The organism is Bacillus sp. CCB-MMP212, assembly GCF_022748145.1.
GTDB lineage: Bacteria > Bacillota > Bacilli > Bacillales > Bacillaceae_G > Bacillus_A > Bacillus_A cereus.
Genome location: NZ_JALDQE010000005.1, coordinates 346,029 through 556,935, shown reverse-complemented (window position 1 = coordinate 556,935; position 210,907 = coordinate 346,029). Strand labels below are relative to the sequence as shown.

Below are 210,907 nucleotides of genomic sequence, written 5' to 3'. Positions count from 1 at the left end.
ACGGGGCCGATCGGAGTAACAGGACCGACCGGAATAACAGGACTAACCGGAGAAATGGGGCCGACCGGAATAACAGGACTAACCGGAGAAACGGGGCCGACCGGAATAACAGGAGCAACCGGAGAAACGGGGCCGACCGGAATAACAGGAGCAACCGGAATAACAGGAGCAACCGGAATAACGGGGTCGATCGGAGAAACGGGACCGACCGGAATAACAGGAGCAACCGGAATAACGGGGCCGACCGGAATAACAGGAGCAACTGGAATAACGGGGCCGACCGGAATAACAGGAGCAACCGGAATAACGGGGTCGATCGGAGAAACGGGACCGACCGGAATAACAGGAGCAACCGGAATAACGGGACCGACCGGAATAACAGGAGCAACCGGGGAAACGGGACCGACCGGAATAACAGGAGCAACCGGAATAACGGGGTCGATCGGAGAAACGGGGCCGACTGGAATAACAGGAGCAACCGGAGAAATGGGACCAACTGGAGAAACCGGATCAATAGGGATAACGGGAGCAACAGGAGCAACAGGTCCTACTGGGGGCATTGGTCCTATAACCACAACCAATTTGTTATATTACACTTTTGCAGATGGAGAGAAACTTATATATACAGATGCTGACGGGATACCTCAATATGGTACAACGAATATTTTGTCTCCTAGTGAAGTTTCTTATATTAATTTGTTTGTTAACGGAATACTGCAACCACAACCATTATATGAAGTGAGTGCTGGTAAATTAACTTTATTGGATACGCAACCACCATCGCAAGGATCTTCAATTATATTACAATTTATCATTATTAATTAAAAGGACAGTTCCTTAATGAAAAGGAATCTGTCCTTTTTGTTTTATATTTGAATAGTTAAAGTTAAGTGAAGGTACATTCAATTTCTAGCTGTTATAAATGGTTGAATGATAGGAATTTTAACTTCAATCCTTTTCATAGTGTATTGGAATAAAATATAAAATGAATTTTTCAATATAGTATATGAGAGTTCTCTATAATACAAACGGCTTCATGTTTAAAAAAGAGAACACAATCTTAGTAAAGAAATAAGGTATATTTATATGAAAAAAATGGCACTGTTAATTGTTGAGTATATTCAAATTAATATGTGTATTTAAACCTAAGAGATAAACGTGGAAAAATAAAATAAACTCTTAAGTTTAGGTATTTAATCTAAGCAGTCAATTATTAAAAACATATAATTAATATGTGAGTCATGAACATAATTAAATAGCGTTTGCAAGTTTAATTATATTTCATGTTTCCTATTTTAAGTCAATATATAACACATACTCTTTTACAACTTTATGATCCTTATAATAGGAAAAACTCAAATATAAAACAAGTAAGGAGGACATAAATGACAAGTAATAATTGTTTCGGTCATAACCACTGCAATAATCCGATTGTTTTCACTCCAGATTGCTGTAACAATCCACAAACAGTTCCAATTACTAGTGAGCAATTAGGTAGATTAATTACTTTACTAAACTCTTTAATTTCGGCTATTGCAGCGTTTTTTGCAAATCCAAGTGATGCAAACAGATTAGCTTTACTCAATTTGTTTACTCAACTATTGAACTTACTAAATGAATTAGCACCTTCTCCAGAAGGGAATTTCTTAAAACAATTAATTCAAAGTATTATTAATTTACTACAATCTCCTAACCCAAATCTAAGCCAATTACTTTCTTTATTACAACAATTCTACAGTGCTCTTGCACCATTCTTCTTCTCTTTAATTATTGACCCTGCAAGCTTACAACTTTTATTAAACTTATTAACTCAATTAATTGGTGCTACTCCAGGAGGCGGCCCAACAGGTCCAACAGGTCCAACAGGTCCAGGAGGCGGAGCAACAGGAGCAACAGGATCAACAGGAGCAACTGGTGCAACAGGTCCAACAGGAGCAGGAGTAACAGGAGCAACTGGTGCAACAGGAGCAACAGGTCCAACGGGAGCGACAGGTCCAACAGGAGCAACAGGCCCAACAGGAGCAACAGGATCAACAGGTCCATCAGGAGTAACAGGAGCAACAGGCCTAACAGGAGCAACAGGAGCAACAGGAGCAACAGGAGCAACAGGAGCAACAGGTCCAACAGGAGCAACAGGTCCAACGGGAGCAACAGGTTTAACTGGTGCAACAGGCTTAACTGGTGCAACAGGAGCAACTGGTGGCGGAGCTATTATTCCATTTGCTTCAGGTACAACACCATCTGCGTTAGTTAACGCGTTAATAGCTAATACAGGAACTCTTCTTGGATTTGGATTTAGTCAGCCTGGTGTAGCTTTAACTGGTGGAACAAGTATCACATTAGCATTAGGTGTAGGTGATTATGCATTTGTAGCACCACGCGCAGGGGTTATTACGTCATTAGCTGGTTTCTTTAGTGCAACAGCTGCTTTAGCTCCATTATCACCTGTTCAAGTGCAAATACAAATATTAACTGCACCTGCAGCAAGCAATACGTTTACAGTACAAGGCGCACCTCTTTTATTAACACCAGCATTTGCCGCAATAGCGATTGGTTCTACAGCATCAGGAATCATTGCTGAAGCTATTCCAGTAGCGGCTGGAGATAAAATACTACTGTATGTTTCATTAACAGCAGCAAGTCCAATAGCTGCAGTTGCTGGATTTGTAAGTGCAGGTATTAATATCGTTTAATTTGTTACAATGTTTAGTAGGAAATTAAACAGGGGTTTGTATATAGTCCTTCCTAATAAATTTAGGAAGGACTATATTTTTTTGGAAAATAAGTAATAAATCAATTGAACAATTACTCTTTGTTAAGTTCGTATAAAAAAGTATAATTTACCCTTTCTCATTTAAGGAATAAGTTATGTAACTTTAAAAATTTTCGATCAGAAAAAAAGATGAATTCTTAAAAAAAAGAATTCATCCATAAAATAAACTATTTATTTTTATTGCAGTTACATCCTTTTTTCTTTACATAGCCTTGCTCGGCTAAGTCTCTTTGCGATTGGGAATTGGAAGATTGAGAATTGGAAGATTGAGAGGATGCTGAAGAGCTACTATTTTTATTATAAGAGTAGTTTTTTCGATAGTTATAATTACTCATAGTACTATCACCTCCAATTTAATATATAAATATTATATGTATGTACACTATCAATTGTTACTATTATTAATAGGAAGAGAACATACAATAAAAAAATCTCCTCGGTATTTTCCTAGGAGATAAATGATGATTCTTTTAAAAATTTACAAATTAATAGCCCCAGTAAAGAGGAAAGTAATAAGAATCTTGGGGATACGGATTATGTTGTTGAGGGAGGGGATGGGTTGGGTAATTTTTCATTCCACGGTTTTGATTGCAGTTTGCCGGAGGGCCAATAACAGTAGTTGATTGAATAGGAGAAACCGCTTGTTTCCATTGTTGTTCATTGAGGCAGTAAGTATGGGCCATCATATGAGCCGGAGTTAATCTTAAAATATCAGAACCGAAAATAACTTCTGGCGCTGGGGCATTGAAAATAGCTAATAAATGAGTATTATCAGCTGTAGCAATTTCATAATGCCACCACGCTTGTGGAATGTTGGCAACTTGCCCCGGTTTTATCGGTAAGTTTAATATTTGATTCGTAAATGGATTAAGTAAAGAAACAACAGCAGACCCTGAAATACAATAAACAAGTTCAGCTGCATTTTGATGAATATGTGGTTCTACAACATTTCCTGTACTTAAATAAATATCTAATAAAGAAGTATTTTCTAAAGTGTTTAATTGTTTAATACCAAGTACATTTATATAATTTTGGGCATCTTTCCGAAAAAAATTACTTTTATTTACATCATAAGTAAAATTGGTTGAGGGGGAGGTATAGTCGATGTTGGCAGTCAATTGTATTACCCGCCTTTCTATAGGTAAGTTAGGTTACAAAATTAGGATATGTGTCTAGTCTTTGTTTTGTGCTGTTGTCGGTAGCTTAATAAATTCACTTATTCCATAAAGAATAAAGTATAAAGATTAAACTATATTCGTATTCCCATTCATACTTTGGATTGATGGAAAAAAGTAATGAAAATGTTAATTTAAAAGTACATCAATCATTTATAAGGAGTGAATGTTCATGTCATTTAGTGAAATGATTAGAAATGAAGTACTCAGCTGGGCGGGTGTTTCTGAAAAACCGCATCGATTTGGTGGTATTGAAATAAATTATGGTAAGAAAGAACTTGGCCATCTTCATGGTGATAAATTAGCTGATTTACCATTTCCGAAGTTAAAGCGAGATGAATTAGTGAAGCAAGGATTGGTAAAACCACATCACGTATTACCTGAATCAGGATGGATCAGTTATTATATAAAGAGTGAAGAGGATATTCCATTTGCAATTGAGTTATTTCGTATGCAATATGACCGAATTAAAAAGTAATGAAATAAAGTAGGGTAATAAAAATTTATTTTCATGTCACATCCCTCCTTAATCGTTCGTCTTGTATGTAGAACGATAAGGAGGGATTTTATTATGAATACATTTGATGTAGCAATTGTTGGCGGTGGGCTTGCTGGATTAACAGCATCTATATATTTAGCGAAAGCTGGAAAGAAAGTGATTGTATTAGAAAAATCCAGTCAATTCGGTGGCCGAGGGATGACTATAAATAAAAATGGAATCTGCATGAATCTTGGTGCACATGCTTTATATAGAGGCGGGGCAGCGTTTATAACTTTTAATGAGCTCGGTTTGAATCTTCCAGGTGGAATACCATCTACAAAAGCACATGGAATATGGAAAGGGGATATATTCACCATCCCAACAGATTTTCGCTCAATTTTATCAACACCACTACTTTCGTGGTCTGCAAAAGTACAATTCTCACGTCTTATGATTCGTTTAGGAAATTTAGATGTAGGAGAAGTTCCGAAAATGAGTCTAACTACATGGGCAGAAAATGAAATAAAAGATCCAATGGTTCGTAATATATTTTATGCGCTATGCCGGACAACAACATATACGTTTGCTCCTACAATACAATTAGCATCATCTGTACTAAAGCAAATACAGCTTTCTATAAAAGAAGGAGTGCTTTATGTAGATGGTGGTTGGGAGACGATAATAACAAAATTAAGAGATTTAGCGAATGATGTCGGGGTAAAATTTTTGGCTAAAAAGCATGTTTTGGAAATAGAGCATTATGAAGATAAACAAAGAGTACATTGTGTTGATGATGAGGTTTTTGCAGTAGATACAGTCATCGTGACGACTCCGCCAAAAGAGGCTTGTAAAATAATAAAAGGTGCAGAAGGAACAAGTTTGCATAGATGGAATGAACAATCGGTACCGGTTACTGTTGCTGCATTAGATATTGGCTTGAGACAATTACCCAATCCTACACATCAATTTGTATTAGGATTAGATCAACCTATATTTTTCACAAATCAATCGAGAGCAGCTAAATTAAGTGAAGATGGATCAATTGCAGTGAGTCTAATTAAGTACCATAATCCTGTGCTAGAAATGAATCATATTCATGAAGATAAAGAACAGTTGGAAAGTACGATGGAGTTGTTACATCCAAATTGGAAAAGAGAAGTTGTTGCACAGCAATATTTACCGAAAATAACAGTAGTACATGATTTTCCTCATATTGACCGTGTTGAAAAGCCGGGTCCTAATATACCTGAAATGCCAGGTGTTTATGTTGCAGGAGATTGGGCAGGGCATGATGAAATATTAGCTGATGCTGCGGTAGCAAGCGGGAAACGAGCAGCGTTACACATTTTAAAGCAATATGAAAGTGAGGCAGTTCATCATGGAAACGGAGCAGTTATATGAAGCGTATCAACCATTATTATTTTCGTTAGCATACAGAATCCTTGGGAGTGTTATGGATGCTGAGGATATCGTTCAGGATGTATTTATCTCGCTAAATAATATAGAAGATCCTCAATCTATAGAAAATATGAAAGCATATTTATGTAAGATGGCGACAAATCGTTCAATTGATAAATTACGATCGGCAGCGCATAAACGTAACGTGTATGTAGGGATGTGGTTACCAGAGCCACTTGTAGACGAGAGTGATGAGCCATCAAAGTCATTTATAATGAAAGAATCCCTTTCCACCGCATATTTATTACTTTTACAACAACTATCTGAGGTAGAAAGGATTGTTTTCATATTAAGAGAGGTTTTCAGTTATGAATACGAAGAAATAGCTTCAATTGTTGATAAGAGTAGTGTGAACTGTAGAAAAATCTTTCAACGTGCACGAAAAAGCATGTTGGAGAAACCGAAGCAATCAAAATTAAGCACGGAGAAAATGGCTTCTTATGTTGAAAAGTTTGTAGCATCATTACAGTGTGGGGATATGGAAGGTATGTTGGAAGTATTAAAAATAGATGCTATATTCAAAGCTGATGGTGGCGGTAAAGTTACAACTGCGATCAATCCGATTTATTCTGCAGATCGAATTATACGTTTGTTCTTTGGGATTGCACAACGATTGACAGAAGAGTACACTGTTGATTTCAAAATGGTTAATGGTATACCAGGAGTTATAGTTACGATAAATAATAAAGTAACATATGTTCTTTCGTTTGCATTTGATGATGAGAAAATTTCAAATATTTATATGATGGTTAATCCTGAAAAACTTATGCATTTAAATGTAAAAATATAAAAAAGCGCATTTCTTTAGAAATGCGTTTTTTTATTATTTTTCTAACATTTCAAGAGGTACATCTTTTTCGCCAGCTACCTCAAATTTAATTTCCCCGTCTTCTTCATAAATACGTGTAATAATCGGTATAGTAATCATTAATTTTTTATGCTGCTTTCGTTTTCGAGCAGCATCTAAGCTAATCACGTTCATTTGTAAGCATCCTTTCTTCTGGAAATATATAAACAAAGAAAATGCGTCCGAAAAGGGCGCTTAATTGAATTTGAAATACCGATTCATTTAAATGGGGTTTATATAATTTAATAACTGCAATTTTAATATGAAATAATATGAATGGAATAATTGCACGTAGAAATTAACTTTACCAAAAAACGAAACAATATGCTATAAAAAATTATAAATCTTTGTCATATAACGGGAAAAAGGATTTCGTTTCGCATATAATAAAAGTAGACGGGCAGCAAGAGCTTTTTCATCATATTGCTTGGAAAGGCGATGAAAAGAATGGATACGTTAGATTCATTATTACTTCAACTTGAACAATATGGAGAAGAGCATGATCGGAATAAAAAAATACGGGAAGAAAAATTACGGAATGTTTCTCGTGAGATGGGGCAATTTTTATCAATTTTAGTAAAAGGGTGTAATGCAAAAAATATCTTAGAAATTGGAACTTCTAATGGTTATTCTACATTGTGGTTGGCTAATGCGGTAGAAGAAACAAATGGAAATGTAACAACTGTAGAGCTTTCTTCAGAACGAGTTGGAGAGGCACTTGTCAATTTTGAAAAGGCAAACCTTTTACAAAGGATTGATGTTCACAATCAAGAAGCAGGGGCATTTTTAGATTCACAACTAGATGATTCATTTGATTTTATTTTCCTAGATTCAGAGCGTACGCAATACATGTGGTGGCTTGAACATATAAAACGCATTTTACAACCACAAGGTCTTCTTGTTGTCGATAATGCTACTTCTCATGCGAGTGAATTAGTTGAGTTTATAAAAATGATTGAAGAAGATGAAATGTTTGAAACAGTATTATTGGCATTTCAAAAGGGTGCATTTGTAGCGCGTAAGAAGAAATAGGATTGAGTGTAATATAATTATCACATTGAAAAAGGGTGTATGTCAAAAGATTGCGTGCAGTAGTATGGGAAGGACGTAATTTATATACGTAACATACGAAGAATCCGCCTTCAGCATGTCGGCCTCTAGGTCTTAAGTCTGAGGAAAATTATGTTGTTTACAGGTATACTTATAGTAAGAAACAGGGAATGACTGCATAAGCAGGTATTTCTTGAAAATTGATTTCATATAGGCTGTTTGCAAATGAAATACAATATATTAGATGAAATATAGTGCATATAAATTCGCACATATATATAAAGGAGCGATTTTGTTGACTGAACTCGAGAAAAAAGAACCTGTATCCATTGTGAAAGATAATAATGTAGAAGTAGTAGTTGATACAGTTATAAAAGATGCAGAATTAGAGGAACTAAATAAAGAAGCTGATCTTTATGTACAAAAGTTAAATAGCGAGAAAAATACAGATTTATCAAAAGTATTGTCTCAGCTAGGAGATTTAGGGGATAAAGAGCAACAAGCAGCAGGACAAACGTTATCAGCTTTAAAACGTCCTGTCACAGCGATGATGAATGGAAAGAATGAAGAAATTCCAAATACATTGTTAGAATTACGCAAAGTAGTATCAGAGCTTGATCCGAATTCATTAAAAGCAAGTGGTATGAAGAAAATTATGTTTAAAGTATTTAAGAAAAATCCACTTGAAACATACGTGCATAAATATCAATCTATAGATAAGCAAATTGAGGAAATTATTAGATCCCTTCTAATTGGTCGTGATAACTTACAAGAGGATACAGTTGGTCTTGAAATGTTAAAAGAACAATCGCACGATAAAATTCATGCTCTTGATAAACAAGTATACTTAGGGAAAAAGCTTGCTGGCATGCTTGAAGCTGAGAAACAAAACCCAGAGCGTCAAAGGGATATTCCGTTAATTAACGATGCATTAGAAAAGATACTTGTACGTACACGTAATATGCAGCAAGCGAAAAGTGTATTATTACAATCTATAGCTTCTGTAGACATCATTAAGAAAAATAATGAAAAATTAACAGAGGCGATACGTAATGCGATTACGATGACACAAAACGTTGTAACAGTTTCAGCTGCTATTCAGCTTGCATTAACGAATCAACGGAAAACAATTGATGCCGTAAATGCGACGAATGAAGCAATTGAATCGATGGTATTAAGTAATTCTCAAGCGTTAAAACAAAATACAGAAGAAACGACGAAATTGCTTGAAAACCCTGCTATTAGCATGGATAAATTACGTGAATCATTCCAAAATGTGTTCGCTGCAATTGAAGCATCTGAAAAATCGTCAGAACGTATTATTGAGTCAAGCAAGAAGTTCGTTATTGAACTAGACACATTTAATGATGAGATGAAGCAGAAACTCATTCAGCGTCCAAGGAAATAACGGATTATTAGAGGAGGTGAACAAATGAGTTTCATTCAAACAGTACTATTACTACTCGGTACATTGCTTTTAATAGCATTTACTGTCGTTGTTTTAGTCGTATACTTCGGGCGGAAACTGTATTTTTCATGGACGAAGCCATATAAAAGAGCGCAAGATTCTTTAGATAAGATATCAAACAAATCAATACCGTTTCTACAAGAATTTACACAACATCCACTGTTTTATCGCTGGATTCGCATCGAAGGAAAGAAAGAACAAAATACATTAAATACTCTATTTTGTGCATCAGGTCAACGTACGAGAGAGCAAGTCTTCTCGATGTTACCGAAAGAAAAGCAGAAAAAAGTGCATGTAATGGCAAAAACTACGAAAAAGCTTACGAATGAAGATATTGATGTGGCTGCGATGAAAGTGAAAGATTTCTTAAGACAAGAAGCGCAGCAAACTGTAAAACCGACAGACTTATCATTTTACAAATTGTATTTTTATGACCGTTATCCAGACGCATTAAATACAATTCAAGCGTATAAACGCTCAATAAATCCTTCATTACAAAGAACGGTTGATGATATTACAATTTCAGTATTAAATGCACTTCCGTACTATCAAGAGCAACGCATGTTTGAACAACAACATAAACTTGAAACATTCTTAATGAAAGATTTAACGGCCATGTTATCGTTGGTAGTACAATTACCACCTTCACAAAGACCAGAGAAGGAAGAAGAACTGAAGATCTACTTGGAAAATTTCAAAAAAGAAATGGAAGTAGTAGAGCGAGATATTCGCGACTCAATTGATCACGATTTAAATGTGAAGATGAGAGCAGCGACTGAGAAGTTTAAGAATAAATAGAAGTGATCGCCTAAAAAGTTGAATGTTTCAGCTTTTAGGCGTTTTTTTTTGTGAATTTAGAGAGTGCAATCTTTTGTGAAATTATATATACAAACGTTAATAAATGGTAAAATATAGAGTGTTTTTTTATACTTTGTGTAAACAATTATTATAAAAGGGGTATGATATTGTGCTATTTGAGTTAGTTATACTATTTGTAATTCTATTTATATTTCTTGGCTACCCTATTAGTAAAGCTTGGGATAGTTTCCAATCGAAGGAGGAGAATTCCTCAAGTATACTAAAGTTCGAGCCACAGGAAATATTATCACTGGGTTTGAGTTATTTTATCTTTGGTTTAGGTATTATGTGGAATGCAAATGATGTAAGAGCAGGAATACCATTACATAAATTTGAAAAGAACGGAATGATGTCTGATCAATATGCTTCTTTAGCCCATGACCACATTACGATAGTAGTTCTCTTAGTTATTTTAGGTGGAGTTTCGTATTGGAAATTAACAACAGGCTTAATAAAACTTTCACCAATATTTTATATTTTTTATAGTACTTTAATGATAGTAAACATTGTATATACATTCATCTATATTACCCATACAGGCTTTGCCTTTTATACGGAATTAGGAGGATTGAGATACATTCCAGTCTTTTGTATTCAAGTTGGAATGCTTGCCTTTAGTCTATTATTCTTAGCTAAATTAAGAAATACATTAGGTTATTTCATACAATCTCAGAATGAGAAAGATTATACGCAGAGCAACAGAATTATATTATTGCTGTATCGTATTTCTTTTGGATATCAAAAAATGGCTACAGTCTGGATGATAAGTTTATTTCCTGTCTTGTTAATTGTTCAATTTATTTTAATACTGTTTGGCCAAAAACCAGATAGTTTTATAAGAGTGTTTATGGAAACAAGTAGTTTTAATTATTCTAAGATTCCTGCCCCAAGTCCTCAAATTGTCTCCGGGGATGGGCATTATTTATGTACAGTTTCTGTGAAAGGCCATAAAAACATCGTTAAGCCATTACGAGCAGGAATTAGGCATGGGGAAAGAATTACAGTTAATCGACAGTTATTAATTGCGAACGCTTTTGAAAATGTAATTGAGGAGCGGGTACCAAAATGTCATAAAGTTATTCGTAATTTTTATGATAAATACGGTTATCCGATTAGTAAACATATTAATACGAAATGGTCGGCTGATTTTGTTTATATTTTAATGAAGCCACTAGAATGGTTCTTCTTATTTGTACTTTACACAGTAGATAAAAACCCTGAGAATAGAATTCATATTCAATATAGTGAACTACGAAAATAAAAGTAAGAGCCCGCATTCAAAAAAATGGGGGCTCTTACTTTTATTTTGCTTGAATAGTAGATTTACTAGAAGCCACACTTTCATTATGCAATCGATCAACTGCAGTTACGACATAGGTATACGTTTCTCCGGAAATAGCGGTTTTATCTACATAAATTTCTCCAGGTTTTGTTTTTCTTACAGTAGTAAGTAAATTTTTGGGATTTTGTATATCCCCTTCATTTTTCCCATTCACGCGGTAAATAGCGTAATAAGCAGAATCATTATCTCTATTGTCAATGATACCGATTGCAATACCTTCATCTCTTGGAATGGCGCCTTTTAAAGTCGGTTGTTTTGGTGGATCATGATCAATCCAAGGCATAGGCGGGATTAATGCAGGATGTTTATATATGTCTTTTGAGAGTCTATCTTTAACTCCAAGTGGATTGTTATTAATATCTTTTAAGCTAAAATGCATACTACCTTTTATTTCAGGATATAGCCGGTTTAATGCAATTTGTCTTGGATATTCTTCTGGATCAGACCAAGCAGGGACGGAGTTATTATTAATTTTATAGGCCGCTTGACCAATGTATAGGTGAATCGGTTTGTTATTTGTTTCTTTAACCCACCAATCTACTAATATGTCATATGCAGCTGGGGTGAAACCTATATTCCAATATATTTGCGGTGTAATGTAGTCAATATATCCTTTTTGTATCCACTCACGTGTGTCAGCATAAAGGTCATCATAGTTTCTTTGGCCTGCGGTTGTGTTAGAGCCAGTGGGATCGTCAGCTATATTTCTCCATACGCCGAACGGACTAATGCCAAACTTTACATATGATTTTTCTTGTTTTATAGCAGTATTTAAATCTTTTACAAGTTCATTTACATTATTACGTCGCCAATCTTCTATATTTGTAAATCTACCATTATTATATGTTTCGTATGTTTTCTGATCTGGAAATTCTTCACCGGCTACTTTATATGGGTAAAAATAATCATCCATATGCAGCGCATCAATATCGTAATTTTGTACGATTTCTAAAGCGCCTTCTGTTATAAATTTTTTCACTTCCGGAATACCGGGATTGTAATATAACTTTCCGCCATAAGTGACAACCCAATCGGGATGTTGCCTTGCAGGGTGATTATTTGATAATCGATTTATATCGGTGTGATTCATCGTTATTCGGTATGGGTTAATCCAAGCGTGGAATTCTATATTTCTTTTATGAGTTTCTTCAATCATAAATGCGAGCGGGTCATAACCAGGATCTTTTCCTTGTGTTCCTGTAATGTATTCAGACCAAGGACCGTAATTTGAAGGATAGAAAGCATCAGCGGTTGGTTTAATTTGTACAACAACTGCATTCATACCAGTGCTTTTTACATCGTCTAATAACCTTATAAATTCTTGTTTCTGTTTTTCAATGGGTAAGCCAGTTTTTGAGGGCCAATCAATATTCAGAACAGATGCAATCCATACAGCACGTAATTCATGTTTTTTGTAGGTAGTATTTACTTCAGCATAAGTAAAGTGAGGGGGAATGAAAGAGAAAGGGATGAACAAGATGACGATACAACATATCATTAATAAACGTTTAACGATCATTTATACGCCTCCCTATCATATGATTATTTAAAATAATATATGAGGCGAGGTTGACTTTGCAATAGAGAAAATTGCATATTGAAACATTAATTTAATAGGAAAAATATTTTTAATGAAATTTACTTTCATTATAACTAAATTCATTTACTACTTCATATGCTTGTTAGTAAAGTGAAACTTCCTTTCATTTGAAGGGTAATAAATTATAAGTATAGGAGGATTAATAAATGAAAGTTTTGTTCGTCTGTTCTGGAGGAATGTCCAGTGCAATTGTTGTAAACGCTTTAAAAAAAGAAGCGGAGAAAAATGGTGTGAACATGGAAGTGCATGCAATTGGAACGAATGAGGTAGAGGAAGAAGTAAAGAATGGCTGGGATGTCGTAATGGTGGCACCTCAAATAAGACACCGATTTGATTCTGTAAAAAAATTTGCAGAGGAGGAATCTATTCCGTGTGGCATCATACCGCCGCAAGCATACACGCCACTTGGAGGCCCGACTTTATTAAAAACTGTAAATGAATTAATCAGTTAGGGGGAAGCGTTATGAATAAGTTTGTCACGTTTCTTGATAAAAACTTATCTGGCCCGATGGCAAGGCTCTCTGAGCAGAGGCATCTACAAGCAATCCGTGATGGAGTTATTTCGGCGTTACCATTTATTATAGTAGGAAGCTTCTTTTTAATAGTAGCATTTCCACCACTGCCGAAAGATAGTTTCATATCGGTTTGGGCATTAAAGAATCAAACAAGTATATTGATACCATATCGTTTAACTATGTTTATTATGTCCTTATATATAGCATTTGGAATAGGATATAATTTAGCGAAAAGTTATAAATTAGATGCTTTATCAGGAGCACAGCTTGCAGTATGTTCACTGCTATTAACATTAACCCCCGAATTAATTGATAAAAAAGGATTTATGCTTCCAATGACAAATCTCGGAGGTCATGGATTATTCGTGACGATGATTGTTTCTATTTTATCCGTAGAGATTTTAAGATTTTGTAAGAAGAAAAATGTAATGATTAAAATGCCAGAACAAGTACCGCCATCTGTGTCGCGTTCATTTGAAGCACTTATACCTGCTGCATTCGTTATTATTATAATGAGTCTAGTAACTGTCGTTTTTAGCATTGATTTACACCATGTTGTTGATAAATTAGCAGCACCATTAGTAAAAGCTGGGGATAGTTACTTCGGTGTAATGATTCCAGTGTTTTTAATTACGTTTTTTTGGTCATTCGGAATCCATGGTGTGTCGGTTGTTGGAACTGTTGCTCGGCCATTATGGGAAGTATACCTAGGGAAAAATGGTGAAGCAGTTGCTAGTGGAGCAGATCAGTTGCCATTTATTTCACCAGAGCCGTTATATCAATGGTTTATATGGATTGGCGGTTCTGGTGCGACGTTAGGGCTTGTATTAGCTATGATTATATTTGGTCGATCGAAATATTCGAAAGCATTATCAAGAACTTGTATTGTTCCAGGTATTTTTAATATTAATGAACCAGTCATATTCGGATTACCGATTGTACTAAATCCAATTTTAATTATCCCATTTATCATTACACCACTTGTAACAGCAACTGTTGCATATTCAGCAACTGCGATGGGATTTGTAACACCAACGCATATTATGCCGCCATGGACATTACCTGCTCCAATTGGTGCATATTTAGCAACAGGTGGAGATTGGCGTGCGATTGTATTAGTTTTTATAAATATAGCAATATCGTTCCTTATTTATTTACCATTCTTTAAAATGTACGACAAAAATATGCTTGAAATTGAAAAGAATGGTGACGGGGAATCTGTTAATCCTTAATCTGCACGCTGTTATTTTGAGTGATAGACTTTTTGTCTATCACTTCTTTCACATTAAAACTAGAAAGGGGGAAATAGAATGAATATAAAATTTAGTTATAAAGGCGTATTTTTATTATTATTTGGAGTGATTTGTGCAAATTTACTTTTTGTCCCTTTATTAGGCATGCTAAATCTATCACAAATGCATAGTATATGGCTCGTTACAAGTATTGCGGCAAGCGTTTTGCTTACGGTAGTTGTTTCTTTCATTGATGGATCGTTTGCATCAAAAGCTCAGTTGTTTTTTAGATTTATATTGTTTTCGATTTGTTGTACGTTCGTTACTTACATGATTGTTTTTTAGTAAATAGGAGGTCATGCACGTTATGTATATTGCAGGGGTAATGTCTGGTACTTCATTAGATGGAATAGATGTAGCGCTCGTTCATATAGAAGGAAGTGGTGTAGATTCTAAAATCCAACTCATCCATTTTACTACTGTTCCATTTTGTAATGATATGAAAAATGAGATCCAACAAGCGTTATCAATTGAAATTTCGAATGTCCAACTTATATGTAGTTTAAATTTTAAACTTGGTTTATGCTTCGCCAATGCTGTAAAGGAAGTTTGTAAAGAGGCCAATTTTCCTTTGAGACAATTAGATTTAATAGGCTCTCACGGACAAACGATTTATCATCAGCCAAAGCAAGAAGGGAATATTATTTCTTCAACATTGCAAATTGGGGAACCAGCAGTAATAGCATATGAAACGAACACGACGGTTATCTCGAATTTCCGAACGATGGACATGGCGGCAGGGGGACAAGGTGCACCACTTGTACCATATTCAGAGATTATTTTATATCGGCATCAAACTAAAAATAGACTACTACAAAATATTGGTGGGATTGGTAATGTTACAGTGGTTCCAAGTAAACGAAGTAAAGAGAGTGTTATTGCTTTTGATACTGGACCAGGCAACATGGTAATCGATGAAGTATGTCAAAGATTATTTCATGTACCATATGATCAAAATGGTTGGATTGCAAAGCAGGGGGTAGTTGTAGATGAAATTTTAACATACTGTATGAACCATCCATTTTTGAACATGAAACCACCAAAATCAACAGGTAGAGAACAGTTTGGAGAAGCGTTTGTGACTGAATTATTGAATCGATTTAAAAAGCATAGTAAAGAAAATATATTGGCAACTGTCACGATGTTTACAGCATGTTCAATTGTTCATCATTATAAGGCGTTTATTTTGCCGTATTATGAAATTGATGAGGTGATTTTAGCTGGTGGTGGAAGTTATAATAATACACTTGTTGAAATGTTACGGAATGGATTAAGAGAAGAGAAATGTAGCATATGTATACAAGAAGATATTGGTCATTCTTCAGCAGCGAAAGAAGCAATTGCATTTGCTATTTTAGCAAACGAAACGTATCATCGTAATCCGAGTAATGTGCCGAGCGCAACAGGTGCTAAGAATTCCGTGGTTTTAGGGAATGTAACATTCCCTCCAATATGTAAATGAAAATGAGGCGAACATATGAAGTATATGATTGGAGTAGATGGCGGGGGAACGAAGACAGAGGCAATTGCATTTGATCAAAATGGAAATGAAGTTGTAAGAGGTACGAGCAGATTTGGAAATGTATTAATAGATTTTGATCAGGCGATTTTGCATATTATGGAAGCAATTAATCAATGCCAGAAGAATTTAATAAATGAGCATTGCGTTTGTATTTGTTTAGGGTTAGCTGGTATAAGCGGAGCGAATACAAATGAATTAACATTACGTTTAAAAAAGAAATACGGAACAAAAATTGAAATTTTTAATGATGCAATGATCGCGCATGCAGCTGCTTTAAAAGGTAAGGATGGAATATTAACTATAGGTGGTACAGGGGCAATTTGTATCGGAAAGAAAGGAGAAGTGTATGAGTATAGCGGTGGATGGGGACATATTTTAGGTGATGAAGGGAGCGGATATTGGATTGCATTACAAGCTTTAAAGAAAATGACAATTCAATTCGATCAAGGAATCAGCCTTTGTCCATTGAGTTTGAATATTCAAAGGCAGTTTCAACTTTTGACACCGTCTCATATAAAAAACTTAGTATATACTTCTTCTAAAGATAAAATTGCAGCAATCGCGCCATTAGTTATTCAGGCAGCGAGAAATGGCAATGATGATGCGCATGAAATTATAATGCGAGCTGGAAAGGAATTAGCAAGAATTACGGTAGATGTTTATAACAAGATGCAATTTAAGCGCTCAACTCCAATTGCAGTAAGTGGCAGTATATTGCGTTTAGTTCCTGAAATATTTGCTGCATTTAAGAAATGCTGTGAAGAAAGTATGAAAGAAATTACATTCGTATCACAAGCAGAAATGGCAGTGAAAGGAACATATTATTTAATGAGGGATATATATTTTTAAAAATAGCGCATGAGAATTTTTGTATGATTTGTAAAAATATGATGTTAAAATGTATAAAGGGATGTATGTTAAAAACGTACAATATACGTAGTAATTGAATATTGTATATGTATTCCTATTTAGAAAGTGAATGATTACATGATTAATAGTATGCAGTTTTTATATTTGGTGGCTTCTTATTTAATTGGAAACATATTGACCGCTTATATAGTAACAAAATTGAGACATAACGTTGATATTAGGGATGAAGGAAGCGGAAATCCTGGCGCAAGAAATATGGGGCGCGTATATGGAAAAGGGTATTTCATTGCTACATTTTTTGGGGATGCGATTAAAGGGGCAATCGTTGTTACTGTTGCAAAATATCTGTTTGAAGACCCTACATTCGTAATGTTAACATTATTGGCCGTTATTATTGGACATATTTACCCAGTTTTATTTAAAGGTAAGGGCGGTAAAGGTATTTCAACATTTATTGGAGGATTAATTGCATTTGATTATTTGATAGCGCTTACCCTCATAGGCATTTTTATTGTATTTTATTTAATATTCAAAGGATTTACGAAGCCAGGACTAATTACGATTGCTTGTTTACCAATTTGTATGATTCTTTATTCTTATTCTGTTGTTACGACTATTTTAAGTGGAATGATTATTGTACTTATTCTATATGTAAATCGAGAATAAAATAAATGTTTAATAAGTGGGGATAATCTCCACTTATCATTTTTTATTAAATAGATAAAGGAGATAAGGCATGGGGTTAATTTATAAAGTTGCTGATCAAGATTGGGAATTTGAAAGTATACATAAATTAAATTATAAAACTTTTGTAGAAGAGATTCCGCAACATGAAGAAACGAAAGACCGGTATCGTATAGATCGGTTTCATGAAGAAAATACATATTTAATTTGTTTAGATGAGGATAGATTAGTAGGTATGGTCGCGGTGCGGGGAAAACGACCATTCTCGTTAGATTATAAAATTTCAAATTTAGATGTTTATTTGCAAGAGCATGGAGAAAAAGTGTATGAAATTCGTTTACTTTCAGTAGAACGTGAATATAGGAATGGAAGAGCGTTGTTAGGATTAATCCGTTTTCTACATCGTTATTTGCTTCTAAATGGATATGAATTAGCACTCATTTCTGCAACAACACGTGAACTAGCTTTATATGAGCAAATGGGATTCAAAGTTTTCCATACGTTAGTTGGTACAGAAGAAGCGGCCTTTCAGCCAATGTATGTTACCCCTGCTATGTTTGAAGAATCGAGCGTTGGGGGGATTATGACGAAAGAATATACGTTTTTACCTGGTCCAGTAGATATTGAAGAGAACGTTCGAAAGGCATTTTCTACGCGGCCTATTTCGCATCGCTCTAAGTCATTTCAAGTGATGATGGACAATGTGAAAAAACGGTTACTTTACATGACAAAAGCAAAACATGTACAGCTTATGTTAGGAACAGGGACGTTAGCAAATGATGCGATCGCTTTACAGTTACGTTCTTTAAAAGGGAAAGGACTAGTATTAACAAATGGGGAATTTGGTAATAGATTAGTTGGACATGCAAAACGAGCACAGTTACATTTTGATACTTATAAAAAGGAAATGGGAGATCCATTTATTTATACCGAATTAGAAGAAATCATGACAACTGGAAATTATGAATGGCTTTGGTTTGTTCATCATGAAACATCTACTGGAATGTTAAACGATTTAAACGAGCTAAACACTCTTTGTAACGAGAATCAAATAAAACTATGTGTAGATTGCATAAGCTCAATTGGAGCAATACCATTAGACTTAAAGGATGTGTATTTTGCAAGTGGTGTTAGCGGTAAAGCGATTAAATCATATACAGGAATTTCTTTCGTTTTTCATAACCACATTGTAAAAATAAACGAGGCTGTGCCGGCCTATATGGACATTGGTATGTATGAAGAAAATGAAAGCATTCCATACTCACAATCATGGAATTTAATTTATGCATTGCAAGAAGCGTTGAAGAGATTTGAAGATGAAAAGGTATTTGTAAAAATTAAAGAGACATACGAGTATATTGAAGAAGTTATTACTGATATGGGGTTAAAGCTTGTTTCACCTAAAGAACATGCCGCGAAAATTATATTTACAATTCAATTAAGCGAAGGTCAGTCTTCTAAAACGGTAGGTGATGCGTTAGCTTTACAAGGATATATTGTCCATTATGAATCAGCGTATTTACAAAAGAATAACTGGATCCAAATTGCATGCCTGAATCATTATAAAGAACGTGATATGAAGAGGATGTTAAATTGTTTGCAAATGTGTTTATTTCAGAGTGGGGTACATATATAAAGACTTTTTCTTTTCGTATAAAGGAGCTACGACTTACGAAAACTTAGGAATAGAACATTGGAAGAGGTGTAAGTATGATAACTAGAAAACTACCATTACATATAGACGATATTAAAAAAGCTCACAAGATTCTAGATAGAAATGCTCGTAAAACGCCATTAGTAAAATCTTTTTACTTGACTAGTAAAACGGGCGGAGAAATTCATTTGAAATTAGAAAATATGCAATTAACGGGTTCTTTTAAATTCCGTGGCGCATTTAATAAAATGTCGCGGCTCACGGATCAAGAAAAAGAAAAAGGTGTAATTGCATGTTCAGCAGGTAATCATGCACAAGGAGTTGCATTATCTGCTCATTTACTCGGTATTAAGAGTAAAATTGTTATGCCAATTTCTGCACCGCAGGCGAAAGTTGAAGCAACTAGAGGATATGGATCTGAAGTGATTTTACATGGTGAAACCTTTGATGATGCAAAGGCAAAATGTGAAGAAATTATAAGGGAAACAGGTGAGACATACTTACATCCATATGATGATGTAGAGGTAATGGCTGGTCAAGGTACAATTGGATTAGATATTCTTGATGATATGTGGGATGTAGATACTGTTATTGTACCAATAGGTGGAGGCGGAATTATTTCTGGTATTTCTGTAGCATTGAAATCTTTTAATCCATCGATTAATATAATTGGTGTCCAAGCAGATAATGTTCATGGAATGAAGGCATCTTACGATAAAGGAGCAATCGTAGAACATTATGAGGCACCTACTATTGCAGATGGTTGCGCAGTTAAAATACCAGGGGAATTAACATTTGAAATTGTAAAAGAATTAGTAGATGATATTGTAACTGTATCAGAAAAAGAACTGGAAGTAGCGATGAAAGATTTATTACAACGTGGGAAAGCTGTTGTAGAAGGTGCAGGTGCATTAGCAACTGCTGCACTTCTTGCAGGAAAAGTTGATAGTTATATAAAAGGGAAAAAAGTAGTAGCTGTTATATCCGGTGGGAACGTGGACTTACAGCGCATATCAAGTGTATGTGAGCACTTTTTTGTCGCTAATGAAGTGAAATAGTTTTATAAAAGAAGAGCTAAGAGAAATGATCTTAGCTCTTACTTTTTGTCTACCGTTTACTGTAAGTAGCAATAAATTTGCTGTTTAATGAATTGTTTTATTTAAGCGCCAATTTTTACACATATCTTGAATGTTACAATAATTATTTCAATATTGTCGAAACATAAGCAGAAATTTAATATAATAGTTTTAATATGCTAATGAGCGGTGAGGAGGGCAGGTCATGAATAAAGAAGAACAGGTCATGAACGGTTTCAGGGAATTATATAATAAGCTGGTTTGGCTTAATAAAGATAAGATGGAAGAAGGTCTTAAAGGTTTTAAGTCTTCTGAAGTCCACTGCATTGAATATATTGAAAACAATGCAGATTCTAACGTGACACAACTCGCAGAGGCTTTTTATGTGACTCGCGGTGCTATAAGTAGAATGACTAAGAAGCTCATACAAAAAGGCCTTGTTGAAAGCTACCAAAAGTCAGAAAATAAGAAAGAAATTTATTTTAGGCTTACCGAACAAGGGAAAGAAATTTATAAAATCCATGAAAATTTGCATAAAGAGTTTCAAGAGCGGGATAAAGCTGTATTTGAGCAAGTAACTGAAGAAGAATTCAACAGTATAATTAGCTTTGTGGAAAAGTATAGTAGACATTTGGATGCGGAAATAAAGAAACAAGGTATACATATTAAATCGTAATACATTTTAATAATGAAAAGGCAGCCTTACTCTAATGAGAATAGGCTGCTTTTTTATTATGTCATTTTTGTTGACTAATCAACAAAAATGGAGTTATCATTTTGTTGACGCAGCAACAAAAATGTTTTAAGGAGAGAAGTTAAATGTCTATATTTAGATCACAAAATGAAAGGGAAACTGAAAAAAACATAGATAAACATGCTTTACTATTCGGACTTATTTCTGTATTTCTTTGTGGTATAGGTTTCAGTATCATCATGCCTGTAGTTCCATTCTTAGTACAGCCATATATAAGTAATCCAGAAGAACAAGCATTAGTTGTTACACTACTAACTTCCGTATATGCGGCTTGCGTGTTTTTAGCTGCCCCAGTACTCGGAGCTTTAAGCGATAAATATGGGCGTCGTCCATTACTTTTAATATGCTTATTTGGTTCTGCAATTGGGTACTTAGTTTTTGGTATAGGAGGAGCTTTATGGGTACTATTTGCTGGACGCATAATAGAAGGAATAACAGGCGGGAGCATAAGTACTATCTTCGCATATTTTGCAGACATTATTCCAAAAGAGCAGAGAACGAAATACTTTGGATGGGTGAGTGCAGTTGTAGGTGCGGGAACTATCATTGGCCCAACCATTGGGGGGATACTTGCCAAGTTTGGTGATACTGTACCTATGTATTTTGGTGCAATCATAACGTTAATAAATGTTGTATATGGAATCAAATATATGCCTGAGAGCCTTGAAAAAAATAATAGGTTGAAAGAGATTACTTTTGTAAGGTTAAATCCTTTTGCACAGCTAGCAAACATACTTTCCATGAAAAATTTAAAGTGGTTACTTGTCTCAGCGTTTTTACTTTGGATACCTAACGGATCTTTACAAGCAATTTTCACGCAATTTACAATGGATACTTTCAGTTGGAAACCTGCATTAATCGGACTTATGTTTTCAATTTTGGGCTTTCAAGACATTGTTTCACAAAGTTTTATCATGCCAAAGCTTTTGATCAAGCTTAGTGATAAACAAATAGCAATTCTTGGGATGGTTTCGGAGATTATAGGATACAGTTCTATTGCGGCATCAGCTTTGTTTTCACTCTATCCACTACTTATCGTTGGGATGCTGATGTATGGTTTTGGGGATTCAATTTTCGGACCTTCATTCAACGGGATGCTTTCAAAGTCTGTTAGTTCTAGTGAACAAGGAAGGATTCAAGGTGGAAGCCAATCTATTCAAGCTTTAGCAAGAATGATTGGTCCTATTATTGGAGGGCAAATCTATGTATCGCTTGGTCATGCTGCACCTGCTTTTATGGGTGTGATCCTTATAGTCGCGGCAATAGCAGTTTTGTATAAGGGGACACATGCAACTGTATAACAGATAGAAATAAGAACAAATAAAAGGGTGCCAGAACTTAGGAATAAGTGCTGACACCCTATTTGTTTACGGTTTGAGGACTAAGAGAAATTCTTTTACTGTTTAGGAATTTATTCTGCAATGCTCTCATGGTAAATGACTAGATAGTTTAATTATGCTTGTGCTGAAGTAAATAATGACTCCATCTTTACTTTGCTCTTCTCTCGAATTTCAGCATCTGCATGGCGCATCACATATTTATGCGCTACAGCGATTGCTAAAACATCATCTAATAAGCCGATCCCAATAATAGCAGCTATATCTGGAATGAAATCAATTGCTAATACGTAATAAGATAAAGTGGCTAATATTATGAATTTCGCTTTAGTAGGTAATTCTTTCTTTTTCATTGTGTAGAATAAAATAAATACTTTCATATACGCTGGATTTACCGAGGTTTACAGAGCTTTTTTTGAACTTTTTCCAAAGTGTCTGTTTCTCCATATAAACACTCCTTTTACAAAAACATAGATTTTTTAAAAGGATGGACAAAGAAGTGAGAGATTAATCAATTTTATTGTTTTTCTTAATTATATATTTCCATAAAAATAGGGGAATACCTGTTCAAAATATTATAATGTGGATTATTTTGAACAGTGTTCCGTTACATAGTATGTGTTCGTTCCAAGTAAAGGTACTACGCAGGTAACGTTTGGTGGTAATACGTATTAAAGTTCATTTTCTACATTAATCTCTGCATTCGTACAATATTGAATTACTTCTAAATAATCTAAGGGTGCATTTATTGATGAGAACTTTTGTAATTCTTAAATAGCCTCTTTACTCGCTGGTGATTCATAGGCTTCTAATGTAATTCTGGTATTAATTGCAAGATTAGCCACTTCATCTAGCATTTCAGGTGTTACTTTGGTTCGAACCATTTTTCCTCTCTTTTCTCCCATTTTCTTAAAAGTTGTCGCTTCGGTGATGGCTTTTTTATTTTCTCAAATGAAGCCGATGAGTTTGAGTTTTAGAATTTTATCGTGGTATTATTTATGTAACAAGGGGATGTTGTAAGAAAAAATACAATTTGAGGGGAAAATGAGAATGGGAATTTATAATTATGAAGCGAAAGAGGATTTGCAAGTAGGAGAAGTTTGTTTAGAACGAGATATTTATGAAATTATAAATTTTTATAAGAAAGGGTCAATAGTTTTATGTGATTCAGTATCTCGTTTCAGTGCGAATTCAGACAGAATGTTTAAAGTGATAAATAGGATAGAAACATATATGCATAAAAATGAAGACTATACATATCAGGTTTCGGATAGACCCAATTTGATTTATGTAGTTGAGCAGGTAAGATAAGGAAGTATCCATAACGGGTGCTTTTTTCTTTGTTATATAGAAATTACACATTAAACGTGAATTCTAACAAAATGGATATTTGGATTCAAATTATTTGTGATATGTACAGTAAAATGTATGTGTATGATTTAGTTATTATTATGCATTTTATAAGCGGTATGGGGGAAGAAAAATGAAAATAATAGAACTACCAATTGAATTCGAATTTAACGGGCAAAAACAATGTATTTATCCAAGTTTAATTATATTACATAATGAATTAACGTTAGTTGATACAGGATATCCAAGTTTTTTACCTTTAATTGAAAATGCAATATTAAAACATGGATATGAGATGAAAAACTTAAAGAATATAATTATTACCCATTATGATGACGATCATATAGGGGCTGTATATGATTTTAAAGTGAAATATCCAAATATTAATGTTATTGCTAGTGAAATTGAATCTAACTATATTAATGGTGATATAAAATCAGAGAGGTTAGTTCAAGCTGAAGAAATGTTAGAACGTATGCCAAATGAAGAAAAAGAATTTGGCAAATGGTTTATACAACAGTTAAAAAATATAAAACATATTTCCGTCGATGAAAAAGTACATGATGGTCAAATGATTTTGAATAATGAATGTCAAGTAGTGGCAACGCCAGGACATACCTCGGGGCATATTTCATTATATTTTCCGAATTTAGACTGTGTAATTACAGGAGATGCAGCGGTTCAAGAGAATCGAGAATTAGTTATAGCTAATCCGAATTTTTGTTTAGATATAGAAAGGGCGGAACAGTCTTTAAATAGGATTAAAAGTCTTAAAGCAGCACAGTATTATTGCTATCATGGAGGAAAGCTTACTTTATAAAATAATGAAAACCGGTCTTTCCTAAATCGAAAAGATCGGTTTTTTAGTTCATATATTTTGCGATTTCAACCAAATCAGTAACATTATATTTCGGTAAAATTGAAATATATATGTAAAGAAGAATATATATAATTTGAGCAAGAGTATAGGGGGGAGAAGATGGGTTCGTTATTTGATGTAATAGCAGAAATCATTTTATTTTATCCTCGAAATGACATGAAATTGAAACACCATATCGCAAAATTAAGTGAATTAGAGTGGTTTCGAAATCTACATGAAGATCCGAAGTATACAAGATTAATTTGGAGTAATAGAAAAATTAAGAAGTTCATTTTGTCTTCTACTAACATGGAAGCATTAATAAAATCTGAGAAAAAGCAAAAAGAATTTGTTCATCTAGTACAGGATGAATATAAAAAAAGAAGATAAGAATTTTTTTATTTTTCATATTTGGCGAAACAAATGGTACAATGAAAGCTAATGTGAAAAATAAGGAAAAGAAGTGGTCTATTTGAAAAACTTTTTAGAATTAGGAATTAGTGAAACTTTTAATCATACATTACGTGAAAATGGAATTACAGAAGCAACACCAATTCAAGAGAAAGCGATTCCGGTAATACTGTCTGGTAAAGATATAATTGGTCAAGCAAAAACTGGAACAGGTAAAACACTTGCATTCGTGTTACCGATTTTAGAAAAAATCGATCCAGCGTCTAGTGATGTTCAGGCTTTAATTGTTGCACCAACAAGGGAGCTAGCACTGCAAATTACAGCTGAAATTAAAAAAATGCTTGTTCAAAGAGAAGATATTAATGTACTAGCGATTTATGGTGGACAAGATGTAGCGCAACAGTTGAGAAAATTAAAAGGTAATACACATATTGTTGTTGCAACACCAGGACGATTATTAGATCATATACGACGTGAAACAATTGATTTAAGTAATCTTTCAACGATTGTACTAGATGAAGCGGATCAAATGCTTTATTTTGGTTTCTTATATGATATTGAAGATATTTTAGATGAGACACCAGGTAGTAAACAAACGATGTTATTCTCAGCAACGATGCCAAAAGATATTAAAAAATTAGCGAAGCGTTATATGGATGAACCGCAAATGATTCAAGTACAAAGTGAAGAAGTAACGGTCGATACAATTGAGCAGCGTGTCATTGAGACGACAGACCGTGCAAAGCCAGATGCACTTCGTTTTGTTATGGATCGTGATCAGCCATTTTTAGCAGTTATTTTCTGTCGTACAAAGGTTAGAGCAAGTAAGCTTTATGATAATTTAAAAGGACTAGGTTATAATTGTGCTGAACTTCATGGTGATATACCTCAAGCGAAGCGTGAAAGAGTTATGAAGAGTTTCCGCGAAGCTAAAATTCAGTACTTAATCGCAACGGATGTAGCAGCTCGTGGACTTGATGTAGATGGTGTAACGCACGTATTTAATTTTGATATCCCTGAAGATGTAGAAAGTTACATTCACCGCATTGGCCGAACAGGACGTGCAGGTGGATCAGGTCTTGCAATTACGTTCGTTGCAGCGAAAGATGAAAAACATTTAGAAGAAATTGAAAAAACGCTTGGTGCACCAATACAAAGAGAAATAATCGAACAACCGAAGATAAAACGTGTAGATGAAAATGGAAAACCGGTACCAAAGCCGGCTCCGAAGAAATCAGGTCAAAATCGTCAAAGAGATAGCCGCGAAGGTTCAAGAAGTGAATCAAGACGTGATTCGAGAAATAGCTCGAGAAGTGATTCAAGAAATAGTTCGAGAAATAGTTCTAGAAATGAAAATAACCGATCATTTAATAAGCCAAGTAATAAAAAAGGTAGTACAAAGCAAGGTCAGCAAAGACGTGGTCGTTAAAGTGTGAAGTGGTAATTGGGATGAAGAGTTATATCGTTTGTTAATAGAGAAATCGATATATATAATAAAAAATCCTGATACAATTATTAATGCAGAAGGAGTCACAAAATTTGTGGCTCTTTTTGTATTTTAAGATTAGGTTGGTATGCATTTGCACCATAAGAGTAAAGTTTATAATTTCATTTACCGTATTTAAAGTAATTAAAAAAATAAAGAAAAAATAAAATGTGGAGCTTTAATTTGTACGAATGTTCGGATAGTTATATAATGATTTTCTGACTATTGAAATATGGAGGGTACAAATGAAAAGTGAAACGTTACACACACAAGAAGATATTTTAAAAATGCTCGATTCATTATTAAGACCTGCTGAACCCTTTTGGAATGAGTTTTATGAGAATAGAGAAAAGGATGTTCCGTTTTTTGAAAATGTTCCAGATGAGAATCTAGTTTCTTATATACAAAAAGAGAGAGTTTTAAAAGGGAAAGTATTAGAACTTGGATGTGGTCCGGGTAGAAATGCAATTTATCTAGCGAATGAAGGATTTGATGTAACAGCAGTGGATTTATCTGTAGAAGGCATTAACTGGGCAAAAGAGAGGGCATTGGCAAAAGGGGTAGAAATTCATTTTATTTGTGATTCAATTTTTAATTTAGAGGTTCAAAATGAATTTGATTTTGTATATGATTCGGGCTGTTTGCATCACATTCCACCGCATAGAAGAATAAATTATGTGGATTTAATTAAAAACTCATTAAAATCGGGTGGTTATTTCGGATTAACATGTTTTGCAGCAGGCGATTTAGATGAGCGAAATGGATCAGAAATAACAGATTGGGACGTATATAGAGAATGGAGTCTACAAGGTGGTCTTGCATACTCGGAAGAAAAGTTAAGAGAGATATTTAAAGAATTTGAGGTAATTGAGATTAGAAGGATGAAACAAATGAAACAACCGAATGAAATGTTTGGAGAATCATTTCTTTGGACAGCATTATTTAAGAAGAAATAATAAAGTAGATAATTGACAAACTCATCGTTTTTATAGACAATATATTAATAGGAATATACGTTCGGTTTTTGAGTGACGTATGTTTTACATAAATACATAACAAGGGGCTGTCTCCATATGAGTAACGCAAATCAAAAAATTACTACGTTTTTAATGTTTGAGGGCAAAGCTGAAGAAGCAATGAATTTTTATACGTCGCTATTTGATCAATCGGAAATTGTAAGTATTTCTCGCTACGATGAAAATGGACCTGGTAAAGAGGGAACTGTAATTCATGCAACTTTTACGCTAAATGGCCAAGAGTTTATGTGTATTGATAGTTATGTAAATCATAATTTTACATTCACTCCAGCTATGTCTCTTTATGTAACTTGTGAGACAGAAGAAGAAATTGAAACGGTCTTTCATAAACTAGCGCAGGATGGAGCAATTCTCATGCCTTTAGGTTCTTATCCGTTTAGTAAAAAGTTTGGCTGGTTAAATGATAAGTATGGTGTATCTTGGCAGTTAACTCTTGCTGAATAAAAAAGAAAAAGCATAGCTTATTTGTTTAATGGATTTAGTTAAAAGCTTGAAAAACTAAATAACATAAAAAAGCGTTCCAATTGTCAACAGATTTGGAATGCTTTTTTTGTGTCTTTTTAGAATTTTTAGTAATTATTAGTGTTTATCTGTTAATATAAATATAGACAACTATGTATGAACTATCAGGCGGGTTAATAGAAAAAGGAAAGCATAAATAGTTAATAAGTTTACACTTAAAATCCAACTAGATCGTTAGGAGGACTAATCGCAATGGATATTACACAACAAAACAGTAATGCATGGGATAAGAAGGTTGAAGAAGGTTCTAGATACACGCAGCCTGTAAGTAGCGAGGTTATTGAGAAAAGCAAATCAGGTGAATGGGAGATTACAGTCACTACGGAAAAATCAGTTCCTAGAAAGTGGTTTCCAAAGTCATTAGATGGATTAAAGATACTTTGCTTAGCATCAGGTGGCGGACAACAAGCACCTGTTCTAGCTGCTGCTGGAGCAGATGTAACAGTTACTGATATATCTAAGAAGCAATTGGAACAAGATGAAAAGGTAGCAAAACGGGATGGTTTGACTTTGAAAACAGTACAAGGAGATATGTCAGACCTTGGTGATTTTGAGGATGAATATTTTGATATTGTTATAAATCCTGTTTCTAATTTGTTTGTAAAAGATGTTCATCTTGTATGGGATGAAGTTTCTAGGGTTTTAAAGAATAAAGGTATTCTTATTGCTGGATTTACAAATCCGTTACTATGGATTTTTGATGATAACCAAGAGCAAAAAGGTATTCTTGATGTTAAACATTCAATTCCTTCATCAACATTGGATTATTTACCAGAGGATGAAGTTCAAGATTACATCGATTCAAATCAAACAATAGAATATGCGCATACTTTAGAAGACCAAATCCAAGGCCAAATTGAAGCTGGTTTTGTTATAACAGGTTTTTTTGAGGATGATTTTGGTGGAACAAGGATATTAGATAAGCATATTAAAACATTTATTGCGACAAAAGCTATAAAGTTAAAGATGGATTAAGAATTTTTGCTTGTCATACGGGGCGTTAGTCGAAGAATGCTCTTAAAATAGAAAAGGATGGTGCTTTCCATCCTTTTCCTTATGTATTTTGAGTGTCGAAACTATTCTCAAAACAAGTTTTACACTACCAATTGTATAATTAGGTTATGCTTTTATATTAAGAATTTTGCTGACCAAATCTTTTCCCGAGTTTAGCTAACAATTCAGGTTGATCGCTTTGGCTCATTATAACTTCAATAAAGATAAGTTGATTCTTATTAAAAGTTATATTTGTTAAGACTTCTGCTAATTCTGCTTCATTTTCTACTTTAAATGTTAGACTTTTTTCTTCTGACCCAAATACCATTGATAGTTTATTGTAATCCCACATTTGTATATCATTATAAGGTTGGTTTTGGCCGTGAATGGCACGTTCAACGGTGTATCCGTTGTTATTGATTAAAAATATAATCGGTTTTAAATTTTGACGTAGTATAGTTGATAACTCTTGGGCAGTTACTTGGAAAGAACCATCACCAATAATTAAAATGTTGCGCCGTGATAAATTGGCGAGCTGTGTACCAAGTAGAGCGGGCAGTGTATATCCGATAGATCCCCATAACGGTTGTCCTACATATGCAGTGTTATTAGGTAGAGGGATAGCAGCACTACCAAAGAAAGGTGTTCCTTGCTCTACAATTAAGACGTCGTTTTCTTGTAAGAAATGGTACATTTGCTGCCAAAAACGTTTTTGTGTGACCATTTGTGCTTTTGGGATGAACTCTTCAGTAAAAGGTGATGATTCTAAAATAAATGGCTTAACGTCAAGGGTATCTTTATTACGATGCTCAATTGAATCACTTAAATGTTGTAAAACATCCTGCATTACAACTGGACCGTATTTTTTATCTATAATTTTCACAGTGTAGGGATGGATTTCTATAACTTGTTCTTTTGTAAAACCTTGTGTGAAGCCGCCTGTAATAGTATCAGTTAACTTCACACCAATACTAATAATACAATCAGATTCATCAATTCTTTTTCTCAAGTACGGAGAACTTACATCACCAGTATAAATCCCTATAAATTGAGGGTGTTTTTCTGGGAATATTCCTTTTCCCATACTTAACGTCGCGATGGGAAACCCAGTTTTTTCTACAAATTGATGTAAATTTTCTTTAGCGTGAAATCGATCTACTTCAAAATCAGCTAAAATTACAGGTTTTTTGGCGTTATTTATTATTGAAGTGGCATGTAGTAGCATTTTATCCAACGCTTCTTTATTACTTAAAATCGGTTTATATAAAATTGGTTCTGTAGGTTTATTAATTGGTTTATTATATACATCAATCGGCAAATTAATATGAACCGGGCGTTTTTCATTCCAACATGCACGTAAAACACGGTCAATTTCCTCAGCAGCATGCTCAGGTTTTACATTTGTTTGTGCCACAGTGATTTCTCGATACATATTGGAAAAGTGATCGAACTTTCCATCTCCTAACGTATGATGGACGATTGCTCCATTTTCCATTACTTTTGTTGGTGGCGTACCCGTGATTTTTATAACTGGCACGTTTTCCGCATATGAGCCAGCAATACCGTTAATAGCGCTTAATTCTCCAACTCCGAAAGTAGTAATAAGAGCAGCGATTCCTTTTATGCGAGCGTACCCATCTGCTGCATATGCAGCATTTAATTCGTTACAATTGCCAATCCACTTTAAATTTTCATGTGCTACCACATCATCTAAAAAGGCAAGATTATAATCACCAGGAACCCCAAATATATGTTCAATTCCTAATTCATGTAGTCTATCCAATAAATATGTACTTACAGTATATTGTTTTTTCAAATGAATCATCTCCTAATTATGCAATGAATGTTTCAATAGACTAAATAAGTTCTAATGCGTTGATTAAAATATTCATTACTAGATTGTGGTATAATTTACATACAGGGGGAAAGTAGATGACACAACATAAAGAAGAACAGATGAATGAGGCATTAGCATTATTTTATTTTGCATATAAAACATTTACTGAAAAGCCAGATGAAATTATAAAAGAATATGGCATTCAACGAGTACATCATCGAATTTTATTTTTTATCGCACGTTTTCCAGGGATAAGTGTAAATGAGTTATTATCACTATTAGAAATAAGTAAACAAGCTCTCCACGGACCGCTACGTCAACTTGTGGAGAAGGGCTTAATTGAGAGTAATGAAGCTATGCATGATCGACGTGTGAAACAGTTGTCTTTAACAGAAAAAGGTACAGATTTAGAGAAAAAACTGAGTGATGTACAAAGACAACAAATGGGTGCTATTTTTTCAAAATTTGGTGAATCATATGAGGACAATTGGCACCAAGTTATGAATGAAATGGCAAATAGCCGATCAGGTTTTGATGCTTGGATAACGAAACGTGAACTACCAGTCGATCAAAAATAATGAAAAAACTTCTGTTTTTATCGTTTGAAAAAGAACAAATTTTATCCATACATTTGGCAACTATGATTTGGTCATAGAGTGAATGGATAAAAAGATACATTACTAGATACTTTATACGTGTACGCAATGGAACAATAAAATTCACATTTCCGAAAGGGGAATTATAATGATAAAACTTGTACTTATTCGTCACGGACAAAGCTTATGGAATCTTGAAAATCGCTTTACTGGATGGACAGATGTTGATCTATCAGAGAATGGATTAAGTGAAGCGAGAGAAGCAGGAGCAATATTAAAGAAAAACGGATATACTTTTGATGTGGCTTATACATCTGTATTAAAACGCGCAATTCGGACGTTATGGATTGTACTTCATGAGATGGATCTTACTTGGGTCCCAATACATAAATCTTGGAAGCTAAATGAAAGACATTATGGTGCATTGCAAGGGCTGAATAAAGATGAAACTGCACAAAAATATGGTGAGGAGCAAGTTCATATTTGGAGAAGAAGTGTTGATGTAAGACCACCGGCTCTTACTGAAGACGATCCTCGATATGAAGCGAATGATCCAAGATATAAAACACTCAAAAAAGGTGAATTTCCATTAACTGAATGTTTAGAGGATACGGAGAAGAGAGTACTTACTTATTGGCATTCAGAAATTGCGCCGACATTAAAAAGTGGTAATAAAGTAATTATTTCATCACACGGTAACACAATTCGCTCGCTAGTAAAATATTTAGACAACCTTTCAAGTGATGGTGTAGTTTCATTAAATATTCCCACTAGCATTCCGCTTGTTTATGAATTAGACGAAAACTTACGTCCGATTCGTCATTATTATTTAAGTATGGATGGAGAAGTACCTGAAGGGGAAATTCCGAAACATATTTCTTTTTAATACGAAAATTTGAAATGAATGCTTGTCTACATATACAATATAGACTCATGGTAAAGTAAAACTTTAATCAGTGGGGGTCTTACTGCCCACAAATAGCAGGATAAAAGACGTGGTACCTTCTAATATATATGCGATGTAGCTAATTTTAGAAGCTTGTCCACGTCTTTTGTCATAAAGAGAGCAACTTGCGCATGTAATGATATCGTGAGTAGTTTTTGAATGGAGGGTGATGTGATTAATGATCTCTAACATTCGAATTGGCTTATTTGTTTTAGCGATTGTCTTTGTAGTCCTTGTTTTCTTTTTTTGGAAAAATGAGGAGTTGTACGAGGAGAAAAAGCAACGTATTAGAAAGACTTGGTATGGTTTGTTTATCATATCTGTCACTGTGTATTTCATGATAAAAGGAATCGATTTAACCCTCTGGAAAAATCTTTTAATGTTTACTGCGATGGTTATTTTTGTTGATATTGCGTTCATTTTAACACCTAATATTTCAGAAATATGGGGTGCGAAATTTAGTGATATTGGCAAGACAGTTCAATCGATAAAACGATCATTAATTGCATCTAAAGCGAGAGGAGAAATATACACGACAATTATTCAAAATGTTAATCCATCAGTATTCGGTACGATGGAATGGCATACGGAAGAGGAATATACAAAGAGCTTAAATGCATTTTTAGATTCATATGGGGAAAAGATTGGCGCGAAAATTGTTGTTTTTGAAGCCGCGAAAGAGTTAAATACAAACTTTCGTGGTATTCGCTCGCAATTTAGTATTATCGTTCCGTTAGAACATATCGAGCAATTGAATGAGCAGAAAGCGGTGCAAGTAGAAAATGTCGGGATTATACCAGCAAAAATAGTAAGTGACGTTTTCATTGTTATTGATGGAAAGAAAAATAACCTGCAAGATCGGGATTTTGAAAATGTATATAATTTAACAATACATCATAGTTATTTTAGTAAATAAGGACAGAATCTTTTTCTGTCCTTTTCTTATATACATAAATTAAAAACAAAATCCGACAAAGTTGAATAAAATTGGACAATCATTCCTACACTAGCATGTAGAGGTGATTGTAGTGGTAAAAGATTATGACAATGATTTTTTTAAAGAAGATAACGAAGATACAACAGATTTCTCTTTAATAAAAGGGGATACGTTGCAGCAAGTAGAAGAATTAGAAGAAGAATTAAAAAGAAAATCATAAGTGTACACTCTTTCTACATTTGCTATATAATATAAATAAAAGGTTGTATCTTTTTGAAAAGGGGGAGAAGAGATGGCTGAAGTCAATGTACAAAAGTCTTCGTTTTTTAAAGAAAAAAAAGAAGAATCAAATACAGATTTCTCTCTTGTGAAAGGTGCATTAACGGAGAATATAAATCGGTTAGAGAAACTGATGAATAATAGTAGTTCAAAATATATACAGGTGAAAAGAACAAAAGAAAATGCATAGAGCATTTTCTTTTTTTTTTATTTAATAGTAAACTTTTCTCTTATTTTTTCAGGCAAATCTGCTTTCTGAATCTCTTCATAGGACTTTACTTCAATTGATGATATTTCATTTTTATTATTATCATCTTGATCTACATAAAGGCGTAAAAACGCGTCTGCATTTAATTTATGATTGTTTTCTTTTTTTGTACTTCTAAATGTAATTTGTTTTTTGACGCCATCTTCATCATATGCGGGCAGCGTATAGTTTCGTAAGTTTCTACCATCTACCTTTTCGATAGTTCCTTCGCCTTTTATCTGCATGTAATATACATCTTTACCAATTCTATTTAGTGACGCTCTCTCACAGCCAATAGTAAAACTAGAAAATAATAAACATAGTGTAATAATTGCTAAAAACTTTTTCATTTTCTTTATCTCCTTTAATGTGTTTCTTTAAAAAGTATACGGCTATTATTAAATGAGAAAAATCGATATAGATTACAATGCCCTTACAATGTTGTAAGAGTGTTTTACATAAAATGAACAATAAAAGTTAAAAGAAAGGTAAAATAATGAATCATGGTATAATGATAAAAGACTTACATAATATTTTTTCATTTTGAAAGGAGCTTGAAAAATGTATTCTACTTTAGAACAATTAACAAAGCACCCTGTATTTTATCATTTTGCAGAAATTTCAAAGATTCCTAGAGGATCAGGTAATGAAAAGGAAATTAGTGATTATTTAGTGGGCTTTGCAAAAGAGCGTAACTTAGAAGTCATTCAAGATGAAGCATTAAATGTCATTATTAAAAAAGAAGCAACAGCTGGTTATGAAAATGTACCAGCTATTATTATTCAAGGTCATATGGATATGGTTTGCGAAAAAAATCAAGCAACAGTACATGATTTTGAAAAAGATCCAATTGAATTAAGAATCATTGGGGATATGTTATATGCAAATCAAACAACTTTAGGTGCTGATAATGGTATTGCAGTTGCGTATGCATTAGCTTTATTAGATTCAAAAGAAATTACGCATCCAGCACTTGAAGTCGTTATCACTACTGAAGAAGAAACGACAATGGGCGGGGCTTTTGCTATTGATCCAAATCATTTTGAAGGAAAGATATTTATAAATATTGATTCTGAAGAAGATCATAAATTACTTGTAAGTAGTGCAGGTGGTGCGAAAGCTGTTGAAACAATTCCCGTAATTTGGGATGAAACGCCAGCGAATATGGATGCATACCGTCTATATGTTGGTGGTCTAAAAGGCGGACATTCTGGTATGGAAATTGATAAACAACGTGGTAATGCGAACAAAGTATTAGGACGAGTATTACGTGATTTATCAGCACATACGGAGTTTAACATAAGTGAAGTTCACGGCGGATTAAAAACGAATGCAATTCCGCGTGAAAGTGTAGCTACAATTTTAATTCGTACAGAAGATGTAGGACAAGTAGAAGAAAAACTAGAATCATGGACACGTGTATTACAAGAAGAAATGCGTGCTGTTGATCCAGATGTTCATGTTACACTGACAAAATTGGATGGAAAAGTTGAAAAAGTATTTGCTAAAGAGACACAAAAGCAGCTTATTTCATCATTATTCTTAATTCCAAATGGCATTCAAAGTATGAGCATGGATATTAAAGGTCTTGTAGAAAGCTCAACAAATTTAGGCGTTATTGAAACGTTGCAAGATGAAATTAAATTACGTAACGAAGTGCGAAGTTCTGTAAGTAGTTTAAAACAACATGTTGCAGAAGAAATCAAATATATTGCTGAATTAGTTGGTGCTACATTTGAAATAGAGTCAGAGTATCCAGAATGGCCATACAATCCAAACTCACAAATTCGTAATTTATTTGAAAAAGTGCATCAAGAAAAATACAATAAAGAAATTGAAATCTTCGCTGTGCATGCGGGGATTGAGTGTAGCGCATTCGTTCAAAAAATGCCTGAATTAGATGCAATTTCATTCGGACCAGACATTTTTAACGTCCACACTCCAGATGAACATATCAGTATCTCTTCTGTAGTGAATAACTGGGGATTCTTCATTGATGTAATGAAGGGTACAAAAGAATTAGCTAAGTAATAACGACGAAATAAAAAGGAGCCTATAAAAATTTATAGGCTCCTTTTTTGTATTGGAATTTATCCCGCTATTTGCAGAGCAGCCCGATTGGTTTAACTAACAATCAGTGGGGGATGAATAAAACCACTACTGATCAAAGTTTCACTTTATGAGAAGTCATTTTTCGTTAGTATGTAATATTAAGCTTGAACAATTAATAAGGATGAATTGTTGATGTTTTTTAGTACTGATGAAGGGGTGGAGAAATGAAGGGAAGAAAGCATTTTATTGTTTGTATGTTTTTATTGTTCTTCACATTTAGTTTTATTGGTGTTCAGAAAATAATAGCAGAAGAAGTTGAATTTACAGGAACAACAGCTCCATTGAATGTAAATGTTAGAGAGGCAAAAAGTTTGAATGCAAATATTGTAGATGTGATTCCCGGAAATACAACAGTATCTTTTAAAGGATGGGAGTATGGTGAAGCGGTTAAAGATTACTGGACAGGAAATTTAGATAATCGTTGGTTTTATTATTTTAAAGATGGAAAAAAAGTATATGTAACGTCAGCGTATATTAATGGAAATCCTCCAAATACATCAATAGATCGTAAATTATCTGTACCTAACATATTACAAGAAAGATCAAATTGGTGTTGGGCAGGCACTTCGGTTTCAGTTTTAAATTATTTTGGGAAAACTCCTTCACAAGATCAGTACGTTAGGTATGTTAAGGGTGGATCATATAATAATCCTGCAACTTCACGTGAAATACAATATGGATTATCAGGATATGGTGTTAGCTCAGCTATAAGTTCTGGAGCAAAATCATATGATTGGTTCAAAAGTCAAATTAATAGTAATCAGCCGATGATTGCACTCATTATGTGGCAAAATGGGGCTAACATCGGACACTTTTTAGTACTTGATGGATTTTATAAAGGGACAAATGGAACAGATTATATAACGTACATGGACCCTTGGTATGGTGATCATTATAATCATAATTTCAGTACGTTCCATAACAATAATAATTTTTGGTGGAGTGAAACTGTTTATAATATCCATGCAAACTAATAATATTAAAAGCGGGGGTTCATAAATGGGAAAACTACTTAAGCTTGTGATACCGTGCATGTGCTTAATGACCGTTATTATTTTCGCTAGTAAAATTAGTTATGCATCAAAAAATAAAAGTGAATCAGTACAATCGATCGCATTAAAAGATTATCAATATAGTAAGGGAAGTTCTTCTGAAAATTTAAGTTTTGAAAAAATAACAACATCTCCATTTTCGTTACCAATCTATGCAACAATTCCAGCACAGCAAATTTTAAATAGCTCTGAATTTAAGAATTTACTATTACCAACAAATGAAAAGCTGTGGTTTATTATGAAGGGTGAGCAGCCAGAAGGACTAATTGTTGCGAATGATATTGAACCGATTCGAACGGGCGGAGAAAATAGAAGTAAAGATTTATATGGATTATATACAGCAATAAAGAATAATACAAATGATAAAAAAGATATTAGTTATTTCGAATTTGAAGGGCAAGGAATATTGGTAGTAAATCAAAATAATGATCAAGAAATATACCTTAGTAAAGGTGCCGCTGCCATATTAAAACTTCCTACTGGTCAAAAAGTATTGAGCAGTGAAGTATTACAGAAAATGAAAGAGAGAATTGTAACTGCTTTTGAATAGTTAAATATAAACTGAATAAACAAATTAATAAATGAATGAATATGTATTTAATATGAAATTTCATGTACTGTATTATTTTCGAAAATAATACAGTACATAGTATAAAAAGGATAACAAAAGAAAAGAGTGTAAGATTTTATGAAAAAATGATGATTATAGTAGAAATGGTTGATTCTTACTTGTTTTGTATAAAGTTCGATTCAAATTACACTTTACATTTAAAATATTTAAATAATTCAAATGGAACAGCTTGACCTTCACACTATGTAAAGGTTTACAGTAAGACAGAAAAGGAGGTTAAGAAATGAAAAAAATAACGAATTTGTGTATGAGTGCTATACTAACCACATCTATTTTCAGTGGTTATGCTCTAGGGAAGGGGATTGAGAAAGTTCAGGCGAAGGAAATTGAAAAAACGCAAAGAAAAGATATGAAGAAAGTAGAGGTGCGAAAACAAATAGGAAAGTATACAATGCCAGATGAAAAAAACAAACATGAAGGAACATGGCTACAATGGCCTCATGAATTTACATATGGGCAAAAATATCAGCAAGAAGTAGAGCCAATTTGGATTCAAATGACAAATGCTTTAAGTAAAGGCGAAAAAGTTCATATTGTTGCATATGATCAAGAAGAAAAAGAAAGAATTACTGAGGTTTTAATAGATCACGGGGTAAATATGGAGAAAATTGATTTCTTTATCGCACCTACTGACGATGTATGGGCGAGAGATACTGGACCAATTTTTGTTTATGATAATGACAAAAATCTAAAGATATTAGACCCAGGATTTAACGGATGGGGAAAGAAAACACCATATAAGAAAGATGCTCGTCTTCGTGAGAATCTTAGTAAACAGTTAGGAATTGAAAGAATTGATTGGAATAAATTTGTTCTTGAAGGTGGCGCATTTGAATTAGATGGTAATGGAACTGCTTTACTAACTAGAAGTGCTGTGACGAATAAAAATAGAAATGCAAAATTGTCAGAAAAAGATATTGAAAAATATATTAGTGACCTTGGGGTAACAAATTTTATTTGGTTAGATGGAGTACCTAACTTAGATATTACTGATTTTCATATTGATGGATTTGCAAAATTCCACGATAAATCTACTATTATAACATTAAACAAAAAAGATTTAGCTGAATGGGGAACGTCTGATAAAGATATTAACAAGTTGTTGCAGGCAAAAGATGCTGAGGGGAATAAGTACAAGTATGTATATCTGCCGCTAAGCAAGAATAATGTTACATTAGAAAATGGGAAGCAGCTTGATTATAAAGGTTCATATATTAATTATTATATAGCGAATCAAGTTATCTTAGTTCCTAACTATAATGATCCTAATGATAAAATAGCAAATGAGATGATTCAAAAACTTTATCCTGATCGTAAAGTTGTGGGGATTGATGTAAGAGAGCTTTATAAAAATGGTGGTATGATCCATTGTATTACTCAACAACAACCAATTAATTTAAAATAATATATTTATAGTGTTCAGTGGAGTTTTCTATTTCTTATGAAAACCTGTTTATCTATAGGATAGGTAAAGATGCGATGGTATTTTTACCTATTTTATTGTAATTTTTATGAGTTAAGTATACCTTTCCTATAAACTGAAGAAACCCACCCTTTTTGAAAAAAGCTTAATCAAAATGGATGGATTTTCTACATTAAAAGCTATACTTGCTGTTGAAGAAGAAACATTGTCTAAAGGTATGTTTTTACCTTTTAAAAGTCGTTTGAATCCCTTCAATAAAACATCCAAAGAGTCCTCTATTATTGGGGTTTTAAAAGTTTCTGGTACAATCATTCTTACTAAAATATCTAAATACAATCTATATTTTTTCTTTTAGCAAGCCATACATGCCCATCAGCTTCAGAATTACCTTAAATAATAAAAGTTCAGCGACTTTTCTGTTTTTATTTGTAAATGAACACATTATACTTGGCCAATTATTGTGCAACCTTTTCGAATAAATGATTTTCTTTATTTGAAAATAAGGGTGCATCTATAAAACCATAATGATAAACTAAAATACCTAATTCCACTCTAGAATTAATATGCCATTTTTCTTTAATATGATTAATTATCGTTGAAATTCTTCGAGGGGTAACATATATTTTTTTTGAAATTTCTACATCTGTAAATCCTTTTGCTACATAAATAGCCACTTCTAACTCTCTTTCGGTCAACATTCTTTTCATAAAATACGCTCCTTCGAAATTATCTATATAAAAATCAAAAGAAACTATTAAAAGAAATAAAGGTGAAAAACCATATTTATTTTAATCTGGCTATTTGCGGGTAGTAAGACTCCCACCTCAAAATTTAGATGTGGCAAAGAAGTCGGACTCCCTGTAAAAGCCTACCTGGAGTGGACTAATAATCAGTGATGATGAATAAAACTCCCATTGATTATTAGTGAGCCATATTTTAATAATTTCTCGTATTGTGATACAAGTTTGTAAAAGAAACTATAAATCCATATAATTAGTAATTGTAACCATATTAATTTTACATTACATTAAAAGTTGGAAAATATTCTTATACTCATAAAGTGTTACATTTGAGGGAGGAAAGATGGAATTCTACAATCTTGGTATTATTATTAAAGAACTTAGAAAGAAAAAAAACATGTCACAATCTGAATTATGTCATGGAATATGTTCACAAAGCCAAATTAGTAAGATAGAAAAAGGTATTATTTATCCATCTAGCATATTGTTGTATCAATTATCTGAAAGACTTGGTATTGATCCAAATTATATATTTGCGCTAACGAAAAACAAAAAAATAAAATATATTGAAAATGTAAAATGTGTAATGAGAGATTGTGTGAAACAAAAAGAATATAATGAGCTTTACGAAATAGTGAAAAAAGAGAAAAACGAAAATAATTTCCAATCAAAAGAAGATAAACAATTTCTATTATGGCATGAAGCGATTGCTATATATTATGTAAATGGAGCAACAATTAATGCTTTTGACATTTTAAATAGAGCACTAAAACAAACCTTAAGTAGTAGTAACTTTTTATCAGAAAAAGAAATAAGCATAATGAATTCAATTGCTATAATACATGCAGAAAATGAAGACTATGAGAAAAGCATAAATATATTAAAACAAAGTTTAATTAATTTTAATAAGATAGAATTCCCTAGAGAAAAAGAAATCAAATTAAGACTCATTCATACGTTAACAAAATGTTTACACCTTGCAAATCAATATGAAGAAGCAATAAAGTATAGTGAAATAGGCATAAAATTAGCTATAAATATGAATACTTTATACTTATTAGGTGAATTGTTTTTTGAAAAAGGTGCAATTTTATTAAAAGTTCAGCACTCTAATGAAGTTGGTTTAACATACATAAAAAAGGCATTATTTATATTTGAATTAACAGAAAGAAAACAATATATAAAAATGATCAAGGATAAATATATTAAAAATCAAGAATAAACAAGAAATAATTCTAACATAAGTTATTCCTAATTGGTATTTATTCCTAAAAAAAGTACTGTAATACGAACTATTCCTAATTGTTATTTATTGCTAAAATAAATACCGTAATATTAGATAAATATAAAGGGTGGCATTTTATGAAATCAAGAGGAATTACTCGTAAAGCAGATAGCATGGGGCGTATTGTTATTCCAATGGAAATAAGACGGAGTTTAGGAATTGTAGAAAAAGATTCTCTTGAAATGTTTATAGAAGAGGACCAGATTATTTTACGAAAATATCAATCACCAAGAGCTTGTGCACTTACAGGGGATATTTCAGACAGCAATATTTCGTTAGCGAATGGGAAGATTATTGTAAGCCCAAACGGGATGGAACTGTTAACAAAGAAGTTACAGCAATATCTTTTAAAATAAAAGGTAAGTAAGAAATTTAAAATAGAATATACTTGGAAAAAGGTCCTCTATCACCATTTAGGGGACCTTTTTATTGTTATCAATAAAATTGAGAGGCCGTAGTTGGTTCAATGAAATACGAATTACCTTATAAATAGTCTGACTATTTTTTTATAAAGAAACTATTTATTTACATTTTTTGGTTTCGTGTTATATTTTTAGTGTCAATATATTTATCTTGAAAATTCTGATTTTAAACTCAGGAAAACTTTAGAAAATGAAATACTCTTACTTGAATTGAAAATCATATAAACATAGTTTGAAAGTAAAGTATGAAAATGAATCAGATTTTCAAATTAAATTTGCCAATTTAACGGAGATTCGTGGGGGAAATGTGACTAAGAAGAAATCTCTTATACTCCACGTTTTTTATTTGTAAATTGGTAGTTCTAATAGCTTTGAAGAAAAGCAAAGGAGCAAAAAAGAAGTAGGTAGTTCATTCAATAGAAGATATGGTGTGAAAAAATAAAACAACGGAGGTTTTATAATGAATAAAGGAACACTGCAGATTACAGAAATCGAAGAAATTAGCATTCCTAATGTATTGAAGGATAAAATGAAGAATCTAATAGACCATGAATTAAAAACTCATAATCCTTATACTTGTGATCAAGAAATAGCTGCAAGCTTTTCAAGAGAGTGGCTTAATTGTTTGATTGATTATTTAAAGAAAACTTCGAATTCAGACATGAAAAAACTACTACATATGATAAAAGTTGCGAATTGTGGTGGGAACGTACCACCTACTCTTATTAAAAATATTCCATGTGATCCTATGGAAACCCTATTACCTGGGGAGAATCGCAAAGGTTTTAATTATGGTGAAGACGAAGACGATAGAATGAAAAAATATTTTTATGCAGAATGGGTCACATGGCTATTCGCCACACTTTTTAATTATGATGCTTTAATTCACCCATCCGAACATGCAGGGAAAAATAGATTTCACCTCATTTCCCCTTTGAACAACGATGAAGTTTTGCGAAATGTCGGTGCAAGCACCGGTGGTGGGAACTTTTATCAACATAACGATGCCACAGTGTATACAGATATGAAAGACCAATCAGATATTGAAGCAAGATTGAAAACATTCAATACGAATTTAGAAATTGTATCAAATAGACTTAATAAATCCGTGGAACAAATAGTGTCTGAAATTACTTGTGGAAAATTTACTAGAGTTGATGCTCTTTTATTAAAAGGAGTGTTAAATTTAAAAACTCAAACTCATATTGGAACGCCAAAATTACTTCAAAAGCATCTTGAAGAAAATCACTTCAGTAAAGATGATATATTGGCGATAAGTAAAATGCCTATTGCTCATATCGCAGGAATGGCGGATGGTGAAATATCTGGATTTGTAGGGGAAATAAACCAAATTATATTTTTGGATGATAATGGTGATATTATTGCAACTTGTTTGAATGGAGCAGAAAATAGATTGATTTATGTGGGAGAAAGTGAAGAAGAAAAATTGAAATTTGACATATTTTTAGAACTCTTACGAACAACGCCCACTTATAAGGTTCCACTTACATCTGAAGATTTATTAATTATTCCAAATTCATACTATGATAAACAAACAAATGTAACTCATGGTAGGGAAAGGTTATCTGAGGAAGAATATAAAATCCCGATTGGAGATAATAAGTACGGAAGAAGAATTGTTTGCAGGCAGTACGTTTCCAGCCGATTACGTGATCAGAAAGAAAGTTACTTTACAGATATCATTAACTAGTTTAAAGAGAGGAGGGGCGATGGGGAGGTTTGGGTTATAATAGCTCAAGCCTGCCCCTATTCTTTGTATGGATTTTACTATTGAATTACTCATACTACTATTTTTAGTAGCTGTATTAGCAGGATGGATAGATACAATTGCTGGGGGCGGTGGTATGATAACTATCCCGATAATGTTATTAGTAGGTATGTCTCCTTCTGTAGCGATAGCAACTAATAAACTACAAGGGAGTAGCGGAACCCTCATGGCAACAATGATTTTTATTAAGAAGAAAGAAATTAATCTCAAAGATATGCGTTTGTCCATCTTAATGACCTTTTTGGGATCCGTTTTCGGTGGATGGCTTGTTTTACAGATACGGGCAGAATATCTAATTATGATATTACCTTTTTTACTTATTATTATTGGTCTTTATTTTCTATTATCTCCAAATATAGCAAACGAAGATCGACCGAGAAAAATAAGTATGTTGTTGTTTGCGTTAACAGTGGCTCCGTTACTTGGATTTTATGATGGTTTCTTCGGCCCTGGAACAGGTAGCTTGATTGCTTTAGCGTTCATTCTCTTATGTGGATATAGTGCTACACGGGCAACTGCAAATGCTAAGATTTTGAATTTTACAAGTAATTTCGCTGCTTTGTTGTATTTTATTATTTTTGGCCAAATCGATTGGACAATTGGATTGATTATGATGCTTGGTCAAATTATAGGATCATATATTGGGGCGAAGATGGTGCTTACAAAAGGGACGGCATTAATACGACCAATAGTGGTTATTGTTTGCTTTGTCATGGCAATTAAAATTTTTTTACAAAATATAAACTGAATGTAATCAATATATTATTTGGATCAAAGTTAGAGTGTTTTCATGTTCTTATTGCAGTATTACGCTGTTTAAGATGTGTTCAAAATTACACAATTTGACTAGTGTAATGTATTGCGTTATGCTTTTTTTAGTATAAAAGAAAGGCTTGAAGATAATGATTCGTCGTTTGAGAAAGCTAAAAAATGTAGCTGTCGTAGTAAGCTTCTAAGTAAATAGCAAAATATATAATACTTAGAAGCGAGGAATAAAGTTATGAAGTATCCATTATTTAATCATTGGTCAGAAACAAAGTATATAAAAGATATAGTAACAAATCCACTCATTGAAGTGGGAGAGTACTCCTATTATTCAGGCTATTATAGTCATCAAAATTTTGAAGATGGCTGTGTAAGGTATTTGTGGGGGGATGCTAAGTCTCAAGCACTTTTCAATCCAATTGAACAGATGGGATGGCATCTTGATAAACTCATTATTGGGAATTATGTTTGCATTGCAAGTGGAGTAGTCATTTTAATGGGTGGTAACCATAATCATCACTCAGAATGGATTACAGTATATCCATTCGCTGAGCAAATTGAACAATCATATGAACCTAAGGGTGATACAGTCATAAAAAGTGATGCTTGGATTGGAATGAATGCTATAATAATGCCTGGCGTTACTATTGGTGAAGGGGCAATTGTTGCTGCAGGATCTGTCGTAAGTAAAGATGTTCCGCCGTATACAATAGTTGGTGGAAATCCTGCTAAGGAAATAAAGAAACGATTCACTGATACAGAAATAAACATGTTAATGGAAATGCGTTGGTTTGATTGGGATAGGAAATTGATTGAGAAGGCAATTCCGCTGTTATCTAGTCCATCCATCGAACCATTATTTGCTTTTTATAAAAATGAAGTGAAAAATAAATAAATCTGTTAGAAAAACTACATCCAGTATAGGGTGTAGTTTTTTTATTACAAAAAACTAATAGTTTAGACTAAAGAAAATTCATCTCTAATATAAGTCTAGCAAATAGCTGAATTGAGTAATTAAAATCCTTGATAGCTAATAAAGCATTAACGGGCAGTAAGACCACAACTGATTAAAGTTTCACTTTATTTTTTGTAAATGTGGAACAAATGTATTATTTAGATTGTCTATTAATTGTAATCCTAAAAAATATGAAAGTACGAATCATTTTGAAAAATATAAGGGGATTAAAAATAGTGATATGTGTGGGAATACAAAGTATTAGGGTACCTAAAAGTGTCGGATGAGATGGTCTATATGAAAGCGCTTCTAATGTCTTATATGTATATACAATTTGAGAACACTGTCTATTTTTTGAGATTATGTTAGAATAACGCTTTTTTTGAGTATAAAAATATTGGAGGTAACAGAAGTGAAAGGTATGTTTTGCAAGAGATTTATTGCAATAGTAACAGTGCTTACACTATTTTTTAGCATGTTCGTTACATTTGGAAGAGCAGCAGCGGAAACAGTTTCTGCTATAGAGGTTGAAGCAGGATCAGCAATTTTAATAGAAGCAAATTCCGGGAAAATTTTATATGAAAAAAATGCAGATGAATCATTGGCAATTGCTAGTATGACAAAAATGATGAGCGAATACTTAGTTCATGAAGCGGTGGATAAAGGAAAACTTAAATGGGATCAAAAAGTTAAAATCTCTGAATATGCACATAAGATTTCGCAAGATCGCTCATTATCAAACGTTCCATTAGAAAATGGTGGCTCTTATACGGTAAAAGAGTTATATGAGGCAATGGCAATTTACTCTGCAAACGGTGCAACAATTGCTTTAGTTGAAGAGATTGCTGGTAAAGAAGTCAACTTTGTAAAAATGATGAACGATAAGTCGAAAGAATTTGGAATGAAAGATTATAAATTTGTAAACTCTACAGGCTTAACAAATCACGATTTAAAAGGATATCATCCAGAAGGGACAACTCTAGACGAGAAAAATAAAATGTCTGCAAGGGATTGTGCAATTTTAGCACAACGTCTTATTCAAGATTTCCCCCAAATATTAAATACAGCAAAAATTCCTAAAAAAACATTCCAAGAGGGTGGTAAATATCCAATTGATATGGCGAACTTTAACTGGATGTTAAAAGGTTTAATTAAGCAATATGAAGGTGTAGATGGTTTGAAAACAGGAACGACTCCAGAAGCGGGAGATTGTTTCACTGGTACAGTAGAAAGAAATGGTATGCGCCTAATTTCTGTAGTGATAAAAGCAAAATCTCATACGGCACGTTTTGATGAAACAAAGAAATTATACGATTATGGATTTGCGAATTTTGAAGTGAAGAATGTCTACAGAAAAGATTCAGTAGTAAAAGGGCATGAAACAGTGCGAGTAGCAAATGCAAAAGACAAAGATGTAGTAGTTCAAACGAAGCAAGCTGTTTCACTTCCAATGCCGAAGGGCAATAAAGACATTTATAAAAAAGAATTTAAAGTATTGAATAAAAAACAAGAAGTGCCTATTAAAAAAGGTGTAACAATTAGTAAAATGATTATCTCGCCTAAAGATACTACAGATCCTGGGTTCTTATCAGGTAAATCATTACAAATAGACCTTGTAACAAAATCTGATGTGGAACAAGCAAATTGGTTTACACGTTTTATACGTAAAACAGGATCTTTTTTTAGTGGTATGTGGGATAGTGCGATTGATATAGTAAAAAGCTAATTTTATAGGATACAACTAAATGTTTCACTTTATAAAAATTTAATAAAATCTTTTCTTTGTATTAAATATTTTGTTTTACATTATGTATATAAAGAAATGGAGGTCAAATTAACTTTATACTGCTTATATTAGGAATTTAAAGAAAGAATATGTACAATTCTCCCACTACATTCTTATATTGGCCTTTATGAACAGCAAAATTTACAATTTACAAGGAGAACATTTTATGAGTAAGAGAATAAAAGAATTAGATTCCATACGAGGGTTAGCGGCACTTACTGTGGTATTTGGACATTTTTGCTTAATGCTACCATCGTTGCCTAATTCTATTAAATTTTCCCCGCTTAGGTTTTTATGGGCGGGTGGGGAAGCTGTTATCGTTTTTTATGTACTAAGTGGTTTTGTGTTATCTATGGCACTTTATCATTCAAAAACAAATTATTGGGGATATTTAATTAAGAGATTTGTAAGAATCTATATTCCTTATTATTTTTGGATAATCGTTACCTTTGTTTTATTTATTTTATTTTCGTTGTATGAAGTGGTAGGATTACGGGATTGGTTCTATGATAGGTGGCAAGGGTCTATAACAAAATTAGATATTCTAAACCACTTTGTGCTTCTTAATAACTTTTTTACGGAAAATTATAATCCAGTTATTTGGTCATTGGCTCAAGAAATGCGTATATCTATTGTGTTTCCTTTGTTATTCCTTCTTTTTTATAAACTGAATTGGAAGAAAACGATACTATTTGCATTGAGCTTTTCTTTAATTAGTGTTGTTCTTAATATGTTGCATATTGGGAAAGCTGAAGGATTTTATAATGGTTATGCTGATACACTGCATTTTACATCTATGTTTATGGTTGGAATGTTACTTTTTAAGTATCAGGAAAAACTTATCTACTCATATAGGAACATGAAAAAATTTAAAAAAGGATTTCTTATTGCATTAGGGATTATTCTATATTTATATTCCATTTTAATTTATGGTTTTTCCCGTAATGATACAACTTTCTTATTAAAAGATTGGGGTGTCGTAATGGGGGTTAGTATATTTATTATAATGGCTATGAGTAACCTAAAAGTAAAAGCATTTTTAAATAAGAGTGTATTTGTATATTTAGGAGAAATTTCATACAGTATCTATTTGTGTCATTTTCCAATCATGATGGTATTATTTAAACTTTTGTATACAAAGATACCTATCTTTTTCCTTCTTACTTTGTGCATTGCAATGACACTACTTTTTTCTATAGTTTCATATCATTTAATCGAAAAGAAATGTATCAACTGGGCAAAACAAAGAACAACAAATTTTTTGAAAAAAGTATAATTACTAGATAGATTTTATTTCTTTAGTAAATATATGAATATGACCGATTCTTAAGTATACTTAGGAATCGGTCAATTTTGGATTCTAAATGTAAATATAGTAAAGTGGAATATAATTGAAATCGAAAACCACTTAGAAATAACAATTACGGTGTGAGCTATTGTATAGTATAGATATGGTTAATAATAAAGGGGGAATACATATGTGGAAGCGATTTGTAGCAATTGGTGATAGTTTTACAGAGGGGATAGGGGATGAAGTTGAGGGAATTGCATTAAAAAGCTGGGTAGATCATTTTGTTCAACTGTGTGAAAACGATATAGAATATGCCAATTTTGCAAAGCGTGGGTTAGTAACTAAAGAAATTCGCTCGCAGCAATTGGAAAAGGCGTTAACTTTTAATCCAGATTTGGTTAGTCTCATTGCAGGGGCAAACGATGTTTTAAAAGGACGTTGGAATCATGATGCATATAAGAACGATATGGAATTTATGATAAATACATTAAGTAAAGCAGGGGCTGATATTATTATAGCAAACCTTCCAGATTTTACAGTTAGGCTTCCTTTTGCTTCTGAAAAAAAACAAGTAATAAAAGAACAATTATTAGAGGCAAATGAAGTTATATATTCACTGAGCAGAGAGTATAAGCTTCATCATGTTGATTTTTGGAATCATCATTTAGTTAATGACAATACGCTTTGGTCTAAGGATTTAATTCATCCAAACTCAAAAGGATATTTAAAAGTTGCTGAATTAATTTTTAGTAGTTTTCCTGTACAGAAGATAAAATAATAGTTTGCAATTTAACGAATATGATATTAAGTGTATGAAGTTATGTTTTTTAGTAAATGGAAAGAACTAAACATTTAGCAAACAAAGCGTTTCTACGATATATTTCTACAGTAGTGCACAAATACAGAATCACAAAGAAAGATCACTTATGGAAATAGGTGGTCTTTAAATGTTTTTATAACTAAATTAGTATATACTGTATTACTAACAGTTTCGTACTACATAAAAATTAAGTTCTCTTATAGAAAAACTGATTTTATATTATCTTAAAATATAATAAAACGTTCAAATCATATTTTGGGTATGTATCTTAATTGTGAATGATGTGTAATTTTTTTGAAGTATAAATATCCAATAAATAGAATAGGTAGTAGGTGCAGAAGTATTAATACTATATTATTCAATTCTTGTTATGAGTACATTAGTGATTGGTAATATTATATTTTTGTTATCAACTTTAGTTATTGGAATTAATTTGCATAGAAAATATGTAGGATTAGAAAAAATATACTTTATTGTATATTTTTTTTGTTTAGTTGGATTTACGGTCTCTTTAAACTATTATGTTAATAAAATTAAAAAACTTAATTCTTAATACCCTTATGGTTAAAGCTAACTATAAAATGAAAATATAACTAAATAATAGTTTGTTATGATTTGTGGATTTGGTTTTTTTATCCGAATTTTCTGATTCAAATATTTCAACTTTATGAATATAGTAGGTGAAATATTTGTGTGATAGTATTTGAGATAGAAAAAAGCCAACTTTAAAAAGGATGTGAATTGAATGTGTAAACGACTGTAAAGGGTTATATTAAGGCAACGTTTAGCTGTTATTAGTGTAAGGTAAAGATATATTTTGTAACAGTTGATATAAAAATGAAGGAATAGGTACGCTTTCGTTTGTCTGACTATTTTAAATATACGAAAAATAATACCGGTTTGAGTTTTGACGAAGTTAAATTCTAGGTGAGATGTCAATAATGATTAATTAGGTTTAATAAAGAGGTACCTTATACGCAAAAGCGTTTATATTAGTAACCTAAGGAGCTTGCTTTTATGAAAACTACTGATTCAAAAGGCCTATTAGGAAATAGGGTTTATTTACAAGTTTTCTCTGCCTATTCATTGCTTATGCTTGGTGTTTTTATTGATATGTTAGCGATTATGACTATAGTTGGGTTTGAATGGGAAGTAGATCCTACTATGATTGGATTGATTCCTGTTGCATATGCACTTCCTGGAATTATTTTTGGCTCATGGGCAGGTGTTATTGCGGATCGTTTTAGAAAAATTCCAATTATGATGTTCTGTAATCTAATGGTTGGTCTAATAACAATTGCTCTTTTATTTGTACAAGATATCCACTGGCTCTTAGTGGCATTAATGATTCGTTCCATTTTTATTGTTTTCTATTATCCTGCACAGCAAACACTAACAAGACAGATTGTATCCCCGGACTTGCTTACTAAAGCAGTAAGTATCAACGGAATAGTAGAGCAGGGTACAAAGATAGTAGGCCCACTTATAGGGGGCATGTTGCTGAGCTGGTTTCAACCAGAGTTCTGCCTCATTATAAGAGCTATAAGTTGTTTATTAGCTACCTTGGTTCTGATACCCACAATAAAATTTAAAGAAACTATATCGAAAGAATTTGTTGAAAAGCAAAAACAAAGTACTTGGACCGCTTGGGTACAAGGGTGGGGTTATGTGTTATCTAATCGGATAATATTATCAACCATGATTTTCGTTACAATAGCCATGGCAGTATTACAATTAGTAGACTCACAATTCCCAACTTTATTTAAGAGCTTATTCCCACATGATAAAAGTAAAATGGGATATATCATTTCTATTATTGGTCTTGGCGGAATACTTGGTGCATTACTAACTCAGAAATTAAAACAATTTCAATATGGCTGGGTAGTATGTGGAGGTATGGTGTTAATGGGAATTGGTTTTGGGGGGATTGGTTTGATAACGCCCGGTACGGTCTTCGTTTTAGCTTATTTAATTAGTTTTATCGCTGGTATCGGAAGTGGGCTGATGCTTGTATCTAATCAAGTCATTTTACAAATAGAATCCGATCAAGATCAAGTAGGAAGAGTATTTGGTATACAAAGCAGTTTAACAAACGCAGTTCTAATTATTTCTCCTGCTATGAGTGGTCCATTAGTGCATTTGTTTGGAGTAACTCAACTCTATGTTTATGGAGGGATTGGGCTTGTTATTATTGGAGTAATTGGAGTTTCACTGCAGAAATATTTATGGGCTAAACATAAACACGAACCTATAAGAGCAAATAATTTTTGAAGGGAAGATTTTTATGACCAATGAGGAATGCTATCCATTAAGCCATCCGCAGCGAAGAATATGGTATACAGAAGTCGTTCATTCTGATAAAGGAATATGTAATTTAAGATTTTTATTTAAACTTCATCGAAAAATGAATTATTCAAAATTAAACCAAGTTGTGAATCGCGTTATCAGTGAAAATGACGGTCTGTGCATTAGGTTAAAAGAAAATGGGCATCAGGAACCGAAACAATATTTTACTAAACATGAAGAACAAGAATTTGAGTTTTTTGATTTCAGTAATGTGGAGAATACAAATTTGCTTGAGGAATGGATTGAGCAGAAAACAAAAGAAACGTTTACATTATTTAATTCAAATTTATACTATTTCGCTTTAATAAAATTAAACGATAATGAATGTGCAGTCTTTGGAAATGTTCATCATATTATTATGGATGGTTTATCAATTCAAATATTTACTGAGCAGATTGCAAAATATTATTATGACATGCATAGCGAGAATGAGGAAGGCGAAATTAAAAATTCATATGTTCAATTTCTGACCAACGAACAAACATACTTGAATAGTAGTCGCTTTCAAAAAGATCAAAAATTTTGGTTAGAGGAATTTAAAACACTGCCATCTGTGACTGGATTGAAGCCTTATAATACGTACCAAGTTAGTACAAAAGCATCACGTGAGACGTTTATATTAACGGAACATTTGAAGAGAAAGATAGAAAAATTTTCTGAAGATTACAAAAATAGTTTATATACTCTTTTTGTTGCTGCTTTTTCGTTGTCCATGTATCGGTGGACCTCATCGCTTGATATTGGTTTAGGAATGGCTTACGGCAACCGTATGAGTAAAATGGAACGAAAATTGATTGGAATGATGGTGAGTACAGTTCCTTTAAGAATGGATATTGATCCAGAAGAAGAAGTACTTTCATTTATTAGTAGAGTGTCCAGAAAACAAAGTAAATCATTAAGACATCAGAAATATCCATTTGATTTGTTATTAAAGCAGATTAATAAAGAGAATAACAGTAATGTGAGACTTTTCGGAACTACGATTGATTATAGGGATCGTGATGAAAGTGGTGACTCACTATGGATTCCAAACCGTGAAGAAGTACAAGATTTTGCAGTTCATATTGAAAATCTAATTGATATAGACTCTTTACATGTACATATTGATTATCGTGAGGAGCTATTTTCTAAGGAAGAGATAGAACGATTCTTTAACGTTATGCTAGTGATACTGGAAAATATTTTTGAAAACCCAAAGCAGAAGGTGGCTGAAATAGAAATCATTTCTGAGGAAGATAAAAGAAAAAGTTTAGTTGAGTTCAACAATCCTAAACTGGATGTCCCACCTCAAGTAACTATTCATGAAATGTTCGAACGGCAAGCGATGATTTATCCAAATGCTATTGCAGTTACGTATGAAAAAGAAAAAATTACTTATAAGGAGCTTAATGAACGTGCAAACCAGTTAGCTCATTATCTGCAGAAAAAGGGAGTAGGACCTGATACTTTAGTTGGACTGTGCGTTGAACGTTCCCTCGAAATGATTGTAGGTATTTTAGGGATTTTGAAGGCTGGTGGGGCTTATGTTCCACTTGATCCTACATACCCAGAGCAGCGACTTCAATATATTTTAGAAGATGCTAGCATTCAGTTATTCGTAACGCAAGAAAGTTTAAAAGAATTGAACTGGTTACCAGAAAATGTTGAGTCGATTTGCCTGGATCGTGATCAAGATGAGATTGGGAAAGAAAGTAAGACTTTGCCGGTTTCTAGTGTCGGTCCCCAAAATCTGGCATATGTAATCTATACTTCGGGATCAACGGGAAATCCAAAAGGCGTTATGATAGAGCATCACAATGTTATACGGTTATTTAAATCGACGGATTGTTTGTATCAGTTTAATGAAAAAGATACTTGGACGCTTTTTCATTCGTATGCATTTGATTTCTCAGTATGGGAAATTTGGGGAGCGTTATTATATGGTGGGAAATTAGTTGTTGTTCCGTACTGGATTAGTCGATCACCTAAGGATTTTTATCAATTATTGGTGGAGGAAGAAGTCACAGTTCTAAATCAGACACCTTCCGCATTCCGCCAATTAATACGAGTGTGTGAACAAGAAGATAAGAATAAAAATTTGCAGCTGCGTTACGTGATATTTGGCGGAGAAGCGTTAGAACCTATTGGCTTGTTACCGTGGTTTCAAAGGTATGGGGAGAAAAAAACACAGTTAATTAATATGTATGGAATTACAGAAACTACAGTTCATGTTACATATTATCCAATTACTCAAGATGATGTGCAGCATGCTTCAAGAAGTAATATTGGAAAGCGGATTCCCGATTTAGAAGTGTATATACTAGACGCTTATCAACAACCTGTTCCTATAGGTGTTGATGGTGAACTTTATATTGGTGGAGCAGGATTGGCACGTGGATATTTAAATAGACCTGAATTAACAGCAGAGCGTTTTATATCTCATCCATTTAGTAGTAATCCGAAAGAAAGATTATACCGGACAGGAGACTTAGCTAGGTATTTGCCAGATGGGAATCTAGATTATCGTGGAAGAATTGATTATCAGGTTAAAATACGTGGTTTCAGAATTGAGATTGGGGAAATTGAGTCTACTTTAAATACATATGCATCTGTAACAGAGGCAGTTGTAATTGTAAGAGAAGATCAGCCGGGCGATAAAAGATTAGTAGCATATGTTGTAGGAGATGGAAATGTAGATGCGTGGAGAGAGTATCTTAAAGCGAAACTACCAAGTTATATGGTTCCTTCGGGATTTGTGGCGATGGAAGCTATTCCACTTACAGCTAACGGTAAAGTTGATCGTGAGGCCTTACCTATGCCAGAGGAAAAGCAGATTAATAGTGAATGTGTTGGCCCTCGGAATAGTAACGAACAGATACTGACTACCATTTGGAAGCGAGTATTAGGTGTTAAAAAGGTGGGAATCTATGATAATTTCTTTGAAATTGGTGGCGACTCGATTCTCAGTATTCAAATCATATCTCAAGCAAGTCAAGTGGGGTTAAAACTTACTCCAAAGCAAATGTTTGAATGCCCAACTATCGCTGAGCTGGCACAAGTGGCTATAGAAACGCAGGGAGTACAAGCGGAGCAGGGAATTGTGATAGGTGATGTGCCTCTTACTCCAATTCAGTGCTGGTTCTTCGAGCAAGAACATCCACATACAGAGCATTGGAATCAATCAATGCTTTTAAGAGTAAAAGAAAGATTGAATGTGAAATTACTAGAGGGAGCGATATTAAATTTACTGAAACATCATGATGCTTTACGTTTCCGGTACGAACAGTTACCAAACGGAACGTGGAGGCAGAGAAATGAAGGGACTGATGAGCTGTCAGTACTCCATGTTGTAAAACGTAATCAAGTTAATGAAAAAGAGTGGAATAAAATAATACAAGAAGAGATGAACATTAATCAAGCTAGTTTCAATTTAGTTACTGGTCCGTTAATGAGAGTAGTGTACTTTGAAGATAACTTGACTGGAAATGATCGAATATTCTGGGTGATTCATCATTTAGTAGTAGATGGAGTGTCATGGAGGATTCTATTGGAAGATTTACAGGTGGTATATAACCAGATGAAACAAGGTCAAGAAGTTCGCTTACCTGCGAAAAGTACATCTTTTAAAGAGTGGTCTGAACGACTCCAGACATACAGTGATTCGGGTATTTCAAAAGAAGTACAAAATTATTGGAATGAACAAGTAGAAAAAGAAACGATGAAAATTCCAATGGACTATCCAATACAAGAAACAACAGAAGAATCGATTGATCAAGTGACGAGGACTCTAGGAATAGAAGAAACACAAACATTGTTATACGAAGTTCTAGTCACTCATAAGACAAGGATTGATGAGGTACTATTAACGGCATTAGGACAAGCTATCGTTGATTGTATAAATCAGCAAACCGTTTCTATTCATCTAGAAGGACACGGAAGAGAAGAGATGATTGAAGGTATTGATTTATCAAGGACAGTGGGCTGGTTCACGAGTATTTATCCCGTTCATCTCAAGTTTCAAGGAACTCAGACACCTATTGAAGGGTTAAAGGCTGTCAAAGAACAGTTACGTCGAATTCCAAATCGCGGAGTTGACTATGGTATTTTACGTTACTTGAATAAAGGATTACTTCCGTTTTATCAGCAAAAGCCTTCAATAAGCTTTAACTATTTGGGCCAATTTGATCAGGTGTTTTCAAGGGACTCTTTGTTTATGCAAGAGACAGGATTTACATTTTTAGATCATGCTCCAGATTCCAAACCATCTCATCTAATTGAAGTTATCGGAATGGTGAAAGATGAAAAGTTACATTTTATTTGGATGTATAGTAGGGAACAGTTTTCTAAATTAAAAATTCAAGTGATAGCAGATGGTATGTTAAGGCATCTCCGTCAACTTATAAATAAACCAACAACAGAGTCTGCTTTTACGGTATCAGATTTTGCTGATGCAGAGGATCTTACGGAAGAAAGCTTAAGCAAAGTATTACTTAAATTAACAAAGAAGAGGGTGTAAAAATGGGAGACGTTATTGATATATATGGTTTATCACCTTTGCAAAAAGGAATACTGTTTCATACTTTATACGATCAAGATGATGAACATTCTTTTTCCTATATTGTACAAGTAGGTTTCTTGCTCGGGGGGCAATTGGATGTTGCTACTTTTGAAAAAGCTTGGGAATATGTTATTCAACGACATGAGGTTCTGCGCTCAGTATTTGTTTGGGAAGAAGTAGAAAAACCTCTACAAGCAGTTTACGAACGTCTTCCTTTTACTATTCATCAAGAGGATTGGAGTACCTATTCGCATGAGGAGAACGAGAAGAAATTACAACAGTTTTTGACTGCAGATCGTAGGAAAGGATTTTTATTGGATGAAGCACCATTGATGAGAGTCACTGCGATTAAAGAAGCAAAAGAGGAAACGAGAATTATCTGGACACATCATCATATTTTGCTAGATGGATGGAGTGTGTCATTGGTCTTTAGTGAAGTGATGGAAGTTTATCTCAAGATGATAAAGGGAGAATTGTTGAATCTTCCTAAATCTCTTCCTTATAAAAAATATATTCAATGGATAAATAAACAAGATCAAAGTCAAGCAGAGGAATTTTGGAAAGAAGAATTAAAAGGGTTCTATGCACCCACTCCATTAGCAATGGAAAGAAAGGATCAAGGACAAGAGAAGGGTTATGGAGAGTTTGCTTATCAAGTATCTGAGGAACTTACTGAGAGTTTACAAAAGTGGGTACGAAATAGTCGATTAACGTTGAATACGTTAGTACAAGGTGCATGGGCTTATTTGCTGAGTAGGTATAGCGGTGACAGTGACGTCGTATTTGGCGTAACTAGCGCTGGACGTCCTACTGATTTAATAGGAGCAGAGAATATGGTGGGGCTATTTATTAACACATTACCTACCAGAATTCGATTAACGGATAATGCATCAGTAGTAGATTGGCTTCGTAAAATACAAATGAAAGAAATGGAACGAAGACAGTATGAGTATAATTCGTTGATAGATATTCAAGGCTGGAGTGAGGTTCCGCGAAATTGCTCCTTATTTCATACCTTGTATGTGTTTGAAAATTATCCAATTCAAGGTGAGAGAAATGATGATTTAAGATTACTAGATGTTAAAAGCACGGAACAAACAAATTATCCTTTAACACTCATTGTAATGCCCGGTAAGAAAATTACTTTAAAGTTGATGTATGATCGAAGCTATTTTAATGAAGAAACAATAAATCTGATTCAGAATCACTTATTGCAAATATTAATTCAGATGACGAAGAGCCTAGATTCAAAACTATTTGAAATTACTCATTTAACAGAAGAAGAACAAATACAGTTACTAGAGGAATGGAATCATACTCAAGTTAATTATTCGGCTGAAGGCATGATTCATACGATGTTTGAGGAGCAAGTAAAAAAAACACCGGAAGCAATCGCGGCTAGTTACGAAAATGAACAAATTACCTATAAAGAGTTGGAGAAGCGTGCAAATCAGTTAGCTCATTATTTACAAAAGCATGGTGTAGGCCCAGAGTCTCTAGTTGGGGTATATATGGAACGTTCATTACAAATGATGATAGCGTTATTAGGTATTCTAAAATCAGGAGCAGCGTATGTTCCACTTGACCCTACTTATCCAGAGAGTCGACTTCGATATATATTAGAGGATGCTGGAATCGAAGTACTAGTGACGGAAGAAAATTCTAAAAATTTGTTTGTGTCTGAAAATATAGAAACGATTTGTATGAATAAAGATTACACTGCAATTGAAAAAGAAGAAACAACCCCATGTATAAGTGGTGTAACAGGAGAAAATTTAGCGTATGTTATGTATACTTCAGGATCTACAGGGAATCCAAAGGGAGTAATGATTGAGCATCATTCAGTAATTAATTATCTAGAATGGATGCAACATAAATATCCGCTTTCTGAAAAAGATGTGGTCTTGCAGAAAACGCCATTCTCATTTGATGTCTCTGTTTGGGAATTGTTTTGGGGCATTCATGTTGGTGCAAGTGTATCTTTCCTACCTCCAGGTGGAGAAAAAGATCCTTCTATTATAGCTGAAGTGATTAAACAACATCAGGTTACTATAGTTCAATTTGTACCTTCGATGTTATCTGTTTTCTTAGATTACTTCAATCATATTGAATTGAACATGAATTGTTCGTCCGTACGCCATGTATTTTCTGGTGGAGAAGAACTAAGTTCAGGGTTAGTTAGACGTTTTCAACAGAAATGGGATTATAGTGGACAAGTGAAATTAACCAACTTTTATGGGCCAACTGAAGCCACTATTTATGTCAATGCATTTGATATTCAGCCTAATCAAGAATTTGTTTCTATTGGGCAGCCAATACAGAACACGCAATTATATGTATTAGACCAAAATCAACGCTTGCAATCAATAGGAATTGAGGGTGAGTTATATATTGGTGGTGCTGGTTTAGCACGTGGATACTTAAATCGTCCGAATCTTACTGCTGAAAAATTCGTTTCGCACCCATTTCGATTGGGGGAACGACTATATCGAACAGGAGATTCAGTAAGATATCTAACTGATGGAAATATAGAATTTATAGGTAGAATGGATCATCAAGTCAAAATGCGTGGTTTTAGGATTGAATTAGGTGAAATTGAAGCCACTTTAGAAAAATGTTCGTTTATTAAAGAGGCTGTCGTATTAGTTAGAGAAGATCGTCCAGATGATCAACGATTGGTTGCATATGTAATAAGCGATGGAAATACCCAAGAGTGGAGAGAGTATTTACAAAACCAATTACCGAATCATATGATTCCAGCGCACTTTATAGAGTTAGAACATTTCCCGCTTACTCCAAATGGGAAAATTGACCGAAAGGCCTTGCCAGCACCTGATGAGCAAGCTATTGAAGATTTAAATGTGCTACCCCGGACGCCATCGGAAGAGCTTATTGCCTCGGTTTGGAGTCAAGTGTTAGGAACAGAAAATATTGGTATTCAGGATTCCTTCTTTGAACGTGGTGGGCACTCACTACTTGCTACTCAAATCGTCTCTAGATTGCAAGAACTGTTCCAAATTAAAATTCCATTACGTGAACTTTTCAAGCACGATACAGTGGAAGCATTGGCGAAACGAGTGAATCAGTTACGAAAAGAAGATAAAAAACGAGAGGTTGCTCCTCTTGTACCTATGAAAAGAGAAGGAGTTATCCCACTTTCCTATGCGCAGAAACGTCTATGGTTTATTGATCAATTAATGCCAAATAGTGCTATGTACAATATTCATGCAGCGTGTCGCTTAACAGGTAAATGGTCAATTGAAGCATTGGAGGTCGGATGGAATCAATTGTTGGAGCGTCATGAATCATTAAGGACGACAATTCTAGAACAAGAGGGTGAACCTTTTCAACAGGTTCAATCTCATGTGTTCAGACATATTCCTCAAACGAATCTAACAGATCTTTCTTTGGAAGATAGGGAAAGAGAAATGAAACGCCTTATTCAAAACGAGGCGGAGGAACCATTTCATTTTGGACAAGGTCCTCTTATTCGAACACGAATATTGAAAGTGGACAGGGAAGAATGGGTTCTCATTTGTACGATGCATCATATTATTTCAGATGGATGGTCAATGGGAATCTTACTTGAAGAATGGATGGCTTTTTATGAAGGAGCACTAACCGGAAAACCAGTGGAATTGAAGGAGTTATCTATCCAATATGCAGATTTTGTCATGTGGCAGAAGGAATGGCAAAAAGAGGAGAATTTGAATCAGCACCTTCAATATTGGAAGGAAGAATTATCTGGGGAACTACCGGTTTTACAATTACCGATGGATCGTCCTCGACCTGCAGTTCAAACCCATCGTGGTGCAAGTCAGTCCTTAATAGTCGCGAATTCCCTACAGGAAAAGCTCAAAGATTTAAGTTTGCAAGAAGGATGCACTTTATTTATGACATTGATGGCAGCGTATCAAAGCTTCCTTTCTCGTTATACAGGACAGGACGACATTATAGTTGGAAGCCCAATCGCTAATCGAAATGTGAAAGAGATTGAGGGATTAATAGGATTCTTTGCAAACACGTTGGTTTATCGAGCTGATTTCAGTGGAAATCCGACGTTCCAAGAATTATTGTCGCAGGTAAGAAAAAAAGCGCTAAAAGCATACGAGTATCAGGACATCCCATTTGAGAAAGTGGTAGAATTCGTAAAACCTGAACGGAATACAAGTCATTCACCAATATTCCAAACTTTGTTTACTTTACAGAATACGAAACAAGAATTTCTTCAGCTATCTGAAAGACAAATGGAACTCATGGAAAGCCATGCTTCTGTTGCCAAATTTGATTTGAGTTTATTTGCTTCTGAGACGGAAGAAGGATTATCACTAACCTTTGAATATAATACTGATTTGTTTAATGATACAACCATTGAACGTATGGCAAGTCATTTTAAACATTGGTTAAATCAAATTGTCTCTCATCCAAAATGTGTATTATCAGAACTGAATATGTTATCGAAAGTAGAATATAAGCAACTACTAGAGGGATGGAAGAAATCGCGTTTTATAGATATGGAAGAAAGTACGATTCATACAATGTTTGAAGAACAGGTGAAAAAAACACCAGAAGCAATTGCAGTAGTGTGCGAAGATGAAGAACTAACATATCGAGAGTTGGACGAACGCTCGAATCAGTTGGCACATTATTTACAAAAAAATGGTGTAACATGCGAATCATTAGTTGGGATTTGCGTTACACGTTCATCTGAGATGATTGTCGGTCTCTTAGGAATTATGAAGGCGGGAGGAGCATATGTCCCAATTGATCCAGCGTATCCGGAAAGTCGACTGCAGTACATTTTAGAAGATGCTCAAATAAAGGTACTGGTGACACAGGAAAATTTACAACAAAAAATGGTTATACCTAAATTCGTCAACGTGATTTGTATTGATCGTAATCGAGCAGAAATAGAACAAGAAGTAACTACAGTATGTACGAGTGAAGTGACGGGCGATAACTTAGCCTATATTATCTATACTTCAGGTTCCACTGGAAATCCAAAGGGAGTAATGATTGAGCACAGGAATACAGTAACAATGATTCATTGGGCGCATCACACGTATTCTCGAAAGGAATTAGCGGGAGTGTTAGCTTCAACTTCGCTATCTTTTGATTTATCTGTTTTTGAAGTGTTTGTTCCCTTAACGATGGGTGGTAAGGTGATTGTCACTGAAAATGCTCTACATCTAGAGAAGTTGTCTACCAAAGGTGTGACTTTGGTTAATACTGTGCCATCGGCAGCGAAGGAACTGGTTCGAGCAAAAACAATCCCTTCTTCGGTAAAGGTGATGAATTTGGCTGGAGAACCATTGCCATATTCGCTTGTTCAAGATTTATACGAGAGAAGTACGATCGAAAAGGTGTACAACCTATATGGACCGTCCGAAGATACTACGTATTCCACGTATATGGAATTAGAAAAGTGTGACATGCATAGGGTACCACAAATTGGTAAACCAATATTCAATACAGAAGTATATGTACTGAGTGCCGAACAAAAAATGGTTCCAATTGGTGTAGTTGGTGAGCTATACATTGGTGGATCAGGGTTAGCGCGTGGATATTTAAACCGCCCTGACTTAACGCAAGATCGTTTTATACCGCATCCGTTTAAAGAAGGAGAGCGAGTATACCGGACTGGAGATCTAGTAAGGTATTTACCAGATGGAAATTTGGAGTATGTTGGACGAATCGATCATCAAGTGAAAATTCGTGGGTTCCGGATTGAACTAGGAGAAATTGAAGCGACATTACAAAGGCATACACTAGTTAACGAAGTTATTGTGATGGTGCGGGAAGATTATCCTGGCGATCCGCGTTTGATCGCCTATGTTGTAGGAGACGGGGATGCTCAAAAGTGGCGTAATTATCTCAAGGATCAACTACCAAATTATATGATTCCAGCCTATTTTGTTGGATTAAATGCATTTCCACTCACTCCTAATGGGAAAATTGATAGGAAGGCCTTACCAGCGCCAGAGAGACAGGAGATAGCAAGTGGTTATATTGCTCCTCGTACGTCTACGGAAAAAACAATCGTTTCGATATGGCATGAAGTTTTAGGTATGGAAAACATCGGAATTCAAGATTCGTTTTTTGAAATTGGTGGCCATTCACTACTCGCTACGCAAGCTGTTTCCAATCTTAAAGAGGCTTTTGAAATCGAGATACCATTGCATGATTTATTTATGTTTCATACGGTGCAGCAATTGGCAGAACAGATTGATCAATTGCTCTATAACAAAAATCAAGAAATGCAGAATGATATTAAGGAGAATGTAAGTCTTCAAGACTATATTCAAAAAGAAGCAGCAGTCAGTAATGATGAAGAATTACTAGAACTGCTTAAGCAATTAGAAGAGCTATCAGAGGAAGAAGCACATGGGATATTCGAGAGTAATTTGATTGAGGAAGGGGTAAAAAAATGAGAAGTGATTTACTTGCAAAGCTGAGTTCACTTTCTCCTGAGAAGAGAGCATGGCTTCAGAAGCAAATGCAAAAAAAGGAGAATAAAGAAGCACTCCCGTTGTCTTATGCGCAACAACGTTTGTGGTTTATGGACAGATTTAACCCAAATAGTTCTTTATATAATATTCCAACAGTATGGCATCTAAAAGGAAATTGGATACCTGAAGCATTAGAGAAGGGATTCAATCGACTCATTGAACGTCATGAATCATTACGAACTGTTTTTAAAGAAGTAGGAGAAGAGCCTGTGCAACAAATTCTCGAATTTCTTCCTAGAGCATTACCTGTAAGGGATTACTCTCAACTTCCTCTAAAAGTAAAAGAAAAAGAGGTAGATAGTTTAATTGCGAGAGAAGCGCAAGAACCATTTGATTTAATGAATGGTCCTTTAATTCGTAATCAGCTTGTTCAATTAGAGAAGGATGAATGGTTATTACTGTGTACGATGCATCATATTATTTCTGATGCTTGGTCCATTGGTATATTCATGAATGAATTACTTGCTTTCTATGAAGAAGAAATGGGTGGAAATCCTGCTAAATTAAGTTCATTATCCATTCAATATGCAGACTTTGCGAAGTGGCAAAAGGAGTGGTTGCAAGGTGATGTGCTAAATCGTCAGCTTACGTATTGGCAGGAAGAATTGTCTGGTGAGCTTCCTATCTTACAACTGCCAGTGGATCGACCTCGGCCGGTTAAGCAGACCTACTCTGGGGCTACGCATCATGTGATTTTTCCTTATAAATTGCTCAGTCAATTGAAGGATATAAGTCGACAAGAAGGATCTACTTTATTTATGACTTTAATGGCCGCATACCAGAGCTTTCTTGCTCGTTATACGGGACAAAAAGATATTCTAGTTGGTAGCCCGATTGCAAATCGGAACCATAAGGGAGTAGAAGGATTAATTGGTTTCTTTGTTAATACGTTGGTTTATCGATCAGATTTGAGTGGCACCCCTACTTTTCGGGAGATTTTGAACCAAACAAAGAAAAAGGCGTTAAAAGCATACGAATATCAAGATATCCCATTTGAAAAAGTGGTAGAAGCTGTGCAACCTGAACGAAGCATGAGTCATTCCCCTATATTTCAGACCATGTTTACGCTACAGAATATAAAACAAGAACGACTAGATTTGCCTGATAGAAGTATTGAAATGGTAGAAAGTAATATGTCTATTGTTAAATTTGATTTGAGCTTAACTGCCTATGAAGTGGAAGAAGGTCTATTCGTCTCATTTGAATACAACACGGATTTATTTGATAGTAGTACCATTGCGCGTATGGCAGTACATTTTGAGAACTGGCTAAATGAAATCACGTATCATCCAGATGAATCATATACAAAGCTGTCAATGTTATCGGATACTGAGCAAAAACAACTCCTAGAAGAATGGAATGATACGGACGTAGTTTATGGTCATGATCGTATGATTCATGAGCTATTTGAGCAACAAGTTGCACGGACACCTGATGCAGTGGCGGTAGTTTATGAGGGTGGAAAGCTAACGTATCAAGAACTGAATGAAAAATCGAATCAATTGGCACATTTTCTACAAAAACGAGGTATCGGACCTGAATCATTGGTTGGTATATGTATTGAACGTTCTCCTGATATGATTATTGGTCTCTTTGGGATTTTGAAGGCAGGTGGGGCTTATGTCCCACTGGACCCAAGTTATCCCGAAAACCGCCTAAGATATATTTTGGAGAATTCACAAATTCAAGTACTGTTAACAAAAGAAACACTACAGGACTGGTTACCTAAAGATATTCAAGCAATTTGTTTAGACCGGGATCAAGTGATGATTTCTAAAGAGAGTAATTTAGCTCCGGTAAGTGGAGTAACAGCAAATAACTTAGCCTATATCATATACACTTCGGGTTCGACAGGAAATCCGAAGGGGGTAATGATTGAACATCATTCCGTTATCAATCGCCTACAGTGGATGCAGAAAAAATATCCATTGTCCGAGGAGGATACAATCCTACAAAAGACACCGTTTTCGTTCGATGTTTCTGTCTGGGAATTATTTTGGTGGTCATTTGTAGGAGCACGTGTTTGTTTACTTCCACCAGGAGGAGAGAAAGATCCTGCGGTGATTGAGGAGTATATTGAACGATACCGTGTATCCACCATGCACTTTGTTCCGTCGATGTTATCTACTTTCTTAGATTATATGGAACTATATAATTCGAAAAGGGATGTCTCGTCTTTAATTCAAGTTTTTACTAGTGGAGAAGCGTTAAACACTGAGCAGGTTCGCCGGTTTAAGGGGATTTTTTACAATGCTCAGCAAACAAAGTTAATTAACTTGTATGGTCCTACTGAAGCAACTGTGGATGTGACTTATTACGATTGTGATTTAGAAAAAGAACCAATGCTTATTCCGATTGGTCGTCCGATTAATAATACAGAGTTGTATGTGTTAGATCAATATCAACAAGTGGTCCCGATTGGTGTGGCAGGGGAACTTTACCTTGGAGGAGTAGGATTAGCACGTGGCTACTTCAATCGACCGGATTTAACTACTGAACGTTTTATTCCGCATCCCTTTAAGGACGGGGAACGATTATATCGAACGGGTGACTTGGTGAGATATATGAATGATCGTAACTTAGAATATATTGGAAGAATAGATAATCAAGTTAAAATTAGAGGATTCCGAATTGAATTGGGAGAAATTGAAGCAGCTTTACATGATCACTCATCTGTAAAAGAGGCAGTCGTGTTGGTGAAGGAAGATCGACCAGGAGATAAGCAGTTAATAGCTTATGTAGTGGGTGAAGGCGATACTGGGGAGTGGCGTGAATATCTCAAGAAGCAACTGCCACATTATATGGTTCCGGCATACTTTTTCAAAATTGAAGGTATGCCACTCACTCCAAATGGTAAGGTGAATCGGAAAGCCTTACTGGAATTAGAAGAACAGTTCATAAGTGAAGATATTACTTCATCACGAACACCAGTGGAGGAGCTTATCGTTTCCGTTTGGAGCCAAGTGTTAGGAATAAAAAATATTAATGTTCAGGATTCCTTTTTTGAAATCGGTGGTCATTCACTACTAGCTACTCAAGTAGTTTCACGTTTACAGGGAATTTTTCAAATCGAATTACCAGTACGTGAACTATTTGAATATACAACGGTGGAGTCACTGGCAAAGCGACTAGATCAGTTACGTAAAGGAGATAAAAAACGAGAGATTCCGCCGCTAATACCAATGAAGCGAGGAGAAGCTATTCCACTATCTTATGCCCAACAACGCTTATGGTTCATTGATCAATTTACACCTAATAGTGCCCTTTACAATATGCCAATGGTATGCCGCCTTACAGGGAATTGGCTACTTGAAGCATTGGAAACGGGATGGAATCAACTAATAGAACGTCATGAATCACTGCGGACGGTCTTTCACGAAGTGAACGGTCAACCCGTACAGCAAATTGAACCGTATGCTTTTCAATCAATTCCGAAAACGGATTTAACTATGCTTTCTTCTGAAGATCAAGAAGAAGAAGTTAAACATTTAATTCAACAAGAAACAGAAGTGCCATTTGATTTAACAGAAGGTCCATTAATCAGGACAAGTATTTTGCATGTGGGAGAGGAAGAATGGATACTCCTTTGTACTCTACATCATATCATTTCAGATGGATGGTCAATGGGAATCCTACTTGAAGAATGGATGGCATTTTATGAGAAAGCAATGGATGGAAAGGTAGCGGAACTTGAACAATTACCGGTTCAATATGCTGACTTTGCTCAGTGGCAAAAAGGATGGCTAAAGGAGGAGGTGCTTGATCAACAACTCCAATATTGGAGGGAAGAATTGTCTGGGGAGCTTCCTGTACTCCAACTTCCTATGGATCGCCCGCGTCCCGCAATACAAACTCATCACGGGTCGACATACACTCTGGTTCTGCAAGGCACGCTACATGATAAATTGAATGAACTTAGTCGAAAAGAAGGGGCTACACTCTTCATGACGCTTTTAGCTGCATATCAAAGTTTTCTATCTCGTTATACGGGACAAGAAGATATCCTGGTCGGAAGCCCAATTGCGAATCGGAATTATAGAGAGATTGAAGGACTAATTGGTTTCTTCGTTAACACGCTGGTTTATCGAGCTAATTTAAGTGGTAGACCGACATTTCAAGATGTACTATATCAGGTTCGTCAAAAGGCATTGAAGGCGTATGAATATCAAGATATTCCATTTGAAAAAATTGTAGAAGTTGTGCAACCGGAACGAAGTACAAGTCATTCGCCAATCTTCCAGACTATGTTCATCTTGCAAAATATGAAACAAGAGTTTCCGATGTTATCTAGTAGAAGTATTGAAATGATAGAAAGCCATAGTCCAATTGCAAAGTTTGATTTAAGTGTAATGGCAACTGAGACGGAAGAGGGATTACTTTTTACTTTTGAGTACAATAAGGATTTATTCAATGCTACTACTATTGAACGGATGGCAGGACACTTTGAGAAATGGCTACATGAAGTTTCTCATCGCCCACAAAATCCGTTGCATGACCTGAGCATGCTATCAGAACCCGAACGTACTTTGTTATTAGAAACATGGAATGACACTGTAATGGAAATGTCTCATCAGGGTCTTATTTGCGACAGATTTGAGGAGCAAGTAGCAAGGCGTCCGGATGCGATTGCGGTAGTTGATCAAACAAAACAGTGGACTTATGGTGAACTGGATACACAAGCAAATCAGTTGGCAAATGTTTTACGGCGAAAGGGAGTAGCCCCAGAGTCAGTGGTAGGAGTTTATCTTCCGAGGTCAGCTGAGCTAATGGCAAGTTTACTAGGCATTTTAAAAGCTGGTGGAGCTTATGTTGTTTTAGATCCGTTATATCCAAAATCAAGGTTAGAATACATGATTGAAGATGCAGGAATTCAATTTGTAGTGACGGCGGAAGGACAAGAAGGACATTTCGCACACGTCGAAATGGTGAGGTTAGAAGAACTAACAGTGGAAAGCGTAATCGCACCTACACGTCAAATAAATCCAGAGAACTTAGCCTATATTGTTTATACCTCTGGTTCTACAGGAAAACCGAAGGGTGTCATGGTTGAAAATCGCTCATTAATGAATATGGTTTCTTGGCATCAAGAAGTTTATCATATTTCAGCAGAGGATCGTGCGACTCAGATTGCAGGGGTTGCTTTTGATTCGGCTGTCCAGGAGATTTGGCCGTATCTAACTGCTGGCGCAGCACTCTACTTGTCAACAGAGGAACTGAGAATTAATCCAGAAGCGCTAAGGGACTGGCTCATCGATTCACAAATAACAGTTAGTTTTGCACCTACGCCTATTCTGGAAAGACTATTGAAATTATCTTGGCCAGATAAAACGGAGCTTCGTTTTATCATTACTGGTGGGGATCAATTAACGCAGTATCCATCTAACGATATTCCTTTTGCGGTAATTAATCAGTATGGTCCATCGGAAAATACCGTTGTTACCACAGATTGTTACGTACCTGTAGGAGTGACAACAGGTACGCCATCGATTGGTCGACCGATTGCGAATACAGAAGTTTATGTGTTAGATTCTCATCTTCAGCTAGTACCAATTGGTGTAATTGGAGATCTCTATATTGGAGGGAAGAGCCTTGCACGTGGATATGCTAATCGTCCGGATCTTACAAAGGAAAAATTTATTCCACATCCTTTCAAGTCAGGAGAACGTCTCTATTATACAGGAGACAAAGCAAGTTATCTTTCTGATGGTAATCTCCAGTTCCATGGACGTATAGATGACCAAGTGAAAATTCGTGGTTTCCGGATTGAATTGGGAGAAATAGAAGCTGTTTTGCAGGCGCATTCTTCTGTGAAAGAAGCTGTTGTATTGGCGCGAGAGGATAATCAAGGTGATAAGAGATTAGTAGCTTATGTAGTTGGTGAAGGAAGTGTCCATGAATGGCGAGAACATCTACAAACACATTTACCTAATTACATGGTTCCAACAAACTTTATTGAGATGGAATTTTTACCACTTACACCGAATGGAAAGCTTGATTTGAAGGCATTGCCTATACTTAGTGAACAATCCGCTGAAAATACTGTATACCCAAGAACTCCGCTGGAAGAACTTATTGCTTCAGTGTGGAGTCAAGTGCTAGGAATAAGAGACATTGATGTTCAGGATTCTTTCTTTGAGCTCGGTGGTCACTCTCTACTTGCTACACAAGTGGTCTCACGCTTACAGGAAGTCTTTCAAATCAAATTGCCAGTACGTGAACTGTTCGAATATTCAACGGTCGAGGCATTATCGAAACGAATAGATCAGTTACGTAAGGGGAGCGAAAAACGAGAAATTCCACCATTGATGCCGATGGAACGAGGGGGAAATATTCCACTGTCTTATGCCCAACAGCGCTTATGGTTTATTGATCAATTTGCACCTAATAGTGCACTTTATAATATGCCAATGGCATGCCGTCTTACAGGGAATTGGTTACCTGAGGCATTGGAGTTGGGATGGAATCAGTTGATAGAGCGTCATGAATCTTTGCGGACTGTATTTTATGAAGAGGATGGCCATCCTATGCAGCGGATTCAACCGTCCGTTTTCCGTCCGCTTCTGCAAATGGACTTAACTAAGCTTTCATTAGAGGAGCGAGAAAGAAAGTTGGAGCAATGGATTCAAACTGAAGTTGAATCTCCATTTGATTTAGAAAAAGGGCCATTGTTCCGTGGGAAACTCATAAGAATTTCAGAAGAAGAATGGGTTCTTCTATGTAATATGCATCATATTATCTCAGATGGATGGTCGATGGAAATCTTGCTTCAAGAATGGATGGCATTTTATGAGAATGCGATTGGTGAAAAACAAGCAGAGCTGGAACCACTACCAGTTCAATATGCCGATTTTGCTCAGTGGCAAAGAGAATGGTTGAAAGATGAAGTACTATATCAACAACTTGCGTATTGGCAGGAAGAATTATCCGGTGAGTTACCAGTCTTAATGTTGCCAATGGATCGTCCGCGTCCGCCAGTGCAAACCCACCATGGGTTAACTCATAATGTTTTGTTATCGCGCTCATTACTGGATAAATTAAACGAACTAAGTCGTCAAGAAGGGGCCACACTTTTCATGACCTTATTGGCATCGTATCAAAGTTTCCTTGCTCGTTATACGGGACAAACGGATATTATTGTTGGCAGCCCAATTGCAAATCGAAATTATCGAGAAATTGAAGGGCTGATTGGTTTCTTTGTCAATACATTGGTTTATCGAGCTGATTTAAGTAATGCACCGGCATTTCAAGAGTTGTTGTCTCAAGTGAGGATAAAAGCATTGAAGGCGTATGAGTATCAAGATGTTCCGTTTGAGAAAATTGTAGAGGTTATCCAACCTGAACGAAATACAAGCCATTCTCCGATTTTCCAAACCATGTTTACTTTGCAAAATACGGGACAGAAGCTACCAGAACTACATGGAAGAAATATAGAAGTAATGGAAAGTAATGCTCCTATCGCTAAGTTTGATTTAAGTTTAACTGCTGCAGAAGTGGAAGAGGGTTTATTACTTACTTTTGTTTATAGAACTGATTTATTTGACAGCTTAACTATTGAATCCATGGCTGAACATTTTGGGAACTGGTTGAATGTAATCGTGGAGAATCCTGATAAATCATTAGCTAAGTTGCCTATATTGTCAGGATTACAGCAAAAACAGTTGGAGGAGTGGAATAATGATGCTGTAGCATATCCACAGGAAAGTACGATTCATCAGCTGTTTAAAGAGCAAGTAAATCGTACACCTGATGCGGTAGCAGTGGTAGATGAAAAACAGAAGTTAACGTATCGAGAGCTGAATGAAAAAGCTAATCAATTGGCCCACTATCTTCAGCAATGCGGGATTGGGAATGAATCATTGGTTGGACTTTGCTTTGAGCGTTCAGTTGAGATGATTGTTAGTATTATGGGGATTTGGAAGGCTGGAGCAGCCTATGTTCCATTAGACCCATCATATCCAGAGAGTCGTCTACGATATATTTTGGAGGACACTGGAATTCAAGTATTAGTTACGAACGAGTCATTGGAAGACTGGATACCTAAAGAAATCAAGATAGTTTGTCTAGATAGGGATCAAGCAATGATTTCACAAGAAAGCATTCTTTCACCAAAATGTGAAGTAACAGGAGAAAACTTAGCGTATGTTATCTATACTTCAGGATCAACGGGGAATCCAAAGGGTGTCTTGATACAGCATCATTCTGTACTAAACTTGTCGCATGGTTTACAAAAAGAGGTTTTCGAACATGAGATACCATCTAACATGCATGTCGGTTTAAATGCGTCAATTGCCTTTGATGCATCTATCCAGCAATTACAAATGCTGCTTTATGGTTCAAGTTTGTATATTATTCCGAATGAAGTACGAAGTGATCCGGAGCAGTTTGTAGCTTATATTAGGGAGAACAAGTTAGAAATCTTTGATATAACACCTTCATTGCTTCAATTACTTATAGATGCCGGATTGTTAGAAACGTGCGATGGCGTTCATGTTCCAAGTAAGGTACTGGTTGGTGGTGAAGCAATTATGCCGTCATTATGGGAACAGCTAGTAGAGACTGATAAAATACAGTTTTATAATGTATATGGTCCTACAGAATGTACGGTTGATGCAACATGCTATCATATCAAAAAAGATAGTAAGAGAGTAACAATTGGGCGTCCATTGCCTAACGTCCAAACTTATGTATTAGATAGTAATAGGTTGCCAGTTCCAGTTGGTGTGATGGGGGAACTTTATATCGGAGGAGTAGGTCTAGCAAAGGGGTACTTGAATCGTCCAGAGTTAACATCCGAACGATTTATTTCTCATCCATTCAAAGAAGGCGAGAGGTTATATAGAACAGGCGATCTTGTGAGATATCTTCCTGATGGTAATATAGACTACTTAGGAAGAATGGATAATCAAGTGAAGATTAGAGGATTTCGAATCGAACTTGGGGAGATTGAGTCGACTTTACAAGAGCATGACTTGGTAAAAGAGGTAGTTGTAATAGTTAGGGAAAATCAGTCGGGAGATAAGAGGTTAGTAGCTTATGTAGTGGGCGAAGGTAGTGTAGAAGAATGGCGAGAGTATCTTAAAACAAAACTGCCAATCCATATGATACCTTCCTACTTTGTCGAAATGAAAGAATTACCGCTAACCATAAATGGAAAGGTTGATCGGAAATCGTTACCTATACCAGATTATCAAGGAATACAAGAAGGCTACGCGGCCCCAAGAAATGAACGTGAACATAAGCTTTCTATCATTTGGGAACGTGTGCTAGGTTCAAAACGTATTGGTATTTATGATAACTTTTTTGAAATTGGTGGAGATTCAATTCTTAGCATTCAGATTGTCTCTCGCGCAAAGCAAGCTGGTTTACAGTTGACACCAAAACAACTATTTGAACACCAAACGATTGCTGAGTTAGCGCAAGTAGTCAAAGAAGAACAAGGTGTACAAGCTGAACAAGGAATTATAACTGGAGAGACGATACTTACACCTATTCAGCAAAGGTTTTTTGCACAAAATCATCCTAATCCACATCATTGGAATCAATCCATGTTCTTTAGAACGAAAGAAAAATTGGACATAGGATCACTGGAAAAGGCAGCGCGTAACCTTCTACTTCATCATGATGCCCTGCGTTTAAGATATGAACGTTTACCTAATGGGACTTGGGAACAGTGGAATGAAGGAATTGAAGAACAATTGATGCTGACTGTCATTTCATTAGACGAAGTGCCGGAAGCGGATTGGCATGAAGTTATTCAAAAAGAGATTAATGTTGCACAAGAAAGATTGAATTTACATGATGGTCCTTTAATGAGAATGGTGTATTTTGATGAAGGTGAGGAGACTGGTCGATTATTTTGGACAATTCATCACTTAGCCGTGGATGGTGTTTCTTGGCGAATTTTATTGGAAGATTTGCAAACAGCATATACGCAAGCGGTCCAAGGGCAAAAAATTCAATTACCTATGAAGAGTACATCTTTTAAAGAATGGTCGGAGAAATTACAACATTACGCTCAAACTGGAATATCAAAAGAAGTGCTACATTACTGGGAGCAGCAGGTTGAACAAGACGTAGTTATACTGCCAGTAGATGGTACTATAAGTAATCCAGTAAGCGCAGTAACTGAGGAAATTACTGTGGTGTTAAACGAGAATGAGACCCGTATGTTATTGCAAGAGACTTTAAGCACTCACCGTGTCCAAATCAATGAAGTATTATTAGCAGCATTGGTACAAGCTACAGCAGCATGTACGGGGCAGCCGATATTAAGCGTAGATTTAGAGGGGCATGGTCGAGAAGAGATTATTGAAGATGTTGATTTATCGAGAACCGTGGGATGGTTTACAAGTATTTACCCAGTTCATTTAAATATTACTAATGCTAATACGCCAATTGCAGCATTAAAAGCAGTTAAAGAACAAGTTCGCAAAATTCCTAATAAGGGTGTTGATTATGGGGTGTTGCGTTACATGAACACAACAATGTGTGAGCCATTAAGCTCCCAATATACACCGTCTATTAGTTTTAACTATCTTGGACAATTTGACCAAATGTTTTCTAGCGATGCAATGTTTATTCCAGAGAACGAATTTAAGCGTTTAGATCATGCTGCCGGTTCCAAGCGATCGCATGTAATTGATGTAATTGGGGTTGTAACGGATGGAAAACTTCAGTTCACTTGGGTATACAATGTTGGACAATTTGCCAAATCAACGATTCAAAGTATTGCACAGAATATGCTATATCAACTGAGTAGATTGATTCAATCTTCAGATAGAGAATCTGCACTGACCATTTCGGATTTTGCAATGGCTAATCTTAGCCAAGAAGGTTTGACAAATGTACTAAAAAAAATGCATCGTGGAAAGAACAATCAGATTACTGATTTATATCCACTATCACCTTTGCAAGAAGGTATGATTTTCCACACATTGCATGATCAAGGGGATGAACATGTTGCACCGTATATAGTGCAATTGAGTTTTATGATTCAAGGGGAAATGGATATTCCTACATTTGAGCAGGCGTGGAAATCTGTAATTCAGCGGCATGAAATTTTTCGTACAGCATTTGTATGGGATGAAATTGAAGAACCAATACAAGTGGTGTATGAAAATATCCCATTTAAAGTGAACAAAGAAGACTGGCGTACAATGACAAGTGAAGAGATAGAGGAAAAAAGAAAAGTCTTTTTGGCATTAGATCGAAAACAAGCCTTCCAATTTGATGAAGCACCATTGATGCGGGTAACAGTCATTCAAGAAGGTGAGGAAGAATATCGGATTGTTTGGACACATCACCATATTTTACTGGATGGGTGGAGTTTACCATTAGTCTTTAATGAATTACTTACAGTCTATCAGAAGAGCATGAATGGAGAAGCTGTGAAGTTACCTAAGTCCTCATCATATAAGAAATATATCCAATGGCTCAGAGAACAAGATAAGGAGCAGGCGGAACAATTCTGGAGAGAGAAGCTAAAAGGTTTTACTGCACCAACTTTACTGGGCTTAGAAAGTAAAGAGGAAGAAAAAGGTTACACAGAGAAGGTTACGTATTTATCAGAAGAGCAGACTCAAGCGTTACAAGGATGGGCGAAACGAAATAAACTTACTTTGAGTACAGTAATTCAAGGTGCATGGGCATATCTCATGAGCCGATATAGTGGAGAAAATGACATTGTTTTTGGTGTAACAAGCTCAGGGCGTTCTACGGAGATTATTGATGTTGAAAACATCGTAGGTCCTTTCATTACAACGTCACCGACGCGAATTCAATTGATGGATGATATAAAAGTAATAGATTGGTTGCAGAAGTTACAAGAGGAAGAGTTAGAAAGAAGACAATATGAGTATGCTTCTTTGACAGAGATTCAGGGGTGGAGTGAGGTTCCTAGAGGTACACCGCTGTTCAATTGTTTATATGTGTTTGAAAATTATCCAGTGAAAGAAGAATCTTCAGAAAATCTGGAAATTGGTGAATTGAAAGGGGAAGAACAAACCCACTACCCATTAGGATTGGCTGTAGTTCCAGGAATCCAGTTATCGTTAAAGTTAATGTATGACCGTAGTAAGTTTAATAGATTAACCATTGAACGAATGCTGGGTCATTTACACAAAGTGTTAATGCAAATGCTCAAAAACATTGATCAAAATCTATCGGAGCTAGTATATATTACGGAGGCTGAACAAAGAAAGCTATTGGAAGAATGGAATAATAATGCTATATCCTATTCACGTGAGAATGTAATTCATCAACTATTCGAAGAGCAAGTAAATCGTACACCTGACGCGGTGGCAGTGGTAGATGAAAAACAGCAACTAACGTATCGAGAGCTGAATGAAAGAGCTAATCAATTAGCCCATCATTTACAGAAATGTGGAATTGGGACAGAGTCATTAGTTGGCCTCTGCTTTGATCGATCAGTTGAGATGATTGTTGGTCTCATGGGAATTTGGAAGGCTGGAGCAGCCTATGTTCCATTGGATCCATCGAATCCAGAAAGCCGCCTGCAATATATTTTACAAGACACGGGAATTAAAGTGTTAGTTACAAATGAGGTATTACTAGGATGGATACCTAAAGACATCAAGACAGTTTGCCTAGATAGGGACCAAGCAATGCTTTCTCAAGAAAGCAAACTTTCACCAATATGTGAGGTAACAGGGGAAAACTTAGCGTATGTTATCTATACTTCTGGTTCGACAGGGAATCCAAAGGGGGCTTTAGTACAGCACCATTCTGTAATAAACCTATCCTATGGTTTACAAAAAGAAGTTTTCTCACATGACATACCTAGTAATATGCGCGTCGGTTTGAATGCGTCAATTGCCTTTGATGTATCTATTCAGCAATTACAAATGTTGCTTTATGGTTCAAGTTTATATATTATCCCAAGTGAAGTTCGCACTAATCCGGAACAATTTGTGTCCTATATTAGGGAGAATAAATTGGAAATGTTTGATATGACACCTTCATTACTTCAATTACTTATAGATGGAGGATTGCTAGAAATAAGTGCTGATGTTCATGTACCAAGTAAGATATTAGTCGGTGGTGAAGCAATCATGCCGTCATTATGGGAACAGCTAGTAGAGACCGAAAAAATTGATTTTTATAACGTATACGGTCCTACAGAATGTACGGTTGATGCAACGTGTTATCATATCAAAAAAGATAGTAAGAGAGTAACAATTGGACGTCCGTTGCCGAACGTTCAAACTTATGTATTGGATAAAAATTTGTTACCTGTTCCAGTTGGTGTAACAGGTGAGCTATATATTGGGGGTGCAGGTATAGCGAGAGGATACTTGAATCGCCCAGAATTAACAGCAGAGCGATTTATCCGTCATCCATTTAATGAAGAAGAACGTTTATATCGTACGGGAGATTTGGTTCGTTATTTACCTGATGGTAATTTAGATTACTTGAGAAGAATTGATAATCAAGTGAAAATTAGGGGCTTTCGTATTGAACTTGAAGAGATTGAAGCGAGTATAGAGAGGCATCCATTGGTAAAAGAAGCAGTAGTTTTGGTAACAGAGGATAAATTAGGAGAGCAGAGATTGGTTGCTTATGTAGTTGGAGATGGTAGTATGCATGAGTGGCGTGAATATCTCAAGACACAAGTACCAAATTATATGGTTCCCGCTCACTTTATTAAGGTAGACGAGATTCCTCTTACAACAAATGGCAAAGTTGATCGAAAGGCATTGAACAATTTAACTATTCATAGAGAAAATAACTTCTCTACACCAATCATTCCAAGGGATGAAATTGAATATCAGTTGATTGAAATCTGGCAGGATGTGTTACAGATAGAAGATGTCTATGTAAATGATGATTTCTTTAATAGAGGAGGACACTCTCTCCTTGTAATTAAATTAGTTTCAAAAATTAAGGAGAAGTTTGGAAAAGAGATTAAGGTGTCTACATTGATTAAGAATCCAACAGTGGAAGGAATCGCATGCCTTATTCGTGATAAGCATGATATGACGAAATCAGTAGTAGCGCTAGTTCCACTACAAGAATCAGAGAAAAGACCTTTCTTCTGCGTTCATCCGTTTATGGGGAATGTATTCTGTTACATTCAACTAGCAAGATTGCTTAAGAACCATTGTTCATTTTATGGTTTACAGAATCCTCTTATAGAAAAGAAAGAAATTGACGAGTTAACTTTGCCGGAAGTAATTCAACTTTACATCGAAGAAATAAAACGTGTTCAGCCAGAAGGTCCATATCGTCTTGGAGGATGGTCTTTAGGCGGTGCAATTGCTTATAAAATCGCAACTGTACTAAAGAATCAAGGTGAGGAAGTTGAGTTGTTGATACTAATGGATACTAAAGTACCTTCAGAGCAGGACTATAAAACAAGAGAAGAAATGCTCTCATATATATATGAGCATTTCATTCCTAGAGATTTTACTGAGCAGGAAGAAGGCCTCATCCATAAACAAGATATGCTTGTGGAGCGATTAATTATGGAGGGAGTACTCCCGCCTGATGCAGATCTTATGAATTTGAAGCAAGTTATCAATGCTCATAGGAAATGCCTGAACTTAATGGCAGAGCATGATTTAATACCATACTCTGGAGAAGTTCTCTACTTTAGTGCTGAGGAAGGAAAAGAGTTGTTTACAGATTGGGAACCTTTATTAAAAGGTAGAGTAAATAGGTATTCAGTCCCTGGATCACATGAGGAAATAGTAGATTCACCTGCAGTTGAAAAAATAGCTATGTATCTACTAAATGAATTTGAAGGAATAAAAGAGAAGTCCATTTTATTAACGGAAAAGTAGAGAGTATAAAAGATGCAAAGCAATGAACGAAAAGGGGAGACCAATACCTGCATATCAAGTGTAGGGAATAATGAATATATTAAGAGCATTACTTTTTAAGGGGATAATGTAAAAAGTAATTGGTAGAGACATAGAAATCTTTGTAATAGAAGCGAATGCCTGATGATATTACTGAGGGAAGGTGCATATTTTCATTGATATGTAAATATGCACCTTTTCTATTGTATATGCAATTTAATAAAGTTAATTTGAGTTTCTGTAACGTTCATATATGAAGCCATTCTTTAAAAAAGGACGTGATTTATCATACAAATTCACGCTGTGAAAATACCAAAGAATATTGAAAGTCATTTGTTTAAGAAACTTAGTAACTTGGTTTCAAATGGGAAGAAAGAGCGAATGAAGCGATTATTAAATTCATGCGACATTAATAGGACCCTGATAGGGGATTTACTAATCCGATCTCTAATCTGCCAAAAGTATAAAATTAATAATGAAGAAATTAGATTTATATATAATGAGTATGGAAAACCTTTTGTTGAAAACTTTTCTGACTTTCATTTTAATGTGTCTCATTCAGGAGAATGGGTGGTTTGTACTACTGCTAATTTTAATGTGGGTATTGATATAGAAAAAGTTTCAGAAATAGAGGCTTTTAAATTAGCAAAAGAATTTTTTTCAGCGGAAGAATTTTATGATATATCTAATATGAATTCTGATGAACAAATTAATTATTTTTATGATTTATGGACATTAAAAGAAAGCTATATAAAAACGATTGGAAAAGGGCTTTATACCCCATTAAATTCATTCTCTATAAAAAAAGAATCACGAACTTCAATTTCATACAAGCATATACCTAAAAACTTTTACTTTAAACAATATAACATTGATCCAAATTATAAGTTATCTGCTTGTGCAACAAGAAATGAATTTCCGCAAGAGATAATAATTAAAGACATTTATACAATTTGCCAAACTATATACAAGTTTGAAAGTAAGGAGAAAATCAATGCAGAAGACTAAACTTTTTTGCTTTCCACATGCTGGGGGATCTGCGTTTAACTACGCAAAATGGAAAAATTACTTTAATCCATATATTGAAGTAGTCCCGATAGAATTAGCTGGCAGAGGATATAGAATTGAAGAAAGCTTGTACCAAGGTATGGAAGAGGCCGTAAATGATGCCTACACTAGTATAGTTAAGCAAATAGATGCTTCGCCGTACATTCTATTCGGGCATAGCATGGGGAGTTTGATTGCCTATGAAGTAGCCAGGAAAATACAGGATTCTAATAACGAATTACCTGAATTTCTTGTTTTGTCCGGTAGAAACCATCCAAATAGTAAAATAAAAAATATCCGATATAATCTTCCTAATGAACAATTTAAAAGAGAAGTTATTGCAATGGGAGGTACACCATCTGGGGTACTTCAATCAGAAGAATTAATGGAGATTTTTCTCCCTATTTTAAGAGCAGATTTTAAGATTGTCGAGACATACATTCATGATAATAATATACAACCATGTGATATTGATTTTCTTATATTTAATGGGAAAAATGATGAATTTACTACATATGATCAAGTAATAAAATGGAAGCAATATACAAGTAAAACGTGTACTTTTCATTCTTTTGAAGGTAGTCATTTCTTTCTAAATGAAAATATTGAAGAAATAGCAAAGAGTATTATAGGAAAGTTAAATTCTAAAAGATTATCAACTAGTTTTTAGAGGTTTTCTTTCATCATCAGACAGTCGTTGGATAACTGGTGAGTTAATTGATGCAATTTGTGGATCTTGCTTATAATGCTAATTGTAAGTATTATGTACTTTAAAACCAAAACTTTCTCAATTTAATGTTGAGAAAGTTTTGGTTTTTATTATTCTAGTAGTAATCACTTTTTAAAGTTATAGAAATTTAAAAATAAAGTATTGTATACTCTAAGAAAATAATCCGTATATATATACGGATTATTTTTCCTTTAATTTACAAAAATAAATTTTTGGAATTGAAAAAAACCTCTCAAATTCCCTTGTAATAACCTTTTTTAGTTGTGTTAATGACATAGGTATCGAAAGATAATTAATTCAATAAGAACGATGTATGAGCCCTTAAAAGAGTTTTGGTGTTATTCGCAATTTAAATTCCATAATACTTAAGCCGATATAATAAAATGTTTTATGTCTAAATCGATATAAAGGAATAGTTTTTAAGTGATATTTCTTTTTTATAGAATAAGCAAAACCTGATATTGTAGTAATTATTGTTTTGAGGTCAATTTACTGTGCACCTTGGTTATTGAAGTTTTTTGTTGATTAACAACTATTGTATTTGGAAATTAATAATAAGTTTATCTCGCTGTTTGCTGGGCAGTAAGACCCCCACCTCAAAATTCAGCGGAAGCAAAGAAGTTAGGTGGGGGATCAACTGTCCGTAAAAGCCCGATTGGTGTGGGCTAATAATCAGTGGGGATGAACAAAACCCCCACTGATTAAAGTTTCACTTTATGTGATGAGGTAATAAAACTATCTAATTTGCTATTTTTAGTATTTGTAAAGTCTATATATTTTCCTCTTTTGTGGAAAGTAAAACTAATGTTGCGACCAGTAATATAGTGTCATTTTTTTGAATATTCCATTCGTTTTTTTATGTTTAGTTGAGTACTTGAATTTCCTCCACCTTGTACTTTTCAAAGCATAGTGCTTCAAAAATAACCGTATCGCTTTCATCTGTTTCCAATTTCACAACTTCTTTATTATCTTTTTTTAAAATTTGGAGCAAAATAGTTTTTCAGTTTCATATTTAAATTAACAGTATTTATTTTTTTGAATTCAATTTGTATAAGTGATTGAATTGGAACTTTGACTGTTGTTTCTTGCGGTGGTACAGTATCTCCTGTTACTTTCGCTGTATTTTAAATCTTTTTCCAGCTTGGTCCTCGCATTGACTACCACTGTATTTTGTAGTACTTCACTGTTTTCTCAAGTTCAATAATTATATCTTGTAGAATTAAGAAAAGAACTTAACTTATTTCATTTACTTATCTACTCTGATGTTTAGATGCTAACTACAATTAAATAATATATGATTTTTATAAAAAAGATATAGTAATATTTTGTTGTGAATTGTACTAATTTGATATTTTATAGTATTATTTGTCGTGAATTATATCTAACAGAATATATTTTATGGATCTATAAAGGAGAATGTAATGAATACTTCTATCGATATACAACACTTGTGTGATCTTGCACATAAAGCATTTAATGCCCCTGTACATATTTTATCTGCAGACAGAAAAATTTTATATCATTCTACATCTGATAATGTTTGTAGTCCTTTTTATTCTTCAAAAGAAGAACATCTTAGTGATATTTATCAAGAAAACGATCCCTTTAACTTGCCACTTTTTCGAAGTAACAACTATCTTGAAGATTTTGTTCTAATTCATATAGAAAATCATGATGATATTAAAGGGACTATTATAATCGGTCCTACTATACATCCAAAAGATTCAGATGATATGATCATAAAATTTCAGAAAGAATTTAAATCAAATGATAACATTCAAGAAAGACTTGCCTATTATCAGTGTTTATCTGAGATTAAAAAAACTACATTAATTGATATGGGAATTTTATTACATTACATGATTTTCAATGAAAAGTTAGATGTAGATATTGTCTTGGAAAAAAATAAAGTACTAGAGGAAATTCCTAATAAAAATGTGAAACCTGATTTATATATTTTAAAACGCCGACAAAACAAACCTAAAACGCACAATATGGCATTAGTAAATGATTTCTTTTCGACTATTAAAGAAGGCAATAAAAAAAAGTTAATACAGTATATGTATGCGGTTTCGCAAGAAGATGTTGAACTTATGCTAATAGAGGATCCGCTCAGGAATCAAAAAAACCTTGGAATTATTGCGATTACCTTAGCCACTCGATATGCAATAGAAGGAAACCTGCCACCAGATATTGCTTTTGCTCATAGTATTTTATATATACAAACCCTGGAACAATTAGATAATGTAGAATCTGTAAAGCGATTGTCAGGGGATGCTTTACGTACTTTTGCAGATCGTGTGAAAGAATACAATGCAAAAAAGTATTCTTACGCGGTTACTACATGTATAAAACATATTAATAAAAATGTTTACGATGGAATATCTCTGAATGAACTTGCTAATCATTTAGAAATTACGCCTACTTATCTGTCTAAACTATTTAAAAAAGAAATGGGAATTACTTTAAGCGAATATATTCAAAGGGAACGAGTGGAAGAAGCAAAAAAATTATTAACACTCACTACTTATTCGTTATCAGATATCTGTGCGTGGCTTAACTTTAATGACCAAAGTTATTTTATAAGAGTTTTCAAAAAAATCACTAGCATGACTCCCAGGCAGTACCGTGAAAAATATACAGTAATATAAGCTTGTTATCTGCTGTCTCCAATGTAAAGACTTAAACATGGGTATAAGTATCCCAAAAAATGAAAATTCACTAACCATTATTTTGCTAAAGGAAACAAAAAGATAGAAGGCTGCAAAGTGCTCCAAGGAAACTTTGTAGCTTTTTTGTCATTTAAAACCTACGTTTATAACGAAGATAAGTTTATAGACTAATATCTTCATATTATATATTTATTAATAATGATATTAGGATGTTTTTGTAAAAAGATCAACAATATAACATATATTACTAAATATATCTACATTTTATGCAATTATACATAACTAAATAAAGGTAAAAAAGTATAAAAAGACCTATTATATTATTCTATAAGTATTTTTTCTAAAATAAAATTTCTTGGTTGAGCGAAAATAGTTATTTTTAACCGTATACACATTAATTTGTAATCATTACAATTACAGAAATGAAATTTATGAATAACTATATTTATATAATTTTTTCCGGGGCATATTTTTATTTAACAGTAAATTATCGAGCTTAATCGACAAAATTTTTCTATTTACGCATTAAAAATTTAATGTTTTAATGAACAACATAACTGGTATGACCAGATAGAAAGGAGAAGGTTACGCTAATAGGAATTATAGTGAAGTTGTAAGTAACATTATGTCGTTAATAATATTCTAAATAGTAAATTTATTCACAAGAGGTCAAGAATCAAATTTGTAATAAACGTGTTCTAAGTTTCTGCATAACAAAAGTGAAGTTATTCCGCAATAAAAGTATAAGCGATGTACAGTATAATTTTACCTTTTGTAGTCTAGTAAGGAGTTTGCTGATAAAACTAAGAGTAATATTATTAAATTTAAATTAAACAATGTTATGGCAAGATTAACTGTAAGCATTGGTTTATTGATTCTCGCGGTTCTGTAAGTTAAACCGCAATTCTAGGGAAGAATTACACATTTACTATTCATAGGGTGCTTGATTCAAATATAGTTAATAAATTTTTGTTATTTATATTTGAAAAAATAGAGTATCGAAGTGAGAGGTAAGTAAAATCCTTACATTCTATTAGAAGTAAAAAATAACGATATTATCCTATCTGAAAGATTTCTCCTTCTTAATCAGTTTACAACGAGAGAGGTCATACAAGTTATATGAATTAAGTTATAAAAACAATGGTAAAGGAGTGTACGGAATGAAAACTAAAATAATTACAGGATTATTAGTCACATCCATTGTAACTGGAGGAAATATTCCTATCAATACTCTCGCAACACCAATCGTTCAAGCGGAAACTCAACAGGAAGGCATGGATATTTCCTCTTCATTACGAAAATTAGGTGCGCAATCTAAATTAATCCAAACGTATATTGATCAATCTTTAATGAGTCCTAATGTACAGTTAGAGGAAGTCACAGCTTTAAATACAAATCAATTCCTAATCAAACAAGATATGAAGGAATGGTCATCGGAACTCTATCCACAGTTAATTCTATTAAATTCAAAAAGTAAAGGATTTGTAACAAAATTTAATAGCTATTACCCGACATTAAAATCGTTTGTAGACAATAAAGAAGATAGAGAAGGGTTTTCGGATAGACTTGAAGTACTTCAAGAAATGGCTATGACGAATCAAGAAAATACGCAACGGCAAATCAATGAATTAACAGATCTTAAATTACAGCTTGATAAAAAATTAAAAGATTTTGATACCAATGTGGCAACTGCTCAAGGCATACTAAGTACAGATGGAACAGGAAAAATAGACCAGTTAAAAAATGAAATATTAAATACCAAAAAAGCAATTCAAAATGATTTACAGCAAATTGCCTTAATACCAGGGGCTTTAAATGAACAGGGATTTGCTATATTCAAAGAAGTTTATAGTCTTTCAAAAGAAATTATTGAACCAGCTGCTCAAGCAGGGGTGGCAGCGTATAACAAAGGAAAAGAAATTAACAACTCTATTCTAGAAGCAGAGAAAAAAGCAGTGCAAGAAGCAACAGAGCAAGGTAAAACTGCTCTAGAGATTGAATCAGCAAAAAAAGCAGCTCGTGAAGCAATTGAGAAAAGCAAACAAGGTGAAATAGCAGCCGCAGCCGCAGCAAAAACACAAGAGTATGACCTGATGAAGGTCATTGATACCGAAAAGATTAAGAAAACATTTGGCGTTTTTGCTGAAGTAAATAAATTAACAGCAGAACAGCGAGCATATTTAGATGATTTAGAGAAACAAAATCAAAAAATATATGATTTAACAACGAAACTATCAATAGCTGATTTACAAAAATCAATGCTTCTTCTTACACAAAATGATTTGCATACGTTTGCAAATCAAGTAGATGTAGAACTTGATCTACTAAAGCGCTATAAAGAAGATTTAAATCTAATAAAAAATAGCATTACAAAATTATCTACTAATGTTGATACAACTAGCGAGCAGTCTCAAAAAGATACATTAAGACAATTAAAAAATGTAATAAGTTACCTTGAAGAACAAGTATATAAATTTTAATATTGCGTTTTTTCGGAATTCATAAAGATTATAAGCATTTAGCGAAAGAAGGAGAATAGTCATGAAAAAATTTCCATTCAAAGTACTAACTTTAGCTACATTAGCAACTGTTATAACTGCTACTACCGGTAACACTATTCATGCATTTGCACAAGAAACGACCGCTCAAGAACAAAAAGTAGGCAATTATGCATTAGGCCCCGAAGGACTGAAGAAAGCATTAGCTGAAACAGGATCTCATATTCTAGTAATGGATTTATACGCAAAAACAATGATTAAGCAACCAAATGTAAATTTATCTAATATTGATTTAGGCTCAGAGGGGGGAGAGTTGCTCAAAAATATTCACCTTAATCAAGAGCTATCACGAATCAATGCGAATTACTGGTTAGATACAGCGAAGCCACAGATTCAAAAAACTGCTCGTAATATTGTAAATTACGATGAACAATTTCAAAATTATTACGACACATTAGTAGAAACTGTACAAAAGAAAGATAAGGCAGGTCTAAAAGAGGGTATAAATGATTTAATTACTACAATCAATACAAATTCAAAAGAAGTTACAGATGTGATTAAGATGCTACAAGACTTCAAAGGGAAACTATATCAAAATTCTACAGATTTTAAAAATAATGTTGGTGGTCCAGATGGGAAAGGTGGATTAACTGCAATATTAGCAGGTCAACAGGCAACGATCCCACAACTTCAAGCTGAAATTGAGCAACTTCGTTCTACTCAGAAAAAACATTTTGATGATGTATTAGCATGGTCAATTGGTGGTGGATTGGGAGCAGCTATTTTAGTTATTGCAGCTATTGGAGGAGCGGTTGTAATTGTTGTAACTGGTGGTACAGCAACACCGGCTGTTGTTGGTGGACTTTCAGCTCTTGGAGCAGCTGGTATCGGTCTAGGAACTGCGGCTGGTGTCACGGCATCTAAGCATATGGACTCCTATAACGAAATTTCTAACAAAATCGGAGAATTAAGTATGAAAGCAGATCGTGCTAATCAAGCAGTTCTTTCGCTTACTAACGCGAAAGAAACATTGGCATATCTGTACCAGACTGTAGATCAAGCGATATTGTCTCTAACAAATATTCAAAAGCAATGGAATACAATGGGCGCAAATTATACAGATTTACTGGATAATATCGATTCTATGCAAGACCACAAATTCTCTTTAATACCGGATGATTTAAAAGCTGCTAAAGAAAGTTGGAATGATATTCATAAAGATGCAGAATTCATTTCAAAAGACATTGCTTTTAAACAGGAATAGAACTGAAAATGAAAAATTATATTGGAGGAATATAAAATGATGAAAAATATCCCGTACAAACTAATCGTCGCATCGGCTCTTTTAACTATGACAGCAACTTCTGTAGTCTCACCAGTAGCAACTTTTGCAAGTGAAATTGAACAAACGAACAATGGAGATACGGCTCTTTCTGCAAATGAAGCGAGAATGAAAGAGACCTTGCAAAAGGCTGGATTATTTGCAAAATCTATGAATGCCTATTCTTATATGTTAATTAAGAATCCTGATGTAAATTTTGAAGGAATTACTATTAATGGATATGTAGATTTACCTGGTAGAATCGTACAAGATCAAAAGAATGCAAGAGCACATGCTGTTACTTGGGACACGAAAGTAAAAAAACAGCTTTTAGATACATTGACTGGTATTGTTGAATATGATACCACGTTCGACAATTATTATGAAACATTGGTTGAGGCGATTAATACAGGGGATGGAGAAACTTTAAAAGAAGGAATTACAGATTTACGAGGTGAAATTCAACAAAACCAAAAGTACGCACAACAATTAATAGAAGAATTAACTAAATTAAGAGACTCTATTGGACAAGATGTTAGAGCATTTGGAGGCAATAAAGATCTTTTGCAATCGATTCTAAAAAACCAAGGTGCAGATGTTGATGCAGATCAAAAGCGTCTAGAAGAAGTATTAGGATCAGTAAACTATTATAAACAATTAGAATCTGATGGGTTTAATGTAATGAAGGGTGCTATTTTGGGTCTACCAATAATTGGCGGTATTATAGTGGGAGTAGCAAGAGACAACTTAGGTAAATTAGAGCCTTTATTAGCAGAATTACGTCAGACCGTGGATTATAAAGTAACATTAAATCGTGTAGTTGGAGTTGCTTATAGTAATATTAATGAAATGCACAAGGCACTTGATGATGCTATTAACGCTCTTACTTATATGTCAACGCAGTGGCATGATTTAGATTCTCAATATTCGGGCGTTCTAGGGCATATTGAGAATGCAGCTCAAAAAGCGGATCAAAATAAATTTAAATTCTTAAAACCTAATTTAAATGCAGCGAAAGATAGTTGGAAAACATTACGAACAGATGCCGTTACATTAAAAGAAGGAATAAAGGAATTAAAAGTGGAAACAGTTACTCCACAAAAATAGGGAAATATTAATTCTGTTGTAAAGTGAACTAAAACATAGAAAGTCTATGATTACACTGTTAAACAGAAAAGTAATAATTAATAAATCCTTATATAACAGAAAGGCGGAGTCTCATTAAAGACTTCGCCTTTCAATTATATATAAGTATGATTCGAATAAAAAATAACCTTGTAGTTTAATTGCTTTTTTAAAATTTGCAACAGAATCGGTTAATTTGAAGCAGATTATATACATTTTCTTTAATACTTAATGATTTGAAGGCTGCTAAAGAAAGTTCAAACGATACTGATAAAAGATGTAGAACTCATTTTGAAAGACATCGCTTTTTAATAAGATTAGAACTTGAAACCATACCTTATATAGGAGGAATACGAAATGATGAAAAAAATCCCTAATAAACTACTCGCTGTATCAGCGTTTTTAACTATAACAACTACTTATGCAGTCATACCACTAGAAACTTTTGCGATTGAAATTGAACAAACGAACAATGAAAATATATCTCTTTCAGCAAATGAAGAACAGATGAAAAAAGCTTTGCAAGATGCTGGTTTATTTGCAAAAGCTATGAATGAATATTCTTATTTGCTAATTAATAATCCAGATGTGAGTTTTGAAGGAATAACTATTAATGGAAATGCAGATTTACCTAGTAAAATTGTACAAGATCAAAAGAATGCAAGAGCACATGCTGTTACATGGAATACACAAGTAAAAAAACAGCTTTTTGATACATTGACAGGCATTATAGAATACGATACAAAATTTGAAAATTATTATGAAACATTAGTAGAGGCGATTAATAATGGAAATGGAGATACTTTAAAAAAAGGGATTACAGATTTACAGGGGGGAATTCAACAAAATCAAAAGTCTGCAAAAGCATTAATAGAAGAATTAATTCAATTAAAAAATGCTATTGGAGAAGATGTTAGAACATTTGGAAGTCATAAAGAGACATTGCAATCGATTTTAAAAAACCAAGGTGCTGATGTGGAGGCTGACCAAAAGCGTCTAGAGGACCTTTTAGGACAAGTAAAATATCAGAAAGACATAGAATCTAAGGGATTAGACATGGTGAAAATCCCCTTTATTCCAACCTTGATTGCTGGTGGCATCATGATAGGTGATGCAAGAGGTAAGTTAGGTTGGCTAGAACCTGAATTAGCAAAATTGCGTCAGACTGTAGATTATAAAATAACATTGAATCGTGTAGTTGGAGTTGCATTTCATAATATTAGTGATATGCATAGTATGCTTGATAGTGCTATCACTGCTCTTACTTATATGTCTACGCAATGGGAGGATTTAGATTCTCAATATTCGGGTGTACTGGGACATATTGATAAAGCTGATCAAAAAGCTGATCAAAATAAATATAAATTCTTAACCCCTAGCTTGAATGCAGCGAAAAACAGTTGGAAAACATTAAAAACAGATGTTGTCACTTTGCAAGAAGGGATAAAAATTGCAGAGAAAAAAGAACAGGATTTTTTGAATCAGCTTCGTCCATCAAACGTTTTCTACTTTTATAAAAAAATTCATAACGCATACACTTTTGAAATAAAGACTGGAACAAATGCGCCAAATGTGTCTTATAAAGTTATGAATTTAACTAAAAACACTGTTCATAATATGTGGAGTGGAGGGGCTAATACTAACATGTGGGCTGATTGGCTTTCATTCAATCCAAATGATGAATTTGCGGTAGTAGCAGTAGTGGATGGTAAAGAATATGTTGTATATAAAGACAAAGTACAAAATATAATGAACTGAATCTGAAAAGTAACGAAGTAATTAAAGCTGGACAATAAACTAGACATCAAGTTAATTTGAAAATCTCCTTAAATCCTAGAATACTTTGCTCAAGAAAAAGAATTTGTTCAACGAAAAAGTAAATATTGAACCATGGAGTTAGTTGTATTATGTGTATGGTTTTACCGAACGGTTTCAAGTACATTACGCATACAATTATGTAGTTATCCTGAAGCATCTACAGGTGTTCTTATCGACCCTGAAGAACTACTTCGCTTCCTAAGTGGAGTAATTTTATGCAAAATTAAGTGAACGTTTTTGTACATAGATTAGTTGACATTTATATAGGTTTTTTCCATTTTCAAAGATAGATTTGTTTTTTGTGTTATTTTTTAAAAATTACGGCTGAAATTTCTATATTTATGACTCGGCATATAATCATTGTTCGATGAAATGACATACCACATCCCTTAGAGTTTCAGACATATTACGATAACTTAAAGAAAAAAGATAATAGTAGTCAACGGTTACTATTATCTTTTTTGAACTATTTTTCATTAAAATATCTCATCTGCTGTTCGCCTTATTTTCTTTTCTAGATTTTATCCTAGTTTAAATTTTATGCATTTGAACTGTTTATACTATTTGTAGGATTTTTAGTTTTTTTGTCGAATACACTTAATGCAAGGAGGGACATTACATGATTATTAAAGATTATTTCATCAATCTTTCTATTTTTTCTTTATTAGTTAGCGCAGCAATATTTATTCAAGTGTTTACAATTAATTCTAGTCGATATTTCGAAAAGCTCTATGGAGGGATTATTGCAGTTACGTTAATGTTCTTTTCTTTTCCATACATGGGATTTTCCTACGATCTTCGAATTGTTCCTCTTATTCTATCTTTTATTTACTTTGGCCGTATTGCTGGTTGGATTACGTTAATTAGCATAATTTTAATGCGTATCTTTTACATTGGAGGGTATTGGGAACCTCCTGTGATTGCTTATTTATGTATGGGAATTCTATTTTCTAATTTTAAAACTTATTTTAAAAAACTACATCCTTTTAAAAGTGCATCTTTATATTTTTCTGTTTTTATTGGAATAAAGTGGTTAGTTGGCGTATTATTTAATATTACATTACTTTACACAGGAGGCTTATTATATATAGCGTTAGGACTTTTAATTGGGCTATTTCTTATGGAAGCCTACCAGAGATTGTATTATTTAACACGGGACTTATCTAAAATGAATCGAGAATTAAAAAAATCGAAGCAAGAACTTACAGATACCGTACATGAGCTTCAAGGAGGAATTTTTAAATTTAAAAAAGTGGGTAAGCACTTTATACACACTTTATGTGATGGACAGTTTTATTATCAAAACGGATTTTATTCTGAACAGGTGGTAGGAAAAAGCTTACGTACTATTGATGCTTCTATTGTTCCTCCACATTTAGTTCCACAATTGATGAAGTACTATCTTAAGGCATGGGAAGGAAAAGAAATTATATTTGAATTACCTTGGCCAAATGATAAAACTATTATTCTTATTGCGCTTAGGCCGATTAAAAGAAATGGACAAGTTATTGAAGTTGTTGGTTCTACAGTTGATATAACCGAAAGGAAAAAGGTAGAATCAGAATTAAGCGCTACCAAAGAATTATTAGAATCATTTATAAAGCACAATCTAGATGCTATTACCATTTCTGATCGAGAAGGGCATATTTTACAAGCCAATAAAGCTTATGAAAAGATATTTGGGTGGTCATCACAAGAAATCATAGGTAAGAGATTACCTTGTGTACCAGATTTTTTAATGGAAGAATCGCTCGAAAATATTCAGAAAATTCTAACAGGAAAACCGGTGGTTACTAGATTAGAAACTGTTAGACAACGGAGTGATGGGAGTCTTCTTGATATCAGTCTGACAGTGTCTCCTATACTAGATGTAAGAGGAAATGTGATAGCTTTATCAGCAATATGTAGAGACATCTCTGAAAGAAAACAAGCAGAAAGAGAACGGCATCGATTACACCAGCAATTAAGAGATAGTGAAATGAAGTACCGTGCACTAATCGAACAAGCAACTGATGCGGTATATGTAGTAGAGCTGAATGAAGATAATGCTCCAAGTCGATTTATTGAGGTAAACCCTGTTGGGTGTAGAAGATTTGGATATAGTAGAGAAGAGTTGCTCTCATTATCATTTTCAAATATAGTACCACAAGATTCTCAAATAATCGTAAGGTTATTAGAAAAAATTAAAAAAGGACAAACTTTCTTCACTTTGCAAGATGAATATGTTTTTCCAACAGGAAAAGTAATAACAACTGAGTTTAGTGTTCGTGTTTTTAACTTAAATGGTAAAAAAGTTTTTCTAAGTATTTCTCGTGATATCACTGAACGGCTAAAAACAGAAGAATTATTACGAAAATCTGAAAAACTTGCTGTTGTAGGACAATTAGCGACTGTAATGGCTCATGAGATTAATAATCCATTAACTGCAATGAAAGGGTTCATGCAATTACTAAAATCAACGGAAAATGAGAATAATCAGGGTTATATTAATATAGTATCATCAGAGATTGAGCGTATAGAGAGCATAACAACTGAATTTATGGCGGTAGCCAAACCACAGGTAGTAAAAATGCAACCTAATAACATTAGTGTGCTAATGGATCAAGTTTTAATGCTACTACAACCTCAAGCAATGATGCATAATATAAAATTTAGAATCGATCTTAACCCTGGTATTCCATTGATTTCATGTGAAGGAAATCAATTAAAACAAGTATTTGTTAATATATTAAAAAATGCAATTGAATCTATGCCGATGGGAGGGGAAATTCTGATTCAAATAAATATACTTGATAATAATCAAGTAAGCATTCGTTTTATCGATCAAGGGTGTGGGATTCCAAAAGAACGTATACCATACCTCGGAGAACCTTTTTATAGTATTAAAGAAGAGGGGATTGGCTTAGGATTAATGATCTGTTATAAAATCATTGAAACACATCAGGGAAAGATATTTATTAAGAGTGAAATGAATAAGGGGACTACAGTTGAAGTCACTCTCCCTATTTGTACACTTCAAAATTAAGATATTCTCTTACTGAAATTTTTTAAGAAACCATACAGAATGTAATGCCAATGTTACTTAATGAAATAATAAAGAGAAGAACACTGGTAAATGTACCCTATAGAATAGACACTTGAAAAAGCCTGTTATAAAAACATCCTTTCTTTAGAACCAAAAGAAAGGATGTTTTTAATATTTGTAATTTTTCTTGGAGACATTTCAAATTTTTACTTGTAATACATTTTTTAACTAATTTTGGTTAAGTTATTTTCAAAGGCTTTATTATTAATTCAATAAGTATATTTATATATCACCATCCCTAATTTTAAAAATAGTAATTTCCTGAAAACTATATATAGTTTCTTTCTGAAAGGAAGGGTATTATCAATTGAAACCACATGAAAGAATATCTGTTTACTCTATAGAATCTTTGCAGGATTTAATGAAATTACTAAAAAATCTAAAGATTTTATAACGTTGGAAATTGCTTCTAATAATTCCGCTATAGTCATTTCATATTTTAGAACATTAATCGATGTAAATATATTTCATGAAGAGGTTTTGACTTATATAAAAGAGAAGAGCTTCGATTCGTTACAAGATATTCAGTCTGTATTACCCTTTGAGAATTCAAAAATAACAAATCAAATGGAAGATATTCAGGATAGTATTTTAAATGGCTATATACTTATTCAGTTCAATACAGATAAATTAAATTGTTTGTTAGTAAATGTGTCAAAGAAAGAAAAAAGAGATATTTCAAAAGCAGAAATTGAATACAATATTGTGGGTCCGCAAATCGCATTTGTCCAAGATTTAGATGTAAATTTAAATTTAGTACGTAGAAAACTTTCAACACCTTATTTACAAATGAAGGAATTGAAAGTAGGATCTCTCTCTAACACAACTGTTGCGATTGTATATGTAACGCGAATTTCATGAATCATTATTTGTAGTCGAACTGTTCCTTAGGGCAATTTAGAGTAGACTTGAAACAGCATAGATTCACTTAAGCTGAATATCTTATTGTAGAGGCAATCTTTATTACATGGGGGAGTCTGCATGGGATACTTAATACCTGTTGAATCTGATGTAAGAATTTTTGTAGAAGATATAAATCCGAAAGGTAAGAAAACAATACTTTTTATACATGGTTGGCCATTAAACCATAAGCAATTCGAATATCAGTACAATGTACTTCCAGCAATGGGATATCGATGTATAGGCATTGATTGGAGGGGGTACGGCAATTCAGACAAACCATATAGTGGATACAATTTTGATAGATTGGCAGATGATATAGCAGTAGTAATTAAAGCGTTACAGCTTAAAGATGTCACACTAGCAGGACACTCCACAGGTGGTGCAATTTCAATTCGTTATATGGCTCGTTATCAAGGATTTGGAGTATCCAAATTAGTCCTAATTGGTGCTGCATCTCCGACTAGTGTGGAAAAAGAGATTGCGAATAAGTTCATTACAGACACACTGAATGATCGCCCTAATATGTTGCAGGGTGTAACAAATCAATTTTTCTTTCAGAAAATCACTGGACCATTTTCCGAATGGTTTCTACAGTTAGGATTGGAAGCGGCTAGTTGGTCGACAGCTGCGATTATGAGAACATTGAGAGATGAAAATGTGTATAGCGATCTTGGTAAAATAAATGTACAGACGCTAATTATTCACGGTATTCACGATAAAATTGTTCCATTTACTAAAGGAGAAGAGACGCAAAAATTATTGGGAAATGCACAACTTGTACCTTTTCAATTCAGTGGTCACGGTACATTCTGGGAAGAGCGGGAAAAGTTTAACCAGGTTTTAATCCAATTTATTGGATGATAAAATACACTATGTAATATGTACGTAGGCTAAATAGTAAGTAATAAAAGGTACGCACTTGATTAAAAACTCTATTCTGAGAGTTCCTTTTATTTTCAGCTATTCACTTCATCCAAAGTTGTATGAGAAGGCGATAAGCCTTACCGATACACAATTACTAAAGGTATAAAGGAACAATAAAGGATAAGTATGGCATATTGTTCTGCTTTATCCGCGAATGGCTCTAGTTTTGAACCAAATAGTGAGGCGTTAAGATGATGGGATTGATTATAGTATCTCGATATATTGAAGAACAGACACGTAAAGAATTAGCAGGTACAATGGCGTACGATGAAATTGAGTATGAACTATCCAAACAGTATCAACGGTTTACTAAGGATTACGAACAGTATAGATTACAAAACCCCTGTATTAAGGGGATTTTGTTTTTTTACATGACGAAATGCTTAAAAACATAATATAAAGATTAAACATGTTTGATTTTCATTCATGTTTAATCTTTATAGACATCCATTACTTTAAACGTTTGACAAACGAGCATTAAGTCTGGAGTAAAAGTAAGTCCATACCGACTTAATTCCCAAGTGAAAAATTTAACGTGCTCACTATACCAATAATCATAGCTTAAATCTCCTTCACCCTCAGATCTTGCAAAATTACTTGTTACTTCATTCATTTTTAGTAAATCGATCTTTGTATATTTTATAATTGCTAATGGATTATTGTCTCCATCCAATACAATATCGTACTGACCAACTTTTTGAATTTCTTCCCCTTCAAGCTCATAAACACAATGTGCAGCGCATGTTCCTGTTTTGATTCCTTTAACTACTAAACTTCCTAATTCATCTCCCATTTCTTTGGAACCATCTCCAAACATCCATGCATCTGGAACACTCATGTTTAACTCATTTTCTTTAGAGTACATATACCAATATTCTTCTATCTTATTAACTGACATCTGTCACTCGTCTCCTTAATATTTAAATATTTTGAATTTAACACACGGCATATTATCTGTCAATATTTTAGAAGAACTTGCAATACAACTACATCGATAAATTTTTTTGTAAAATAAAACTCTTCATAATCATATTTCACATTCTGTAAACTCATGCAAATAAAGAAAACTGGTACTGTTATTATGCTGAAATTGTAATGGGAAAGTAAAATGGTTGAAAAGTACACGTTATAAATGGATTTATTTACCAATAATATTTTCTTTGTTTCGTAGCATATTAAACGTACAGGAGGTGATATGTGATGGCAAACAATCGTAACAACTCTTTAGTGGTTGCAGGTGCAGAAAGCGCACTGGATCAAATGAAATATGAAATTGCACAAGAATTCGGCGTACAATTAGGTGCGGATTCAACTGCAAGAGCGAACGGCTCTGTAGGTGGAGAAATCACAAAACGTCTCGTTGCTATGGCAGAACAGCAACTTGGTGGATATAACAAATAATGCTAGGTATAAAGTAGAAAAAGGAGTGATTATTTCTCTCCTTTTTTGTTTTGTATTCAATTATAAATAGTATATTTGTTATCTTTCTTGTCTCTCATTATTTGTTTCTTCCAGCCACTTAGAAACGGATTCTTGCATACGAGATTCTAATGATTGTATTATTTTAATTGATATAGCAAGTGCTTGATCCGCATACTTATTCGGGAACATGTTGCGCAAAGTAGGTTCATTTTCAGCACCATCTCCTGGTTCACGGTAATCTTCAATGATGTAATCATCCCCATTTTTTGTGACTGTTACACGGACTGGAAGTAAATGTCCTGCTTGAGGAACTGTCTGTGTTTCGCGGTTATATCCTTGCATGAGGGAATGGAGGTAGACATACATTTTTTCATCCTTCATCTCAGTTCCATAGATTACATGCGTCTCAAATTGTTTTTCTGTATGATTTAATTTGTCTTGATTCCAGGCAATGATACTTTCTGAAATAAGGGAATCTAGTTTGCTGTTAAGTGGAATATCCGTTACATCCTTTGCCTCATTTTGGACAGAATCACACCCTGTTGCAATGAAAACGAGTATGACAATACTTACGGTAATTATTATCTTTCTCAAAATCTTATTTTCATATGTTAATGCAAAACGTCTGCTCATCAATTCACTCCATTTCTCTTTGTGCTAATCATCCACTGACATAACTCTTTTATATGACAATAGTAAAATCGTCTTCAAACTAGAAAGTTATTCTATCCAAGGAAATATATTGAATTATATAATACATACTATACATTCTTACACATAACGGGAGAGACTCTATGAGAAAAGTTATAATGTATTGCGGGATCTTTATTATGATTCTTTTAAGCGGTTGTATCCGATTCGGAAAAGACATTACAGATACAATCTATCTCATTCCTGAAGCATACGAAGGAGACCTTTTGGTTATATACAATGTTCCAGGAGCTGAGTTGTTGCCAGAAGAAGATGGATTTCGTGTCGTCACTTTTTCTGCAGACGGGACCGCAGTTACATCTACAGCCGATATGAAATATGGGGAAGTCAATGACACGTATTACACGGTTAACAAGGAAGGTAAGCGCACCAAACTTGATGAAAGCTGTATACGCGTTGGTTCAAATGGAGGCACTACTGAAAACATTGGTAAAGAAAATGAGCATACATTCTCATACGCGAAATTGGCAGTTACAACTAGTGCTTGCTCACAAAGCTTCTCATCATACGGGAGAGAAGTACCAGAAAATCAAGAACATCCTGTAGAGAAGAAACTGAGGGAATTATTGGTGCTCGTAAAAGAGCAGTATATGAAAGTGAAATACTAAATTTTCAAAAGGGTGAATGGATGATGTTAGGAATAGGGTTGATTGTAGTAGGCGTTTTACTTGTCAGCGTTGTATCTTACCGAGAAATAAAGAAAGCAGGGGGCGTAACCTGGATTGAAATTCTAGTATATCCCTTTTTATTATTAATAGGCGCGTTACTCGAACATTTTGATTTGCCAGAGTTTTTAATATTTTTAGGTTTGGTATGTATTGTTTTTGGTAGCTGTATGGTCATGGGCGTCAATATTCTATAACATTAAGAGCAAAGCATCTAGTTCAGATGCTTTTTTATTTTATTTTGTAATTTTTATTTTTAATGTCTATCACACTAGTTAGCCAGACATACAGGGTTCCAAGTGCTGGTAAAAAACTTAGCAAGTTGAATGTATTCTCTATAATATAGAATGAAATAAAAATGGAGGAAAAATAAATAGACAATGGAAGAAAAATGTATACGTCACGTTTTAAAGATTTTAAACTTTGCACTTTATTCACCTCAGCTTTTCTGGCATTATGTTTTAAATAAGAACCCGTAAATTTGCAGATTCTCCTGGTGATGATTTTAAAATATGTAACTTAGTTTTAATCATAGAATGTATTGAATCACTATAAAAATCAAATATTAATTTTCTAAAGAATCCTATACAAACCTTATTGCGTTAGAAATACAGACCTAATTATAACCGTTGTAAATGGATCCAATTAGATTTCGGCCATCCAGTATCCGCATCATAACTAGTAACACATCCTGTCATCCCTTTTAAAATACCAACATGGATTGTTGCATCCGCATTAACTGTTACAATTTTCATCACATTCAGCTCCGTTTCGATAATATGCTTTGACTTCCCGCGTGATCATTTATTCGTTAGATAACAAAAACGCACCGTAACCCAGTGCGTTTCAGACAAATATACCTATATGTTTTACTTTGTAATTTGGAAGGAGCCACCATAATAATATGAATTGTCTACTTTTAGTACTGCCACATATGTACCTGGTGTATAAACCGTTGTAATTGGTGTTTTGAACCTAGAATAGTAGTGGTGTCCAGCCTCACCTGCAGAAATGGTTTTGTAGCGTTGCAATTTACCTTCTCCGTTCAATCGATAAATCTTTACAACACCTACATCTTTTCCGCCTATATATACCGTCGTATCAAACGTATCACCTTGTTTTAACGTACCAGGGGCTAATTCTTGTAGATAGTCCACGTTGTGATGCAATAAGAAATACGTCTGCCATGGCCAATCATCCACAACAGCTGAAGCTTGCTTAATCGTATTTACTTCAGCGCGCGCTTTATCAGGTAGCGTACTGTCTAAAACGATAAAAACCGAAAAGGTTAAGGCACCGATTAAAGCAAATGAACATAATTTTTTCATATTAAATTCCTCCCGTTTATCTGACAATGTCATAGTCCACTTACAGGTATTAGGTTGTCATCCATTAATTGGATTATTATTCTAAAATCAATATATCATTTTCTTTTAATTTAATCAAATTAGAATTTTCTAACAAGTGATAAGGATAGATAAAATTCCATCTTTCTCCGTTTTTTCTATCATACAGAAGAAAGAACAGAGGCGATAAAGAAATTTTATTCCGCTCTCTTTTCAAATTAACAACATTTCCCGTTTGTACGGTACGAGACTATATTAAACATAAAATAGACACGAAAGGGGATTGGAATTAGCGAATATTTACATGGAATCTAGGAGATGCAAGCTCAACATTTCATAACGGATCGATGGTTCCATTTCAACAGACTCCGAATCCGATAGTAATTTTGTTCTATTTATTCACGAGGTAACGGAAGAGAATTTAGAAGAACTTGCTACAATTGCTCATCAGTATATAGAGGAGACCATCCATTGTTACAATTACGGCATTGTAGAAGAAATAGGTTAAAAGAATAAAACATATTGTTCTAAATTAATATTCCGTGTGTTTTTTGAACATATACCCCTTGTTTTATGTATATATTGAATATATAAATATATTGTGTTATAATATGAATTAGAAACTCGCGTGTTTCAAATACAACATTTTTATCTTCTTGATGACCTCTTATCTTTCCGTAAGAGGTCTTTTTTTATCCCTTCGTATTGCATAGCCGTTAAAATACTATGAAAAGATACTTGAGACTACTACACTGTGATATTCTCTAGTATTTTTTCTTTATCCATATTATCTATTGTTGGGTAAACGATGAATTATTACTTTTTGTATAATTTTCATACATCCTGCAAATACGTTATTTTTTAGTAGGCAATTAAAATTTACATACATATGTAGCAAGTTTTTTTCTTAACGTACGAAATTCTCGTTATGCATCACTATCAACTTAAGATTATGTATCTTAGGATGAAAATAATTCTATCTCTCTATTCATTTATTCGAAGATTCTTAAAACTCTTGCGATAAAATGTGAATGTATTTATAATTATAATTAGTTAAGCTAACTAATTATAATTAGTTTTTCAACACAGGAATAGTTCAATAAAAAACAAGAATCTGAAGCAAATTTGTCAATCTATAGAACGATTCCCCAAAGAATAGAGCTGTACGCAGAATGAATTAAAAAAAACGGCAGCAAAGGAAACTGATTCAATGGTAGCTAAGCTTGATTTACTTATGTTATGAGTATCTGATAATGCACGAGACAAAGAAATGGTATTTCGCTAATTACTTACTTTCTGTGCTTTTTGTGCATCATTAATTTAGGAGTAAAGTATTGGAAGGTTATTAAATAAAATACATGTAAGTATAAAAGCTAAAGTTGGAGAAGGTAGATAAATACGTTGGATTATTAAATTCAACTTATTTTTACGGAATAAAAGTTAGTCTAGCTTATTATAAGTTAAACTAATTTAAATGAAAGGAGGTGAAAATTGTTTATAATTTGTCTTAGTAATAATACAAATTACTTAAATATGCTGATTTCTATGGAACTTAAGAAATTTGGAACAAATAACAAGGAGGGTTTAATTAATGAATATTTCTAAAGAAAATAATCCTATATTGGCGGTCGTTAGCTCCAGCGGTAATCAAATCCATTTCTTCAATGCGAAAAATTTTGAAAGAATAGGGGTTATAGATTCTCCAGTTACAGAACCTCATGAATTATGTTTCGATTCTAAGCGTCAATTGTTATATGTAAGTATTACTTATCGCTCAGGTTTTTATAGAAATAATCCGGAAAAAAGCCATGAAATTTTAGTTATCGATATTGATCAATTTAAAGTAATTGATATCATTGATATCTCGCCGGAATTTGCACCACATGGTTTAGTTTATAATGAAAAAAAAGACTTATTGTATGTAAGTGTTGAATCTGGTGAAGGAGGAATTTTAATTATTAATCCTAACACGAGAAAAGTGCTAGATAGAATCTCTACAGAAGCAGCAGGTCCACATTGGTTTGTTACGACTCCAGATGGTACAAAAGGATATTCCTCTAATAAAGAGGCGCCCTTTATATCGGTTTTAGATACACATGATAAGGAGTTAATTGGAAAAGTATCTATGCCCAATGGTAGTGAAGAACTAGCTATTTCTCCTAAAGGTAATCGAGTTTACATCCCTTCACCATGTTTACTTGGAGACTACAAAGAGGAGCAACCTACACTTAGCATCATTAATACAGAAACCGATAAAATTATAAAGACAAAATCATTTTCAGATTTAATTACTCCGGTTCATGTAACGAATGATGGGAAAGTATTGGTAGGACATACGCGTTTTCAGAATAAGAATGGAGAGAGAACAAGAAATATGTTTTCTCCAGCACCAGGGTATGTTTCTGTTCTTGATGGAGAATCGTTAAATGTGTTAGGTACAATAGAAGTAGATTTACTCCCAATTACAATGCGTTCTTCTACGGACGGAACGGTTGGATATGTTTCTAACCTTAGATCAGGGACAATAAGTGTATTAGATTTAGTTAATTACAAGAATGTTCATACCATTGAAGTTGATCCAGGAGATCGAAATGCAGATCCTTCTGTAAATCAAGGAGCTCACGGTATAGCATATATAGAAAGATAAAATAAGAAAACGCCATTCTTTTTGTAGAAATTTACAGAAAGTATGGCGTTTTTTTGTATCTATTAATTTCTGATGAATTCCAATTAGGTCTATTTTTTAAAAATATGGAACAATGTCATTACTTACACTGTCTATTAAGCGTTAAAACATTTTCTATTAAATAAATTAAGAAAGGAATCATCATTTTTAAATAAGGGAGAAGATTGAATTGAAAAAATTATGGATGCTGCTTTTCGTTTGTTTTGCAGTTATGTTGGTAGGATGTAATAAAAACGAACCGCCAAAACAAGCATTTGAAGAATATATCAATTTATGGAATGATAAAAAATTTGCAAATATGTATGATCATTTATCAGATCATGCAAAAAAATCGATTTCTAAAAAAGAATTCACAGAAAAATATCAAAAAATCTATGAGGGGATTGGAGCTAAGAATTTAAAAGTTAAAATGAAAGGAGAGAATACGAAAGATAAAGAGCTTTTTCTTTTTGAAGTTAAGATGGATACGGATGTAGGACCAGTTTCATTCATCCACGAAGCAAAACTTGTGAAAGATAAAGAGTCTTGGAAAATAGATTGGACACCAGACTTCATTTTCCCAGGTATGAAAAAAGATTACAAAGTACGTATGCAAATAGAGCAAGGAAAACGCGGAGAAATATATGATCGCAATGGAAAAGGGCTTGCAACGAATGGTAAAGCAACTGAGGTTGGAATTATTCCAGAGAAACTAGGCGAAACAGCAGCGCAAACGAAAGAAATAGTAGCACAATTACTTGATATGTCTATAGAAGAGGTCGAACAAAAGCTCACAGCAAAATGGATAAAACCAGACTCCTTTGTACCAATTGGTATTTTAAAAGAGGGAACTAGACAGAATGATTATATTGAATTAGAAGGAGTTTCATCTCGCCCAGTAAATATTCGTACGTATCCATTAGGTGAAGCAGCGGCACACTTAACTGGATATATAGGAAAGGTGAATGCGGAGGAGTTAAAATCACTTCAAAAACAAGGTTATCAAGCGGATGATTTAGTAGGTAAGACCGGTTTAGAGAAAGTGTTAGAAAATAAATTGCGTGGTGAAAAGGGGGGACGCGTATTTATAGAAGATGAGAATGGGAAAGAGATTAAAAACGTAGCAAAAAAAGAAGCAAAAGAAGGAGAAAATGTTACGTTAACAATTGATGCTGCAATTCAAGAAAAAATCTTTAATGAGATGAAAAATGAAGCAGGGTCTAGTGCAGCAGTCAATCCTAAAACAGGTGAAACAATCGCACTTGTAAGTAGCCCTGCTTATAATCCAAATATAATAGTTAGAGGAGCAGCGAAAGCCCAACGAGAAGCATGGAGTAACGACTCGAAACTACCAATGACGAATCGCTTTACACAAGCATTTGTACCAGGTTCCGTATTTAAAACGATCACAGGTGCAATTGGTTTGGAAACAAACACAATAAATCCGAAGGAAGAATTTAAAATTCAAGGATTGAAGTGGACAAAAGATTCGTCTTGGGGAAATTACTATGTAACGCGTGTAAAGGATGCAAGTCCAATTGATTTTGATAAGGCAATGAAGTACTCTGATAATATTTATTTTGCTCAACAAGCTTTGAAAATGGGAAAAGATCAGTATGTAAAGGAATTTAAAAAGTACGGATTTCATGAAAAATTACCAATCGAATACGAATTTCCTATTTCAATCATTGCAAAAGATGGGATAAAAAACGATATTCAACTAGCAGACACGGGCTATGGACAAGGACAAGTATTAATGACGCCACTTCATTTAGCATTAACATATGCACCGATTGTGAATGAAGGGAATATTCCGTCGCCACATCTTTTAAAAGAAGCAAAAGTAGCAGGGAATTGGAAAGAAAATGTGGTTTCTAAAAAGAATCAAGAGATATTAAAGAGTGCATTAATCAAAGTCATTAATGACCCTGATGGTGCAGGGAGAATTGCAAAGGTTGATGGTGTAACGCTTGCTGGTAAAACTGGTACAGCAGAACTGAAAGAGTCGAAAGAAGCAGACGGAAAAGAACTGGGATGGTTCGCAGCTTTCGATGCAAATGCGCCAGACATGATTGTTACAATGATGATTGAAGATGTAAAAGGAAGAGGAGGAAGTAACGTTCCAGGTGAAAAAGTAAAACATGTATTTCAGAAATAATACTTAATTATAAGGTGAATTTTTTGACTAAATTTATTACATGTTTGCTTAACTCAAAGATATAAATTGGGGAAAATATAGAACAATTAAATTTCAAAAAAGCATTCTTTCTAATCGAGAATGCTTTTTTACTGCGACTCTAGAAAGTTAATACCTTATCTTAATTTTCATTTCTAAAAAGTTGGCATTGCTAATGGTAAATAGAAGAGTATAGCAATTTGAAATGGACAAGTGGAGTGTTACGTTAAATTCAAAAAACAGATTTTCATGAGTAGAATTTTATCATTGTATGCTTTACTTGTTTTTTAGTAGTATTATTCTGCTTGAAAAAAGATAAACAATGGAACAAATGAAACTTGTATCTTGTCTATATATTGAAACCATAATAAAAGTGAGGGCAGTTTTTATGTTTATTCAAATAAGTTTGAGGTGTGGAAATGGAACAGACGTTTATTGAAAAGTGTAATCATGATGAGCTGGACTCTGTTATAAAAGACTATTGGCAAGATGTATGGAATTATTCATTTATTATTACGAAAGATCCACACTTATCAGATGATATCACGCAAGATGTATTTATAAAGGTGTTTAAAAATTGGAATTCATTTCGAAAGGAGTCATCTATTAAAACGTGGATATTAAAAATCACAAGAAATACGGCAATAAACTATTTGAAATCCTCTTATTTTAAAAGGATATCTTTAATAGGATTTTTTAGTGACGATAAGCAATCCCTGTCAGCAGAACAAGAATTTTTTAACCAAGAAGAGATGAATGAGGTGTGGAAGGTTGTATTAAAACTACCTAAAAAGCACCGTGAAATAATTATATTGGAAGCAAAATATGAATTATCATATGAAGAAATGGCTGAAACATTAGGGGTATCCATTGGAACTGTAAAATCGAGATTAAGTAGAGCGAGAAGTAAGGTTTCAAAATTAATAGGGGAGGGTAGTAGTGATGAACAATAAACAAAATCCTGACTGGTATAGAAAAATAAAAAAAGGCCCAATGGAGAATCGTAAAGATGAAGAAGAATTTATTTCTAAAATAAAGCAGTCTATATACGAAAATAATGAAGTGGATTTTGTAAAACATAAAAGACCATTTCGTAAAAAAGCATTACCTATTGTAGTTGTTTTAGTTTGTACAATGTTATTTTTCATTGTTCAACAACCTTGGCTTGATGATAATAAATCACCAGTACAAAGTAGTACTCAAATTAAGCCTAAAACAAAAGATGAGTCTGCTCAAGATCCATCATTAAAACAATTTATGAATGAACTATATCAAAGTACGAACTCAAAAAATGAAAATGACCTGTACAAAGCGTTAAATGATGAAGTTCTATTTAAAGGGAAGAGTTATAAAAAGGATGAACTGAAGTTTGATGAAGATATTTTTCATGAGTTGCAAGTCGCTCTTACAATGGGGGGAGAGTTTGCAAATGATACAAAAAAAGTATACAAAGTACCAAGTGGATTGACAGAAAGTAACCAACCAAAGCAAGCGCATTTTATATATGCAACGGTTACTGGAAATAAAACGAAAATTTTAGCTGAACCAAAACGAGAATCACAAGTGTTATATGAAGTATCTAATGAAATGGTAAAAGCTTGGATTCCAGAAAAAGTGCAAAATGATGGATATATAAAAATATCGACAATTAATGGCAATACTGGATACGTACAAAAAGAGTATGTTTTAACTGATATTAAGTATTCATTTATGTTCGAAAAAAATGAAAATGGTGAATGGAAAATAATAAATATAGATTCTATTTGGTAAAAGAGGAAGGTTCACTTTAATGAACCTTCCTCTTTGTTTTTATTCTCTTTTTGAAGTGTATGCCAAGACTCTAAAATTTCTGATGTAACGAGAGCAGCGATGTTTTTTTCTGAATTACTACCAGGAATAACGACAGAAACGGCAATTTGTGGATCTTCAGTAGGAGCATAAGCAATGAAAAGAGAATGATTTATCATTCTTTCTTGCTCATTTGGAAAACCTGTAATACCTGTTTTACCTGCGACGTCAAAGGGCAACTTTTTAATTTCCTCTATATTTTGACTCATTCCACCTTGCACGACACTCCAAAAGTTCATCGGGTAACGATTTGAACTTTCTAAAATGGGTTTAAACTTTTTTGTTTCCTTACCATCTTGACCAATAATGGCACTTACGATTTGAGGTTTATATTTATCACCTTTACTTGCCAATGTTGCTGCATATTGAGCGAGTTGAAGAGGAGTATGCACTTCATTTCCTCCCCAAGAGGCATTTAATAAAGCGGAAATCCCATTTTCAAATTTATTAGATGGATGGAATTCATATTGTCCGTCTTCTTCAAAGGGCAAATCAATCCCGGTTTTAGAACGTAGGCCGAATTGCATTAAATAATCTGTCCATATATGTGCTACTTTTTCTATATTTCCATTATTTTGGTTGAATAAGGGCAGAGCTACTTTTGCTGTCATAAATGTGTTAGATGAATTAATGATAGCCTGCCTCGGTGTAATCTCACCTGTTGGTGTTCCAGGTGCATTCGTAATGTTATTTTGACTATCATACTGAAAAGTACCTTTATCTAAATAAGTATCTTCGGGTTGAAAAAGTTTTTCGTTTAATCCAATTAAAATAGTGAGTGGTTTTATAGTAGAAGCCATATTTACATAAGATTCACCATACTTTAATTTTTGAATTGCTTTATTTTGCGAAAGAGAGTTAATGTTTTCTTTTCTAGAAGATACACGTGTATTTAATATATTTGGATCAAAAACTGCCGTGTTGGCCATAGTTAAAATTGCGCCAGTTTTTGCATCGCTTACTACAGCATAACCAGCTTTAGCATCAGGTGTTTTCTTAATTTGAGATCTTAATGCTTCTTCTGCCTTTTGCTGCAACTCAGAGTCTAAAGCTAGCCGTACATCTTTACCTTTTTGTACTTTTTGAATATTCCATAATAATTTTTTATTATTCAATTTAAAAATAAGAGTTTTACCTGGTTTTCCTTTTAAATCATTTTCATATTGCAGCTCAATCCCGCTTTTTCCAACAGCCTTATGCTTTGAATTAAGGTCATTTTCTACATACCCAATTACTTGTGAACCAATTTCGTGTTTAGGATAATATCGAATCCATTCATCTTTAATTATTACATTATTGGGTTTGTTTTTGTTTATGAATGCAAGTTCATTCTCAGTTATATCAGAGTATAACGGTATATCATTCATAGTCTGCTTTTTACAAGATTGTTGTAATTGAGATTTTAGGTTCTCTGTAGAAATATCATGTTGAAACTCGCTTGAAAATTGATTAAAAAAAGCTAATGTGTTTGATGTATCTTGTTTCGATAGCTTTTCGTCATTAGAAGTGCAATATAGAGACTTAACTTTCTTATTTGTAGCTAGTATTACACCATTTTGATCAAAAATCTTTCCTCTTTCAGCTGAAGAAGTTGCGATAGTAATTGAAATGAAGTTGATTTTTAATAAAATTAGTAAAATCAAACCTACGATAGAAAAAACCGCAAAAAATCTCCATCTTTTTATATGTAACATATAACCCTCCCTTATGTAGCCTATTTCATCTTATATTTAATTATTTTTTTTGTAAATGTGGAACAACTTTATTGTTTAGGTTGTCTATTAAGTATTACAGCATGAAGAAAGGAATAATTAGCATGAAAATTTACTAGCAAGTTTATATGTAAGTTTAATAAGAGTCATTATACAGTTTAGCACTTCTCATGCAAGTGGCAAAAAAATAGAGAGAAAACAGGAAGGGAGAGTTATTAATTCCGTAGCTAAACGAAAAGGAATGGTTGCTTACAAGGATGAAGCAAAAAATTGAGGCGATATTTATAACCGATTATCGGTATCTAATATATAAGGAATGCTTTTAGTATTTGTAGCAATTTCTGAAAGGATTAAATGGAGGATTTATGAAAGAACAAAAAGGCAAGAAGCAGAAGACATATATATCTATTCGATTAAATATAATGTTCCTTTGCATATTTGTACTATTCTCAGCTATTATTATGCAGCTAGGAAAGGTACAAATCGTTGAGGGAGAGGCTTATAAGAACCAAGTGGAAAGTAGTCAAAATGCAATAACTAGTATTCCAGTTCCACGTGGACAAATTTTAGATCGAGAAGGGAAAACAGTTGTTAATAATAAATCTCTTCGCACAATTACGTATACAAGGGTGAAGGGAATTACGAGTGAAGATATTTTAAAAACAGCAAAAGACTTGGCGAAAGTACTTGAAATGCCTGAACAAGATATAAATAAATTAACAGATATCGATAAAAAAGATTTTTGGATGCAGTTGAATTCGAAACGTGCGGAGACAAAGATTACTAAGAAAGATATAGAAAAGTTTAAAGAAAAGGGTATAGAGGGAAAAGAGTTAGATAAAAAAATAGAAGACTTAAGACGAGGTCGTGTTACAGAGGTAGAATTAGCAGAATTAACAGCACAAGATTTAAAGGTGTTAGCTATTAAAAGTAAAATGAGTTCAGGTTATCAACTAACACCACAAATCATTAAAAAAGATGTAACAGATGAAGAGTATGCGCGGATAAGCGAAAATCTTGCGAATTTTCCAGGAGTAGATGCAACTGTTGATTGGGAACGTAATTATGTAAACGGTAATTTATTTCGTTCTGTATTAGGAAATATTACGAGTAGTGAAGAAGGATTACCGAAAGAAAATTTAGATTCTTATTTAGTACGTGGATATAACCGTAATGATCGTGTTGGAAAAAGTTATATTGAACAACGATATGAAGATGTATTACACGGCACAAAAGAAGAAGTGAAAAATATTACTGATAAATCAGGAAACATTGTTAGCACAGAAATAATCTCTAAAGGAAAAAGTGGTAATAGTTTAACATTAACGATTGATATGGAATTACAAAAGAAAGTGGAAGAAAGTATAGAGAAAAACTTGAGAGCTTTTAAGAGTTCAGAGCCACTGCTCGATCGAGCTTTTGTTGTCATGACGAATCCAAATAACGGACAAATTTTATCAATGGCAGGCAAAAAGATTGTAGAAAAAGAAGGGAAAATAGAGGTTGAGGATTTGGCATTAGGAAACATGACAACTTCGTATGAGCTAGGGTCAGCTGTAAAAGGTGCTACTTTATTAACTGGATATGAGACAGGCGCAATACATCTAGGAGATCAATTTTATGACGCGCCGATGAAATTTAAAGGTACACAAGCTAAGAAATCGTGGAATGTATCCGGATTTGGTAATATTAATGATTTACGGGCTTTACAAGTATCTTCGAATGTATACATGTTCCAGACAGCTTTAAAAATTGCGGGAGTTAATTACGTACCAAATGGCTCATTGGATATTAAACAAGGAGCATTTGATACGATGCGCTATTATTTCAAGCAATTTGGTTTAGGTGTCCCAACAGGTATTGATTTACCGAATGAAATAATTGGACAAACGAGAAAAGTAGATAGTCAACCTGGATTTTTACTAGATTTTTCTATCGGTCAGTATGATACGTATACGCCGTTGCAATTAGCGCAATATATTTCAACGATTGCGAATGGTGGTTATAGAATGCAACCTCAAATTGTACAAGAAATACGAGAACAATCAATAAAAGAAGAGGTTGGCAAAGTTATACGTTCCATAGAGCCTGTCGTATTAAATCGAATTGATATGAAGAAAGAACATATTAATCGGATAAAAGAAGGGTTTAGATGGGTATTCCAAGAAGGTGATGGAACTGGCGTGAAATATTTCAAAAACGCGCCATATAAACCAGCAGGAAAGACAGGAACAGCCCAAACTGTATATGGTGGAGATGACCCGATTGGTAGAAATGCAAAAGGAGAACGTATGGAATGTTACAACTTAACGTTAGTTGGATATGCTCCATATGATAATCCAGAAGTAGCATTTTCCGTAGTAGTTCCATGGCTTCATGATGATAAAAATGGAATTAATTCTATAATCGGAAAGGAAGTATTAGATGTATACTTTGATTTAAAACAGCAACGTATACATGGTGAAGCTACTAGTACAGGTAGTTCTAAGCAAAATTAGAGTACTTTTCTCAGGGAAAGACCCTGTTCATATAAAGCCATTTATAAGTAAAAAAATGAAATATGAAATAGGAGATAGAGGCGTCGTAGCTACTATCTCTTATTTTGTTAATAACTCTCATACTAGCTATAATTTTTTTAGTTTATGGAACAAATTTGGTTCGGTGATTGTCTATTATGTGTACGTATAAAAAGGTGCTAAAAATTTGGAAGGAATGATGATTTTGAAAAATAAGAGGATGCTAAAAATAGGAATATGCGTTGGTATATTAGGTTTAAGTATTACAAGCCTAGAAGCTTTTACAGGAGGGGCACTGCAAGTTGAAGCGAAAGAAAAGACTGGACAAGTGAAACATAAAAATCAGGCGACGCATAGAGAGTTCTCTCAACTTGAGAAAAAATTTGATGCTCGGGTAGGTGTATATGCGATTGATACTGGTACAAATCAAACAATTTCTTATCGATCTAACGAAAGATTTGCCTTCGCATCAACCTACAAGGCTTTAGCAGCAGGAGTATTACTACAGCAAAGCTCAATTGATACATTAAATGAAGTAATCACATTTACGAAAGAAGACTTAGTGGATTATTCACCTGTTACAGAGAAACATGTAGATACTGGAATGAAACTAGGAGAAATTGCTGAGGCTGCTGTTCGTTCAAGTGATAATACTGCAGGGAACATTTTATTTAATAAAATAGGCGGACCTAAAGGATATGAAAAAGCGCTTAGAAAGATGGGGGATCGGGTTACTATGTCTGATCGCTTTGAAACAGAATTAAACGAAGCTATTCCAGGAGACATTCGTGACACTAGTACAGCGAAAGCAATTGCTACGAATCTTAAAGCTTTTACGCTCGGAAATGCACTTCCAGCTGAGAAACGTAAAATTCTTACAGAGTGGATGAAAGGAAATGCTACAGGGGACAAACTTATTCGTGCAGGCGTACCAACTGACTGGGTAGTTGGAGATAAATCAGGTGCTGGCAGTTACGGGACAAGAAATGATATTGCTATCGTTTGGCCTCCAAATAGAGCACCAATTATCATCGCAATTTTATCTAGTAAAGATGAGAAAGAGGCTACCTATGATAATCAACTCATTGCAGAGGCAACGGAAGTTATAGTTAAGGCTCTTAAGTAATAATCTTTCAATTCTTTATGTAATATAATTAAAAATAAGAACTTGGAAAGCGATTCTTTTTAATGTGAAAAGAATCGCTTTTTTATAAGCATGTAAACTATTTATACCTATGTATTATAAAGATATAATTAATGTAGAAAAGAGGGTGAATAGTTATGGAGAATGACAATCAAGTCTTTTGGAGAACAGATTGTCTTGTTTTGAGAAGGTTTAGTATGGATGACACTAACTACTTTCATTTTTATCGTTCTAATCCAGAAGTGGCTAAATTTCAGTCATGGGTTAATTATCAATATCATGAGGCTAAAACGTTTGTAAATGAACAAGTTAAAAATAATCCTAATCTACCAGGTACTTGGTTCCAGTTCGCAATTGCTTTAACTGAAAATAACAAAATAATTGGAGATTGTGCACTTCACACACTTGTAAATGAACCTCGCATCGTAGAAATCGGATTTACTCTTTCTCCAGAATATCAGGGAAAAGGCTATGCAACTGAAGCTGTTTGTGCCTTATTGAGTTACATATTTCATTCATTAGGAAAACATAAGGTGATTGCATTTTCGGACGTTCGAAATAATAAGTCTATTTCTGTACTAGAACGAGTGGGGATGAGGAGAGAAGGTCATTTATTGCAGAATTACATGCTAAAAGGCCAGTGGATTGATGAATATCAATATTCAATATTGAAGTCTGAATGGAAGGACGCTACATAATTATAAAATTTAGAAACAATGAAGGAACTTATTCATGAAATTGATGAAAATGCCTTTGTCAATGTATATGATGTTGCGGAAGTACAAGGCGGAAACTTTAAAAAGCATGATATCCATTAAGGGTATTAACTAACTTAAATATTTTATACATAGTTGATTATTGAAAAAGATAAAAACCTCACCACATATAGATAGACAACTGATATGTACTAAGTTGTATAACTGCAAGGTACATAGAACTAAAACTAAGATATTCATACGAACTCAAAAAGCTGAAATTCCTTAACTTGGGAATTTCGGCTTTAATGTTATATGATAGAGTTACGATTAGAACAGAACCGGGCATGTTTACTTCAACAGAGTGATATAAGTTCTTCAGTTCCTAAAATTAGAAACTTGTACTTGATTATCGTAGTTAAATCGATTTCACTTTAAAAGAGAACCGTTAGATAAAAAGAATAATCTATTGAAATGTTTTTGAGAATTGTAGTATTGATGAAGATTTTAGGAGGGAATATGAGCAAGAAGATTAAAAGAAGTATATTACTTATTGCTACATTAGTAGGTTGTAGTATCTTTTTATTTTTACAGAACAATTTAATAAGTATAACTGAGGTTAAAATAACCTCTAGTAAAATACCATCCTCTTTTAAAGGGTATAAAATTCTACAAATTTCAGACTTACACAATAAAAAATTTGGCGATAATCAAGATGTGTTAATTCAAAAAATAAAAAGTATAGACCCAGATATTATTGCGATTACGGGTGATTTAATTGACAGTAAATCATACGATGCAGAAGTTAGTATGCAATTAATACGAGAAATTGTAAAGAAATATCCTGTATATTTTGTGACAGGAAACCATGAACAATGGTCTGGAAAGTATAACAATTTAGAAAAAGAGTTGAAGAAATATGATGTCAATGTTTTAAGGAATGAACATGTAGGCATTCGAAGGGGTGAGCAAGAAATAAACTTGCTAGGTATTGATGATCCAGAGTTTGTTACTGGAAACCGTGATGAAGGAAATATTATAATAGATGAAATTAAAAAAGCGAAAATTGAAATGCAGCCAGATAAATATAATGTATTATTATCCCATCGGCCTGAATTTATAAAGGAATATACGAATGAGAGGTTGGATTTGGTTTTATCGGGACATGCTCATGGAGGGCAAGTTAGATTGCCATTTATCGGAGGATTAGTTGCGCCAAATCAAGGTGTTTTACCTAAATATACAGCGGGTTTATATGTAGAACAAAATACATCAATGGTAGTGAGTAGAGGATTAGGAAATAGTATCATTCCGCAAAGGATTTTGAATAGGCCAGAAATTGTAGTCGTGCAGCTAAATTAAGCTGTACGATTTTTTTTATACAAAAATGAGTAAAGGGGCTTTCTGTATTTTGCAGGAGTAAACATTACAATTTTGTTAAAAATTTTCTACGTTACATAAAGTAACAAAATTTGACCCTCAGTGTTTGTTATAGTGTAAATAATCAAAAAACTTAAAATTTGTCGAGTGAAAATTGTGATAAGTAATTCATATAAAAAACTTAAAGGGGTGTACACATGCATAAAGAATATGAAATTGAAGAATACACGGCGATTGAGGAACAAATCCATTATTATTGTAAATGTTTATTAGTAAGTCATCCTGATCAAATAATAAAGTATTTAGAAAAAAGGTTAGAAAAATATGCAGAAACATTACAATATGCACATTTATATCCTGACACAGTTATTTTACCGTTACAGCAATTAGTTATCGAATATTCTTTAGACGTTGCTAGAATTCGGAAGTATATGAATTTAAAAACGTAAAGTGAAATTTATAGTTTAAATGAAACAGAGTCGACTTTAGGAAATGAAATTCTAATGTCGACTCTGTTTCATTGTTTAATATCGGTGATTGAACATACATACTAATCAACGAAGTTTGACATATAATTAAGCAAGAGTAAAATAAAAGTGAGTACTCACTCATTTTTATTGGAAAAGGAGGATGAAACGTGCAACAACCTTCAATTATTTTACGGACTGTATCAAAAAGTTTTGGAAAAAAAGAAGTGTTACACAATCTTTCATTGCAAGTTGAAAAAGCAGAGATTTTTGGTTTTGTTGGACCTTCTGGATCGGGGAAAACAACGCTCATTAAAATGATTGCAGGTATTAATGAGGCAACGAAAGGTGAAGTGCTTGTTAATAATACTAATATGCCTAATTTAAATGAAATGAAACGAATTGGTTATATGGCCCAGGCGGATGCATTATATGAAGAATTGTCAGCATATGAAAATGCAGATTTTATAGCAACGATGTATGGATTAAAGGGAAAAAGTAAAAAGACAAGAATTGCAGAGGTTTTTGAACTTGTACAATTGTCACAGTATATGAAAAAGCAAGTACAACAATTTTCAGGTGGAATGAAAAAACGCTTATCATTAGCAATAGCACTCCTCCATGAACCAGAAATATTAATTTTAGATGAGCCTACAGTGGGGATAGATCCGCTTCTTAGGAAAACGATTTGGGAAAAATTTTATGATCTTAAAAAGAAAGGCACAACGATTATTGTAACGACGCACATTATGGATGAAGCTGAATTTTGTGAGCGTCTAGGATTAATTAGAGAAGGGAAACTAGTTGCGGTTGGAACAACTGAAGAATTGAAAAAACGCGTGTCATCTGGACGGATTGAAGATGTCTTTTTGTTGGAAGAGGTGGTGTCATCATGAGAGTTACTGGTGTAATCATTCGTATTATTCGCCAATTTTTTCGAGATAAGCGCTCGTTAGCGATGATGTTTGGGGCACCAATGTTATTACTTTGGCTATTATCGCTAGTGTTTACACAAAAAGACTATATACCGCAAATTGCTGTTGTTGATATGCCCGCTCAAATAGTAAAAGTGATGAAAAATCAAGAAGCGTCAATTTATGAATACAGTAAAGAAAACGCGATTTCTGAGTTAGAAAAACAAAAGGTAGATGCAATACTTCGAATAGAGAATGGAAAAATGAAACTTCTGTTGGAAGGTAGTGATTCGTCAAAAAATCGTGCTGTACTTCAAGTATTGCAAAAAAGCACAGAGAAGAATGATGTATCGATTATGAAACCTGAAGTAAATTTTTTACATGGCTCTAAAGACTTTACGATGTTTGATGGGCTTGGTCCTGTATTAATTGGTTTCTTTACATTTTTCTTTGTATTTATATTATCAGGTGTATCCTTCGTAAGAGAACGTTTAAGTGGTACGCTAGAAAGGTTATTATCCACCCCAATAAGAAGATGGGAAATAGTCGCAGGTTATATTATTGGCTTTGGAATCTTTGCCTTTATACAATCCATAATTATCGTAAGTTTTTCCGTTTATATTTTAGATTTATACGTAGCTGGCTCTATATGGCTAACGCTACTTATTACATGTATGCTCTCTTTAACTGCACTAACATTAGGTACGTTTTTATCGGCATACGCAAATAATGAATTTCAAATGATTCAATTTATACCGCTTGTTATTGTGCCACAAATCTTCTTTTCTGGATTGTTTCCAATGGAATCTATGAACAAGTGGCTACAAATGTTAGGGAAAGTATTTCCACTCACATACGGCGCTGACGCAATGAGACAAGTGATGATTCGGAATCAAGGGTTTACAGAGATTGCATTAGATCTTACTGTATTATTACTTTTTTCAATATTATTTGCAGTAGGAAATGTATTTGCTTTAAAGAAACATCGCAAAATATAATAATGACAAAAAGGAGCTTTATAAATGCAGAAGGATTGGCTGGAGGAATTAATAGCTGCAACTAATACGGATAAAAGAAATGAACGTCAAATGCGAATATTAGAGGCGGCTGTTGATATGTTTGGAGAAAAAGGATACGCTTCAACTTCAACAAGTGAAATTGCAAAACGGGCTGGTGTAGCGGAAGGAACAATCTTCCGCTACTATAAGACGAAAAAAGATTTATTACTAGCGGTCGTAATGCCAACATTAACTAAGTTCGCTGCACCATTTTTCGTACAAACCTTTGCAAAAGAAATATTTAAATCGGAGTATGAATCATACGAAGGACTTTTAAGGGTTGTAATTCATAATAGGTTTAAATTTGCTCAAAAACACTTTCCTATGATAAAAATATTAATTCAAGAGGTGCCATTCCAACCAGAACTGAAAAATGAAATACAGCAATTAGTAGAAACAGAACTGTTTTCACATTTCAAAAAGTTGATTGTGAAATTTCAAGAAGAAGGGGAAATTATTGAGATACCACCATCTTCCGTACTACGTCTTACTTTATCAGCTGTATTAGGTTTATTATTAACACGATTTTTATTATTGCCTGAAGAAAAATGGAATGATGAAGCGGAAATTGAAAATACGATTCAATTTATATTGTATGGATTAACTCCACGATTTTAATCGTTGAAGTGTGAATTACATACATTACTTTTAAGTAAAAATAAATCGCCTTTAAAAAGGCGATTTATTTTCATTATATATTTTTGATAAATAAGTACTTGTTTACTAAAAACATTCTAAATCAGCGTGTTTCTTTATCTCTTCTTCTAAGACCTAATAATCCTGCTAGTCCTAATAAACCAAGCCAAGCCCAATTATTATTTCTATCACGATTATCATTTAAATCATTTGTTGTATTAACATTTCGAGTTCTTACATCATTATTAACTCTGTCTAAGTTATTGTCATTTACTCGAGTTGAAATATCAGTGTTATTAACTCTATTCATATTATTTCCATCGTATTCAGCTTGCGCAGATGTACCTAAAAACATAATAGATAGTGCTAAAACACTTAAAATAGATGATAATTTCTTTTTCATAACAATCCCTCCTTTCTTAATCATTAATTTCTCCGAAGCATGTGTGTATTATTCATTTCACAATATCTAAACCCTCATTAATAAGGCGCACATTTATAGAAAATAGAGTTGAATGATTGTTAATATATCATTGGATATATATTTCTCATAAAAATAAATGAATCAAACTTTGCTTAAAATGTTAATCTTAGTACAATTTATATTATACGGGCTAGCACTAAGGAGGTAATGAGATGCGACAATTTGCAAAACCAACAATCGTCGTAAGTAAATGTTTAGAATTTGATGCTTGTCGTTATAATGGAGAGATGATTCCAGATGTAACAATACGAAATTTGCAGCCATTTGTTACATTTATACCTGTTTGTCCAGAAGTCGAGATTGGATTGGGGACTCCTCGTGAAACGATACGAATTGTAGAAGAAAATGGTGAGAATAGACTTGTGCAACCGTCGACACGAGAAGATGTAACTGAAAAAATGGAGCAGTTTTCAAATGACTTTTTACAAACGATACCGGATGTGGATGGTTTTATTTTAAAGAATCGTTCACCAAGTTGTGGTACGCGTGATGTGAAAATTTATTCTGGTTTTGAAAAAGCGCCAGCAAAGGGAAAAGGATCGGGCTTATTTGGCGGAGCAGTAGTAAAAAAATTTTCGCATCTTCCTATTGAAGAGGAAGGTAGATTGTCGAATTTTATTATTAGAGAGCATTTCTTTACAAGGTTATTTACAATCGCATATTACAAAATGATTAAACACAATAAAAATATGAAAGAACTTGTATCGTTTCAGTCGGACAATAAATATTTATTTATGGCATATAATCAGGTGAAACAAAAGGAATTAGGTCGTATAATTGCAAATCAAAAAAATGAAAAGATTGAAGTGGTATTTGAAAACTATGAGAAGACTTTATATGAATTATTTATGCGTGCGCCCCGTTATACATCGAATGTAAATGTATGCGAGCACATTTTTGGATATTTTAAAACAAAGTTAAAAAAACAAGAAAAAGATCATTTTATAGAACTGTTACAAAAGTATGCAGAAAAGAAAATACCACTTAGTAGTTTACTTACAATATTAAAATCATGGGCTATTCGATTTGATGAAAAGTATTTATTAAGACAAACATATTTCGAACCATACCCTGAAGCATTAGTAGAAATTTCTGATTCCGGAAAAGGTAGAGATTATTAAACAATAAATTACATAATTCGACACAAAACCTCCTATGTTGTTGTAGAACAATGTAGGAATTTTTTTGTGCATTAGTACAGAATCTGTTTTAAAATTAAGTTATGACAGAATTATAGCAATTGTCTAACTAATATTCTTGTCTTTTAAGTTGTTATGTTTGTAGTAGAAACTCGCACGCTGTCGAAACTCAATATTCGATAAGGGGTGTGTAGCGGAATGGAATTTACTCTAACTCGCGAAAAACAAATGATTAAAGAAATGGTACGTGACTTTGCTGAAAAGGAAATCGCACCGAAAGCTGTATATTATGACAAAACTGCAGAGTTTCCATATGAAACATTTCAAAAAATGGGCGAACTAGGATTATTAGGCATCCCATTCCCAGAAGAGTATGGAGGTTCAGGTGGCGATACAGTATCGTATGCGTTAGCAGTTGAAGAAATTGGTCGCGCTTGTGGTGGCACCGGTTTAAGCTATGCTGCAACAATTTCATTAGGTGCTTCTCCAATTTATTATTTCGGTACAGAAGAACAAAAACAAAAGTATTTAGTTCCAATGGCGTCAGGTAAAACATTAGGTGCCTTCGGATTAACGGAGCCGAATGCTGGATCAGATGCAGGTGGTACTCAAACGAAAGCGGTATTAGATGGTGATGAGTATGTAATCAGTGGTGAGAAGTGTTGGATTACAAACGCAGAGTATGCAAATACAATTATTGTAACCGCTGTCAACGGTATTGAAGAGAATGGTAGAAAACGTATTTCTGCATTTATCGTGCCTACTACGAGTGAAGGATTAACGATTTCAAGTCCTTACGATAAGATGGGTGTTCGCGCTTCTAATACTTGTGAAATCGTACTTGATGGTGTTCGTGTACCGAAAGAAAATATTCTTGGTGATGTAAATAAAGGCTTTAAACAATTTTTATATACACTTGATGGAGGGCGTATTTCAATCGCTGCATTGGCAGTTGGTATTGCGCAATCAGCCTTTGAACGTGCATTACAATATGCGAAAGAACGTCAACAATTTGGAAAGTCAATCTCTAATTTCCAAGCGATTCAATTTAAATTAGCTGATATGGCGACTGAAGTAGAGCTAGCACGCAATTTAGTACATAAAGCAGCTTGGTTAAAAGATAACGATAAACCTTTCGGCAAAGAAGCGGCAATGGCAAAACTATTTGCATCGGAAGCAGCAAGCCGTATTGCGAATCAAGCAGTACAGATTCATGGTGGATATGGTTATATGCGTGAATATGAAGTTGAACGACATATTCGTGATGCGAAACTATTAGAAATTGGTGAAGGAACTTCTGAAATTCAACGTCTCGTAATTGCTAGACATTTAGGATGTAGATAAAAGGGAGGAATCACTATGTTTCAAAAAATATTAATTGCGAATCGCGGGGAAATTGCTGTTCGTATTATGAAAACTTGTCAAAAACTTGGCATACGCACTGTTGCTATTTATTCTGAAGCAGATGAAAATGCCCTTCATGTGAAGATGGCAAATGAAGCTTACTTAGTAGGTGGACCGCGTGTTCAAGAAAGTTATTTAAACCTTGAAAAAATTATTGAAATAGCTAAGAAGACAAATGCAGAAGCGATTCATCCGGGTTATGGTTTATTATCAGAGAATCCGTCTTTTCCGGTTCGTTGCAAAGAAGAAGGAATCGTATTTATCGGTCCTTCAGAAGAAATCATTACGAAGATGGGAAGTAAAATCGAATCACGTATCGCAATGCAAGCAGCAGATGTCCCAGTAGTCCCAGGTATTACTACAAATATTGAAACTGCTGAAGAAGCAATTGAAATTGCAAAACAAATTGGTTATCCCTTAATGCTTAAGGCATCCGCAGGCGGCGGAGGCATTGGTATGCAGTTGATGGAAACTGAGCAAACGCTCAGCAAAGCGTTTGAAAGTAATAAAACAAGAGCGCAAAACTTCTTTGGTAACGGAGAAATGTATTTAGAGCGATATATAGCAGATGCGCATCATATTGAAATTCAGCTTTTAGCAGATACACATGGTAACACAGTGTATTTATGGGAGCGTGAATGTTCGGTACAGCGCCGAAATCAAAAAGTAATCGAAGAAGCACCTTCACCATTTTTAGATGAAGGTACACGAAAGGCGATGGGAGAAGTTGCTGTACAAGCTGCCAAAGCACTTGGCTATACAAATGCAGGTACAGTTGAGTTTCTTGTAGATGATCAGAAGAACTTCTATTTCTTAGAGATGAATACGAGATTACAAGTAGAGCATCCAGTGACAGAAGAAATTACGGGATTAGACCTTGTAGAACAGCAACTCCTTATCGCAAGTGGAGAGAAACTATCATTTACTCAGGATGATGTAAAATGTAGTGGTCATGCCATTGAAGCTCGTATTTATGCAGAGGATCCGAAAACATTCTTCCCATCACCTGGGAAAATTACAGATTTAACATTACCGTCAAATGTACGGATTGATCACTTCTTAGAAAATCATGTAACGATTACACCTTTCTATGATCCAATGATTGCGAAAGTCATTGCACATGGAGAGACTCGTGAAGAAGCAATTTCGAAATTACATGATGCTCTAGAAGAATTAAAAGTAGAAGGTATTAAAACGAACACGCCAATGCTACTGCAAGTTTTGGAAGACGAAGTGTTCAAAGAGGGTATTTATACAACGGGTTTTGTAACGAAACAACTCGTTAAAAAATAAGATTTAACAATATTAAGGGGGAAAAAATGATGACGAAAGTATACGCATCGATGGCAGGAAACGTTTGGAAGATTGTTGTAGGAGTAGGAGATACAGTAGAGGAAGAGCAGGATGTCGTCATTTTGGAATCTATGAAAATGGAAATTCCAATCATTTCAGAAGAAGCTGGCACAGTTATGAAAATTAATGTGCAAGAAGGCGATTTTGTAAATGAAGGAGATGTATTATTAGAAATTGAATAGGGAGATATAGGGGGAAGCGAATTGAAACTACCTAATTTTGCTGTCATTAAAGAAGTCGGGCCACGTGATGGCTTACAAAATGAAAAAAAGATTGTTGGCACAAAAGATAAAGTAAAATGGATTCAACTACTTACAGAAGCAGGATTGTCGTATGTTGAAGTTTCCTCATTCGTTCACCCAAAATGGGTCCCTGCATTAGCAGATGCAAATGATGTATTTTCTGAGCTGAAAAGGGATCCAAATGTTACATATGCTGCGCTTGTTCCGAATCAAAATGGTTTGGAACGAGCTTTTTTGCAAAATGTAGATGAGGTGAATGTTTTTTTATCAGCAAGTGAATCTCATAATAAAAGTAATATTAATAAATCGATTAAAGAAGCATTAGTTGTAATTGAAGATATAACAAAACAGGCATTATTCGAAGGGAAAAAGGTAAGAGGCTATGTTTCTACTGTATTTGGATGTCCTTATGAAGGGGATATAAGTCACGCAGCAGTTGACGAATTATGTAATCAACTATTTTCATACGGCATTTATGAAGTTTCTCTTGGGGATACAATCGGTGTAGCGAATCCATTACAAGTAGAACAAGTATTAGAACATCTATTAAAGAAGTATGATGCTTCGCAGTTTGCAATGCATTTTCATAATACGTATGGAATGGCTCTAGCGAATGTAGTTAAATCATTAGAATACGGTATTACAACGTTTGATAGTTCTTGTGGTGGACTCGGGGGCTGCCCTTATGCACCAGGAGCATCAGGTAATGTTGCTACTGATGACCTAGTACATATGCTCCATAAATTAGGAGTTCAAACGAATATAGACGAAGAAAAGTTATTGCGAGCTAGTCAATTTATTCAAAGTAAGCTAAATATCCAATTACCAAGTCATGTGTATAGAGCGCTTCAACATAAAACGATAAGTAGGTGAGTAGATGCTACAATTACAAAACATTTCCGTTGATTACGTAACACCTCACGTAGTAAAGATTTCGTTAAATCGTGCAAGACAAGCAAACTCATTATCTTTAGCATTATTAGATGAATTACAAACTATATTAACTCAAATAAGTGAAGATTCAAAAGCGCGTGTAGTTATTTTGACTGGTGCTGGTGAAAAAGCATTTTGTGCTGGTGCAGATTTAAAAGAGCGTGCCGATATGAATGAAGAACAAGTTCGCCATGCTGTTAGTATGATTCGCACTACTATGGAGATGGTTGAACAATTACCACAGCCAGTTATTGCTGCAATAAATGGAATCGCACTTGGTGGTGGTACGGAATTAAGTTTAGCTTGTGATTTTAGAATTGCTGCTGAATGTGCAAGTCTTGGTCTTACTGAAACGACACTTGCAATTATACCAGGAGCAGGTGGTACACAGCGCTTACCGAGATTAATTGGAGTTGGTAGAGCGAAAGAATTAATTTATACAGGTAGACGTATTTCAGCGCAAGAAGCAAAAGAATATGGTTTAGTAGAATTTGTTGTACCAGCTAATTTACTTGAAGAGAAAGCGATTGAAATAGCAGAGAAAGTTGCTAGTAATGGACCTATTGCTGTTCGATTAGCAAAAGAAGCGATTTCAAACGGTATTCAAGTTGATTTACATACCGGATTACAAATGGAAAAACAAGCGTATGAAGGTGTAATCCATACGAAAGATAGATTAGAAGGATTACAAGCATTCAAGGAAAAACGCACACCAACGTATAAGGGGGAGTAAATATGTTAGATCAAAAACAACAATCAAATACATTTGAAGAACGAGTTGAAACGATTAAACAAGGCGGCGCACCAAAATATCATGAACAAAATAAAGCAAAAGGAAAATTATTTGTTCGAGATCGTTTAGCGCTTCTATTTGATAATGGCGAATATGTAGAAGATGCATTATTTGCTAACTGTGAACAAACAGGCTTACCTGCGGACGGCGTTGTAACGGCAACGGGTAAAATACATGGTCGTACTGCATGTGTAATGGCCAATGATTCTACTGTAAAAGCTGGATCGTGGGGATCACGCACAGTTGAAAAGATTTTACGTATTCAAGAAACAGCTGAAAAACTACGTGTTCCGTTATTTTATTTAGTCGACTCTGCTGGAGCACGTATTACAGATCAAGTAGAAATGTTCCCAGGGCGCCGTGGTGCAGGAAGAATCTTCTATAATCAAGTGAAATTATCAGGTAAAGTTCCTCAAGTATGCTTATTATTTGGACCTTCTGCAGCTGGTGGTGCCTATATTCCAGCCTTTTGCGACGTTGTAATGATGGTAGAAGGAAATGCATCTATGTATTTAGGATCTCCTCGTATGGCTGAGATGGTTATCGGTGAGAAGGTAACTTTAGAAGAGATGGGCGGAGCTCGTATGCATTGCTCTGTATCAGGATGCGGAGATGTTTTATGTAAGACAGAAGAAGATGCGATTACACAAGCAAGACAATACATTTCATATTTTCCAAATAACTACTTAGAAAAGACTCCATTGGTTACACCTCAAGAACCGAAACAATTCGATAAAACGTTAGAACAAATCATTCCAGAAAATCAAAATGCTCCTTTCAATATGAAAGATCTCATTAATAGAGTTATTGATGAAGGTTCATTCTATGAAGTAAAAAAATTATTTGCTCAAGAGCTAATTACAGGCTTAGCACGTATTGATGGTAAGCCAGTTGGTATTATTGCAAATCAGCCGCGTATGAAGGGCGGCGTATTATTCCATGATTCAGCTGATAAAGCTGCTAAGTTTATTAATTTATGCGACGCATATCATATTCCATTATTATTCCTTGCGGATGTACCAGGATTTATGATCGGTACAAAAGTAGAGCGTGCTGGTATTATTCGCCACGGTGCAAAAATGATTTCTGCAATGAGTGAAGCGACTGTACCGAAGATTTCTATCGTTGTTCGTAAAGCATATGGTGCTGGTTTATATGCGATGGCAGGTCCAGCATTTGAACCAGATTGCTGCCTGGCATTACCGACAGCCTCTATTGCGGTAATGGGTCCAGAAGCTGCGGTCAATGCTGTATATGCAAATAAAATTGCAGCTTTACCAGAAGAAGAGCGTGCTAGCTTTATTGCTGAAAAACGTGAAGAGTATAAGAAAGATATTGATATATACCACTTAGCATCAGAGATGGTGATTGATGGTATTGTTCATCCAAACAATTTACGTGAAGAGTTAAAAGGACGTTTCGAAATGTATATGAGTAAATATCAAGTATTCACGGATCGTAAACATCCTGTATATCCAGTTTAAAAGCCCTATTTAGGGCTTTCTTGCTCAAAAAGTTAAGGAGGGGAAAACATTGAAACAAGCAGTTTGGTTTCCAACAGAAGAGTACAAGGAAAAAACACGTTTATATAGTTGGATGAAATCATTGGGATATGAAGACTATGAAACTTTTTATAATAAATCTATTGAGGAAACAGCTTGGCTTTGGGGAGAGGCAGAAAAAGCAGTTGGCTATCAATGGATGAAACCTTATACAGAAGTGTTAGATTTAGAAAATGGTACACCGTTTGCACAGTGGTATAATGGCGGAACATGTAACGTTGTAGAATCAGCTTTATCCCGCTGGCTTGCGGATGAAGAGACAAGAATACAGCCAGCACTTCAGTACGAAGGAGAAAATGAAACTTCAAAATCATTTACATATGAAGAGCTTGATAACTGGGTAAGCCGTGTTGCCAATGGTTTGAAACACGCGGGTATTGAAAAAGGTGACCGTGTAACAATTTATATGCCGATGATTCCAGAAACAGTTGTTGCGATGCTAGCTGTAATGAAAATTGGAGCAATTATTTCACCAATATTCTCAGGCTTTGCGTCTGATGCAGTTATGACACGTGTGCAAGCGGCGGGTTCAAAAATGATTATTACTGCAGATGGATTTTCACGCCGGGGTAAAATTGTTTCTTTAAAAGATGAAGTAGATAAAGCTTGTGAACATTGCCCAACTGTTGAAAAAGTTGTTATCGTTCGTCATGCAGGAAATGATTTTACACCACATAACTATGACTTTTCGTGGAGTACGCTAGAAAAAGAAAAACCATTCATACATGCCGAGGAAATGCAAAGTGATGATCCATTAATGCTCATTTATACATCAGGAACGACTGGTAAGCCGAAGGGAACAGTACACACGCATGCAGGATTTCCTTTGAAAGCAGCTTTTGATGCAGGATTTGGAATGAATATTAAACAAGGTGATCGTGTATTATGGGTAACTGATATGGGTTGGATGATGGGGCCATTTTTATTATTCGGTTCACTCATTAATGGAGCAACGATGGTTATGTACGAAGGTGTTCCAGACTTCCCAGAAGCAGACCGGTTATGGGAGACAGTTGATAAATATGAAATTACTCATCTAGGTATTTCGCCAACGTTAATCCGAGCATTAATGGCAAAAGGTGATGAGTATGTCAATAAACATTCTTTAAAGAGTTTGGAAGTATTCGCATCAACAGGAGAACCTTGGAATCCTGATCCATGGATGTGGCTGTTTAAAACAGTTGGAAAAGGAAATGTTCCAATCTGTAACTACTCAGGTGGAACTGAAATCTCTGGTGGGATTTTCGGTAATGTTCTTATTAAGCCAATCGCACCGATTAGTTTTAACGCATCTTTACCAGGAATGGCAGCTGTCGTACTGGATGATCAAGGTAAACCAATTCGAGATGAAGTCGGAGAATTATGCTTAGAGAAACCTTGGGTAGGTATGACGAAAAGCTTCTGGGAAGATGATGAACGTTACGTGAACACATATTGGTCGCGTTTTGACAATAAATGGGTCCACGGTGACTGGGTCATTTACGATGGTGAACAATATATCATCACAGGGCGTTCAGACGATACGTTAAATATTGCAGGTAAACGTATTGGACCTGCTGAATATGAATCTATTCTTGTGAAACATAACGATGTAATCGAAGCTGCTGCAATTGGTGTACCTGACGAAGTGAAAGGTGAAGTTTGTCATTGCTTTGCTGTATTACGAGAAGGGGTAATATTTACAGAAGATTTAAAGAAAGAATTAATGAGTTTAGTAAACTCACATATTGGAAAAGCGTTGTGTCCTAAAGATATCCACGTTGTAGAAGATTTACCGAAAACACGTAATTCTAAAGTAATGCGCCGTGTTATTAAAGCAGCTTACTTAGGTAAAGAATTAGGTGATTTATCATCGCTTGTAAATCCTGAAGTAGTACCGTTTATCCAGGGGTTACAGTCTAGTAAATTATAAAATTAGAAAGGGGCTCTATATAAATAGAGCTCCTTTTTTTATGTTAATAAAAAGAAAAGAAGTGAATTTGATGAAGAAGAAAAATTCTACTATTGGTGTTAAGTATGTTTTTTAGTTTTAATCAAAATACGATATTATGGAATGTCTATTCAATGGAGAAATACTAATTTACAACAACAAGGTGATGACAAAGCGCGACTGCTTATATGCCGGTTTAAACCTTTACGTATTCATTGATAAAAAGCTGACTATACTAAGTCAGCTTTTTATATATTACATCCTAGTATTTATCTCGCTATTTGCCGAGCAGTAATGCCCCCACCTAAAAATTCAGCGAAAGCAAGGAAGTAGGTGAGGGATCAACTTTCCGGAAAAGCCCGATTGATTCCAAAAGACATATTTTTTTCTTTACGTTGACATTAAAAATATTACCAATTTTTTCTTTTACAATGGCAACAAATAAAGAAACATTTACAACGACACTTATTTCGTTTAGAACTCCAATCATCATCACGATGACACTTTTCTTTAGATTTCCACCAATCATCATTACAATGTTTTTCCTGAGAACTCCAATCGTCATCACAATGACACTTTTCTTTAGATTTCCACCAATCATCATTACAATGCTTTTTCTGAGAACTCCAATCATCATCACAATGATGCTTTTCTTTAGATTTCCACCAATCATCACAACAATGCTTTTTCTGAGAACTCCAGCAATCATTTTTCCAAGACATTCATTTCTACCTCCTTTCAATAGTGTTCATATTATTCTATGTTTTAATAAAAAAATGGCTTGTTTATTAACCTACTATTTTATCTTTATATGATAGAGTGTTTTCTACTCGATATAGAGTTCATACAAACTATGCTAATTTTTAAGAGATAGTGGAGAGAACTACTACTAGTTATGGTGTTTTCCAATAAACATTTGTTGAAGAAAGCGTTCTGATTACATATAATATCTTATTTTCGAGTACGCTTTTTAAATGTATATTTCACAATGAAAAATGGGAAATCCACAAATAAAGTCTATGTATATGTGAGTTAATGGGAAAATCTAGTGTGTTTTTAAGGGGCATCTTATTAAAAGAAAAAGATTTGTTTTAGAAAGTGGTGTCTAAACATTAAATGGAGTAGGACTAAATTCACGGCCGCTCATTAAACAAGATTTTAATTAGGAGAAGTCTGTTTTTATAATGAATAATGAAAAGAAGGTTTGGTACAATTGTTTGTTTTTTTCTTTTTATGTGTTTGCCTCGTACCCTTTTAAGCTAGTGGACATACTTTACTAATAGAAAGGATTAGGGGGTGAGGTATTGGGTTCTCGATTTAATAATTGTAAAAAGAAGTGTACATGTAAACAAGATGATTGTTGGGAAGTATTCGAAGAGTGTAAAAAAGAACAGCATGAGAAATGTGATAATTCTTGTGTACAAGGAATTAGAGATGAACTTAAGAAATTAATTAATCGAACAGTTCAAATTAATACAGAGGGACGTACTTATGTAGGTACTGTTTCGTCTGTAAGTTGTGATGTAGTTAGGCTTGCGGCTATTCCTGGATCGGTTGGAGTAATTATTTCCATTTGTAAAATTGAAGCAATTTTCCCACCTGTTACAACGGTTACTGCTGACTTTGATTTTAATGGTATTGATGTAGCAAACAAAGCATAATTATGCTGCTTTTTTGTAAAGCCATTCACATGAATGGCTTTATTTTAATTTCATATAAAAGGAGAATATATTCTTTATATAGAAATAAGTTTGAGGTTATAAAGTATGATGTACGAAAGGAGCATGGAAGTGATTAAACTAAAAACCTTTAAAAAATCTGATTTTAAACAATTAATAATTTGGATTAATTCTGAAGAATTTCTAATACAATGGTCAGGAAATGCATTCACATTCCCTTTAGACGAACAGCAATTAGAGAAGTATATAGAAAGTGCAAATACACTCGCTTTCAAAGTGGTAGATGAAGAGACTTCAGACGTTATTGGTCATATTTCGCTTGGGCAAATAGATAATATTAATAAGTCCGCTAGAATTGGAAAAGTATTAGTTGGTAATACGAAGATGAGAGGACGTTCTATAGGAAAACATATGATGAAAGCAGTACTTCATATTGCTTTTGACGAATTAAAACTACATAGAGTAACTCTTGGTGTGTATGATTTTAATACATCGGCCATTTCATGTTACGAAAAAATAGGGTTTGTAAAAGAAGGCTTATTAAGAGAGTCAAAAAGAGTAGGAGAAACGTATTGGAATTTATGGGAAATGAGTATGTTAGAATATGAATGGAAGAAGTAGCAACGATAGTAATTTATAATTATATTATGTTAACAAAGGGGCTTGATGGGTATAGTGGATAATAAAACAAAAATAATTTCAATTGCAGCTGTTTCGGGGGGAGGTAAAACTACAATTACAGAAAGATTAAAGCATAAGTTTAAAAACTCAAAAGCTCTATATTTTGATAGTTATACATTTGATAACTCTCCTGCTGATATTTGTAAATGGATTGATGATGGGGCGAATTACAACGAGTGGGTATTAACACCATTAATTCATGATATTGAGCAACTTATACAAAATAATACCTTAGACTATATTATTGTAGATTATCCTTTTGCATACTTAAATAGTGAGATGCGAAAATTCATTGATGTAACTATATTTATTGATACGCCTTTAGATATTGCGATGGCTAGAAGGATTTTGCGAGATTTTAAGGAAGGTACAATAGATGAAATACATAATGATTTGGAACATTACATGACATATGCGAGAAAAGCTTATTTAGAGGCAATTCATACTGTTAAGCCGAATTCAGATATCATATTGGATGGTTCTTTATCTGTAAGTGAAATAATTAATCACGCTGTAGAGGAACTTGGCCGAAGAGAAGTGATTGTCAATGGTTAAATGTATAGAGGAATATATACAAGTTGCTGATTTTAAAATGTATACGAAAATATTCCAAGGAAAGAAGCAGCAGCCTGTTATTATATTGGAATCAGGCTATGGTGATTATTCGAAGGCATGGAATCAAACTGCTGAAGAACTGACGGAATATGGTACGGTACTTACATACGATCGGGCTGGATTAGGCAAAAGCGGGAAGAGTTCCAAGAAACGTATTAGTTCTGAAATGGTAAAAGATTTGAGAACATGCTTAAATCTTTTACAACTGAAGCCACCTTATATTTTTGTAGGACATTCTTTTGGTGGTATAAATGCACGTTTATTTACTGATTTTTATCCTGAAGATATGTTGGGAATAGTTTTGGTTGATTCGACACCAGAAAATTATAAAGAAGCATTTTTGCCAATCATGTCTCCAGAATTTCAAGAAGCTTACTATAAACAATTTGTACATGAAAGTTCTTATGAAGAGTTTATGTTTAGTCTGGGTGAAGCAGATAAATATTGTCAGTCGACGAGAGATATTCCACTCGTCGTGTTAGCTGCTGGTAAAAAAGCTTTTTATTCGCAAGATGCACAAATAAAATGGTTACAATTGCAAGAAGAATTATTAAGATTATCAAACAAAAATAAACTAATAATTGCAGAACAAAGTGGTCATTATATTCAAAAAGATGAGCCACATTATATAACAGATGCTGTTAGGTGGATAATTGAAGTAAGGGAGAGATAAATGTGTACACTTTATTTCAATATAATTGGCAAGTAAGAGACGATTGGTTTAAGTGGTGTGAACAACTTTCAGAGGAAGATTTACTTTGCAAACTGGGGGTATGTTAGAAACATTATTTCATATTGTAGATGTAGAGTATAGTTGGATTAGTGCTCTTCAAGGATAAGAAGATAGAGAACCGCAATTTAAAGATTATCAATCGATTCAAAAAGTGAAAGCGTTATCTGATTTATATAAACGAGAACTTGAAGTTTTTTTGCAGTCATGATCATCTAGCCTAGAATACTAGCACACTTAAAATAAGCCGTATAAAAAGTTAATCATTGGTGCTTTGATTATATAACGTCGGCGAAATAAATAGTGTGAAGGACAGATATTCTAACAAGTATTTTATGTAACGTTCGTATATTTAAATTTTCTTGTAATTAATCGAATTCTAATTTTTTAGAAACGGATAATGAGGTATGGGTGTTGATCTTTTTTATTGAATAAAATGGATTGATTTTTCGGATTTTCATTACAATATAAAAATTTAAATTTTGTTAGTTGTTAAAAAAAGATGAGAAGAAAATAGAAAAAGAGGGCTAATGCCCGCTTTTTCTATTAATTTGGTAATTAATCACAGATTGGTATCCCAAGCACTCTTAGAGCTAATGCTACTTGAAGGGAAATCTCTAATCTAGCAATTTCAATACCAGCTACTGAAAGAACTAAAAAAGGTTGTCCGTTTACAAATACAACACAACTATCCATAGTTAAGCCTCCTTTCTAGTAATCTACTATAGTATATGAGTAGAACTTTAAAGTGTAATAGTTCAATTGTTGGATTTAATAGAATTAATAGATTAACCCATTTAAACTAAATAAACGAATACAACGAAAGGAAAGAGAGATGGATGTATGTCTCAAAAAACATAGGTTTTAAGACATGTAATGGGATATGAAATTTATCATATTGGTCAGCTATCTATATGGGCGAGGGAGTTAAACTTGCAACCAGTTTCAGCAAATTTGATTGGACGAGGATGATAGAATTAAAAACCGACTTGCATCTCAAGCGCAAGTCGGTTTTTATATATAAGAAGATTTCTTAATTGAAATCCTCGGATTTTTTCTGACGTATATGTAAAAACATTAAGGTGGTAATGATTAAGAAAATCATTATAGTTTGTATAATTAAGTTTTTAAACTGAAGCAATATTGTCCAAGATGTAAGGGTGTCTTTAAAAGCTTGGAGTGCAGAGTACGAGGAAGGATCAAAACCATACTGTAGCAACTTTTTTGTTTCAATAAATGAAATGTTTTCTTCATCTGCATCTAATATTACTGAAATTAGTCTAGTATCTCCTAGTTTTGCTGTACTGACAAAACTATAATTACCGTTAGTTGAAAAACTAGTTTGTAAGCCATCAACACCTTGAAGTTTAATGTTTTCATTAAGGGAATATATCATTTTATTCGTATTGAAAACCTGGGAATCTTTGAAGGTAAATTGGTAAGAGGTTAGTTTCGTAATATTCAATACATCTGGAAAATCTTTTACTAATCGTGCAGCTAGTTTAGCTGCGTCTATTGCTGTTGTAGTTGATTGTTTATTTGTATCATGATTAATTCCAGTAGAGTTTAGAAATGGAGATGGTTGTAATAACTGTAGTTCTTTTGCTTTTTTATTCATTAATATTGTAAAGTTATCTTCATTTCCAGCAATGTGTTCTGCTAGAGCGAGTGCAGAACGATTATTCCCTGCCAGTAGCAATGCATGAAGTAAATCACGAACCGTTGTTTTATCATTCGATGTTACTTGTATAGGGCTTGTCTCTACTCGGAAAACTTCGTTACTTATTTGTACGAAGTCATCTAACTGTATCTTTCTATCATTTAGTTGCTCCAATACGATATATTCTGTCATTAATTTAGATAAAGTAGCTGATTGTACTGGAGTTTCTTCATTTTTTTTATAAACAATTTCACCCGAATTAGCATTTATTAAAATAGCTGATTTAGCTTGAATAATCGGACCATTTACATAAAGGTAAAAATATAAAACGATAAGTGCAGTAATGAAAAAAGATAATAATAAAATAGCGAATTTTTTTAAGAATTGCATAAGCGATCCTCCTATTATGACATCAATAATAGTATTGTAAAAAGGAATGCTTAATTAGGAAGAAAGAAAAGGTAAAGAATTTCTAAAGAATTATAAAGGATTATTAAATTTAGGGAAATAATAGAAAAAGTTCAATTTCTTATATGATAAGAAATTGAACTTTTTATTTGTAATATTAACATTTGTATGGAAGTAGTTTTACGGTGAATGTTGTTTTTTCGTCATCACTATATACTTCAATTGTTCCTTTATGCAACTCGACTATACTTTTTGCAATTGCTAATCCAAGTCCAGATCCACCAGTGTTTGTAGAGCGTGATTTCTCAACGCGATAAAAACGTTCAAAAATATGAGGTAAATCCGTACTAGGAATAGGTTGTCCGTAATTTGTTATATCAATTGTAATCATATTATTGCTTTCATAAGCAGTAAGGTCAATATAGCGACCTTCGCTTCCATAAGCGATAGCGTTTATAATAAGATTTTCAAACACACGCACTAATTTGTCACCATCAGCTAATACCATGAGCTTTTGAGACGGGAAAGAAGGCCGACATTCTATATTAGCTTCTTGAACCTGTATGCGGAATTGAACAGTTAATTGTCCAAGTAACTCTACAATATCAATAGGAACAGAATACAAGCTTAATTCTTTATTTTGAACACGTGTATATTCGAACAAGTCATTCATTAATGCATTAAGACGAGTTACTTTATCGTAAATGACTTGAATATAGTATCGCAATTCCACTTCATCTCTATAATTATCATGATGGATTAAATTTACGTATCCAACTATAGAAGTAAGGGGAGTGCGTAAGTCATGTGATACATTTGTAATAAGTTCACTTTTTGCTTGTTCCGCTTGTCTTTCTTCATCAATTGAGACTTTTAATTGTTCAACAATTTCATTGACCCCGATTGCTAATTCTTCTAGATAATTATGATTTACAATAGAAACTTTATGATTGAAGTTTCCATTTGCAATATAACGAATTTCTTCTATCATTTTTTTTATACAAGTTTCATAATAAAGTTTTTTCTCGTGACGATAAAAAATGTAAAGATAGGATGAAAAAATAGAAAATAAAAACAAATAAGATACAATCATCATCCATAAAGACTCTTTAATCCCTTTATACTTTTCATAACCAAAAATTCGAATGAATTCTTTACCGAGTTCGGTTAGAGTAAGTGAACTTTCAATTACACTCGTAACGAGGCGATAAATAATTAGTTCAGTAATAGGAGTGAGTGTGATAGCTAATAAAAGCCAAAAAATAAGTTTCCATTTAGGAATATCTTTTAATATATCAAATGCTTCATTTCTCAATTTTATAGCCAACTCCCCAAACAGTATGAATAAATTTTTCTCCATTTATTACTGTTTCAAGTTTATCTCGTAAGTTGCTAATATGGACCATTACCGTCTTATTTGAACCATAACCATCTTCATTCCAAACGCGTTCGAAAATTTCTTCTGAACTAAATACTCTTCCTGTATTACTCGCAAGTAAATATAAAATATCGAATTCAATAGAGGTTAGTTTAATGTACTCTCCATTTACTTTAACTGTATGATTATGTTTGTGTATTTCAACAGAGCGAATACGAATAATACCATCTTCATTCTTTTGCGAAGTAGCATTTTGGAAAGAGGATCTTCGTAATAAAGCTTTCACTCTAGCTACTAATTCTAATGGATTGAATGGTTTGATCATATAATCATCAGCACCTGTCATAAGGCCTAATATTTTATCCATATCTTCTGCTTTTGCACTAAGCATTAGAATTGGTACAGTATTATTTTCACGCACTTCCTGACAAACTTCTAATCCGTTTCGTTTTGGCATCATAATATCCAAAATCATAAGGTCAACTTCATATGTAGAAACCTTTTGCAATGCTTCATCGCCATCATAAGCTTTATAAATGTTATAGCCTTCATTTCGCAAATAAACAGCAAGTAATTCAACAATTTCTTTATCATCATCAATAATTAATATATTTTTATTCATTGTGTAGTTCCTTTCCTTACAAATCATCAACATTACTATAATATCAAACATTTATGTACTTGTAGCGATGATTCTGTATAAAATTTCATGTAACGTATTAAAAAGGAGTAAAAAGATTAATAACGAATATAAAATAACAAGGATATTTAGATTCCACATTATAATGAAAGTTAGTTATAAGGGGGATTTTCTATGTTATGTAATGATATATATTCATTTACTCCAACTGGAAAAATAGACAATGATATTAAAGCTTTTCTACTAAAATATAATAAAGAGTTTACATATAAACATCCAATTCGTGTGGCAAATGAGGCAAAAAAGATTGCAGAAAAGTTTCACGTAGATAAAGAAAAAGCAGCAATTGCAGGATATTTACATGATATTAGTGGCATTTTTCCGAACGAGGAGCGGATTGCAGTTGCTGAAGAATTTGGTGTAGAAATAGTGGAAGCGGAAAGAAAGTTTCCTATGATTATTCATCAAAAATTATCGAGGGTAATCGCAAAAGAAATATTTAAAGTCGAAGATGAAGAGATATTAAATGCAATTTGTTGCCATACAACGTTGCGTAAACATGCAACGAAGATGGATTTAGTATTATTTGTTGCAGATAAAATAGAATGGGATCAAAAAGGGACACCACCATATTTAATAGAAATAAAAAAAGAATTGGGAAAATCTTTGGAAAAAGCAGCTTTTGTATATATTTCATATTTGTGGGAAGGGAGAGATACATTGAAAGTTATACATCCGTGGCTAGAAGAAGCATATTGGGATTTAAAAAGAATTGTACAGTAGAAAGGACAAGGAAATGCAATTAAAAGAATATATGAATCAAACATTTCCAGGAGTTACATTAGGACCCTACTTATATTCTCAGTGGGAAAATCATTTACATTTTGATTTCGGAAAAGATAAATATCAAATTGTAGAAGGAACCGACGATTTAAATATGGAATACTTTTCTCAACTATATACATATAATAAATTCTTATTTGAAGACATATTTTCAAAAGAAGATGTAGTGTTTGTAGTGACAAATGTTTATAGATTTAAAAAGGAAAACATAAAAACTCCACAGAAAATAAATATATACAATAAATATATTAAGAAAAGAGATTTAAGATTTCATATAAGATAAGAAACGTTACCGTTTTTATTTGAAGATGAAGAAGCAGATTTATCCCGCTATTTGCCGGGCAGTAAGCCCCCCACTGATTAAAGTTTCACTTTATATTGTACATATCAATTTTCTTTTAAATGTCTTGCGGAAGATATTAAATATGAACCGCTGATACAAGCTGCTAATCATGAGGATTTTTCTGATCTGTATCTTCGATTTGGACGAAAAAAAGAAATTTCTTATCCAGATGTATTTCTCATAAATGCAAAGAAAGATATTGTGATGTTTATGTATGATGATAGAGGATGTGAAGTAATTGCGAAGAATAAAGAAATAATACGAGATTCATATAAGAAATACAAAGAATGGATTCCAGATTATGAACGAGAAAGTATAGATAACTTATTTAAATGACAATAGGGGAAGTGAAGCGTGTAATGAAGCGTATTGCAATTGTATCTGCATGGGAACCAGAACTGACGTATTTGCATCAACATTATCCGAGTGAACGTGTTGAAAAAAGAGCAGCTTGGGAATTTCATTTTCATACTATTAATGAGCTGGAAATTATATCAGTTGTTACTGGTGTCGGTAAAGTAAGCTGCGCTAGTTGTGTACAATTGTTAATTAGTGAGTTTCAGCCAGATGAGTTGTTTATGACAGGAATATGCGGAAGTTTATCAAACAAGGTGAAAAACGGTCATATTGTAGTGGCACTAAACGCAATACAACACGATGTTACTGCTGCTGGCTCAGGGGAAAATGTTTTTAATTTATATAACGGTAGAACAGCACCTATTGAAACAACAAAATCACTTGTAAGAAGAATAAAAAAAATACGATCGTATGATCCAATACATTTCGGTACATTTTTATCAGGAGATCAACGTATTCGTAGTTCAGAAATGAGATATTTACTCCATACCGTATATGGAGCATTGGCAGTTGATCAAGAAGTAGCAGCTTTCGCCTATGTGTGTCAAATAAATAAAAAACCATTTCTATGTTTAAAAGCTGCTTCAGATCAAGCAAATGATAAAACGAAAGAAGAACAAAAAATCTTTAAAATGCTAGCATGCGAAAGAGCATGTGAGCATTTAATTGCTTTTTTGCGTATTTATGAGATTAATGTAGTAAATAATAGATAGTTTGTTATAAAACAAATTAATAGTAAGTTATATGTAGGGAAATGTCCGTTCATTTCAAATTAAGAGCTGAAATTTATAATAGATGGAATATATTATATGGGTACATGTTGAGGTTAATACAAGCAATTGGAGGGCAATTTTATATGATTCAATATAAAAGATGTAGTGAAGTAAATATTGATTTAGTATATGAAGCTTTTAAAGATGGATTTTCCGATTATATTATTAAGATGGAAGTTTCAAAAGGTGATTTTATACACCGTTTTTTGGGACCAGAAGGTAATTTGCTAGAACATTCTTTTCTTGCTTTAGACGGTGACAAATCAGTTGGCGTAATATTAGGTGGTATAAAGGATTATGAAAGTATAAAGACTATGCGCTGTGGAACATTAGCGGTTCATCCTAATTACCGCGGTATTGGTGTGAGTCAAAAATTATTTGAACTGCATAAAGAAGAGGCGATTCAACATGGATGTAAGCAACTTTTTCTCGAAGTCATTGTAGGAAACGACCGAGCGATTCATTTTTATAATAAGTTGGGCTATGAAAAAGTGTACGATCTTTCTTATTATAATTTAAATGATTTGACTAAAATAATGAATAAAGATTGTAAGGATATTGAAGTAAAACAATTAGAATTTCCAACTTTTAAAGATGAAATTCAGAAATGGTTAAACTTCCATATAAATTGGCAAAATGATATTGATTATATCAAAAAAACAAATAATGTATTTTATGGTGCATATGTCGATAATGACTTAAAAGGCTCTCTATGTGTAAATAAACAAGGTAAAATTAGTTTTATTTTCGTAGACAAAGATTATAGAAATATTGGTGTTGGGATGAAATTATTACAAGTAGCAAGAGAAGAATTAAATTTATCAAGTTTATCAATTGGGTTTCCTAACAATAATTTACTGGAAGGTTTTCTTAAGAAATGTGGATTTGAAAAGAATTCTTTAGCGCAATATGAAATGTATTTATTACTCTAAGAGCGGAAAGATTTATTCTTTTCGCTTTTTATTTTGCTGTTATGTTGGTAAATGCTCCGCAACTATAATTTATAATGAGAGGGATTTTGTTTATCCTTAAGTTATTTTTTAAATTGTCAATTTCATGCTAATAATTTTCTTTGTATAATATTCTAATTTTATGTAGAATAGATACGATGGGAGGGGATGAAATGAATAATGGATTAAAGTTTAAGATTTTTGAATTGCATTGTCTCGTTCAAAAGACTTATTCTGATATTAAAATTGCGTGTGATATTGCTATTTATCAAGAAAACACTTCTAAATATTTAATTTCATTAGGATTTTTAAATAAATCATATATGACTTATATAGAAGCAAAAAGATTCTATCGCGAAAATGAAGAGCTTGTAAGTGTAGAATTTGATAATTTCTTTGATATGTATGATAAATTAGAAAACGAATTAAAACAAGTTATTTCAACTGAAGATAAAAATCCTTCATTGTTACATAGCAGACTTGATCAGTTTCAGCAGAAAGTTGAAAATATAAATGACCTAATAAAAGTATTGCAAAATGCTCGTTAATGAATGCTTTTTTCTGTTTGTATAGAAATTATGTATTAAAAACATTTTAGGGATATTACATATTGAAGAGGTGGCTTTTGTAGATTACAAAAGTCATCTTTTTATGTTTGGAATAGATTGTATACATTTTAGCAGTTTCATATAAATAATAGAAATTTATACGAGGTAAATATCATGGGAAATAAAAAAGAAATAGCTATAGTTGCATTAACAACAGGATTCGTTTTAACAAGTGTAACACCATATGGAGTAGGTCATGCAGAGGAACCTGGTCAAATGCAAGTTGAAATTCAAGAGGATTCGTTCCGTACAGGTGATCTTACACAACCATCAAAAAAGGCACCAGAGAATGTAGTGAAAGATGCGCTTAAGGAAAATACGGAGCATGCTTTGTCTCCAAAACAAGTTAGTGCAGAAACAGGAGTAGATTACAAGGTTCTTCAAAAACGTGGTTCTTATGATGGAACTACACTTGTCCGCATGCAACAAATTTATGAAGGAAAAGAAGTATATGGCCACCAGTTGACTGCTCACGTAGATAAAAAAGGTATTATTAAAAGCATTTCAGGAGCTAGCGCACAAAATTTAACACAAGAAGATTTAAAGAAACCTATTAATTTATCAAAAGAAGAAGCAAAACAATATATTTATAAAAAGTACGGAAACGATACTAAATTTATTTCAGAGCCAGAAGTTAAGGCAGTTATTTTTGTTGATGAAAATCATGGGCAGGCTAGCAACGCATATCAAGTTACATTTGCTGCTACAACACCAAATTATGTATCTGGAACTTATTTAGTGAATGCTCATAATGGTGATATGTTAAAAGATATGGTACAAGAATCAAGTTTGAAAATAAGTGAAGAGTATGTTGAATCCGTTAAGGAAAATAAAACTAACAATTTCACATCATTAACTGGAACAGGAAAAGATGATTTAGGCGTAACTCGTACATTTGGTATTTCTAAACAGACCAATGGGAATTATGCGCTTGCTGATTATACAAGAGGACAAGGAATTGAGACATATGATGTAAATTATAGAGATATTACAAATGAAGAAAGTTATTATCCTGGTATACTAGCAACTAGCGTTTCAACAACATTTAATGATCCAAAGGCGGTAAGCGCTCATTTCTTAGCAACAAAGGTATACGATTTTTATAAAGAAAAATATAAGCGTAATAGTTTTGATAATAAAGGAAAAAAAGTAGTTTCAGTTGTACATGCATGGGATTCTGGAGGAACAAATGATCCTGAAAATTGGGAGAATGCATTTAGTACTAATATTAATAACATTAGTATGCTTTTATATGGAGATCCTATGGTAAAAGCATTCGATATAGCGGGTCATGAATTTACACATGCAGTTACATCAAGCGAATCTAACCTTGAATTTTCAGGAGAATCTGGGGCGATTAACGAGGCATTATCTGATATTATGGGAACGGCTATAGAGAAATACATAAATAATGGGGAATTTAACTGGACAATAGGAGAACAAACTGGATCGACTTTTCGTAATATGAAAAATCCAACTGCAATTAATTTTTCAGAAGGACTACCGTATCCTGATGATTATAGTAAATATAATGATTTAAATGGAGAGGATTATGGAGGCGTTCATTTTAACTCAAGTATTATTAATAAAGTTGCGTATTTAATTGCACAAGGTGGTACTCATAACGGTGTAAATGTAAATGGTATTGGTGAAGATAAAATGTTTGATATTTTCTATTATGCAAATACTGATGAATTAAACATGACTTCTAATTTCTCTGAATTGAGATTGGCATGCCTTACAGTTGCAACTAATAAATATGGAACGAACTCAATTGAAGTTCAAGCAATCCAAAATGCTTTTGATGCGGCAAAAATTACAGGAAAAGTGAAAGAAAACGAAAAAACAGTAGAAAACCAAGCTCCAGAGTTAACTGTACCGATTACCATTACACTACGTGTAGGAGATACGTTTGATCCAATGAGAAATGTAAAAGCTGTTGATAAGGAAGATGGTGATTTAACAAATAAAGTAAAGCATAAAGGCGATGTAGATACTTCAAAATCAGGTACATACATTATGGAATACATAGTTGTTGATTCTCAAGGGCGGAATGCAACGGCAACACAGACTGTAATTATAGAGAAAAATGGAGAAACATCAGATTTAGAACCTAAATTAACAGTGCCTGTTAGAGCGACAATTTATGTAGGAGATTCATTTGTTCCAATGGCAGAAGTATTAGCTATCGATAAAGAAGATGGTGATCTCACTTCTAAAATCAAAGTTGATGGTGAAGTAGATACATCTAAAGCCGGTACTTACATATTAACGTACACGGTTACAGATTCTAAAGGTCATGAAGTAACGGCAAAGCAAACTGTAACGGTCAAAGTTAGAGAAGAAGTTAAAAATGATAAACCAATACTAAAAGTACCTGCTACAACTTCAATTACTGAGGGGGATCAATTTGATCCGTTGGTAGGAGTATCAGCTACTGACAAAGAAGACGGTGACCTTACTTCTAAAGTAGCGTATGAAGGAACTATAGATACAACTAAAGCTGGTACTTATGAAATAATATATAGTGTAAGAGATTCCGTGGGTAATGAGGTAAATACAATACAAAAAGTATTAGTGAAAGATAAAGAAACTAGCAAACCTAATGGTCTTGCTAATAAGACAAATAACAATAATATCTCAAATAACAGTAATACCGATAAAAAAGAATATACATATAAGGAGCTGCCAAAGACGGGTGTAAGTACAACTAACAGTGCAGCAATCGGCATATTGATGATTATTGCAGGTACAGTACTCACTTTGATTCGCAAATTTAGAAAGATACAAAAATAATAGTAGGGATTATTCGTTTGAAGAAAAGAGTTGAGTATTCATAAGAAATAAAGTAGAAAGTAAATAAAACGAAATATGGATTTTTTACTTATTAAGATTTTAATAGTTAAGCGGTACATTTGGCTTTTATAAAAATTTGCAGTTGGATACTATTCTGTCTACAGAACTATATTACATATAAAACACGTTACTATTCTCATTAAAATAAAAGAATAGTAACGTGTTTTTTGATTTGAAAATAGCATAAATCCTATAGCTCATGAATATAGGAGTACTTCTAATTTGCCATTGATAAGTTACTGAAAACACTTTGTTTTAATGGAAGTGTCACTCTAAATGACAACATGAGATTTTCGATATTTACCAGGTGTTTCATTGGTGAATTTTTTGAAAATTTTAGTGAAATAACTTTGATCGCTAAAATTAAGCGAAGCGCATATGTCTGATAAGGGATAGGTGGTGAAAGTTAATAATTTCTTTGCTTCTTCGATTCGTTCACGTTGAATGTACTCAATTAATGAAATACCGACTTCTTTTTTAAATAATATAGATAAATAATCTGAATTCACATTTGCAAATTTAGCAAGTTTTTTAACGGATATTGGATTGTAAATGTTTTTAAAAATGTAGTTTTTGCAAATAGCAATAGTCTGTGAATGTTGCTGTGTTTTTTGTGCCTTTACACGGTCTGCAAAGGTACAAAAAGCATTTTTTAATAAATCCCAAACAGATTCTTTGTCTTTTAAATCTTCTGTTCTTTGAATATGTAAATCATAAATTTTGTAAGCAATCCCAGATGGAAGTCCCCCTTTTATCGCATATCTAGTAGCGAGCGTGATGGATGAAATACAAATGTTTTTATGACGTCTTAATTGATGGAATGAAGATAAAGATGAAAGAGTCTCTTGTTGGAATTCGTAATAATATTTGAGTACGGTTTCTTTATCCCCGTTTTCTATAGAACCAAGCAGTTGCTGCTCTATATATAAATTATGATAAACGGATTCGTCTTTTTGCATTGAAATATATACATCTTCGTTTAAGATTCTGCTATGACTTATATGAAGTGAGTCACTGTTATTTGAAAAGGTGCTTACATCTGAAATTTTTTTATAGAAAATGTTATAGAACAATATTGCCATATTTACAAAGAAATTTTGATCTTTGACTGACAATGAAAAATAATGGTTTCTTGTTCTTTTATAATTTGGAATGAAATTAAGGTTACTATCCGTTTTACTTGTAGAAAAATTTACATGTGCCAAGGGCCCAATAATAACAGTACCGTTCACCATATAATCGCTCTTTATGTGAATTAAAATAAAGTGCCCTAGATGTTCGTGAGTTCTGAAGATGGGGGAATTATATGTATCATTTCTCTGAAAAAGCACATGTAACTGTTCTATTTTTGATGTATACAACGAGTGTGAATCATTTTTTGATGTGAATTCTAAAAGAATATTTTTGTTACAATCTAAAAAACAAACTGGAATTTCAAAAGATTGGAAAAACATATTGCAAATGTACTCTATCTCAACTAGACTGAGCTTTTTAGTCATATTCTTCCTCCTTACAGTTATGCGTAATAGTTAAATAAACATATATTCCTTTTTTCATAAGTAGAAACGGAAAATCTTTATTAATAAAAAATATAAATAAAAGTTATAAACTTCTAAGAATAATACCATAATTTAACATGAATAGCACATATTATTTGAATATACAGGTAATAGTTTTGGACAGTAGCGTAAAATATGAATCGTCACACTTATTTGTTGGTTATTACTTATATGTATTAAAAATGATTAAGGTTGGATTTTAAATAGGGATAGGAAGTGAGAAATTAATAGATTGACAGTAAGTGACTAGTCGAAATTAGCAGTGAAAGCTATTATGTAACAAATGTAATGATTTTTGAAGTAGAGATATAAGTGTAATTTAGGGGAGAAAATTATATATATCATGTGGAGAGACAACGTAATAATAGAAGATAAGAAAAGTGAATAAGTGATTGTAAAACAATGGATTGTTGGACGACTATGTTTTATGTTATTCGTTTAAATCTGATACTTGGCACACTATTGCTTTTAAGAAGGTAATAGTAATAAAGAGATTTTTAAAATGATAGAAGTAGTAAAGGGGATAAGAGAAATGAAAAAAATATTTAGTGTGCTTTTAGTGTTATTCTTAACATTTTCTACATGGTCTAGTGTATTAGTAAAGGCAGATTCACCATCTAAAGGTACTTTAACGATTCATAAGTATGAACAAGAAAAAGATGGAGCGCAGGGACTAGAAGGTGACGGTTCTGCAAATCAAGAGGTGCCAAAAGATGCGAAACCATTAAAAGGTGTAACGTTTGAAGTGAAAAAGGTTGCGTCTTTTGAAAAAATTTCAAACGATGGGAAAATCGTGAAAGGAGATGTGAAACCTGTAATGGGAGCAACTCCAACGCAAGTAGTAACAGATGATAACGGACAAGCTGTATTAAAAGATCTTCCGCTAGGACGTTATGAGGTGAAAGAAGTGACAGGACCTCCACATGTTAATCTAAATCCCAATACGTATACAGTGGATATCCCATTAACGAATAAAGAGGGTAAGGTGCTAAACTATGATGTTCACATGTATCCTAAAAATGAGGTTAAACGTGGTGCAGTGGATTTAATAAAAACTGGTGTAAATGAAAAAGCATTAGCAGGTGCAGTATTCTCTTTATTTAAAAAAGACGGTACAGAAGTGAAAAAAGAGTTAGTAACAGATGCTAATGGTCATATTCGAGTGCAAGGATTGGTGTATGGAGAATACTATTTCCAAGAAACAAAAGCTCCGAAAGGCTATGTAATAGATCCAACTAAACGTGAGTTTTTTGTTAAGAACTCCGGAACAATTAATGAAGATGGAACTATTACTTCTGGTACAGTAGTTAAATTAGAAGTGAAAAACTATGAAGAACCAATAATTGATAAAAAGATTAACGGAAAATTGGAAGCGTTACCAATCAATCCGTTAACTAATTATAATTATGATATTAAAATATTAATTCCAGAAGACATTAAGGAATACAAAAAATATGTGGTAACAGATACTTTGGATAATCGTTTAGTAATTCAAGGAAAGCCAATCGTGAAAATTGATGGAGCAGAAGTAAATGCAAGCATTGTAGAGGTAGCTATAGAAGGTCAAAAAGTAACAGCTACAGTAAAAGATTTCACAAAATTAGATGGTAAAAAAGAATTTCATTTGCAAATTAAATCTCAAGTAAAAGAAGGAGTACCATCTGGTTCGGAAATTTTAAATACAGCAAAAATTGATTTTACAAATAAAAATGACGTAATTGGAGAAAAGGAATCTAAACCTGTAGTTGTTGTTCCGACAACTGGAATAATTGAGTTAACAAAAATTGATGGTGCTAATAAGAATAAATTAAAAGGTGCAGAGTTTGTACTTAAAGATAAAAATGGAAAAATAGTTGTTGTAGCAGGAAAAGAAGTAACAGGTGTATCAGATGAAAATGGTGTTATTAAATGGTCTAACATTCCATATGGAGACTATCAAATTTTTGAAACGAAAGCACCAACATATACAAAAGAAGATGGTACAAAAGCTTCTTATCAATTATTAAAAGATCCCATTGATGTAAAGATTAGCGAAAATAATCAAACGGTTAAATTAACGATTGAAAATAATAAAAGTGGATGGGTTCTTCCGGTAACGGGTGGCATAGGAACGACTCTTTTTACTGTAATAGGCCTTACGTTAATGGTTACAGCGGCATTTGTTTTCTTTAGAAAAAAGTTTGCTAATAATTAAGATTTTAGGAACATGTAACTATGGGAAAAGGGGAGAAGCAAAATGCTTCCCTCTTTTCGATATTTAAGCATATACAGAGGTGGAAATATGAAACGAAATCTTGTTTTGGGAGGTATTTTTTTATTTGGATTAGGTGTTTTTTTATATCCTACTATTAGTAATTGGTTGGCGACTCGTGCACATTATTCTGAGATTAGCTCTTACGATAAGAATATCAAAGCGCTACAAAAGAAAGAAGTCGAACGTAGGGAAAAAGAAGCAGCCGAATATAATAAACAAGTTCACACTTCCACGAAAACATTTACTGATCCATTTTCTGAAAAAAAAAGTAATCATCAAGCATATGCTGATGCGTTAAATTTAGGAGATGTAATGGGGTATATTGAAATATCGAAAATCAATATAAAACTGCCAATCTATCAAGGGACATCTGAGGAAGTATTGAGCCGCGGGATAGGTCATTTAGATTTTTCTTCGCTCCCGATAGGTGGAGAAAATACGCACACTATTTTAACAGGGCATCGTGGTTTACCATCAGCAAAATTATTTACAGATTTAGATAAGTTGAGTGAAGGAGATCTTTTTTATATTCATTCTTTAGACAAAGTTCTTGCTTATAAAGTAGATCAAATTAAAGTAGTGTTACCACACGAAACGGACGATCTACAAATTGTAGAAAATAAAGATTATACAACTTTAATTACGTGTACGCCTTATGGAGTAAACACCAATAGGTTGCTAGTTCGAGGTGTGCGTGTGGAGTTAAACGAGAAAGAAAAACAAAAAGTGAGTACAGAGATATTTATGTTTAATAAGTGGACTGTAATAGTTCCAATCCTATTGTTATGTGTGTTTCTAGTCGTAATTTATAAGAAAAGGTTAACTCGATAGAATGTATTTATCCTGCATTAATGGGAAGTGGGACCGGAAATTCAGAGATAAGTAAAGAAAGTATAGAAAGGATGAAGTAAATCCTCATTGGTGAATATGTCATTTTATGCGACTATAGAAAAAATACGGTAAAGGTGGGAACAAAGGAATTGAGGCTACGATTAAAGCTGGTAAGTATTCATTTTATTGTTTTGTTAATGTTAAGTGTAAGTTTTGTCATATATGTACCAAAAGAAGTATATGGATCCACGACAAACTTAGAAGGTCTAGGTGATATATCGCGCTATAATGCAGTTGTCTTTGGTAACCATAAAGCAATAGGTGGCGACATTGAAGGAGCAATTGCAGTTCAAGGTGATATGGATGCATCGGGGTATACAATTGTAGGTGCTGCAGCGGGAACATCTAATATAGTAGGTGAAAAATGGGTTGATGAGGGATATCCGTCCTTGTTATTGTCTGGAAAATTTAAGAAATCAAGAGAAGAATCTTTTATCATTCAAAACGGAATAGTCGTAATGACAAAAGAGAGTGATCCAGATCGCATCATACAATCTTCTTATGATCATATCGTTTATAAAGAAAAACTAGAAATTGACGCGAAATTTAATGAATTTCGCAATATAGTGAACCAAGTCAGTAAAAATGCTGGTCAATATAAAACGAATACCCCAATTCCAAATATGAGTTATGGAATCGGAAAAGATATAAACAATTCTAATATTTATGTTTCATCAGAATTGACAGGGAAAAACAATTTAGATATAAGAGATGTATTTTTACCGAGTGCTAAGGACAAAGATTTTATTGTTATGTATTCGGATGCAACAGAGGTTACATTTAAAAATGGGTCTATTCTATATGACACGAACAATATTGGAAGGGCTACAGATATAGTTCCTACATCACAACCATATTCTCCTAATTCCCCGTTTACTGAGCTATATGGGAAAGTGATTTGGGTTTTTCCAAATGCGAAAAAAATTATAACAGAGGGATATGGTGTCGTTGGTAGTGTGTTTGCCCCCAATGCTGTATTAGAAACAAAAGGCGGTTCGATTAATGGACAAGCATTTGTCGGTGCGGTACAACAAACTGGTGGATTTGAATTTCACAATTTCAAATTTAACTGGCAACATTGGAACAAGCCTAGTACAGGAAAAATAAAAATAAAAAAGGTTGATAGTAATAATGATAATAAAAAATTGATCGGAGCAAAGTTTCATATAGAAGATTCAAATAAAAAAGTAGTTGGAGAACTAATAACAAATGAAGAAGGAGAAGCGATATCAAAAGACTTACCAAAAGGAAACTATACCCTTGTAGAAATAGAAGCGCCAAAAGACTATGAATTATTAAAAGATAAAATAGCTGTAAAAGTAGAAAAAGATGCAGTAGTAGAAATTAAAATAGGAAATAAGAAATTGCCAGATCCAATGGGAAAAATGAAGTTAGTGAAAGTAGACATAAGTGATAAAAATAAAAAGCTAGCAGGGGCAAAGTTTCATATAGAAGATTCAAAAGGAAAAATAGTTGGAGAACTAGTAACAAATGAAGAAGGAGAAGTAATATCAAAAGACTTACCAAAAGGAAACTATACCTTAGTGGAAGTAGAAGCACCTAAAGGTTACGAATTATTAAAAGAAAAAATAACTGTAAAAATAGAAAAAGATGCAGTAGTAGAAATTAAAATAGGAAATAAGAAATTGCCAGATCCAATGGGGAAAATAAAGCTTGTGAAAGTAGACATAAGTGATAAAAATAAAAAGCTAGCAGGGGCAAAGTTTCATATAGAAGATTCAAAAGGAAAAATAGTTGGAGAACTAGTAACAAATGAAGAAGGAGAAGTAGTATCAAAAGACTTACCAAAAGGAAACTATACCTTAGTGGAAGTAGAAGCACCTAAAGGTTACGAATTATTAAAAGAAAAAATAACTGTAAAAGTAGAAAAAGATGCAGTAATAGAAATTAAAATAGGAAATAAGAAATTACCAGATCCGACTGGACAATTTGAAATTGAGAAAGTTGATGATAAGGATATCAATTTAAAACTACAAGGCGCTATATTTCAAGTCTTAGATAAAGAGGGTAAAGAAGTGGCTAGATTAACAACGGATGAAAAAGGAAAGGTGATTTCCAGTCAATTAGTACTTGGAAAATATACGATAAAAGAAATAAAAGCGCCAAACGGATATATGTTACTTAGGGATCCAATAGAAATAGAAATTACAGAAGCAGTAAAGACACAAAAAATAACAGTGAAAAATGCGAAGAATAATTGGGTAATTCCTAATACTGGTGGGAGCGGAACAACAATTTTTTACGTAATTGGTATTATGCTAATGTTTGCTGTGCTATATTTCTGTAAGAAAAATCGTATATTATGAACTAATTTTATAGAGTTAGACAGATCGTTGCGTTAGAGAGTTTTTAAGACATGAGTTCGGTATTGTACTGGACTCATGGTACTAAATTTGTTAAAGGAGGAAGGATAATAGTAAACATAGAATATATTAATGAATTAAAATATTTAAGAGGTGAACATGGTGGCAATAAAACAAGACGAAATTAAAGTAGTTGTCGGAGCTGGAGTGTTTAATAATAATCCAGGTTGGATTCAAACGCAAGAAGATGAACTTAACTTACTAGATAAAGCTACGTGGGAAGAAAGATTTGAATACAACTCTATTTCAGCTATTTTAGCTGAGCATGTATGGGAACACCTTACTTTTGAAGAAGGTGTAAGAGCAGCTGAAATTTGTTATGAATTTTTAAAATCATCTGGTCATATTCGGTGCGGAGTCCCTGATGCATTCTTTCAGGATGAGGCATATCAAAATATAGTTCAAATAGGGGGACCCGGTCCGAAAGATCATCCAGCAGCAAGTCATAAAATCGTTCATAATTATATAACATTAACGAAAATGTTTGAAACTGCTGGATTCGAGGTAGTTTTACTTGAATATTGTGATGAACATGGTCGGTTTTATTACAACGAATGGGATGCAAACGACGGTGTTATTTTCCGTTCGAAAAGGTATGATTCTAGAAATAAAGGCGATAAACTTGGTTTTCCATCGCTAATTGTCGATGCGATTAAGCGTTAATCATACAATAAAACAGGAGTTAATCCTATGATTTCATAAGTCGCAAATGCGGCTTTTTTATTTGTACGTAAATCTATATTTGATTTTCAATATTATATAACTCGATTTAGAAAATATTTAAGTTTTTCTCAGCACCATTCACTTTAAATTAACACTTCGTTGTCATAAATATTTATTTTATATTTATATTCGTGTAAAATGAAGTGAGAACATACATTCTATATAAGGAGGCAATCAAAATGATAGCTGAAATTGGGAAACTAACTGATGGATATATTGTAAAATTTGAACGCGAATTTCCATATACGGTAGAGGAAGTTTGGTCTGTATTAACAGAAAACAGTAAGCTGAAAAAATGGATGTCCAATTTACAGATTGAAAGCCTTAAAACTGGTGGAATAATAAAGTTCGACATGATGGACGGTTCATTCATAAACATTGATATTTTAGAATGTCAACTAAACTCAGTACTTGAATTTACTTGGGATAAAGACCGTGTTCGATTTGAAATACATAAAGAGGAGAATGGTACTTTGTTACTTCTTAAAGAGTACATTCATGAATTAACAGATCATACACCGAGAGATGTAGCTGGTTGGCATATTTGTTTAAATCTTTTTTCTTTCGTTTTAAAAGGAGAAGAGAAAGAATTTTCTAAAGATGAATGGCAACAGTGGTTTGAAATATACAAGGATAAGATTCATGAAGTGAGAGGATAATTGCATAATAGGTAATATTCATTATGTAATTATTATATTTTAAAAATGCTTTTGTGAATAAATAAGAATAGAGGTTAATATGAAAGTAAATCAATTAATTGCTAATAACATAAATAAATTAGATGCAACTATACCGTTTAATAAATCGTTTGGAATTGCTGGTTTATCTGGATCGGGTAAAACAACTTTTTGCCAAACAATTGGTGAAGAATCAAAAAAACGATTAGTTTCTTTATTACCAAAGGCTGAATATCAATATTTATTTCCTAACATTATGGAAACAAATTTTAGTGCCATTAAGATGGAAGAAATGCCTTTAGTACTTTTTCTAGGAAAATCATCGATTTCGTCTAATCCGCGTTCAACGATTGGTACTCATACTGGTGTTTTTACAGAGGTTCGGGAAAAACTTGCTGAGGTATTTAATCTTTCTCCAGAGGTCTTTTCATTTAATAATCAATTAGGCTGGTGTACTGGTTGTAAAGGCCGTGGTACTACAAAAAATGTTGAGTGTAAAAAATGTAAGGGAAAACGTTATAGTGAAGAAATTGAACAACATGAAATTAATTTGCTGGACAAGCCACATTCAATCTCAAATATTAATGATTTAAGTATTGAATCTATTCTTTCACTAGCAAAAGAGTTAAATATTAGTGAAGAAAAACAGCATATACTGCAAAATATTATTAATATGAACATTGGTTATTTAACATTAAATCGAATTATGGGTACGTTATCAGGTGGAGAGTTAACACGACTTTATTTGGCCGAATTCATGGCAGTAAGTGAAAATGCTGTAATTATTATTGATGAGATTTCAGTTGGACTTGATCATGAAACTTTATTACAAATTTTAGAAGAGATTAAACGATTAGGGTGTAAAAATCAAATTTGGCTTATTGATCATTCAGATACAGTACTAGATACATCTGATGAGCAATTGTTCTTTGGACCTGGTAGCGGAAAATATGGCGGGAAAATTGTGGAAGAATCACCAAGACCAAAGTCAATACTGTGGGATCGAAATAAAGAAATACCAACAGAATTTTATACATTCTATGATTTATATTGCCGTAATATCCAAATAGCTGAGTTTCAAATTCCTAAAAACAGGCTTGTAACAGTTACAGGAGAATCAGGATGTGGGAAATCTACACTTGTCAACGAATGTCTAGCTACAGATTTTTTGAAACGATATCCAAAAGATAAATTAGTTATGGTAGGACAAGACCGAAATCAATCAATTACAAGTCGATCAACTGTAGCAACTTTCCTAGATATTAAAAAGAAACTGACAAAGTATAGTGAAGACATTGATGATATTTTTGAGCGCTCGATTGAGGATATTATTGATGAACTTCCAAATGAAGATATCGCTTATAAACGTTTGAGCCTACTAATTAAATTAGGACTTGGCTATTTAACATTAGAGAGAAAAACACAAACATTATCGACAGGTGAGTTTCAATGTGTTCATTTAGTTTCGGAATTATTTGCAAACACTAGAAATCCACATACATTATTCATTTTTGATGAGCCTTCAAAAGGTTTATCACAAAATATTTTAAATCAATTTATCGATAGTATTAGAGGTATTCTGCAAGATGAATCAGTTTCTATCATTATGATTGAGCATAATCGTTACATGTTAGAAAGCTCTGATTATATAGTTGATTTTGGAAAAAGGCAGAATGAATCTGTAGAGCATTTGGATGTTGTTAATCATGAGGATTACTATCGTCAAAAAAGTAATGTGAATAGCACAAAGAAAATAAATATCTCTTCAATGCTTAAGCAGAAAAAAGGAGTTCACTATTTAGAAGAAAATCATATTAACTATTTTAAAAACGCCGAAAATGTTTATAAGGGCGGTATTTTAAAAAGTTTATCATCAATGGCTAGGTTAATTTATGGTGAATATGAATCTGATACAATCGCACCTGTTATTGCTATTGATCTTGAAAGACATTTATATAGTCAATATAGTTTCTTATATGAGATTGGTGGATTAATTAATCATATTGTAGCTGCTCATCCAATTAATAAAGATACGAGAAGTTTTGATTTCTATTCACAGGACAATCATTGTCCATCTTGTTCTGGACGTCTTCAAATTGAAGTTTTTGATAAAGATATTGCCATTCAAGATAAAAGTGTTCCATTTTGGGATGGGCTATTCGATCCAGAAATCATGAAGGTATTAAAATTTTATCAGCATGAAAAAATAGAATTTCTATTCGAAGAAATAAAAAATGAGCTTGGTCACGATTTGTCAAAGAGCTATAATGATATGTCAGAAGAAGAAAAGCATACGTTTTGGTACGGATATTTTGAAAAATCATTTTATGATAAAAAAGGAAAGACACGCAGAACATGGGTAGGGTTTAATACAATTATTGGTGGATATATTGTTATTTCAAAAGCACCTATTAAAGAAGAAATTAAGAGTTCAAAAAAAATGATGAAATGTCCAATTTGTGAGGGGACGGTTTTAAATCATCATAAGCCACTTAAATTTGGTAACGTAGATATTCGTGAAATAATCAATCAGCCTATTAATAAAGTATTGAAAACAGTTGGTGATTTACCGGCACTTGTTAAATTGAAGTCTATTGTTGGTGGCGATATGGTATTGACGGAAGATGTTTCTTTATTGCCAAGAAAAGCACAAGTTGCATTGAAAATGTTTGAATTAGAACAAGCAAGCTTTTCAAACTATGAAATGGTGTTACAAAATGTCTTACCATTCTGGAGCGAAATAAAAGGAAATATCGAATCCATTAGTGTTAATAATCAGGTAACTGTTTGTGATTTCCCTAATGTTTATGAAACGAGAGAAACCATTATAGATAAGTATTTCACAAATGGTAAATATAAAAAACTTACGTATGTATACGAAGCGTTTGGATACAAAAAATTAGTTACCCAAATTAATAAAATTAAAAAGAATAATCCATGTCCATTTTGTAAAGGTAAGAAAGTGATAACCGAAGATAATCTACATGATGGTGTCTTTAAACTAACAATTCCATGTGTAACTTGTAATGCAAGTGGTATTAATGACGAAGGGTTAAAAGAAGTTGTTGAGGGCGTGGATGTACAAACGTGGTTAACTGGAAAAGTAAGTGATGTTGTGAATGAAAGCTTATTAACAGAAGCTGTTGGGCAAATACCAATTTTTAATCGTATTCGTGAGTTAGATAAACGAGATATGATGGCGGTTTATGAATGTCTTGAGAGTAATCAGTAAATTTTATTAGTTTATGTGTTATCAAAATAACTAACTTCATTAACACAACTTATATAAAACTTAATTTCTTAAGAAGCCTTGTATTAAGGTAGTATCATTATTCCAAAGTAATAAAAAAGATCCAACTTCTTAATGTCAAAGTTAAGAAGTTGGATCTTCTTATTTTTATGTCCTGCATACAATATTTTTCATTAAGGAAAGAAGTATTAAGTTAAGGATAGTGAGATGAAAAACTAAAAAGAATAAATGATTGATATATTATGTAATTATTATATTATAAAAGCGATAATTTAGAGAGAAAACAGTTCATAAGTGATATATTTTGTTTATTAATCTTTTACTTTATCGTCTGATTATTTAAATTTAACAGAAATATATACTTGAATGAAGTATATATTTCTGTTAAATTTATCCTATGGATAGAACAAGTTTAATTAAAGGTCATTTAGAAATGTGTGTATTATCTATTTTGTCGAAAAAGAAAAGTTATGGATATGAAATTATGAAAGAACTTGAAATAAACAATTTAAAATTGAAAGGAGTAGGAAGTATTTATCCTATTTTAACTAAGTTGAAAAATCAAGAGTGGGTTACTACTTATCAAGAGGTAACAGACAGTGGTAAAGTGAGGATTTATTATGAAATTAATGAAAATGGGAAAATACGTCTTGAGAAGAAAATTAATGAGTGGTTAGAATTGCAATCCGATATTCAAATGTTATTAAAAAGCGGTTTGAAAGGAGACCTTCTGAAATGAGGAATAAATTGATAGGTAAAGAAAAGCAATTTTTAAGAGACGTACTTAAGGAATTAAAGCAATACGATATTAGTTTAGAAGAAAGGGAAAATATTAAGCGACAAATATTAGAACATATTCAAGAGTGTCGTGAACATGGTGAAGACAGTATAGATGATTTAGGTACCCCTCAATTATTTGTTAAAGATTTTATAGAAATAAATGAAATTGATTTACAAGTTAAAATGAAACAACTTCAAAATGAAAAAGGAAAATTCAACACATTTATCTTACGTGGCATATTCATCGCATTTATTACTTACCTCATCTCGCAAACTACATTTTCAATATTTTTAACTGAATCATTTAATTCAACTAATAGCAAAAATACATTTAATTATAATATTTTATATCGCATATCAGAGAATCAATGGTGGAACGTTTTATTAATAATGATTAGCTTTATGCTCTCTGTAGCAGTGTTTATTAGCTTAGTAAGTTATAAAAAAAGAAAGCTATCTAAAGTATAATGAAGAAAACTATCTATAAACTATTTCAAATCTATATTCTTTGTAATGTAATAGTATTATGTATCATTCATCCAAAATCATATGCTCAGCAAGATATTAAAGCTACTTTAGATAAGTATATTGAAAAATTTATAAAGGAACAGAATATTCCAGGGGCTGCTGTTGCAATTGTACATAATAAAGATGTATTCTTCACTAAAACGTGGGGGATTACTGGGGAATCTGAAAAAAAAATAACTAGTAAAACACCATTTGCAATCGGCTCAATAAGCAAATCTTTAACAGCTTTAGCTATAGTGAAATTAATAGAAGACAAAAAGATAAAATTAGAGGATTCAGTTCAACAACATCTTCCTTGGTTTAAACTAAAAGATTCTCAAATATCCTCATCTATAACAATCCAACACCTTTTAACTCATACAAGCGGAATAAACACATATGAAGGCTTATTAATATCAGATAAGCAATCCAAAAGTTCTACAGCATTAAAAGAAAATGTAATGAGACTTTCAAATATAAAATTAACTGCTCTACCAGGAGAAAAATATCAATATAGTAATGCGAATTATATTGTTTTAGGTGCACTTATTGAGGAAATTACAAATGATACATATTCCTCATATATGGAAAAACATGTTTTTCAGCTGTTAAATATGAATGGTGCGGCAGCAAGTAAAGAAACTGCATATGAAAAAGGCTATTTAACAGGTTATCAGTCATGGTTTGGCATACCAAGAAAAAGTGTAGTGTCCTATGATAATGCCGGGGCACCGTATGGTTATATTACCGCAAATTTGGAAGATATGATTCAATTTATTATGTTTTTGAATCGACAAGAAGATACTCAATTTTTAAAGAAAGAAAACATCGACCTTTATCTTACACCACTTTATAACATAAATTCAGAAAAAAGCTATGGTTTTGGATTAAGAACAACAAGTATAAATGAAAGCGAAACGATGATTTGGCATTCAGGATCAACGCCCGATGCTCGTACAGAAATATTTACTTTAAATAAAAGTGGCTGGGGTGGTGTGATTTTAACAAATAAAAATCATGTATTAGAAGAACCAGCACTTTCAGTATTAAAAAAGGGGATTATTAATATTTTGAATGAAGAAGAACCGGTTGATCCCCATAAAAGCATACCATTTACACAAATTGTTATGTCTACAGTTATACTTGCGCTTTTCATTTCATCAATTATGTTAATTAAAAAATATAAACATAAGAAAACTGTAAAAAAATTAACTTGGTTATTCGTAGGGACTCTATTCCTACTATTATCTATTATTTTCATCCCACTTCTTACTTATTGTACAAGCTCACCATGGCGTACGATAAAAATATTTGCGGCAGATGTAGGTTTACTTACAAGTATTATAGTAATTTTATTAGCTGTGAACGGATTATTATCAATCTTTATAGGTATAAGACAGAAGAGTGTATAAGGGTAAATAATTAAAGAAATATAATTCAAACGTTATAAACAGTTGACCCTCACACAATGTCATTGTTTAAGATAAAGTTGAGCTTCAAAGTAGATGTAACTTATAGGAGGAAATCATGTTTAAAATAGGGGATTTTTCGAAACTATCTTCCATTAGTATACGTATGTTGAGACACTACGATAAAGTGGAATTATTACAACCAGTAAAAGTCGATGAGCAGAGTGGATATCGATTTTATTCAGCTGACCAATTAAAAAAGGTAAATCAAATTCAAACATTAAAAGCTATGGGGTTTAATATTGCTACCATCAAAGAAATAATAGAATGCGATAATATAGATAGCATAAAAGAGCAATTTTTAAATCGTAGTGCTCAAATTAAAGAAGACATGAATAACCTCCAAAAACAATTACGTCTCCTCGAAGACTCAATGAAAACGATGAGAGAGGATGTTGTTGAGATGAATTATCATGTTTCAATAAAAGAAATTCCAGAAAGAACTGTAGCTAGTGTTAGAAAGATTATTCCATCGTATAATTGCGAAGGTGATTTATGGAGTGTATTAATGCAAGAAATTCAAATGAAAAATATTAGTATTGCCCAACCGAGTTATAGTATTGCGGTTTTCCATGATCGTGAATACAAAGAAAATGATGTAGATATAGAAATACAGCTAAGTATTCTAGGTAAGCACGAAAATACAAAAGACGTTACATTTAAAAATATGGAATCGACTAATGTAGCTTCTATAACAGTTAATGGAAGTTATGAACAGATGACAGCTGTAAATGAGGCTGCAGCAAAGTGGATTGAGACAGAAGGTTACAAATTAGCAGGCCCGATGTTTAATATTTATCATGTGAGCCCAGCGATGGAATCCGATCCTAATAAGTGGGTTACAGAAGTTTGTTATCCAGTTAAAGGATGATAAAGAAAAAAGGCATTAATTATATGCCTTTTTTCTTTATAAATATATCCATAAATATCAAGACAGGCCGTGACTGCCAAAAACCAAATATAGATTTACTTTTAAAAGCAGCGAAAGAACATAATCTATGGTTAAGAGACTATTTTCTTATTGGAGATACAGGGAGTACGGATATGATTGCAGCTGAAAGGGCGAATATGAAAAAAGATTTTGGTACGAAGAGGATGGGGAGAAAGCTCATTAACAAAGTATAGAAATTCGTGGATAGAAACGGTGCCTAATTATATAGCGGAAAATTTACTTGATACTGTGTGTTGGATTGAACATAATTTAATAACATAATAAAATTATAGTAAATTAGTTTGTAAGATGGTTAATTTAGGAGGGAAAATATTGATACATATAGATAAAAATGTACGAACATCTGGTGCATATGTAATGTATAAGAATTTATTTGTTTTTCAGGTTGGACCAACGAGTAAAGGTGATACATTAGGTGTAGTAAGACTTGGAGGACATAAAGAAGCGGATGAAACAGCAGTAGAAACTGCTAAAAGAGAAGTGAGAGAAGAAGCTACTATCAATATTACTATTTTGAGTTCACCAAGTACATATTATAAAGAGAACTGGAATGCGCAATCTAAGAAAATAAAGGTAGAAAATGAGATCAATCCAATATTAATTATTGATAGTCCAGATGAGAGTTTATCTATCATGTATGTTGCCTATTCAAAGATGCTACCTAAACCATCTTCTGAAACGAATGGACTACTGTTACTCTCTTTAAGCGATATTAGGCTAATTTGTAGTAAGGAAATAACACTAAAAGATTATATTAAGCAAGGTGGAATAGCTATATTGAAAGAAAAAATGGATATAGACTTAATCTTACAACCTTATCCGCAACTTATGTTTTTAGCAGAACTTTTAAAGGAGGATCCTGTATTATTTCAGCAGTTTCTAAATTAGTAACAAAATCCACCTTTATAAGGGGCTTTTGCTTTAAATATTTTAATGGTATGTGTATCCTCCATCAGGAAACAATACATTGCCTGTAGTAAAACTATTTTGCATTAAATATAGAACAGTATGTGCAATTTCATCATTATGCCCAGGCCTTTTTACAAGAGAAAGAGATTTATAAGCTTCATAAGCAGTTAGTCTATTTTCGTTTTGTTCGTGTTCCCTCCGTATTGTTCCAGGAGAAACAACATTAACTCTTATAGGAGCTAATTCAACAGCTAAAGCTTTCCCTAAACTTTCAATAGCACCATTACAAGCTCCGTAAGCAGGTGCACCCTTAAGTGGTCTTTGACTAAATGCACCGGACATTAACACGATCGATCCAGAGTTTGAAAGAAAAGGAATTGCATATTTTACGGCATAATATTGTGGCCAAAACTTTCCGCTAAAGCTGCTTTCAGCAATATCATTTGTAGCAGTTATTGGTCCAAGTGTGTAAGAAGCTCCTGGTGTGAACAAATGATCAAAATTCCCAACCTTTTTGAAGAAATCTTGTAATTGGTTTGTATCCTGATTATCGATTACATAAGTTTGAAGATGATTGTTATTTATTACTTCTCGAGCATTCTTTAGTTTTTCTTCAGATCGTCCTGCAATAATCACATGTGCTCCTTGTTCGATTGCTTGTTTTGCTGTTGCTAATCCAATACCAGAACTCCCGCCAATAATAATGATTTGTTTATCTTTTAATGAAGTAAAAGACATGATTAAGCCTCTCCCTTAATATAAAATTAAAATAAATCTGTGCTGCTTTTATTATTCTTTAAAATAAGAGTATTGAAAAGTACGCACTTTATTTGTACTTAGTCGCAAATTTCGTACTAATCGCTTGTCGTACGGATAAATAATATGAAAAATTATTCATTATCATTTATGATTTGAGGAGAGAGGTGAGAAAAATGGATTTACAAGAACCAAAGTTAAAAGGGGTAATAGCGACATTACAAATAATCGGTGGAAAATGGAAGCCACTCATTTTATTTATTTTGCTAACAGATGGAACGAAACGATTTGGTGAATTAAAGCGATTAATACCAGACATATCTCAGGGCACATTAGCGAAGCAACTTAGAGAATTAGAGTTAGATCGACTAATAGAACGCGAAATTTATCAAGAAATACCACCTAAAGTGGAGTATAGCTTAACTGAGCATGGAAAAACGGTAAGTGTAGTTTTGGATAGTATGTGTGGTTGGGGAAGGAAACATTTAGAATATATTAATAGGAGTTTACTGTAAATTTATTATGTAAATTAAAAAACAGAAAGTTGCTATTTCAATAATTTGTATTTTATAATATACATACTTAGATGATGTTATCGTAGATATAATCTTTTAATTGAGGTGGGATAGATGAAATTATGTATTGCTCAAAGGAAGTAGTTGTTTGAAACTGAAAGATTTGTACCGGATATAAAAAGAGATTTACGAAAATATAAACTATGAGTCTAATTCGGGAGGCTGCAGGATTAAATATTTCATGCATAGTAACAAAGGGGAAGTAATAAAATGAATGATTTAGAGTACAAAAGCTTTTATGATAAAGTAGGAAGATTAAATGGATGGGATTTTAGTAAAATAAAATGTGAAACTGTAGGAGATATATGGGACTTTTATGGAGAAGTGAAAGAAAGATGTAAACCATCAGACACTCTACTTGATGTTGGTACAGGCGGAGGAGAAAATGTACTTTGCATAGCATCTTCGGCTAAATTGCTAATTGGAATTGATAATTCTAACGGCATGATTGCAACGGCACATTCTAACTTGAAAAAATCAGGTGTACAAAATGTTGAGTTTCTTCAAATGGGTTCTGAAGCTTTAACATTTCCACATGCACATTTTGATATTGCTTCAAGTTGTCATGCCCCGTTTCTGGCATCTGAGTTAGCGAAAGTAATGAAAAAGGATGCCTTTTTCTTAACACAACAAGTAAGTGAGAATGATAAATTAAACCTGAAAGAAGCATTTGGTAGAGGACAATGCTTAGGTGAACGGGATGGTACTTTAAAAGAAAAGTATATGAATGAACTTATTAGTGCAGGATTTGATCTCGTGCAAGTACGTGAATATGATGTTACTGATTATTACAGTAGGTCTGAAGATCTCATTTTCTTATTAAAACATACCCCTATTATTCCTAGATTTGGAGAACAGGAAGAGGATTTTACTATTTTACAAAAGTTCATTGATACGTATAGTTCTGAAAAAGGGATTCGTACTAATTCAAAAAGATTTATGATTATTGCTGTTAAATTATAATGTATTTTAGTGTAAAAGCTGCTTTTCATTTAAAGAAAAGCAGCTTTTTGTGTGGAAAAGAATACAGGAAATACTTGAAAATAATAGAAATAAATAAAGTGTAAATTAAAAAATCAAAATATGGAGGATAAATGTTTTGAAACGTTACTATATTAGCAATGAAAAAATAAATGTACATATTACTGAATGGGGGAATAATGAGAAGCCCGTTATCTTTTGTTTACATGGATTAGGTAGTACGAGTTTAAGTTTTATAGAAATTGCTGAGGAATTAAAAGAAGAGTATAGATTTATCTCCGTTGATGCACCTGGACATGGTAAAACACCCCCATTTGAAAGAACAGAAGATTATGAGATGCACAATTTAGCAAATTGGTTAAATGAAATAATAAATGAATTGAGAATCGAATACTTCTATTTTCTATCACATTCATGGGGAAGTTTTGTAGCGTTATTTTATTTGTTAAATCATCCAGAAAAAGTACAAGGAAGTATTCTTATTAATGGTGGATATCAAACAAAAAGGCTTAAAGAAGAAACGTTGGAAGAAGAAATTGCTTATTATGAAAAGGACTTTGATGAATACGTTTTTAATAATTGGGACGAATTTTTCAAAAGTGAAAAAGCAGCTTATACTAGGTGGTCTTCATTGTTAGAAGTTGCTGTAAAGGATCTAGGGATCGAAATGGATAATAAAGTATGGTGGCATGCCAGGGGAAATACAGCTAGTAATATAATAAGAGGTATGCATAAAGATGAAACAATAGATATATATGAGAAGCTACTGGCTAATATTGTATTACTTCGAGCTACAGTCCCACAAGTTTGGGCGGATTATAGAGATAAGACAGCAAATGTTTTTAAAGAGAAAACGGACAGTATAGTAAAAGTAATTCCTGATACTACACACATGTTGCACTGGGATAAACCAGAAATTGTTATAGCGGAAATAAAAAATAATTGGAGCTAACATAATCATACTAAAGTTGTAGTTTCTATATGAAAAATCCATCCTTCCGTTTGATTTTATCTATTTATAAGTGTAATACAATACGAATAGATAATAAGAAATGAGGGGGAATGTAAAGTGATTACACATATATCAGATATAAAACTACAAACGGTTTCCATAGAAGGGGTAAAACAAGTTTATAAGGACATATTATCTTTTCCAATAAAAAAAGAAACAGCATCCTTCATTCAATTTGAAGTAACACCTTATACAACAATTAGTTTTCAAGAAGTGTATGAACCAATCGCACCTGCACATTTTGCTTTTGAAATCCCATATTCAAAATTCCATGAAACAGCGAGGTGGTTAAACGACTCTGGATTACTCATTGTGAAATGGCAAAATGGAAATGTAATTGGTGAAGAGAATGGTCTATTCAATTTATACTTTAAAGACGGAGATGGAAATCTACTCGAAATTATTGCGCATAGTTATGTTAAAGAAGATGTATTAGTACCATATTCACCTTTAAACATTTTATACGTAAGGGAAATCGGTCTTCCCGTTAAGAGTGTACCTGTTTTTACGGAATGGTTAAAATCAAATCTAAATATGAAAACGATGGAAGATGGGGATATTTTTAACTTTGTTATAGGTGGCACTGCATATATCGTCGCGACTTGGTGGCAGCGACCTTGGATTCCAATCGCGATGAAAGCTCTATCACCGAAAGTACACGTTTCTTTCGGAACACCAGACGTCGCATTTTTACAGCGAATCCATAATAACTTTAAGATAAATAATGTTCCCTTTGAATGTAAACATAATGAAGTATCATTTATTGAGCAGGGATATTCATTTTCTATTGTGTATACACCAGAGTTTCATTCCAATATTCCTAAAGAACTAAACTTGCCACTTTCTATTTAAGGATAGAAAGTGGTAAGTTTTTTATATCTTCGTGAAGAAGGTTTTCGTTATGATTAGAGTGAATGCAAAGAAAAGGATTAAGCGTTATTCAAATTTATTTTAAGGAGAGAAATGAAGTGAATCTAGGTAATCCAATTGCAAAAGGGAATACTGCAGAAATTTATTTAAAGATTACCTCCCAGATACAGAGTCTATGAATGAAGCAAAAAAAACAAAAATATGCCTATACATGCGGGCTGCCAGTTCCAAACGTATTTGAAGTGACAAAGATACAAAATAGACAGGCAATTATTATGGAACATGTAAAAGGGGACAACATTGGTGATCTTCTGCTTAATAATTTAAATGAGGCAGAGCGTTATATCGGCCTTTGTGTTAATGAGCAAAAAAAGATTCATGCTATACATGTGAATACAGATGAAATGGAGTTAATGAGGGAAAGGTTAGAGCGTCAAATTAAATCTGTGCATAAATTGGATGAACGCAAAAAGAAGGGGATATTACAAAAATTAGATTTTATTACATTTGATTTTAGGCTATGTCATGGAGATTTTCATCCATTTAATTTGATTTTGAGTAAGGAAGAGAAAGTGAAAGTTATAGATTGGGTAGATGCTAGTTCAGGTGATATTCGCGCAGATGTATTTCGAACATACTTGTTGTACTCACAATCTTCGGTAGAATTAGCTGAGATGTATTTACATATATATTGCAGTCGTACCGGCATATCAAGAGATGAAGTTTTTCAATGGGCTCCTATTATTATTGCAGCTAGATTTTCTGAAAAAGTATCACCGCAAAATGAAGTGTATTTGAGAAGATTATTGAATCAGTATTTATAAGTCATAAAAAAGGTTGTCAGCTAATTAATAAATGCTGTTGTTTAACCAAAGTTTCCTTGCAGTTAAACAACAGCATTCTTAAATATTGATATAGGTATTCTTATTTTCGATCTTCATCCTATAAAGGTTCATAATCCGTACTTGTTCCTCCGTTAATTCTTCTTTATCCCAATACATATGCATTAAGCTATATTCAAAAATCTCCTTTAATTTAATAAATAACGGAAACTTGTCTTTCATCTCTTTTGGTAGCTCATTTTCCTCTTGGTAGCCTTCAAATAGTGCTTTTGTAATAGAATACTCATAGTCTACGATATTCCCATTTCCAGCAAATGAATATTCTATCGCACTATAAATAGGAACGGCTAAATCGAATATGTAAAAATGTTTTTCGCAGTCTTGAAAATCTATCATTGTTAAGTTTGAATTATTTTCGACTAAAATGTTTTCTAACCATAAATCTCCGTGTATTAAGCCGTAATTTGAAGGGGATTTTGGTAGCTCTTTTATGGAAGTTAAAACGTCAGATGCAATTTCTCTTATTGTATTTTCTTCTTTAGGGATATATTTAAGAAAATTATATTCTTCATTTTCATACCAATCGTTTATATGTTTTACTGGTTTAATCTTTTCAAAGCTTTTAGATATACGATGTAATTTTCCAATTTGTTTACCAAGTTTTTTAAATATATTAGAATTCCATTCAGACCTTGGTAAATGTATACCAGGAGCAGCTTTATATAATACAGCAAAAATCTCCTTGTCTAATGTGAATTTTTCTACAAAATTCCCTTGTAATGAAGGGATCATTGGTGGAACACCTAAACCATTTTGATATAAAAAATTCGTATATATAACTTCTTCTATCTGTTCTTCATATGTTTTGTAGTTTGTAATTCTACTGAAGTATGTACCTTGTTCTGTAAGGCATTCATACATCTCATTTGTTATTGGCTTAATGTTAATAAAATTCAACGGATACTGTTCATTTATGAATTGAAGTATTTCTTTTTCTAGCTTGTTCATTGAAACGTCCTTTCCAAACCTTAATTTTTGAAATCCTTTAAAATGAAATATGATGTAAATTGACCTTTAATAATTAGTAAGGTGTTGCCAACATACTCATTAACGCTAAATTGAAAAATGAATAGAAGGTATGACAAAATAAGATAGATGAAAAAATATAAAATTAATACTTATATATAGATTATAAAGACTTTAGAGAAAGGCTCATGTTATAAAACACAAGAAATATCAAAAGAAAGAAACGCACTTCTCCTATACTTTTAAATAAGGAGTGAAGGAAATGAATGAACATATACAGCAGATGATTAATTGGATTGAGAGCAATTTAAAAAAGAGATTTTCATTAGATGAATTATCTCGTTACATGGGGTATTCTCCTTATTATTGCTCTTTTAAATTTCATCAAGTAACGGGTTTCAGTATTAGACGTTATATTCTTCTTAGAAGGTTGTATTTATCTACAGAAGATTTAAAGAATGGTAGGAAGATAATTGAGGTAGCGTTGGATTACGATTACTCTTCCCAAGAGGCTTATAGTAGAGCTTTCAAAAATGTTTTTGGAATGAATCCAAGAGAATACCAACTTAACAAAATGCCTATTCAATCATTTGTTAAACTAAATTTAAATAAAGAAGGGGTGTTTAAAATGAATATTTCTAGAAAAATAGAGGTTGAACAGTTACGAGATAGGAAGAGTGAGCTATTTGATAAAGAGGTACTTAACATATTAAATGGTCAAGTTATGTATGAAGAATTTAAAAACGAAAAGCTAATGGGTGATTCTGATTATGCACCATTTAATGAGGCAATGTGTGTGAACTCGGCTACTACTCAAGTTTTTAATGAAGAGTTTATTAAAACAAGAGCGAAAGGACATAACAGTTCAGTAGAAAGTTATATAAAAAAGGTCATAGATCCGTTAGAAAACCTTTTTACGAAAAAGTATAAATGTATTGTTCTATGGTTTGGTGAAGATATGTTTTGCCAAATGAACCTACTTACCATACTTTCTCACCTTGAACAGTCTGCTTATGAAGGGAAGGTATACTTAAATAGCTTTAGAGAGGATGAATTTAAAGTAAATCAAATTGAACTTGAATTGGGGAATTATTCTTCTATATACAATGAAGTATTAGTAAACCATAAAAAGACCTCTCATAAGGTACCACCTGTAATGTATCAGGCTATAGACTTATTTTTAGAAATGTTAACAGAAGATAATGCAGTAATGAAATTCATCTCTAAAAATAAAGATTTATCAACTCGTGAATTATTAATAAAGTTGTTTTATCTTTTTCCAACAATCGGATATGGAGATACTCAGTACATAGAGCTGATTAATAAAATAAAGAAGAAAGCTACACCAAAAATATAGGTGCAGCTTTCTTCTTATAATTGCTCAAGTAATTCTAATTCTTTTTCTACAAATAGCATTAGTTCTTTAATTGTTTCACCAGAAAAATCAAAACGAATACCGGCTGCATCATACACTTCTTTTATAGATTGCGAGCTTCCTAGTGATAATGCCTTTTTATAATTTTCTAGCGCTTGCTTAGGATCCTCTTTATATTGTTTATACATTTGTAATGCACCAAGTTGGGCGATCGCATATTCAATATAATAAAATGGTACTTCAAAAATATGGAGTACAGGTAACCAACTCGTTGCTATCCAGTTTTCGTAGCCATCAATATGTATGACGCTAGACTGATAATGTTTTTGAAGTTGTAAGTATTTTTCATTTCTTTCTTCAGAAGTATGACTTGGATTTTCATACAGCCAGTGTTGAAATTGATCGACAATAAGCATAACAGGTAAATATGAAATAACATCTTTAAAGAAGTTAATTTTTGCTTGTTTTAAATCTTTTTTGTCTGTATAGAAGGTATCCCAATAATTAAGCGAGAATAACTCCATTGTCATACTGGCTAGTTCAGCTGTTTCAGCTGGAATTTCTATATACTGTCGTAATTTTAATGGTTTTATGAGTTCGTTATGAATACTATGACCCATTTCATGTATAAAAGTGACAATATCATCTTGTGTATAATTTAAGTTCATAAAAATATAAGATAATTGTGAAGCTGGTAAGTACTCACAAAAGCCACCAGCTGCTTTTCCTTTGCGGCTTGTTAAATCGAGACAATTGTGTTTATACATTTGGTTTAAAAGTGCTGAAAATTCAACATCTAGTTTATTAAAGATATGAGTGCTCTTTTCAATTAAATCATTTTCATTCGCAATAGGTTTAAGTACTTTTTGATCTGGAGTTACAGCTGATACATCCCATGGGCGAAGCGTATCCACTTGCAGTTTTTCTTGTTTCTCTAACAATATTTTATCTTTAAGAGGCACAACATACTTACGTATGGATTCAGCTAGTTCATAGCAATCTTTCGCTGAATAGTCAAAACGCTCGTATTTTTTGAACATATAATCGCGATAATTCTCTAGTTGAATATTTTTTGCTTTTTGATGGCGAATTTCAATTAATTGATTTAATATGTTTTGGAGTTCTTTTTCAACAGATAAAAATTGTTCAGAAATAATGGTTTTTGCCTTTTTACGGGTGTCACGATTCGAATCTTGTAAATAGGATTGTAATTCTGTTATCGTTTTTTCTTCTCCGTCCCAAATTCCACTTAATCCTCCAGTGATTTCAAAGTACTCTGTGATTAATTTGTCTTCCTTTATTTCTAATTCGATATTTTCCTCACAAAATAACTTTTGAGCATTTTTTATTTTTGTATCTAATAAACCATACACGTTAGAATCTAATTCCATTCGAAAAGGTGACTCTAAATATTTATTATCCAATAAATTTTGGTACCGCTTTAAAAGTGGCTTTACAAATTGTTGATCATGTTCAAAAGTATCCTTTATTTCTTCATCATCCGTATTACATTGAAAGGCGATGTAATGTGATCTTAATTGTTCTTCGATGTCCCAAATAACTTTTGACTGCTCTTTTAACCAATTTTCAAGGTCTAACTTTGAAGAAATCATTTTATTTAATAAAGTCGAAAGAGTTTTTTCCAATTGTAGTACATTACTAATATCAATCGTATTTACACGTTGCATTATATATCCCTCACTTTTTATTTATTCATGGAGATATTCTATTTATTAATTGTAATTCCCTTGTTAAGTGGGGGAAATGTGAAAAAATGTTAAATTTAATAATTAAAGAAGGTATTTATATGTCAAAGTAAAAAGTTTATCGTAAATGAAAATATATGGAGGGGTGCTACATGAGAAAGGGAAAGAAGTTACTAGTATTTTTATTTCCACTTGCTTTATTATGTGCCTGTGAGAATGACATTGAAGATGCTAAAAGTGAAGATTCTATAGTGATGGATATTGCTACAGCAGCTGTAAAGGAGGAATCTTTTTTTAGTGCTGCTATAAGAGATGAAAAAGCAAGAATAGTAGATTTAGAGATTGCTGATAGCGAAAATGCTAACGAAATAAAAAAAGAAATTAATAAAAGATTGCAAATTCAAGGCGTTATGTCCTATAAAGTAAATATATCTCAAAGAAACAAGGAGATTGTAAATGCAGAACATAGATGGGAGTTAGTTTTTGGACAGATATTTGATGACGTATTCAGAAAAAATGGAAATGAAGGGTTTGGTATTCAGCAAATAAATTATATAAAGAATCAACCTGTTACCATTGATATAAAAACTAAGATTAGCGATGATGAAGTAGGGGTGAGAGAACTTGGACAGAAAATAGAAAAAGAAGTTGAAGGTGTACTTAAAACAGAAGCAGTAAAGAAATGGATTGAAAATGATTCATATGCTATTGGGATTTACGATATAGATGATCGGAAAATTAACTAATTGAGGAATGAATGCTATATGAATGAAAAATCGATATAATTAAATATGGAATTACTGAAGGAGGTGTAAGATGTATAAGTATTTAAATATTTTAAACGACATAGAAAATATGATTCAAAATGGAGAAATAAGAGAAGGAAAGAAATTACCGTCTATACGGTCACTCGTTACACAATATGAATGTAATAAGGCAACAGTTATACGTGCTCTTCATGAATTAGAAAAGCGTCACATTATATATTCTGTCCCTCAAAGTGGATACTACGTTGTTAAGAAATCAGGGAGTACGATAGAAAATAACGAGATAATTGATTTTGCTTCCTCAGCACCAGATCCAGATGTTTTTCCGTATTTAGATTTTCAACATTGTATTAATAAGGCTATTGATACGTATAAAAATGATTTGTTTGTATATGGAACGCCGAAAGGGTTACCATCTTTAATACCAGTTATTCAAAAACAACTAGCAAATTATCAAGTCTTTACAAAAGAAGAAAATATTTTTATAACGTCAGGTGTGCAGCAGGCGCTTGCTATATTAACTTCTATACCATTTCCGAATGGAAATGAAACTGTATTAATTGAACAGCCAACATATCATCTATATATTGATTATCTAGAAATAAATAAAGTTCCTGTAATCGGTATTAAACGTACGAATGAAGGTATCGATTTGAATGAATTGGAGCAATTATTTCAAACTGGAAAAATAAAATTTTTCTATACGATACCGAGATATCATCATCCGCTTGGAACGTCTTATTCTAAAGAGGAGAAAGAAAAAATCGCACTATTGGCTAAGAAATACAATGTATTTATAGTGGAAGATGATTATTTAGCAGATTTAGAAACTGATTCAAAAGCAGATCCGTTATATAGCTTGGATAATTGTAGTCATGTCATATATTTGAAAAGTTATTCGAAGATTATTTTTCCTGGTTTACGGGTTGGAGTTGCGGTCATTCCACCATCCATTGCAAATGCTTTCTATACATACAAAAAGATACTAGATATTGATAGTCCGATGATTTCTCAAGCGGCTTTAGAAATTTATATAAAGAGCGGTATGTTTGAACGTCATAAAAGTAAAATTAATTCTTCCTACTACAATAGATCGATAAAACTAGCAAAAACATTAGAAAAAATGCAAAATGAAAATCCATCATTATTTACATATAATAGACAAAACACATTTGGAATACACACTTGTTTAGAAATGCAGAAAAACACAGTTACAGACACACTTATACAAAAATTAGGTGACATGCAAATAAGTGTCGATACTATTGATAAGAATTATATGAGGAATTTTCCTAAAGAAAAACTGTTAAAGTTAAATGTTTCGAATGTAAAAGAAGATAAGATTGAAGAAGGTATTCGTAAAGTAATTGAGGAAATCAAGCAATTAAGACAGTTTAATTTTCAGTTTAGAAAAGAATAATTTGAATTAGGAGGTTCGTTGTGAGGCGCAAAATCATTCTCTTGTTTGTATGTAGCGCTATAGTGGCAGGTGCAATTGTTGTGATTACATATTATAAAAAAGAGGATCAATGCATAGCAGTTGCTAAGTATTCAAGAGGTATTATCGTAGATCAAAATAACGAACCTATATTTAATGTGAAAATATATGAAGATTCAATTGAAAGTAAGGAACACAGTATTTCAAATGCACAAGGTGAATTTGAAATACTAGATGGGGTTTGTGGTGAGATTGTTTTACAATTAGTTACTCCTGATGGAGAAATCTATACGAGAAAATATGATAGGAAGTATATACCAGAAGTAATAAAGCTGAATTATAAAAATAAAAGTGAATAAGATGAAACCATTACGGAGAAAAATAGCAGTTGTGGCCGGAGCAATTATATATGTAATTGGATAATTATATATTTTTTAAGAGCACTCTTAGCAAAGAGTGCTCTTTTTTATCAATGTAAATATTTACTTATCATCTTTTTAAAGTGATTTTTATCATAATTTACATATTGCATAGCTGTATTTCGTATTGGATCTCCAGCATAAAATCTTTCATACAATTCGTGTCTAGATCCTAAGGGGCTTCCGATGATATCCCAGGCTAACTTAAATAATTTTGTGCGTTGTTCGGCATCTATATTAGTTCCTTTAAAGTACTTTTTCAATAAATCAGCTATAGGACTCTGGAAGTCATTTGAGCTCGATGGAATTTGAATGAACCCACCTGCTCCAATTAATTGTAAAATTTCTATTGCACGGGGATAATATTTGGAACCAAGATTCCTTGCAGTTTCGATATATTTAAAATTCGGCAAATAAGTTTTCGTTTCATTTGTAGTACCTTCAACTTCAGCAGCAATTAAAAGTGCGCGAATTGTTTCGATTTGCATAATTAATTCCCCAAGCTTCTCTTGAACATGCAAATAAGTAGTAGCACCGATCGCTTCAGCAATTTCACAAGCAATTGCAGTTATAAATTCTAGTTTTACTACTAATCGTACAATTGCTTGATGATAAGCTAAACTACTAGAAGCTATATCTGACTTTAATTTCCATAATGCTTCAGGGTTGTTATATAGTAAGACTCGTTCCCATGGTACAAATACATTATCAAAGATTAATAGCGCATCCATTTCATCGTACTGTGAGCTAAGAGGGGAATCAACTGTACTTGAGTTTGCATTCGCAAATGGTTCTCTACAAACCATATGTAATCCAGGGGAATTGGCTGCCACAATGAGAAAGTGAGCTAAATCTTTTTGAGTATCAGTCAGTTTTGCTAATGGATAGATTAATAAATCATTTGAATAAGGAGAAGCAGTACCTACCATTTTTGCACCATTTAAATAAATTCCATCAGAAGTTTCCTTCGTAACTCTTAGTAACCCTAAATTTTTTGCATTCAATATTGATTCTGTAGAACGATTTATTTGTGGGTCACGTTGAACTACACTTAAGAACAAGTGATTATCTCTCGCTTTTTCATAATAAGATGTAATTTTATCTGGAAACTGTGCATCGAATTTTTTATAAAAATATCTTGATACGTACCAGCCAGTAAGTCTCGATCTTGCATAATCAGATAATCTACTCATTACACCGTCTGTAGCATAACTCCACGTTTCAAATGCAGTTCTTCTCATTAATAATTCATTATAGGAATTCGGAACTAAAAATGCAGTATGAACAAATCCTTTCGTTTTTGGGCTCACATATCCAATAGAATCTCTTCGTATGGGGTCATCAAACAATGTAAATAAATTAGAAATGGTACTTAATGTACCTGCAAAATGTTTGTCTGTAGTTACATCTACTTTTTGTCCATAGAGCCAAACGTTACGACCATCTTGTAAGCTCTTTATATAGTAATCCTTCAAATTTTGCATATTTCCTCCTTTTAAAGGCTACTCATATATTTGTACATCTTTTAATGGTGGGGAATATACGTGAAATGTTATTGCTGTTGAATCTGTAGCGTTATACATTTTATGCACAGTATCTTTTTTTACTGTGAAAATATTTCCCTCTGTAAACTCTTCAATCCGCTCGCTATTATTTTCGTACGTTATATTTTGTAGCGTACCATTGACTATTAGTATACATCCTACAGATATTCCGTGATCGTGCACAAAAGTCTTTGCTTTGCTGGGGAATTTTAATACTAAAATCTCTACAAATTCAGACTGATAGATAACGTTCCTTCCGTATTCAAGATTAACTGGTGAAGTAATAAAAGGAGATATTTTATGAAGTGAAATATTTAATGATTGAATAGCGTGTATTAAATTGACCGTATCGTAGTTACATAGGTTATTAAACGTTTTTTGTATGTTATGAATCAATTGCATGTAAAACTTCCTCCTAAGCATGTACAGTAAAAGAAAACCTAATCTAATATTATATAGTGAGTATTGAATTACATAATATTGTATTGAAACATTTCCAAAAAGTTACTTCTTTTACTTAGGAAGTTTATTCAATTTGAAAATTGTGGTAATTCGTTCCGTTAAAATGATATGCTTGAACTATATATTTTTTATCCCGTTAAATCCCGACTGGTGAGGGCTGATAATCAGTGAAGGATGAACAAAACCCCCACTGATTAAAGTTTCACTTTATTGGAAAGGTGATGAAATAAATGGCAGTTCTTTTAGTGGAAAATCTATATCAAATGTCTATTGTTTTACTGATTTTATGTTCATTTTGTTTTTATAGATATTTAAAGAAAATAAAAAGGGAAAGAAAGCTTACAGGTTTTGAAATTACGATGTATATCGTGACACAACTTGCGTATTTCATTTGGGCGGCAACAACTTTTCTTAAAATGTTATCAGAATAGTAATTTTAAAGTATTAGACGCTGAACAGAAATGTACAGGAGCATTAAAGGTATAAACGTGGGCAAGGGTAATTTATTATCTATTAGGTAAATAAATTTAGTCGAAATATAGATGGATAACAATATTACTTATAACATCTTTATAAAAAGAGAGGATATAAATGGAACAATATAAGTTAATTGTAAAAGGGCCTAAACAACTTGAGTGGGAAACAAATGAAATTAAGGACATACAGGACGATGAAATTATCGTTAAAACAATCGCAGGAGCGATAAGCATTGGGGCCGAGTTACCACAGTATAATGGATCCGATGTTACAGATACGAATCCTTTTTATCCAAGAAAAACTGGATATGAAAGTTATGGTGAAGTGATTCAAGTTGGTAATAAAGTAACACATGTAAACGTAGGCGATAAAGTAGTTTCTTTTTATGGACATGAAACGATAGGGATAGTTAAGGGTTATAAAGTAATTCGAGTGCCTAGTTCTATACAACCTAAAGTTGCTTTATTATCTATTCTTTCGTGTGATGCCGCTAAAGGAGTATTGAAACTAAACCCGCGACAGGATGAAAAAGTACTTATAACTGGAATGGGAGTTATTGGTTTACTCGCTTGTTATTTCTTAAAATACTATGTAGGCGTTGAGCACGTGGATGTTGTTGAGCCGAATAAAAATAGAAAAGATTTTGCAAAGAATTTTGGTGTGAAAAACATATATGATTCAGAAGAGAAAATAATAGAAACTTATAATTATGGTTTCGAATGTTCTGCTACAAATAGTGGGTTCCATACTTTGCAAAAAGCTCTTAAAACTAATGGTGAAATATGTATACTGTCTGATGGTAATATAGAAGAACTAACATTAATTGGTAACTTTTATCAGAAAGAATTGCAAATCATTGGATCAAGTGACGGATACGATTATCAAAAGCATGCAGATTGGTTTTTTAAAGAAATAGGAAAAACACCATTTATAGAAGAGATCTTTCAACATGAAATACATTATACTTCACTCATAGAATGCTTTGATGAATTGAGTTTAGGGATAATTAAACCATTAAAAGTATATGTTTCATATGAATAACGAAAAAAATAAGCAAATATTTGTCACATACCTTACAAATGTTTCGTCACATTTATGATTACTAAATGAGGAGGAACATATATGAAAATATTTGTAGCAGGTGCAACTGGTGTAATAGGACGTTCTTTATTGCCAATGTTAATAAAAAATGGGCATATAGTTTTTGCGATGATCCGCAATACTTCGCAAGTAGAAGTAATGAAAAAGGTTGGTGCTATACCAGTAATAGCTGATGTATTTAATAGAAAGGCTGTATTTTCTGTATTAGAAGAAACAAATCCCGATGTAGTTATTCATCAATTAACGTCATTATCTTCATGGGATTTTGAGAATAATGTAAAAATTAGAACAAAAGGCACTCGTAACCTTGTCGATGCCGCTAAAAATGTAGGGGTACAGAAAATAATCGCTCAAAGTATTTCATGGGCGTATGAACCAGGGGATACATTTGCGACTGAAAAAGACTCACTACATATTACTGCTTCTATGCCTCGGCAAGTCACTGTTAATGGCATATTGAAATTAGAAAAAGCTGTTACTGAGTTACCTGAATCGGTTATACTTCGTTACGGCACATTATACGGACCAGGAACATGGTATGCGGAAAACGGATTAATAGCAAATCAAGTTCGTAATAATGAAATTATCGCATCAGACGGGATAAGCTCGTTTATACATGTTGAAGATGCTGCAAGAGCTACTATGCTAGCTCTTAATTGGCCTTCAGGAATCGTAAATATTGTAGATAATTATCCAGCAACTAGTAAAGAATGGTTACCAATATATGCAGCAGCGATAGGTGCACCTCAGCCTAAAGTTCAAGATGGGAAAAATAGTTGGGAAAGAGGAGCTTCCAATAATAAGGCACGTAAAGAGTATGGATGGACACCTTTATTTCCATCATGGTCTGAAGGATTTAACAACTTAATAGGTAAGTAAAACACACCTTTGATGGGAATGATAGTAAAATACACCATTAAAGGATTGGGTAGTTATGAATATAATTTTGGAAAGTATTATATTAACTTTTACTGGAATAATTGTTTTGAAAATGACAGGTAGTACATCTGTGAGCCAAATGACAAGAGCTGAAATCATTATAGTTGTATCAATTGGCCGTATTATTGTAGAACCTGTATTAAGTAGAAAAGTAGTCCCATCTATATTCGCGGCTATCATATTTGCAAGCATATTACTTATCATTCATTTCTTTGAATTGAAATCAAGGAAGGTGGAACAATTTTTAAATGGAAGTAGCATTATAATTGTTGAAAACGGAGAGATTGTAAAAGAGAATTTGATGCAGGCAAAAATGTCGGAACAACAACTTTATATGCAATTAAGAGAAAAAGGGATTCATGACGTAAAGAGTTTACAGCAAGTTACAGCGGAACCGAATGGTCGTATTGGTTATCAATTAATAAAAGAAGCACAACCAATAACTTTAGAAATGTTAGAAAAAGTATTAGATCGGTACAATATAAAAAGATAATTTCTCGTGAGAAAAAGCCAATACTATAACGGAAGTATTGGCTTTTTTATTTTTCTACAAACGTAAGGATTAATAAAATAGGGTAGATTTTAAACCAATCATTATAATAGATATAGGCTTATAATTGTGCTATATTCAATGGACTTATAGTGAATGTGGTAAAAAACTAATTTGGCATAGGTAGACGCAGCGTTAAAATTTATAAGTTTTTAATGTGATACTAAAAATGGATTGAAAATAAGGAGATAGATACATAATGGAATTTTGGGAATCAAGTTTTATCGAAAAACAAACGATGTGGGGATTTGAACCTACAGAATCTGCAATTTTTACAAAAGATTTTTTCCTTGAAAAGAACGTTAAGAATATATTAGTTCCGGGTATTGGATATGGAAGAAATGCAAAGGTTTTTATCGATAATGGTATAAATGTAACAGGTATTGAAATTTCAAAAACAGCCATTGATTTAGCAAAGCAACATGGACTAGAAGATATTAGTATCTATCACGGTTCGGTAAATGAGATGCCTTTTGATAACAAATCATATGATGGTATATATAGTCATGCACTTCTACATTTGTTGAATAAGCAGGAGAGAGAGCAATTTATTAAAGATTGTTATAATCAGCTAAAACCAGGTGGATATATAGTTTTCACAACTGTTTCTCAAAAAGCTCCAATGTTTGGAAAGGGAAAACAGTTGGATAAAGACTATTTCGAAATAATGGAAGGAGTAAAAATGTTCTTCTATAATTCTGAATCTATAAAACGAGATTTTAATAAATATGGACTAGTACAAGTTTCCGAAATTGATGAACCAAATAAGCACATGGAAAATAAGCCTTCAATCAATTTCTTAATGATAAAATGCCAGAAGGAACTATAAATAAAAGTTTTTAAATATTTCTAAAGATGTTTATATATTGATCATGCACAAATAAAAAGGACAAGCATATAGTATAAATACCTCTTAACTTTAAGTAACCTTAACTTTCGTTAATAGGGTATCTCAAAATCCCCGAAAAGAGCACTTGCGGAAACAAGTGCTCTTTTATTTGGAATTTTACACCATAAATATTGCATAAAATGTTAAACTGAAAAGAACACTCGTTTTAATTAAGAGTGTAGCATATGAATGGAGTGTTATTGAATGCAAACAAGAAAAGCCTATCTATATGTATTTGACACGATGTCTGATTGGGAGTACGGACATTTAATTGCTGAACTTAATACAGGAAGATATTTCAAAAAAGATGTAGCGTCTTTTAAAGTAGTCACAGTTGGAATAAATAGAGAAACGATTATTTCAATGGGAGGCTTGAATATAAAGCCGGATATTTCCCTAGATGAATGTATCCTTGAAAGTAACGATTTATTAATTTTACCTGGAGGGAATACTTGGAGTGAAGAAATACATAAACCTATTTTGAAAACAGTTGGTGAAGCTTTAAAACTTGGTACAATTGTAGCGGCAATTTGCGGTGCAACTATAGGTCTTGCAAATTACGGTTACTTGGATTCTATAAATCACACAAGTAATAGTTTAGAGTATATGAAAATGGTTTGTCCTACTTATAAAGGAGAAAATTTTTATGAAGTGGGACCTGTAGCGTCTAATAGAAACCTTATTACTGCATCGGGTGTAGCGCCTCTAGAATTTGCAATGGAAGTACTGAAAAAATTAGATGTATTTGCGCCGGATACACTTCATTCATGGTATAAATTGAATGAGACTCATGAAGCAGAATATTTCTTCCAGTTAATGAATTCAATTAATAGCTGAGTAGTATTTCGAATGAAAAGTATATTTTAGATGATGCGAAAACTAATAACAAAATAATTTTATGAAAATAAAAGGTAAGGGTATTCCTATGAATATATGAGGAAATATCCTTACTTTTTATAGTATTATTTCTGAACGACAAATGTAATGGCATTTGTTTTTAATTGAATGTGTCTTTCATTTCGAACAATATCATAAGCTAATTCTTTTATTTCAACTTTTACTTCTTTCCATCCTTTATAAATACTTTTTAATAGGCGTATCATTTCTTCAGTGGAGAGATTAATTTCAATTAAAGCATCTAATTCTTCATGCGTTATTGAATCAATTTCTTGTATGTTAGAGTTAATAATTAAACAATTAATACCGCCGTTTTTTGTACCTTTTTTCATAGAATGGAGCACGTTTGTTAAATCTTCTTCTGATCTGACATGCTCTAAACTTGATACTGCAACGATATAGTCATAAGTATTAGGTCTAATATGATAGTTTTCAATTGCTGCTTCTTCTGTTTTTATAACCTCGAATACATCATGTTCTTTGCTATAAATTTGTAGCTTTGTTAAAGCGGAATCAAGTAAATCAACACATGTAACCGTGCCGCTAGCATTTTTTATTTTTTGTGCAATTGGAATGCTATTTCTACCGACGCCAGAGCCAAGGTCAAGTACTTGCAAGTTGTTTTGTCCGTCAAAGTGGTTCATCAAGTCCATAACCGTTTTAACTGGTTTGAAAAGCCAAGAGCCAGCTTCAAACAGTTTATATTGTTCATAGCAAAGATCGTGATAGTTCTTTTCTTCTTGTCTTATGTAATCGATACGGTTCATCTTGTTTCAGCTCCAATATTTTTATTGCAAAATGAATAGGTGGGGCAGCCTTTAACATTTGTTTGAATTCGAAAAATACCACCAGCATGTGGATACTCTTTTAATTCGTCATCCGTCATTCTTGTTCTGGCTGTTGTAACATATAAATCAGTTAAGTTAGGCCCACCAAATGTACATGATGTTACATATAACGCAGGAATTGGAATACTTAATATTTGTTCTCCAGTAGAGGGATTCCATCTAGTTATTTTTGAACCTCCCCAATGTGCAATCCATAAACAACCTTCTTCGTCAATTGTCATACCATCAGGTAGACCATCATTTTCAGAGAAAATGATTACATCACTTGGATTATGAATGTCTCCAGTACGTATATTATATTGATAGCGAACCACTTTTTTAGTAGGTGTATCTATAAAGTAAAAGTATGTATGATCAGGTGACCAAGCGATTCCGTTTGAAGTATTTACGTGTGAAACTTTTTTCTCTACACTCAAATTATTATGTAAACAATATAAGGAACCTGCAGCATTCATACCGTATGTATCTGTAGTACCTGCCCAGAAACGACCAGCTGGATCACATTTTCCATCATTGAAACGATTTTCTATTAAATGAGGTTCGGGGTCAAAAATATGTGTCAGTTTTTCTGTATTTACATTAATAGAATAAAAGCCGTTTTCCATAGCTAAGAGTAGTACATCCTCTAAATATGGAACAACACAGCCGATTTGTTGATTGAGAGCGATTACTCGGTTCGTATTGGTAGTAGGATTATATATGCATAATTTTCTCTCCATAATATCAACCCAATATAAAAGTTGCTTTTTTTCATTCCAACATGGTCCTTCAGCTAAACTTGCTTTAACATTTAAAACTAAGTCTATATTACTGAACAAGATGTTCACCTCGCGTTATAAGATATTAATATAATTCGATAAGAATAGAGGTAAACCTTTTAGTCAGAGGATATTATGATTTGTGCTCTAGAAAACTAATCTTCTCAAGTGATTAAAAGGTTTATAAACACGGAGAGGAAAATGCATATGATGTTTTATGAGATTGTTTGCTTTTCTTGTAAGAATATATTTCGTGTTTACGAAGGTAGTGAAAAATATAAGCGATTTAAAGAGAAACCAAAAGGGGCATATTGTTGTGATGAGTGTAGCCACAAAATTCAATTAGAAGCGATAAAGAATTTTTTTAGATAATTTTACGATTTCGATTCGGAAAAGTTTGACAATAAAAGTGTTATAAATTATCATATTAAAAAACTAATATTTAAGGCATAGAAGAGAAGAGTAGTTAAGAAAGAATACGTACAGAGAGCTCTGGTAGCTGAGAAAGAGCGGTATACATCTTAATGAAAAAAGACTTGGAGCTGCGCAAGGAACTAATTTATTTAGGGATGGTGCGACGGGTTCTCCCGTTATAGAGATAGGGTATAAGCATATTTTGCCGTACCTGAAGAGGTTAATATGGTGACATATTAACAAACTGAGGTGGTACCGCGAAGCTAACAACTCTCGTCCTCAAGATGAATAATCTTGGGGGTGGGAGTTTTTTTGTTGCATAAAACTGGAAATGAGAAACAAAAAATAATTGAGGTGAGTAATATATGCATTGGGCGTATGAAGTAGCACATGAATTAATTAGGAAACATCCAAATAAAGAAATGTTTGTTTGTGCATCTGGAATTAGTCCGTCAGGTTCTGTTCATATTGGGAACTTTCGTGAAATCGTAACGACTTATTTCGTAGTAAGAGCACTTCAAGATTTAGGGAAAAAGACTCGTTTTATATTTTCGTGGGATGATTATGATAGGTTTAGAAAAGTTCCAAAAAATATTGATCCATCTTTTGCAAAGTATATTGGTATGCCATACTGTGATATTCCAGATCCGTATGGATGTCATAACTCGTATGCGGAGCATTTTGAAAAAGAGTTTGAAAAATCGCTTCAAGCATTTGGAATTGAAGTAGAATTTATTTATCAACATGATGAATATAGAAGTGGAAGGTATAATGAAAATATTTTAGAGGCTTTGTATAAACGAAAAGAAATATATGATATTTTAATGGATTTTAAAACTGGAGAGTGTAGTGAAGAAAAGCGAGAGAGCTTTTATCCAGCTACATTATATTGTGAGAGATGCGGAAAAGATACAACAACTATTACACATTTTGATGAAGTATTAAAAACAGTCCGGTATGAATGTGAATGCGGAAATGAAAAAGAGTTATCCGTATTAAATACAAATAAAATGAAACTAAACTGGAAAATCGATTGGCCGATGAGATGGATGATAGAGGATGTTATTTTTGAACCGGGCGGTAGAGATCATTCATCAGAAACGGGTAGTTATAATGTATCAAAAGAAATTGCAAGGAAAATATTCAATCGAGAAGCGCCTCATTACGTTGCTTACGATTTTATTGGTATTAAAGGGAATCATGAAAAAATGTCTAGTTCTTCAGGGAATAGTATTACACCAAGCAATTTATTGAAAGTGTATATACCAGAAGTAATTCTCTTTATGTTTGCAAAATACAAACCAGGCGCTGCTTTTCATATTGGGTTGGATGAAGATGTGATTCGTAATTATACAGAGTATGAGCGATTGAAAGATAGTTCTGAAAATAAAACGCTCAAAAATGAAGATTTATTTGATGCAATTAAAATCTCTAGAGTTGATAGTGAGATTAAAGAATATCCGAAATTTAATCAAGTAGCAGGAACGTTACCATTATTAAATTTTGATTCAACTATTTTACAGGGGATATTAAAGAAAATAGATAGGAGCTATGCATTAGATGAAATGAGAGCGATAAGTAATCGCGCAGAGTATTGGATAAGAAACTTTCAATCTGAAAAATTAATCGCGGTAAATGAGGAGAAAAATGCAGAGTTTTACTACACATTAGATGAAAGGCAGAAAGAATGGCTAGTAGAAGTTTGTAAAATACTTCGTTCTAATAAAGATTACTCTAACTTAATGGAGCAATTATATGCGATTTGTCATCATGAAAATAAAAAAATAATGAAAGAAAATCAAAAACAATTATTCACTATTATATATAAGCTCATTATGAATCAATCAAATGGTCCTCGTATACCATTATTAATACATGTAGTAGGCATAGAAAATTTCATCACACTATTAGATTTCTAAAACACAGTTAAAAGCAACGCAAGTACCAAAATTTCTAAGTACTTGCGTTGCAAATTTTACTATCGTGAATACATTTTCGGACATTCATCACCACTTGGTTCATAAAAACAATGGCTTTTAAACTGTCCTACAAATGGCTGATTATACCATTCAGGCGGACAAGCTCCAACTGGACGGAAATACCAAAGAGCCCATCGTGCAGGCCAGCGCCATTGACCTTGTAAAACTTTTCGTGCGATTTCTTTTTCTGATTCACGAGCGCGTTGATAAAAATATCCATATTGTACTGCTTCAAATCCGCCGGGGCTTTGATATACAGCGTCTCGTACGGTACGGAGTTGTTTAAAATCTAAGCAATCACAAAATACACGGTTTACTACAACGCATCCAACTAACTCCTCACCTTGGCGACCTTCGCCTTCAGCTTCAGCACGAATTAATCGAGCTAGTAAATCAACATCACTTTCGTTGTATGGAATAAGGGGCATAGTGATACCACCTTTCTGTTATAGTAAAGAGTGTATGTTATAAAACAATCTGCGTGCTTTTTTACATAAAAATAACATTTAATTTTAAGAGGAGCTTGTATAAAAAAAGCTAATTAGTAATAGTAGATAAATATAAAAGGGAGAGGTATTATGTATCGAATTCATAAAGACCATATCATTTACTCAATGTCACCAGAAAATAAGCCGTGTATGGAAGTAGAAATTGGGAGCAGTCTTGTATTTGAAACATATGATTGCTTTGAAAATCAAATCGATTCTGAAGATGTTGTGTTACAAGAATTAGATTGGAACCGAATTAATCCAGCGACTGGACCTGTATATGTTAAAGGAGCAGAACCTGGCGATATATTAGTCGTAACGATTGAAAAAATTGAAATTGCAGAGCAGGGCGTTTTAACTACAGGTGCAAACCTTGGTGTAATGGGTGATGAGTTAAATGAAAATACAGTGAAAATTGTCCCAATACATAATGAATATGTTTTGTTTTCAAGTGAACTACAAATCCTGATTAATCCAATGATTGGGGTAATTGGTACTGCACCGAAAGAAGAGAGCATTTCATGTGGCACACCGCATGATCACGGCGGGAATATGGACTGTAAAGAAATTAAAGAAGGAACAACATTACTACTACCAGTTAATGTCCCAGGAGCACTATTAGCATTAGGTGATTTACACGCAGCAATGGGTGATGGTGAAATTGGTGTTAGTGGTGTAGAGGTTGCTGGTGAGGTAACTGTAACAGTTCAAATTATAAAAGGAAAACAATGGCCATTACCAATGGCTATTCAAAAAGAAAAAATGATGACGATTGCTTCAGAGAAATTGTTAGATGATGCAGCAAATCGTGCTGTACGTAATATGGTGACATTTTTACATGAAGAATTAGCAATGTCTAAAGCTGATGCAACGCTTTTATTATCGGCAGCAGGTAATTTAAAAGTTTGCCAAGTTGTGGATCCGCTGAAAACAGCGCGTATGGAACTAGGAATGGATTATGTGGAGAAACTAGGATTTACTTTTAGTAAATTTCATATTAAATAGATAAGGGACGAAAAAGGATGCTTTTGTATAAAAGCATCCTTTTTTTAATTTACGGATTTTGTGAAAAGAGGTAGTATTTATTTTATATAAGTATATTTGAGATTGTGGATTAAAAAGGAGTTCAATAATGGTCAAAATTATGATTGTAGAAGACGATATGAAAATTGCAGAACTATTATCGACACATGTTGCGAAATATGGTTATCAAGGAGTTATTGTATCGGACTTTCAAAATGTATTAAACATTTTTTTAGAAGAACAACCAGAGTTAGTTTTATTAGATATTAATTTACCGAGTTTTGATGGTTACTTTTGGTGTCGTCAAATTCGCGGAGTTTCAACATGTCCGATACTATTCATTTCGGCCCGTGAAGGCACGATGGATCAAGTTATGGCGTTAGAAAACGGTGGCGATGATTTTATTCCGAAGCCTTTTCATTATGAAGTTGTAGTAGCGAAAATTCGTAGTCATTTAAGACGTGCATATGGAGATTATGCACCGAAACTAGAAGAGCGAATGATTGAGCAACAAGGTCTTTGTTTATATCCTGAAAGACTTGTATTGAAACTTAGAAATGACGAGATTGATATAACGAGAAACGAAGCTATTTTATTAGAGACATTAATGAAAAATTATCCGCGTGTTGTGAGTAGAGAAGTGTTACTTAATAAATTATGGGATAGTGAATCTTATGTTGATGATAATACATTAAGTGTAAATACAACACGTGTGCGTAAAAAGTTACAAACGTTACATATAGAAGGTGCGATTGAAACGATTCGTAGTGTTGGATATAGATTGCATATTACTTGGGATACTGGTATAGAAAAATGATAAGGTTGTTTATACGTGATCATATACCACTTATTTGCTTTACCATAATTCAACTACTAGCTATATTTCTCGTATATTGGTTTGATGGGCATAATCATATTACAACGGCGTTATATGCAATGTTTCTAGGTGTTTTCTTTATGGGAAGTTATTTAGTGTTTCGTTATTTTACACATCGTTCTTTTTATGAGCGCCTAGCAAACCCGATGCAATCTTTGGATGAATCTGTTCAAAAATCTGATTTTGCAGCTGTATCGGCTGCTCTTCAAGAACTACTTGAGGTGCAATATAGACATTATCAAAATCAGCTGCAAATGCAAGAGAGAAAAAATAATGACCATTTAACCTTTATGAATCAGTGGATCCATCAAATGAAAACACCTTTATCTGTAATAGAATTAATTACACAGGATGAAGTAGATTCACGTTTTGAAAGTATAAATGAGGAAACTGATCGATTAAAAAAGGGATTAGAAATGGCTCTGTATGTCGCACGTTTAGAAGCGTTTACACAAGACTTTTATGTAGAAAGGGTACAACTACATAAAATAGTGAATGATTCGGTACATGAACATAAACGATTCTTTATCCGGAATTTTGTATATCCAGAGCTTGAAATTGATAAGGACATTACTGTAGAAAGTGATGTGAAATGGTTACAATTTTTAATCGGACAAATACTATCGAATGCGATTAAGTATTCATCAGGTAGTAGAGAAAAGATTAAAGTGAAAGCTTGTAAGGAAGATAATACCGTTATACTTGAAATTGCTGATAATGGCGTAGGTATACCGAAGCAAGATTTACCAAGAGTATTCAAACCTTTCTTTACAGGAGAAAACGGTAGAGATTTTAAAGAATCAACAGGAATGGGGCTATATCTTGTATATGAAATTACAAAACAATTAGGGCATAGTGTAGAGATTCATTCAGAAGTTGGTAAAGGTACCGTTGTACGAATTAAATTTTTTAATGTGTAGATAATTGATCTAGGCTAAAGAACTTTGGAGATAAGTTTTTTTAGCCTTATTTTATAGCAATTATATGAAATAGTAAAAGGTCATCTTAGTATGTATAATGACACGTTAATAAATACGGGTGTTAAATTAGAAGGATTTAATAATAAATTGATAAATAGATTTTGTAAGAAAAAAGCTACCCCTTTGAAAGAGGTAGCTTTATGTATCCATCCTATGAATAAGTGTATTAATATGAATAAGTATAATGTTCAAATTCGTGATATTTTTTGTGGATTATAATAGAATTAGTCTTTTATTTTTTCATGATACAGTATTGTAATTAAACAAACAAACTTAATAATTTATATCCAATTAACCCTAAAATAGTGATAGGAACCATCATTAAGAAAGAAGAAATTCGATTAGCATTAGAGCGTTCTAATACAAGAATCAAGATAATCCCGACTATGACTTCGGTATATCCAACAGGTAACATGTGACTATAGTGTTCAAAATTTAAAAGAATGTGAAGTCCATCCGTTACAAAAACTCCACTTAAAAGTGCGCTTCCGAATTTATGAAGTGGATTTGTAGTATCTTTCCATAGAAAACCTGCAATTCCAAAGATAGTTCCTCCTATACATGCACATACAATCCATACAGATATAAAATAAATAGAGTGAGCTACATTTTTAATAACTATTGCATAACCATAGTAGCCTAATACCATACCGAGTAGTGCAAGGATACCAGAAAGTATAGCTGAACGCTTAGAATAACTAAAGCTAGCCACAAAAAAGGATGGAACTAACCAAACGCTTCCTAGATTAGCTAATGAATTCCAGTGTCCAGGAAGTATACTTTGCCCCAATTTAGTTAGTATACCAACAATAATCCCTACTATAATCGGGATGAGAAAAATCCTTAAAAACATATTTAACTTTGTGATTTTTAATGTCCTGTCCATAAATTCAATCCTTACATTATTATTTTCTGTAAAGATATAATAGCTTATCACAAGGGAATAATCAATAAAAATTTATCGAAAAACAATAAGTGGTTATTGGGTAACGAATAACATTTTGTTTTTATATAAAATTTATATAAGAGAGAGTGCTTAGAAGTTTACTACTGGGGAAATCTAAAGGACGTATTACAATCAATGTAATTTGTGCTTGTTCAATATGAAGCTAAGAAATGATAAATAAGCCTAAAAGAAAGCGATCTTTTTAACAGCACAAATAATTGCATTTACTCATACAGTACTAGTATGGTACAATATGGTTATTAATGACGGAAAGGAATGATGGGTGGACGATGATTAACTAATCTTATTTTTAAATGTTGAAATGAAATAAATTTCAATTTATAAAAATTAGGATTAGTCTGCCCAATTCCAAACAACGGTATTGCTATTTGATTTGCGTAATAGCTTATTTGGGTATAAATAATGTAACGACTAATCCTGCCAAAATTACTTTGGGAGGATTTTTTTGTTCTCCCTTAATGAAAGGGATCGGTAATATGAAAGAAATTTTAAAATTAAATGATGTTTACGTTGAAATAATGGAAAATACTTTGTTAGAAAAAATGAATGTAGCAGTGAAACAAGGGGATGTTATCGGATTAATTGGTAAAAATGGTGCTGGTAAATCAACGTTACTTCAATTAATAAATGGAAAGATTGAGCCTTCAAAAGGGATTGTTGAATGGCAGCAAATGAATATGAAAACCGCATATGTTGAGCAAGAAATAGAATCTTTTATTAGTAATAATGTGATTTCGCAAGAAGCAGAACTTCTTGCGAAATGGGGCGTGCCAACGAACGATTTTCATACTTTAAGTGGTGGTGAAAAGCTGAAAATTCGATTAGCAAAAGGATTTGCCGAAAATCCTAATGTCTTAATATTAGACGAACCGACAAATCATTTAGATGAGATCAGTACGGGATTTCTCATTAAACAAATAAAAAAGATGAAAGGTACTGTTATTGTTGTATCGCATGACCGATATTTTTTAGATGTTGTCGCAACAAAAATATGGTCAATTGAGGAAAAAAAATTAATTGAGCATAGTGGTAATTATACGAGCTACATGAAAGTACGTGAGCAAAGAAGGAAGTCGCAGCAGCGTGAATATGAAAAGCAGCAAAAAAAGATAGAACAAGTAGAAACACATATAAAAGAATTGAGTTCATGGTCACAAAAGGCACATGCGCAGTCTACAAAACAAGAAGGTGTGAAAGAATTCTATCGTGTAAAAGCGAAGCGAATGGATGCGCAAGTGAAGTCAAAACGAAAACGACTCGAAAAAGAGCTGGAGAAAACGAAAGTAGAACGTGTGAAAGAAGAATATTCAGTTGAGTTTTCTATTCAAGCGAACAAAAAAGTAGGAAAACGCTTTTTAGAAGTGAAGCAATTAAAAAAAGACTTTCATGGGAAAGTATTATTTGAAAACGTTAATTTTACAATTCAGCACGGTGAGAAAGTTGCGATTGTTGGACCAAACGGTAGTGGGAAAACAACATTACTGAAGATGATTATGGGAAACGAAACTGCTGAAGGAGAAATATGGATTTCACCATCTGCAAACATCGGCTATTTAACACAAGAAGTTTTTGATTTACCGCTTGATAAAACACCAGAAAATTTATTTTTTAAAGAGACGTTTGAAGAAAGAGGAAAAGTCCAAAATTTAATGAAACATTTAGGATTCCAAGCGTCTCAATGGAAAGAGCCGATTGAGCATATGAGTATGGGAGAAAGAGTAAAATGTAAGCTAATGGCTTATATTTTAGATGAAAAAGATGTACTCATTTTAGACGAACCGACGAATCACTTGGATCTACCTTCACGTGAACAACTTGAAAATACATTAGCTGAGTATAACGGAACATTAGTAATTGTATCTCACGATCGATATTTTCTGGAGAAAACAACTAACACAAAACTCGTGTTTTCAAACAATACGATACAAAAGCAGCTAGAAGAACCTACTAAAACAAGAGATGATATTGAAGAGCTACGTTTAACGTTAGAAACAGAGAGACAAGAAGTATTAGGAAAATTAAGCTTTTTAACTTCTAACGACAAAGAATATAAAGAACTTGATGAACGATTTATAGAACTTACGAAGCAGATTAAGGCGCTATAACGTAAGTAAGGGGGATTAATATGGGAGAAGAGAGTTTGACTAAGTTATTTAGAATAGATTGTGGAGATATATACTTGCAAGAGTTTATGGTCAAAGATGCAGAGAGTATTTATAAAATAGCAAATCAACCAGAAATAGAAAAGTTTTTACCAGACTGGAAATCAACAAAAGAACAAAGGATGGATTGGATTGCAAATTACGAAATACCAGCAAACCAAGCATTTCTTGAGGCAGTGAAAACTACGAACAACATAGATAATCATATGTTAAAGCTAGGAATATTTAAGAAAGCTACAAATGAATGCATTGGATGGTGCTGCACAGGCATGAAAGAAGAACTTCCTTCACCAAACAGAGAGATAATGTATGCTATCTCAAATGAACATCAAAATCATGGCTATGCTACAAAAGCGACTAAAGGTTTAATTGACTATTTGTTTAAAGAAACAAATTTAAATGTCCTCAACGCAATTGCTTTAATTAACAATGTACCATCAAATAAAGTTATTAAAAAATGCGGGTTTATTTATTTGAGTGAACAGAAGATAGAAAATCAACTATATAATCATTATGTATTGAATAAATCTGAATGGATAAAAAATATTGCTCTGTAAAAGGAATTAATACGAAATCATAAAAAAGCTTAGAGCTAAAACTCTAAGCTTTTTTATATTCATTTTATCCCGCATTAACGGGCAGTAAAACCCCCACTGATTAAAGTTTCACTTTATACCTGCTGACATAAGAAAGGCACAATTGTAATGACTTCTTGAAGGAATTGCTTTTCAACAAAATAGGGAAATCAAGCTGTACATGGGATATCCAGTTGAAAATCATTTATGAAAAGGTGATTGGAATATTTTGTCGAATTTATGTATCAATGATAATACAAATTTCTTACTCAAATCATTCTACAAATCAATTACTTAAAAAATGGAAGGGAAAAGAAAAGTGGGCGGTATAAAGAAGCATTTAGTCTTAGTCAACAAAAATTGCTGGTAAGTCTATTAAAGAGCTACATATAAAACTTACGGTTGAGTGCTAGTAGATTAAATCTTTAAGCCAGGAATTAGTTTAAATGAGGGAGGGGAACACATATTATAATTTGGTTTCGTCACTTGCCACAAATAAGTATGGATTTTTCAGAATGGACTCCTTTTATACAGAATAATTGGTACCGAAAACATTATATGAAGTTTGTATATTTACTTCAGATAATCATTTTTATAATACCTTATTTTTTTGAAACAGGTTTCACTCATATTAATATATTTTATCTTATCATAATAGGTATCTTAGTCTTCATCATTCACGAATGTCTACACATTTTAGTAATAAGTAAAAAAGGGGATATTAGCTTAACATTTAGTAAAAGATTTTTTTGGTTAAATACAAATGCAGTCTTATCTAAAACGAGATTTTGGGTCTTTATGAGCTTGCCTATTATTGTATTATCAGTAGTTCCTGCCATGATCTCATTCTTTGTATCAGGAAATATTAAATCAATTTTATTATTTATATGTTGGATAAACACATTCATTTCCGCCTCAGATATTTACAATTCGTTTTTGATTGCAATGAAACCGAAGCGCTCATTTTTTTGCAGAGGTTATTATAAAGTGAAATAGTATTTAATAGGTAACTCAAATATGCTTCAACTACATACAACAGTTAAAATATAATATTTGAAAGTAAAAAGACCGATAAAAAAATCGGTCTTTTCATATTAATAAAATAAAGATTAGAAAATAGCATTGTAATTCAAACCAATATGCAAATATTATAAGATAGATATACTTTGTTTATAGATTGAAAATAGGTTTGTTATCAGTTTTTTTAGAAATCTTACAAGCGTGTAAGATAAATGAAAGATGAATCAATATGAGCTGTAAGACAATTCATTTACACTCTATAGTGAGCAGTGGAAATGAAGGGAGAATATAAATGGAAATTTTGCAGGCAAATAGTATTAGTAAAGTATATAAAGGGAAAGTACCTTATAAAGCATTAGTAGATATTGATTTATCAATTCAAGAAGGTGAATTTGTAGGAATTATGGGCCCGTCAGGTAGTGGGAAAACAACGTTATTAAATATGGTATCTACTATTGATTCTCCATCATCGGGAGAAATATTTATTAATGGCACAAATCCTTTTCAATTATCATCAGAAGAATTAGCGTTATTCCGCAGAAAACAATTAGGATTTGTATTTCAATCATTTAATCTTCTTAGCACACTTACTGTAAAAGAAAACATCGTATTGCCGATGACTTTAGATGGTGTTTCCGTCCGAGAAATGAATAAACGAGTGGAAGAGATTGCAGAGAAGTTAAACATTACTGATATATTGAGTAAAAGAACGTTTGAAATATCAGGGGGACAAGCTCAAAGAACAGCAATCGCTCGCGCAATCGTTCATAAGCCGCAATTATTACTTGCAGATGAACCTACAGGGAATTTAGACTCTAAATCTTCAAATGATGTAATGGAGATGCTTGATACTCTAAATAAAGAAGAAAAAGCTACGATGATGTTAGTTACACATGATCCGTATGCAGCGAGCTTTTGCAGCCGAGTAATCTTTATTAAAGATGGTCAACTATATAACGAAATTTATTGTGGTGAAAGCAGACAAGCCTTTTATCAAAAGATTATGGATGTTCTTTCTTTGTTAGGAGGGAAAAGGCATGACTTTTCGTCAGTTCGCATTTAATAATATTTTTCGTAATAAGCGTACATATGCAGGTCATTTTTTAAGTAGTGCATTTTCAATTATGATTTTCTTTACGTATGCACTTTTATTATTTCATCCTGATCTACAAGGGGAGTTGAAATCGACAAGTACAACAATCAGTGCATTTGGTACATTAGGATTTAAAGTTTCACAAGGGTTGATATTTGTATTTTCATTTTTCTTCATTTTATATTCAGTTAGTTCATTTTTAAAAATGCGTAAGAAAGAATTTGGCATTTTAATGATGCAAGGTATGTCAATGAGACAGCTTAAAAAGTTATTGTTAATTGAAAATATGTTAATTGGTTTTGGTTCAATATGTATAGGTATTCTTATTGGACTCATATTTTCTAAACTAGTTTTATTAATAAGCGCAAGTGTATTAATGATTAGTAACGGCTTGCCTTTTTATATACCAGTACAGGCTGTATTATTAACAATCATTACATTTCTGTTCTTATTTTTAATTGTTTCGCTAGTAACATTTAAAATGATAAAAGTTACAGAGCTTGTGGAACTGATTCAAGCAGGAGAAAAGCCAAAACCTGAACCAAAATCGTCAATTTTATTATCAATTTTTTCTTTATTTAGTATAGGGTATGGCTATATTTTAGTATTTCGCTTTATCCCAAATCATAGTTTTATTGTGCTAGGAATAGGAGTATTCCTGGTGATTATTGGAACGTACTTTTTATATACACAGTGTAGCGTTTATATATTGCATCTTGCTAAAAGGAGAGAAACTTTCTTTTTAAAGAGAACAAATATACTAACATTTTCAGAATTAATTTATCGTATGAAAGATAATGCAACGATGTTTTTTATAGTATCTATTATTTCAGCAGTTGCTTTTACAGCAATTGGCACGACAGCTGCTCTTGGAAATAAAGATTTAGTAAGGATGACGAATCCGTATACATTACTATACATGGCTCCTGAAAACAACAAAATAGCGGATAAACATCTCTCTATTATAAAAAACCATCTGGCTGATGCTAATATTCCGTATCGAATGGCTTCATCTTCATATATATATACAGAAAGTAATGTATATGTAATGAAATTAAGTGAATATAACGAACTTGCGAGAGCGCTAGGGTATCAACAAGAAACGATTGAAAAAGAAGATGAAATGTTATTAATTCCTGGAATGGTATCACAAAAACAAGAATTTAAAAATGGTGATTATAAGAAGAATATTGAAGTCATTCAAGGCGATTGGACAAAGACATTTCATGTAAAAAAAACTGTCGATAATTTAGTTTTACCTCATGATACGGAAGGAATATATATTGCTATTCAAGATTATGTATATGATGGAATTCCACTGAATAGTGGTCCAGATAATGAAGATATTATTCAATATCGTACTTACGGATTTGTTGTAGATGATTGGATAAAAACGAAAGAGGTTTCAAACCAATTAAATAATATATTTAATCAAGATCCTAGAGATATACATTTTGAATTTAGAGCTCTAACTATAGAGTTGTTAAGTGCAAAACAAACGAATGGATTATTACTTATGGCTAGTGTTTTAGTCGGAATTGTTTTCTTCACATTTGCTGCTAGTTTTATTTATTTTCGATTATATACTGATTTGGACCGCGATCAACAGCAGTATAAAATGATTTCGAAAATGGGGTTAAGTAAACGGGAGTTAAAGAAAGTCGTAACGAGACAGTTATTATTAATGTTTTTCTTACCGATTGTCGTTGCAGTAATACATACTGTAGTCGCTTATATGGCATTACAACAATTAGTCGATTTTTCTATTCTAAATAGCTCTATCGTCATTTTAATTTCATTTATGTGTATACAAGTTTTATATTTCTTTATAACTCGTTGGCGTTATTTACAAAAGCTTTATAAAACGATGGAACAGTAGAGAATATGAGTAAGTATGCTTGCAGAAAAGCATGTAAAAACCAATTTGAGTTATGAAAGGAACTGTGATGAAAAAACAATTATCTATTTTCATATTAAGTATATTATTGTTATTAAGTGTAGGTGCATGCTCTAAAAATGAAAACAGATTTCCAGCTAACGGTGTATTAATCATTGGAGATGAGAATCATACTGGAGCAATTATGAATCGTTATAAGGAAAACACGAAAGAACAGGAAGCTTTTGCAGTGAAAACAGGTAGATTCGACCAAAAAAGGGTTCTGATAATAAATGAATCTACTGCACAAGAGATGATGAATGCAAAGATTTTTCGTAAACGTGATCAATCATCCCTTTCTAAAACGTTAGATACGTTGCCGGATTTTCCAAAAGAAAGTTCCCTATTATTTATAAATGAAGAAGAAAAGAATATAAAAAGTATTGAAATAGAAGGAAGCAAGATACCTGTTACATATGGTAATGATGCTTGGCTTGGCAATAAACGTGACTATGGAGCACTATGGTATATTATTGTGGCGAGAAATAGTGTGTATAAAGAAATAAGGGCAACTGAAACGAATATGCAACTTCTACACTTGAAAAAGTCATTAGGTGATGAAAACCCTAAAATATCGACAGATAATACGTTGATTAATGAAAAAGTAAAAGTAAGAAAGTTAATTGAAGGTTTTAAAGGGGAAGGATCAGTTCAGTTTGTAACGATTGGAGGCAAATCTTAAAAAAGAGTTCAAAGTTGATAATGGTTCTATCAACTTTGAACTCTTTTTAGTTTATCCCACTATTTGTGAGGAGTGGTGCTTGTCTTATAAAACATTCATATAACAAGATTACATTACTTCATTTAATCGAGTCTCACTCGTTTCCTCAATCCCATTTGAATTTTGAACTGAATTATTTTGGGCTTCTTTTTCTTTACGAGCCTTTTGTAGCATTTCAAGGATGATCCATAAAGGAACGCCTTTATCCTTTAACATCTTCCATAAATCTAATTCATTAAATTTATGCTCAGGCTGTTTCATTTCTTTTTCAGATGAACGAATATCAAACTTGATAGGATCATTTACTTTCGTACTTTCAAGTTTAGTAGAAGAGATAGTATTATGCTCAAGAGTAGATGGAGTTATTTTAGTAGGTTGAGATAATGTATGAATATTTGATCCGATTTGCATGCTTTTTCCTCCTTTTTGAAGCAATGAGATTAGTTTTCTTATGGTTTTTAAATTTTTTTAACATGAGGAAACTATATCTAATTATAAATTCAAATAAACAGATTTACAAGTTATATTGTAAAAAGTAAATGTTCACTTGAATTAATATTTATCAACATTTGTATATGTTTTCTATATATACAACGTATATAAAATACTTTACATTATGTTTAAGTTGTTAAAGTATTCTGTTAAATTTTTAAAAAAGAAAAATGTAAACGTTTTATTAGGGGGAGAAAGTATGGGGAAGTTATTTTTAAAAATATGTTTTTTCGCATTAGTGACCGTATGTTCATTCGCAGCGAAAATATCATACGCTGAAGAAAGGCAACAAAATAATTATCCTATCATATTGGTGAATGGATTTGCTGGATGGGGTAGGGAAGAAATGCTGGGCGTAAAATATTGGGGTGGTGTTCATGATATACAGGAAGATTTGAAACGAAATGGTTATATGGTACATACCGCAGCTGTTGGACCTGTTTCTAGTAACTGGGATCGTGCATGTGAATTGTATGCACAAATTAACGGTGGGACAGTAGACTATGGTGCCGTACATGCTGAGAAACATGGACATAATCGTTTTGGCAGAACTTATAGTGGTTTTGCACCGAATTGGACTGAAACAAATAAAGTTCATTTAGTTGGACATAGCATGGGTGGACAAACGATTAGAACATTAGTACAGCTATTAAAAGAAGGTAGTTTTGAAGAAAAGAATTATGTGAAAAATCACCCAAACACCAAAATATCACCACTATTTGAAAGCGGAAAATCATATGTTCATAGTGTTACAACATTAGCAACCCCTCACAACGGTACAACACTTGCGGATGGGAGTCTTCTGCTACCGTTCGTTAAAGATTTACTCATTACAGCTGCAAGCTTTGGAGGAAACAATAATTTATCGTTATATGATTTTAAATTGGATCAATGGGGTATAAAGAAGAATGCTGGAGAGTCCTTTTTCCAATATAGTAATCGTATTCTAAATAGTTCACTTTGGAAAAATACAAAAGATATAAGTCAGTGGGATTTAAGTACAGATGGTGCAAAGGAGTTAAATAATTGGGTAAAGACGCAACCAGATGTGTATTATTTATCCTATAGTGGACATGCATCACAAGCAGCACCTATAACAGGTTTACATTTGCCTCATATAACGATGAATAAAGTGTTAATGGGAAATGCATTTTTCTTAGGTTCTTATGCGAGATATGAAGAAAACCGTCCGCTAGTTGATACTTCTTGGTGGCAAAATGATGGTGTAGTAAATACAAATTCCATGATTGCACCATCTTCTAATGTTGCTGTAAATAATAATGAGTCATTACAGGTTGGAAAATGGAATCATATCGAAACGAAAGCGAATTGGGACCATCTCGACATGGTAGGGTTAAGTGTTTCAGACTCGTTAGGTTTTTCTAGCATTCAAGAGTTTTATAGAACAATTGCTGAAAAGCTATCACGTTTACCGAAATAGGTAATAATAAAGCGCTCTCGATGGAATTCGAGAGCGCTTTATATTATATTGAAAGAGGGATTTGGTAGAAAAATATGGGGGGATATTATGAAAATTCAAGTTGTATTATCAGGATACGGAACAGTAGGCAGAGAGTTTATAAAATTATTAAATGAAAAATATTCATATATATATGAAACATATGGGATTCAATTAGTTGTAAGTGGCGTATTAGGGAGAAATATTGCAATACATAATGAAGAAGGCTTATCTCTTCATCATTTATTGATGTATGGTGGCGGTACCGCTGCAATTGAAAAATATTTAGAGTATCATCCGAAGGAACGTGCAATAACTAGCATAAGTGGTACTGTATTGGTAGAATCAACGGTTACAAATCTTAAAGATGGAAATCCAGGGAAACAATATATGAAACAAGCGATTGAGAAACAGATGGATATAGTAGCAATTTCTAAAGGTGCGCTCGTTACAAACTGGAGAGAAATAAATGAAGCAGCAAGAGGCGCAAATGTACGAATTCGATATAGCGGTGCAACAGCCGCTGCACTGCCGACACTAGATATCGGACAATTTAGTTTAGCCGGTTGCAGTATTGATAAAATAGAAGGAATATTAAATGGAACAACTAATTATATTCTTACGAAAATGTATGAGGAAGATATGACATTTGAAGAAGCGCTGAAAGAAGCACAAAATAAAGGGATTGCTGAGACAAACCCTATATTAGATATAAGTGGTTCAGATAGTGCGTGTAAATTGTTACTTTTGACTAACAGCTTAATGGAAACAGAGAAAACACTTACTGATATACATATAAAAGGAATTGAGCACGTTACAAAACAGCAAATACAAAACGCTAAGGAACAACATAAAATTATTAAATTAATAGCATCAATATATAAGGATGAGCGTGGCAATGTGAATTTAAATGTTGAACCGTGCGAAATAGAAAAAGATCATCCGTTAGCAAATGTAAATGGGACCGAAAAAGGAATTACATTCTTTACAGATACGATGGGACAAGTTACTACAATTGGTGGGGCTTCTAATCCACGAGGCGCTGCAGCTGCAGCTTTAAAAGATGTAATTAACTTATATCGAAAAGATTTGTAAGACCGTACCGCCCTTTATAAAAAATACATATGTCGTGGACCTTTTGAGAATGAAATAAATATGCAAAAATGATTGCAGGGGGTAAGGAATTGTTTAAGGATTTTAAAGTTGTTAAAGATCGTCCCGTTTATATTCAATTAAAAGACTATTTGAAAAAGATGATTATGAAAGGGCATTTGCTCGGGGATCAAAAAATCCCATCAACAAGGGAACTAAGTGAATTACTAAGTGTGAGTAGAAACACTGTACTCGCTGCTTATGCAGATTTAGAGCAAGAAGGACTCATTTATGCAGTTAAAGGAAAAGGGAACTTTGTTGCGAAGGTGGATATATCTAACACTTCGTCTGTTGAAATAGATTGGAAAAATAAACTTAATACAGTGACCGCATTAGCGGACGAATTAGATTTAATGAAACATGGTGTTCGTTGGGAAAAGGGAATGATTGTTTTTAATAGTATAGCCCCGGATGAGAAGCTATTTGATGTTGAAAATTTCAAAAGAGCTTTTCTTACTCGTATGTCCATTGAAGGGGACATCGTATTGAACTACGGATATGCAAAGGGATATAGACCGTTAATGAATTATTTACTTCATTACATGGAAATGAAAGGTGTAGACATTTCGAATAAAGATATTCTAATTACAAATGGATTTACAGAAGGGTTGGATATTGTACTCTCTTCTTTATCAAAAAAATCCGGGCGTGTCATTTGTGAGAATCCAACTCACCACGCTGCACGTAAGCTTTTCCGTTTACATGGACTTGAAGTTCATGGGATTGATATGCATGAGGATGGTATTGATACGAATGAAGTTGAAAAAAGTTTGCGTGAAAAAGATTTTGATTTTGCTTATTTAATTCCTTCTTATCATAATCCAACCGGTATTGTTACGAGTTCAGAGAAAAGAACGGAATTGATGAGGTTATTCTCAAAATACAAGGTTCCTATTATAGAGGACGGATTTAATGAAGAATTACGTTATTCAGGTTCACATTTAGCTCCATTATTAACTTTTGCGGGAGCTGGCAATAATGTGATTTATATTAGTAGCTTTTCAAAGGTACTTTTCCCTGGTTTACGTGTAGGCTGGATTATTGCAGATAAAGAGCTGATTCATTATTTAGAAAGCGTAAAAAGAGCAAGAACGATTCACACATCTACGCTAGATCAAGCTGTTCTGTTTCAATATTTACATGAGGGATATTTTGAAAAATATTTAAAAAAGGCAAGATCTGTTTATAAGAAAAAATATGAGTTAGCTGTCGGGGCATGTAACCAGTACATTCCTTTCAAAAGAATGACTGGAGATGGTGGACTGCATTTATTTATAGAGCTAGAAGAGCATATGAACGCCCGCACACTTTTACAAAAGTGTTATGAGAAAGGCGTTACGTTTTCACCTGGAGATGTTTTTTACTCTGATGGAGAAGGAGCGAACACTTTCCGATTAGGGTTTTCGCGCTTGAAAGAAGAAGAAATAGTTCGGGGAATTAAAATAATTGGTGATACATTAAAAAATGAAAATTGGAGTTGAGAAAATGAAAATCGGTGTTATTATGGGCGGGGTATCGTCTGAAAAACAAGTTTCAATTATGACCGGGAATGAAATGATTGCTCATTTAGATAAAAATAAGTATGAAATAGTCCCAATTACATTAAATGAAAAAATGGATTTAATTGAAAAAGCGAAAGACATTGACTTTGCATTGCTCGCATTACACGGAAAATACGGAGAAGATGGGACAGTTCAAGGAACACTGGAGAGTTTAGGGATTCCTTATAGCGGAAGTAATATGTTATCTAGTAGTATATGTATGGATAAAAATATTTCGAAAAAGATTTTACGTTATGAAGGTGTAGAAACACCAGATTGGATTGAACTTACAAAAATGGAGGATCTAAATCTTGATGAGTTAGATAAGTTAGGATTTCCATTAGTGGTAAAACCAAACTCCGGCGGATCGAGTGTCGGGGTGAAAATCGTTTACAATAAAAATGAATTGATCTCAATGCTAGAAACTGTATTCGAATGGGATTCTGAAGTAGTAATTGAGAAGTATATAAAAGGTGATGAAATTACATGTTCTATTCTGGATGGAAAACAGTTACCTATAGTTTCAATTCGACATGCAGCCGAGTTTTTTGATTACAATGCAAAATATGATGATACTAGTACAGTTGAGGAAGTTATCGAACTTCCAGCAGAAATTAATGAACGTGTAAATAAAGCTTCACTGGCTTGTTATAAAGCATTAAAATGTAGTGTTTATGCAAGAGTTGATATGATGGTGAAGGACGGCATTCCATATGTAATGGAAATTAATACATTACCAGGGATGACACAATCAAGCCTATTGCCCAAAAGTGCAGAAGCAGCGGGAATTAGTTATAGCAAACTATTAGATATGATTATTGAAACATCATTAAAAGTTAGAAATGAAGAAGGGTTTTAAGGAGATTATATAACTAATTCTTTTGACAGTTTCACGAAGTATGCTATGATGAATACATTATAAAAACAAAATATTTATCCACTAGGGGAGCTTTTTATAGGCTGAGATCAAATGTGATTTTGAGACTCTTAGTACCTGATCTGGTTAATGCCAGCGTAGGGAAGTGGGAAAGACGTTGCTATTTAATGAGTAAATAAATACTGTCAATTTCACTTTCTTTACGCCTGTAAAGAAAGTTTTTTTATTTTACAGCTTTAATAATTGTGGATAAATACTTATATTTTATACATTATTGGAGGGATTTAAATGACTTTTTCACAATCATTACGTAAAGAAGTAGATTCAATTTGGGAAGCGAGTTTTAACCATCCTTTTGTAAAAAAACTTGGTGAAGGAACATTAGATTTAGCTAGTTTTCGCTATTATGTGCTTCAAGATTCATATTATTTGAGTCATTTTGCTAGAGTACAAACTTTAGGAGCTGCAAAAGCTCTTGAATTAGAGACGACAGCTCGTATGGCACATCATGCTCAAAATACATATGAGGCCGAGTTATCTTTACATGAGAATTTTGCTAAAAAGCTAGGGATAACAAAAGAAGAAAAAGATAATTTTATTCCTGCGCCAACTGCATATGCGTATACTTCACATATGTATCGTGCTGCGTATGAAGGGCATTTAGGAGATATCATTGCAGCAATTTTACCTTGCTATTGGTTGTATTATGAAATTGGCGAACACTTAAAAGAGTGCCAGCCGGAAGAGCCAATTTATAACGAATGGATTTCTGCTTATGGATCTGATTGGTTCCGTACGCTAGTTGAAGAACAAATTACACGTTTAGATACTATCGCTGAAAAAGTAACAGAGGCAGACCGCAAACGTATGAAACAGCATTTTATTATTAGCAGTCAATATGAATATTCATTTTGGGAAATGGCTTATACATTAGAAAAGTGGCCAGTGGATACAGACGTAAAAGACGTAATTGGATAAAGAATAGAAGTAATGTTATAGATAGGTATGGATCATACCTATCTATATATTTTTTCTTGTCAAATTTGCGTAAAGTCATTAGTGCTACGGAAATGGCGAAATAGAATATCGATAATTTAGCTCATTTACTTGTCTACGTATTAACTGGATAAACTTCTGTCACATTTATTTTACAATCAAAGAACGTAAATGTTGGTGGTATGAAGTTAAATAAGAAAAGAAACCCGAGCTGTTAGCTGTAACCGAGTTGTTTTTTCTTTGCAGGAATTTCTAAATTATCATGGAGTGTTGTTAATGCGATATGCAAATATGCATATCGTATTTTTTTGAGTTCTTTATGTGTTAAAATTAGATATAAAGATATGGAAATATAAAGAAGCAAAAGCAGGAATATCCAATGAATTTTGAGAGGTGTTATATGTTTACAAATAAGAAATTAATTCGATTTGGTTTATCGTTGTTTGTATTTTTAGGGATAATTAATTTTACAATCAGCTATTTCCAAACATATCTTGAAACAGCAGCAGATATTAAATGGGTAATTCCAGAAATTTGGAAAACTATTTTGCTAGATGTTCCTCAAGGTATACTTGTTCTTTTAGGCGCAATTGCTTTATATGATTTCACAAAAGAGGCATCACAAAAAGACGCATCAATCTAAGTGTGTCTTTTTTCTATTAGGAATTTCATAGAGAGTTTTGCTGGAGAAATAGAATGAAAAGCCCTAATAAGGGCTTTTTTCTTTGTAGGAATTTCTTATCCGTCATAGAAACCGGTTACTTGGAGGTGTTATAGCGAAAGGCATTTACAGTACAGAAAAATCTAAGCGGCAGACGAAAATATATAGGATATGGCAACATAATTATTGAGAAATTAATTGAATTTAGTAGGTATGAAGATATGACGCTAGAATTCATATTTTTTAATTTTTATTTATTCCGCATTAACGGGCTGTTCGTAAAAGCCTGATTGGTGAGGGCTAATAATCAGCGGGGGATGAACTTCCCCCCACTGATTAAAGTTTCACTTTATAAAAATGAGCCCATAGCAAAAATAGGTATATGAACAAGGTGCATCATTTAGTGATAAGTCATACTTTGTTGGTGTACGTATTGAACTTAGTTTATAGCGCTATTTTTACTTAGATGTAACGAACAGAAATATAGGGAAGCATCAATGAGGTTGTATTTTATAAACGGAGGTTATGAAAATGAATCAGTTTCAACAAGAACTACAAGCGTTAAGTCTTAATGATTACCGGTCTGGAAATATTGTCTATTGGGACCAGCAAAACCAATATCCATATTACTATATTGAAGATGCTGCTCGTCGCTGTGGCGGTTGTGGTCGTTGTGGTGGTTGTGGTGGAGGTCGTTGTGGCGGATTCCGTTGTGGTGGATTCCGTTGTATTGGTTGCTTCGGTTGTTTTGGTTGCGGAGGTTGTGGAGGTTGTGGAGGTTGTGGTGGTTGCTCTAACTGTTTTGATGGTTTTAGTGGTACTACTGATACTACTGGTACTATTATAACGTATGAATATTGATTGCATTTATCCTGCTATTTGCAGGGCAGTAAGACCCTAAAAAATTCAGCGGGAGCAAAGAGAAGTTAGGTGGCGGACTACCCATAAAAGCCCAATTGGTGAGGGCTAATTAAAGTTTCACCTTATCAATTAAAAAACATTAGTTTTATATTTGTACGTGCCGACAAAGAATATAGCCATTATTATAATTGATATATTCAATCATTCAAGTGAAAGAGTAACAATAAGATATATAGGTGTAATCAAGAGGTGATGGATAAAGCAATGACTAGATTTAAAATCTAATCATTGCTTTTTTCTTATGGTTTTATCATCAAATATCTGTCTGGTTTAGGGATTGATTCCTTCTAGCTAATGAATTCATTACAACTTTGTAAGGTTAATGTAATGTTAATCGATAGTAAGTGAAGATGCTTGAGTGTAATTTAAATAAGATTAAAAAGTACTGTTTATCTATAAAATAATTGGGTAAATAATATGTAATTAGGAAGTGTATGAATATGATTGAACTAAAATCTATTATCCATTCGTATAAACTAAAGAGAAAAATAGCTAAAGATTTATACGGAAAAAGAGATGAATTGACACTGTTATTAAATGAATTTAATAAAATGAAATGTACAGTAACATCTGAAAAGAAGAAAAACAATATATTATCTCGTTTGCAACTAATTTATCAAAATATGAAATTAGATAAGCAGTATCCTCTATCAGTTGCTTTTGATAGTAAATTATTGGAGCGATTAGAAAAAGAACCTCTACATACTATTGAGGATGGTGTAACATGTTTACATCTAATGTTAGATGTGAATTATGAGAAAATAAAACAATATGGTTCGAGTACAAGTAGGTCATTTGTTCCATTATCGCAGTCTTCTATTTGTCTTGCTGATTGTATTTGTTTAACAGGAGTTGTAGTAGGTTTACTAGGAGCAATTTCATTTGGGGGATTACTGTTATCTATATGTTCAATGACATAAAGGTTGATATTTGTAAAAAGGGCACCGAATTAAGGTGTTCTTTTTTGGTTTTTTTGTAAAGATATTGTAAATGATAAGTACAATGCATTAAGTGTAATGTATAATTCGAATGTATCGAAATTCAAATATAATAGAGGTGTTATACATGATAATTACTTTGAATTTTTAAAAGAGTCGGTTTGATAATAATTTATGTAGATAAACAGTTTTTACGTTTCTTTTAAATACTTGGTTTAAATGGATTAGATTAAGTAACTATTGTTCTAGCTTTTTGATAATCAAGACAACTGAAGAAAGGAAGGAATCATTTTATGAAAAAATTAAGGCTGCTAACATTTGAAAATATAGTAGAACCCCTTTTAAATGAAAAGGTATCATTTATATACTTTCCTATTGAATGGCTGGACATCGTAGAGATACATTATAAGACATTTTTATTAACGAGTAAGTTGAAACGTTTGAATGAAAGATTGTATGATATGTTTTCGGATATATTGTTTATTCAGCATAACCCGTACGTATTAAATGAAAATACACCATGGATTGTATCGAAAGAACCTATTAGACAAGAGCAGCTCGATTATATTTTTCAAAGTTGGTATGAGATTATTCATGATTGGAAACCAAATAGATTAGTAGAACCACCAAAATATGAATGGCAATCCGATTTGATTTCTAATTTGCCAGTACTACATGATAATGAAACGTATTCTAAGTGGGTGCCCGCTTTAATCTCACATATTTTTTGTGAGCGTCCTATATATTTAGAAAATACAAATGAAGAAGAAATCTATTTTTCCCCTCTTAGATCACAAAATATTTGTGAGGCGATGTCAGGGCCGATAAAAGATGAAAAAACACAAGATTTTTTCTCCTATGTATATCGATTCGAATGCATAACCCGCGGTGGTGAGAACGCTCCATTATTAAATATTTCAATAGGAATTCGGAGATTTTATCAAGAATATAAGATGATAGGTCAAACAAACCTTGATATGACAACGTTTGTTTGACTTTTTTGGATGAAATGCAAACATTTTGCAAACATAGGTTATCCAAAGATACTTTTACCGAAGTTTTTAACTGCTTCTTCCTGCATATTCGGTAAAACATGAGAATAGACACTTAATGTCATTGAAATATCTGTATGACCTAATCGCTCACTGATGATTTTAGGGTTAACTCCTTGTTTCAATAGTAGAGTTGCGTGTGTATGTCTTAAATCATGGAATTTAATTTCTTTTATACCTACTTTGTTTGTCATCCTAATGAAACTTTTTCTGAAATGTGCTCTTTTTATGATTCTTCCAAACTCATTACAATTTATTAAATCTTGATCTAGATAAGCAGAACCAAACCTTAATTTCTCTTTATTGATTAAAATTTTATGTTTTTTTAAGGCTGCTATTGTTTCATTAGGTACAGGAATTGTGCGTTTTGATGAATTTGTTTTTGCAGTTTTTTTGATTTTATTATCATGACCAGATGTTTGATTTATTGTAACAGTATGTTTTTCAAAATCAATGTCCTGCCATCGTAAACCTAGAACTTCTCCCAGACGCATACCTGTAGTTATTGCAAGTAGATACCCAATGTGATATCGTGATTCTTGTGAATGAGCTAAAAACTTTTTTACTTCTTCCTCTGTCCAAGTTTGGATAGGGGTTTTTTCTTTTTTAGGTATCTCAGCAAACTCTGCTGGATTTCGAGAAATAATATTTTGTTTTACGGCTAGGTTTAAAGCGCTCTTTAAAATTCTATGCATAAGCAGAATAGAATTGTTTGCAATCCCTTTATCTATCGCATTCTTATAGCATTTTTGAATGTGCATAACATTTAATTTATGGAGCGCGACCATTCCTATACTAGGTATAACATGTTGGTTGATAAATGCCCTATAGCCAGCAAAGGTACTCTTTTCTATGCTCATACTTTTAATTTCTAGCCAATGATTTAGGTAATCTTTTAGTGTAACTTTAGATGGCTCTATAAAAGTTCCTTCATTCAACTCTGTAATTTTCTTTGCAACATCAGCCTGTGCTTCTTTTTTTGTCTTATACCCAGAAAACCACTTCTGTCTTCTTTTTCCTGTCTCTGGATCAGGCCCGATATCAATAACAATACAATACTTATTTCCTCTTTTTCGAATATGTCCTTTCACTTAAAACACTCCTTCATTTGTTTTGAATCATGTTGTATAAGTCTAGTTGTAATTTTGCTGCTATGAAAATTACATAGTTGGACATATCAGCGATGGATACATTTTACCATATGTAAGAAAGATACGTTAGAGCGTAGTTATTAAATAATTAGGTCGAGAAATTGATTAGAGTGTACCTTACCTTTATTGCTTTACAAGGTTTTGAATGTGTATAATTTAATGGTATTAATATTAAAATTATAAAAATTTTAGAGGTGGGAATTCTTATGGCAATCTCAGTGAAAACAAGGAAACTTTTATGGGGGAAATCTGCAAGTAGATGCTCTTTCCCAGAATGTAAAATGGAACTAGTCATGGATGAAACAGAGACAGATGATGCATCAATTGTAGGAGAAGAATGCCATATAATTGCCAGGGAAGATGATGGACCAAGAGGAATTTCAGATATTTCAAAGAAGGAGAGAGATAAATATGCTAATTTAATTTTAATGTGTAATGTACATCATAAATTAATAGACGATCAAGAGCATACATATACAGTTGAAATCTTAAAAAATTTTAAAAATAACCATGAAGCATGGGTCAGTGAATCTTTAAAGATTGATGATTTTAAATTTAAAGATGATTTAATCTATTCATCGTACATAGATAAATGGGTAGAAAGAGTAGATTTAGACAATTGGCAAAGCTGGACTTCAAGATTATTAAGTTCTGGTCAACCGAGTATATATATAGATAAATTAAAAGAATTAGAGGAGCTTAGAATCTGGATGTTTTCAAGAATTATGCCAAATAGGTACCTAGAACTAGAAATGGCTTTTGAAAATTTCAGATTAGTATTAGTTGATTTAATTAATACATTTAAAAAGCATGCAGTTAAAAGTTATGATATTTATGACACTGAAAAATTTTATAGAAGTAGAGGTTGGAATGACGAATTAGGAGATAAATTATTAAAAGAGTATGATTATCATGTGGATTTAGTAATGGACTTAACTCTTGAACTTACACGAGCAGCAAACTTTGTATGTGATCAAGTTAGAAGATATTTATTATCTGATTTTCGATTAGAAGAAGGCTTGCTATTAATTACTTCTGGTCCAGATGAAATGTTCAATTTTACTACTTATGGTGTGAATTATAAAGGTGATCAAAGAAAAGGTATTCCGTATAGAGGATTAGAGGCTTTTAAAATGGATAGAGGCGATAGAGATCTACGTTTTGGGATTGGTGTAGGAATGTATTAGAAGCTAAGGAATTAGGTACAGTTTATATTTAATGGAATTATGCCCTGTAAAAAAAAGAGAGCTATCTCTGGCTTTCTTTTTTTATTCATGTAAACCAATTTAAAAGTATTTCATAGGCAGTAGCCATAGTACCTACTGTTGCGATCACGATAGCTAACTGTTTTGGCACATGAATTTTTAACAGTATATTGCCAATAACTATCATGGCAAGAAACATAACAGTTGCTTACATAGCTAGGTGATTAACGGATAATTGTATAAAACTAAAGTCAATTTGATGCATTTAATGTTCTCCTTATAATCTTTTTTTTTATAAAAACAGTATTATATTACGTTTAATAAATGAAAATGTTATTGTTTTTCAATATAAGAGAATACTGTGTTATATTAATTACTAAACTTTCTCAATAATTTTCAGATTATCACATGAATAAAATTTTGATTTTTTGTGATATTATGAAAATAACTAAAAAACGGACATAAAAAAGACCCATGACTGTGTAAGTGGTGCTGCAACACCCCTACACCGTCTCCCTAACCACAGTAGGGAAAACAACTGTCATAAGTCTTCGTACATTAGTATAACACACAACTTAGATGTAATGACACGTTTCTCTGTAAATGTAAAAACTAGGGATGACGTGTCTTTTGTCCATAAGGAGGACAAAGATTGTGCAAGTTTTATTGGATCTTAACGATATGCAAGAAAGTCTAAAATCATCCGGTTATACAAATAGGAAGTTAGCGATGCGTTTTAAAGTAACACATACAACTGTAAATAGTTATTTTAATAAAAGAGGTAAATTTGATTTTATGCACTTTGTGGATGCACTTAGGTTATATAAGCCTAAAGATATTAAGTTTAGAAGAAACTGCATCAAAGAGTGCATACCAACACTTTCACACAAAAATTTAAAATTGGCATTAGAAGTATTAGATATGTTTGGAGAATATGAACTTCAAGATATGATTATGCAGCAGATAAATAAATTTAAGAGTAACCATACAGGGACCGAAAAAGAAATGAAAAAAGGTATTTCAAAAACAGTACGAATAAACTTAAACTTGGTTCCTTTATACCAAACATTGCGAGAAAGAAGTGAAAATACGATTACACCTAAGGTGTTCTTTGAGAAAGTTGATAAAATGAGAAAAAATCAAAAATATATTGATAATGAACTTGTAATAATATTGATTCTAAATACAATATATTCTTTTTTTGATTTAGGTAATTACAAGATGGTGAATGAATATATTCAACAATTATTACCTGATATTATAAAAATTAAATGTCGCTCTTTAAGAGATTCATTTTTGTTAAGAATAAAAGAAATGGAGATTTTTGTGAACCTTCATGAAAATAAGTTAAGAGAATCTCGCCAAAAATGTTTTGATATAATAAGCGACGAGACAAATTGTTATGTCAGTACTAAGGCAGTAGCGTATTGTAAAATTGGAGAAAGTTATGTTTTCTCTGATTATCAGAAAGCTAAAGAGTACATGGAAAAGTCACTAAAAGTTATTGGTGATCCACCTAATAAGAAACTAGAATTAAGGAAAGAAAAAGTACTTAATACACTTTTGTTTTTAAGAATATACCATAAGAGAGATTTACATACTATTAACATTGATGATTTAGATGAAGCTGAGAGAGCTTTTTTATATGTAAGATTAGGTGAGAATGAAAAAGCAATTAGAATTTTACAGACCTTAAAAAATAACAACGGATATCTTAGTAGCTTTCAATTGTACTATATGGGGCTCGCAGTTGGAGGCAAAGCAGGGAAAAAATACTTAGAACTATCCCTTGAAAGTTTTTCTAAATCAGGTGATTTCTTCTATGTGTTTCTACCAAAAGAAGCATTGAAATGTTATAATTAAACTATACATAAAAGGTGGTGAAGCACTTGAAAAATAAGTTTGTAAAAGTAGTGTTATCAATTGTAGTTGTAGCTTGTCTTTCTATCACAACTTTTCAAGTGACAGGAAAGGATAAAGTACAAAGCGCTAAAGAACAAAAAACAATTCTATACATGATTGATCCAGGTCCCGGAGGCGGATAATTATATAAATATAAGAAATGACACTATCTATTAGATAGTGTCATTTCTGCTTTAAAGGGAATGGAAACATTTTGACTGGAACGACAAAAACTTTCCACTTTTATAAAGTCCACGTATAAATAACAGGATGCAAGGGGGAACTAGTAGTGACAAAAGAAGAAATTGTAATACTGTTCTTAGATACAGTAAAGGAATTCGCTCCTGAAAAATTAGAGGAATATATTGCAGAGATTAAAAAAAATAGCCTATCCTAATTCGAGAGGCTATTTTTCCATTTTCTTATGATGTTTATTCAGGGCTTGAGCGATAGCTAACATCTGGTCTAATGCCATATCTTCTTTATCTTTTGGAAGAGGTTCTAACCATGCCATAATTTCTTTAAATTTCTCGTATTTATTATCATCCTGGTTTGTTTCGTTATTTTCTCCATATAAGTAGTTCACAGGAACGGCAAATCTTTTCGCTATTTTTTCTATTGTCTCACGACTCGGGAAGGCTTTTCCATTTTCGAATTTTGAAACAGTACCCTTAGTAAGATCTACTTCTTTACCAAATTGTTCTTGGTTCATTTTATGTTCTAAACGAATTTGTTTTATTCTATCTTTCATATCCATAAAAAAACTCCCCTTATTAAGACTTTTCAATAATCCTAAATCCTATTAAGTTTATTATAAAGTTTCCTGACGAGAAACGTAAAGGACAAAAAAGTTTCCTATTCTGAAATTTTTTATAAAAAACACTTGAAGTTTCATACAATGAAACATATAATGGATTTGTAAGCATCAGAAGGGAGTGATCAGATGCAAACCGATACACCTAAAACAGAACTTCAAAAAGCATTTGAAGAATCTGGACTTAAATATCATGAACTAGCAAAAAAGTTAGGGATATCGAAGTCATACTGCTATAAAATAATTAATTGGAATCTAAGGGTTTACTATGATGTGGCAGTTAATATATCTAAAGTATTGGGAAAGGAAACAACTATATTATTTAAGGAACAAGAAAAAAATTTTAAACAATAAGTTTCATTGTATGAAACTTATTTGGAAGGAGTGAAAGAAAATGGGTTTAGAACAATTTATTAAAGAATCTATTCGTGAAATTGTAAGAGAGGAAATCAGATCAGCAATAGCTGACTTACAACAACAATCACAACCAAATAAGGTTATGCGAGTGAAAGAAGCCGCAGCTTATCTCAACATTGCGGTTTGCAGAATGTATGAATTAGCAAATCACCCTAGGTTTCCAGTAATAAGAGAAGGGCGTAAACTACTTTTCCTGCAAAAGGATTTAGAAGCTTGGCTTGAAGCACAAAAGGAGGTGATTTAGTGGAAGATACAACATCGTTAGTTATATTCGCAATGTTTATCGTATGTAGTGCATGGTTGCTTTATATTACTTACGAACCAATAAAACAATGGGCTTGGAGTGATGTAGAAAAAAATAAAAAGACCCACGGCAATGGGTCCTTTTCAAAAAATAAGTTGTTCTAAGTATACCACGGAAAGTAGGGAAATAGTACATGGATTTAATTGAATATCAAGTGTTATTACCTAATAAGTTTTGGGACTTAGCAAAAAGCAAAGATGAATTAAAACAGATGATAAAGCAATATTTCAGTGTTTGTTATCCACATTATAGAATTCAAGGAATTATCAAAAGCGGACAAGCATGTATTGCAATTTGTACTAGGAGGTTAAAAGATGGCGATATTTAGACAAGTACACACTTCATTTTGGAATGATGTGAAAGTACAAGAAGATTTTACACCAGAAGATAAGTATTTTTTCTTATATTTATTAACTAATCCACAAACGAAACAAATTGGTGTGTATCAAATAACAAAAAAACAAATGGCTTTTGAAACAGGTTATTCACATGAAACTATAAAGGCTTTGATGCAACGTTTCGAAGACTATCACAAGATAATAAAATACGATAATGAAACCAGAGAATTAGTCATTTTTAATTGGGGGAAATACAACCTGAAAAAAGCTGGAAAACCAGTTGAAGATTTAATAAAGAAAGAATTAAAAGAAGTGAAAAATATCTCTTTGTTGATTCCAATATGCAAACATATAGAGCAAAAGTCTATAAAAAGGCTAATTGAAACGTTTATTCACGACTCGTATAACGACAAGTTAACGAACCGTGGCACGAGTCGGGGACAAGAAGAAGAACAAGAAGAACAAGAAGAACAAGAAGAACAAGAAGAAGAAGAACAAGAAGAAAAAGAACAAGAACAAGAAGGACCTTTAGTAGTAGAAAATCTCGCAATCGATTTTTATATGAAAAATTTCGGACATATCTCTCCATTCATGGGAGAAGAAATTAATCAATGGATAGATGAGCTTAATCAATCGTTAGTAGTTGAAGCAATGAAAATCACTTTAGAAAACAATAAACGTAATTGGTCTTATACAAAAGGAATTCTAAAAGATTGGCATCAACAAGGCTTTAAAACAATTCAAGATGTAGAAGCAGCACAAGCAACATTTCGAAGACAACAAAGTAAAAAACGTACTGGTAAAGGTTATGCTAATCGAACTGAAGCTGTACCAGATTGGTTACATCAACAGGAAGAAACTGAACCTATGCAACAACGACAGCAAACTCAAAGCAATGATCTTGAAGATAATAAGAAACGTTTGGATGAGATTCTAAATAAATATAAAAATACAAAAGGAGAGTAAGGTATGAAAAACACAGGTGTTGCAAGAAAAGTGGACGAGCTAGGTCGTGTAGTAATTCCAGTAGAGTTACGCAGAACTTTAGCGATTGCCGAAGGAACAGTACTAGATTTTCATGTCGATGGTGAAAACATCGTTTTAAGAAAACACGAAAAGTCATGCTTTGTAACGGGGGAAGTTTCTGAAGATAACTTTGAGCTATTAGATGGGCGGATTTTTCTAAGTAATGATGGAGCAAAATTATTAATAGATACAATTATTCAATACCTTGATAAAGAAGGGAAAGTAAGAAAATGAATAGGGTTGATATGAAGAAAGGTACAAAAGAAATGATATATTCCAGCATTATTAAAAGGCTTCATGAAAATTTGAATATATTTAAAGAGGAATTAAAACAAGTGGTTACTAATGAGTGTAAAACTTATGGAGAGATAGAAAGGTATCTATTTATAAAGAAAAAAGAGGCTAAATGGAATCAAGATGAATTACAAATGTTTTTAATAGAAGCTGTAGAAAAAGATGTTGCTAAAGAAAAGAACAATCTATCCCTACAATAGATTGTTCATAAAATATTACTAAACGTTGGTTATTTTTACTACGGCAGAGCTGCTATAAACAATGTTTTCATTCTCTACTTTGCTAAAGAATTGTGAAGAAGAAATTAGTTCAGTTAAAGAAGGTATAAAACCAACATGAGTATGTATCCATACCTTATATGGTTCGCTTTGAGAAGTATATTGCTCATTTTTATAATCAACTAGATTAATTGGAATAAACATATCACCTTCATGAACGATCAGCTTTTCATCATTACTAAAAGTAATTACAGCATAAGATTTTGGCATGTGTAACCCTCCCTTCAAGGGAGATTATACCAAAAAAATAACTTAATAGGATAATTCATATAAGAAAAAAGTTTTATGGGTTGTAACATTACTGTTTATAAGAAGGGTGTTGAAATTGTTGATACGGCAACTAAACATTTTCGATGTAGAGCCAGCAATTTGTGAGTTCGATGTAATGAAGGCAAATGTGAAAAGAGGTACAGGACGCACTACATATGCTGATGTACGCGTCCAGGTTCCAACGAATGCAAAGTGTACGGATGAATTACCACGCACAACTAAACAAGATGATCGCTATGATATTTTTGAACAGTATGTAATGGCAATATGGAGATTTCATAGAGCTGTAGATAAGTTTTTCAATTGGGATATAGCTGAAGAATTGTGTAAGGCAGCAAGGGATAAAAAAGAAATAATTCCGGTACGGGTTTATTTAGGAAGTGGTTTTAAACCTGATGTTGTCGAGTATATGCGGTAGTAAAAAGGAGAGGGACATATGAAAAAAATAGAAATCGATGTTAGTAGCAACAAACTTTTAATAGTGAAGGACGGAAATGTAACAGTAGTAAATCCGCCAATGAGTGGATTCGGTGAGCAAGTTGCGGTTTGGGTAAACGGTAAAGTTGATCGTGTAGATACTAAGTTTACTGAAAAGATAAAATAATTTTTTACTAGAAAGTAGGTTCGCTTATGAGTGTAGCGAGAAATCATGAAGCGATGAAGGAATCACGGTTGAAGGTATACATTGCTTTAGAAGAAGCTAACTTCATTTGGGATGAAAGAGATGTAATTCTTTTTCGTGAAATGTGGAGTCAGGGCATGAGCTTGCCAAAGATGGCAAAAGCGCTAAGAAGGCACCAAGCGGAAGTTGCACTCCTTGTAATAGATCAGGCTGATAAGTATTTAATTGAAAATCGTCCGTTAGGATTAGGAATTTACTAAATAGGAAGGGGAAAATAAAATGAACGTTATGGAAAACGGTGTATATGAAACAACTAAATTAGTTAGTGAATTAAAGGAAGGACAAGCTGTAATGAATATTAATCATATTAGTGAATTAGATCAATATCAAGAAGCGGCATTACGTACATGGAATACAAATAATGATTTTGGTGGACGTGTTTTAAATGCAGCATTAGGTCTTACGGGAGAAGCTGGTGAGGTTGCTGATGTTGTAAAAAAAGCAATTTTTCATGGTCATGGATTTGATCCAGCTCATTGTCCAGGAGAAGAAGAAGGAAATACACATAAAATCGCTTTAGAGCTAGGGGACATCTTGTACTACATTTCAATCATGTCTCATGAAATGGGATATACCCTAGTAGATATTGCTCAAATGAATATATCTAAATTAGCAACGAGATACCCAGACGGATTTAGCCGAGAAGCTAGTCAAAATCGTGTAGATATGAAATGAAAATTGTAATAAAAAAGAGCCGTGAGTGGAAAGGCTCATAGCTCTTTTTTATAAGGGTAATGATTCTATATATAAATATTATCATATAATCCCAAAAAATTCAATGTCAGTCAATTAATTGGTATAAAATTTGGATTTTATTTAAAAGAAGGAACGGAGGAGTATGTAAAAGGCTTTGAAAGATCCATAAAAAAAGAATTCAGTAAAACTCTGAATTCTTCTACACGTAATTTTATTTGTTAATCCATTTGGAAATAATAGGATAATGAAATTCTTTTTCTTGTAGCACATATAAAATTCCTTTTATAGGTCCGAAAATTAACAAAAGAAACAGTATCAAATATAAGGGAGCTATTCCGAAAATAATCAAAGCGTTATTTGAAGCTAAGTCTAAATTAGATAAAGATAGCATTAAGATTCTTATTATGAAAAGATTCCAAATCACTGTAATTATCCAAATGAATAGTTGGTAAAACATAGCTTCAAGGATATTTTTTCGAATGTTTTGTGATTTGTACACAAAATAAAAAATCAACGGTATATAAAAAATTGTGACGCTAAAGAAAATAAGAATAAAAAAAGATAATAAGGTAAGAAAATGCATAATTAATTTTATGTTCTTTTCTTGAGTTGGGATCATTAAGGTCCTCCTATATGTATGAGATTTGTTGTGCCCATTATAATATGTGCTGTAGATAATTGTAACATAAAAATTAATTGTAATAGAATACTGCATCGAAAAGAACACGTATTAAATTAAACAAGAAGCCCTAGAGTTAGGGCTCTAGAGCTTTTTGTTTTGGTATTCTCACATGGTTTTTCAAAAAGAATAGAACATATTGAAGATAACATGTGAATGTTTCATAAATGTATCAAAAAAGTGAACAAAATTGCTATTGCGGAAGAAGCAGAAATGAAGTTTCTAATACGTAAGTACGTGAAAGGTATTATTTCAAGTGGATAAAATGTGCATGGGACACCTAATCATTACTTTATCGGGGGAAAAGAATATGTTATGAACTTTGTTAAATGGAAAAATGAAAATTTTACTTTTAGAGTGAAACTAAACAAAAATGCTATTTTAATAGAAAAATAGGTGACTCAGCAATTGTGTCAGCCGAGTCACCCAGTACTAATGGTCTAGATAATATTCTTTTTTTTATATGTAGTTATAGTGAGTTCTTAGAGGCTAACTCCAAATCGCAGTTAAAGGACAAAGAAATTTATTTTAGAAAGTATTAGATTTTACTATGTTAATGCTAC

At 33.2% G+C, this 210,907-nt stretch carries 183 protein-coding genes, 9 pseudogenes, 1 riboswitch and 1 other annotated feature (1 of these 194 running past the window's edge); of the genes and pseudogenes, 157 read left to right on the top strand and 35 right to left on the bottom strand.

What is annotated here, in order from left to right:
- On the top strand, positions 1 to 825 hold an 825-nt coding region (locus tag MRP26_RS17470), incomplete at its 5' end, for a DUF4183 domain-containing protein (RefSeq protein WP_242806481.1).
- Positions 826 to 1,385: 560 nt separating this feature from the next.
- Positions 1,386 to 2,693 carry an exosporium glycoprotein BclB-related protein gene (locus MRP26_RS17465; RefSeq protein ID WP_242806479.1) on the top strand — a complete coding sequence of 436 codons (1,308 nt, stop codon included), beginning with the start codon at positions 1,386 to 1,388 and terminating at the stop codon, positions 2,691 to 2,693.
- A gap of 565 nt (positions 2,694 to 3,258) precedes the next feature.
- On the opposite strand, the gene MRP26_RS17460 is transcribed toward MRP26_RS17465, so the two are convergent.
- On the bottom strand, positions 3,259 to 3,891 hold the full coding sequence (locus MRP26_RS17460; protein WP_088024096.1) for a cupin domain-containing protein: 633 nt from the start codon (positions 3,889 to 3,891) through the stop codon (positions 3,259 to 3,261).
- A gap of 229 nt (positions 3,892 to 4,120) precedes the next feature.
- Between MRP26_RS17460 and MRP26_RS17455 the strand changes: the two genes are divergently transcribed.
- The 3 genes from MRP26_RS17455 to MRP26_RS17445 all read left to right on the top strand — a co-directional run bounded on the left by MRP26_RS17455 (position 4,121) and on the right by MRP26_RS17445 (position 6,677).
- A complete protein-coding gene (locus tag MRP26_RS17455; RefSeq protein ID WP_000010317.1) occupies positions 4,121 to 4,426 on the top strand; it encodes a luciferase domain-containing protein in 306 nt (101 codons plus the stop codon).
- A gap of 93 nt (positions 4,427 to 4,519) precedes the next feature.
- The gene (locus tag MRP26_RS17450; RefSeq protein WP_098679865.1) at positions 4,520 to 5,830 is read left to right on the top strand and encodes a phytoene desaturase family protein; all 1,311 of its coding nucleotides are present in this window, start codon (positions 4,520 to 4,522) and stop codon (positions 5,828 to 5,830) included.
- Positions 5,808 to 6,677, top strand: coding sequence for a sigma-70 family RNA polymerase sigma factor (locus tag MRP26_RS17445; protein ID WP_242806477.1), 870 nt, complete (start codon positions 5,808 to 5,810; stop codon positions 6,675 to 6,677). The genes MRP26_RS17450 and MRP26_RS17445 overlap by 23 nt, the downstream gene beginning before the upstream one ends.
- A gap of 33 nt (positions 6,678 to 6,710) precedes the next feature.
- On the opposite strand, the gene MRP26_RS17440 is transcribed toward MRP26_RS17445, so the two are convergent.
- Positions 6,711 to 6,869, bottom strand: a complete 159-nt coding sequence (locus tag MRP26_RS17440; RefSeq protein WP_001100984.1) for a hypothetical protein — start codon at positions 6,867 to 6,869, stop codon at positions 6,711 to 6,713.
- A gap of 303 nt (positions 6,870 to 7,172) precedes the next feature.
- On the opposite strand from MRP26_RS17440, the gene MRP26_RS17435 reads away from it, so the two are divergent.
- The 4 genes from MRP26_RS17435 (at position 7,173) to MRP26_RS17420 (ending at position 11,371) form a co-directional block, all read left to right on the top strand.
- Complete coding sequence (locus MRP26_RS17435) at positions 7,173 to 7,766, top strand: O-methyltransferase (RefSeq protein ID WP_098679868.1); 594 nt, start codon at positions 7,173 to 7,175, stop codon at positions 7,764 to 7,766.
- A 313-nt stretch (positions 7,767 to 8,079) separates the two neighbouring features.
- Positions 8,080 to 9,192, top strand: coding sequence for a toxic anion resistance protein (locus tag MRP26_RS17430; RefSeq protein ID WP_141544978.1), 1,113 nt, complete (start codon positions 8,080 to 8,082; stop codon positions 9,190 to 9,192).
- Positions 9,193 to 9,216: 24 nt separating this feature from the next.
- Positions 9,217 to 10,050: a DUF3974 domain-containing protein gene (locus tag MRP26_RS17425; protein WP_069355595.1), complete on the top strand. Its 834-nt coding sequence runs from the start codon at positions 9,217 to 9,219 to the stop codon at positions 10,048 to 10,050.
- Between the two features lie 169 nt (positions 10,051 to 10,219).
- The gene (locus MRP26_RS17420; RefSeq protein ID WP_029442296.1) at positions 10,220 to 11,371 is read left to right on the top strand and encodes a DUF6688 domain-containing protein; all 1,152 of its coding nucleotides are present in this window, start codon (positions 10,220 to 10,222) and stop codon (positions 11,369 to 11,371) included.
- 40 nt (positions 11,372 to 11,411) lie between these two features.
- On the opposite strand, the gene MRP26_RS17415 is transcribed toward MRP26_RS17420, so the two are convergent.
- A complete protein-coding gene (locus MRP26_RS17415) occupies positions 11,412 to 12,971 on the bottom strand; it encodes a glycoside hydrolase family 10-like protein (RefSeq protein WP_242806475.1) in 1,560 nt (519 codons plus the stop codon).
- Between the two features lie 227 nt (positions 12,972 to 13,198).
- On the opposite strand from MRP26_RS17415, the gene MRP26_RS17410 reads away from it, so the two are divergent.
- From MRP26_RS17410 to MRP26_RS17365, 10 genes are all read left to right on the top strand, one after another.
- Entirely contained in the window at positions 13,199 to 13,504 is a 306-nt protein-coding gene (locus MRP26_RS17410) for a PTS sugar transporter subunit IIB (protein ID WP_000865907.1), read from the top strand.
- Positions 13,505 to 13,515: 11 nt separating this feature from the next.
- The gene (locus MRP26_RS17405; RefSeq protein WP_001032277.1) at positions 13,516 to 14,799 is read left to right on the top strand and encodes a PTS sugar transporter subunit IIC; all 1,284 of its coding nucleotides are present in this window, start codon (positions 13,516 to 13,518) and stop codon (positions 14,797 to 14,799) included.
- Positions 14,800 to 14,877: 78 nt separating this feature from the next.
- The gene (locus MRP26_RS17400; RefSeq protein WP_001021962.1) at positions 14,878 to 15,144 is read left to right on the top strand and encodes a hypothetical protein; all 267 of its coding nucleotides are present in this window, start codon (positions 14,878 to 14,880) and stop codon (positions 15,142 to 15,144) included.
- 22 nt (positions 15,145 to 15,166) lie between these two features.
- A complete protein-coding gene (anmK, locus tag MRP26_RS17395) occupies positions 15,167 to 16,321 on the top strand; it encodes an anhydro-N-acetylmuramic acid kinase AnmK (RefSeq protein WP_075719131.1) in 1,155 nt (384 codons plus the stop codon).
- A 15-nt stretch (positions 16,322 to 16,336) separates the two neighbouring features.
- Positions 16,337 to 17,230, top strand: coding sequence for a BadF/BadG/BcrA/BcrD ATPase family protein (locus MRP26_RS17390; RefSeq protein WP_242806473.1), 894 nt, complete (start codon positions 16,337 to 16,339; stop codon positions 17,228 to 17,230).
- Positions 17,231 to 17,368: 138 nt separating this feature from the next.
- Positions 17,369 to 17,917, top strand: coding sequence for a glycerol-3-phosphate 1-O-acyltransferase PlsY (plsY, locus tag MRP26_RS17385; protein WP_075719135.1), 549 nt, complete (start codon positions 17,369 to 17,371; stop codon positions 17,915 to 17,917).
- A gap of 70 nt (positions 17,918 to 17,987) precedes the next feature.
- Entirely contained in the window at positions 17,988 to 19,571 is a 1,584-nt protein-coding gene (locus tag MRP26_RS17380; protein WP_053564504.1) for an aminotransferase class V-fold PLP-dependent enzyme, read from the top strand.
- A 74-nt stretch (positions 19,572 to 19,645) separates the two neighbouring features.
- The gene (gene tdcB, locus MRP26_RS17375; protein WP_061661061.1) at positions 19,646 to 20,647 is read left to right on the top strand and encodes a bifunctional threonine ammonia-lyase/L-serine ammonia-lyase TdcB; all 1,002 of its coding nucleotides are present in this window, start codon (positions 19,646 to 19,648) and stop codon (positions 20,645 to 20,647) included.
- Between the two features lie 223 nt (positions 20,648 to 20,870).
- The gene (locus MRP26_RS17370) at positions 20,871 to 21,341 is read left to right on the top strand and encodes a MarR family transcriptional regulator (RefSeq protein ID WP_001030904.1); all 471 of its coding nucleotides are present in this window, start codon (positions 20,871 to 20,873) and stop codon (positions 21,339 to 21,341) included.
- A 143-nt stretch (positions 21,342 to 21,484) separates the two neighbouring features.
- Complete coding sequence (locus MRP26_RS17365; RefSeq protein WP_075719137.1) at positions 21,485 to 22,720, top strand: MFS transporter; 1,236 nt, start codon at positions 21,485 to 21,487, stop codon at positions 22,718 to 22,720.
- A 152-nt stretch (positions 22,721 to 22,872) separates the two neighbouring features.
- Here MRP26_RS17365 and MRP26_RS17360 read toward each other — a convergent pair.
- Positions 22,873 to 23,203: pseudogene (locus MRP26_RS17360) on the bottom strand (YkvA family protein).
- Between the two features lie 603 nt (positions 23,204 to 23,806).
- On the opposite strand from MRP26_RS17360, the gene MRP26_RS17355 reads away from it, so the two are divergent.
- The 7 genes from MRP26_RS17355 to MRP26_RS17325 all read left to right on the top strand — a co-directional run bounded on the left by MRP26_RS17355 (position 23,807) and on the right by MRP26_RS17325 (position 29,396).
- On the top strand, positions 23,807 to 24,067 hold the full coding sequence (locus MRP26_RS17355) for a hypothetical protein (RefSeq protein ID WP_000513517.1): 261 nt from the start codon (positions 23,807 to 23,809) through the stop codon (positions 24,065 to 24,067).
- Between the two features lie 172 nt (positions 24,068 to 24,239).
- The gene (locus MRP26_RS17350; protein ID WP_016512845.1) at positions 24,240 to 24,926 is read left to right on the top strand and encodes an MBL fold metallo-hydrolase; all 687 of its coding nucleotides are present in this window, start codon (positions 24,240 to 24,242) and stop codon (positions 24,924 to 24,926) included.
- Between the two features lie 159 nt (positions 24,927 to 25,085).
- Complete coding sequence (locus MRP26_RS17345; protein WP_224980964.1) at positions 25,086 to 25,355, top strand: hypothetical protein; 270 nt, start codon at positions 25,086 to 25,088, stop codon at positions 25,353 to 25,355.
- A 73-nt stretch (positions 25,356 to 25,428) separates the two neighbouring features.
- A complete protein-coding gene (locus tag MRP26_RS17340) occupies positions 25,429 to 26,805 on the top strand; it encodes a DEAD/DEAH box helicase (protein ID WP_242806472.1) in 1,377 nt (458 codons plus the stop codon).
- Between the two features lie 302 nt (positions 26,806 to 27,107).
- Positions 27,108 to 27,818, top strand: a complete 711-nt coding sequence (locus MRP26_RS17335) for a class I SAM-dependent methyltransferase (RefSeq protein WP_053564497.1) — start codon at positions 27,108 to 27,110, stop codon at positions 27,816 to 27,818.
- Between the two features lie 117 nt (positions 27,819 to 27,935).
- The gene (locus tag MRP26_RS17330; RefSeq protein ID WP_000063589.1) at positions 27,936 to 28,343 is read left to right on the top strand and encodes a VOC family protein; all 408 of its coding nucleotides are present in this window, start codon (positions 27,936 to 27,938) and stop codon (positions 28,341 to 28,343) included.
- A 270-nt stretch (positions 28,344 to 28,613) separates the two neighbouring features.
- Positions 28,614 to 29,396, top strand: coding sequence for a class I SAM-dependent methyltransferase (locus MRP26_RS17325; RefSeq protein WP_053564495.1), 783 nt, complete (start codon positions 28,614 to 28,616; stop codon positions 29,394 to 29,396).
- A gap of 157 nt (positions 29,397 to 29,553) precedes the next feature.
- On the opposite strand, the gene MRP26_RS17320 is transcribed toward MRP26_RS17325, so the two are convergent.
- The gene (locus tag MRP26_RS17320) at positions 29,554 to 31,239 is read right to left on the bottom strand and encodes an alpha-keto acid decarboxylase family protein (protein WP_078401833.1); all 1,686 of its coding nucleotides are present in this window, start codon (positions 31,237 to 31,239) and stop codon (positions 29,554 to 29,556) included.
- 107 nt (positions 31,240 to 31,346) lie between these two features.
- Here MRP26_RS17320 and MRP26_RS17315 point away from each other — a divergent pair, with 107 nt between their 5' ends.
- The 5 genes from MRP26_RS17315 (at position 31,347) to spoIISB (ending at position 34,199) form a co-directional block, all read left to right on the top strand.
- Positions 31,347 to 31,829 carry a MarR family winged helix-turn-helix transcriptional regulator gene (locus MRP26_RS17315; protein WP_053564493.1) on the top strand — a complete coding sequence of 161 codons (483 nt, stop codon included), beginning with the start codon at positions 31,347 to 31,349 and terminating at the stop codon, positions 31,827 to 31,829.
- 166 nt (positions 31,830 to 31,995) lie between these two features.
- Entirely contained in the window at positions 31,996 to 32,733 is a 738-nt protein-coding gene (gpmA, locus tag MRP26_RS17310) for a 2,3-diphosphoglycerate-dependent phosphoglycerate mutase (protein WP_053564492.1), read from the top strand.
- Positions 32,734 to 32,971: 238 nt separating this feature from the next.
- The gene (locus MRP26_RS17305) at positions 32,972 to 33,709 is read left to right on the top strand and encodes a type II toxin-antitoxin system SpoIISA family toxin (protein WP_053564491.1); all 738 of its coding nucleotides are present in this window, start codon (positions 32,972 to 32,974) and stop codon (positions 33,707 to 33,709) included.
- A gap of 112 nt (positions 33,710 to 33,821) precedes the next feature.
- Positions 33,822 to 33,950: a hypothetical protein gene (locus tag MRP26_RS17300; RefSeq protein WP_000237818.1), complete on the top strand. Its 129-nt coding sequence runs from the start codon at positions 33,822 to 33,824 to the stop codon at positions 33,948 to 33,950.
- 72 nt (positions 33,951 to 34,022) lie between these two features.
- Positions 34,023 to 34,199 (top strand): stage II sporulation protein SB, encoded by a 177-nt coding sequence (spoIISB, locus tag MRP26_RS17295; protein ID WP_000852629.1) that lies wholly within the window; start codon positions 34,023 to 34,025, stop codon positions 34,197 to 34,199.
- A 17-nt stretch (positions 34,200 to 34,216) separates the two neighbouring features.
- Here the strand turns inward: spoIISB and MRP26_RS17290 are convergent, their stop codons facing one another.
- Complete coding sequence (locus MRP26_RS17290) at positions 34,217 to 34,606, bottom strand: YxeA family protein (RefSeq protein WP_000713869.1); 390 nt, start codon at positions 34,604 to 34,606, stop codon at positions 34,217 to 34,219.
- 211 nt (positions 34,607 to 34,817) lie between these two features.
- On the opposite strand from MRP26_RS17290, the gene pepD reads away from it, so the two are divergent.
- From pepD to MRP26_RS17270, 4 genes are all read left to right on the top strand, one after another.
- Complete coding sequence (gene pepD / locus MRP26_RS17285) at positions 34,818 to 36,287, top strand: beta-Ala-His dipeptidase (RefSeq protein ID WP_000287549.1); 1,470 nt, start codon at positions 34,818 to 34,820, stop codon at positions 36,285 to 36,287.
- A gap of 245 nt (positions 36,288 to 36,532) precedes the next feature.
- Positions 36,533 to 37,342 carry a papain-like cysteine protease family protein gene (locus MRP26_RS17280; RefSeq protein ID WP_000678370.1) on the top strand — a complete coding sequence of 270 codons (810 nt, stop codon included), beginning with the start codon at positions 36,533 to 36,535 and terminating at the stop codon, positions 37,340 to 37,342.
- Between the two features lie 25 nt (positions 37,343 to 37,367).
- Positions 37,368 to 37,970: a hypothetical protein gene (locus MRP26_RS17275; RefSeq protein ID WP_242806471.1), complete on the top strand. Its 603-nt coding sequence runs from the start codon at positions 37,368 to 37,370 to the stop codon at positions 37,968 to 37,970.
- A gap of 304 nt (positions 37,971 to 38,274) precedes the next feature.
- On the top strand, positions 38,275 to 39,456 hold the full coding sequence (locus MRP26_RS17270; protein WP_000724490.1) for an agmatine deiminase family protein: 1,182 nt from the start codon (positions 38,275 to 38,277) through the stop codon (positions 39,454 to 39,456).
- Positions 39,457 to 39,929: 473 nt separating this feature from the next.
- On the opposite strand, the gene MRP26_RS17265 is transcribed toward MRP26_RS17270, so the two are convergent.
- Positions 39,930 to 40,181, bottom strand: coding sequence for a response regulator transcription factor (locus MRP26_RS17265; protein WP_000827555.1), 252 nt, complete (start codon positions 40,179 to 40,181; stop codon positions 39,930 to 39,932).
- Positions 40,182 to 40,557: 376 nt separating this feature from the next.
- On the opposite strand from MRP26_RS17265, the gene MRP26_RS17260 reads away from it, so the two are divergent.
- The 15 genes and pseudogenes from MRP26_RS17260 to MRP26_RS30925 form a co-directional block, all read left to right on the top strand.
- On the top strand, positions 40,558 to 41,436 hold the full coding sequence (locus tag MRP26_RS17260) for a helix-turn-helix domain-containing protein (RefSeq protein WP_000397972.1): 879 nt from the start codon (positions 40,558 to 40,560) through the stop codon (positions 41,434 to 41,436).
- A gap of 140 nt (positions 41,437 to 41,576) precedes the next feature.
- On the top strand, positions 41,577 to 41,855 hold the full coding sequence (locus tag MRP26_RS17255) for an AbrB/MazE/SpoVT family DNA-binding domain-containing protein (protein ID WP_242806470.1): 279 nt from the start codon (positions 41,577 to 41,579) through the stop codon (positions 41,853 to 41,855).
- 526 nt (positions 41,856 to 42,381) lie between these two features.
- A complete protein-coding gene (locus MRP26_RS17250; RefSeq protein ID WP_098678374.1) occupies positions 42,382 to 43,632 on the top strand; it encodes a hypothetical protein in 1,251 nt (416 codons plus the stop codon).
- Positions 43,633 to 43,699: 67 nt separating this feature from the next.
- Positions 43,700 to 44,458 carry a TSUP family transporter gene (locus tag MRP26_RS17245; RefSeq protein ID WP_029442323.1) on the top strand — a complete coding sequence of 253 codons (759 nt, stop codon included), beginning with the start codon at positions 43,700 to 43,702 and terminating at the stop codon, positions 44,456 to 44,458.
- A gap of 252 nt (positions 44,459 to 44,710) precedes the next feature.
- A complete protein-coding gene (locus tag MRP26_RS17240; protein ID WP_000876934.1) occupies positions 44,711 to 45,370 on the top strand; it encodes a CatB-related O-acetyltransferase in 660 nt (219 codons plus the stop codon).
- A gap of 472 nt (positions 45,371 to 45,842) precedes the next feature.
- Positions 45,843 to 47,156, top strand: coding sequence for a D-alanyl-D-alanine carboxypeptidase family protein (locus MRP26_RS17235; protein WP_346770926.1), 1,314 nt, complete (start codon positions 45,843 to 45,845; stop codon positions 47,154 to 47,156).
- Between the two features lie 187 nt (positions 47,157 to 47,343).
- Complete coding sequence (locus tag MRP26_RS17230; RefSeq protein ID WP_242806469.1) at positions 47,344 to 48,492, top strand: acyltransferase family protein; 1,149 nt, start codon at positions 47,344 to 47,346, stop codon at positions 48,490 to 48,492.
- 202 nt (positions 48,493 to 48,694) lie between these two features.
- Complete coding sequence (locus MRP26_RS17225; protein WP_053564482.1) at positions 48,695 to 49,285, top strand: SGNH/GDSL hydrolase family protein; 591 nt, start codon at positions 48,695 to 48,697, stop codon at positions 49,283 to 49,285.
- Positions 49,286 to 50,344: 1,059 nt separating this feature from the next.
- Entirely contained in the window at positions 50,345 to 51,598 is a 1,254-nt protein-coding gene (locus MRP26_RS17220; protein WP_000858613.1) for an MFS transporter, read from the top strand.
- 13 nt (positions 51,599 to 51,611) lie between these two features.
- Complete coding sequence (locus tag MRP26_RS17215; RefSeq protein WP_242806468.1) at positions 51,612 to 56,168, top strand: non-ribosomal peptide synthetase; 4,557 nt, start codon at positions 51,612 to 51,614, stop codon at positions 56,166 to 56,168.
- A gap of 2 nt (positions 56,169 to 56,170) precedes the next feature.
- Entirely contained in the window at positions 56,171 to 62,641 is a 6,471-nt protein-coding gene (locus MRP26_RS17210) for a non-ribosomal peptide synthetase (RefSeq protein WP_242806466.1), read from the top strand.
- Positions 62,638 to 77,520: a non-ribosomal peptide synthetase gene (locus MRP26_RS17205; protein ID WP_242806464.1), complete on the top strand. Its 14,883-nt coding sequence runs from the start codon at positions 62,638 to 62,640 to the stop codon at positions 77,518 to 77,520. The genes MRP26_RS17210 and MRP26_RS17205 overlap by 4 nt, the downstream gene beginning before the upstream one ends.
- A gap of 321 nt (positions 77,521 to 77,841) precedes the next feature.
- Positions 77,842 to 78,546 (top strand): 4'-phosphopantetheinyl transferase family protein, encoded by a 705-nt coding sequence (locus tag MRP26_RS17200; protein WP_481747181.1) that lies wholly within the window; start codon positions 77,842 to 77,844, stop codon positions 78,544 to 78,546.
- Positions 78,533 to 79,255 (top strand): thioesterase II family protein, encoded by a 723-nt coding sequence (locus MRP26_RS17195; RefSeq protein WP_023521954.1) that lies wholly within the window; start codon positions 78,533 to 78,535, stop codon positions 79,253 to 79,255. Before MRP26_RS17200 ends, MRP26_RS17195 begins: the two co-directional genes overlap by 14 nt.
- A 1-nt stretch (position 79,256) precedes the next feature.
- Positions 79,257 to 79,331: pseudogene (locus tag MRP26_RS30925) on the top strand (short-chain dehydrogenase); the annotation flags it as partial.
- Positions 79,332 to 80,177: 846 nt separating this feature from the next.
- Here MRP26_RS30925 and MRP26_RS17190 read toward each other — a convergent pair.
- Positions 80,178 to 80,306, bottom strand: a complete 129-nt coding sequence (locus MRP26_RS17190) for a hypothetical protein (protein WP_003270913.1) — start codon at positions 80,304 to 80,306, stop codon at positions 80,178 to 80,180.
- A gap of 430 nt (positions 80,307 to 80,736) precedes the next feature.
- On the opposite strand from MRP26_RS17190, the gene MRP26_RS17185 reads away from it, so the two are divergent.
- The 9 genes and pseudogenes from MRP26_RS17185 to MRP26_RS17140 all read left to right on the top strand — a co-directional run bounded on the left by MRP26_RS17185 (position 80,737) and on the right by MRP26_RS17140 (position 94,056).
- Positions 80,737 to 81,966, top strand: coding sequence for a helix-turn-helix domain-containing protein (locus MRP26_RS17185; protein ID WP_242806460.1), 1,230 nt, complete (start codon positions 80,737 to 80,739; stop codon positions 81,964 to 81,966).
- 1,181 nt (positions 81,967 to 83,147) lie between these two features.
- On the top strand, positions 83,148 to 84,467 hold the full coding sequence (hblC, locus tag MRP26_RS17180) for a hemolytic enterotoxin HBL lytic component L2 (RefSeq protein WP_078401515.1): 1,320 nt from the start codon (positions 83,148 to 83,150) through the stop codon (positions 84,465 to 84,467).
- Positions 84,468 to 84,528: 61 nt separating this feature from the next.
- On the top strand, positions 84,529 to 85,749 hold the full coding sequence (gene hblD / locus MRP26_RS17175) for a hemolytic enterotoxin HBL lytic component L1 (RefSeq protein WP_000714435.1): 1,221 nt from the start codon (positions 84,529 to 84,531) through the stop codon (positions 85,747 to 85,749).
- Positions 85,750 to 85,785: 36 nt separating this feature from the next.
- Positions 85,786 to 86,913, top strand: a complete 1,128-nt coding sequence (gene hblA / locus MRP26_RS17170) for a hemolysin BL binding component B (protein WP_000977258.1) — start codon at positions 85,786 to 85,788, stop codon at positions 86,911 to 86,913.
- A 375-nt stretch (positions 86,914 to 87,288) separates the two neighbouring features.
- Positions 87,289 to 88,689 carry a hemolysin BL regulatory component HblB gene (hblB, locus tag MRP26_RS17165; protein ID WP_242806458.1) on the top strand — a complete coding sequence of 467 codons (1,401 nt, stop codon included), beginning with the start codon at positions 87,289 to 87,291 and terminating at the stop codon, positions 88,687 to 88,689.
- 679 nt (positions 88,690 to 89,368) lie between these two features.
- Positions 89,369 to 91,774, top strand: coding sequence for a PAS domain S-box protein (locus MRP26_RS17155; protein WP_242806456.1), 2,406 nt, complete (start codon positions 89,369 to 89,371; stop codon positions 91,772 to 91,774).
- A gap of 367 nt (positions 91,775 to 92,141) precedes the next feature.
- Positions 92,142 to 92,689 (top strand): annotated as a pseudogene (locus MRP26_RS17150) (spore germination protein); the annotation flags it as partial.
- A gap of 126 nt (positions 92,690 to 92,815) precedes the next feature.
- The gene (locus tag MRP26_RS17145) at positions 92,816 to 93,598 is read left to right on the top strand and encodes an alpha/beta fold hydrolase (protein ID WP_053564469.1); all 783 of its coding nucleotides are present in this window, start codon (positions 92,816 to 92,818) and stop codon (positions 93,596 to 93,598) included.
- Positions 93,599 to 93,852: 254 nt separating this feature from the next.
- Positions 93,853 to 94,056, top strand: a complete 204-nt coding sequence (locus MRP26_RS17140) for a hypothetical protein (RefSeq protein WP_016081592.1) — start codon at positions 93,853 to 93,855, stop codon at positions 94,054 to 94,056.
- Between the two features lie 35 nt (positions 94,057 to 94,091).
- Here the strand turns inward: MRP26_RS17140 and MRP26_RS17135 are convergent, their stop codons facing one another.
- Entirely contained in the window at positions 94,092 to 94,559 is a 468-nt protein-coding gene (locus MRP26_RS17135) for an ASCH domain-containing protein (RefSeq protein ID WP_197241700.1), read from the bottom strand.
- A 302-nt stretch (positions 94,560 to 94,861) separates the two neighbouring features.
- Between MRP26_RS17135 and MRP26_RS17130 the strand changes: the two genes are divergently transcribed.
- A complete protein-coding gene (locus MRP26_RS17130; protein ID WP_000002881.1) occupies positions 94,862 to 95,062 on the top strand; it encodes an alpha/beta-type small acid-soluble spore protein in 201 nt (66 codons plus the stop codon).
- Between the two features lie 78 nt (positions 95,063 to 95,140).
- On the opposite strand, the gene MRP26_RS17125 is transcribed toward MRP26_RS17130, so the two are convergent.
- Positions 95,141 to 95,716 carry a peptidase M56 gene (locus MRP26_RS17125; protein WP_242806454.1) on the bottom strand — a complete coding sequence of 192 codons (576 nt, stop codon included), beginning with the start codon at positions 95,714 to 95,716 and terminating at the stop codon, positions 95,141 to 95,143.
- Between the two features lie 161 nt (positions 95,717 to 95,877).
- Between MRP26_RS17125 and MRP26_RS17120 the strand changes: the two genes are divergently transcribed.
- Together MRP26_RS17120 and MRP26_RS17115 are read left to right on the top strand one after the other, a co-directional pair.
- Entirely contained in the window at positions 95,878 to 96,402 is a 525-nt protein-coding gene (locus tag MRP26_RS17120; protein WP_001233337.1) for a DUF6843 domain-containing protein, read from the top strand.
- A gap of 20 nt (positions 96,403 to 96,422) precedes the next feature.
- Positions 96,423 to 96,656 carry a hypothetical protein gene (locus MRP26_RS17115; protein WP_002152897.1) on the top strand — a complete coding sequence of 78 codons (234 nt, stop codon included), beginning with the start codon at positions 96,423 to 96,425 and terminating at the stop codon, positions 96,654 to 96,656.
- Positions 96,657 to 97,079: 423 nt separating this feature from the next.
- Here MRP26_RS17115 and MRP26_RS30780 read toward each other — a convergent pair whose 3' ends face one another.
- A complete protein-coding gene (locus MRP26_RS30780; protein ID WP_255288170.1) occupies positions 97,080 to 97,214 on the bottom strand; it encodes a hypothetical protein in 135 nt (44 codons plus the stop codon).
- A gap of 114 nt (positions 97,215 to 97,328) precedes the next feature.
- Positions 97,329 to 97,787, bottom strand: a complete 459-nt coding sequence (locus MRP26_RS17110) for a DUF5065 family protein (protein ID WP_242806452.1) — start codon at positions 97,785 to 97,787, stop codon at positions 97,329 to 97,331.
- Between the two features lie 1,609 nt (positions 97,788 to 99,396).
- On the opposite strand from MRP26_RS17110, the gene MRP26_RS17105 reads away from it, so the two are divergent.
- The 4 genes from MRP26_RS17105 (at position 99,397) to MRP26_RS17090 (ending at position 104,416) form a co-directional block, all read left to right on the top strand.
- Positions 99,397 to 100,452, top strand: a complete 1,056-nt coding sequence (locus MRP26_RS17105) for a YncE family protein (protein ID WP_200458346.1) — start codon at positions 99,397 to 99,399, stop codon at positions 100,450 to 100,452.
- A 208-nt stretch (positions 100,453 to 100,660) separates the two neighbouring features.
- Positions 100,661 to 102,628: a penicillin-binding transpeptidase domain-containing protein gene (locus MRP26_RS17100; protein WP_242806450.1), complete on the top strand. Its 1,968-nt coding sequence runs from the start codon at positions 100,661 to 100,663 to the stop codon at positions 102,626 to 102,628.
- A gap of 437 nt (positions 102,629 to 103,065) precedes the next feature.
- Positions 103,066 to 103,599 carry an RNA polymerase sigma factor gene (locus tag MRP26_RS17095; protein ID WP_140155686.1) on the top strand — a complete coding sequence of 178 codons (534 nt, stop codon included), beginning with the start codon at positions 103,066 to 103,068 and terminating at the stop codon, positions 103,597 to 103,599.
- Complete coding sequence (locus tag MRP26_RS17090; protein WP_065483681.1) at positions 103,589 to 104,416, top strand: SH3 domain-containing protein; 828 nt, start codon at positions 103,589 to 103,591, stop codon at positions 104,414 to 104,416. The genes MRP26_RS17095 and MRP26_RS17090 overlap by 11 nt, the downstream gene beginning before the upstream one ends.
- Before the next feature lie 11 nt (positions 104,417 to 104,427).
- Here the strand turns inward: MRP26_RS17090 and MRP26_RS17085 are convergent, their stop codons facing one another.
- Positions 104,428 to 106,188, bottom strand: coding sequence for a peptidoglycan D,D-transpeptidase FtsI family protein (locus MRP26_RS17085; RefSeq protein WP_242806447.1), 1,761 nt, complete (start codon positions 106,186 to 106,188; stop codon positions 104,428 to 104,430).
- A 383-nt stretch (positions 106,189 to 106,571) separates the two neighbouring features.
- Between MRP26_RS17085 and MRP26_RS17080 the strand changes: the two genes are divergently transcribed.
- From MRP26_RS17080 to MRP26_RS17045, 9 genes and pseudogenes are all read left to right on the top strand, one after another.
- Entirely contained in the window at positions 106,572 to 108,704 is a 2,133-nt protein-coding gene (locus MRP26_RS17080; RefSeq protein WP_242806446.1) for a peptidoglycan D,D-transpeptidase FtsI family protein, read from the top strand.
- 217 nt (positions 108,705 to 108,921) lie between these two features.
- A complete protein-coding gene (gene bla / locus MRP26_RS17075; protein ID WP_242806483.1) occupies positions 108,922 to 109,848 on the top strand; it encodes a class A beta-lactamase Bla1 in 927 nt (308 codons plus the stop codon).
- Positions 109,849 to 110,003: 155 nt separating this feature from the next.
- The gene (locus MRP26_RS17070; RefSeq protein ID WP_017656373.1) at positions 110,004 to 110,564 is read left to right on the top strand and encodes a GNAT family N-acetyltransferase; all 561 of its coding nucleotides are present in this window, start codon (positions 110,004 to 110,006) and stop codon (positions 110,562 to 110,564) included.
- Positions 110,565 to 110,582: 18 nt separating this feature from the next.
- A pseudogene (locus MRP26_RS30920) lies at positions 110,583 to 110,684 on the top strand (DUF2179 domain-containing protein); the annotation flags it as partial.
- 396 nt (positions 110,685 to 111,080) lie between these two features.
- On the top strand, positions 111,081 to 111,923 hold the full coding sequence (locus tag MRP26_RS17065) for a metallophosphoesterase (RefSeq protein ID WP_200458341.1): 843 nt from the start codon (positions 111,081 to 111,083) through the stop codon (positions 111,921 to 111,923).
- 215 nt (positions 111,924 to 112,138) lie between these two features.
- The gene (locus MRP26_RS17060) at positions 112,139 to 112,390 is read left to right on the top strand and encodes a hypothetical protein (protein ID WP_000548621.1); all 252 of its coding nucleotides are present in this window, start codon (positions 112,139 to 112,141) and stop codon (positions 112,388 to 112,390) included.
- Between the two features lie 188 nt (positions 112,391 to 112,578).
- The gene (locus MRP26_RS17055; RefSeq protein WP_001187075.1) at positions 112,579 to 113,304 is read left to right on the top strand and encodes an ABC transporter ATP-binding protein; all 726 of its coding nucleotides are present in this window, start codon (positions 112,579 to 112,581) and stop codon (positions 113,302 to 113,304) included.
- Positions 113,301 to 114,320, top strand: a complete 1,020-nt coding sequence (locus MRP26_RS17050) for an ABC transporter permease (RefSeq protein ID WP_053564454.1) — start codon at positions 113,301 to 113,303, stop codon at positions 114,318 to 114,320. The genes MRP26_RS17055 and MRP26_RS17050 overlap by 4 nt, the downstream gene beginning before the upstream one ends.
- A gap of 24 nt (positions 114,321 to 114,344) precedes the next feature.
- Complete coding sequence (locus MRP26_RS17045; protein WP_001168191.1) at positions 114,345 to 114,998, top strand: TetR/AcrR family transcriptional regulator; 654 nt, start codon at positions 114,345 to 114,347, stop codon at positions 114,996 to 114,998.
- Between the two features lie 121 nt (positions 114,999 to 115,119).
- On the opposite strand, the gene MRP26_RS17040 is transcribed toward MRP26_RS17045, so the two are convergent.
- Positions 115,120 to 115,419, bottom strand: coding sequence for a WGxxGxxG family protein (locus MRP26_RS17040; protein ID WP_000728151.1), 300 nt, complete (start codon positions 115,417 to 115,419; stop codon positions 115,120 to 115,122).
- Positions 115,420 to 115,652: 233 nt separating this feature from the next.
- On the opposite strand from MRP26_RS17040, the gene MRP26_RS17035 reads away from it, so the two are divergent.
- The 8 genes from MRP26_RS17035 (at position 115,653) to MRP26_RS17000 (ending at position 124,838) form a co-directional block, all read left to right on the top strand.
- Positions 115,653 to 116,621 (top strand): YbgA family protein, encoded by a 969-nt coding sequence (locus MRP26_RS17035; RefSeq protein ID WP_242806445.1) that lies wholly within the window; start codon positions 115,653 to 115,655, stop codon positions 116,619 to 116,621.
- A 216-nt stretch (positions 116,622 to 116,837) separates the two neighbouring features.
- The gene (locus tag MRP26_RS17030) at positions 116,838 to 117,983 is read left to right on the top strand and encodes an acyl-CoA dehydrogenase (RefSeq protein WP_000397279.1); all 1,146 of its coding nucleotides are present in this window, start codon (positions 116,838 to 116,840) and stop codon (positions 117,981 to 117,983) included.
- A 15-nt stretch (positions 117,984 to 117,998) separates the two neighbouring features.
- On the top strand, positions 117,999 to 119,336 hold the full coding sequence (locus MRP26_RS17025; protein ID WP_242806444.1) for an acetyl-CoA carboxylase biotin carboxylase subunit: 1,338 nt from the start codon (positions 117,999 to 118,001) through the stop codon (positions 119,334 to 119,336).
- A gap of 26 nt (positions 119,337 to 119,362) precedes the next feature.
- Entirely contained in the window at positions 119,363 to 119,578 is a 216-nt protein-coding gene (locus tag MRP26_RS17020) for an acetyl-CoA carboxylase biotin carboxyl carrier protein subunit (protein WP_001987345.1), read from the top strand.
- 21 nt (positions 119,579 to 119,599) lie between these two features.
- Positions 119,600 to 120,511, top strand: a complete 912-nt coding sequence (mvaB, locus tag MRP26_RS17015; RefSeq protein WP_016081565.1) for a hydroxymethylglutaryl-CoA lyase — start codon at positions 119,600 to 119,602, stop codon at positions 120,509 to 120,511.
- 4 nt (positions 120,512 to 120,515) lie between these two features.
- Positions 120,516 to 121,304, top strand: a complete 789-nt coding sequence (locus tag MRP26_RS17010; protein ID WP_242806443.1) for an enoyl-CoA hydratase — start codon at positions 120,516 to 120,518, stop codon at positions 121,302 to 121,304.
- A 2-nt stretch (positions 121,305 to 121,306) separates the two neighbouring features.
- Positions 121,307 to 122,848: an acyl-CoA carboxylase subunit beta gene (locus tag MRP26_RS17005; protein WP_000886755.1), complete on the top strand. Its 1,542-nt coding sequence runs from the start codon at positions 121,307 to 121,309 to the stop codon at positions 122,846 to 122,848.
- A gap of 49 nt (positions 122,849 to 122,897) precedes the next feature.
- On the top strand, positions 122,898 to 124,838 hold the full coding sequence (locus tag MRP26_RS17000) for an AMP-binding protein (protein WP_078400532.1): 1,941 nt from the start codon (positions 122,898 to 122,900) through the stop codon (positions 124,836 to 124,838).
- Positions 124,839 to 125,160: 322 nt separating this feature from the next.
- On the opposite strand, the gene MRP26_RS16995 is transcribed toward MRP26_RS17000, so the two are convergent.
- Positions 125,161 to 125,565: a hypothetical protein gene (locus MRP26_RS16995; RefSeq protein WP_065483695.1), complete on the bottom strand. Its 405-nt coding sequence runs from the start codon at positions 125,563 to 125,565 to the stop codon at positions 125,161 to 125,163.
- A gap of 595 nt (positions 125,566 to 126,160) precedes the next feature.
- Between MRP26_RS16995 and MRP26_RS16990 the strand changes: the two genes are divergently transcribed.
- The 5 genes and pseudogenes from MRP26_RS16990 to MRP26_RS16970 form a co-directional block, all read left to right on the top strand.
- Complete coding sequence (locus tag MRP26_RS16990) at positions 126,161 to 126,517, top strand: hypothetical protein (RefSeq protein ID WP_000535577.1); 357 nt, start codon at positions 126,161 to 126,163, stop codon at positions 126,515 to 126,517.
- Positions 126,518 to 126,622: 105 nt separating this feature from the next.
- Entirely contained in the window at positions 126,623 to 127,156 is a 534-nt protein-coding gene (locus tag MRP26_RS16985; RefSeq protein ID WP_242806442.1) for a GNAT family N-acetyltransferase, read from the top strand.
- A 45-nt stretch (positions 127,157 to 127,201) separates the two neighbouring features.
- The gene (locus MRP26_RS16980) at positions 127,202 to 127,771 is read left to right on the top strand and encodes a nucleoside/nucleotide kinase family protein (protein ID WP_242806440.1); all 570 of its coding nucleotides are present in this window, start codon (positions 127,202 to 127,204) and stop codon (positions 127,769 to 127,771) included.
- On the top strand, positions 127,764 to 128,504 hold the full coding sequence (locus MRP26_RS16975) for an alpha/beta fold hydrolase (protein ID WP_000237653.1): 741 nt from the start codon (positions 127,764 to 127,766) through the stop codon (positions 128,502 to 128,504). Before MRP26_RS16980 ends, MRP26_RS16975 begins: the two co-directional genes overlap by 8 nt.
- Positions 128,505 to 128,506: 2 nt before the next feature.
- Positions 128,507 to 128,766 (top strand): annotated as a pseudogene (locus tag MRP26_RS16970) (DinB family protein); the annotation flags it as partial.
- A 353-nt stretch (positions 128,767 to 129,119) separates the two neighbouring features.
- On the opposite strand, the gene MRP26_RS16965 reads toward MRP26_RS16970, so the two are convergent.
- The gene (locus tag MRP26_RS16965; protein ID WP_000376554.1) at positions 129,120 to 129,257 is read right to left on the bottom strand and encodes a DUF3956 domain-containing protein; all 138 of its coding nucleotides are present in this window, start codon (positions 129,255 to 129,257) and stop codon (positions 129,120 to 129,122) included.
- Positions 129,258 to 129,446: 189 nt separating this feature from the next.
- On the opposite strand from MRP26_RS16965, the pseudogene MRP26_RS16960 reads away from it, so the two are divergent.
- A pseudogene (locus MRP26_RS16960) lies at positions 129,447 to 129,533 on the top strand (DinB family protein); the annotation flags it as partial.
- A 61-nt stretch (positions 129,534 to 129,594) separates the two neighbouring features.
- On the opposite strand, the gene MRP26_RS16955 reads toward MRP26_RS16960, so the two are convergent.
- The 3 genes from MRP26_RS16955 to MRP26_RS16945 all read right to left on the bottom strand — a co-directional run bounded on the left by MRP26_RS16955 (position 129,595) and on the right by MRP26_RS16945 (position 132,629).
- Positions 129,595 to 130,611 (bottom strand): D-alanyl-D-alanine carboxypeptidase family protein, encoded by a 1,017-nt coding sequence (locus MRP26_RS16955; RefSeq protein WP_001160060.1) that lies wholly within the window; start codon positions 130,609 to 130,611, stop codon positions 129,595 to 129,597.
- A 175-nt stretch (positions 130,612 to 130,786) separates the two neighbouring features.
- Positions 130,787 to 131,944 carry a sensor histidine kinase gene (locus MRP26_RS16950; RefSeq protein WP_001243312.1) on the bottom strand — a complete coding sequence of 386 codons (1,158 nt, stop codon included), beginning with the start codon at positions 131,942 to 131,944 and terminating at the stop codon, positions 130,787 to 130,789.
- Complete coding sequence (locus MRP26_RS16945) at positions 131,934 to 132,629, bottom strand: response regulator transcription factor (RefSeq protein WP_001038807.1); 696 nt, start codon at positions 132,627 to 132,629, stop codon at positions 131,934 to 131,936. Before MRP26_RS16945 ends, MRP26_RS16950 begins: the two co-directional genes overlap by 11 nt.
- A gap of 192 nt (positions 132,630 to 132,821) precedes the next feature.
- On the opposite strand from MRP26_RS16945, the gene yqeK reads away from it, so the two are divergent.
- The 6 genes and pseudogenes from yqeK (at position 132,822) to MRP26_RS16915 (ending at position 139,317) form a co-directional block, all read left to right on the top strand.
- Complete coding sequence (gene yqeK, locus MRP26_RS16940) at positions 132,822 to 133,430, top strand: bis(5'-nucleosyl)-tetraphosphatase (symmetrical) YqeK (protein WP_242806438.1); 609 nt, start codon at positions 132,822 to 132,824, stop codon at positions 133,428 to 133,430.
- A 13-nt stretch (positions 133,431 to 133,443) separates the two neighbouring features.
- A pseudogene (locus MRP26_RS16935) lies at positions 133,444 to 134,169 on the top strand (DUF3885 domain-containing protein).
- Positions 134,166 to 134,903: a 5'-methylthioadenosine/S-adenosylhomocysteine nucleosidase gene (gene mtnN / locus MRP26_RS16930; protein WP_142238995.1), complete on the top strand. Its 738-nt coding sequence runs from the start codon at positions 134,166 to 134,168 to the stop codon at positions 134,901 to 134,903. The pseudogene MRP26_RS16935 and the gene mtnN overlap by 4 nt, the downstream one beginning before the upstream one ends.
- 143 nt (positions 134,904 to 135,046) lie before the next feature.
- Positions 135,047 to 135,895 (top strand): GNAT family N-acetyltransferase, encoded by an 849-nt coding sequence (locus tag MRP26_RS16925; protein WP_242806436.1) that lies wholly within the window; start codon positions 135,047 to 135,049, stop codon positions 135,893 to 135,895.
- Positions 135,896 to 136,086: 191 nt separating this feature from the next.
- Complete coding sequence (locus MRP26_RS16920) at positions 136,087 to 136,461, top strand: hypothetical protein (RefSeq protein ID WP_001059022.1); 375 nt, start codon at positions 136,087 to 136,089, stop codon at positions 136,459 to 136,461.
- A 174-nt stretch (positions 136,462 to 136,635) separates the two neighbouring features.
- The gene (locus tag MRP26_RS16915; protein ID WP_242806434.1) at positions 136,636 to 139,317 is read left to right on the top strand and encodes a M4 family metallopeptidase; all 2,682 of its coding nucleotides are present in this window, start codon (positions 136,636 to 136,638) and stop codon (positions 139,315 to 139,317) included.
- A gap of 332 nt (positions 139,318 to 139,649) precedes the next feature.
- Here MRP26_RS16915 and MRP26_RS16910 read toward each other — a convergent pair whose 3' ends face one another.
- The gene (locus MRP26_RS16910) at positions 139,650 to 140,876 is read right to left on the bottom strand and encodes an AraC family transcriptional regulator (protein WP_071730581.1); all 1,227 of its coding nucleotides are present in this window, start codon (positions 140,874 to 140,876) and stop codon (positions 139,650 to 139,652) included.
- A 592-nt stretch (positions 140,877 to 141,468) separates the two neighbouring features.
- Between MRP26_RS16910 and MRP26_RS16905 the strand changes: the two genes are divergently transcribed.
- The 12 genes from MRP26_RS16905 (at position 141,469) to MRP26_RS16850 (ending at position 155,711) form a co-directional block, all read left to right on the top strand.
- A complete protein-coding gene (locus MRP26_RS16905) occupies positions 141,469 to 143,130 on the top strand; it encodes a SpaA isopeptide-forming pilin-related protein (protein ID WP_242806432.1) in 1,662 nt (553 codons plus the stop codon).
- Positions 143,131 to 143,217: 87 nt separating this feature from the next.
- Positions 143,218 to 144,021 (top strand): class C sortase, encoded by an 804-nt coding sequence (locus MRP26_RS16900; protein WP_084746099.1) that lies wholly within the window; start codon positions 143,218 to 143,220, stop codon positions 144,019 to 144,021.
- A gap of 149 nt (positions 144,022 to 144,170) precedes the next feature.
- Positions 144,171 to 146,408 (top strand): MSCRAMM family protein, encoded by a 2,238-nt coding sequence (locus tag MRP26_RS16895; RefSeq protein WP_242806424.1) that lies wholly within the window; start codon positions 144,171 to 144,173, stop codon positions 146,406 to 146,408.
- Positions 146,409 to 146,564: 156 nt separating this feature from the next.
- Positions 146,565 to 147,128, top strand: a complete 564-nt coding sequence (locus tag MRP26_RS16890) for a class I SAM-dependent methyltransferase (RefSeq protein WP_242806422.1) — start codon at positions 146,565 to 146,567, stop codon at positions 147,126 to 147,128.
- A 239-nt stretch (positions 147,129 to 147,367) separates the two neighbouring features.
- Positions 147,368 to 147,847 (top strand): SRPBCC family protein, encoded by a 480-nt coding sequence (locus tag MRP26_RS16885; protein WP_053564439.1) that lies wholly within the window; start codon positions 147,368 to 147,370, stop codon positions 147,845 to 147,847.
- A gap of 79 nt (positions 147,848 to 147,926) precedes the next feature.
- On the top strand, positions 147,927 to 151,097 hold the full coding sequence (locus MRP26_RS16880; RefSeq protein WP_242806420.1) for an excinuclease ABC subunit UvrA: 3,171 nt from the start codon (positions 147,927 to 147,929) through the stop codon (positions 151,095 to 151,097).
- Positions 151,098 to 151,548: 451 nt separating this feature from the next.
- Positions 151,549 to 151,854 carry a PadR family transcriptional regulator gene (locus tag MRP26_RS16875; RefSeq protein WP_307839921.1) on the top strand — a complete coding sequence of 102 codons (306 nt, stop codon included), beginning with the start codon at positions 151,549 to 151,551 and terminating at the stop codon, positions 151,852 to 151,854.
- A complete protein-coding gene (locus tag MRP26_RS16870; protein WP_142245260.1) occupies positions 151,851 to 152,363 on the top strand; it encodes a DUF1700 domain-containing protein in 513 nt (170 codons plus the stop codon). The genes MRP26_RS16875 and MRP26_RS16870 overlap by 4 nt, the downstream gene beginning before the upstream one ends.
- Positions 152,363 to 153,814, top strand: coding sequence for a serine hydrolase domain-containing protein (locus tag MRP26_RS16865; protein ID WP_242806418.1), 1,452 nt, complete (start codon positions 152,363 to 152,365; stop codon positions 153,812 to 153,814). Before MRP26_RS16870 ends, MRP26_RS16865 begins: the two co-directional genes overlap by 1 nt.
- A 115-nt stretch (positions 153,815 to 153,929) precedes the next feature.
- On the top strand, positions 153,930 to 154,742 hold the full coding sequence (locus tag MRP26_RS16860) for a MerR family transcriptional regulator (protein ID WP_078401766.1): 813 nt from the start codon (positions 153,930 to 153,932) through the stop codon (positions 154,740 to 154,742).
- A 23-nt stretch (positions 154,743 to 154,765) separates the two neighbouring features.
- A complete protein-coding gene (locus MRP26_RS16855; RefSeq protein WP_234465731.1) occupies positions 154,766 to 154,996 on the top strand; it encodes an HAD hydrolase-like protein in 231 nt (76 codons plus the stop codon).
- A 139-nt stretch (positions 154,997 to 155,135) separates the two neighbouring features.
- Positions 155,136 to 155,711: an NUDIX hydrolase gene (locus tag MRP26_RS16850; RefSeq protein WP_078401765.1), complete on the top strand. Its 576-nt coding sequence runs from the start codon at positions 155,136 to 155,138 to the stop codon at positions 155,709 to 155,711.
- Positions 155,712 to 155,753: 42 nt separating this feature from the next.
- Here MRP26_RS16850 and MRP26_RS16845 read toward each other — a convergent pair whose 3' ends face one another.
- Complete coding sequence (locus MRP26_RS16845) at positions 155,754 to 156,470, bottom strand: SDR family oxidoreductase (RefSeq protein WP_078401764.1); 717 nt, start codon at positions 156,468 to 156,470, stop codon at positions 155,754 to 155,756.
- Between the two features lie 185 nt (positions 156,471 to 156,655).
- Here MRP26_RS16845 and MRP26_RS16840 point away from each other — a divergent pair, with 185 nt between their 5' ends.
- From MRP26_RS16840 to MRP26_RS16820, 5 genes and pseudogenes are all read left to right on the top strand, one after another.
- Positions 156,656 to 157,003 (top strand): winged helix-turn-helix transcriptional regulator, encoded by a 348-nt coding sequence (locus MRP26_RS16840; RefSeq protein ID WP_140155519.1) that lies wholly within the window; start codon positions 156,656 to 156,658, stop codon positions 157,001 to 157,003.
- Positions 157,004 to 157,273: 270 nt separating this feature from the next.
- Positions 157,274 to 158,026, top strand: coding sequence for a class I SAM-dependent methyltransferase (locus MRP26_RS16835; RefSeq protein WP_078401762.1), 753 nt, complete (start codon positions 157,274 to 157,276; stop codon positions 158,024 to 158,026).
- A 136-nt stretch (positions 158,027 to 158,162) separates the two neighbouring features.
- On the top strand, positions 158,163 to 158,996 hold the full coding sequence (locus MRP26_RS16830) for an alpha/beta fold hydrolase (protein WP_242806416.1): 834 nt from the start codon (positions 158,163 to 158,165) through the stop codon (positions 158,994 to 158,996).
- Positions 158,997 to 159,113: 117 nt separating this feature from the next.
- Positions 159,114 to 159,908, top strand: a complete 795-nt coding sequence (locus MRP26_RS16825; protein WP_053564428.1) for a VOC family protein — start codon at positions 159,114 to 159,116, stop codon at positions 159,906 to 159,908.
- Between the two features lie 116 nt (positions 159,909 to 160,024).
- Positions 160,025 to 160,750 (top strand): annotated as a pseudogene (locus MRP26_RS16820) (aminoglycoside phosphotransferase family protein).
- Positions 160,751 to 160,828: 78 nt separating this feature from the next.
- Here MRP26_RS16820 and MRP26_RS16815 read toward each other — a convergent pair.
- Positions 160,829 to 161,776 (bottom strand): phosphotransferase enzyme family protein, encoded by a 948-nt coding sequence (locus MRP26_RS16815; RefSeq protein ID WP_242806414.1) that lies wholly within the window; start codon positions 161,774 to 161,776, stop codon positions 160,829 to 160,831.
- Between the two features lie 280 nt (positions 161,777 to 162,056).
- On the opposite strand from MRP26_RS16815, the gene MRP26_RS16810 reads away from it, so the two are divergent.
- Entirely contained in the window at positions 162,057 to 163,151 is a 1,095-nt protein-coding gene (locus tag MRP26_RS16810; protein WP_089171067.1) for a helix-turn-helix domain-containing protein, read from the top strand.
- Positions 163,152 to 163,165: 14 nt separating this feature from the next.
- Here MRP26_RS16810 and MRP26_RS16805 read toward each other — a convergent pair whose 3' ends face one another.
- The gene (locus tag MRP26_RS16805; protein WP_242806412.1) at positions 163,166 to 164,857 is read right to left on the bottom strand and encodes a M3 family oligoendopeptidase; all 1,692 of its coding nucleotides are present in this window, start codon (positions 164,855 to 164,857) and stop codon (positions 163,166 to 163,168) included.
- 170 nt (positions 164,858 to 165,027) lie between these two features.
- On the opposite strand from MRP26_RS16805, the gene MRP26_RS16800 reads away from it, so the two are divergent.
- From MRP26_RS16800 to MRP26_RS16790, 3 genes are all read left to right on the top strand, one after another.
- Entirely contained in the window at positions 165,028 to 165,621 is a 594-nt protein-coding gene (locus MRP26_RS16800; RefSeq protein WP_075720094.1) for a DUF4030 domain-containing protein, read from the top strand.
- Between the two features lie 70 nt (positions 165,622 to 165,691).
- On the top strand, positions 165,692 to 167,062 hold the full coding sequence (locus MRP26_RS16795) for an aminotransferase-like domain-containing protein (RefSeq protein WP_075720093.1): 1,371 nt from the start codon (positions 165,692 to 165,694) through the stop codon (positions 167,060 to 167,062).
- Positions 167,063 to 167,082: 20 nt separating this feature from the next.
- Positions 167,083 to 167,439 carry a hypothetical protein gene (locus MRP26_RS16790; RefSeq protein WP_001253115.1) on the top strand — a complete coding sequence of 119 codons (357 nt, stop codon included), beginning with the start codon at positions 167,083 to 167,085 and terminating at the stop codon, positions 167,437 to 167,439.
- Between the two features lie 110 nt (positions 167,440 to 167,549).
- Here the strand turns inward: MRP26_RS16790 and MRP26_RS16785 are convergent, their stop codons facing one another.
- The gene (locus MRP26_RS16785) at positions 167,550 to 168,983 is read right to left on the bottom strand and encodes a 4-hydroxyphenylacetate 3-hydroxylase family protein (protein ID WP_065483737.1); all 1,434 of its coding nucleotides are present in this window, start codon (positions 168,981 to 168,983) and stop codon (positions 167,550 to 167,552) included.
- An 18-nt stretch (positions 168,984 to 169,001) separates the two neighbouring features.
- Positions 169,002 to 169,445: a cysteine dioxygenase gene (locus MRP26_RS16780; RefSeq protein WP_001176002.1), complete on the bottom strand. Its 444-nt coding sequence runs from the start codon at positions 169,443 to 169,445 to the stop codon at positions 169,002 to 169,004.
- Positions 169,446 to 169,735: 290 nt separating this feature from the next.
- On the opposite strand from MRP26_RS16780, the gene MRP26_RS16775 reads away from it, so the two are divergent.
- The 6 genes from MRP26_RS16775 (at position 169,736) to MRP26_RS16750 (ending at position 174,298) form a co-directional block, all read left to right on the top strand.
- Positions 169,736 to 169,936, top strand: a complete 201-nt coding sequence (locus tag MRP26_RS16775; RefSeq protein WP_000279697.1) for a hypothetical protein — start codon at positions 169,736 to 169,738, stop codon at positions 169,934 to 169,936.
- Between the two features lie 160 nt (positions 169,937 to 170,096).
- Positions 170,097 to 171,023, top strand: a complete 927-nt coding sequence (locus MRP26_RS16770; protein WP_197242438.1) for a zinc-dependent alcohol dehydrogenase — start codon at positions 170,097 to 170,099, stop codon at positions 171,021 to 171,023.
- 81 nt (positions 171,024 to 171,104) lie between these two features.
- The gene (locus tag MRP26_RS16765) at positions 171,105 to 171,962 is read left to right on the top strand and encodes an NAD-dependent epimerase/dehydratase family protein (protein WP_242806410.1); all 858 of its coding nucleotides are present in this window, start codon (positions 171,105 to 171,107) and stop codon (positions 171,960 to 171,962) included.
- A 55-nt stretch (positions 171,963 to 172,017) separates the two neighbouring features.
- Complete coding sequence (locus MRP26_RS16760; RefSeq protein WP_001021415.1) at positions 172,018 to 172,515, top strand: DUF421 domain-containing protein; 498 nt, start codon at positions 172,018 to 172,020, stop codon at positions 172,513 to 172,515.
- Between the two features lie 256 nt (positions 172,516 to 172,771).
- Positions 172,772 to 173,401 (top strand): class I SAM-dependent methyltransferase, encoded by a 630-nt coding sequence (locus tag MRP26_RS16755; RefSeq protein WP_098678496.1) that lies wholly within the window; start codon positions 172,772 to 172,774, stop codon positions 173,399 to 173,401.
- Between the two features lie 264 nt (positions 173,402 to 173,665).
- A complete protein-coding gene (locus MRP26_RS16750) occupies positions 173,666 to 174,298 on the top strand; it encodes a type 1 glutamine amidotransferase family protein (RefSeq protein ID WP_098678495.1) in 633 nt (210 codons plus the stop codon).
- Between the two features lie 125 nt (positions 174,299 to 174,423).
- On the opposite strand, the gene MRP26_RS16745 is transcribed toward MRP26_RS16750, so the two are convergent.
- Positions 174,424 to 175,125, bottom strand: coding sequence for a class I SAM-dependent methyltransferase (locus MRP26_RS16745; RefSeq protein WP_242806408.1), 702 nt, complete (start codon positions 175,123 to 175,125; stop codon positions 174,424 to 174,426).
- Positions 175,122 to 176,024 carry an SMP-30/gluconolactonase/LRE family protein gene (locus MRP26_RS16740; RefSeq protein WP_242806406.1) on the bottom strand — a complete coding sequence of 301 codons (903 nt, stop codon included), beginning with the start codon at positions 176,022 to 176,024 and terminating at the stop codon, positions 175,122 to 175,124. Before MRP26_RS16740 ends, MRP26_RS16745 begins: the two co-directional genes overlap by 4 nt.
- 141 nt (positions 176,025 to 176,165) lie before the next feature.
- Between MRP26_RS16740 and MRP26_RS16735 the strand changes: the two genes are divergently transcribed.
- Complete coding sequence (locus MRP26_RS16735; RefSeq protein ID WP_000551042.1) at positions 176,166 to 176,336, top strand: DUF2197 domain-containing protein; 171 nt, start codon at positions 176,166 to 176,168, stop codon at positions 176,334 to 176,336.
- Positions 176,337 to 176,405: 69 nt separating this feature from the next.
- Positions 176,406 to 176,662: a binding site (T-box leader), on the top strand.
- Positions 176,663 to 176,743: 81 nt separating this feature from the next.
- Positions 176,744 to 178,297 carry a lysine--tRNA ligase gene (lysS, locus tag MRP26_RS16730; RefSeq protein ID WP_242806404.1) on the top strand — a complete coding sequence of 518 codons (1,554 nt, stop codon included), beginning with the start codon at positions 176,744 to 176,746 and terminating at the stop codon, positions 178,295 to 178,297.
- A gap of 59 nt (positions 178,298 to 178,356) precedes the next feature.
- Here lysS and MRP26_RS16725 read toward each other — a convergent pair whose 3' ends face one another.
- Entirely contained in the window at positions 178,357 to 178,785 is a 429-nt protein-coding gene (locus MRP26_RS16725; protein WP_001128402.1) for a cell wall hydrolase, read from the bottom strand.
- 150 nt (positions 178,786 to 178,935) lie between these two features.
- Here MRP26_RS16725 and MRP26_RS16720 point away from each other — a divergent pair, with 150 nt between their 5' ends.
- From MRP26_RS16720 to MRP26_RS16710, 3 genes are all read left to right on the top strand, one after another.
- Positions 178,936 to 179,850, top strand: coding sequence for an acetamidase/formamidase family protein (locus MRP26_RS16720; RefSeq protein ID WP_089171078.1), 915 nt, complete (start codon positions 178,936 to 178,938; stop codon positions 179,848 to 179,850).
- A 127-nt stretch (positions 179,851 to 179,977) separates the two neighbouring features.
- On the top strand, positions 179,978 to 180,685 hold the full coding sequence (locus MRP26_RS16715) for a response regulator transcription factor (RefSeq protein WP_000238996.1): 708 nt from the start codon (positions 179,978 to 179,980) through the stop codon (positions 180,683 to 180,685).
- Positions 180,682 to 181,665, top strand: coding sequence for a sensor histidine kinase (locus tag MRP26_RS16710; protein ID WP_053564412.1), 984 nt, complete (start codon positions 180,682 to 180,684; stop codon positions 181,663 to 181,665). The genes MRP26_RS16715 and MRP26_RS16710 overlap by 4 nt, the downstream gene beginning before the upstream one ends.
- Before the next feature lie 319 nt (positions 181,666 to 181,984).
- On the opposite strand, the gene MRP26_RS16705 is transcribed toward MRP26_RS16710, so the two are convergent.
- On the bottom strand, positions 181,985 to 182,611 hold the full coding sequence (locus tag MRP26_RS16705; protein WP_000376270.1) for a DUF6518 family protein: 627 nt from the start codon (positions 182,609 to 182,611) through the stop codon (positions 181,985 to 181,987).
- Positions 182,612 to 183,168: 557 nt separating this feature from the next.
- On the opposite strand from MRP26_RS16705, the gene abc-f reads away from it, so the two are divergent.
- From abc-f to MRP26_RS16675, 6 genes are all read left to right on the top strand, one after another.
- On the top strand, positions 183,169 to 184,797 hold the full coding sequence (abc-f, locus tag MRP26_RS16700) for a ribosomal protection-like ABC-F family protein (protein WP_242806402.1): 1,629 nt from the start codon (positions 183,169 to 183,171) through the stop codon (positions 184,795 to 184,797).
- 20 nt (positions 184,798 to 184,817) lie between these two features.
- On the top strand, positions 184,818 to 185,411 hold the full coding sequence (locus tag MRP26_RS16695) for a GNAT family N-acetyltransferase (protein ID WP_023522041.1): 594 nt from the start codon (positions 184,818 to 184,820) through the stop codon (positions 185,409 to 185,411).
- 519 nt (positions 185,412 to 185,930) lie between these two features.
- Positions 185,931 to 186,425 carry a DUF3267 domain-containing protein gene (locus MRP26_RS16690; RefSeq protein WP_078401160.1) on the top strand — a complete coding sequence of 165 codons (495 nt, stop codon included), beginning with the start codon at positions 185,931 to 185,933 and terminating at the stop codon, positions 186,423 to 186,425.
- Positions 186,426 to 186,741: 316 nt separating this feature from the next.
- Complete coding sequence (locus tag MRP26_RS16685; protein ID WP_053564410.1) at positions 186,742 to 187,512, top strand: ABC transporter ATP-binding protein; 771 nt, start codon at positions 186,742 to 186,744, stop codon at positions 187,510 to 187,512.
- The gene (locus tag MRP26_RS16680) at positions 187,487 to 189,421 is read left to right on the top strand and encodes an ABC transporter permease (RefSeq protein ID WP_197242449.1); all 1,935 of its coding nucleotides are present in this window, start codon (positions 187,487 to 187,489) and stop codon (positions 189,419 to 189,421) included. Before MRP26_RS16685 ends, MRP26_RS16680 begins: the two co-directional genes overlap by 26 nt.
- Before the next feature lie 67 nt (positions 189,422 to 189,488).
- Complete coding sequence (locus MRP26_RS16675; RefSeq protein ID WP_141548231.1) at positions 189,489 to 190,160, top strand: lipoprotein BA_5634 family protein; 672 nt, start codon at positions 189,489 to 189,491, stop codon at positions 190,158 to 190,160.
- 108 nt (positions 190,161 to 190,268) lie between these two features.
- On the opposite strand, the gene MRP26_RS16670 is transcribed toward MRP26_RS16675, so the two are convergent.
- Entirely contained in the window at positions 190,269 to 190,610 is a 342-nt protein-coding gene (locus tag MRP26_RS16670) for a DUF3914 domain-containing protein (RefSeq protein WP_097856480.1), read from the bottom strand.
- 280 nt (positions 190,611 to 190,890) lie between these two features.
- Between MRP26_RS16670 and MRP26_RS16665 the strand changes: the two genes are divergently transcribed.
- From MRP26_RS16665 to MRP26_RS16620, 10 genes and pseudogenes are all read left to right on the top strand, one after another.
- On the top strand, positions 190,891 to 192,132 hold the full coding sequence (locus MRP26_RS16665; protein WP_242806401.1) for an esterase/lipase family protein: 1,242 nt from the start codon (positions 190,891 to 190,893) through the stop codon (positions 192,130 to 192,132).
- Between the two features lie 87 nt (positions 192,133 to 192,219).
- Positions 192,220 to 193,245, top strand: a complete 1,026-nt coding sequence (locus tag MRP26_RS16660; protein WP_242806400.1) for a homoserine dehydrogenase — start codon at positions 192,220 to 192,222, stop codon at positions 193,243 to 193,245.
- 89 nt (positions 193,246 to 193,334) lie between these two features.
- The gene (gene pdxR / locus MRP26_RS16655; protein ID WP_098852489.1) at positions 193,335 to 194,783 is read left to right on the top strand and encodes a MocR-like pyridoxine biosynthesis transcription factor PdxR; all 1,449 of its coding nucleotides are present in this window, start codon (positions 193,335 to 193,337) and stop codon (positions 194,781 to 194,783) included.
- 4 nt (positions 194,784 to 194,787) lie between these two features.
- Positions 194,788 to 195,702: a D-alanine--D-alanine ligase gene (locus MRP26_RS16650; protein ID WP_003270605.1), complete on the top strand. Its 915-nt coding sequence runs from the start codon at positions 194,788 to 194,790 to the stop codon at positions 195,700 to 195,702.
- A 73-nt stretch (positions 195,703 to 195,775) separates the two neighbouring features.
- Positions 195,776 to 195,881, top strand: a riboswitch (TPP riboswitch).
- A 127-nt stretch (positions 195,882 to 196,008) separates the two neighbouring features.
- Positions 196,009 to 196,698 carry a thiaminase II gene (gene tenA, locus MRP26_RS16645; protein WP_053564403.1) on the top strand — a complete coding sequence of 230 codons (690 nt, stop codon included), beginning with the start codon at positions 196,009 to 196,011 and terminating at the stop codon, positions 196,696 to 196,698.
- A gap of 397 nt (positions 196,699 to 197,095) precedes the next feature.
- Entirely contained in the window at positions 197,096 to 197,359 is a 264-nt protein-coding gene (locus tag MRP26_RS16640; RefSeq protein ID WP_002082716.1) for a DUF3937 domain-containing protein, read from the top strand.
- Positions 197,360 to 197,908: 549 nt separating this feature from the next.
- Entirely contained in the window at positions 197,909 to 198,238 is a 330-nt protein-coding gene (locus MRP26_RS16635) for a heterocycloanthracin/sonorensin family bacteriocin (RefSeq protein ID WP_048564718.1), read from the top strand.
- 154 nt (positions 198,239 to 198,392) lie between these two features.
- Positions 198,393 to 198,523: pseudogene (locus MRP26_RS16630) on the top strand (site-specific integrase); the annotation flags it as partial.
- Positions 198,524 to 198,732: 209 nt separating this feature from the next.
- The gene (locus MRP26_RS16625) at positions 198,733 to 199,218 is read left to right on the top strand and encodes a hypothetical protein (RefSeq protein WP_053564402.1); all 486 of its coding nucleotides are present in this window, start codon (positions 198,733 to 198,735) and stop codon (positions 199,216 to 199,218) included.
- 311 nt (positions 199,219 to 199,529) lie between these two features.
- A complete protein-coding gene (locus MRP26_RS16620) occupies positions 199,530 to 200,231 on the top strand; it encodes a pPIWI_RE module domain-containing protein (protein WP_000736205.1) in 702 nt (233 codons plus the stop codon).
- 38 nt (positions 200,232 to 200,269) lie between these two features.
- On the opposite strand, the gene MRP26_RS16615 is transcribed toward MRP26_RS16620, so the two are convergent.
- Complete coding sequence (locus tag MRP26_RS16615) at positions 200,270 to 201,379, bottom strand: site-specific integrase (RefSeq protein WP_242806398.1); 1,110 nt, start codon at positions 201,377 to 201,379, stop codon at positions 200,270 to 200,272.
- A gap of 266 nt (positions 201,380 to 201,645) precedes the next feature.
- Between MRP26_RS16615 and MRP26_RS16610 the strand changes: the two genes are divergently transcribed.
- The 3 genes from MRP26_RS16610 to MRP26_RS16600 all read left to right on the top strand — a co-directional run bounded on the left by MRP26_RS16610 (position 201,646) and on the right by MRP26_RS16600 (position 204,689).
- Positions 201,646 to 202,626: a hypothetical protein gene (locus MRP26_RS16610; protein ID WP_242806396.1), complete on the top strand. Its 981-nt coding sequence runs from the start codon at positions 201,646 to 201,648 to the stop codon at positions 202,624 to 202,626.
- Between the two features lie 672 nt (positions 202,627 to 203,298).
- Positions 203,299 to 204,507: an AimR family lysis-lysogeny pheromone receptor gene (locus MRP26_RS16605; protein WP_242806394.1), complete on the top strand. Its 1,209-nt coding sequence runs from the start codon at positions 203,299 to 203,301 to the stop codon at positions 204,505 to 204,507.
- Between the two features lie 26 nt (positions 204,508 to 204,533).
- The gene (locus MRP26_RS16600; protein WP_242806487.1) at positions 204,534 to 204,689 is read left to right on the top strand and encodes a hypothetical protein; all 156 of its coding nucleotides are present in this window, start codon (positions 204,534 to 204,536) and stop codon (positions 204,687 to 204,689) included.
- Positions 204,690 to 204,952: 263 nt separating this feature from the next.
- On the opposite strand, the gene MRP26_RS16595 is transcribed toward MRP26_RS16600, so the two are convergent.
- Positions 204,953 to 205,303: a helix-turn-helix transcriptional regulator gene (locus MRP26_RS16595; protein ID WP_242806392.1), complete on the bottom strand. Its 351-nt coding sequence runs from the start codon at positions 205,301 to 205,303 to the stop codon at positions 204,953 to 204,955.
- Between the two features lie 186 nt (positions 205,304 to 205,489).
- Between MRP26_RS16595 and MRP26_RS16590 the strand changes: the two genes are divergently transcribed.
- From MRP26_RS16590 to MRP26_RS16560, 7 genes are read left to right on the top strand one after another with little or no spacing between them, the layout of a single operon-like run.
- Positions 205,490 to 205,714 carry a helix-turn-helix domain-containing protein gene (locus tag MRP26_RS16590; protein ID WP_242806390.1) on the top strand — a complete coding sequence of 75 codons (225 nt, stop codon included), beginning with the start codon at positions 205,490 to 205,492 and terminating at the stop codon, positions 205,712 to 205,714.
- Positions 205,715 to 205,754: 40 nt separating this feature from the next.
- On the top strand, positions 205,755 to 206,021 hold the full coding sequence (locus MRP26_RS16585; protein WP_000522182.1) for a helix-turn-helix domain-containing protein: 267 nt from the start codon (positions 205,755 to 205,757) through the stop codon (positions 206,019 to 206,021).
- Positions 206,021 to 206,185 (top strand): hypothetical protein, encoded by a 165-nt coding sequence (locus MRP26_RS16580; RefSeq protein ID WP_242806388.1) that lies wholly within the window; start codon positions 206,021 to 206,023, stop codon positions 206,183 to 206,185. Before MRP26_RS16585 ends, MRP26_RS16580 begins: the two co-directional genes overlap by 1 nt.
- Positions 206,186 to 206,214: 29 nt before the next feature.
- Positions 206,215 to 206,409 (top strand): hypothetical protein, encoded by a 195-nt coding sequence (locus tag MRP26_RS16575; RefSeq protein ID WP_242806386.1) that lies wholly within the window; start codon positions 206,215 to 206,217, stop codon positions 206,407 to 206,409.
- A complete protein-coding gene (locus MRP26_RS16570) occupies positions 206,396 to 207,385 on the top strand; it encodes a DnaD domain-containing protein (RefSeq protein ID WP_242806384.1) in 990 nt (329 codons plus the stop codon). Before MRP26_RS16575 ends, MRP26_RS16570 begins: the two co-directional genes overlap by 14 nt.
- A gap of 3 nt (positions 207,386 to 207,388) precedes the next feature.
- Positions 207,389 to 207,679 (top strand): AbrB/MazE/SpoVT family DNA-binding domain-containing protein, encoded by a 291-nt coding sequence (locus MRP26_RS16565; RefSeq protein WP_242806382.1) that lies wholly within the window; start codon positions 207,389 to 207,391, stop codon positions 207,677 to 207,679.
- Complete coding sequence (locus tag MRP26_RS16560; protein WP_242806380.1) at positions 207,676 to 207,939, top strand: hypothetical protein; 264 nt, start codon at positions 207,676 to 207,678, stop codon at positions 207,937 to 207,939. Before MRP26_RS16565 ends, MRP26_RS16560 begins: the two co-directional genes overlap by 4 nt.
- Positions 207,940 to 207,957: 18 nt before the next feature.
- On the opposite strand, the gene MRP26_RS16555 is transcribed toward MRP26_RS16560, so the two are convergent.
- Entirely contained in the window at positions 207,958 to 208,227 is a 270-nt protein-coding gene (locus tag MRP26_RS16555; protein ID WP_242806378.1) for a hypothetical protein, read from the bottom strand.
- A gap of 118 nt (positions 208,228 to 208,345) precedes the next feature.
- Between MRP26_RS16555 and MRP26_RS16550 the strand changes: the two genes are divergently transcribed.
- From MRP26_RS16550 to MRP26_RS16535, 4 genes are read left to right on the top strand one after another with little or no spacing between them, the layout of a single operon-like run.
- Positions 208,346 to 208,705 carry a cell division protein SepF gene (locus MRP26_RS16550; RefSeq protein ID WP_242806376.1) on the top strand — a complete coding sequence of 120 codons (360 nt, stop codon included), beginning with the start codon at positions 208,346 to 208,348 and terminating at the stop codon, positions 208,703 to 208,705.
- Between the two features lie 18 nt (positions 208,706 to 208,723).
- Positions 208,724 to 208,891, top strand: coding sequence for a DUF3954 domain-containing protein (locus MRP26_RS16545; RefSeq protein ID WP_000717828.1), 168 nt, complete (start codon positions 208,724 to 208,726; stop codon positions 208,889 to 208,891).
- 26 nt (positions 208,892 to 208,917) lie between these two features.
- Complete coding sequence (locus MRP26_RS16540; protein WP_242806374.1) at positions 208,918 to 209,169, top strand: helix-turn-helix domain containing protein; 252 nt, start codon at positions 208,918 to 208,920, stop codon at positions 209,167 to 209,169.
- 19 nt (positions 209,170 to 209,188) lie between these two features.
- Complete coding sequence (locus MRP26_RS16535; protein ID WP_242806372.1) at positions 209,189 to 209,644, top strand: nucleoside triphosphate pyrophosphohydrolase family protein; 456 nt, start codon at positions 209,189 to 209,191, stop codon at positions 209,642 to 209,644.
- A 232-nt stretch (positions 209,645 to 209,876) separates the two neighbouring features.
- On the opposite strand, the gene MRP26_RS16530 is transcribed toward MRP26_RS16535, so the two are convergent.
- Both MRP26_RS16530 and MRP26_RS16525 read right to left on the bottom strand, forming a co-directional pair.
- A complete protein-coding gene (locus MRP26_RS16530; RefSeq protein WP_242806370.1) occupies positions 209,877 to 210,284 on the bottom strand; it encodes a magnetosome magnetite crystal formation protein family in 408 nt (135 codons plus the stop codon).
- A gap of 608 nt (positions 210,285 to 210,892) precedes the next feature.
- Positions 210,893 to 210,907 carry the 3' end of a hypothetical protein gene (locus MRP26_RS16525; protein ID WP_242806369.1) on the bottom strand. Its footprint extends 450 nt past the window's final position, so the window shows 15 of its 465 coding nt (coding positions 451-465); its start codon lies beyond the right edge, outside the window; it ends in the stop codon at positions 210,893 to 210,895.

Coding starts and splice junctions, on each gene's coding strand:
- hblA (WP_000977258.1), top strand. CDS start 85,786: ATGATGAAAAATATCCCGTACAAACTAATCGTCGCATCGGCTCTTTTA.
- MRP26_RS17305 (WP_053564491.1), top strand. CDS start 32,972: ATGATCTCTAACATTCGAATTGGCTTATTTGTTTTAGCGATTGTCTTT.
- MRP26_RS17445 (WP_242806477.1), top strand. CDS start 5,808: ATGGAAACGGAGCAGTTATATGAAGCGTATCAACCATTATTATTTTCG.
- MRP26_RS17090 (WP_065483681.1), top strand. CDS start 103,589: ATGAACAATAAACAAAATCCTGACTGGTATAGAAAAATAAAAAAAGGC.
- MRP26_RS16620 (WP_000736205.1), top strand. CDS start 199,530: ATGAAAAAATTAAGGCTGCTAACATTTGAAAATATAGTAGAACCCCTT.
- MRP26_RS16745 (WP_242806408.1), bottom strand. CDS start 175,125: ATGAACCGTATCGATTACATAAGACAAGAAGAAAAGAACTATCACGAT.
- MRP26_RS17465 (WP_242806479.1), top strand. CDS start 1,386: ATGACAAGTAATAATTGTTTCGGTCATAACCACTGCAATAATCCGATT.
- MRP26_RS17290 (WP_000713869.1), bottom strand. CDS start 34,606: ATGAAAAAGTTTTTAGCAATTATTACACTATGTTTATTATTTTCTAGT.
- MRP26_RS16545 (WP_000717828.1), top strand. CDS start 208,724: ATGAAAAAAATAGAAATCGATGTTAGTAGCAACAAACTTTTAATAGTG.
- MRP26_RS17025 (WP_242806444.1), top strand. CDS start 117,999: ATGTTTCAAAAAATATTAATTGCGAATCGCGGGGAAATTGCTGTTCGT.
- MRP26_RS17095 (WP_140155686.1), top strand. CDS start 103,066: ATGGAACAGACGTTTATTGAAAAGTGTAATCATGATGAGCTGGACTCT.
- MRP26_RS17120 (WP_001233337.1), top strand. CDS start 95,878: ATGAGAAAAGTTATAATGTATTGCGGGATCTTTATTATGATTCTTTTA.
- MRP26_RS16565 (WP_242806382.1), top strand. CDS start 207,389: ATGAAAAACACAGGTGTTGCAAGAAAAGTGGACGAGCTAGGTCGTGTA.
- MRP26_RS16650 (WP_003270605.1), top strand. CDS start 194,788: ATGAAAATCGGTGTTATTATGGGCGGGGTATCGTCTGAAAAACAAGTT.
- MRP26_RS16710 (WP_053564412.1), top strand. CDS start 180,682: ATGATAAGGTTGTTTATACGTGATCATATACCACTTATTTGCTTTACC.
- MRP26_RS17255 (WP_242806470.1), top strand. CDS start 41,577: ATGAAATCAAGAGGAATTACTCGTAAAGCAGATAGCATGGGGCGTATT.
- MRP26_RS16945 (WP_001038807.1), bottom strand. CDS start 132,629: ATGAATAAAAATATATTAATTATTGATGATGATAAAGAAATTGTTGAA.
- MRP26_RS17260 (WP_000397972.1), top strand. CDS start 40,558: ATGGAATTCTACAATCTTGGTATTATTATTAAAGAACTTAGAAAGAAA.
- MRP26_RS16910 (WP_071730581.1), bottom strand. CDS start 140,876: ATGACTAAAAAGCTCAGTCTAGTTGAGATAGAGTACATTTGCAATATG.
- MRP26_RS16680 (WP_197242449.1), top strand. CDS start 187,487: ATGACTTTTCGTCAGTTCGCATTTAATAATATTTTTCGTAATAAGCGT.
- MRP26_RS16610 (WP_242806396.1), top strand. CDS start 201,646: ATGGCAATCTCAGTGAAAACAAGGAAACTTTTATGGGGGAAATCTGCA.
- MRP26_RS17380 (WP_053564504.1), top strand. CDS start 17,988: ATGGGGTTAATTTATAAAGTTGCTGATCAAGATTGGGAATTTGAAAGT.
- MRP26_RS16720 (WP_089171078.1), top strand. CDS start 178,936: ATGTATCGAATTCATAAAGACCATATCATTTACTCAATGTCACCAGAA.
- MRP26_RS16755 (WP_098678496.1), top strand. CDS start 172,772: ATGGAATTTTGGGAATCAAGTTTTATCGAAAAACAAACGATGTGGGGA.
- MRP26_RS16795 (WP_075720093.1), top strand. CDS start 165,692: ATGTATAAGTATTTAAATATTTTAAACGACATAGAAAATATGATTCAA.
- MRP26_RS16665 (WP_242806401.1), top strand. CDS start 190,891: ATGGGGAAGTTATTTTTAAAAATATGTTTTTTCGCATTAGTGACCGTA.
- MRP26_RS17435 (WP_098679868.1), top strand. CDS start 7,173: ATGAAAAGAATGGATACGTTAGATTCATTATTACTTCAACTTGAACAA.
- MRP26_RS17240 (WP_000876934.1), top strand. CDS start 44,711: ATGAAGTATCCATTATTTAATCATTGGTCAGAAACAAAGTATATAAAA.
- MRP26_RS16685 (WP_053564410.1), top strand. CDS start 186,742: ATGGAAATTTTGCAGGCAAATAGTATTAGTAAAGTATATAAAGGGAAA.
- MRP26_RS17335 (WP_053564497.1), top strand. CDS start 27,108: ATGAAAAGTGAAACGTTACACACACAAGAAGATATTTTAAAAATGCTC.
- MRP26_RS17410 (WP_000865907.1), top strand. CDS start 13,199: ATGAAAGTTTTGTTCGTCTGTTCTGGAGGAATGTCCAGTGCAATTGTT.
- MRP26_RS17110 (WP_242806452.1), bottom strand. CDS start 97,787: ATGAAAAAATTATGTTCATTTGCTTTAATCGGTGCCTTAACCTTTTCG.
- MRP26_RS17245 (WP_029442323.1), top strand. CDS start 43,700: ATGGATTTTACTATTGAATTACTCATACTACTATTTTTAGTAGCTGTA.
- tdcB (WP_061661061.1), top strand. CDS start 19,646: ATGATAACTAGAAAACTACCATTACATATAGACGATATTAAAAAAGCT.
- MRP26_RS16845 (WP_078401764.1), bottom strand. CDS start 156,470: ATGTCTTTTACTTCATTAAAAGATAAACAAATCATTATTATTGGCGGG.
- MRP26_RS17060 (WP_000548621.1), top strand. CDS start 112,139: ATGCATAAAGAATATGAAATTGAAGAATACACGGCGATTGAGGAACAA.
- MRP26_RS16875 (WP_307839921.1), top strand. CDS start 151,549: ATGTGTGTATTATCTATTTTGTCGAAAAAGAAAAGTTATGGATATGAA.
- MRP26_RS16690 (WP_078401160.1), top strand. CDS start 185,931: ATGGATTTTTCAGAATGGACTCCTTTTATACAGAATAATTGGTACCGA.
- MRP26_RS17130 (WP_000002881.1), top strand. CDS start 94,862: ATGGCAAACAATCGTAACAACTCTTTAGTGGTTGCAGGTGCAGAAAGC.
- MRP26_RS16780 (WP_001176002.1), bottom strand. CDS start 169,445: ATGCAATTGATTCATAACATACAAAAAACGTTTAATAACCTATGTAAC.
- MRP26_RS16775 (WP_000279697.1), top strand. CDS start 169,736: ATGGCAGTTCTTTTAGTGGAAAATCTATATCAAATGTCTATTGTTTTA.
- abc-f (WP_242806402.1), top strand. CDS start 183,169: ATGAAAGAAATTTTAAAATTAAATGATGTTTACGTTGAAATAATGGAA.
- MRP26_RS16760 (WP_001021415.1), top strand. CDS start 172,018: ATGAATATAATTTTGGAAAGTATTATATTAACTTTTACTGGAATAATT.
- MRP26_RS17045 (WP_001168191.1), top strand. CDS start 114,345: ATGCAGAAGGATTGGCTGGAGGAATTAATAGCTGCAACTAATACGGAT.
- MRP26_RS16995 (WP_065483695.1), bottom strand. CDS start 125,565: ATGATTGCTGGAGTTCTCAGAAAAAGCATTGTTGTGATGATTGGTGGA.
- MRP26_RS17405 (WP_001032277.1), top strand. CDS start 13,516: ATGAATAAGTTTGTCACGTTTCTTGATAAAAACTTATCTGGCCCGATG.
- MRP26_RS17345 (WP_224980964.1), top strand. CDS start 25,086: ATGGGTTCGTTATTTGATGTAATAGCAGAAATCATTTTATTTTATCCT.
- MRP26_RS17265 (WP_000827555.1), bottom strand. CDS start 40,181: ATGAAAAGAATGTTGACCGAAAGAGAGTTAGAAGTGGCTATTTATGTA.
- yqeK (WP_242806438.1), top strand. CDS start 132,822: ATGTTATGTAATGATATATATTCATTTACTCCAACTGGAAAAATAGAC.
- MRP26_RS17250 (WP_098678374.1), top strand. CDS start 42,382: ATGAATAAAGGAACACTGCAGATTACAGAAATCGAAGAAATTAGCATT.
- MRP26_RS16535 (WP_242806372.1), top strand. CDS start 209,189: ATGAACGTTATGGAAAACGGTGTATATGAAACAACTAAATTAGTTAGT.
- anmK (WP_075719131.1), top strand. CDS start 15,167: ATGTATATTGCAGGGGTAATGTCTGGTACTTCATTAGATGGAATAGAT.
- MRP26_RS16585 (WP_000522182.1), top strand. CDS start 205,755: ATGGGTTTAGAACAATTTATTAAAGAATCTATTCGTGAAATTGTAAGA.
- MRP26_RS17320 (WP_078401833.1), bottom strand. CDS start 31,239: ATGATTCATTTGAAAAAACAATATACTGTAAGTACATATTTATTGGAT.
- MRP26_RS17020 (WP_001987345.1), top strand. CDS start 119,363: ATGATGACGAAAGTATACGCATCGATGGCAGGAAACGTTTGGAAGATT.
- MRP26_RS17425 (WP_069355595.1), top strand. CDS start 9,217: ATGAGTTTCATTCAAACAGTACTATTACTACTCGGTACATTGCTTTTA.
- MRP26_RS17080 (WP_242806446.1), top strand. CDS start 106,572: ATGAAAGAACAAAAAGGCAAGAAGCAGAAGACATATATATCTATTCGA.
- MRP26_RS16660 (WP_242806400.1), top strand. CDS start 192,220: ATGAAAATTCAAGTTGTATTATCAGGATACGGAACAGTAGGCAGAGAG.
- gpmA (WP_053564492.1), top strand. CDS start 31,996: ATGATAAAACTTGTACTTATTCGTCACGGACAAAGCTTATGGAATCTT.
- MRP26_RS16890 (WP_242806422.1), top strand. CDS start 146,565: ATGGTGGCAATAAAACAAGACGAAATTAAAGTAGTTGTCGGAGCTGGA.
- MRP26_RS16805 (WP_242806412.1), bottom strand. CDS start 164,857: ATGCAACGTGTAAATACGATTGATATTAGTAATGTACTACAATTGGAA.
- MRP26_RS16570 (WP_242806384.1), top strand. CDS start 206,396: ATGGCGATATTTAGACAAGTACACACTTCATTTTGGAATGATGTGAAA.
- MRP26_RS16555 (WP_242806378.1), bottom strand. CDS start 208,227: ATGCCAAAATCTTATGCTGTAATTACTTTTAGTAATGATGAAAAGCTG.
- MRP26_RS17230 (WP_242806469.1), top strand. CDS start 47,344: ATGAACAGCAAAATTTACAATTTACAAGGAGAACATTTTATGAGTAAG.
- MRP26_RS16865 (WP_242806418.1), top strand. CDS start 152,363: ATGAAGAAAACTATCTATAAACTATTTCAAATCTATATTCTTTGTAAT.
- MRP26_RS16765 (WP_242806410.1), top strand. CDS start 171,105: ATGAAAATATTTGTAGCAGGTGCAACTGGTGTAATAGGACGTTCTTTA.
- MRP26_RS16920 (WP_001059022.1), top strand. CDS start 136,087: ATGAATAATGGATTAAAGTTTAAGATTTTTGAATTGCATTGTCTCGTT.
- MRP26_RS17145 (WP_053564469.1), top strand. CDS start 92,816: ATGGGATACTTAATACCTGTTGAATCTGATGTAAGAATTTTTGTAGAA.
- MRP26_RS17040 (WP_000728151.1), bottom strand. CDS start 115,419: ATGAAAAAGAAATTATCATCTATTTTAAGTGTTTTAGCACTATCTATT.
- tenA (WP_053564403.1), top strand. CDS start 196,009: ATGACTTTTTCACAATCATTACGTAAAGAAGTAGATTCAATTTGGGAA.
- MRP26_RS16595 (WP_242806392.1), bottom strand. CDS start 205,303: ATGGATATGAAAGATAGAATAAAACAAATTCGTTTAGAACATAAAATG.
- MRP26_RS17105 (WP_200458346.1), top strand. CDS start 99,397: ATGAATATTTCTAAAGAAAATAATCCTATATTGGCGGTCGTTAGCTCC.
- MRP26_RS16975 (WP_000237653.1), top strand. CDS start 127,764: ATGGTTAAATGTATAGAGGAATATATACAAGTTGCTGATTTTAAAATG.
- MRP26_RS17325 (WP_053564495.1), top strand. CDS start 28,614: ATGGATATTACACAACAAAACAGTAATGCATGGGATAAGAAGGTTGAA.
- MRP26_RS17455 (WP_000010317.1), top strand. CDS start 4,121: ATGTCATTTAGTGAAATGATTAGAAATGAAGTACTCAGCTGGGCGGGT.
- MRP26_RS17315 (WP_053564493.1), top strand. CDS start 31,347: ATGACACAACATAAAGAAGAACAGATGAATGAGGCATTAGCATTATTT.
- MRP26_RS16815 (WP_242806414.1), bottom strand. CDS start 161,776: ATGAACAAGCTAGAAAAAGAAATACTTCAATTCATAAATGAACAGTAT.
- MRP26_RS16695 (WP_023522041.1), top strand. CDS start 184,818: ATGGGAGAAGAGAGTTTGACTAAGTTATTTAGAATAGATTGTGGAGAT.
- MRP26_RS17280 (WP_000678370.1), top strand. CDS start 36,533: ATGAAGGGAAGAAAGCATTTTATTGTTTGTATGTTTTTATTGTTCTTC.
- MRP26_RS16590 (WP_242806390.1), top strand. CDS start 205,490: ATGCAAACCGATACACCTAAAACAGAACTTCAAAAAGCATTTGAAGAA.
- MRP26_RS17005 (WP_000886755.1), top strand. CDS start 121,307: ATGTTAGATCAAAAACAACAATCAAATACATTTGAAGAACGAGTTGAA.
- MRP26_RS17140 (WP_016081592.1), top strand. CDS start 93,853: ATGATGGGATTGATTATAGTATCTCGATATATTGAAGAACAGACACGT.
- MRP26_RS17155 (WP_242806456.1), top strand. CDS start 89,369: ATGATTATTAAAGATTATTTCATCAATCTTTCTATTTTTTCTTTATTA.
- MRP26_RS16770 (WP_197242438.1), top strand. CDS start 170,097: ATGGAACAATATAAGTTAATTGTAAAAGGGCCTAAACAACTTGAGTGG.
- MRP26_RS16785 (WP_065483737.1), bottom strand. CDS start 168,983: ATGCAAAATTTGAAGGATTACTATATAAAGAGCTTACAAGATGGTCGT.
- MRP26_RS17010 (WP_242806443.1), top strand. CDS start 120,516: ATGCTACAATTACAAAACATTTCCGTTGATTACGTAACACCTCACGTA.
- MRP26_RS17400 (WP_001021962.1), top strand. CDS start 14,878: ATGAATATAAAATTTAGTTATAAAGGCGTATTTTTATTATTATTTGGA.
- MRP26_RS16640 (WP_002082716.1), top strand. CDS start 197,096: ATGAATTTTGAGAGGTGTTATATGTTTACAAATAAGAAATTAATTCGA.
- MRP26_RS17135 (WP_197241700.1), bottom strand. CDS start 94,559: ATGTCAGTTAATAAGATAGAAGAATATTGGTATATGTACTCTAAAGAA.
- pepD (WP_000287549.1), top strand. CDS start 34,818: ATGTATTCTACTTTAGAACAATTAACAAAGCACCCTGTATTTTATCAT.
- MRP26_RS17210 (WP_242806466.1), top strand. CDS start 56,171: ATGGGAGACGTTATTGATATATATGGTTTATCACCTTTGCAAAAAGGA.
- MRP26_RS17220 (WP_000858613.1), top strand. CDS start 50,345: ATGAAAACTACTGATTCAAAAGGCCTATTAGGAAATAGGGTTTATTTA.
- MRP26_RS17195 (WP_023521954.1), top strand. CDS start 78,533: ATGCAGAAGACTAAACTTTTTTGCTTTCCACATGCTGGGGGATCTGCG.
- MRP26_RS16980 (WP_242806440.1), top strand. CDS start 127,202: ATGGGTATAGTGGATAATAAAACAAAAATAATTTCAATTGCAGCTGTT.
- MRP26_RS17330 (WP_000063589.1), top strand. CDS start 27,936: ATGAGTAACGCAAATCAAAAAATTACTACGTTTTTAATGTTTGAGGGC.
- MRP26_RS17085 (WP_242806447.1), bottom strand. CDS start 106,188: ATGTTACATATAAAAAGATGGAGATTTTTTGCGGTTTTTTCTATCGTA.
- plsY (WP_075719135.1), top strand. CDS start 17,369: ATGATTAATAGTATGCAGTTTTTATATTTGGTGGCTTCTTATTTAATT.
- hblB (WP_242806458.1), top strand. CDS start 87,289: ATGATGAAAAAAATCCCTAATAAACTACTCGCTGTATCAGCGTTTTTA.
- MRP26_RS16965 (WP_000376554.1), bottom strand. CDS start 129,257: ATGGATAGTTGTGTTGTATTTGTAAACGGACAACCTTTTTTAGTTCTT.
- MRP26_RS16900 (WP_084746099.1), top strand. CDS start 143,218: ATGAAACGAAATCTTGTTTTGGGAGGTATTTTTTTATTTGGATTAGGT.
- MRP26_RS16905 (WP_242806432.1), top strand. CDS start 141,469: ATGAAAAAAATATTTAGTGTGCTTTTAGTGTTATTCTTAACATTTTCT.
- MRP26_RS16725 (WP_001128402.1), bottom strand. CDS start 178,785: ATGCCCCTTATTCCATACAACGAAAGTGATGTTGATTTACTAGCTCGA.
- MRP26_RS16800 (WP_075720094.1), top strand. CDS start 165,028: ATGAGAAAGGGAAAGAAGTTACTAGTATTTTTATTTCCACTTGCTTTA.
- MRP26_RS16855 (WP_234465731.1), top strand. CDS start 154,766: ATGCCTTTTTTCTTTATAAATATATCCATAAATATCAAGACAGGCCGT.
- MRP26_RS16675 (WP_141548231.1), top strand. CDS start 189,489: ATGAAAAAACAATTATCTATTTTCATATTAAGTATATTATTGTTATTA.
- MRP26_RS17275 (WP_242806471.1), top strand. CDS start 37,368: ATGGGAAAACTACTTAAGCTTGTGATACCGTGCATGTGCTTAATGACC.
- MRP26_RS17270 (WP_000724490.1), top strand. CDS start 38,275: ATGAAAAAAATAACGAATTTGTGTATGAGTGCTATACTAACCACATCT.
- MRP26_RS16885 (WP_053564439.1), top strand. CDS start 147,368: ATGATAGCTGAAATTGGGAAACTAACTGATGGATATATTGTAAAATTT.
- MRP26_RS16925 (WP_242806436.1), top strand. CDS start 135,047: ATGATTCAATATAAAAGATGTAGTGAAGTAAATATTGATTTAGTATAT.
- MRP26_RS16670 (WP_097856480.1), bottom strand. CDS start 190,610: ATGCAAATCGGATCAAATATTCATACATTATCTCAACCTACTAAAATA.
- MRP26_RS17350 (WP_016512845.1), top strand. CDS start 24,240: ATGAAAATAATAGAACTACCAATTGAATTCGAATTTAACGGGCAAAAA.
- MRP26_RS16810 (WP_089171067.1), top strand. CDS start 162,057: ATGAATGAACATATACAGCAGATGATTAATTGGATTGAGAGCAATTTA.
- hblD (WP_000714435.1), top strand. CDS start 84,529: ATGAAAAAATTTCCATTCAAAGTACTAACTTTAGCTACATTAGCAACT.
- MRP26_RS16575 (WP_242806386.1), top strand. CDS start 206,215: ATGGATTTAATTGAATATCAAGTGTTATTACCTAATAAGTTTTGGGAC.
- MRP26_RS16915 (WP_242806434.1), top strand. CDS start 136,636: ATGGGAAATAAAAAAGAAATAGCTATAGTTGCATTAACAACAGGATTC.
- spoIISB (WP_000852629.1), top strand. CDS start 34,023: ATGGCTGAAGTCAATGTACAAAAGTCTTCGTTTTTTAAAGAAAAAAAA.
- MRP26_RS17030 (WP_000397279.1), top strand. CDS start 116,838: ATGGAATTTACTCTAACTCGCGAAAAACAAATGATTAAAGAAATGGTA.
- MRP26_RS16835 (WP_078401762.1), top strand. CDS start 157,274: ATGAATGATTTAGAGTACAAAAGCTTTTATGATAAAGTAGGAAGATTA.
- hblC (WP_078401515.1), top strand. CDS start 83,148: ATGAAAACTAAAATAATTACAGGATTATTAGTCACATCCATTGTAACT.
- MRP26_RS16985 (WP_242806442.1), top strand. CDS start 126,623: ATGATGTACGAAAGGAGCATGGAAGTGATTAAACTAAAAACCTTTAAA.
- MRP26_RS17450 (WP_098679865.1), top strand. CDS start 4,520: ATGAATACATTTGATGTAGCAATTGTTGGCGGTGGGCTTGCTGGATTA.
- MRP26_RS16560 (WP_242806380.1), top strand. CDS start 207,676: ATGAATAGGGTTGATATGAAGAAAGGTACAAAAGAAATGATATATTCC.
- MRP26_RS17035 (WP_242806445.1), top strand. CDS start 115,653: ATGCGACAATTTGCAAAACCAACAATCGTCGTAAGTAAATGTTTAGAA.
- MRP26_RS17185 (WP_242806460.1), top strand. CDS start 80,737: ATGAATACTTCTATCGATATACAACACTTGTGTGATCTTGCACATAAA.
- MRP26_RS16860 (WP_078401766.1), top strand. CDS start 153,930: ATGTTTAAAATAGGGGATTTTTCGAAACTATCTTCCATTAGTATACGT.
- MRP26_RS17065 (WP_200458341.1), top strand. CDS start 111,081: ATGAGCAAGAAGATTAAAAGAAGTATATTACTTATTGCTACATTAGTA.
- MRP26_RS17225 (WP_053564482.1), top strand. CDS start 48,695: ATGTGGAAGCGATTTGTAGCAATTGGTGATAGTTTTACAGAGGGGATA.
- MRP26_RS17215 (WP_242806468.1), top strand. CDS start 51,612: ATGACCAATGAGGAATGCTATCCATTAAGCCATCCGCAGCGAAGAATA.
- MRP26_RS16880 (WP_242806420.1), top strand. CDS start 147,927: ATGAAAGTAAATCAATTAATTGCTAATAACATAAATAAATTAGATGCA.
- MRP26_RS16715 (WP_000238996.1), top strand. CDS start 179,978: ATGGTCAAAATTATGATTGTAGAAGACGATATGAAAATTGCAGAACTA.
- MRP26_RS17390 (WP_242806473.1), top strand. CDS start 16,337: ATGAAGTATATGATTGGAGTAGATGGCGGGGGAACGAAGACAGAGGCA.
- MRP26_RS30780 (WP_255288170.1), bottom strand. CDS start 97,214: ATGAAAATTGTAACAGTTAATGCGGATGCAACAATCCATGTTGGTATT.
- MRP26_RS16530 (WP_242806370.1), bottom strand. CDS start 210,284: ATGATCCCAACTCAAGAAAAGAACATAAAATTAATTATGCATTTTCTT.
- MRP26_RS17125 (WP_242806454.1), bottom strand. CDS start 95,716: ATGAGCAGACGTTTTGCATTAACATATGAAAATAAGATTTTGAGAAAG.
- MRP26_RS16750 (WP_098678495.1), top strand. CDS start 173,666: ATGCAAACAAGAAAAGCCTATCTATATGTATTTGACACGATGTCTGAT.
- bla (WP_242806483.1), top strand. CDS start 108,922: ATGATTTTGAAAAATAAGAGGATGCTAAAAATAGGAATATGCGTTGGT.
- mtnN (WP_142238995.1), top strand. CDS start 134,166: ATGACAATAGGGGAAGTGAAGCGTGTAATGAAGCGTATTGCAATTGTA.
- MRP26_RS17365 (WP_075719137.1), top strand. CDS start 21,485: ATGTCTATATTTAGATCACAAAATGAAAGGGAAACTGAAAAAAACATA.
- MRP26_RS17115 (WP_002152897.1), top strand. CDS start 96,423: ATGATGTTAGGAATAGGGTTGATTGTAGTAGGCGTTTTACTTGTCAGC.
- MRP26_RS16955 (WP_001160060.1), bottom strand. CDS start 130,611: ATGCAATTCTTAAAAAAATTCGCTATTTTATTATTATCTTTTTTCATT.
- MRP26_RS16735 (WP_000551042.1), top strand. CDS start 176,166: ATGCATATGATGTTTTATGAGATTGTTTGCTTTTCTTGTAAGAATATA.
- lysS (WP_242806404.1), top strand. CDS start 176,744: ATGCATTGGGCGTATGAAGTAGCACATGAATTAATTAGGAAACATCCA.
- MRP26_RS17205 (WP_242806464.1), top strand. CDS start 62,638: ATGAGAAGTGATTTACTTGCAAAGCTGAGTTCACTTTCTCCTGAGAAG.
- MRP26_RS17440 (WP_001100984.1), bottom strand. CDS start 6,869: ATGAACGTGATTAGCTTAGATGCTGCTCGAAAACGAAAGCAGCATAAA.
- MRP26_RS17415 (WP_242806475.1), bottom strand. CDS start 12,971: ATGATCGTTAAACGTTTATTAATGATATGTTGTATCGTCATCTTGTTC.
- MRP26_RS16870 (WP_142245260.1), top strand. CDS start 151,851: ATGAGGAATAAATTGATAGGTAAAGAAAAGCAATTTTTAAGAGACGTA.
- MRP26_RS17070 (WP_017656373.1), top strand. CDS start 110,004: ATGGAGAATGACAATCAAGTCTTTTGGAGAACAGATTGTCTTGTTTTG.
- MRP26_RS16705 (WP_000376270.1), bottom strand. CDS start 182,611: ATGGACAGGACATTAAAAATCACAAAGTTAAATATGTTTTTAAGGATT.
- MRP26_RS16635 (WP_048564718.1), top strand. CDS start 197,909: ATGAATCAGTTTCAACAAGAACTACAAGCGTTAAGTCTTAATGATTAC.
- MRP26_RS17355 (WP_000513517.1), top strand. CDS start 23,807: ATGGGAATTTATAATTATGAAGCGAAAGAGGATTTGCAAGTAGGAGAA.
- MRP26_RS17370 (WP_001030904.1), top strand. CDS start 20,871: ATGAATAAAGAAGAACAGGTCATGAACGGTTTCAGGGAATTATATAAT.
- MRP26_RS16540 (WP_242806374.1), top strand. CDS start 208,918: ATGAGTGTAGCGAGAAATCATGAAGCGATGAAGGAATCACGGTTGAAG.
- MRP26_RS17050 (WP_053564454.1), top strand. CDS start 113,301: ATGAGAGTTACTGGTGTAATCATTCGTATTATTCGCCAATTTTTTCGA.
- MRP26_RS16625 (WP_053564402.1), top strand. CDS start 198,733: ATGAATATGATTGAACTAAAATCTATTATCCATTCGTATAAACTAAAG.